The sequence below is a fragment of the Cupriavidus sp. IK-TO18 genome (genome assembly GCF_015549295.1).
Lineage (GTDB): Bacteria > Pseudomonadota > Gammaproteobacteria > Burkholderiales > Burkholderiaceae > Cupriavidus > Cupriavidus oxalaticus_A.
Window position 1 is genome coordinate 1 of sequence record NZ_JADGMP010000014.1, and the last position, 181,469, is coordinate 181,469.

A 181,469-nucleotide genomic window follows, 5' to 3' on the forward strand; every position below is an offset into this window, starting at 1 on the left:
CCGTCCGGTTCCTCAGAAAGGACCTTAACTGAACGGCATTACCGCCTCGGCGGGGTTTTTTGTTTTCTGTCGGCTTGCGCTGCCGGCGGCGCGTGGGTTGCCCGCCGGGAGGTCCGCCGCTCTCCCCGCCTCCCGCCTCCCGCCTCCCGCCTCCCGCCTCCCGCCTCCCGCCTCCCCGCCTCCCGCTTCCCCGCCTCCCGCTTCCCCGCTTCCCCGCTTCCCCGCTTCCCCGCCTCCCCGCTTTCCCGCTTTCCCGCTTTCCCGCTTTCCCGCTTTCCCGCTTTCCCGCTTTCCCGCTTTCCCGCTTTCCCGCTTTCCCGCTTTCCCGCTTTCCCGCTCCCCGTTTTCCTGCCTCCCGGCTTCTATGCGCCGGTCCTGGCGCTTACTTTCCTATCCACATGCCGCCCGCAGAAACGGGTACGCCTTGCTGCAGTGCAAGCTGCGGGCGCCATCCGCCCGCTAACGCAGAAACGGGTACGCCCGTCGCCATAAAGCCTCTTCCCAGCGGCTCGCAACAACGCAGAAACGGGTACGCCTGGTGCCAGAACGCCACCTGGCGTGGGTTCGCACAGCCCGCAGAAATAGGTACGCCCGGTTCCACCGCGTTACCAGGCTTGCTCGGATCATGGGGCGCCGGTAACAGCCGGACGCCTAGATATCCACACGACTACGCCGCGAACGCCACGCAGAAATGGGTACGCCTCGTATTGCAGCGCACAAGATCCGTTCAGCCAAAAGCTTGAAACGAACGCTCGCAGAAACAGGTACGGCCACCACAAGTGCGTGGATGCCGCCTGTCGCGCAGAAACGGGTACGGCGTCCGGGGTTTCCGGACATTTCCGACTTGTTGGGATGAAGCGCAGCCCCCGACTGGCTCGCAGAAACAGGTACGCATGGATGAGGGGCGGCACACTCATGTATACGTTGAGTGTGAGCGCTAGCTTTTCCTATGAGGCAGATATATAATAGAAACTTGGCAGTACATCCATCCGCAACCCCACCCCTTCAACGCAGAAATGGGTACGGATGCAGGTACAGAGCCCGAGATCTCACCGCAGAAACGGGTACGGGGGCCAACGCCCGGCGCACAGGTCTGCGGGCGCAGAATTGGGTACGCCGCAGAAACGGGTACGCAGAGGCAAAGGCGCAGCCGTTTTTCTCCGCCACGCAGAATCAGGTACGGTTTCGGCCCATTCACCGCAGAAATGGGTACGCCGCCGGCGCTGGGAGGCCGAGGGCGATCCAGGGCTCGAACCCTTTTCTGCGTGGATAACCCATGTCGCAGGCCGCGCGACGGCGCAATCCGGCGGTAAACCGGGCGTAAACGGCGTATACCGCCCGGGTCGCCGCAGAAACGGGTACGCTTTGCGCGGTCTGCGTTGTGGAAAAGCCTGTGGAAACACGGGGTTATCCCCGCAGAAACCAGTACGCGCGGTCCGCAGATACAGGTTCGGGGCGCCGCAGATACGGGTTCGGCCCTTCGCAGAATCGAGTACGGTTGTCCGCAGATTCGGGTTCGCAAGGGTAGTTTTTTTCCTTACGAATCAAGGCGCTGAACTTCACGTATACGGTTTACAAGTAGTTAACCCGTATCGGTATCGTTTACTGGTAGTCACAGGGTTGCGCACCGTGGACAACCCTTGCGGGTTGCCCACCGTCCGCCCCCCAGCTACCAGTCGTGAGAGTCCCCGCACGACAAAACCGAGGCAAGCAAGACCAAACCTCAGCGTACCTGTTTCTGCGTGACAACTTTTGCGGCTTCGAGTACAAAGGCGGGTAATCCGAAGCACGCCAATATGCCCATCAAACGCTCCCCGGCCGCCACGGGGGATCGAAGTGTCCTCGACGTGGATGCCGAGCCCTCCCGCATCATTGTTCCCGGCAACGAGAACATCCTGGTTCCGTCCGAGAAATTCCAGCGTCTGTTTGACGAGGCGCAGGCCATGGAACGCGAAGACGCCTGGCAAAGCGGCGAAGTTGGCTTCCTCAGCCGCGCCAGCGTCCAGGTCACGCTGCCATATCGGGCGCCCAAGGGCGCACCGCCGGTATGGATGCGTACCAGCGGCAATATCTCGCTGATGATCCAGCCGGGCTACTTCACGCAGCAGCGCTCTGAACGCGCCGCCAACGGCCGCCAGAAGCTGGTGTCGGAGACCGTCTCGCTGGGCTATCCCTATGGCTCCTATCCGCGCCTGATGCTTGCCTGGATCGGCAAGGAGATCATGGCGAAGAAAAAACGGGGTGAATTCACCGGGACGGTGGAAGACCGGCGTATCTCGCTGGGCAATTCGCTGTCCGAATTCATGTACAACCTCGGTATCCCGATGGCCACTGGCGGCAAGCGGGGCACCATGACGCTGGTTCGCCAGCAGATGATCCGGCTGTTCTCCGCAACCATTGCGATCGTGCAGAACAAGTCGACGCCTAGCCAGAATCAGAACCCGAATCACGAGCCGCTATCGATCGACCGTGTGGGCTACCTGCTGGCCGACCAGTTGTCGACATGGTGGGACCCGATGCAGCCGGGGCAGGGGTCGATGTTCGAGAGCTTTGTGGTGCTGTCCGAGCCGTTTTTCAACGAACTGGTCAACCGACCGGTACCGGTGGACATGCGTGCACTGAAGGCGCTGAAGCAGTCGCCGTTCGCGCTGGACGTTTACTCGTGGCTGACCTACCGGTTCTTCACGATCCAGCGGCGCACCGAGATCCCGTGGGAAGCCCTGCAAATGCAATTCGGTACGGAAACCGAAAGCGAGCGCAAGTTCCGCGCGCTGTTCCGCAAGGCGCTGAAGGACGTGCTGGTGGTCTATCCGGGGGCCAAGGTCGATGCGGATTCGTCCAAGGCGCTGATCCTGCAGCCGTCCCGTACCAGCGTGCGCAAGCTGGGCTGAGTTCCTGGCCGAATGGCCAGATGCAAAAAAGGCAAGCGTTGAACGCTTGCCTTTTTGTTTGTCCGCCGCGGCAGGTTTGCTGCAGCGGGCAAATCAGCTGGATCAGGCCGGCTTGATGGCCGAAGCCTGCAGGCCCTTCGGACCCTGCTTGACTTCAAACGTCACGCGTTGCCCATCCTTCAGGGTCTTGAAGCCAGAACCCTGGATTTCGGAGAAGTGCGCAAACAGATCTGCACCACCATCGTCCGGGGTAATGAAGCCAAAGCCCTTGGTCTCGTTAAACCACTTGACCGTACCGGTTGCCATAAGAGTTCCTTTTCGAAGCAAGTTCTAGTACACCACGCAAACAACCGTTCAAGCACGTTGAGTTCTCGTAGATACCGAACGGAAGCCGACGAGGTTGACACGACTTGACTCGACTGTAGCGCGCATCATAACCACTTTGGATTGCGGTGTCATGTGCGGCGTAATGCGCACTACAAATACTTTAGACATAGGGGCGGGCGCATTTCAAGCAAATTTATTGTCGAACGCGACCTCTCCTGCAAAAAGCCGGGACGACGCTCCGCTGCACCTTAATAAAATATTTGTAAATTTGTAAAACGGTTGAAGCGTCACCTGGTTTTGGCTACAGTTGCGCCTTAAGAGTCAACCGCGCTTTCAGCGCTGAAAGAGAGGTCGCAGTGGCAGCCAAAATCATTACCGTTTTCAACCAGAAAGGCGGTTGCGGAAAGACCACGGTCAGCATGCATCTGGCGGGAACACTCGGCCTGCGCGGTGCCCGATCCATGCTGGTCGACATGGACGAGCAAGGCACCGCCACCCGCTGGGCTGCGCAGGCCAGCGATGAGCGCCCGTTTCCCGCGTCGGTGATCGGCCTGGCGCCCTCGGGCGGCGCCATGCACCGGGAGGTTCGGAAGTTTGTGCAGGACTACGATTACATCGTGGTCGATTGTCCGCCTGCGGTTCACTCGGCGGCGCCATCCAGTGCGCTGCTGATTTCCGACCTTGCCATCATCCCGGTAGTGCCGTCGCCTCCGGACCTATGGGCGGCGGTCGCCGCTAAAACGCTGGCACAACATGCGCAAGTCCAGAATGAAACCTTGCTGATCCGGGTAATGGCCAATATGGTTCAGCGGCGCGTGTCGATCGCACGGCAGGCGATCGAGATCCTGGGTGACGATGGCGAGGTGCCGCTTTTGAATTCGATGATTGGATCGCGCTCGGCCTTCCGCGAATGCCAGGCGATCGGCTGTACCGTCCATGGCGTTGCCGGAGCGCGTGAAGCGGTACAGGAGGTCGACATGATGGTCGACGAAGTGTTGTCTTTGATTGAGCAATAAGGCATGGCTACAAAACTGAAAAGCCTTAAGGCCGGCATGCTCGCCGGCATGGTGGCGGAGAAGAACCGCAACGACACGCTGGACCGCTTTGCGCGGGCCGAGGCAGCAATTTCGCAGCATCCGAATGGCCTGCTGCAGGGCAGGGCCAACGACGCCGCGGCGGTTTTCAGCGCTGAAAGTGCGGGCGAGATGGCGTCCGGCCGGCAGCTGGTGCGGATTCCGCTGGCGCAGCTCCACGACAATCCACTGAATGCCCGCCGGATCTATGATCCCGCGGTCGTGCAGGAGCGTGCGGCGTCGATCGCCACGCATGGACAGAAGACCCCCGGTCTCGCTGCACCCGACCCCTCGCGTCCCGGCCACTACATCCTGATCGACGGCCACTACCGCAAACGAGCGCTGGCTTCGGCCGGCAAGCTCGAGATGGAGTGCTTTGTCGAGGACGACCTGAGCGACCTGGATTTCTACCGGCTGTCGTTCATGCTCAACGAGCAGCGCTCGGACCAGTCGGCGCTGGACAATGCGATTGCCTGGCGCCAGTTGCTCGATGAAGGCAAGGTTCAGAAGGAAGAAGAAATCTGTGAACTGACCGGGATGTCCGCTGGAACGGTCAACAAGACGCTGGCGCTATTGCGCCTGCCCGAGTCCGTGCTGGGCGTGATGCGCGAGCGGCCGAGCGCGATCGGCATCGCCGCGGGCTATGAGCTGACTTTGTATTGCAAGCTGGCGGGGGAGGAGCGAACCCGCGAGCTGGCGGCACGGATCATCAACGATGGCCTGTCGAGCCGCGAAGTCGAGGCAATCCGCAAGCACGCGCAGGAAGGCAAGGCGCGCAAGGTCAAGGAAATCAGCCGGCAATACAAAATCCGGACCGACAGCGGCCAGTTGCTCGGAACCATCAAGGAGTGGGATTCGGGGCGCGTCGTCCTCGATGTCCAGCTGGGCGACCGCAGCGCCCGCGAGGACCTGGTCGAACTCCTCAAGGCTCGCTTCGGGCTGGACAAGACCTTGCTCTGATCGAGTCCGCTGAGCGAGTCAGGTGCCGGGGAAGCGGGCTACGAATCACCGCACTCCCGGCGCATCAGGGAGACCGCGGACGTGGCAGGATCGCTCGGCAAGACCCCTGCAGCGTACCCAGTTCTTCGGTGGCGATGCTGCCACCCATATCTACGCCAAGGCAGATGGTCAGCCAAGGCTGTTCATGCCGAAAAGGGTCCTGTTCCGTACAGCCAGACCCTACGGCGAATCTTTCTCCGTACCAACTTCTTCGGCCGATGCCAACGCTGTCTGGCAACGCCGAGCCTCGCGCACGAGGTCACGCGGCGTGCACGCCGGGAAGCTCGCATCCAGCCTCCGATAGCGCGTAATCACCGCCGACAGCAGTGCGTGCAGCCCTCGCACCGAGTAGGGCGGGTGGGTCATGCTGGCGAGCTTGCGCTGCGCCCGCCGGGTGGGCGGCGCAACGGGCGGGCCGAGCAGGGGCACATCCGCCATCGCGGGCATGTCCAGGTCCAGCGCCCGGTCTTGCCAATGGCGGCGTAGCGCGGCCAGCGCCGTATCGCTGAGCGCAAGCCGGTCGCCATCCAATGCTTCGTCCGCCTTCGTTGCCGGCACCCGGTCGAGGATCCGCAGGTCTTTCCAGCGCAGCGCCACCAGCCCGGCAAAGCGGGGCCGGCATTCGCGCAGCAGCGCGACCGCTGCGGCCGCGGCGCGGTAGCGCCGGCCATCGGGCTGGACGCATTCGTTCTCCAGCCAGGCAGTGAAGCGCACCAGCGCCATGTCGTCGACAATTCCCTCGCCGGCAGCGCTGCCCGGGTCAAGGCCGGAAGCCACATCGCCTGCCGCGCGCGTCATCCCGATATCCGTTCCTGTACCCGTTGCCGGTCCGCCTGCTGGCAGCCACCGCGCGGCCGAGGCGTACCCGTTGCGCGCCATCCAGGCCCACAAGGCGCCCAGGACACGCATGCTATGCCGCAAGCTGGCATCGCCCAGCGGCCCGGTAAATGGCCGCCAGGCCCCGACTTGCCGGGAAGCCCGCGGTCCGCACCAGCGCGCCGCCGGCTGCGGGTCCGCAAGAAAGGCCAGGTATGCCTGGCGGTCCTGCCCGTCCAGCGCGGCGAGACCCTTGCGGCGCTCGATCACCGACCACAGCAGCAACCGCTCGGCCTCCTTGCGGTACGCCGCGTACGTGGCGCCGGCAGGGGGCGCACTGGCGTGCAGCCACTTGCGCACCACGTCGACGCCGCTCGCAAAGGGACAGGCGGGCGATGCCCCGGCGTCACCGGCGAGCAGTTCCAGCGGCAGCAGGCGCGGCATGTCCGGTGTCAGCGCGCCGCGCGCCAGCGGCGCGCGGTCACCTACATGCGCGGCCAGCATGGGTTGGCCCTGGGACGTGCGGACCAGGTCGCGATGTTCCGCCAGCCAGCGGTTGATGGCCTGGCCGGCGAGGGCGCCGATACGTGGCACACGCCGCCACCATCCCGTGCCGCGGGCATTTGTCAATGCGATAAGTGCCTTAATAGTAACAATATTGGCTTTGCGCAGGCGGCGTGCCAGTGACGGCCCGAACCACAGTTCCACGCCATGCTCCGCCCGCGGCGGCGCCGTACCGAGCCGTTCCAGTTCCGCCAACGCATCCACCCGGCGATCCATGCCGCGGTTGGAACGGCCCGGACCGGACACCAGCAGTTCGCCCAGGTCGGCGCGGCCATGGAGATGGGCGAGCTGGACCATGCGGTCGCGCAGACCCAGCAGGGTTCGCAGTGCCGATTCGCCGGCATCGTCGTCATCGCCGTCGTCGGCAAGGTAACGGCCGACGACCAACGCTGCCGGCATGCCCTGGACATAGGCGCGGACGGCGGCGAATTCGCTGCGGGTCAGGCTGACGGCATGCGATCCGGGCAACATGGGCAGGGGTGCGGGAGCGTCGGTGGGGGAGGGCACATGGCTTACGGCAACTCCTTGATTTATAAGGCACTTGAACTCAGGCCAAATCCATCCGGCCAGAAATGCACAGCAAAGAGCAATGCCGATAATTTTATGCGAGGTAAGCGGCATTCCGCCAGTCCCCGGGCCACCCGAACACCCGTTTGTCGATCTAAGCTCGCTGGCAGGGTCGCAGTGGGCCGCCCGTGACAGCGTTCCGGGACGGAGGGACCCCCCTTCGGGAATACCCGCTGCAATGCAACAGAGGCTTGCTTTCGACGCCCCTGTTTCATAAGCTGAAGATCAGAATTAGATTCTGTTAAATTTGATCGGAAAGTTGCTAAAGCGTTAGTCATGAACTGCGCGGGTCCGGCACCAGCCGGCCAGACTCGGTTCGAACGGCGCAAACGGGGCGATTCGGCACTCCAAGGGAAGGGACGGGCACGGCAACCGACGGGACGCCGTACCAGGCCAGGAACAAGCCGGATCGTATGGATCGACGAGCCGCAGCATAGCGGAAGGCGGTCCAACAGCAAGAACGGGTTTGTCGCAGGACCTGGGCTTGCCGCAATAAGAAGGAGAGCGGCCATGGCCAGCATCCTCTTGATCGAACACCATCCACTGCTGCGCCTGGGTCTTCGCCACCTTCTGGCCCAAGCGCATCTCCCGGGCGACCTGATCGATATCGATCCGCTCGCGCCGATCGACCCCGATCTCTGGCTGGTAGACGCCGACTTGCTGGTGTACGGGCTACCGCACGACGCCGCGGCAGGCTGGGCCCAGCTCGACGACCTGTGCGAGCGCCTGCGGCCCCGGCGCGTGCTGCTGCTGACCGAGCGGCCCGCCGCGGCACTGTCACGGCCGGCGCTGCCGGAGTCCATACGTGGCTGCCTGCACAAGGCCGCCAGCGCCGAAGCGCTCGACGCCGCGGTGCGGCTGGTGCTGGCCGGTGGGGAGTGCTTCCCGTCGCTGCTGCTGTCCGAGCCAGCCAGCGGACGCAGCGACGATGCCGGCACGCTGGCCATGTCCGCACAGTCCGCACCGGCCGCGCCATCCATGCCGTCCGGTCACGCCGATGCCCCGGTGGTGGTGCCGCTGCATGCGTTGCGCGGCGAAACACCGGCCACGCCGCCTGTGTATACGAGCGAAACGCCGTCGAGCGGCGCGCATCTGCTCAACATCACCGAACGGCAGTATGAGGTACTGGCCCTGCTCGCGCGCGGCTATCCGATCAAGACCGTCAGCCGGATGCTCAATATCTCCGTCGCCACGGCCAAGACGCATGCCTGCACGCTGTACCAGCGGCTCCATGTACGCAACAAGGGCGAAGCTGTCTACGTGGCGCTGCAGCGTGGCGCCACGCTGGACTGGGCCGGCCCGCCGGCGGTGCGGCCGCTCGGCGCGTGCCGGGCCGCCTGAAGCCCCCCTGCATGACCGTTCTGGGGTGCATCGGTTGCAGCCATGCCGGCGCCGGTCGGATCCGGTGCCGCGGCCATCCCCGCAGGTCATCCATTTGACGTGGCGGCCTCCGCCAAAAGCATGAGGCGGTGCCGGGGAGCGCTTGCTACGTTGACAGGGAGGCGTTCGCCGCCGCCTGCCGCGCGCCATGCGTCAGGCGCCCAACGGCAGGGCGCGCTCGCCGCGAGGCCCGCCATGTTTGCCACGGCGGGCCATCCGGCCACTTGACCTTCTGACCCCGGGCCCATCCCGCCGCACCGGCCGTGGCCTCCATTGCCGATTCGATGCCGACCTACCTGATCGCCAGCAACGAAATGATGTGCCGCACCCTGGTGCGGCGCCTGGAAGCGCTGGGCCTGCCGCGCCCGATCCGGTGGCGCGCGCCGCATTGGCTGCAGGATGGTGCTGCCGGCCGGCAGCGTCATCCCGATGCGGACGAGCTCGGCAGCGACCCGGCCGATGTCGCGCTGATCGATTGCAGCGGGCTGGACGGCGACCCGCGCAAGCTGCTCGAACAGATGCAGGCCCGGCTCGCGCCGCGCCGCTGGCTGGTGTTGTCGGACCGGCTCGACGCGACGCTGATCGTCCACGCCGCGCTGCTGGGCGCGAGCGGTTGCCTGGCGGTGCCGGCGCCTGCCGAGCTCGTCTGTGCCGCGACCGCGCTGGTGTGGGCTGGCGGCCAGTGCTTCCCGCGCATGGCCCTTTCGCTGATGCAGGCCACGCCCTGCGACAGCGTTGGCGCCGCCTGAATCTGCCCGTCCCTCTCTTGCTTCCCTCCTTCGGCCACCACAGGATTACAGCCTGCGGATGAGGGCGTTCTGTGCGCGCAAGCACTATGCTTGAGATGCCCGGCGTCCGAGCAGCCCCATTCCAAGAGGGCTTGCCGCGCCGGGATGCTAGGGGGTCGTATGGAAGGCGGGATGGAATACCTGGTCGTGCATGGCTTCGCCGTGCGCGAGGGCCGGGGCAAGTGGGCTTGCTGCTTCGAGATCCGGCTGGCTGGTGCGGGCGAGCAGCCGCTGTTGTATCGCGGAGAACTGCATGGTCGCCGCTACGATTGCGAGCATGCCGCAGCGCAGGCCGCGCGTGAAGCAGGACAGCGTGAAGCGGTGTTGCGGGTGGAAAGCCTGCGCGCACTGATCCTGGCGCAGCATCGCCTGCGCCTGCCGGCAGCTACGCTGCCCTGAGCCAGGGCGCCGCGGCGCCCTGCTGTGTTCCGCGTGCCTCGCCAGCGCCAGCGCGAGGTGCGACCACTGCTGCCGTTGTCCTGCAGCAGTGCTGCCTGCCACCAGTCCCGCTCGCCAGCCATTGCCGTGCACCCACAGGGCATGCACATGCCTGCTGGCGTCGCCGCGCTGCCGAACCCTGTCGCGCGCGCCGTGCCATGCCACAAAAAAAGAAGCCCGCCGACCGGGGGACCATGCGGGCTTTGAAGGCGTGCAGGCAATACTGCCCGCCCACACGTCCTCTTGACGATATCCAATCGGCACGCACGCCTCTATCAACCAGAAGCAGCATGCGCGTCACGCATGCGGCTGAATGCCACTAAACCGGCTCAACCGGAACTCAACCTCTGCGGCGAACGGTACAGACGCCTTTGCCATCGGCATGCGCGTCCTTGCGCCACGCAATGACGGCCGAACCTGTGGGCCCGTGCAAGGTTTGTGCGCCGTCCAACAGACTGTCCTGAACCGCGCGCGCCAAGATCGCCATCAAGACCGATGGCGCAAGCATTTGGCTCGGGGCAGGGAGAAGGCGGGCATGACAGCAGACAGTCAGTGCACGGCAGCCGGAACGCGAGCGCGAGGGCGCGCATCCGGCGCGGGCCACGCACACCCGCGATTGGATCGGCATGGCAGGCGCGGAGGTCTCTAGTGTACGGCGACACCAAGATGCGTGGACGTGGCGGGCCTGGGTTGCGTGGCGGCAATCCGGTGTGGTCGCACGTCAACTGCCATGTCGACCTGTGGATCGAGTTGCTGCACGGACTTGAACTGCCACCGGTCGCCGCGCTGCCGTGCGCAGTGCGCCAGGATTTCGAGGCCGATCATTTCACGCAGTGCCGCTTTCCGGTGGCGGACCTGGAGCGGCTCTACGGGCTGACCGCCCATGCGCTGACGCTGTACGACTCGCTCGAGTCGCACGTGGCGGCGCAGACCGCGCGCGGCCATCTCGTCGTGATCGAACTCGACAGCGGCCAGCTGCCGCCGCCGCCCGGCGCGGGCTACCAGCGCCACCGCACGCCGACCTGCATCGCCGTCGACGTGCTGATCCCCCAGGCGGGCGCCGTCGGCTATTACCACACCGACGGCTACCACACCGCCAGCGGCGAGGACTACGCCGCGATCTTCCGGCTGGCACCGGGAGCGCGCAGCGCCGAGTCGCTGCCCTTCGTGCATGCCGAGGTAGTGCGCCGCGATGGCCGGCTGCGCGGGCGCGAGTCGTTGCTCGACGCTTCGCTGGCGCTGCTGCGCACGCACCTCGGCAACCGTCCGCAGCAGAATCCCGTGACACAGTTCCGTGCCGTGTTTCCCGCCCACCTGGAGCGGCTGATGGCGCGCGGCGAGCCGGGCTTCCACCACTACGCCTCGGGCGTGCTGCGCCAGCTCGGCGCCAACTTCGAGCTGCTGGCGCGCTACCTGCGCTGGCTGGTGATGCAGGGACAGGAGGTCCCGGAGAAGGCGGCCGAAGCGTGCTACACGATGGCGTCGGAAGCGATGGTGATGCAGTTCCGGCTGATGCGCGCCGTGATCAGCCGCAAGCCGGATCGCTGCGAAGACTGCCTGGACCAGCTCGAGGCCTCTTACCAGGCCAGCGTGCCGGCGCTGGCCCGGCATTTCGGCGAGTATGCGCCATGACCGCCGCTGCCGAGGCCACGGGCCGGCGAGCCGCCGCCCTCATTTCGGCCGCCGTTCCGTCCGTCGACGTCACACCCCTCACCGCCTTCACCGACGTTGCGGGGCGCGCGCCTTGCGGCCCGTGGCGATGGCTGCAGACGCTGCCCGGCGCGGCACCGTCGCCCGCGGTGCTCGACGATGGCGCGTGCTGGCTGCCGGCGCCGGTGCCCGGTTCGGTTGCGATGGCCATGCAGGCGGCGGGCCGCTTGTGCGAAGGCGCGCCGGTGCCGCTGCACTGCCACGACTACTGGTACCGGCTGCGCTTTGCCGGACACGGACCGCGGCTGCTGCGGCTGCGCGGCCTGGTTCGCGGCACCGAAGCGTGGGTCAACGGGCGCCAGGTGATTGCCGTGGATGATGCGATCGGGCATGGCACTGAACTGCACGAGTTGCACGCACCGCATCAGTTGTACGAGGCCGCGATCGAACTGTCGGGCATGAACACGATCCACCTGTGCTTCCGCGCGCCGCGCGTGCTGCATCCCGCCGCGGCGGCAGTGCGTGGCTGGCGCTGCACGGTGGTGGCCGCCGCCGGCCACCTGGCCGGTTTTCTTCCGCGCGCCTTGCCGTTGGATGAGGTCGGGCCATGCCAGCCCGTCGAATTGCTTGCGCCCATCACGCTCTTTACGCCATTTGCGCCCCTTCCGGCACCGCTCGTTTCCGCCGGCCGCCCCGCGCTTCCACCCGTCTCCGACTTTTGCAGGAGGGCCCGGCACCTGCCGGCGCCGCTGCAGCGCGCTGCACGCTGATTGCGCCGTGGCCGGGCATCCGCTCGGCTTTCCGGCCAACCTCCCGATGGATGAGCGCTTCCCAACCATTCGCCTACTGTCGCAGCGCCTCGCCATGACGCTAAATAGAGTCACTGGCTTGCAGTCAGCGCCGCAGCAGGGTCAACGGCGCAGCCAGGCAGTCGGAAACCAGTCATGCCGGTCCATGCCGGCGCTGAACGGGGACCGGCAAGGCTGAAGCCCGTTTTCCCGAGTGGCGTTCGCCGAGCCGGCTGGACGTTGTTCCCGAAAACGGGTTTGGACAGGGGGTACGAAAAATGATTACGCATCGGTCGGAACTGCATGTCAATCACCTGCTCAGCGCGTTGCCGCGTGGCGAGTGGGAAGCGCTGGCCCAGCATTTCGAGCTGGTCCGGCTGCGCGCCGGGGAGTTGCTCACCGATTCCGGCCAGCGCATCGTCCACGTCTACTTTCCAACCACGGCAGTGGTTTCGCTGCTGTCGCTGCTCGAAGACGGCGCGACCGTCGAGATCGCCGCGGTCGGCCATGAAGGGCTGGTCGGGATCCCGGTGGTCACCGGCGGCGACACCATGCCCAGCCGCGTCGAAGTGCGCAGCCCCGGCCTGGCCTACCGCATTCCCGCACGCATGCTGCGCGCCGAGCTGCCGCGCCTGCCCACGCTGCAGCGCGTGACGCTGCTGTACGTGCAGGCGATGCTGACGCAGATCGCACAGACCGCCGCGTGCAACCGCCACCACTCGCTGAACAAGCAGCTGTGCCGCTGGCTGCTGCTGGCGATCGACCGGCTCAGTTCCAACGAGCTGGTGATCACGCAGCAGGTCATCGCCAACATGCTCGGCGTGCGCCGCGAGGGCGTGACCGAGGCCGCGGGCAAGCTGGAGGACCTGGGACTGATCCACCACAGCCGCGGCCATATCACGGTACTGGACCGCTGCGGCCTGGAGAAGCATTCATGCGAATGCTACAAGCTGGTCAAGCGCGAATATGACCGGCTGCTGCCCGCGCTGGCCAGCGCCTGAACGGCGCTGCCAGCTGCCCCTGGCGGCGTGAGGTGGCCACGCGCGGCGCAGGACGCCGCGCTGATCCCATTTGAGGAGCGGTACCCGTGAGCAGACTGTCATATGCCAGTGCACCGGCGGAAGGTGCGGCCCCCCGGCGCGAAGCCCAGCCCGCCAGCACGCGCCAGGCGCGCGCGCTGATGGACCATATGGGCTGGATCGTCGCCGCGGGCGTTGTCGGCGCCGGCGTCGGCGCGCTGGTGGCGCTGTCCGAGCCGCCGCAATACCGTGCGCAGGCGCTGGTGCAGGTGGAGGGCCGCGACGGCGGCGTGCGCAGCGTGGCGCAGACGCAGGGCGCCGCCGGCTTCGACGCGGGGCTGCTCAAGAGCCGCGCCGTGGTCGGGCCCGTGGTGGAGCGGCTGCGCCTGGATATCACCGCGCAGCCGCTGCGCGCGCCGCTGGTGGGCGCGCTGGTCGACCGCTTTTCCACGCCCGGCCACGTGCGCGGCACCTGGCCCGCAAGCCAGGGCTATGCCTGGGGCGGCGAACGCCTGGTGGTCGACACCATGACCGTGCCCGAGGACCTGGTGGACCAGCCACTGGTGTTCGAGACGCGCCGCGACGGCGCCTACCGCCTTTTCGACCATGACGTGCTGCTGCTCGAGGGCCGTGTCGGGGAGACCGCCAGCGGCAACGGCATCACGCTGCGCGTGGACCGCATCGAGGCCGCGCCCGGCACGCGCTTCGCACTGACGCGGCATGACCTCGCGCGCACCGCCGAGGCCGTGCGCAAGGGCCTCCAGGTCGAGAGCGAAGGCGCGCAGATGTCCGCGAGTCAGGGCAGCGCACCGGCGCAGCCGGGCGGCACGGTGCGCGTGGGCTGGCAGTATGCGGACCGCCAGCTTGCTGCCGAGCTGGTCAACGGCGTCACGCGCGCCTATATCGACGGACAGACCACCAAGCGCCGCGAGGACGCCGCCGGCACGCTGGCCTTCCTGTCGAACGAATTGCCGCGCGTGCAGGCCGAGCTGACCCGTGCGGAAGAGGCGCTGACGCGCTACCGCGCGCGTACCGGCTCGATGGCGCCCAGCCGCGATGCGCAATCGTTCCTGAACAACAGCATGGAGTACCAGCGCCAGATCGCCGCGCTGCGGCTGGAGCGCACACGGCTGCTGCAGCGCTTCACCACCGAGGCCAATGAAGTGCGCATGGTCGACAGCCAGATTCAGCAGATGACGCGCGAGCGCGCCGAGATCGATGCGCGCATGCAAAGCCTGTCGGCCTCCGAGCGCGAATCGGTGGCGCTGACGCGCGACGTCAAGGTGGCCGAGGACATGTACATGGCCCTGCGCACCAAGGTCGAGCAGCTGTCGCTGATGCTGTCCGACAGCTCCAGCCAGCTGCGCGTAATCGACGCCGCGATCGCGCCGGTGACGCCGGTGGGGATCGGCACGTGGCCGTTCGCTTCCGTGGGCGCGCTGCTCGGGCTGTGCCTGGGCGTGGCCGGCATCAACCTGCGCCAGCGCCTGCGCCCGTCGGTGGCCAGCGCGGCTGATGCCGAAGAGCGGCTTGGCATGGCGATGCTCGGCGACATCGCCTTCAGCAACGAGCAGGCCGATCTGGAGCGCCAGATCGAAACCAAGCGCAGCCTGGGCATTGCCGCGGGCTTCACGCTGCCGACCGAGGCGCGCCTGGGCTGGCCCGAGCCGGGCACCGAGGTGATCGATGCCGTGACCGCGGCCGCGCCGGAGGACAAGCGCGCGCGCGCCGAACGCCTGCTGCGCCAGGGCCTGCACGACCAGTACCTGCTGGCGCGGCGCGCGCCGCATTCGCTGGCGGTGGAGGGATTGCGTACCTTGCGTGCGGCGCTGCACTTCGCGCTGCGCGATGCGCCCAATTGCCTGGTGGCGATCACCAGCCCGGCCAGCGGCGCGGGCAAGACCTTTACCGCGGTCAACCTCGCGGTGCTGTTTGCCGAGGCCGGCCAGCGCGTGCTGCTGATCGACGCGGACCTGCGCCGCGGGCGCGTGGCGGACTGGTTCGACCAGCCGGTAGAGCCGGGCCTGGCCGAAGTGCTGGCCGGGCGCGCCGCGATCGCCGACGCGGTCAGGCCGAGCGTGGTCAGCGGCCTGTTCCTGCTCAACCGCGGCGCGGCGCCGGCGAATCCGTCCGAGTTGCTGATGCTGCCGGCGCTGGCGGAAACGCTGCGCCTGTGCGCGGGCCGCTTCGACCTGGTGCTGGTCGATACTCCGCCGGTGCTGGCGGTGGCGGATGCCACGCTGGTGTCCAACCTGGCAGGCTCCACGCTGGTGGTGGTGCGCGCTGACGTAACCGCGGCGGGCCAGGTTGACGACGCCCTCAAGCGCCTCGCGCATGCCAACGCGCGGCTGGCGGGCGGGATCCTGAACGGGGTCATGCCACGGCGCAGCAACAGGTCGGACTTCAATACCATCAATCCCTATCTGGGCATGCCCTTGCCCAAGGCGGAAGCGAAGCGCCCGGCATTGACCAGGCAAGTCAATGGAGCGGAGAAAGCCTGAAGCTGGAGCTCAGGGTCGCGGAACGTGCCAGTTTCTGCGCGACATACGCACGAGCGCATGCAGCAACGCCGGCAAAGTGTTACGCAGAAACGGGTACGTCCGCATCGCGTGACGGCCCTCGGTCGGTGCCGCCTACGCGCGGAGCTGCTCCATTGGTAGCGCTATGGCAAGAAGATCCTGACAGGGTCTTCGCCCCGAGGCCTGGATGTCCCTTCGTGCTTTCCCGCGCAAAGACCACGCATTGCCCTCGCAACTGCAGCCGGGCTTCTCCGCCCGGAGCTCGCCGTGCCCGGGCAGCCTTGCAGGCGTGCCGGCACCGCAGCCCATTGGTACGGAAGCGTACCGATTCGAGCCCGAAGTTCAGGCTAAATGGCTCAACACCATGCTTCCCCAAAATCTGGAGTCCCAGCATGAGAGCAGCCATACGTACCATCCTCTCGGAAGTGGCTCGTCTGAACGTGCCAGTTGAATCGTTGGACGACCACGCCGATCTGTATGAAGCAGGACTGTCGTCGCTGGCGACCGTGCACGTCATGATCGCGATCGAGAACGCTTTCGGCATCGAAATCCCCGATCGCATGCTGACCCGCCAGCTGTTTCGCAGCATCGGCGCACTGGCGACGGCAGCCGAGCAACTCAAGAATGAGCAGGAGGCGGCGTGAGCCCCGCGCTTGCCAGCGTTGAGCTGGCACCTCCGCGCGCCGAGATTGCCGATGCCGCGCACTGGCTGGCGGCGGCCAGGCTGGTCGCCGCAGAAGCAGCACGGCATGCAGACCAGGTCGACCGGGACGCAAGCTTTCCCTGTCAGGCCTTCACGGTATTGCGCGAGCACAAACTGCTGGGTGCCATGGTGCCGACTGACCTTGGCGGTGGTGGCGCGCCGCTCGAGACGATCGCGGCGGTTTGCCGCGTGCTCGGCGCCGCCTGCGCTTCGACGGGCATGATATACGCGATGCACCAGATCCAGGTGGCATGCCTGGTCAACCATGCCGGCAACAGTGCATGGCACGCGCAACTGTTGCAACGGCTTGGCGGCGAACAGTTGCTGCTCGCATCGGCCACCTCCGAAGAGGCTATTGGCGGTGCGTTGCGCAACAGCGGATGCGCGGTCAACGTCGACAACGGCAACCTCCATTTGCTGAAGATGGCGCCAACCATCTCCTATGGCGCCCACGCTGACGGAATTCTCGTGACGGCACGTCGACACCCCGATGCCGCGCCCACGGACCAGGTCATGGTGAGCGTTCTGAAGCCGGACTACACGCTGGACAACCTCTCCGCATGGGACACCCTGGGCATGCGGGGCACGTGCAGCAACGGCTTCCGGCTCGAAGCGCGCGGCCATACCGATCAGATCCTGCCGGTGCCGTTCGGCGAGATTGCGGACGTTACGATGACCCCCGTGTCGCATATCCTGTGGTCTGCCGTGTGGACAGGCATCGCGGCGGACGCGGTCCAGCGTGCCAAGGCACTGTTCCAGGGCCAGGCCCGTGCCCGACCCGGCACGCTGCCGCCATCGGCAACGCGCGTGGCTGAGGCCGTAGCCATCATCCAGATGCTCGATGGCCGCCTGGAGCTGGCGCTCAGCCACCAGCGCCAGCGGCAGGCAAGGCAGGGCGTGTCGGCGATGTTCAGCCTGGCGGCGGAAATGAATGGTCTCAAGACCAGCGTGTCGGTGCTGGCGCTCGAGGCAGTCCAGATCGCGATGCTGGTGTGCGGCATGGCGGGCTACAAGCATGGCACGCCGTTCAGCCTGGGACGCCACCTTCGGGATCTGTGGTCGGCGCCCCTGATGATCAACAACGATCGCATCCTGACCAACACCGCCAATCTGCTGCTGGCGGACCGGACTGCCTGAGGATCCGAGCATGGACGACACCAGCAACACTTGCACGCCCGACGAGAACGCATCACCTGTTGCGGGTGATCATTTTTTCCACGCCGTACCGGTGCGGGATCCGGACCTCGGCCGTCGTGCCTACCGGCAGGCGCTCATCGATGCCCGCGTGCTCTTTCCGACCAAGGTCGATGGCATTTATGGTCGCAGCGCGCTGTTCGAAGGCATTGCCGATGGATTGAACCTCGCCATCGGCAAGCTCGGAGCCGACCAGCATGCGGAAGTGATGCGATTTCCTCCCGCGATGCCGCGCGAGGATTTCGAAGCGAGCGAATACCTCAAGAGTTTTCCGCAACTGGCGGGGACGGTGCATTGCTTCTGTGGCGGCGAACGGGAACATCACCGTCTGCTCGCCCGTGTGGAACACGGTGAGGACTGGGCGGAGCAGCAGCGACCGACCGAAGTGGTGCTGGCACCCGCCGCGTGCTATCCGGTCTACCCGGTAGTGGCCGACCGCGGGCCGATGCCCCGTGGCGGCCTCGTGGTCGACGTGCTGACGTATTGCTTCCGCCATGAGCCCTCCATCGACCCCGCACGCATGCAGATGTTCCGCCAGCGCGAGTACGTGCGGCTCGGGACAGCCGAGCAGATTGTCGAATTCCGCCAGACATGGATGGAGCGTGGCCAGAAGCTGGCCAGCATGCTCGGGTTGCCGCACGAGGTGGATATTGCGAACGATCCGTTCTTCGGTCGTGGCGGCAAGATCGTCGCGGACAGTCAGCGTGAACTCAAACTGAAGTTTGAGCTGCTGGTGCCGATCAACGATGGCGCGCCCCCGACCGCTTGCATGAGTTTCAACTATCACATGGATCATTTCGCCCATGCGTGGCCGCTGCGCACCGATGACGGGGCGCTGGCCCATACCGGCTGCGTGGGCTTCGGCATCGAGCGCCTGACGCTGGCTTTACTGCGCCATCACGGCTTCGAACTGGCGCGCTGGCCGCAACGCGTGCGCGATGTGCTCGGAGGCATCTAGTCCAACGCCGCGAGCATTCGACCGGAACCGCGCAGAGTGTTGCCGGCTGATGCCGCTGGAGCCAATTTGCGAGGCAGTCGGCTGTGATCCGCCAGGCTGGCATCCCGGCCCTGCCGGGTTACGCGATGAAGGCAGTCCATGATGTCCCAAGGTTACCCGGACACAAACACCTCGATGCCTGATCCGGAGTCATTCCCTGACATCCGATCGGGCATCCCCATTGGCAACGCCGTGCTCGGTGGCGAGTGGACGTGGATACAGACGGACGCCGGTGCAGCCGACAGTCCGGCGGGCCTGGATGGCACGGCGGGCTGGCTGCCGGCCCCGGTTCCTGGCACGGTGGCCAGCGCGCTGCGCGCCGCCGGCCGCTGGGACGACTCCGCGCCGCCGCCACTGCACCTGCATGACCATTGGTATCGTGTGCGCTTTGCCGGGCGGGGCAGGCACGTGCTGCGCTTTAACGGACTCGCCACAGTGGCCGAAGCCTGGCTCAACGGAAAACTCGTGCTGGGTGTTCAGCATATGTTCGCCGCGCACGAGGTCGAGGTCGACCTGGACGGAGACAACCTGCTGTATCTCTGTTTTCGGGCGCTGCATCCATGGTTGCGCAAGCGGCATGGCGCAGTGCGCTGGAAGCCCAGAATGATCGTGCCCCCGACCTTGCGTACGGTCCGCACGACCCTGCTTGGCCATATGCCGGGCTGGTGCCCGCCGGTGCATGCGGTGGGGCCCTGGCGTTCCGTAGAGTTGCTCGATCCGGCAAGCGACGACATTCTTCACGGCGTGCGCGCTGACATGTCGGCGCAAATGCCGGAAGGACACGGCGTCGTCTCGCTGCGGCTGCATTTCCCGGGGGCAGCGCCGGCTTCGGGGTCGTTCGAGGCAACAGACGGTGAGGGTTGCCGCCATCCCGGCACACTCTCGCGCATTGACAGGCACACCCTTGCGGGCACGCTACGGGTCGAACGACCGAAGCCATGGTGGCCTCATACGCACGGCGAGCCACACCTCTACCGTGTCGATGCAACCGTCGACGGGCGCGCCATCGAATGCGGCCGGGCCGGTTTTCGCACGGTATCGCTCGACGGTGCGAGCGCATCGGCTTCGTCCGGGCCTTCGCGGTTGTCTGAGCCGTTTGCACTGTGCATCAATGGCGAGCGGCTGTTTTGCCGCGGGGCCTGCATTTCCAGCATCGATTTGCCTGGCCTCGCAGACACTGATGAAGCCTCCCGGTACTGGCTGACGCTTGCGCGCAACGGCGGCATGAACATGGTGCGCATCAGCGGTGTCACGTGCTATCCGGGTGAAGCCTTCTATCGGGTTTGCGACGAACTGGGCTTGCTGGTCTGGCAGGATTTCATGTTCGCCAACTTCGACTATGGCAGCATCGGACCCGGCGTTGGCCTTACCGATGACTTCCAGCGCGAAGTCACCGGGTGGCTGACATCGACCCGGGCGCATCCAAGCGTTGCGGTGCTTTGCGGCGGTAGCGAGGCGGAGCAGCAGGCGGCAATGCTGGGTACCTCGCGTGGCGAATGGAAGCAACCGCTGTTCGAGGAGTTGATCCCGGGCCTGGTTGCCGCGCATCGTCCGGACGTGGTCTATGTCAGCAATTCGCCAACCGGAGGGGCCTGGCCGTTCCAGCCGGACAGCGGTGTCTGCCACTATTACGGCGTGGGGGCCTACGAACGTCCGTTGACGGATGCGCGGCTGGCACAGGTCCGCTTCGCCTCCGAATGCCTGGCCTTTGCCAATGTTCCCGGTGATCGAACGCTGACAGAGCACGGACTGTTGCTGCCGCTGCATTCCCCGCGCTGGAAAGCCACGGTGCCGCGCGACGCGGGTGCACCGTGGGATTTCGAAGATGTCCGCGATCACTATTTGCGCGCCTTGTACGATGTGGATCCGCCGCGCTTGCGGTATGAGCAGCCCCAACGCTATCTGATGCTGTCGCGGGCGGTGACGGCGGAGGTGATGACCGAAGTCTTCAGCGAATGGCGACGGGTGGGATCGGGTTGTTCCGGCGGCCTGATCTGGCAGCTGCAAGACCTGACGCCTGGCGCAGGCTGGGGTATTGTCGATGCGTGCGGGCGCCCCAAGTCGGCATGGCATGCGCTACGCCAGGTCTGGCAACCAGTGCAGGTGCTGATTACTGATGAGGGGCTCAATGGACTGCACCTGCACGTGCTGAACGAAATGCCGCAGCCACGCTCTCTGCTGCTGGTCCTGCGCTGCCTGCGTGATGGCGCGATGGTGGTGGCTGAAGCCCGGCACAGCCTGCGGCTGCCGGCGCGCGGGTCGGAGCGTATCGAGGCGTCCGCACTGCTCGATCGCTTCTTTGACTTCACGTATGCCTATCGCTTCGGCCCGCCGACGCATGACGTGGTACTGGCGACGTTGCTTGCCGGCGACAGCGGCGAGCCACTGAGCCAGGCGGTGTACCTGCCCGACCGCCGTGCCACCGCGCTCAAGGCGCCTGGGTTGCGGGCGCAGCTAGAGCAGGTTGGCGACGAGTGGTGGCTGACGGTGTCAGCGGAGCGCTTCGCGCGCTGGGTGCACATCGAGGACGTTGCCTACCAGGCTTCGGAGAACTGGTTCCACCTTGCACCGGGAAGCAGCCGGCGAGTTCGACTCGTGCACGAGCGCAAGGGCGCGGCGCAAGCTGTTACCGTTCCCTCAGGCGAAATCTACGCTGTGAATGCTGACCATCCGCTTGGCTATGATGGTTAGCGACGCCTGCCGGTCGCGTGCTGGCTCAGCCGAAAGCCGATAGCAGTCCTGCCATGGCCTTGTCATGGCAGGACTCCAGGCTATCCAGGCAGTCCGCGCAGAGGTCGGCGCGCCGGCGTGCCACTGCCCGCGCCAGTCGGAACTGCAATACCTTGCTCTCGGTTGCGATGGCGCGTGCGTCGTCTGCGACGGCCAGGGGCGTCTCGTGCCCATGCTCGCTTAGCCAGTACAGCCAGTGATGCAGCATCTCGAAGTTGGCGCCCAGCTGGCGCGGGAAGTTGAAGGTGTACAGGTGAAAATAGGATTCGTCCCTCGCCAGCAGGGCGTCCATATGCTTGCCGAACACCTGTCGCCAGCGACCTACCGGATTGCCTGCGGGGCGCCTGGCGAGGTGGTATCGCATCAGTGCCACCGAAGCATCGACCAACGCGGACGATTCGAGCGGAGGCCGCACGCGTTTTGCATATTCAGCATAGGGGAACAGGATGTTTGCGTTGCCTGCGAGCTCGGGCAAGAGCCGCATCAGGCCGCGATAGTCCTCGCCCTGCGCGTTGTGGTAGCCCAGGCTGTGGTAGTACCAGACACGCTCGGCCTGGTTGTCGATACGGTTGATCGCTATCGTGGTCTTGACGTGCTCGCGCCGGTAGGCGGTGGCATGCGTGTCGGGCAGGTAAAAGCTGTCGACTTCGACCAGTGCGGTGTGACCGCGTTCGACCTGCGCCGTGACGTGTGCCTGCAGCGTGTCATAAACGGCCATTTCCTGCACGCTGATCCCATACAGCGTTTCCAGATCCATCTGCGGGTACTTGAAGAAGGTGAAGTGATCGCCTTCAAAGTCTTGTGCAACGGTGAACGCGAGTCCTGCGCGCGGTTCGAGCCCCCAGCCATGCAGCAATTCCACCCACAGGTCGATATAGCAATTGGTTTCCTGCCAGATGGCTTCGGAACCATGCAGAGCGTGGGGATGCGCGGTCGCCGGCAGGGCGGTTCTCAGCCCGCCTCCACCTTCGCCGCTTGCTGTCGAGACTTTCATGTCGGTCCTCTGCACCTTTCATTGTGCTGGCTTGCGTACGGACTTCCGATTCTGGCGAGACGGCACCTGCCATTCGGTGCGCTCTCAAACAGACTTGAAGAACTGGTGAGGCAAGCCGAGGAAAATGGGTCGCGGGAGTGCTCGCTGGCGCCGTGGCAGAGCCGGCGGCTGAAGTGTGAGATAGCCAACGGTGCAAAGGGGCGCCGCGGGGCATAGTCACTGCAGGCAATCCTCCGCATTGAGTGCCCGTGGATGGATCGTTGCCATGGGCAAAGCAACCGAACCAAGAGCATGAAGCCTGTCAGCGGCGCTCCCCCTGCGCCATGCCCAAATGAGTGCGGTTTCTCGGAGCCATTGTGATGAAGCGCATCTTTGATGTTGTCCTGGCCTTGCTGGGCATGCTGCTGCTTGCCATTCCGCTTCTGCTCCTGGTTTGCGTAGTGCGCGTGCGTCTGGGCAACCCGGTTTTCTTCCGGCAAGTCCGGCCGGGGCTTCATGGCGAACCATTCCACATTCTCAAGTTTCGTACCATGACGGATGCTCGCGGACCGGACGGCGAACTGCTGCCTGATCCGGAGCGGCTGACCAGACTTGGGGCGTTTCTTCGCTCCACCAGCCTCGATGAGCTGCCGGAGCTCTGGAATGTACTCAAGGGTGACATGAGCCTGGTTGGGCCACGGCCGCTATTGATGGAATACCTGCCACGCTACTCTCCAGAGCAGATGCGCCGCCACATGGTCCGTCCCGGCATTACCGGACTCGCACAGATCAGTGGACGCAACGCGATCAGCTGGGAAGAAAAATTCCGGCTGGACGTCTGGTATGTGGATCACGTTTCGGTGTGGCTGGACATCGTGATCTTGTGGAAGACCGTCATCAAGGTAGTAGCGCGCGAGGGGATCAGTGCCGCGGGAGAATTCTCCGCCCCTCGCTTCATGGGAAGCAAACGGAGCGCCTCGGATGCCGATATCGCGCGATGAACTGGAAACGGGTGGCGACATACGCCGGGGCGCACGGGTAAGCGACCATTCGACAACTTGAGGCTCCTGATGCAGCTATCCTGGATGCTCATTGTCCATAGTGGCGGCGCGTCACTGGCGGTCCCCCTGGCGGGCCTTGTTGCGCTCCGTCTGGCCTACCTGGGATTGTGGGAGCGCGCGTGTTACTGGCTCATGTCGCTGGTGGGCGGTGCAGCCGTCATTCTTGCAGGGAAGCTGGCGTTCGAATTCAATGGGTGGTCAATGCCATCGGTGAACGTGTACAGCGTAAGCGGGCACGCCATGCTCACTGCATCGGTCTACCCGATGCTGGGCGCGATACTGGGATCGGCATGGGGCAAGCGAACGGCCAGGATCGGCCTGTCTGCCGGTGTACTCGTGGCCGTACTGGTGGCGATTGCCCTGATCGTCGGACACTATCACACGCTTGCTGAAACCCTGATCGGCATGACTGTCGGATTTGCCGTGGCGTGGATCAACTTGCATCCATTTCGTCAGCCCGCTCGTCAGCGTGCGCGCCCCGGTCGGACGCCGATGCTTGCGAGGCTGGCGCTTTGCGGGTTCCTGTTCGTCTTTGTGCTGGCAGCGACACGTCCCGTCAAGGGTCGATTGTGGTCACATGGAATGGATTGGTTCGGCGTCACCGAGCGCTATTCCAGGTACATCGATACCGATCCGGTCTCCGGCCAGATCGTGGTGACGGTCGTGAAATGCCGGGTGCCGTCGTACCGCGTATGTTCTGAAACCTTTTGAGCCGGGCCCCGAGCTGTTCATCACTGATCGCGAATCAGGCGTGAGGTCATCTGGAAACTGCCGGCAGTGATGAACTGCCGGTCCTTGGCGCTGGTCGAAACGCAGGTGTGAGAATCGACAACGCATTCCGCGCCGATGCTGACGCCCGGAAAGAGCGTCGCGCGTGTCCCCAGGAAGCACCGCGGTCCGATGGCGGCGTTGCCGTTGAGGACCGCATGAGGAGAAAGCACGGAGCACGCACCCACCCGGGCACCGTGCCCAATTCCGCTGGAGACATTGGCCACCACGCCGTCCTCCACCACCGCGCCCCGGCTGATGACCGCAAACGGAAAAATCAACGAGCCGACGCCCAGGTGGGAGGAGGGCGAGACGAGGGCCGTACCGTGGACATAGATCGGAACCTCGATCCCGCTATGCAGGAGCCATGACAGCACCTCTTGCCGTGCCAGGGTGGCACCGATCGCTACCAGCACTGCCTGGCGCGGCGTTGGCCGGTACTGACGAATCGACCCCAGATGTGGCAGGTCTATGCCCTCCGGAACCTTGTCTGGCGTGTCATCGATGAAGCCCGCTACCGTCGGTCCGCCGCACAGCGCTTCTGCCTGCAGATAGTCATAGAGTTCCAGCCCAAGTCCGCCTGCGCCGGCGATGACCACGGACGAGACGGCATCCGCATGAACGAGTGGCATGACTTGTTTGCCCTCAGCGAAGCAGAGTTCGAGTTCAGCGGCCGACGGCTGGACGGAAACTACACCAGCCGCCGCCGTCGCCCTGGCTAAGCCCGCTTGGTCTGTCCATTGCCGTAATCGGCGAGATAGCGATACTTGCCAAAGTAGCTATGGGACCGGTACCAGCGACCCTCGATCAGAAGCCCGTTGAACAGCACGCCCTTGACATCGGCGCCAGCCTGCCGGATCGCGCGTTGCGCCGCAACCAGTTCGCCGGTCGTGGTCTTCTCGGCGCGCGCCACCAGGAACACGGCGCCAGCCTTGCCTGCCAGGATGCCCGCGTCGGCAGCCACAAGCACTGGCGGCGTATCGATCAGCACCAGGTCATAGCGCGCTTTGAGCTGCTCAAGCACGGAGTCCATGGCGGGGCTCAGCAGCAGATCTGTCGCGTGTGGTGGTTGCGAGCCGGTCGGTATGAAGTCCAGGCCGGGCACCACTTGCCGCTGCAATACCTGCTCCAGCGGCGCGCCCATCAGCAGTTCCGTCAAGCCAGGGCCGCGCTTGGCATCAAAGGAACTCTGCAGGCTACCGCGGCGCAGGTCGGCATCAATGAGCACCACGCGGCTTCCGGTCGCGGCAATTGCGGCAAAGTTAGTACAGACAAAGGATTTGCCGACGCCCGGGGCAGGCCCGGTGATCACTACCGTCGGGCTGTTGCTCCCGGCCATGGCGAAACGCAATGCGGTACGGAAGCTGCGCAGACTCTCCACCGTGGGATCGTCCGGTTGCTGGAGTGCCAGAAGGCCGGCGCCCGGTGACAACTGTGACTGTTGTTTGCTGAAGGGGATGGTCGAGTAGACAGTCATCCCTGTCTGCCGCTCGATCTCGTCCGGGTCTGCCACGCCGCCCTCGAGCGTATGGCGCACGAAGACCACCAGCAGACCAGCAACCAAGCCCAGCGCGAGCGATAGCCCGGCAATCAGCGCCCGGTCCGGCCGGACCGGCTTGAGCGGTACCTCCGCCGGGTCGACAATCCGCGCCGTTCCTACCTTGCTCGCCTTGATCAGCTTCAACTGCTGGACCTCGTTCAGCAGGGACTGCAGCAGCTCGGTGCTGACCTTGACGTCGCGCATCAGCCGCAACACGTTCTGCTCCACGTCCGGCAGCTTCTGGATCCGCCCGGACACTCCGTTCAGCTGGGCGGTCAGGCCGGAGATCTGGCTGTCGACGAGTGCGACGGCCGGATGAGTTGAAGTAAAGCGCGCAGCCAGTTCCTGGCGCTTTTGCTGCAACTCCTGCAGCTTGGTCTGAATCTGCACCGACTGACCCAGGATCAGCTTGGACTCCTCGCCGAGGTCGATCGTGCCGCGTTGATTGCGCATCGCGTTATATCGGGTCTCGGCCGTGTCGACCTGCTGCCTGAGCAGCGGCACCTGCTGCTCGAGAAATGCGAGGGACTTTTCGGCTTCGGCGGCTTTGCGGCGGATGTTCTGTTCAACATAGGCATTGCCGACTTCGTTGAGGATAGCCGCCGTCATGTCTGGCGAGGCACCTTCCAGAGCCACGCCGATCACGCCGCTATCCTTGCCGCGTTCGCTGATCGTCAGCTTCTCCTGCAAGCGCGCGATGCCAGCAGCGCGCGCCAGGCGACGCAGCACGAACTGGGTACCGGGACGCCCGTCCAACTGGCTTACCAGCATGGTGACCGCGCCGTTGGCAGTGGTGATCGTCAATGGCGATCCCACTTTGCCGGTAGCCTCGACATCGTCGCTGGCAAACCGCACCCTGTACTCGTTGTCACCCAGCGCGGTCAGCAGGATCTTGCGCTCCTCCATCGACGCAGGAACGTCGAGTTGGGACACGGCAATCGATTCATGGCCCCACGCAAAGCCACCCCATCCAAACAGCCCAGGGTGCGACCGTTCAGGATTGAAGCTGGCGATTACCGGGCCAATCACGGGGAAATAGCGCGGTGCGGCTTCGATATACAGGTGCAGGTTGTCGACAGCCTTTCCGACCACCATCCGCGAGCGCAGGAGTTCAATCTCCGCGGAAGCGGCGGGTTTGGCATCGGGTCCCGGTGAGATGGAGGCTATGAGCTTGCTGACGTGGCTACCACCCGAGTCCTCCACTTGCACCGTCATGTTCGTGCGGTAGACGGGCTTGGCCAGGAGGGCATAGGTAAGGCCGACCACGAGGACCACGCCGACGACGGACAGGAAGGTCTTTCGATAGCGGGCCAGCAAATCGAGATAGGCGGTAAAGTCCACGGCCGATTGATGCTCGTCCCCGCCAGCGGGAGCTTGATCCCCGGTACTGACCGTTCTCATGATACCTCTCCTTGAGCATCAGTTGGTGCAACCTCTGCCAGCCGTGCAGACCATGAAGCAATGCCCTGCTTGATCAGTTCCAGAACGATATAAAACATGCTTGGCGAGCATCCGTACGGATCCGGCACATCCGTGGACGTGGATTCGCAAATCCGGTGGGTCTTCCCGCGTGCCAGCGGGAAAACCCGTTCAAGCTCGTCGCGTTGCTCGCTGTCCATCACGAGGATCAGGTCCGCAGCTGCCACAAGTGCGTCGTTCACAGCGCGGGCGCGGTGACTGGCAATATCGAGGCCCTCGCGCGCAAGCAGCCTGACAGCGCTTGGGTCCGCGGGTGCGCCGACCGGCGGAGCGAGTCCGGCCGAAGCTACCTCGCATGCGGGCAGAAGTTGGCTCAGCAGGCAGGCCGCCATGGGGCTGCGACAGACGTTGCCGATGCAAATCACCAGGATCGAGCGAGTCATGTTTCGCATCCCGCTATTTGATTGCCGTGGCAGTACTGAACACAGGCTGCGTGCTCGGCAACAACTGGTTGATCACACGGCTCCAGCGGACCACCTCACGTGCGTCCACATAGACCACATCTTTCGGTTCCAGCTCGAAGCCCTCGGCGATAGCCAGCGCCGCCGGAGAGTTGCTGTTCAGATGGAAGATGTTGGGTTCGCCATCGGCCGCCTTGCGGATGACGTAGATCTGTTCCGCATTGGCCGAACTCGGATTGACACCGCCGGCATCGCCAAGTGCTTCGTTCAGTGTCATCCGTCCATTGCGCATGAGCAGGGAGGCCGGGCGCACCACTTCGCCGGTGACGAAGATCTTGTTGTCCTCGCGCTGTTCCACGCGGACGATGTCGCCCGAGCGCAGCAGAATGCGGGACGGATCAATACCCCTGGCAAGCAGCGCAGGAATGTTGACATACCAGCTACGCTCGCCGCGGGTAACGCGGATGCGGCTGTTGTCACCGGTCAGATTCAGCACGCCGCCGGCGCGATTGAGCGCTTCCACCAGCGTCATGGGCGCGTCATCGATGGCCTGCATGCCAGGCGTCTTGACTTCTCCGTCAACATAGACACGCTGGCTACGAAAGCCGAGCACCCGCACCGTCATCTGGGGGTTCCTGACCACTCGCGACAGAACCCGCGCCATCTGGTCGCGAACCTCGTTTGCTGTCTTCCCACCCACCTTCATGACGCCGGCGTAGGGGAATTGGATATCGCCCTGTGCGCTGACCACATAACCCGGCACGTTGGCGCCGCCGCTGGACTGCGGGATTTCGAAGGCGGCGCCGATGCTGTAGGTCTGCGTGGGAAACACCAGTTCCGGATGGTCCCACACCACGACCGAGATGATGTCGCCAGGGCCGATCTGATAAGGCCGCGGTGTGGCGAACAGTTCTTCGACCCGCTCATTGTCTGTACGAACCTTGCTGCGTTGGGCTTTCACCAGATCGAGAGTGATCGGTGTCACCTTGGGTACGACATCGGGACCGATTGCGCTCACCACTGCATTGGTGCCGAAGTACATGCCCGGCGAAGCAGAGCAGGCTGCAAGCAGGCCGGTGGCGACAAGTATCGACAGACTGGAAGCGATGTTGTGGCGATGGGTAGCCAGGATGATTCGGGAATGCATGCGCCAATTGACTGGTCTCACGGCGGTCTCCTTACTGATGGCAGCGGACAACGCATCGCATCTGCCATGCCCTGATGCTTTGCATCGTAGGAGGGGCAGCTCCATGCTTCGGTGCGTTGTCGCACGTTGAATGTTCGGACGTGAAAGCTGTACTGCCGCGAGCGCCAGCCTTCGCCCAGTGGGCCCCTCCGTTCGCTGCATCTCGCTTCCTGCAGTAAAGGTGCAAAGGCCAGCACTGGTCTTCCAGCCCGTGTGCAATGCACGGAGCCTCGATATCGACCAGGTCAGGACACCGGGTTGGCCTGAGGTCTGCATGCTTCGTCCAGCACACCAGCCAGGCGCTGCGCCAGCAGCTGGAAGCTGTGGTTGCGCTCGACATATTCGCGGCCGGCGCGCCCCATACGCAGGCGAGCCTCGAGCGGCGCTGCGGCGATGCTGATGATGGCGTCGGCAAGCGCCTCCGGCTGCTCCGCGGCCACTGTCAATCCCGCCGTCGAGTCGGCCACCGGATTATTGGAGGCATTGGAGGCAATGACGATGGGCCGGCCCGCAGCCAGGTAGTCAAACAGCTTGTTCATGCTGATGCCGTACCGGTACAACTGTGGCAGGTCGCGCACGGCGATGACAAAGGCATCGGCCTCCATTGCCACAGCCGGAATGCGGGTCTTCGGTACGGGGGGCTCAAAGATGACATTGCACAAGCCGAGTTGCTGCGCCTGCGCCATCAGCGCAGGCTTGAGGCCGCCATCTCCAACCATGCGCAGGATGATGTGCCGCCCCTCTGGCCGCTGCTGCACAAGCTTCATTGCCTGCAGCACATTGTCCAGGCCGTTGGCTTGCCCGTGGGCGCCGAAATACATCAGCGTAAAACGCTCGGACGGCGCGACGGTGCGTGCAGGCGTGGGCGGCGGGAACAGCGACAGGTCCACGCCGTTGGGTATCCAGGTTATGCGCTCTTTCGGGATGCCCAGCGGCGCGATGTACTCCCACGCGTGCGGCAGCAGCACGACGATGCGAGTGGCACGCCGATACAGCCAAAGCTCGAGCTTGCGCAGCGCCCAGGTAAGGAAATCCCCTTCGCGCAGGCGACCCATGTCCACGAGCGTCTGCGGCCACAGGTCACGCACCTCGAACACGAACGGGACCTTGAAGCGGTGCGCCAGCAAGGCGCCCGCCGCCGCGGCGAAGGGGTGTACGCTGGAGCCGATCACCACGTCGGGACGCGGCAGGCCACGCGTGGTCCGCCGCCGCAAGGCGCGCCAGCTGTAGGCCAGCATGTTGAGGATGCGGCCAGCGCCATTGCCTTCGTATGTGGGCGTACGTACCCAGAGGAAAGACACATCGCGAATACTGTCAAGGCGCGACAACCTGCCCGCCTCCAGATGCCGTTCCCTTGCGCCGACCGCGTTGGCCGCGATAACGGTTGCCTGCCAGCCGGACGACCTCAGGTGCTCTGCCAGGTGGAAGTGTCTCGTACCGCCGGGGCTGCTGCCGGGTTCCAGGGCATAGTGATTGAGAATCCAGACGTGCTTCATGGAGGGACCGGATCGTTGGATGCTGGCGCACATGTCATTGGCGGGCTTCGCCCGGTTGGCCGACCCGGCCCGCAGGGTGGGCCACCAGGGCAGACGCGGGCCTGACAATAGCTGATCCTGCCGCGACCGCATGTGGACGCGCAGGGCCATGGTCAGGGCCATGGTCAGGGCCGGATGAGTACTTTCCCATCCGCCCGAATACATCTAATCAGAGTCCGACGCCCCGTGAAAGCGCATAGCGTGGCCCAGACCACACTGCCCGGCATCGCACCGCGGCAGCCTCGCGGGTGCGGCAGGAAAGCGCGCGCGCCTTGCGTTCGGCGTCACACCCAGCTTCATTGCGGGCACGGTAGCGAGTCCCGATAATCTTCTCTGTCAGCGCAGTCGGCTGTGGCTCGGCCATCCGGTTTGCCATGTGCTGTCCATGCCCTGCTCAAAGCCGTGCACAGACGTCGTTCAATCAGACGCCGGCATTCTCACTCTGGAATTCCCTATGAAGCACATGACTGAGGAAACCCTCTCCTGGCTGCAGCGGATTCTCGCGGAGCGGTTTGGCCATGGTTTTCAGTTGCAAGGTACCGACGCGGGCTTTGTCCGCTTGAGCCTTGCTGGTTGCGGCGAGGGATCGATCGAGATTGCCGCTGACCCCGTCACCTTCAAGCGCGCGGACTCGGCGCTCGCCTTTACAACCTGGGATGCACTTGCCGAGGGGTGGCAGACGGCCCTGCGCGGACCTTTGCCGGCGCCAGGCCTCGCGCGCGCTCCGTCGCCGCTGATCGAGTCGACGCCGGCTGGCTATCGAATCCACTATGATGTTCTCGGTCTTTGCTACTGGATGCTGTCGCGCCAGGAGGAGGTTGGCCGCACCGACCTGGATAAATACAGACGCTTCCCGGCGAGCGGCTCGCATGCCCACAGGCATGGCTACCTGGAGCGACCGGTGGTGGATGAGTGGTTGCATATCCTTGGGCAGGTGATCAGGCGACAGTGGCCAGAACTGCAGCTCAGGCAGCTTCGGCCCGGCATGAAGGTGTCGCATGACGTGGATGTTCCCAGTCGTTATGGTTTTGGCTCCGCGGCGCGAATGCTCCGCCGCATGGCCGGCGACATTCTGATTCGCCGGGACGTACGGAGCGTGCTGCAGGCCCCGGTCATCAGGATGAAGACGCGCACCGCGCTGCATCCCGGCGATCGGGTCAATACCTTTGACTGGATCATGGATGTTTCCGAGCGCCATGGACTGGTCAGCGCCTTCTACTTCATCTGCGGCCGCACCCACCCAGGCATGGATGCCGACTACGAGCCGGAGCATCCTGCGATACGCGGATTGATGCAGCGTATCCATGCCCGTGGTCATGAGATCGGCCTGCATCCGAGCTTCAATACCTATCAGGCCCCCGGCGCGGTGCAGGCGGAGGCAATCCGGCTGCGGCGGGTATGCGAGCAAGAGAAGATCGAGCAGGAGGTCTGGGGCGGACGCATGCACTATTTGCGCTGGGAGCACCCGACCACGATGCTCGGTTGGGAGCAGGCGGGCATGACCTACGACAGCACGCTCAGCTATGCCGACCACGCCGGATTCCGCTGCGGCACCTGCTTCGAATATCCGGCCTTCGATCCGGTGGCAGGCAAGGCCCTGAACCTGCGCATTCGCCCGTTGATTGCCATGGAAGGCACCGTCATGGGTTATATGGGGCTTGGAACCGGCGAGGCGGCATGGAGCAAGTTCCGGGAGCTGAAGGACACCTGCAATGCGGTGAATGGCTGCTTTACCATGCTGTGGCATAACTCGTCGCTCGGCAAAGCCGAGGAGCGCGAGCTGTACCAGGCTGTCGTCGCCCACTGACAAGCTGTCGCGTCAGCGAGCCACGATCGCCCCACCCCTGCCGCCCGGCCGCGCGCGATGGAAACGAGCGCGCGGTTGGCTCGTCCCTTCAGCGCGCGCCGCCGCGGCGCACCAGCGTAGGCCAGAACATCATCTCGGCAAGCATGCGCCCGCTGTCGCCGGGCTGCCTGGCAAAGCCGGGGTAATGGGCTGCAACGAAGTCCCGGTCTTCCTTGCGCGACGACTGGGTAATGTCGTACAAGCGCACACCCAGCGCGTGCATGGCTGGCCAGGTTGCATAGCCACCGGTGGGGAATGACTCAGACAGGCCATACGGTGGATAGCCCTCCGCGCAACTGCCGGTACCGTTGTCGTAATTCACCCGATACCAGCCGTTGGCGCCACTGAAGTAGTTGGCGAACAGGGGGCGAGCCCGATCCTGATTCCAGACGCGAAGACTGAACTGGCGTGCAAAGGCAGCCATGGTGTCTTGCGAGGGCAAACTCGCCGGGCCTATACCGTAGACCTGGACCATGGCCGCACGATTGCGCTCGATGGCATCAAAGAAATGTACCAGCCGTCGTGCGTGGCTGATGTCCCAGCCGATGTTGGCGACCGGCGCGAAGCGCTCGGCTGGAATATGCGTCTGCGCCGTGACCAGCTCGGGTCTGGCCGGATCGCGCTTGCACACCACGGGCTTGTCCCGCCCGGTGTAGGAGGCATACCGGTTTGTGTCATAAAGCCGCCAGAATCCCGCATCAAGATCGGCCACCCTGATGCCCTTGCCGGTCTTGCCCTCCGGGTCAGGAAGCGCCTGTACAGTAGTACGAGCCGCAACCAGGCGCAGCAACAAGTCCAGGTGTGCTTTCATGGTGGCAATACTGCCGTCATTCAGGCCCACCGCCTGGGCAAGCCGAGGCCGCGCGGCCAGCATGCCGGCCAGATCCGCGTAGATGGCAATCTGCCAAAGCTCCTTGTCGGTCAGGAACAATTCCGACGAGGTATTTTTTACATCCTCCGGCCTGGCGGCGATCCGCTTGCGCAACGCGTCCTGCGCCGCAGGCGTGTTCCAGCGTTCCAGGTGCTCGCGCGCGATGCGTGCCGTCTGCTCGACAAAGTCGTTGGGAGCCCCCGTCCGAACCTCGCGGCTCATGCCGTTGGCAAGGCTGCTCGCGAAGGCCAGGAACTGGGTGCTGTTGAGCAACACCTCGGTATTGCGCAGCCGGATGCTGTGGCTGCACTCGGGGCCACCGCGGCATATCCAGGCCCGCCCTGGCTGGTCGCCGGGCGCGGGTGCAAGCTGTGCATAAGTGCTGGCAACCAGGCCGGCCAACTGGGCCTGGCGCGCGCTGCGCTGGCAACGTTGTGCCATGGCCAGCAAGTTATGAAAGAAGACCTCTAGGTGATATAGCGCATAGGTGTCGCCTTGCTTCACCAGCCGTTCCGCGATCAGCTGCTGTTGCACGAAGACGAACCCGCCTTCGTCCCAGCGGCGCCAGACCAGGCCTTCGACAGGGCCACCGCATTCCAGCGCGGCCGGCATCACACCGCCAGACTGCGCCTGCGCCGCTGGCACGCTACAGGCCAGCAGTACAACCAGGCTACCGGCGCGCAGCAGAGCGCGCGCAAGAGGTCGACGGGCGCGTGCGTTGTGCTTGCTCATGCCAGCATCTCCTTGTAAAAGCGCGGGCGCTTTGCTTTCCCGGCGGCACGGCTATCGGGAACGCATGAGCTGATACAGCGAGAGCGCCCTGGATGGTGTCTTGGTAATGAGGAAATACGGTCTCTGAACAGCACCGAAGCCTCGGAAGAAGCGTTCCACCGATTCCAGCATGGAGCCAGAGAAGTCATAGACCTTGGTTACCGTCGAGGCGAACCTGATGGTTTCCCAAATGCAGTAGCTGCCGGCTCCGGTATTGGATGGCATGTCCCGGTTTGCGCCTCCCATCAGGCCATATGCGCTCTGCTCGTCCCACACGAGATAGGCGCTGTAGTGAGGCCGTCCCTGCTCATCCTCGACGATAAAGATCCTGCGTCTGCCCCGCTCCTTGCACGCAGCGTCGATTCGCCTCGCGACGTTATCGGAATAGCCTCGGCGCCATTTTGGGTCAATGCCGACATTGCGGTTCAGTGGCAGGAATTCATCAATGTTGTCGGTGTGGCGCACGCGAAGATTGAAGCGGTCGCTTGCTTTCCGGATGTCCTGTTTCACCGTGGGTTGCATGGCGCTCCAAAGCGATGTCTCGTCACTGAGGTCCGGAAGAATGTAGGTATATCTCGTGGTCTGCCGATAGCCTTTCCAGAAGAAGGGCAGCCAGTTGGTATTGTTGTAGTCCCAGGCCTGCACGAAATGGTCGAACCTCGGCAGTTGTTCGATCAGATTCGTCATCAACTCCTTCTGTTGGCTCAGTAATTTTGTCGGCTTTGCATCCTTGCACGCGAGCCATGGTCCCAATCCGTTTCCGGCGGGAGGCTGGGTAAGGATGACAAAGCCATACCTTGTCTTCTTGACGTAGGGCATGGCTGCGATTACCTTTCCTGCCCGCTCCACCAGGGCCACGCTCCAGCGGTCGGCCCCGACCGTCGCGTCAAGCCACCAGGCCCGGCTGGACAGCGGGATTGAAAGTTCGGTCTCGCAGAGCTCCCTGTATTTGCTCTGATTGATGTCCATACGCCTCAATCATCGATGAATATCAGTTGCCGCTGTACAGGCCTTGCCTGGTGACCAGACTGGCGGATACCTGTCAGGATCGCGCAGCTTGCTGACCTGGGCACCGCGCAAGCGCAGGCCGGCTGCCCGCCCGCTCGCGCTTGCGCAGTGCGCAGGCCATCGCGCCCCATGCCAAGGCGAAAATCGGGTCGTTGACGGATTTGGCGGTGGCCGCCAAGGTCACGGTATAGACGCTGAATGCCAGCGCGAGCGCAACTTCCGGATTCGCGGCGTAGCCCTTCCTGGCCAGCCTGGCTGATTGCACCAATGCATAGCCGAGCAAGAGTACGAAGCCCAGGAAGCCCACCAGCCCGAAGCTGACCCACGCGGAGAGCGCGTTGTGCGCGTAGCTCCCGATCTCGCCGAGATACAACTGGGAAGCGTAGCTGCCGAGCAGCGGATGCTCTGCGATTGTCCTGACCGCGTACTGCTGCAATTCGTTTCTTGCCTGATAGGAAGTCGATTCCCTGATCTCCAGAAGCTGGAGGATGCGCGAGCTGCCTTCGAAGACCTGGAAGCTGACAGCCAGATAGGCGAGTCCGGCTATGCCAAGCGGAACCCAGACCAGCGTGGTCCGCGATGCGCCGTCCCGAAGCCCGAAGAGAACTGCGGCTACGACGAGGAAGGCCATGAACTCGCTGCGCGCCCCGAGCAGGAACAACAGCGGTACGGCAATCACTACCACCAGTGCGGCACGCAATCCGCGATGCAATGCGAGCGCTGCCAGGGCGGCAATGGCGGCAGAACGGGCCAATCCCTGATAGCCGGAAACCCGCACGGCGTCACCGGCAATCTTCTCTGTATCGTAGAACTGGCCATTCGAGTTCCACGCGGCGATGGCCAGGAATACGGGCAGTGAAATAGATATTATCCAACGCAGCCACTTCTCGTTCAGATCGAGGTTCCTTACCGACATGTAGACCACCAGCCACATGAGTATCGTGCTGAGGTTATACATATAGAAGTCGAAGGACTCCTGCACTCCTGTACCAAGCAGGTAGTGCAGGCTTGACCATGCCAGGACAAAGAGCACATACAGAACGAAAGCACGATCGATAAACAGAGTCGGCTCGCGCCCGCGTACCAGTGCACCGAAACCGAAAATCACCAGCGGGATGCCGAGGACTACCGACATGGGGCCGAAGAAGCCACCCAGCACCGGCGGAAAAAAGGCGCCGGCCACCGCGGTGTGGTAGTAGAAATAGCCCGGAAAGAGCGTGAGGAAGACTACGCTGCCAAAGAGCGAGAGGTTGCCGTGCTTCATGACCGCTCTGCCGCCTCCCTGTTAGTCGTCATTGCGGATTCCGGATCGCCGTCCCCTTGCAGTCCATCAGCCAGTGAAAGTCTGCCCCCCAGGCAAGCGGTGGATCTAGCCTTTCCGGATGCAAGGCTCAGCCACGGATATCCGCTCGCGCTCCATCCATCTAATCAAATTTGCCGCTACTTTGATAGCGCAGTGCGTGAGCCAGCCCACACCGGACAATGCGCAAGCCCGAAGCCAAAGCCATTCCTCGGCCGAGTCGCTGAAGCGGCGAACCGGCCACGCACTTAGGCCAGGATCCGCTCGTAGAAATGAAACAGCTTGTCCTGCTCGTTCGCCCAGTTGTATTTCCTGGTCACGGTGCGGCGGCCGTTCTCGCCCATGCGGCGCGCCTCATCGGGATGCGTCACCAGATAGTCGACGGCATTGGCGATTGCCTTCGGATCCAGCGGATCCACGCACAGGCCGCTTTCGCTTTCCTCGACGATTTCGCGCCAGAGCGGAAAATTGGAGGCAATGGGCGGGATCCCGGCCGCCATGTACTCGAACATCTTCACGGGCAGTGCATCGAGAAAATTGATGAGCGGGTGCAGCGTCACCAGGCCGGCCACCGACCGCGCCAGCACGCCCCGCACCCCGTCCCGGTCCAGATAGCCGAGTTCGTTGACGCGGGACCAGCCGCTGGCCGCCCTCACCTCCGATTCCAGTGCCTGGTCGCCGAACCGGCCGGCCAGATTCAGTCGCGCCGCGGATTGCACCTGCTCGAGCGCCATGACAGTCTCGCGGATACCGCGAGTTGAGCTGATGCTGCCGACATAGCAGATTTCCGCTCGCTTGGATTCCCACTGCACCGGGCCGCCAAGTTCGCCGAGAATCGGGTAATTGTTGATGTCGACGGTGCGAGGATTGATCGGCAGGAAATTGTCCCTGATAAAGGGGGTAGCCGCGACGATGCCGTCGAATTCGCGACAGGCACGTCTCTCGTATATGGCAAAGGCACCCGCCAGCGCGCGCAATCGCCTCGGCCCCAGGTAGGGTTTGCTGAGCAACTGGCGGGGCACGTCCTCATGCGAATCATAGATGACGCGTTTACCCATCTTCTTCAGCTTCAAGCCAACGGGAATCAGCTCGGGGTCGTGCAGGTGGTAGACGTCGGCATTCAGCGTGAGCGCCCGGCGCAGCACGCGTGTCGTGGTCCGGAAGACGCGGTTTAAGCGCCCCGCCGAGCCGCCGACATCGGTGATGAAAACCCCGTCCCGGCTTTCATCCCCTTCGCCGTCGGCCACCACCAGCGAGACCCGATAGCCGTTGGCCGCCAGGCTACGGCAATGCTTGAGGAAGATGCGGTCATCGTAGCGCGGATGAACCGAGGTGAGGTGGGCTACGTTAGCAACTTGCACTTGAAACTCCGTCTACAACGCCACGACATGCATCCGGCACAGAGATGTCTGGTCCGCTAGCGGATCGAGGCTACCGTCGTTCATCGTCAGTTCGCGTCGGGCGCAGCGTGCGCCGCATCCAGAACGCAGACAGGGCCAGGAAGTAAGCGGCAGAAACCAGGGTCCGCCAGTCGGGTTCGCCGCTGAACAGCAGTATCGAAGGCAGTGCCCAGGCGCAGAAGACCAGCAAGCGCCCCGCATCGTGCGTCACCATTGTCTTGAGCCTCACCCCCACTCGCGACATGAACAGGGTAAGCATCCCGAGATAGGCAACGGCGCTCACTGCGGAGAAAACGGCAATGCTGGGGTCCGCCGGAACGCTGAATCCGTAACAAACTGCCAGCGTGGCAAGACGAATCGCAAAGGTGCTGAACTGCGCGATCAGTTCCATCTTCTGCAGTTCCATCACATCAGGGAGGCAGGAGAGCGGCGAGAACTGGAACTGGAAATAGATCCAGGGAGCCATCCAGCGCGCATAGTGGCCGGCCATGCGCCACCGTTCGCCGAACACGGCCGCGAACAGGTCCGGCCCGGCGCAAACAAGCAGCACCAGTGCCGGAACGCCGGCATTGGCCAGCTTCCGGCGCAGCGCCTCGGCCGCCTCGGGCAGGCGACCGGCCCGCATGGCGGCCGGCGCCTGGGCGAAAAAAACACTACCGATCGCCGCGCCGATCAGTGAGATCGGCGCCGATACCATGCGCAGCGCGAAGGCAAAGTGGCCGACTACGGCAGCGCCGAACAACGCCGAGAAGATCAGCGGCACCAGGTGCACGCCCGCCACATTGAATGTGGCTGTCCAGGTGGAGTACAGCGGAAAATCCTTGTAGCGGCGCGCAAGGGCCACGATGCGGATCAGCTTCACGTTGCCGCCCCGCCTGCGGCGGATTTCCCTGATCGCATAGAACAGTCCGCCGGCGCCATGTCCGATTACCGTCCCACCCATCAAGGCCAGGACGCCGAAACCATAGCCGCCCAATTGCACCAGGTTTGCGATCACGGACCGCACCAGCCTGGTCTGCGCCAGCTGGCCAAAATACTGCATCCGGACCATCCATCGCTCGATCACAGTGTAGAGGCCGACCGAAGCAACGCCGAAGGGGAGCAGCCAGAGAGCGCTGGCGTCGATTGACCAGTTAAGGGTCAGGATCAGCGATTCGCCGAAGAACAGCACGCCGAGCGCGCAAAGCGCGCTGGTCGTCGCCACGCACAGCAGGCATAAGGCCACCAGGTTCTCGGCATCGCGATCGCTGGCGGGCAGGGCGATCGACAAGTCATAGCGCAGGCAGGCGACAACGCCGAAGAACGCGAGCAGGCCCGCGAAGACCGCCACGGCGCCAAAATCCTGCGGAGAATAGAGGCGCGTCAGAACTGGCGAGACCGCCAGCGTAAGTATCTGCGCGGCGGCCTGCCCGCTGACCAGCACGCCAATGCTTCTGCCGACACGGGGTTTCTCCGCCGTGCCGGGGTCCACGGCGAGCGCCTGCTTGTTCAAGGCACGACTCGCTCTGGCTGGCACATGGCATGTCGGAGAATCACTGAACAGATAGCCTGCTGGCTTGCCATGTCGAGGTACGGATGCATCGGCAGGCTCAACACCTCACGCGCCAGCGCGTCGCCGACCGGCAGGCGGGCCTCGCAGGCGGCTACTGCGGGCTGCCGGTTCAGCGGCAACGGATAGTGCACGACAGTGGGGATTCCGGTGGCTTTCAGCACATCCTGCAAGGAATCGCGATCCGGGACACGGATGGTGTACTGTGCCCATACGCTGAGGTTGTGGGGTTCGACATGCGGCGTGGCCTCGAACCCCCCCTGGCGCAGCAGTTCTCCGTACCGCGCCGCCACTTGCTGGCGTAGCTCGACCTCCTCATCGAAGATCGTCAGCTTTGCCAGCAGGATGGCCGCCTGCAATGTATCCAGGCGACTGTTCACGCCAACGCGGACATGGTGGTAGCGCCGGTCCTGGCCATGACGGGCGATCTGGCGCATCGCCTTGGCCAGGTCTTCGTCGTTGGTGAAGATCGCTCCGCCGTCCCCGTAACAGCCTAGTGGCTTGCTGGGAAAGAAGCTGGTACAGGCAATCGTGGACAGATTGCAGCTACTGCGGCCCTTGTAGGTGGCACCGAAGCTCTGCGCAGCGTCCTCGATGACCGGCAAGCCGTGGCGCGCGGCAATGGCATTGATGATGTCGAAATCGGCACACTGTCCATACAGGCTGACCGGGATGATGGCCCTTGTGTGGTCGGTGATCGCCGCCTCGAGCGCCGCGGGATCCAGGTTGCAGGTGCGCGGATCCACGTCCGCATAGACCGGCTTCGCTCCCAGCAAGGCGACGGTCTCAGCGGTGGCAATATAGGTAAAGCCGGGCATGACGACCTCATCGCCGGGCCCGATGCCCAGCGCCATCAGGGCAATCTGCAGTGCGTCCGTGCCGTTGGCACAACTGATGCAGTACCGGGTGCCGGTATCGTGCGCAAGCCGCTGCTCCAGCTCCTCGACCTCCGGACCGAGAATGTACTGGCCGTGCGCCAGCACGCGCTGGATGCCGGTGTCAATCCTGTGCTTGATGCGGGCTTGCTGCGCTTTGAGGTCGATGAACTCGATCATGGCTGATTTCCTGTGCAGACGGCATGCGGAGGGGACTGGTCACTGCCTCAGTCTGCGGCCTTGCGCAGTGTTGCGCCGTCCAGGACGTAGCGCTGCCCGCTATTCCGGCAGACGGCCTCGCCCTCGCCGCGCACTGGCAGGTCAAGCTGCTCGCCGAATTCGCTCATCCAGCCGACCTGCCGTGCGGGAACGCCGACCATCAGCGCATAGGCAGGTACGTCCTTGTTGACAACGGCGCCTGCGCCGACGAACGCATATTCGCCGATAACGACGCCGCAGACGATGGTGCAATTGGCGCCCAGGGTCGCGCCCCGCTTCACCAGCGTGTCGCGGTACTCGTTCTTGCGCTCGATCAGCGAGCGAGGGTTGTAGACATTGGTGAACACCATGCTGGGGCCGCAGAAAACGCCGTCCTCCAGCGTGACGTTATCGTAGACGGAGACGTTGTTCTGCACCTTGACGTGGTCGCCGATGACGACGCGGTTACCGACGAACACGTTCTGGCCGAGCGAGCAATGCCTGCCGATGCGCGCACCGGCACAGACATGGACAAAATGCCAGACGCGCGATCCTTCGCCGATCTGGGCTCCCGCGTCGACGATGGCCGATGGGTGTACCTGGTCCGTCATCACAGCCTCATGCAAGAAGTTGCTGCAGGAAAGGATGGCCCTCGTTGTCGCTGGGCGCCGTGGCGCGTGCGGAACGGATTGTGCTGACCGTCTCTACGCAGTGACGCGCGTCGTCCAGGCCGTAGCCCCGGCCCGCGAGTATCTCCCGGTAGCTGGTGGTGTGCAGGTCGGTGAAGCCTTCCGAAAACTCGATCTCGGCACCGTCCACGGCGATCGAACGATAGGTCGTCTTCTTGCCCTTCACCGTGGCAGGCAGGTCATTGGCATCGATCGATAGAAACCAGCGTACGCGCGCATTCTCGTATTCGAGGTAGCCTGCAGCCTTGTTGTCCGTGCCATAGTGCACCACATTGCGTTGCAGGCTGCCAAAGATGAAGTGCAACATGTCATAGAAGTGCACGCCAATGTTCGTGGCCACGCCGAAGGATTTGCGCGTGTCGCCTTTCCAGCTTTCCAGATACCACTTTCCGCGCGAGGTGATGTATGTCAGGTCGACCTCGTGCTTGTGCCCGTTGCGCTCGCACGCAACCTTCTCCTTGAGCGCGAGGATTGCCTGGTGATGGCGCAGCTGCAGGATATTGAACACGCGCCTGCCGGTCTCGCGTTCGACGAGCGCGAGCTCATCGAGCAATGCAGGTGTCGGGACCAGCGGCTTCTCGCAGATCACGTCGCATCCGAGGCGCAGGCCGGCAGAGATATGCGACTGGTGCAGGTAGTTCGGCGAGCAGACGGAGATGTAGTCCAGCGCTGCGCCCGGCTGGCGCCGCAGGCGCCAGGCATGGTCATAGAAGCGCTCGAATTCGGTGAAGAATTCGCTCTGTGGCGAAATGCTGTCGAGGATGCCAACTGAATCGTTGATGTCGTACGCCGACACGAGCTCATTGCCCGAATCCTTGATGGCGGTCATGTGGCGTGGCGCAATGTAGCCGGCCGCTCCGATCAGTGCGAATCGTTTCACGCTAGCGCTCCCATGTGCTCAGGCCTTGACAACATTCGCGTATGACGCGCGATACTTTCCGCGGCTGTCGACGAGGAGCTTCGCATGCTGGCGGATGAGAAGATAGTCGAAGGCGTCGTGATCGGTGGCCAGCACCACGGCGTCGAAGCCGCAGAGCGATTCGCCGTCGAGCGGCACGCTCGACAGCTCGAAATAGTGCTCGCGCATTTTCGGAAACACCGGGACGTGCGGGTCGCTGTATGCGACCGTCGCGCCGCGTGCGCGAATCTGTTCCATGATCTCGACCGAGGGCGACTCGCGCATGTCATCGACGTTTTTCTTGTAGGCAATGCCCAGCACCAGCACCCGGCAGCCTTTGAGTGCCTTGCCCTGCTGGTTCAGTCCGTCCACCAGCCGGCTGACCACGTACTCCGGCATGGCCTTGTTGACTTCGCCGGACAATTCGATGAAGCGGGTGTGCAAGCCGTATTCGCGCGCCTTCCAGGTAAGGTAGAAGGGATCGATGGGGATGCAATGCCCGCCCAGGCCCGGCCCGGGATAGTAAGGGGTGAAACCGAATGGCTTGGTTGAAGCGGCGTCGACCACTTCGAAGATATCGATGCCCATCCGCGTGGCCACGATCTTCATTTCGTTGACCAGGCCGATGTTCACCGCACGATGGATGTTCTCGAGCAGCTTGGTCATCTCGGCGGCCTTGGTCGAGCTGACCGGCACCACGCGGTCGATCGCCACTTCGTACAGCGCCATACCGACCTCGCGGCAGACCGGCGTCTGGCCACCGACGATCTTGGGAATGCTGCGCGTTTCGAATTTGCCATTGCCCGGGTCTTCGCGCTCCGGCGAATAGACCAGGAAGATGTCGCCGCCCACCTCAAGCCCGCCTTCCTGCATGCGAGGCAGCAGTTCCTCCTCGGTCGTGCCGGGGTAGGTGGTGCTTTCCAGCGACACCACCTGTCCGGCGCGCAGGTACTTCTTGATGGCGTCCGCGGTGTTGATGACAAAGCTCATGTCGGGTTCACGATGCTTGTTGAGCGGCGTCGGCACGCACAGGATGATGGCATCGCACTCTCCGGCACGCTCGAAATCCGTAGTGGCCTCGAACCCGGTCTCGCGGGCACGGGCGATGCTGCGTGCGGGAATATGCTCGATATAGCTCTGGCCGGCGTTGAGCTTGGCAACCTTGCCCTCGTCGATGTCGATACCCAACACACGGAAACCGATTGCGCAGTAGCGCAGCATCAGGGGCAGCCCGACATAGCCCAGGCCGACGATGCCGATAATGGACTCCCTGTTCTTGATCCGTTCGATGAGATCTTTGGCGATTGGGCTCGACATGATGGAATCAGAAGGTTTGTGGTTGAAGCCGATCGAATCGGACTGACTTGCGAGGTGACAGCGCTGAACTGATGAACCGTGCTCCGATTGTAGAAATTCGCCGACCGCCGGATATGTGGGCATTGTTGTCACCCACACACATTGCTGCACATACACCTGCGATCGGGCGCGTCCCAGCGCCGGTACTCGTCGCGGCGTGCCGGGGAGCCTTCAGACTAGCGATTGGCAATTGAAGGAAACATCGTTCCAACGGGTATCGTCCATTCGACTGAGGCCGTACCACGCCATCGCGCGTGCGGTGCGCGACAGGCCAGCAATGTGCGAAACCGCACGGATGCTGGCAAGGTGGCATTCCCGGAATGCGAGCAATGGGGGATCGGAGCTGCCGCGAATCCACGCGCAGCTGCTACGGATCGGCGCGACCTGAGCGCAACGCGCGTCGACGCAATAGGCACTGCCACAACAAGCAATCCCTCAGGGATTGAGGAGCGAACGCAGGTACAGGTATGTCAGCAGGATGCGCGAGGGGGTCTTCTGGATAAAGAAGTAAGGCTGCTGTCTGGCGCCGAATGCCCTGAAAAAGCGCTCGACCGGCTCCAGCATCGACCCTTCGAAGTCAAACGTGCGCGCCACGCCCGAGGCGTAGCGGATTGCTTCCCACATGCACAAGCTGGTCGCGCCACTGGTCCGGAGCACTGGATCTGAGCCGCCCATCAGGTAATAGGCGACTCGCCCGTCCCAGACCAGATAGACGCCGGCATGACGACGGCCTTCCTTATCCACGGCAATGAAGAACTTGCGTGCGCCTCGCGCCGCACACGCGGCGTCAAGGCGGCGCACGAAGTCGTCCGTGTAGGGTATCGCCATGCGTTGCCGGGAGAAGACCTGCCGGTTCAGCTTGATGAACTCGTCGATGCCAAGGTCGTCGCGCACCTGAAGACCATGGCGGGAGCCCGCCTTGCGGATTTCGGCTCGGATGTTGTGCTGCATGCCATTCCAGAGCGCTTCCGGATCCGACAGGTCATCGAATACGTAGGTGTACTTGGTGGTCTGACGGAACCCCTTCCAGGCAAAGGGCAGCCAATTGGTCTGGCCGGGATCCCAGTGCTGCTGGAAATGGTCAAACCGCGGGAGCTGCCCGATCAGATCGTCCATCAACTCCTTCTGCTGGCCCAGCACTCTCGCCGGCTTGCCATCCATCGGGGCCAGCCACGGTCCGGACATCTTGGCCAGTGCCGGCTGGGCAATGACTGAAAACCCGTACATGCGCCGGGGGGCGTAGGGCAGGCTTGCGACTATCTGACCGCCGCGCTCGACCAGCGCTACGCTCCAGTTCCCGGGGCCGGCGGTGGCGTCCAGCCACCACGCCTGACTAAATAGCGGAATATTCGCAGTATTGCAGAGCTGGCGGTAGCGGGCTTGTGCCGCGTTACCCGCAACCTCCGTGTCAGCGACCTGCCTGACGGGAGCAGTGGCTCCGCTCGCCGCTGGAGCATTTAGTCCGGGGTGGTGGTCAGCATCCCCTTGACGGCTGGGGTCGGAAGTCGGCCGCACCAGGTCCGTCGCGGCACTGGCAATCCCATTCGCGCTGTTCATCGATTCCTTCCATGCCGTTAGCCGGCTGATGCTTCCATGGCAACATGCTGCTCCGCCAGTTCGCCGACCCTGGCCAGGTAGGCGCACTTGAACAGTTCGATGCCGGCCTGATAGTGGACTTCCTGGCCGTGCTGCCCGCGCACGCAATTCAGCAGCACTCTTACCAGGTTGGCTCCCGCCAGATGGGTAAAGGGGTAGCCGCCTCCAAATCTTGGATTCAGCTCCAGGAGATACTGGCGCCCTTCGCGCTCGATCACATCGCAGTCGACATTGCCGATATGTCCCAGTTCATGGCTGATGCGCGTGGCGATGTCGTCGAAAGGCCCGCTTTCGACCGTGATCGCGCGATCGGTCTCTCCCGCGCGCATCGACAGCTTCTTGCGCACGGCAAATCCGACCGGCCTCGCTTCAAGGTCGTTGAAGATATCGAGTCCGTACTCCTGGCCCGAGATCCATTCCTGGATCATCACCGCCGCATCTGGCTGTCCCAGCCTGGCAAAAGCCGATTTCCTGCACATCCGCTGGCAGTAGGCATAGGCGAAGCGAAGCTCGTCGAGGTTCTCGACGAACAATATGCCAAAACCTGCGCTGCCCCAGCGGGGTTTGACCACCAGTGGGAAAATCTCGGTTCCCGCCGAAATTGCATCTTCGGCGCTCTCCAGCGTGGCATAGCTGCGCGGCGTCGATACTCCGATAGATTCGGCAAACTGCACAGTCAGGAACTTGTCCGCGCACAGATTCACCACCTCTGTCGACGAGATCACCGGTATCGTTCCGATCTCGCGAAACCGTTGTGCGTTCGCCGCAAGGAGCGGAAGTTCCAGGTCATTCAGGGACAGGATGGCGGAGACCCGATGCACCCTGCACAGGTTGAGCAGGAAGTCGATGTAGTTATCCGCATCAAGCCCGGGCGCCAAAAAAAACCTGTCGCACGCGCTCGCAGCCGGCGCGCCGCCATTCATGTCCACTCCAAGCACCAGGCCGGCGCCATTCAGCTCCGACTTGAAATACTCCGCCAGGTAGCGCCTTCTACCTATGCACGTCAGCAGAACGTTCATGTTCACCCCAATGCCATTCCAGTCACAATGACCCTGTCGTAGCCCAGCAGGCCCCGTCATGCAGGCCTTCGGCCGTTTTCGTTGGAATAGTGCCTGTATACCGGCATTTTGTTTTCTGCTGCCTTGAGTCGTGGCTTGCCGACCGCGCGGACGCCTGCTGCACCCGATGCCCACGCTCAATGTCTGACATATGTCATCTAATCAGAATGGCCTGCCCGAAAGCAGCGCGATACGTGCGCAAGTTCACGAAGTGGCGACACGCCTCTTGTACCGCGAGCGGGAATGTGACATTCAGCACGAGAAGAGTCATCATGCGATGTGAATCGGAACGTCTTCGTTCGCAGCGGGCCGGGGCACGCTCGCCGCATGCTGAACACCGGGACTGCCTGTGAACGTCGGTACCTCGATGTCCCCTGCTGCGTTAATGCCCTGGCGGCCGACAACGGTGCCTACCGTGCGCAAGAGGATCTTCAGATCCAGCCAGAAAGAGTGGTGGTCCACGTACCAGGTGTCCAGGCGAAATTTCTCTTCCCAGGTCAGGGTGTTCCGCCCGTTCACCTGTGCCCACCCGGATATGCCGGGGCGGACCAGAAGGCGGCGAGCCTGGTCGGGTGAGTAACACGGCAAATACTTCATTGGCAGCGGGCGTGGGCCAATGACACTCATGTCCCCCAGCAGGACGCACCAGAACTGGGGTAGCTCATCGAGGCTGGCGCGGCGCAGGAATCTGCCGAACGGCGTGAGCCTGTCGTTGTCCGGCAGGAGATTGCCATCCGGGCCTCGCTCATCCGTCATGGTTCGGAACTTCACAACCCGAAATGGCCTGCCGTCCAGGCCCGCCCGCGTCGGTCGAAACAGCACCGGACTGCCTAGCTTCCAGCGCACGGCACCCGCCAGGAGCAGCAGCGGTATTGCCAGCACAAGCAATGCCATGGAGGCGAACACAATGTCAAACAAGCGCTTCATGATCGATCCGTCCAGTCTGTCACGCAGAGGAGTTCATTGCCGCCGTCCGACGGATTCCGAATTTCCGCTCTGAGTCTTATCTCACCAAAATCGGCTCGTTGTGTGAAGCAGCAAATGTGGCCGAGGCCACGTTCTGCCGCGCCACTGGTCATGCCAAAGTCGGGGCGCCGCTGTGATCGAAAAGGAGTGTGCGGGTCCGTACCGATGCACCGGAGGGCAGGTTTCAGACTGCCGTAATCTGGCTGGGCGCGTGATCGAAGCAACCGACGACGGCTGCATGGCGCGCAACGCTGCTCCGGAAGGCGCGGCTTCGCAACCGCCAGGAAAACTCAAAAGGGAAGAGCAATAATGTTCTCATCCACGGATACGGTTATTGTCGGGGCCGGCCCCTATGGTCTGTCGGTTTCGGCCTATCTGAGCAAGGCCGGCGTGCCCAATCAGATTCTCGGGGAACCAATGCATGCCTGGAGAAATTTCATGCCGCCGGGGATGCTCTTGCGCTCGGAACCGTTTGCCTCGAATCTCTACGCGCCGTGGAAAGGCTATACGCTGGAAGAATATTGCCGTCGTAATCGCGTCGCGTACCGACAGGTCGGATTGCGCGTGCCGCTGGAACTCTTCGTGGACTATGGGCTGTGGTTTCAGTCGCGACTGGTCAGTCATGTGCGCCCGGTGGAAGTTGTCGACATGCACCGCAAGGAGGGGCTCTACCGGCTGCTTCTGAGCGATGGCAGCGCCATGGCGGCGCGGCGCGTGGTAGTCGCCCTGGGCCTGAAAGGATTCGCGCAGGTGCCCCCGGCACTGCAGGCCATGCCGAAGCCTTACGTGGTCCACTCCGGCGAGTTCGGAAGCCTGGCTTGGGCGAAAGGCAAGAGTATCGTTGTTGTCGGCGGGGGCCAGTCGGCAATCGGGCTGGCTGCGCTTTTTGGCGAACTCGGAGCTCGGGTTCGGCTGCTTGTGCGCGGCGAGATCAATTGGGGCAGGGAGCCGCGTGTCTCCGGCGGTGGTGTCACAAGGCTGCTCCGAGGGCGCGTCGGCCTGGGACGTGGTTGGGATTCCAATAGTCCAAGTGTGCTTTTGATGTCCTTCCTGTTGTCCGAGCACCCCGCCTTCTTCCACATGATGGATCTCCAGCGCCGCCAGAGGTTGCTCGACACGGGTTGGGCACCGTCTGGGGCGTGGTGGCTGCGCGATCGCGTGGAGGGCAAGGTTGATATCCGGACCCAGAGCGAAATCAGGGATGCCGAACTCAGGGACGGTCAGGTAGTCCTGCAGGTCTCGAGCGCGAATAATGTGTCCCGAATCAGTGCCGATCATGTTGTTCTGGCCACAGGGTTCAAGATTGATATGGCCAGGCATTCCTTCCTCTCCCAGGAGCTTCAGGATTCGCTCTCACTCGTTTGCGGCGCGCCAAGCCTGACGCGCAATTTCGAAACCAATCTACGCGACCTGTACGTGGTTGGACCCGCGGCTGCGCTGAGCTTCGGGCCCGCACTGCGTTTCGTCTATGGCGCGAAGTATGCGGCGCCACACCTGGCACGGCACATTCTCGGGCGCTTCAAGGAGGACGGGGATCATCGTGTCCAGCCATCGGCCCGAGAACCGGAACTGGACCAGGAACACAGTGGAAGCCGTTTGCATGGGCAAACCATGCTTCATGTCTCCGACAACAAGGCGAAATAGCGTCGGAATCCCTGGCTTTGTCCATCGGGCGCCGTACTGGATCTTCGACAGTGCGGCGAACAGTGTCGTGGCGTCATGACGGATGATGTCAGGCACGTCGCAAGCCAACGATGCCGCGTGCGTTCTCCACGAAGCACGGATAGCCGCAGGCAGGCTTGACGGCTGGCGCGTGCGCTCTGCACGCACCAGACCCGCGCAGCACCACCCTGCCTGACGCTCGGAACGCTCGGAAATGCATGGCCCTCGGACCAGGCGCGCGCTCAGCTGTGCCGAGCCACACGGGGCCGTGCAGGACCTGGCTCGGCAATTGGGTTACTGCGTCGCCGTCCCGGGCACCTGGCCGGCCGCCTTCAGCCAGCCTCGCTCGGATTGGACAATGTTGGGGGCTGCAGGTCCACGCCGACTTCCGGGGACGGGTTCCGGCGCGATGTAACGCCGCGCAACGGCGGCGGTGCGGGTGCCAGCACCTTGCGGGCGGGCGAATCCAGAGAGCTGTAGGGGGTGTACTCGGAGACCAGGCTCTGTACGGCGATCTGGATCTCCAGCTCGTCGCGGGTGTCGCAGGCTGCGAGCAGGCGCTGGAGCTTCGCCTGCAACTCTGCGGCTTCGAGAAACGGTTCGTTCGAGCACATGATGCGCTCGTGACCGCTGGCCGTCACCTCGCCGCCGATCAAAAGCTCTTCAAAAAGCTTCTCGCCCGGGCGCAGCCCTACGACTTTGATCTCGATGTCGCCGGCAGGGTTCTTGCGCGTCTTTTCCACCAACCCGGACATCTCGATCATTGTGCGGGCAAGGTCGATGATGCGGACCGGCTTGCCCATGTCGAGCACGAACACTTCGCCACCTTTGGCCATCGCGCCGGCCTGTATTACCAGCTGTGCCGCTTCGGGGATCAGCATGAAGAAGCGAATGACATCCGGATGCGTAATCGTGATGGGCCCGCCCGCGCGGATCTGCTTGCGGAACAGCGGCACCACCGACCCGGATGAGCCCAATACATTACCAAAGCGCACCATCGAGAACGTAGTTCTCGTATTGGGGCGGGCGGCGGCAGCCTGGAAAACGAGTTCTGCAATCCGCTTGCTTGCGCCCATGACATTGGTAGGGCGGACCGCCTTGTCGGTGGAAACCAGCACGCAGGTCTGAACGCCGAAATGATCCGCCAGGTCGGCGACGGTCTGGGAACCCAACACATTGTTGCGAATGCCCTCCGGCATGTTCACTTCGACCAGCGGCACATGCTTGTAAGCCGCGGCGTGATAGATGGTGTCGACCTGCTGGCCGCGCAGTGCCGCGGACATTGCGGTGGAATCGCAGACGGAGCCGATCCGGGCATCGATCTGCAGTTCAGGATAGCGCTGCCGCAGCTCCTCTGCGATCGCGTAGAGGGCATATTCGGAGTGGTCGAACAGGATCAGTCGCTGCGGTCCCTGCGTGGCGATCTGACGGCATAGCTCCCTGCCGATGGAACCACCCGCGCCGGTGACCATTACCGTCTTGCGTAGCGTGCACTTGGCGAACAGGTCTTCACGTGGGGGGACGATGTCGCGGCCCAGCAAGTCTTCCACGCTGATGTCACGGATGGACTGCACGGTGATCTGCCGGTCGACCAGTTCGAGCAGGGTGGGCACTGTGCGCACGCTGACCGCATAGTGGTGCAACTTCTCCACAAGCTGGCGGCGGCGTTCTATGGGCAGGGTCGGCGCGGCCAGCACGACTTCATTGATCGCGTACTTCTGGATCTGCGCGCGCATCTGGTTGCTGTGATGGACGGGGAGGTCGGCAAAGATCTTGCCCTCGAGCGCGAAGTCGTCATCAAAGAAGCAGACCGCCTTGTGACGCAGGCTGGATCGCATGGCGATGGCGAGCTGGAAGCCCGCCTCGCCGGCTCCAAATATTGCCATGCGCAGAGGCGCTGGCTCGGCCTGAACCTGCCGGGACTGGAGCGAGCGCATCAGCAATGCACGCGCGACAAAGCGGGAGATTACGACATAGGAGAAAGCGATGAACCAGTAGATCAGCAGGCCGGTGCGAGGCAGCCGGTCGAGGTGCACCAGGAACGACAGCGCATAGGTGATCCCGATGATGCAGGCCAGGCTGGTGCCAGTCGTCCAAAGGACTTTCAGGTCGAAATACCTCACGACGGTCCGATACAGGCCGCTGAGCGAGAACACGGGAATCGTGCAGGCCGCAATGATCAGCGGCGGTGTGATGCCGTACTGGGCCAGCAACTCGAAATTGCCGACGCGCAGGAACAAAGCGAAAGCAAAGCACAGCGGCAGCGCAAGCAGGTCAGCCGATATCATGAGCGCGACCTTGCGGCGTCGGGGCAGCGCAATCAGCCAGCGCGAAAATAGCCTGGTCATTTGCCGGAACCTCCATGCACCGCAGGGTGCAGGGACCTGGTGGCGACCAGGCTGCGACAAGGATGCCCTACTGGCGGAACGAACAAGAATGGCTGCACACGGTTTTGCATTGTCTTGAGGCTTCTTCTGTCAATGGCTTCCGATTTGCCCGTCGGCCCGTCCGTTGGCCCGTCCGTCAGCCCGTCAGCCCGTCAGCATGACTGGGTGCTTCGGCACCACTCCAGACTGAAGCAATTATTGTTGCTGGCGCTTCTCTTGCAACACCGCAACGTGGGCTTGCGTACGCAATGGGCGCCGGCGCGCGCCCTCACCATGGCGCCTCATCTGAGTGTCCTAGTCCACATGGTGGCCTTCACGTGCCAATGCAAGTCTGGTTAGATGATGGCATTCCAGCGGGTGCTTAGTTGACACCTGGCCTGCGCGGCAGTACCCGCTCCGACTTCCATTGCTGAGGTGGACGACCATGCTGGATACCAGCTTTTCTCCCTGGCCAAGTTTCACCGCCGACGAGGCGGCTGCCGTCCAGAAGGTGCTGTTGTCTAATCGTGTGAACTACTGGACAGGCTCCGAATGCCGGGAGTTCGAGGAGGAATTTGCCAGTTGGGTGGGGACGCCGCATGCAATTGCGCTGGGAAACGGGACGCTTGCGCTCGATGTCGCGCTGAAGGCGCTAGGCATTGGCCCAGGCGACGAGGTCGTGGTCACGCCACGCACGTTTATCGCCAGTATTTCATGCGTGGTGAATGCGGGTGCAACGCCAGTCTTTGCCGATGTCGAGCTTGCGAGTGGCAATCTTTCGGCAGCGACGATCGGCAAGGTGCTGACGCCAAGGACACGAGCCATCATCTGCGTGCACCTGGCCGGCATACCCTGCGACATGGACCCGATCATGGCGTTGGCGCGCGAGCATGGCATCAAGGTGATCGAGGATTGCGCGCAGGCACATGGCGCGCGCTACAAAGGGCGCTCGGTTGGCGCAATTGGGGATGTGGGCGCCTGGTCCTTTTGCCAGGACAAGATCATGACCACCGGCGGCGAGGGCGGGATGGTGACGACCAGCGCAAGAGACCTCTGGCTGCGCATGTGGTCGTACAAGGACCATGGCAAGAACTGGGATGCGGTCTATGGGCGCCAGCATCCCCCGGGATTCAGGTGGTTGCATGAGTCCTTCGGTACCAACTGGCGCATGCTGGAAATGCAGGCGGTGATCGGGCGCATACAGCTTGCGCGCATGAAGCAATGGACGGCGCAGCGCGCTGCCAATGCAGAGGTCATTGCCGGCGCGCTTCGGCAATGCGCTGCAGTCTGGCTGCCCGCCTGCCCACCTGATGCCCGGCCTGCGTGGTACAAGTTTTATGCATTCGTCCACCCGGAGTTGCTCAGGGAAGGCTGGAGCCGTGACCGCATCGTGGCCGAGATCCAGGCAGCCGGGGTACCCTGCTATGTGGGCGGCTGCTCGGAGGCTTATCTCGAGAAGGCGTTCGATGACACTGGCTGGCGTCCGCCGTGTCGGTTGCCCAATGCCAGATTGCTGGGTGAATGCAGCCTGATGCTGCTGGTACATCCCACCCTGACCGAGGCCGAGATTGCCCTGGCTGCGCGGGTGGTGCGCGAGGTAGTCCTTCGTGCAACCCTGCCGACGGGAGCAAGGCAGGACGTGGAAGGCGTGGCGATGCACGATGCGGCTCGGGATTGCGCCGGCGCCATGCAGCGATGATGCACCGGCCAACGCTGATCCGGCTGGACACCGTGGGGTCCCTTCGTGCTGGTGCGCCAGGTTTTTTTCGCGTGGGAGGACAAACTGTGCAGACCGGCAGGCAGCCTGAACCGCAACCTGTGACGTCATGAAGATCCAGCTGCTCGCTCCATCAGACACCGCCTGGGGTGAGGTGCTGCGGCGCCGCTGTCACGACTGCTACCACATGCCCGGCTGGGCGCGTGCGGCGGAGTTCGGCGACCGTGGCAGCGCAGGGGCGCTATATGCCCGCGACGGTGAGGCCGAGTTGCTGCTGCCGCTGGTAAGGCGCGCCATTGGCTGTGGGGAGTGGGATGCCGTCTCGCCCTACGGCTACGGCGGGCCGCTCCTGAGCGAGGGCGCCGGGCAGGACTTTGCCGATGCCGCACTGCGCAAGGCTATCGCCATGTTGCGCGCCGATGGCTGCGTGTCCTGGTTCATCCGTTTGCATCCGCTCCTCAATTCAAGCTGGAACAGCGCAGTCGGTGAGGTGGTGGATCAAGGCCCTACGGTCACGATTGACCTGACCAAGAGCGAGGCCGCGCACTGGCGTGACACCGCGCATGGTCACCGCAGCGATATCAACCGGGCCATGCGCGCCGGTATCACTGTGCGCATCGACGAGTCCTTTGGCGCGCTGGGCAGCTTCCTCGCAATGTACAACGCGTCGATGCGGCGGCTGGGGGCACCGGCATTCTATTACTTTGATGAGCGCTACTACCACACACTGCGCCATGAACTCGGTGACCTGCTGAAGCTGTTCGTCGCCGAGGAGGCTGGCATGCCCATCGCCGCAGCGCTGCTTACCGTGGCGCCGTCGTCGGGCATCTTGCAGGGGCACTTGTATGGCGCCGACGATCGCGCCCTGAATCGCCAGCCGCTGAAACTGCTCATTCACGCGCAGCGGCAATGGGGCCGCGAGCACGGATATCGCGTGCTGAACCTGGGCGGGGGGCGTGGGAGCAACGGGGAGCAGGATTCGTTGCTTCGCTTCAAGCGAGGCTTCTCGCCTGACACCCGGATGTTCCGCACCCAGCGCCTGATTGTCGATCCCAAGCGCTACGCCGCGTTGTGCGGCGGTGGCAAGGCTGGCGAGCAGGAGTTGGCGGACCTGCGCGGATACTTTCCGGCGTACCGGCGCTAGTTTGATCCCGGAGTGGGACGCAGAAACGGGTACGCTGGCGCACCCTGCGCGGCGCCACTCAGGCCATGGATCCCGGCAGGCTCGTCCCGGCTGCTGCGCCGCGCGCCTGCGGCAGCCGGTCGGCGCGCAGCAGCGCCCACAATTTCCGTGTCGTGTCCCACGCCGGCACCGCGCCATGCCAGCCTGCCTGGCGCACATTGCGCGCCAGCATATGTGGCAGCGCCACCGCCAGGAACAGCGCCGCCCTGACCGGACGGTGCTGGCTGCGCCCGTGGCGGCGGTAGGTCACGTACAGGCGCGACGCCGCGCTGGCCGGCTCGGTGTCCTCGTCATGGCCGACGGAGACCATGTACTGATTGACCGCGCTTGGTACCAGCGCGATGCGGTGGCCGAACTCGTACACCGCGCGGCTGGCGAACTCGCAGTCCTCGTAGCCTGCCGCGAGCTGCTCGCAGAAGCGGATATGGTCGAACAACTCGCGCGGGAACACGGTGCTGTGGAGCACCACTGAGCACAGCCGCTCGCCATGGCTGTAGTCCAGAGACGGGTAGCCCAGAAAGGCTGCCTTGCGCGGCTTGCCGCGCTGTCCCTGGCACATGTCCGTGCCCGTCACGATCAGCGGTGTGGCGCAGCCCGATGCCGTGCGGTGCATGTAGTCGTCAGCCAGGCAGTCGGCCATCTGCTGCAGGAAGGTTGGCCCCAGCCGCGTGCGGTCGTCCAGGAACAGCACGTGCGAACCGGTGGCAACGGGCAATATACGGTTGCGGTTTGCGGCCCTGGTGCGGCGCGGACCTTCCAGATAGGTGATGTCCGGATAGTCGCGGCGCATCATTTCGCGCGTGTCGTAGCCGTGACTGTCGTCCGTGACGATCAGCTGATGCGGCGGCATGGTGGAATCGGCTACCGATTGCAGCGTGTGCCGCAGGCCTTCAGGTTGGTCGCACGTGGCGACACACACCGAAAAGGTCGGCATGAAAGTGCGTGCCGGCATGTTTGACCCCCTGTGATCCACAGATCCAGGCACTGCGCCGGCCCGTCTTGCGCGGGTACGGCGCAGAGTCTGGTGTTACAGCGCCGTGCTGGTGGCCTGGAATGCGGCGTCGCCACCACGGGATGCGGCTAGCGGGCGCGCGCTGCTGTCGCGCGAAAAACGTTCGTCGCCGCTGACCCACTCCAGCGTCGCGCCGCGCTGCAGGGCGGCGTAGACCGCCTCGCCCTTGTTGCGCACCTTGAGCCGCTGGTACAGCGTGCAGGCGTGGCTTTTCACCGTGGCCACCGAGATATTCAGCATGCGGCTGACCGTCTTGATCGGATAGCCGCGTGCCAGCAGCACCAGCACTTCGTACTGGCGCGGCGTGATCTTGAGCATTTCCGCTTCGCCGTAACTCGGTTCTTCCTCGCCGATCGGCATGGCGCCGGCGGCGTCTGGCGCGGGCAACGGCTGGCCGGGCCTCAGGTCGGTCAGGTCGCGCACCGCCACGGTAGTGCGCGGCGTGCTGCGCTGCGCGCTGGCGCATGAGGCGAGCGAAAGCGATTCGGTGGGCAGGTTCGCCGGCAAGGGCAGCGGCGCGGCCGAGGCGAGCGATTGCACCGCCGGCATGGCCGAGCGCGAGGCGGAAGGCGTGGTCCCGGTTTCAGCCGAGAACAGCAGGCCCTGCACGCCGGAGATGGCCAGGCGGATGGCCGCCTCGATTACCGCCAGCGAAGCGGTCTTCGGCAGGCAGCCGCACACGCCGCGGGCGCTTTCCGGATTGGGCACGTGCAAGGGCAGTACGTCGGCCAGGATCAGCACGCGCTGCGGCTGCAGCACGGCCTGCGCCTGTTCGAGTTGTGCCCAGCCCGGACCGGATTCGGCGGGCATGCCAAACACGAGCAGGTCTGCATGGTGGTGCCGGCTATCCAGCCTGGCGATGTCCGCGGGCGCGATGGCTGCCACCTGGGCGGATTCCTGGATGTTCTCGAGCATCTGCAACAGCCCGAGCCGGAGCAGCGGATGCTCCTCGATCAGCAACGCGTTCATCGACTTCACTCCCCGTTTGCTCGGGAGCGGACTGCGGGGCGCTTTGCGTATGGAGGGCAGTGCAGGACGTCAGCCACCATTGGTGCCTGACCGCGTGTGTGACCCCCATGCTTCCATGCCCCGGCAGTTCCGTTCTTCTGGATGGAACTTGTCGATGGCTGGATGGTTGACCCGAACCCGAACCCGAAAGATTCTCGCTCCTAAATCGGCTTAAATTCATCTTATGGGCTGGTTGAGTGGATTGCAAGCGAGCGGATTTGGGACGAGGCAGGGTGGGAATGACAGACGCGTCATAATCCTTTAAGAATTCACCCAAATGCGCCATGCCAGGTTCCGCAAACGCCGCGCTGGTGCCGGGTCCGGGCAGTTTCACCGATGTGACAACCGAAATTAAATTGGTTGCAGCGTTGAAACAGATCGCATTATCCAAAGCCCTCGTGAGAGGGATTGGTAACCCCATCGTGGGGTGTACGGAATATATCGCCCATGCAGGTGGCGCAATAATGAAACGGCAGCTTGATACGGGGCTTCGTAATATATCTGCACGATTAATGACGCGCTCGGGCGCATGGCCTAGTGCTTCTGGATGAGGAGTGGCTACACCCTCGGCATGAGACCTGGGAAGGCTGCTGCACCGGTCTGCACCCGGCTTGCCACCAACTGCATCAGACAAGGTGGCAAGCCGGTTTCGGGCCTTGTCAGTCAGCGGGTCCAGTAGCCGGGGCGCATCACCCAGCCGTTCGGTCCGCGCACCCAGCGGTCGGGCACGAAGCGGTGGCCCGGGCGTTGCGCCTGCCAGTAGCCGGGGCGCCAGTCGTAGCTGCCGCGAGCGCCGACCCAGTGGCCGGGCACCCAGACCTGGCCGCGGCGCGCGGCGGGATGCGGCTCATAGCGCGGCGGCGGCGGATGGCCATAGCCGTGGGCGACGGCCGTGGGATGGGCTTCGGCGGGCGCGATGAGTCCGAAGGCACCGCCCGTGGCGAGGACGGCTGCTGCAAGCATGAGCTGGCGTTTCATGGAATGGCTCCTTGTGGGCGGTGGTGGTCAGGCAATCAGGCAAGCGATCATCAATCTCAATCCGGGGATCAATCCAGGGGATCAATACCGGTCGTAGTGATGGTGGTAGCGGGGCGGCGGGCCGCCCCGCGGCGGCACGACGATGCAGGCGGAAAGCAGTGCGGCCGTGGTCGACAGCAGCACGACCAGGGAAAGGGCTCGTTTCATTTCTGGGCTCCTGGCGGGATCGCGTTGGACACGGCTTCAATGTAGCGACCGGCCCCCTCGCTGCGTGCTTGCACTTGTAAGGCTGTCTCACATGGGGCTTAATCGGGCGCGATCGGGCGCGCGCTGCCTGGCGATGCCTGCGCAGCCTTGTACGGCAAGGCGCCGCACGCCGGAGCGGCACCGCGGATGGGTGCGGCCAGCCCTCGGGTGGCGTAATGTGACGTTACATCGGAAATAAACCTAGCAAGCAAGCGCGTGCGTCGGGAGGCCGCCAGCGTGTCGGCCGGGCGGCCGGCGCACTGCCACTTCTGACGCAGAAATGGGTACGGCCGGCGCCGATGCCGAAGCCTTGCCTGCAGTCCTTGCCGGGACCGGGACGGTGCAGCATGCTTCAACATGGCTCGCGCTGCGTGCCGGGCTGGCTCGTCACGGTGCGCGCGGGATGCGAGTACGGCCGCTCCGGGGCATTGCGCCAATGGCATGAAGCTTGCGCGTGGCGGAGTGCCAGACGGAGTGCCAGACGGAACCCGGTCGGGCCAGGAAGTGGAATCTGCCACGTGTGCTTGAAGGAGGCGCCATGCCAATCATGCTCATCGTGCTTGCCTTGCAGTTTTTGCAGGGGCTGTCGCCACCCGCCGCTGCGCTGTTTGCGCTGCCGCAGGAGCTGGAGACGCCGGATGCCACGGCCACGGTCGAAACCGCGCTGACTCGCTGAACCTGCCGCCAATGGGCGGTGGCGCTCCGCATGGCTTCCATCCACGCCATAGCCATGGAGGCAGCATGAACCGCAGCGACGTCACCGATCTCATCATCGAAGCCAAGGTCAGGCGCGGCATTACCTGGGCGCAGGTTGCCGAGCGTGTCGGCCGCAGCAAGGAATGGACGACGGCCGCGTGCCTCGGCCAGATGACGTTCGACGAGGCCGGAGCGCGCGCGGTGGCGGAGATCTTCGGGCTGCCGCCCGAGGCCGAGGCCTGGCTGCGCGAGGTGCCGTACAAGGGCTCGCTGCCAACGGCGGTGCCGACCGATCCGTTGATCTATCGCTTCTACGAGCTGGTCAGCGTGTACGGCACCACCTTCAAGGCACTGATCCACGAGGAGTTCGGCGACGGCATCATGAGCGCGATCGATTTCCGCATGGACCTGCAGCGCGAACCCGACCCCAACGGGGATCGGGTGCGCATCGAGATGTCGGGCAAGTTCCTGCCCTACAAGACCTATTGAGGGCTTACGGGCTTGTCGTCGATTGTCGTCGACGGCCTGGCCGCCGGCGCCGGCGCGGCGTAGGCCGCGCCAAAGCTGGCCGGGTTCAGGCGCAGCGTCAGCACGCCCACCAGCGCGGCGCAGCCGAGGTGGTACCACCAGCCCGCGGCAAAGCCGCCGGTATGGGCTTGCAGCATCGCGGTCAGCCACGGCGCCAGTGCCGCCAGCAGGAAGCCGCCGCCCTGCATCAGCGCGCTCAGCGCGCCGGCGCTGTCCGGGTCGGGCAGGTGGTCCAGCGCCACCACCAGGTACAGCGCAAAGCAGCCGCCCAGCCCGGCGCCGCCGATCACGGCCCATGCGTACGGCGCTGCGTCGGGCCAGAGCGCGAGCCCGGCAAAGCCGGTCACCTGCATCGCCAGCGCCAGCAACATCCACGCGCGCCGGTCGACGCGCCGTGCCGCCAGCGCCGGCAGTAGCAGCGCCGCGCCGGCCTGCGCCACCGCCATCAGCGCCACCAGCGTGCCGCTGGCGGGTGCGCTCCAGCCGTGGCCCTGGTAGAACGGCGCCAGCCAGGCCACCAGCGAGGCATAGCCGCCATTCATCACGCCAAAGCATCCCATCAGCAACCACGTGCGCGGCCGGCGCAGCAGGGTTCGCGTAATGGCTGCGGACTGGCCCGCGGACTGGCTGCGCGCCGCCGCGTGGTCCGGCAGCCGGTCGTTGCGATGCGCGCGCGGCAGCGCCACCCAGGCCAGCGCGAGAGCGGCCAGCGCCGGCAGCGCCCACAGCGCCAGCGCCTCGCGCCAGCTGCCGGACAGCGCCGTCACGTAGGGAGAAAGTTGCGCGCCCAGCGCGCCGCCGCCCATCAGCGCGGCCGAGTACAGTCCCATCACCGGGGCCACGCGGCCGGGGAATTCCTGCTTGACCAGTCCCGGGCAGGCTGCCTGCACCACGGCCACGCCCAGCCCGCACAGCGCCGCCGAGGCGATCAGCCAGCCGGCGTCGGTCACGCCGAGGCGCAGCGCGCAGCCCGCGCCCAGCAGCGCCAGCGCGCCCAGCACCGCGTTGCGCGCGCCCAGGCGGGCGCGCAGCGCGGGGCCGAAGAACGCGCCCACGCCCATCAGCAGCATCGGCAGCAAGGTCAGCCAGGCCATGCCCTGGTACGTGAGCCCGGTGCCGGCGCGGATCGACGGCGCGAGCGGCCCCACCGCGGTCAGGAACGGCCGCAGGTTCAGGCCGATGCCTGCCACGGCGGCCAGCACCAGCCAGCGCGCCGGGGCCCTGCCGCCGCGCGCGCACGCCGCGGCGCCGGCTAGGTCGGGCGCCTGTGCCATGTCCGCCATGTCAGCCGCGCGGAGCGTGCGGCGCGCGCGGGCCGTAGAGCTGGGCGGCGGACAGGTCTACCGGCAAGCGCGTCAGCGGCAGCGGGGGCGGATCCAGCGGCAGGCGCAGCGCCTGGTAGGCGGCCTCGCTGGACAAGCCGAAGGGCGCGGCATCGTTGTTGTCGAAGGCGTAGTAGACCGCCTGCACCCCGGCCATGGTCATCGCCGCCAGGCACATCGGGCAGGGATGGCCGCTGGCGTAGACCACGCTGCCGCGCAGGTCCGGACGGCCCAGCTTGCGCGCCGCGGCCCGCACCGCTTCCATTTCGGCGTGGGTGGTCGGGTCGTGGCTGTGCACGATGTCATTCACGCCGGTGGCAACGGCCTGGCCGTCGATGGCCAGCACGGCACCGAACGGACGACCGCCGCGTTTGCGATTGGCCGCGGCAAGGCGCACGGCCTCTCGCATGAATTCCTGGTGAGTGGTCATGGTTTGCGCAGGGATCCCGAAAAGTGAGTCCACGCTCGCAAGTCTTGCGGCATGGCAGGTGGCAGGCTGCACACTGTACGCGGGGGCTTGGTGATTGGGAAATTAAATGATGAAATCGCCGGCAGTGGAAAACCCAATGGAAAGCCGGCCATGCAGGACCCCCGACTCGATCCCGTGCTGTTGCAGAGTTTTGTCGCCGTGGCGGAAAGCGGCAGCTTTACCCGCGCAGCGCAGCGCGTGCACCTGACCCAGTCGACCGTCAGCCAGCAGGTGCGGCGGCTTGAAGACCAGCTCGGCTGCGTGCTGCTGGACCGCGGCGGGCGCTACGTGGTGACGACGCCGGAGGGGGAGCGGCTGCTGGGCTACGCGCGCCGCCTGCAGCAGCTGATGGCCGAGGCGGTCGGGCAGTTGCGCCAGAGCGCCGGCCAGGGCGAGATCCGCATCGGCGTGCCCGAGGATTTTGCCGCGCGGCCGCTGACGCCGGTGCTGGCCGGGTTTGCCGACGACTGGCCCGGGGTGCGCCTGGAAGTGACCAGCGGCATGAGCCACGAGCTGTGGCAGCGCTTCCAGGACCGCGAGCTAGACCTGGTGCTGGTCAAGCAGCGCGTGGCGCAGGCGCCGGGCATGGCGAGCTGGCCCGAGCCGCTGTGCTGGATCGACAGCCGCAGCCGCCCGGCGGTGGCGCGCGATCCGGTGCCGCTGGTGGCCTTTCCCGCCGGCGGGCTGTACCGCGGCGAGATGACGCACGCGCTCGACGCCGGCGGGCGGCGCTGGCGCATCGCCTTTGTCAGCGCGAGCCTGGCCAGCATACTGGCCGCCGTGGCGGACGGGCTCGGCATCACGCTGCTGCCGCGGCGGCTGGCCACGGCGCATCACGAGGTGCTGGATGGGGGCGGCTGGCCGGCGGCGGTGCCGGACGTCGAGCTGAGCCTGCACGCGCAGCCGGACCTGCCGGCCCCGGCGCGCGACATGGCCGCGCGCCTGGCCGCCCTGTGCGAGCGTGTCATGAGTTCCGGCGCGGCGGCGCCGGACGCCGGCTAGCGCAAGCGTCAGCCGAAGTATTCGTTGTAGTAGCGGGTGCAGGTGCCGGACGGCCGGAAGGTGTACGGCAGTTCGGCCAGCGCGGCGGCTTCGAGCGAGCCGAAGGGGATGTCGGGCGCGTTCAGGCTGGCGGCTTCAGTGGTGTCGGATTGATGGGCGGGATGCTGGGCGGGATGCTGGGCGTGGGCTTGCGAAGTCATTTTTGCGGTACGTCGAAGGCCGGACGGGCCGGCGATTGGCAACGCATCCATCCTAATGCGCCCGGGCCTCGCGATCAGCCCCCCTGCGTTGAACACACTGTTGCGCAATCGCGTCCAATCGCGGTGCCTTGTGAGACGTTGGCGGCGGATGAATGCAACTCGCCGGTTGCGCCGACGCCTTCCGCGGCAAGGTCTATATTGGCCGTGGGGCACCATCGTGCGGTGCTCCGGCCGGGAACCTGCCGGCCAGCCAACCGGGAGCGCGCAATGTCAGTCCCACCGTGCTTTGCCGATCGCCGCGAAGCCGGCCATTACCTTGGCCGCCGCCTGGCGGAGCTGGGCTTCGGCGCCGACAAGCTCGACCAGCCCGCACTGGTGCTGGCGCTGCCGCGCGGCGGCGTGCCGGTCGCCTTCGAGGTGGCGCGCGCGCTCGGTGCGCAGCTCGACGTGCTGCTGGTGCGCAAGATCGGCGCCACCGGCTACCCGGAGCTGGCGCTGGGCGCCGTGGTCGAGGGCGATGCCGCCGGCGGCGGGCCGCATACGGTGGTGAACGACGATCCCTGGGCGCGCCGAGCGGTGGAAAGCGGCAGCTTCGATGCCGAACGCGGGCGCCAGCTCGACGAGATCGCCAGGCGCCAGCAGCGCTATCGCGGCGGCGCGCCGGTGCCGGCGCGGGCCGGGCGTACCGTGATCGTGGTCGATGACGGCGTCGCCACCGGCGCGACCATGCGTGCCGCATTGGAAGGCGTGCGCATGGCGGGCGCCGCGCGGGTGATCGCGGCCACACCGGTCGGCGCGCAGGAAGGGCTGGCCAGCCTGGAGGCGGCCGCCGACGAGGTGATCTGCCTGAATACGCCGCCCAACTTCGGTGCGGTTGGCTCTTTCTACCTGGATTTCACGCAGACCAGCGACGACGAGGCGCTCGGGCTGCTGCGCCAGGCCACCCCCACGCGCGCGGGCTGACGCGCCGGCGCCAGCGTCAGTATCAGGCCCGGGCGGCCAGGCGCCGCTTCAGGTGCGGAACCAACCCCCCGGCGCCGAGGATTTCGCGCAGGAAGCCAGGGATCGGCTCGCACGCCACCGTGCTGCCGTCGTCTAGGCGCAGCAGCGCCGTCTCCAGGTCCACTGCCACCCGGGCGCCGTCGGCCAGCCGGGCGGCCTCCGCGCACACCAGCACCGGCAGTCCCAGGTTGATCGCGTTGCGGTAGAACAGCCCGCCGAACGACTGCGCCACCACCGCGCCCACACCCAGCTCGCGCAGCGCCTGCGGCGCTTGCTCGCGCGAGGAGCCGATGCCAAAGTTGGCGCCCGCTACCAGCACATCGCCCGGCCGCACGCTGCCTGGAAACTCGGGGCGCAGCGAGGCCAGGCAGTGCCGCGCCAGCACGGGCAGCGGCGATTTCATCAGCACGGCGGGAGCCATGGCATCGGTGTCGACGTTGTCGCCGAAACGCCAGATGCGGCCGGCCGGCGTTGGGGCCGTGGTTTGGGCCGCGGTTTGGGCCAGTGTGGGGGCCGGTGTGGGGGCCGGTGTGGGGGCGGTAAGGGCAGTCATGCAAGAGGTCAGGCCCGCCTGCGCGGGGCACGTGGTCAGGCCGCGTCGCTATGTCTATGTCTTTATGGCAGCAAGGTGCGCGGGTCGGTAATGCGGCCGGTGACGGCGCTGGCGGCCACGGTCATCGGCGAGCCCAGCCACACCGCGCTGCCGGCATCGCCCATGCGGCCGGAAAAATTGCGCGCGGTCGAGGCAATGGCGCTGCTGCCGGCCGGGAAGCGTGCGGCGCCATAGCCCGCGCAGGCGCCGCAGGCGTTGGCCAGCAGGCTGGCGCCGGCCTCGGCCAGGATGGCGAGCGTGCCTTCGCGTTCGGCTTGCTGCTGGTCGCGGCGCGAGGCGGCGGCCACCTGCAGCTTGACACCCGGCGCGACCCTGCGTCCGCGCAACACGCGCGCGGCCATGCGCAGGTCTTCCAGCTTGGCGCCGGTGCAGGCGCCGAGGTAGGCGATCTGCACCGGCTCGCCGGCGGCCTGGTCGACCGGCGCGCTGTTGGCCGGCGAATGCGGCGCGGCCACCTGCGGCGCCAGCGCCGCGGCGTCGAAGCGGTGGTGCGCCAGCACGGGCGCCTGCGCGTCGGTGCGCCAGTGCGCCAGGTCGATCTGCGCCAGCACCTGCGCCGGCACGCCGGCCTGTGCCAGCCAGTCCAGCGTGACCGCATCGGGGGCGACCAGGCCGGTCTGCGCGCCCAGTTCGGCGCTCATGTTGGCCAGCGTCATGCGCTCCTGCATCGGCAGCGCGGCAACGGCGCTGCCGGTGTACTCGATCGCTTCGTAGCGTCCGCCGCCCAGGCCGAGCGTGGCGCACAGGAACAGGTTGATGTCCTTGGCGCAGACCCCGGCTGCGAGCACGCCGTCCCATTCCAGCCGGATCGTGTGCGGCACGCGCAGCCAGATCTCGCCGGTGGCCAGCACGCCGGCCATCTCGGTGGCGCCCACGCCGAACATATAGGCGCCGAACGCCCCGCCGGTCGGGCTGTGGCTGTCGCCGCCGACGATCAGGCGGCCCGGCAGGACGTGCCCGCGTTCGGGCAGCACCACGTGGCAGATGCCTTCGGCATCGATCAGCTCGGCGCCGGCCTGGCGCGTCCAGTCGCGGGTGAAGCGCAGGATCGATTCGGCCTGGGCATCGCCGCCCGGCACGAAGTGATCGGTCACCACGACATAGCGCGACGGGTCCCACACGCTTACGCCGAGCTCCTGCAGCAGCGGCGCAACCCGGCGCGGGCCGCTGGAGTCGTGCGACATCGCCAGGTCGACCCGGCAGATCGCCACCGTGCCGATCTCCGCATAGTCCAGTCCGGCGGCGCGGGCGACCAGCTTCTGGGCCAGCGTCGCCGGCCTGGCCGCCGCCTCCGCGCAAGGGGAGTCCGCAGGCACGCTCATTCCGGCGATGCTCCCGAATACTTGACCACCGATGCCCAGCGCTTGACGTCCTGCTTGACGAAGGCAGCAAATGCCTCGGGCGCCATGCCCACCGGCTGCGCACCGTCGTTTTCCAGGCGCTTGCGCACCGAGGGCGACTCCAGCCCCTTGCGCGCCGCCTGGTAGAGCGCCTGCGTGAGCTCCGCAGGCATGCCGGCCGGGCCGAACAGGCCGAACCACGCGCTTGACTCGAAACCCTTGACGGTTGCGCCGATCGGCGCCGCGCCCGGGAACTGGGGCATCGGCGCCGGGCTGGTCACGCCCAGCACCTTGAGCTTGCCCGCGCGCACGTGCGGCAGCACGTTGATCGTGCTGGCGAACATCAGGTCGCACTGTCCGGCCAGCACGTCGGTAAGCGCCGGCGCGGTGCCCTTGTACGGGATGTTGACGATATAGGTGCCGGTCATCATCTTGAACATGTCGCCGGCCATGTGCAGCGACGAGCCGACCGAACCGATGGCGAAGTTCAGCTTGCCCGGCTCGGCGCGCGCCAGCCGGATCAGCTCGGGCACGTTGTTGGCCGGCAGCTTCGGCGTGGCCACCAGCACGCTGGGCACGGTGGCGACCAGTGTGACCGGCGTGAAATCCTGCACGGGGTCGAAGGGCAGCTTCTTGTACAGCGTGGCGTTGATGGTGTGGCTGGTGAAGCTCATCAGCAGCGTGCTGCCGTCCGGCGCGCTCTTGGCGACCAGATCGGCGGCGATATTGCCGCCCGCGCCGGGCCGGTTCTCGACCACCACGGACTGCTCCAGCAGCTGCGACATCTCCTGGGCGATGGTGCGCGCCAGCGTGTCGGTGGTGCCGCCGGCGGGGGCGCCCACCAGGATCCGGATCGGCTTGCCGCCAGCGACCTGGCCCTGCCCCTGGGCAGCGGCGCCAGGCGGCAGGATCAGCCCGCAGGCGGCCAGGGCGGCCAGGCCGGAAACGCGGCGCAGCGCGGTGCGGCGCGCGGACACAGGCGGAGACTGACGGGTCGGGCTGGACGAAACCAGGCGGAACACTGGCATGACGACTCCTCGCTAGATGTGATCGGGAGTGCGCAGTATCGCCCGACTCGGGTGCCCGCGCATCCTTTGGCTTGCGGCGCGCGGGCAGGCTCAGTCGCGCAGGCCGGGGCGGGTCTCGCTTTCCACCCAGACGTTGGCGCTGTCCACGCCGGCGGGTGACAGTTCCATGCGGTATTCGTAGCGGTCGGGACGGTACTGCCCCAGCAGCAGCTGCACCGGGCGCCCGCCCTGGTCCTTCACCACCCGGCGCACCGCCAGCAGCGCGCCGCCCACCGGCACGTCCAGCAGCGGCGCCACCACCACGTCTGCCAGGCGTGCCGACAGTACCTGGCTGGCACGGCCCAGCTTGACCCCGCCGGCCTCGAGCAGGCGCAGCACCGGGGTTTCCTCGAGCGCCTTGCGCGAGATCGGGCGGCCCAGGTCCGCGGGCAGGTAGACGGTGATATGCGACAGCGGCCGGTTGCGGTAGTGGCGCACGCGCACGATCTTGATCACCGGGTCGCCCGGCTGGAGCTGCAGCGACTCGGCCACGTCGGGCGTGGCGTGGACTTCGTCGATCGAGATCACCTTCACCGACGTTTTCTGGCCCATGTCGATGATGTTGTCGAGCAGGCTCGCGCCGCGTTCCTCGGTGGCCGACGCGGGACGCACGGGGTGCGGGTTGACGAAGGTGCCGAGCCCACGATGGCGCCGCACCAGGCCTTCCTGCACCAGCCGGTCGAACACTCGGCGCATGGTCACGCGCGAGGCGTGGAACTGCTTGGCCAGGTCGATTTCTCCCGGCAGGGGACCCTGGCCGAAGCGTCCTTCGACGATCTGCTGGCGCAGTACCACGTAAATCTGGTGATACAGGGGAACGACGGCTTCACTCATGGTTTCCCTTGTGGAGAGATGACAAGTCTGTAATGCCTCTAATGTACTTTAAATCAGACATAGAGCCTAGCACGGATAGCGGCTGAGGCGCTTCGGATACAACGTGCGCGTGCGCCGCTTCAGCATGACATCCGCATCGCGCCAAGCCAGTGGCCGATCACACGGCGGCGCTCGTGCGCGTGCCGGTGGCGCCCCGCCGGGGCCAGGCGAAGGGCTTCCTGAGGAACGCACCGATGACCGGAATCTGGCGGCGAAAAACGGACATCGCCGCAATGTGAGGCAGCCCACATGGGAGACGACGGCGGCACCTCGGGAATCGTGTTTCAGGGCCGATACGTGGCATGGCGCATCGGGCAACTCCCGAGGCGATCAGTAAGCCATTGAAATCTAATTAATTTTTTTGGAGGGGTGGCGAAGCCCCTGTGTCGCCTTGGGGGGCGTTGTCACAGCGGTGTGACATGTCGTTTGGCGTGCACAGCAGGCGGGCCCCCATTGATGGCGCAAGCGGCTAGAAAGTTCCCCCGGCTGGCACCGGGCAGGCCTTGTATCACAAGGGTTTGCCGCCTCACGTGGCGAAGCTGGCACCGATTATGCGCTAGGGGTGGTCGGTTTGGCAGTTGCCGGACCTGAACCTCCAGACGTCGTTCCGGACGTGAGCGCCGGCCGGAGGCTGAGCCGCAGTGACACTGTGAATACTCCTGGGAGCTAGGAATGAAAAAGACCTTACTGGCGTCGGCAATTGCCATGGCATTTGCGGGGCAGGCATGGGCCAATCCGATCAACCTCAATGATGGTGTAAGCGGGGGGGGGGACAACAACCAAACGGCAACGGCAAGCTCGACCCAAAGCGGCGCCGGCGCATCGGCAAATGAGTTCTCGAAGGCCATCCAGAAGAACGACAACAGCACCGACAACAGTACTGACACGCGGACCACCACGGTCACGAAGACGAAGAGCAAGACCAATTCCGACAACCGCCTGAAGGCTTCGGCTGACGGCATCGGGACTGCGGCGGCTGTTGGCGGCGCCGCATCGTCCAGCATCGCCAGTTCGTTCAACAAGACCACGGCAATCGCGCTCAGCAAGCTGAATGGCACCGTGAGCGGCAACAACATCTATGGCATTGGCAACGTTGCCACGAACACCGGTAGTGCCAACGGCGGCACCGGCTACGGTGGCAAGGGCGGCACGGGCGGCGCCGGCGGCACTGGCCAAGGTGGTTCGGGCGGCGACGGCGCCGTCGGTGCAGTGGGCGGTAGCGCCACCGCAACCAATGGCAGCGCCACGGCTGGTTGGGCCAAGGCAGGCTCGGCCAAGGCAGGCGACGGCGGCGACGGCGGACGTGCCTCCAACTGGGGTGCCAATGGCGGCGACGGCTATGGCAAGGGCGGCAGCGCGCTTAGCGCGGCAGGCGCTGCGGGCGCCAGCGGTGGCGATGGCTTTGGCAAGGGTGGCGGTGCTCTGAGCGCTTCGCTCGGTGCAGGCGGCCGTGGCGGCAGCGCCGGTGCAATCGGCGGTGATGCCCTGGGGGCCAGCGGAGCCCTTGGCGGTCTGGCCGGTGCAGCCGGCGGCTCTGGCGGCTCGGGCGGCAGTGCTAACGGTGCGGGTACCGACACGGGCGGTGCAGGCGCTGCGGGTGGCACCGCAGCCGCGGCCGGGACCAACACGGCTGGCGCAGGCTCTGGCACGGGCGGCGGAGCGGGTGCTACCGGTGGCGCAGGCGGTTCCGGAAGCTCCGGCGCGACGGCGACCGGTGGTGCGGGCAGCGGCTCCGGCGGCGCCGGCGGCACGAACACCGCGGGCTCGTCGTCAACTGGCGGCGCTGGCTCGGGCACTGGCGGTGCCGGTGGCACGCAGACGGCTTCCGGCGGCGGCGGTGGCGCTGGTGGTGCGGCATCTGCAGGCAGCGCCAGCACCTCGGCCTCGAACGGCAGCGCTACCACGGGTAGCGGTGGCGCCGGCGGCTCAGGTGGCGCTGGCGGTGCAGGCACCGGCGGTACCGGTGGCGTTGGCGGTGTCGGCAACGGCGGCGCTGGTGGCGCTGGCGGCGCTGGCGGATACGTCGTCGTCACCACAGGCGACTTCAACATGTCCAACCTGATGACCAGCGTCGGTCAGTCCGCGGCGGGCATCATGATGGCGAGCCAGAACAGCGGCGCCGCCTCGCTGACGCAGATGAGCGTGAACGTGCAGGCCAACGTCAACGCTGGCCCCTGATAGGCGCAGACTCGGCCCTGCCTGAGCTTCTTGCGAGGGCGGGCCGGCACTTCGCGATGCCATGTCGGCAGGACCGGCGCCCGCATCCTGTGTGCGGGCGCGCGGGTCCTGTCACGTCCACGCAAGCCTATATGCCTTAGTGCCGCCCGGGACAGGGTACGTGCACGAGGCCTGGGGAGGATGACACCATGCAATCGGTCCGCATTGCCGTCAGTGCGTTTGCGACGGTCCTACTTGCCTGTCCTGCACTTAAGGCAAGTGCAGAGCCGCCAGGGCTGGATGAGGCCATGGCAGCCGCACGCAGTGTTGCAAGCATCCCTCAGGAGACTGTTGCTCACACGCAACCTGCAGCTCCAGCCGATACCACATTGTTCGGCGCGGTGGCGAAAGCTGTACCTGTGACTAAACTAGACGATATCCGCGGTGGTTCGGAGGTCACTGTCAACGACATGCGCTTGCACGGCACCGTGGCTGACAACGCGGCAGTCAATGTGTTGTCCGGTGCGAACAATATTGCGGACGGCGCGTTCGCGAACGCCTCTGGAATTCCTACGGCAATCCAGAATTCCGGCTCCAACGTGCTGATCCAGAACGCCACGATCCTCAACGTCCAGTTCAAATAATGAAGCTGCTGCGCAACCTGTTGGCGTCTGTACCGTTCGCGTTGGCCACGGGGGCCATTCCGTGCGCCAATGCCGCGGATGTCTATCTCTACGGGCCGGTCGGCGAACCCTACAGCGTCAGGGTCACCAGCGTTCGCGAAGCGCGCTTCAAATCCACGATCCGCCAGCAATACGATTTCAGTTGCGGCTCTGCCGCGGTGGCCACGCTGCTGACCTACCAGTACGGCCATCCGATGAACGAGGCCACGGTGTTCCAGACCATGTACCTCAACGGTGACCAGGCAAAGATCCGCGCCGAGGGGTTCTCGCTGCTGGACATGAAACGTTTCCTGGCAGCGCTCGGCTACGAGGCGGACGGCTATGAGCTGCCGCTGTCCAAGCTCGAGGAAACGCAGATCCCGGCCATCGTGCTGATCGTGGAAAACGGCTACCACCATTTCGTGGTGGTCAAGGGTGTAAAAGGCAACCGCGTGCTGGTCGGTGATCCGGCCCGCGGAACACGTGCCATGTCACGCGAGCACTTCGAGAAAGTATGGGAAAGCCAGCTGTTGTTCGTGATCCACAACCGCACGGACAACGCGCGCTTCAACCTGGCCGCGGACTGGCGCCTGGCGCCCAGCGGCCCTTACTGGATGGGAGTCAACCGGGATAGCCTGTTCTTCACCGTCATGCCCAAGCATGGCGTTGGCGATTTCTGAGGAATGCATCATGTTGCAGACTTCCCTCCCGACCCCAGCAGCGCCTCGCACCGCCACGTCGGCGGCCGCGATGCTGCTTGGTGCGGGCCTGGCCTGTGCCGGCGTGGCACATGCCAGTTCGCTACCCCAGCCCGACAGCCTCGACCCGTCGGCGCTGCCGTCGCAGGCCGCTTCTGCCAGCGACCGGGACCCTACACCCGTGGCTGCCGCGCGCGGCAGCATGGCCGGCTGGAAACCGGTCGCACATGACAAGCTTGACGAGATGCGGGGCGGCTTCGAGATGTCGGGCCTGCAGGTTTCGTTCGGTATCGAACGCGCTGTGTACATCAACGGGGCCCTGGTCGTCGCAACCAGCATTAACATCCCGGACGTCGGACGCATCACCGCGGACCAGGCGGCGCGCCTGGCGACGACGCTGGGCCCCGCCATCATTGCTTCCACCAACGCCGCGGTCGATAGCGCGCTGGCGGGCGTCACGGCCGGCGCTCAGGGTGGCGCGAACGGGTCCGCCGGTAGTGCGAGTGCCGGCGCCGCAGGGGCTTCCTCGGCCACGTCGGCTGCGGCCAACGGCGGCAGCGCCAGTGCCAGCGGCGCCGCCGGCCTGCCCGCTGCCGTGGTGTCGACCGGCACGGGCCAGGTGGTGACCAACGGCTTGCTGAACGTGATCCAGAACGGCCCTGGCAACTCGGCCGCGGTGGCGGCGCTGGCCGGCACGCCCACCACGGTGATTCAGAACAGCATGGACAACCAGAGCATCCGGAGCCTGATGACAATCGACGCAAGCGTGAATACGCTGCAGGCCTTCCGGTCGCAATTGGCCAACGCGACGCTGCAGGATGCGTTGATGCGGGCCGCCAGCATGAGGTAATCGTAGCGAAGCAGCAGGCACTACAGGTTGCGGGCTCCTGACAACAGCCCGCCCGTCCCGGGGGAGGAAGACGTGATGAAGAAGCGGTCGATGCAGGGCATCCGGAATGCCGGATGCTCGACGTTGCTGTTGCTCGGCGGCCTGGCGCAGGCCCAGACGCCCGATGCGGGGGGACCCGCGGCAGGCCTGGAATCGCTGCAAAGGGAACTCGCCGAACAAGCCACCCAGCTCGACGCCATGAAGCGGGCGCTGGCCGAACAAGAGGCAGTCATTCGCGAGCTGCGCAGCGTCATCAGCAACGAGGTACTGGCCACCAAGCGCGGCGGCCAGGGTGTCGGGGGCGGTGTGTCGCCCTCCAACAACGCCACCAATGCCGCCACCGCTGCGGCGGCGGCCAGCGCGGCGCAGAGCGCGCCCAACGCGGTCAACAACCCGCAGCAGATCACGCTGCAGCCGCCGCAGGATGTCGCGCAGGGCCCGCAGGCGGGCGAGTCCGCCAACCCCCAGACCGTGGCCGTGGAAGAACCCGTGGGCCGTCCGCCCGAGCGCGAGACCCGGCCGCCCGAGATCGCGCCGATCATCGACCAGCCCGGCGTGCTGACCGCACAGGGCAAGCTGGTGCTCGAGCCAGGCTTCCAGTACGGCTACTCCTCCAACAACCGCGTGGCGCTGGTCGGCTATACGGTGATCCCCGCGATCCTGATCGGCCTGCTCGACGTGCGCGAGGTCAAGACCTCGACCTACATCCCGTCGATCGCGCTGCGCTATGGCGTGACCAAGCGGCTGGAAGTCGAGGCCAAGGTGCCTTACGTGCATACGTCGGGCTCGACCGTGAGCCGTGAAGTCTTCACCGGCACCGCCGTCGACAACGTGTTCAATGCCAGTGGTAGCGGCATTGGCGACGTCGAGGCGACCGTGCGCTACCAGCTGAACTACGGCAACGAGAAAATCCCGTACTTCGTTGGCTGGCTGCGCTACAAGTCCGCCACCGGCAGGGACCCGTTCGAAGTGGTGACCGATTGCGTGACGCGTTGCATAGGCAATACCACCGGCACCGGCCTGCCGCTCAGCATGCCGACCGGCACCGGCTTCCAGGCAATCCAGCCGGGTATCACCTGGCTGCTGCCGACCGATCCGGCGGTGTTCTTCGGCACCTTCAGCTACCTGCACAACTTTGCGCGCGACAACGTCAGCCGCACCGTGCTCAACGGCCAGACGGAGAACCTGGGCAAGATCGCCCCGGGCGATATCTTCGAGTTCAGCTTTGGCATGGGCCTGTCGCTCAACGAGAAGGCGTCGTTCAGTATCGGCTATGACCAGGCCATCATCTGGCCGACCAAGCAGAACGGACAGACTGTGCCAGGCTCGGTGCGCATCACGCAAGGCACGTTGCTGGTGGGCTACTCGTACCGCTTCAACGACCGCTACACGCTGAACCTGTCGGTGGGTGCGGGCCTGACGCGTGACACGCCCGACCTGCAGGTCAACCTGCGCCTGCCGATCACTTTCTGAGGCGGCTTTCGCCGCGCTTTTCCAGGCGTTTCTGACTCACGTGACGTGTGCCTTGCAGCAGGCAGGGCACGCGTGCGCGTCACATGCGCGCGCGCACGCGCAGCGCTCCGGCACTTGCCTTGCGCTTGCCCCCCGAACGGCGTACAACGAAATAACCCCGCGCCGTCAGCGGTACTTTCTCACCCGGTCTACCCACACCATCGGCGCGGCCTGAACAAGGAGAGAGACATGCGCAAACGCATCTTCTGGTTGTTGCCCGACGTGGCGAGCGCCCGCCGCACCATGGACGACCTGCTGCTCGCCCGCGTCGAGAACCGCCGCATCCACTTCGTGGCGCGCGACGGCGAAGACATGACGGGCCTGCACGAGGCCAACCTGTTCCAGACCTCCGATATCGTCCATGCCGCGGAAATGGGCCTGGTGGTCGGTGGCGGCGTGGGCGTGGTGGCCGGCGCGGTAGTGGCGATGTTCCCGATCGTCAGCGATACGCCGCAATGGGGCCTGGTCGGGGTGCTGGCGGTGCTCGGCGCGGTGTTCGGCGCATGGGCCGCGAGCATGATCGGCAGTTCCGCGCCCAACAGCCGCCTGCGCGCGTTCGAGAAGGACATCGAGGCGGGCAAGATCCTGCTGATGGTCGACGTGCCGCGCGGCCGCGTCGAGGAAATCGAAACGCTGCTGCAGAACGCGCACCCGGAAGCCCGTTTCGCCGGTCTCGATCCGGCCGTGCCGGCCTTCCCCTGATCCGTCCGCAGCAAGCCTTGCCGTCGCGATGGCAAGGCCATTCGCAGTCTCTCTCGTGCGCCCGCGCGGCGCACTTTGACGCGCATCTCTTAGCGCGTAGCTGGCCACGCCGGAACCGCCCTCCGGTTCCGGTGTGATGCCGCTGCAACACCCCACCACCTCCTGTTTGCCCTGACCTGGCGCATGCGGTAATTTTCGCAACGGCGCATGGCCGTTGCCGTGCGCAGCGCGCGTAAGCTCGCAACAGCGCGCATCAGAATAACGACATACCAGAGGGGGCAATCGATGAAGGCGAAATGGATCGCGTGCGGCATGCTGGCCGCCACGCTTGGATGGGCCGTGCAAACGGCGCAGGCGGAACCGGGCGTGACCCGCAACACCATCCGCATCGGCCAGTCGGCCGGCATCACCGGCCCCGTCGCCGGTTCGGTCAAGGAACAGATCGCCGGCGCGCAGGTGTACCTGCGCACGGTCAACGCCAGCGGCGGCGTGGCGGGCCGGCGCATCGAGCTGGTCACCTACGACGATGGCTTCGATGCCAAGCGCACGCCGGACAACGTGCGCAAGCTGCTCGACGAAGACAAGGTGTTCGCGCTGTTCATGGTGCGCGGCACGCCGCAGAACGAGAGCATCCTGCCGCTGGTCGCCGCGCACAAGGTGCCACTGGTGGCGCCGCTGACCGGCGCGATCACGCTGCACCGGCCGGTGAACCGCTACGTGTTCAACGTGCGCGCCAAGTACCAGGATGAAGTCGCGCGCGCGATCAACCACCTGGCCACCACCGGCATGAGCCGGATCGGCATTTTCCACACCACCGACGGCTTCGGCCAGGACGTGCTCGAAGGCTATACCACCGCGCTGCAGGCGCGCGGCGTGCAGCCGGCGGCGACCGTCAGTTTCGCGCGGCCGATGGGCGACATCAGCCAGGGCGTTGCCACCATGAACAAGGCTAACCCGCAGGCGGTGCTGGTGATCGGCTCGGGCTCGGAAGCCGCGCGCATCATCCGCGAGTTGCGCAGCGCCGGCAGCCAGGCGCAGTTCGTCACGCTGTCTAACAACGCTGCCGATTCCTTTATCCGCGAGCTGGGCGACGATGCGCGCGGCCTGATCATCACGCAGGTGGTGCCGGGCACCAACTCCAGCCAGATGACGCTTGCCAGCGAATACCGCAGCCAGGCCCGCCAGCAGGGCGTGGAGCCGTCCAACGCCGGCATGGAAGGCTTCATGTCGGCCAAGGTGCTGGTGGAAGGCCTGCGCCGCGCCGGGCCCGAGCCGACGCGCGAGCGCCTGGTCAGCGCGCTCGAAGGCCTGCGCGACTACGACCTCGGCGGCATCCTGATCAGCTACAGCCCCACGCGCCATACCGGCTCGTCCTTCGTCGAGATGTCGATCGTCTCGTCCACCGGCAAGCTGATCCGCTGAGCGGGCGGGCGGACAGGCCTGCGGGGCATGCCGGTTCCGCGCCACGCGGGCCGGCCTGCTGCGGTATATTCGCCCGCATGGCTACTCCTACCTCATCTCCCGACGCCGCCGCGCGTACCACATTCTCGTTGCATGGCCGCGTCGCGCTGGTGACCGGCGGCGCGCAGGGCCTGGGCCTGGCGATTGCCGCCGGGCTGGCCGATGCCGGGGCCCACGTGCTGGTGGCCGCGCGCAGCGAGGCACGCGTGCATGACGCGGTTGCCACGCTGGCCGCTCGCGGCGGCAGCGCCGAGGCGCTGGTGCTGGACATCACCGATGAAGCGGCGGTCGAGGCGGCGTTCGCGCGGATCGATGCCGCCCACGGCCGGCTCGATGTCCTGGTCAACAATGCCGGCGCGCGCAACCGCAGCTCGATGGCGCAGCTCGATGCCGGCGACCTGCGCGCCATGCTCGAGACCAACCTGGTCGCGCCCTACACGCTGTGCCGCCACGCCGCGCAACGGATGCAGCGCGGGCAGTACGGCCGCATCGTCAACGTCAGCTCGATCGCGGGCCAGGTGGCGCGCGCGGGCGACGTACTCTATCCCGCCACCAAGGGCGGCCTGGACGCGCTGACGCGCGCGCTGGCCGCGGACCTGGGCCGCTTCGGCGTCACCGTCAACGCGATCGCGCCCGGCTACTTCGCCACCGAACCGAACCAGCCCATGGTCGACGACGAGAGCGTGGCCGAGTGGCTGCGCCAGCGCACCTCGCTGGGCCGCTGGGGCCGCCCGGAAGAGATCGCGGGCGCGGCGGTATTCCTGGCATCGCCGGCGGCGTCGTATATCACCGGGCACGTGCTGGCGGTCGACGGCGGCTACCTGGGCCACTTCTGACCCGCCGCCAACGGCAAAGCGTACCCAATTCTGCGTGCCATTCCGGTGACGGCGATGTCCGCGTTTCAGCGCCGCGCCGGCGCCTTGCCGCCGCGGTAGAACGCCTGCAGGCTTTCGATCATCGCCGCGGCGGCAGCGGAGTCGCCGCGGTCCTTCATCCGCACCAGGCAGATATCGCGCACCAGTGACGGCAGCTGCAGCGGCCGGATCGCCAGGCCCTCGCGCCGGAACTGGAACAGCGCCAGCGACGGCACCGCGCTGATGCCGAGTCCCGCCTGCACCAGCGCCGCCACGGTTGCCAGGTGCTCCACCTCCATCACGCTGTGCAGCCGCAACGGGTGCAGCGCCGCATCGAGATGCTGGCGCACGCTGGTCGTGCGCGACAGCTGGATAAACGGCTCGCCCGCCAGGGCTTGAGGCGCGATGCGGCGCTTGCGCGCGAGCGGATGGCCGGCCGGGCAAACCAGGTGGAACGTGTCGCGCACCAGCGGCTCGACGCGCAGGTCGTCGTCCTGCGCCGGCGCGGGTGCCAGCGCAAAGTCGGCGCGGCCCTGCCGGACCAGCTCGATGCAGCCATCGGCGAGCTGGTCGAACAGTTCCAGCACGATGCCCGGGTAGCGTGCGCGGAACTGCGCCAGCAGCGGCGGCAGGTCGCCCCCCGCCAGCGACGGCAGCGCGGCGATCGACACGCGGCCCTTGCGCCGCTCGGCGTGCGCGCGCAGGTCTTCGAACGCCGCTTCGAAATCCGCCAGCAGCCGCCGCGCAGTCTGCTCGAAGCGCACGCCGTCGGTGCTCAGCTCCACGTGGCGCGTGGTGCGCTCGAACAGGCGGCTGCCCGCCTGCTCCTCCAGCGTCTGCACCAGTGCGCTGAAGGCCGACTGCGACAGGTGGCAGGCGCGCGCCGCGCGGGTGAAGTTGCGGTAGGTCGCCAGCGCCACGAAGGCGCGCAGGTGCTTGACCGACAGGTTCATCGAGGCTTCATATTTATCCAGCAAGTCGATAGATTAATCCAAATAATCCGTTTTTTGGCTGGACGGTACCGGCCTAGAATGGCTTCGACCCCGCCAACAACCTTGCCCCCGACCATGACTGCTCCCTTGCTCATCGGCTCCGGCGCCGGCTTCTCCGGCGACCGTACCGACGCCGCGTTGCCGGTGGTGCGCACGCTGATCGCCGCCGGCCAGCCCGCGGCGCTGATCTTCGAGACACTGGCCGAACGCACGCTGGCGCTGGCGCAGCTGGCGCGGCGCAACGATCCCGCGCACGGCTACGAACCCCTGCTCGACGCGCTGCTGGCGCCGGTGCTCGGCCTGTGCCTGCAACACGGCATTCCCATCGTCGGCAATTTCGGCGCGGCCAATCCGCACGCCGCGGCGCGGCGCGTGCTGCAGCTGGCAGGCGAACTCGGCCTGCCTGCGCCGCGCGTGGCGGTGGTGGAGGGCGACGATCTCTCGCAAGACGCTGGCCGCACGCTGCTGCAGGGCATCCTTGGAGACGCCTTCGACGCCGGCCGCTTTGTCTGCGCCAATGCCTATATCGGCGCGCAAGGCATCGCCGCCGCGCTGGCCGACGGCGCGCAGGTCGTGGTGTGCGGCCGCGTCGCCGACCCGGCGCTGGCGGTGGGGCCGGCGATGGCGCATCACGGCTGGTCGTGGGACGACTGGGACCGGCTCGCCGCGGCCACCATGGCCGGCCACCTGCTCGAATGCGGGGCCCAGGTCACCGGCGGCTACTTTGCCGATCCCGGCATGAAGGACGTACCCGATGTCCACGCGCTGGGTTTCCCGATCGCGCAGCTCGCCGAAGACGGCGCCATCGAGATCTTCAAGGCGGCCAATACCGGCGGCTGCGTCGACCTGCGCACGGTCAAGGAGCAATTGCTGTACGAGGTCCACGATCCGGCCGCATACCTGACCCCTGACGTAGTGGCCGACATCAGCGCCGTCACCGTCACGCAGATCGGCCCCGACCGCGTGGCGGTGCGCAACGTGCGCGGCCACGCACAGCCGGCCCAGCTCAAGGCCAATGTGTTCAGCCACGGCGGCTGGCTGGCCGAAGGCGAGATTTCCTATGCCGGCCCGAACGCCGCCGCCCGCGCGCGCCTGGCGGCCGACATCCTGCGCCGGCGCATGCAGATGCTGGGCCATGACGTGCCGATCCGCTTCGACCTGATCGGCGTGCTCAGCGTATTGGCCGACGACGCCGGCACGATGCTCGCCCGGCGCCAGCCGCACGAAGCCGAAGCGCAGGACGTGCGCCTGCGCGCCGCGCTGGCGCATGACGATGCCGCGGTGGCGCAGGCGCTGCTGCGCGAGGTCAACGCGCTCTACACCTGCGGCCCCGCCGGCGGCGGCGGCGTGCGCACGGGACAGCGCGCGCGCCTGAACGCCGTGTCGTGCCTGGTGCCGCGCGCAGCCGTCAGCGCCACGCATCGCTTCATCGCCTGAGGACGACGCCATGACCACGATCGATATCGCTACCGCCTCGCTCTACCAGTTCGCCCACGGTCGCACCGGCGACAAGGGCGACCGTTCCAACATCAGCGTGATCGCCTACGACGCGCACGACTACGAGCACCTGGTTGCCCACGTCACCGAGGACGCCGTGCGCACGCTGTTCAGCGAGCGCCGGCCCGGCGCCGTCACGCGCTACCTAGTGCCGTCGCTGCACGCCATGAATTTTGTCATCGACGGCGTGCTCGACGGCGGCGTCAATGACGCGCTCAACCTCGACACCCACGGCAAGGCGCTGTCGTTCCGCCTGCTGCAGCTGCAGATCCCGCTGCCGCCGCGGCTGGTGACCGCCGCACCCTGAATCTGCACCAACAACGCGCACCAACAACGATTCCGACAGGAGACAACGATGCACCGATTCCTCAAGCCACTGGCCGCCGTCGCGCTGTGCGCACTGGTCCTGCCCGCCGGGCAGGCATGGGCCGAATTCCCCGACAAGCCGATCCGCTTCGTGGTGCCGTTCGCCGCCGGCAGCGCCACCGACCAGCTCGCGCGGGCCATCGGCCAGGCCATCACGCTGGACAGCAAGGTCACCGTGGTGGTCGACAACAAGCCCGGCGCCAATGGCTTTATTGCGGCGTCTGACGTCGCCAAGGCCGCGCCCGACGGCTACACCGTGCTGATCAGCACCAACACCACCCATGCCGCCAATGAGCACCTGTTCAAGAAGCTGCCCTACGACCCGGTCAAGGACTATGCGCCGGTGACCGCGCTCGGCCGCGGCGGCCAGATCATGGTGGTCAACCCGCAAGTGCCGGCCAAGACGGTGGGCGAGTTCATCGCGCTGGCAAAGAAGCAACCGGGCAAGCTCAGCTTCGGCAGCGGCAGCTCGTCGTCGCGCATCGCCGGCGAGCTGTTCCAGCAGATGGCGCACGTCGAACTGCTGCACGTGCCGTACAAGAGCAACCCGCTGGCGATCACCGACCTGCTCGGCAACCAGATCCAGATGATGATCACCGACACCGCCACGGGCCTGCCGCAGGTCAAGAGCGGCAAGCTGCGCGCGTTGGGCGTATCGGGCAAGGCACGCTCGCCGCTGGCGCCCGACGTGCCGACCATCGACGAGGCCGGCGTCAAGGGCTACGAGATGAGCTATTGGTTCGCGGCCTACGCGCCGGCCGGTACGCCGCAACCCGTGGTGGCCAGGCTGAACGCGTTGATGGTGAAGGCCGCGCGCAGCGACAATGCGGCCAGCTTCTACCAGTCGACGGGCACCGAAGTGTTTACCAGCACGCCCGCCGAACTCGCGAAATTCCAGGCGCAGGAGTCTGGCAAGTGGGGCCGCATCATCAAGGCGGCGAATATCCAGCCTGAGTGACGACGAGCCGCTGCAAGCTCGCATGAATGGAAAACGGGGCCACGCGGCCCCGTTCTTTACGCAGAAGTAGGTACGCTTTGGTCGGGCGTACCTATTTCTGCGTAGCTGTTGTCGTGTCGTCCGCGGTCTCTCCTTGTTGCTCGCTGCCGCGCCGGGCCTGCTTTTCCGGTGAGTCGCCATCCGGCTTAACATACGCCTTCGGCCGGTGTGCGCGCCGGCCGGCGCTGTCTCCCCCGACAACCACCAACAACAAGGAACCAGACATGAAGCTGCAGTCCGCCGCGCGCCTGCCGGCATTGGCCATGGCCGCCGCAACCGCCGCCGCGATAGCCATCACGATGCTACCGGCCACCATCGGTAGCGCCCATGCGGCCGCGGCGCAGCAGAAGACCCAGGTACCGGGCTATTACCGCATGGTGATCGGCCAGCTGGAAGTCACCGCACTGTACGACGGCTACATCGACCTCGACCCGAAGATCCTCAAGTACACCAGCGCACGCGAGGTGCAGAGCCTGCTGGCACGGATGTTCGTCGAGTCGACGCCGGGCATGCAGACGGCGGTCAATGCCTACCTCGTCAATACCGGCAGCAGCCTGGTGCTGGTCGATACCGGCGCAGCGGCATGCTTCGGTCCCACGCTCGGGCGCATTGGCGACAACCTGCGCGCGGCGGGCTATGCGCCGGAGCAGGTCGACGCGGTGCTGCTGACGCACCTGCACGGCGACCATGCCTGCGGCCTCGCCGCGAACGGGCAGCCGGCCTTCCCCAACGCGACGGTCTATGTCGACAAGGCCGATGCCGACTACTGGCTCAACGAAGCCAATGCCGCCGCGGCGCCGAAGGAAGCACAGGGGCTGTTCGCGATGGCACGCGCCGCGGTCGCGCCATACCAGGCGGCGAACCGGTTCCGCACGTTTAACGGGGGCAGCGGCGGCCAAGGCGGCAGCGGCGCCGAACCGATCCCGGGCGTGCGCGCGCTGCCCGCCTACGGGCATACGCCGGGCCACAGTGGCTACCTGTTCACCTCGGGCAAGGACAGCCTGCTGCTGTGGGGCGACATCGTCCACAGCCATGCGGTCCAGTTCCGCCGTCCGCAGGTGGCGATCGAGTTCGATACCGACAGCCATGCCGCGGTGATCACGCGCAAGCGCATCCTGGCCGATGCGGCCAAGGGCAAGCTGTGGGTAGGGGGCGCGCACCTGCCATTTCCGGGGCTGGGCCATGTGCGTCGCGACACGGCCGGCTATACCTGGGTGCCGGCCGAGTACGGGCCGATCCGAGCGGATCGATAGCCCGGGGCGCACGCCGCGCTGTTCGCCATGCCTGGGGAAACGCTCAGGCCGATGGCCGCAGAAATGGGTACGCTTGCCCGCTGCGGCACCTTGGCCGAGGGCATCGCGTTCTTCGACGTGCTGTTCCTGGCCCCGCCCGTAGCGGGCTGCCGCAGCCGGGGCGCGACCACGCCGACGCATGGCGCGCCGGGCGGCCGCTGTTCAGGTTGGTACGCCGGGGAGTTCTCGCGCAGATGGGCGCGGAGTGAGGCGCGAGGATCAGTCGGGACTGGCCGGTACGGCTCAGGGCCGGCGCCGCTCCATTGCCACCATCGATGGCGTAAAGCCGAGCTGGCCGAAGAACGCCGCTTCGGAAGAGCGCGCCGCGCGCAGCACCCAGGTGATATCGGGATCGTTGCCCATGACGTGGCGCACCAGCGAGCGGCCGATGCCGCGCCGGCGGTGGCTCGGGGCCACGGCTACCATCGACAGGAAGCCGTCGGAGACGTCGTCGCACAGGGCCCGGGCGAAGCCGACGATCTCGCCGCCTTCCACCGCCACGGCCACGCGCTGGGAATTGGCCACCAGCCGCGCGAACTTGTCGGGACCGCCTATCCGGTTGGACCAGCCATTGGCGATCAGTAGTTGTCTGGCTGCCTCGATGTCATCGGGCAACAGGTTACGGATTTCCATTGGCGGCTCTCCCAGTAAAGCATGTACGGCCCCTCGCCGCCCCTTGCCACCAGGGGCGCCGCGAGTCGAGAACGGCACGGGAACCCGCGCCGCACAATTGGCGGAGTGTAGCGAGCGGGCGCGGGCGCGTCAATTTGGCTTCCGGGTGGGTGGGGGTGCCGCTCACGCCAGCGCGCCGGCGGGGTATCATGGCCTGCATGAACGCCCCCGTCTTCTCCTCAGCCCATCCGGCCGACCAGCTCGCCGAATTTTCTGACGCAGATGCAGCGCTGGCGCGCATCCGCGAGATCTACGACGCCTCGGTCGGCGCGGTGCGCGCGCGCTTCGATGCATTCGCCAGCGGCAAGCCGCTGCCCTCGGCCGCGCACGCCTGCTATCCGTACCTGGGGATCTCGGTCAACATCGAGACCATGGTCACCGACAGCCGCCCCTCCTGGGGCACGGTGGCCTACCCCGGGGTGTACGGCACCACGGTGACCCGCCCCGACCTGCTGGCGGACTACTACCGCGACCAGATCGAACGGCTGATGCGCTACCACCGCGTCCCGGTGGTCGTCGGCCTGAGCCGGCGCCCGATCCCGCTGCCGTTCGTGATCGAAGCCTCGACCACCGACATCAGCTACACCCAGGCGCGCGAGCTGGAGGCCTCGTTCGTGCTGCCCGAGCTCAGCCGCATCGACGACGGCATCGCCAACGGCACCTACGAGCCGATCCCGGGCGAGGCCTGGCCGCTGTCGCTGTTCCCGGCCGAGCGCGTGGACCTGGCGCTGCAGCGGCTGTACCACTACACCGGCACGGCGCCGCAGCATGTCCAGCGCTTCGTGCTGTTCACCAACTACCAGCGCTATGTCGATGAATTCGTCGCGCTGGGCCGTGCGCTGATGAGCAGCAGCGACGGCGGCGGCTACACCCGCTTTGTCGAGCCCGGCGACGTGGTCCAGGACCTCGGCGGCGCCGAGCCCGAAGACACGACCCGCCCGCGCGCGCTGCCGCAGATGCCGGCCTACCACCTGGTGCGCGAGGACAAGCTGGGCGTGACGCTGGTCAATATCGGCGTGGGCCCGTCCAACGCCAAGACCATGACCGACCATCTTGCCGTGCTGCGCCCGCATTGCTGGCTGATGGTCGGGCACTGCGGCGGCCTGCGCCGCTCGCAGCAGCTGGGCGATTACGTGCTGGCACACGCCTACGTGCGCGACGACCACGTGCTCGACCACGACCTCCCGCCCTGGGTGCCGGTGCCGCCGATCGCCGAGATCCAGGTGGCGCTGCAGGAAGCGGTGGCGCGCGTCACCGGCCTGTCCGGCAGCGAGATGAAGACGCGCATGCGCACCGGCACCGTGGTCTCCACCGACGACCGCAACTGGGAGCTGAAATCCAAGTCGCTGTATGCGCGCTTTAACCAGTCGCGTGCCATCGCCATCGATATGGAAAGCGCCGCGGTGGCCGCCAACGGCTTCCGCCTGCGCGTGCCCTACGGCACGCTGCTGTGCGTCTCGGACAAGCCGCTGCACGGCGAGCTCAAGCTGCGCGGCATGGCCAACGCGTTCTACCGGCAGCGCGTCAGCCAGCATATGACCATCGGGCTGGAGGCAATCCGCATCCTGCGTGAAAACGGTGTCGAGCAACTGCATTCGCGCAAGCTGCGCAGCTTCGACGAGCCGGCATTCCGCTAGGCTGCGACGTTCTTTCTTGCCCAAGCAAAAAAGGCCGGCTCCCGACGGGGCCGGCCTTTAATTTTTTACTCTCGCGTTGCCGCTCAGAAGCGATAGCCCACGCCCATGCTGAACAGCCACGGGTCCAGGCTCACCTTGGACACTTTGACGTCGCCGGCCTTCACATCGCTCGACAGCCAGATCTTCTTGATGTCGGCATTCAGGAACCAGTTCTTGGTCAGCTTGTAGTCCATGCCGATCTGCAGCGCCGGCCCGACGCTCCAGCTGTCGAGCTGCAGCGCGTTGTTGGCGAGGTTCTCGCCCCAGATGCGGGTGAAGTTCAGGCCCGCGCCGATATACGGACGGAACGTGCCATTGGGAATGAAGTGGTATTGCACCAGCAGCGATGGCGGCAGGTGCTTGAAGGTGCCGATCTTGTTGCCGTCGAGATAGACGTTCTGCTTCTGCGGTACGGTCAGCACCAGCTCGGCGGCGATATTGGGGGTGAAGAAGTAGGTGACGTCGAGCTCGGGGATCCACTTGTTGTTGACCGTGATGCGGTCCGATGCCCCTACGCCGCCAACCGGGTCCGAACTGTTGGCCATGTCGAGGTAGGTGCCGCGCAGGCGCACCATCCAGTTGCCTTGTGCATCGTCGGCGGCCATCGCGGGCGCGGCGAACGCGCCGAGCATGGCGCAGGCGGCGATGGCGGAGCAGGTGACCCGGGTACGGAGAGAGAGCTTGTTCATGATGTTTTGTCTTGGTCTGGTAAGGAGTCCGCGGACAGTTTGGCCGAGCGGGTTTGTGCGGACCTTGATGCAGAACAAGTCGAGAAGCCGCCACACAGGTGCGTCGCGATCGCGCGACAGCGGAGTTACGGCGCTAATCCTCCGCTAATAACCACATGCGGAATCATTCGTGGCAAGCCGGCGCGCCAGCCCTTACGCTGTGCAGGAGATCAGCGCCCGCGAGCTTCCACGCAAAGGCGGGCGCCGTGGCACCGGGCATGTCGTGGGCGTCCGCAAGGGCGTCTTTCCGGGTGTGCCCCGTGGGGGCGGGGCACACCGGTTTTCTTCGGATCCCCTTGCGGCGAGCGCCGTGTCAGGCCGCGTCGGCTTCGTCTGCCGGCCGGCGCGGTGCCGGCTCACGCCCGAGACCACCGCGCGCAGCGACGCCGTGACCGGGTTCACGTCGATGCCCGCGCCGAAGCCCGTCGGCGAATCTCCCACCCGCACTTCCCATAGCAAGCCGCGCGCGCATCGGCGCCGGCGGTCATCGCGTGCTCGTGGTAGTCCATCACGCGCACCGGCAGGTCCACATCCGTCACGGCGCTCCGCCTCGACCGAAGGACGGTCGCATGTGCGCTGAAAGGATGAGTTATGCGCGGGTCCGTACGTTATCCCTCAGTCATCTGGCCAGTATTGCGCTGGCACCTTTGCACCTAGGCTGGTAGCGCGTGAAAGAACACGGGGGAACATCATGAAACTGAGAACGTGGGCAACCTGGCTGGCAGGGACTGCCATGACATTCTTGCTGGCCGCCTGCGGCGGTGGGGGCAGCGGCGGCTCGAGTTCGCCCTCCACGCCTGCCGCGACCACGCCGCTGACCTTCACCGTCAAGATGAGCACGACCTCGGGCGAGGTAGGCGTGGGCCGCACGCTCACCATCAGCGCGCTGGCGGTGGACAGCAACGGCGTCGATGTCAGCGGCAATACGGTGTTCACCTGGAGCAGCGCCGACAATGGCATCGCCACGGTCGAACCGGTCGCGGCCACGCCGGCCAATGCGGTGGTGCGCGGCATCGCCACCGGTACCACCAACGTGCAGGTGGTCGCGACCGTCAGGAACGCCGACAACACCACCACCACGCTGCCTGCGCAGACCGCCACCATGACCGTGGTGCCGGCTTCCGCGGTCAGCTACAGCCTGTCGATTCCCCATACCAATCTGTCGATGAGCGACGGCCAGGAGCTGCCGGTCAAGGTGTCGCTGGTCGACAGCAACGGCAATGACGTCTCGGCCAGCGTCAACAGCTGGGCGTGGGCGAGCAGCGCCACCGCGGTCCAGGTCACGGCCAGCCAGAACAGCGCCACGCTGAAGGCGAGCAACAGCTCGACCACCGCGGCCGTGACGGCTGACGTGTCGGTGTCGGTCACGGCGCCGGATGGCCGCGCGATCGGCGGCGTCATCGTGGTGACGGTGGCGAAGAACGGCTCGGCCACCTATCGCGTGGTGACCACGCGCCTTGGCCAGCCGGTGGATGCGCTGCAGGTGCTCAACGACCATCCGGCCAAATTCACCTCGCGCGTGCTGCGCAACGACGGCCAGGATGTCACGGCCGACTTCGACGGCACCTGGACCTACACCGCCACCTCGCCGACGCTGTCGACCGCCGAAGCCGCGGGTACGCACGATGCCACGGTCAGCAGCAGCCTGGCCAAGGGCACCGGCCCGGTCCAGAGCACGCTGACGGTGACCGCCGTGAGCACCAAGCTGGCCGTGCGCCCGGCTGCCGCCCTGTCCGTGACCGAGAATCCGACCTGGACGCTGGTCGACGACAACCAGCAGCCGCTGACGCTGCTGCTGATGCCGGCGATCCCGGTGGAAGTGACCGCGCGCATGAAGCACCTGGGCGATGATGCGCAGTACACCGCGTGCAAAGACTGGGCGTGGGAAAAGACCGGTCCAGTGTCACTGACGCCTAGCATGCTGATGTTGCCGCACCAGGTGCGCGCGACGGGCACCGCCGCCGGCGACTTCACCATCACCGCGACCTGCACGGTGGTGGCGGACAACACGCCGCTGAAGCTGGTCTTCGTCGGTACCGTCAAGTAAGCAGCAACGTTCCCGCGCGCAAGTGAAACGCCCTCCGGTCCGGAGGGCGTTTTGCATTGGTGCCTTCCCAAAGCGTACCCATTTCTGCGCAGCAAGGAAGAGTCGTATTGCGCGGCCAATACAGCCCGCGAAACCACCAGGTGAGCCCACGTCCTGCCAGTGCCGCGGCCCGCACCGACCACGTTCCGCACCCAAAGCGTACCCATTTCTGCGTGCCGCTTCACAGTCCTTCATTGCCGCCGGTATACCCCATCAGCCCGCGCCAGACGAGCGTATCCCGCTGCCTGCGCATGCCGCGCAAGCAGTCGGCGTACCCGTTTCTGCGTGAAGGAGCCCAGAAGGGAGATGGAGGGGAAAATACGCGCCGTTCAGCGCTTGCGCACGAAGCGCACGACCTGCTCGGCGGGCTTTCCTTGCGCGCCAGTGGCGTTGGCGGTGTTGGAGCCGCAGGTGTTGCAGCCGCCGTCGTCGCAGCCGCTGGTGCAGCCCGAGGCCGCCTGCGGCGCCAGCCACCGCACCAGCCGGCCGCGCCAGCCGCTCGCGGCGGCGCCGCCCAGGCGTGTCGCGAGGGCGGCCTTGACGCGCTCGCGCGTGCGCGGCGCATAGCGCGCCAGCACCGAGACCGCGCACGCCAGCACGATCAGCGGGACCAGCAGCGTTTCGAAGGCGTGGTAGAGCGTCATGGCAGCGATGGCGTCAGCTGACCAGCAGCGCGACGCGGTAAGTGACAAACGCGGCCAGGTAGGCCAGCCCGGTCAGGTACACGATCGATCCTGCCATGACCTTCCACGAGTTGGTCTCGCGGCGGATCACCGCCAGTGTCGAGATGCACTGCGGCGCGAACACGAACCACGCCAGCAGCGCCAGCGCGGTGGCCAGCGACCACTGCGCGGCGATCATCGGCGCCAGCTGCGCGGCCATGGCGTCTTCACTGCCAGACAGCGCGTACACCGTCGCCAGCGCGCCCACTGCCACTTCGCGCGCGGCCAGGCCAGGCACCAGCGCGATGCAGATCTGCCAGTTGAAGCCCACCGGCGCGAACACCTTCTGCAGCGCATGGCCGATCATGCCGGCAAAGCTGTAGTCGATGGCCGGCGCGGTCGCGCCTTCCGGCGGCGCCGGGAAGGTCGACAGGAACCACAGCAGCACGGTCAGCGTCAGGATCACCTTGCCCACGCGCGACAGGAAGATCCGGGCACGCTCCCACAGGCCGATGGCCACGTCGCGCACATTGGGGATGCGGTACGACGGCAGCTCCATCAGCAGCGGATGGTCGGTGCGGTCGCGGCGGAAGAACTTGAGCGCATAGGCCACCACCAGTGCGCTGACGATGCCTGCCACGTACAGCGCAAACAGCACCAGCCCCTGCAGGTTGAACAGGCCCATCACCGTGCGTTCGGGGATAAAGGCGCCGATCAGCAGCGCATACACCGGCAGCCGTGCCGAGCAGGTCATCAGCGGCGCCACCAGGATGGTGGTGAGGCGGTCGCGCGGATCCTGGATGGTGCGCGTGGCCATGATGCCGGGAATCGCGCAGGCAAAGCTCGACAGCAGCGGGATGAACGAACGGCCGGACAGCCCCGCACCCATCATCAGCCGGTCCAGCAGGAATGCCGCGCGCGGCAGGTAGCCCGATTCTTCCAGCGTGAGGATGAACAGGAACAGGATCAGGATCTGCGGCAGGAACACCACCACGCTGCCCAGGCCCGCGATCAGGCCGTCGACCAGCAGGCTCTTGAGCAGGCCGTCGGGCAGATGCGCACCAAGCAGTTCTCCGGCCCAGTGCACGCCGCCCTCGATGCCGTCCATCAGCGGCTCGGCCCAGGAGAACACCGCCTGGAACATCAGGAACAGCAGCACCGCCAGCAGCAGCAGGCCGAACACCGGGTGCAGCACGATGCGGTCGAGCCGGTCGTCCAGCGCCGCGGTGCGCGCCGGCATGCTGACCGCTGTGGCCAGCAGGCGGTTGACCTCGGTGTGCACGTCAACGTCGCTGGCGGGCTCGGGCGAGGACGGCGGTGCGGCAGGCAGGGCGCCGTCGAGCAGCGCCAGCAGCGCTGCCGCGCCGTCGCGCTTGACCGCCACGGTGCTGACCACCGGCACGCCCAGCGCGGCAGCCAGCTTGTCGCGGTCGATCCGGATGCCGCGGCGCGCGGCGGCGTCGCTCATGTTGAGCACCACCACCATCGGCAGGCCCAGCCGGCGCAGTTCCAGCACGAAGCGCAGGTGCAGGCGCAGGTTGGTCGCGTCCACCACCGACACCAGCAGGTCGGGACGCTGCTCGCCGGCGCGCACGCCCATGCAAACGTCGCGCGTGATGGCTTCATCCAGGCTCGCCGCGTGCAGGCTGTAGGCACCCGGCAGGTCCAGGATGCGCACCTGGCGTCCCGCCGGCGAGACGAAATGGCCTTCCTTGCGCTCGACGGTCACGCCGGCGTAGTTGGCCACCTTCTGCCGGCTGCCGGTCAGTCGGTTGAACAGTGCGGTCTTGCCGCAATTGGGATTGCCTACCAGCGCGATGCGCAGGGCAGGAGTCGGGGAAGCTGCTACAGACATATTCCGGAAGGGCTCACGCGGTCCGCTTGGTCCGCTCGTTCGGTGTGGGCGTCGTGGCGCCGGGCTGTTTGCCCGCTTCGGCAGGCGCGATGCTGGTCACCGAGGCGCTGGCGAGCTCGATGCCGATGCGCGCCGCTTCCACGCGGCGCAGCGCAAAGCGCGTAAAGCCGATCTGCGCGACCAGCGGATCCATGCCGAAGGGTCCGTAGGCGATGACCTGGACGATTTCGCCGGGAACAAAGCCTAGCTCTCGCAGGCGGCGCGCAACCGGGTCGCCGGGCGTGGCGTCGTCCACCGATTGCACTACGGCGGGCGTGCGCCGTGGAAGTTCAGACAACCGCATCATGCTTCCAGTCCGTTGGCGCGGTCGTCCAACGCGGCCGTGATGCGGCCGGCATGACCTCGCCAGGTACGTAAATGAAAATCGTTTTCATTGTATCGCAAATAGGGCATGATGATGCCCCGCAAGTGGCGGGCACGCCAGCCGCCATGCCGCTGCGCGGCAGGAGGCGAATGATAACCGGTGACGGCGCGCGCGGAGGGGCCAAGCTTACGGCCGTGCGCTGGCACACATGCGCGCTAGCGTTTCGAAGTTCGGCTGTCCAAAACCTAATGCAACAGGTCTCATGCAGCACCATGCAATTACTACATTTGCGTTATTGGATGCCGCAAGCCTGCGGCGTTAAGCTCCAAGCACGCTGAACACCCCGTTCCACGCGTACTTCACAAGCCATCGGCCGCAGGGCCGGTGGCTTTTTCTTTGGACGCCGCTTTCGACGCCGCCTGCGCGGCCACCATCGCCACAAAGTTGTCGCGCGCGGGATGGTCGGGCGCCGTCTTCCACACGCAATAGACTTCAGAGCGCACCGCCGTGCCCGCCAGCGGTCGGAATGCCGCCCCCGCCATGCCGGAACGCGCCAGCGCCGCCGGCACCACGGCCACGCCCATGCCCTGCGAGACCAGCGAGACCACCGAGAGCCAGTGGCGCACTTCGTGCCGGATCTGCGGGTAAAAGCCCTGGGCCGCGCACATATCGAAGATGCGGCTGTAGTAGTCCGGCGACGCTTTGCGCGAAAACAGCACGAAGGCCTCGCCGCGCAGGTCTGCGAGCGCCAGCTCCGGCTGCGCCGCGAGCGGGTGGTCCGCCGGCAGGCAGCAGACGAACGGTTCGGCATGCACCCGCGTGGCCCGCAGCGAGTCGGGCACCCGGCCGGTATGGATAAAGGCCGCGTCGAGCTCGTCGTGCAGCAGCGCATCGATCTGCTCCTGCGAGTTGAGCTCGGTCAGCGCCACCTGGATCCCCGGGTAAGCCGCCTCGAACCCGCGCAGGATCTGCGGCAGGCCGCGGTACAGCATCGAGCCGACAAAGCCGACACGCAGCCGGCCTATGGCGCCCGCTTCGATCTCGCGTGCCAGCAGCCGCGCGGCCTCGGCCTGCGCCAGCAATGCCGTGGCCGATTCGCGAAAGGCGCGCCCGGCCGCAGTCAGCCGTACGCCGCGGCTGTCGCGGTCGAACAGCCGGGCGCCGACCGAGGCTTCGAGCTGCTGGATGTTCAGCGACAGCGGCGGCTGCGAAATCGCAAGCCGGCGCGCGGCCCGGCCGAAGTGCAGTTCCTCTGCCAGCACAAGGAAATAGCGCAGGTGACGGAATTCCATGGCGATACAAAAATCATATTGATCGAGCCAATTTTAGAATTAGACGCAAATCCTTGGGGTTTGAATAATGCAGGTCAAAGGGCCGCAGCGTGTTCGCCAACCATGCCGGTCCACCCGCAAAGGAGACCAGACATGCCGACCAGCGTCGTGCGCAATACCGCACCTCACGCCCAGCCCGACAGCCCCGCCGCCGCCCATCCGGTGCCCGACCGCCAGGGCGGGAGCCTGCTCGGCGCCGACCCCGAGTTGCGTGCGCTGCTGCCGCTCTACCTGCCCGCGGACCTGTTCAATCACCTGCTGCCGCACCTGGAGCGCATGGGCGCGCTGGCAGGCGGCGTGCTCGACGAACTGGCCGCCGTGGCCGACCAGAACCCCCCGACGCTGAGCTACCGCACCCGCAGCGGCATGGACGCGCAGCGCATCGACAAGCATCCCGCCTACGTGGAAATGGAGCGCGTGGCCTTCGCCGAATTCGGGTTGGCCGCCGCCTCGCACCGTGGTGGCGTGCTCGGCTGGGACAAGCCCATGCCGCCGGCGGCGAAGTACGCGCTCACCTATCTGTTCGTGCAGGCCGAGTTCGGCCTGTGCTGCCCGCTGTCGATGACCGATTCGCTGACGCGCACGCTGCGCAAGTTCGGCGATCCGGCGCTGGTCGGGAAATTCCTGCCCAACCTGACCACGCAGGTGTTCGAAGACCTGTACCAGGGCGCCATGTTCATGACCGAGCAGGGCGCCGGCTCCGACGTGGCCGCCACCGCCACGCGCGCGGTGCGCGACACCGGCGCCGAGGGCGGCTGGCGCCTGCACGGCGACAAGTGGTTCTGCTCGAACCCCGACGCCGCGCTGGCGATGGTGCTGGCGCGCGTGGAAGACGAAGCCGGCAACGCCGTGCCCGGCCACAAGGGCGTGTCGCTGTTCCTGCTGCCGCGCAAGCTGGCCGACGGCAGCGACAACCAGTACCGCATCATCCGGCTCAAGGACAAGCTCGGCACGCGCTCGATGGCCAGCGGCGAGATCCGCCTCGAAGGCGCGCAGGCTTACCTCGTGGGCGAACCCGGCCGCGGCTTCGTGCAGATGGCCGACATGATCAACAACTCGCGTCTGTCCAACGGCGTGCGCGCCGCCGGCCTGATGCGCCGCGCGCTGACCGAGGGCCTGTTCATCGCGCATGAGCGCCGTGCCTTTGGCAAGCGCCTGGAGGACATGCCGCTGATGCGCCGCCAGCTGCTCAAGCTGACGTTGCCCACCGAGCAGGCCCGCACCATGGTGTTCCAGACCGCCGAGGCGCTGCGCCGCGCCGATGCCGGCGAGGCCGATGCCTACCCGTTGATGCGCATCCTGACACCGCTGATCAAGTTCCGCGCCTGCCGCGACGCGCGCAAGGTCACCGGCGACGCGATGGAGATCCGCGGCGGCTGCGGCTATATCGAGGAATGGAGCGACCCGCGCCTGGTGCGCGACGCCCACCTCGGCTCGATCTGGGAAGGCACCAGCAATATCGTCGCGCTCGACGTGCTGCGCGCGATCCGCCGCGAAGGCGCGCTGCCGGTGCTGCAGGCACACCTGGCCGGGCTGCTGGCCGATACCCCGATGCACGCAGACGCACACGCCACCTTCGAAGGCGCCATCGCCGCTGCCGCGAAACTGGCCGCGCATGCCGCCGAAGCCGGCGCCGACGGCGACCTGCTGGCGCGCCAGGCGGCTTCCGCGCTGTACCACGTGACCACCGCGGTGGCGATGGCGTGGGAAGCCGGCCGCATCGGCTCGGTGCGCCGCATGCGCCTGGCGCAGCTGGTGCTGCGCCATCGCGTGCTGCCGCAGGATCCGCTGGCGGCAAGCACCGAGCCGGATTGGCTGGCCGAGACGGTGGCGCCCCCTGCTGACGGCGTGGTGCGCGCAGCGGGCGCGGTCGCAGACGTCAACGTGTTCTGACACCGTATCCATCCCGATTGTTTGCTCCGCTCTCCCGCAAGCGGGAGTGGGAGCACCCCGCCTCGACGACGCCCCATACCATCCCGCCTCCGCGGGAGACGCCCTACACCAGGAGACAACGCCATGAAACTCTGGCACCGCCTCGCGGCCATTGCCGCGTGCTCGCTCTGCATCGCCGCCCCCGCCTTCGCGCAGAAGGACTTCCCGACCAAGCCTATCATGATGGTCGTCACCTATCCGCCGGGCGGCCCGACCGACGCGATGGCCCGCACGCTGGCCGCCGCGCTCAAGACCAGCCTGGGCCAGCCGGTGGTGGTGGAAAACCGCGCCGGCGCCGGCGGCAACATCGGCGCGGAAGCGGTGGCGCGAGCGGAGCCCGACGGCTACACGCTGATGTTCGGCACATCGGCGCCGCTGGCGATCAACGTCAGCCTCTATCGCAAGATCAACTACGACCCGGTCAAGAGCTTCGCCCCGGTGATCCAGATCGGCCAGCTGCCCAACGTGCTGGTGGTGAACCCGTCGGTGCCGGCAAAGAACGTCAGCGAGCTGATCGCCCACGGCAAGGCGCATCCGGGCAAGCTCACCTATGCGTCGTCCGGCAACGGCGCCTCGTCGCACCTGGCCGGCGTGCTGTTCAACAACGTCACCGGCACCGACTTCCAGCACATTCCGTACAAGGGCACCGGCCCGGCGCTGAACGACCTGCTCGGCGGCCAGGTCAGCATGACCTTCACCGACGTGCTGACCGCCATGCCCTTCATCAAGAGCGGCAAGGTGCGCGCGCTGGGCGTCACCAGCAGGGCGCGCTCGCAGGCGCTGCCGGATGTGCCGACTGTCGCCGAGCAGGGCGTGCCGGGCTTCGACGTTTCGGTGTTCTTCGGTGTCGTGGCGCCGGCGGGCACGCCGCCCGAAGTGATCGGCAAGCTCAACCGCGCCTTCGCCGATGCGCTCAAGCAGCCCGAGGTTCGCAAGACGCTGCAGGCGCAGGGCCTGGAATTCGCGCCGTCGACCACGCCGGAGCAGCTTGGCGGCTTCGTCAAGGCCGAGGTCGGCAAGTGGCGCGCTGTGGTGCAGAAGTCCGGCGCGCAGCTTGATTAAGCGACCAAGCGAACAGGAGCCAGCCATGACCCAATCCAGTCCCGGCGCGCTTGCCGGCATCCGCGTGGTCGACCTGTCGCGCATCCTGGGCGGCCCGTACTGCGGGCAGATCCTGGGCGACCACGGCGCCGACGTACTCAAGATCGAACCGCCGCAGGGCGACGACACCCGTACCTGGGGCCCGCCGTTCAAGGACGGCGTGGCGTCGTACTACTTCGGCCTGAACCGCAACAAGCGCGTGATGCGGCTGGACCTGACCACGGACGCCGGGCGCGCAGTCCTGCTCGCGCTTCTGGCCGAGGCCGACGTGCTGGTCGAGAACTTCAAGACCGGCACGATGGAGAAATGGGGGCTGGGCTATGACGTGCTGTCGGAGCGCTTCCCGCGGCTGGTGCATTGCCGCGTGTCGGGCTTCGGCGCGGATGGCCCGCTCGGTGGCCTGCCCGGCTATGACGCGGCGATCCAGGCGATGTCCGGCATCATGAGCATCAACGGCGAAGCCGATGGCGATGCGCTGCGGGTGGGTTTGCCGGTGGTCGACATGGTCACCGGGCTGAATGCGGCGATCGGCGTGCTGCTGGCGTTGCAGGAACGTGCGCGCAGCGGGCGCGGGCAGTTTGTCGAGGCCGCGCTGTATGACTCGGGGCTGTCGCTGCTGCATCCGCATGCGGCCAACTGGTTCATGAGCGGCAAGACGCCGCAGCGCACGGGGAATGCGCATCCCAACATCTATCCCTACGACACGGTGGCCACCGCGACGGACCCGATCTTCCTCGCGGTCGGCAATGACCGCCAGTTCCGCATCCTGTGCGAGCATCTCGGGGTGCCGGCACTGGCGGAAGACGAACGCTATGCCTGCGCCGGTGCGCGGTCGGTGAACCGCGTGGCGCTGAAGGCCGAGCTGGAGACGCACCTGCGCAAGCACGACGGCAAGGCACTGGCCGACACGCTGGTCGCCGCGGGCGTGCCGTGCGCACCGGTGCTATCGGTGGCCGATGCCCTGCAGCATCCGCACACATTGCATCGCGAGATGGTGGTGGAAATGGAAGGCGGATACAAGGGACTGGGCGCGCCGGTCAAGCTTAGCCGGACGCCGGCCAGTTATCGGCATGCGCCGTTGAGTGAGGGGGAGGGGTTTCTTGATTGAGATCCGGCTGTGAGGCGGGGGCCGCGGCCTGGCCAGCCGCAGGCACATCCCACGCGCCGCAGCCGGCCCGCCGCTCAGGTCAGCCCGGAATCATCCCAGGCAAGAGATAAGCCTGCACCATCGTGATGACCCCGATGACCACCGCGAACAACAGGCTGTGCTTGACGGTAAACCGGAACAGCTCCGATTCCTTCCCCACCAGTCCCGTCGCCGCGCAGGCCACTGCGATCGATTGCGGCGAAATCATCTTCGCGGTCACGCCGCCGGTGGTGTTGGCCGCCACCATCAGCGTATCGGACACGCCAATCTGGTGCGCGGTGGTGTTCTGCAGCGAGCAGAACAGCGCGTTGGACGACGTATCCGATCCGGTCAGGAACACGCCCAGCCAGCCGAGGAACGGCGAGAAGAACGGGAACGCGGCACCGGTGCCGGCCAGCAGCAGCGCCAGCGTCGACGACATGCCGGAGTAGTTCGCGACGAAGGCAAAGGCCAGCACCAGTCCGATCGACAGCACCGGGCGCGCCAGTTCCACCAGCGTTTCGCCGAAGGTAACAACCAGGTCGCGCGGCTTCATGCGCAGCAGCACGGCCGAGATCAGCGCGGTCAGCAGGATGGCGGTGCCCACGGCGGACAGCAGGTCAAGCTTCAGCACGGCCTCATAGACCTTGGGCGTGGCCACGATCGGCGCGGCCTTGATCACCATCTGGTCCAGCCCCGGCACCTTGAACTTCAGCACCGTGCCCGCCAGCGCGCCGTTGGCGGCGAACAGCGCCTTGAACGGCTGCAGGCTCCATACCGTGACGATCGCCGTCAGGATGCCGAACGGTGCCCAGGCGCGCAGCGTCTGCGCCAGCGTGTAGGGCGATGCCTTGCGGCTCACCGGCGCGGCGCCAAAGCCGCCGCCAAAGCCGCCCAGCGCCACGGTGCCGCCGCTGACCGTACTGCCTGCGCCGCCAGCGCGTTGCGACGCGCCGCGCGGCTGCCACACCTTCAGGAACGCCGCCAGCGACACCAGGCTGACCAGCGCCGAGGTGATGTCCGGCAGTTCCGGCCCGATATGGTTGGAAGTGAAGTACTGCGTCACCGCGAAGCTGCCGCCGCACACCAGCGCCGCCGGCCAGGTCTCGCGCACGCCCTTGGCGCCGTCCATCATGAACACCAGCCAGAACGGCACCAGCAGCGACAGCAGCGGCAGCTGGCGGCCGGCCATGGCGCCGATCAGGAAGGGATCGATGCCCGTGACCTGTCCGGCCACGATGATGGGAATACCCATCGCGCCAAATGCCACCGGCGCGGTATTGGCGATCAGGCACAGTCCGGCGGCATACAGCGGATTGAAGCCCAGGCCGACCAGCAGCGCGGCGGTGATCGCCACCGGCGCGCCGAAGCCTGCCGCGCCTTCCAGGAAGGCGCCGAAGGCAAAGCCGATCAGCAGCATCTGCAGGCGCTGGTCGTCGGTGATCGCCAGCACCGAGGCGCGGATGATGTCGAACTGGCCGGTCTTGACCACGATCTTGTAGAGGAACACCGCGGTCACGATGATCCATGCGATCGGCCACAGCCCGTAGGCAAAGCCGAAGCCGGCCGAGGCCAGCGCCTGCTGCACCGGCATGCCGTAGGCGAAGATCGCCACGCCGAGCGCCAGCAGCAACGTGACCGCGGCGGCGACATGGCCCTTCATGCGCCACACGGCCAGCGCGATGAAGAAGAACAGGATGGGAATGGCCGCCGCCAGCGCCGACAGCCACAGGCTGCCTAGCGGCGTATAGAGTTGGGTCCAGGGTTGCACGGCTTAGTCTCCTACTTCAGTGGTGTTTCGGGAATTCTTTGTAGTTCTGGCAAACAGGCGGGCGTGCCTACTCCGGCTGCCCCTTCTCCTTGAGCAGATCCGCCAGGCTCTTCGCCGCCGGCTTCAGTGGCGTGCGATGCTGCGTCCATCCCATCTGCTTCGACGGCGCCAGCGCACGCAGTCTGGTGGCCGCCCAGCGGAACATCCGGTAAGTGGCCGGGTGCGAATACGCCCCGCTCCAGAAGCGCCACACCAGGTGCTCGCCCTTGCTGTACTTGGCGCCCTGGCCACGCAGCGGGTTGGCCACCCGCTCCTCGGGATCGCGGTTGGATTCGGTGCGCAGGCGCACCAGTAATTGCGGGATCGGGATGCGTACCGGGCAGACCTCGCCGCAGGCGCCGCACAGGCTGGATGCGGTGGGCAGGTCCGCCGTGGCCTCGAGCCCCAGCAGATGCGGCGAAATGATCTTGCCGATCGGACCGGGATAAGTCGTGCCATAGGCATGGCCGCCGATGCGCGTATAGACCGGGCAATGGTTCATGCATGCCCCGCAGCGGATGCACTGCAGCGTGGCGCGCAGCTGCGCGTCGGCGTAGGCCTGCGTACGGCCGTTGTCGAGCAGCACCAGGTGCACCTCGCGCGGGCCGTCGCGCTCGCCGTCGCGGCGCGGGCCGGAGATCAGGTTGAAGTACGTGGTGATCGCCTGCCCGGTGGCCGAGCGCGTCAGCAGGCTCGACAGCGGCACGATGTGCTCGAGCTTCGCCACCACCTTTTCCATGCCCATGATGGCGATATGCACATCGGGGACCGTTGTCGAAAGGCGGCCGTTGCCCTCGTTCTCGACCAGCCACAGCGTGCCGGTGTCCGCCGCGGCGAAGTTGACCCCGGACAGGCCGATGTCGGCGCCAACGAACGCCTGCCGCAGCGCGCGGCGTCCGGTCTGGATCAGCGCGTCGACGTCCTCGGTATAGGGCGTGTCAGGAATATGCTGCTCGAACAGCGCGGCGATATCGCCCTTGGTCTTGTGGATCGCCGGCATCACGATATGCGATGGCTTCTCGCCGGCAAGCTGGACGATGTATTCGCCCATGTCCGACTCGATGCATTCGACGCCGCGCTCGGCCAGGTAATGGTTCAGCTCGATTTCCTCGCTGGCCATCGACTTGCCCTTGATCACGCGACTGGCCTGCCTTGCCGCCGCGATGCCGTGGATGATGCGGTTGGCGTCGTCGGCGGTCTCGGCCCAGTGGACCTGCACACCGGCGGCGGCGAGCTGTTCCTCCAGTTGCACCAGCAGGTCCGGCAGGTTGGCGAGCGCGTGCTGGCGCACCGCTTCGCCCAGGTCGCGCAGCCGCTCCAGCTCATCGGCGTCGGGAAACTGCGCCAGCCGCTTGCCCTGCAGGAAGTCCATCGCGCCGCGAAAGCTCTGGCGCAGCTTGGGATCGTCCAGCGCCTCGCGCGCGCGCGCCTTGAAGTCTTGCGGCGCGACGAAATGCAGCGTGTTCTGGCTCATTGCGCGGCCTCCTTGTTATCGATGTCCTGCTTGTCGATGTCCTGCACGATGACGACCCACAGCCGGCGCGGGCCGTGCGCACCGTAGGCCAGCGTCTGCTGGATATCGGAAGTCTTGGACGGGCCCGAGATCATCACCAGGTTGGTCGGCATGCCGTCCCGCCAGCGTTCGGCGCGCGCGGCCATGTGCAGGTCCTGGTGCAGCGTCGATGCGCGCACCAGCGCCACGTGCAGCGGCGGCACCAGCGATACCGTGCGCGGCGATCCCGCGTCCGGTGCAACGATCAGCGTGCCGGTGGCGGCAATGCCCGAGCGCGCCACGGTGAAGCCGGCGTCGACGGTGTCGAACAGCTCGGCTTTCCAGGCTTCGATGGGGCGGTCATAGCCGATGGCTTCGACCTGGGGCGGCAGCGCGGCAGCCAGCGCCGCGCCGGCGTGGCTCGCGGGATCGAGCAGCAGGCGCCGGACGCCGGCTTCGGCCAGCGCGGCGGCCAGCAATGCCGGCCACGCTTGCGCATCGGTGCACCAGACTTCAGCGTGCGAGGCTTCCAGTGCCATGCGCATCGCATCGACCAGCTCGTCGGCGCTAGGCGCGCGATGCCGGCGCGCCTCGAAATGGCCATCGATGCGGCGATCCAGTTCAGCGGTGGAGGACGCAGGCGTGGGGGCGGCGGCGCGCAGCCGGCCCAGCATGCGTTCGCGGGCGCCGGGCGTGCTCATGCGGCACCTCCGGTGCGCCGCCACAGGAAGCTGGCCAGGTGTTCGACCTGCAGCGGGGCGCCGTCATGCGCGGCGGTATGGCCGATATTGAGCAGGCAGCCGCAGTCGGCCGACACCAGCCGCTCGCAGTCGGTGGCGCAGGCGGACGCAACCTTGTCGCGCACCATCGCACCGGAGATATCGGGATGCTTGAGCGAAAACGTGCCGCCGAAGCCGCAGCATTCCGACTCGCGCTGATGCTCGACGCGGGTCACGCCAGGCAATGCATCGACCAGTGCCACGCCATGCTGGCGCGTACCCATTTCGCGGCGCGCGCCGCAGGAGGTATGCAGCACGATGCGCTCGGGCGCCTGGCCCGGCGGCACGGCGTTGTGGAAATCAACGTGCAGTACGTGCAGCAGGAATTCGCCCAGCTCGTAAATCCGCTCGGCCAGCGCGCGCGCCTTCGGGCCGGCCACGGGATCGTCGGCGAACAATTGCGGCCAGTGGTGGCGCATCATGCCGGCGCATGACCCGGACGGCACGATGACCGGCCAGGGCTGGCTGAACAGGTCCAGCTGCGCACGGGCTACCGCACGCGCGGCGTCGGGATTGCCGCTGCTGTAAGCCGGCTGGCCGCAGCAGCTCTGCGCACGCGGAAAGTGTACGGTGAGGCCTTCGCGCTCGAGCAGCCGCACGGCGTCGAGCCCGGCCTGCGGCACGAACAGGTCGACCAGGCAGGTGGCAAAGAGATAGGCCTGCGTAGGCGCAGGGCCGTTGGGGTACTGACGATCCTTCATGTCTCGCTCCGTATGTGCTGGGTTGCGCTGCTTGGCGTCGCACATTTGGGCGCATAATTCCCGCTTCCGCGCGGTTGTTCAAATTGGTTGGACCAGTCGGCGGGGCGATTGTGGAGCGAGGGTGGACGGCATGACGGCGGCGGCACAAAGGAGCGGACGCACCCGCGGGCGCGTGGAGGCGGTCATGCGCGAGATGGAAACCGCGCTGCTGGACGGTACGTGGCCGCCGGGCACCCGGCTACCGGCCGAGCGCGTGCTGGCCGAGCAGTACGCGGTGGCGCGCAACACCGTGCGCGAAGCCATCCAGCGCCTGGCCGCGCGCGGCCTGCTGCAAAGCCGGCGCGGCGCCGGCGTCTATGCCACCGACCAGTTGCGCGCCGGCATTGCTTCCCCATGGGGCCAGCTGGTGGCCGACCATCCCGCGCTGCGTGACGACATCCTGGAGTTCCGCCGCGTATTGGAAGGCGCGACCGCCTATTTCGCCGCGCTGCGCGCCAACGCCGCCGACGTCAGGCGCATCCGCACCCTGATGGATGAACTCGAACGCGCCCGCGCCGCCGACGACAAGCAAGCCGAGGCCGATGCCGATGCGCGCCTGCATGACGCCATCGCGCTGGCTTCGCACAACACCATGTTCCTGCACCTGCATACCAGCGTGATCGGCATGCTGCGCGAACACATCACCATCAATGGCACCGGACTGCGCGAACAGGACGACAGCGCCTCGGAACTGTTGCTGCTGCAGCACCGGACGCTATGCGAGGCGATCTGCGCGCGCCGGCCGGAAGAAGCGCGCACGGCGATGCAGACGCATATCGACTTCGTGCGCAGCCGGGTCGAGCAGGACGGGAGCTGAATGCGCGTAATTGGTCGGACCAGCGGGCGCTGGGGCGCCGGAATGGAAAACGTCTCCAATGCCAGCAACGGCTGCGGCACATTCGCCCACTTTTGCCCGCGGCCAAAGGCCATGGCGCTGTGTTTATATCAGGCCGGCACCGGCCAGTTCCCGCTTCAGGTATGCATAGAAGATCGGGCCGGCGATCACGCCGGGAATGCCGAACAGCGTCTCCATCAGCAGCATCACGACCAGCAGCTCCCACGCCGCGGCCTGGATACGCGCGCCGATGATGCGGGCGTTCAGGAAATACTCCAGCTTGTGGATCACCACCAGGAACACCAGCGAAGCCACCGCGATCGGCAGCGATACCGACAGGGATGCCACCACGATGGCGGTATTGGAAATCAGGTTGCCCAGCACCGGCAGCAAGCCGGCCACGAAGGTGATGACCACCAGCGTCTTCGACAGCGGCAGGTGCACGCCGAACAGCGGCAGCACCAGCAGCAGGTAAATCGCCGTCAGCAAGGTATTGATCGTCGAAATCTGGATCTGCGCAAAGATGAACTGCGAGAACGCCTGCTGCAGCGTGCGCGCCCGCGCCACCAGCGCAGCCGCCAAGGGACGGCGGTTCGGCCGTGACACGGCGCGGTAAAGCGCCACCATCGCGCCGATCACCAGGCCGATCAGGATATGCACCAGCGTGCGCAACACCTCCGCCCCCAGCTTCTGCGCCATGGCCGCATGCGCGCGCAGCGCTTCGATCAGCGCATTGGCCAGCTCGTCCACGCCGTTGGGCAGCGCGTCACTGAGCCACGGCGGCAACTGCCCGCGCGACTGGTCGATAATGTCCGCGACATGATTGAGCAGGCCATCCAGCGTATTGCCTTCCCCGCTGATAAAGCGCACCAGCAGCCAGCCTGCTAACGACAGCCCCAGCAGGATCAACGCCGACAGGATTGCCACCGCCAGCGCATCGTGCCGCTGGTTCAGCCGCTTCAGCCGCGGCGCCAGCACATCCACCAGGGAATACAGCAGCAGCCCGGACAGCAAGGCTGCCACCAGGTTCGCTTGGAGCACGGTCCAGAGCGCCAGCGCAGTCAGGACATAGGCGACGGCACCGACGCTGTACCACGCGGCCGGCAGCAGGCGCGGGGCGTTGGTCTGGTCGGGGTCTTTCATCGATGGTCTCCGGCGTTGGGGGGCACGCGCCCTCGGCGGGTGCGGGGCGGGCCAGGGCAAGCCCGCCTGTCAGTTCGGGTCAGGCAGCCTAGCGCTCGATTGTCGGGGCGGTGGCGGGGTTAGGCAAGCCTGCCGTGAACGGGTCCCGCTGGTGGCAAAAGGCTGGAAGGCGTGCCGCGCAGCGCTCCTATGCGGACTCCCGCACCCAGCGCTCGACAAGTTCCTCCGGTATGGCGCGGTAGACGTCTTCGAAGCGCTTGCCGATCAGGCGCTCGACCTGCCATAGCAGCAGGGCAACCGGGCTGCTGGGTTCATGCTGCTCGAACCACTGGCGCACAGCCCGGACCTGGCGCAAGGCGGCATCGCGGCCAGCGGGGCTATCGCCGGGGTCCGGGATGACTGGCAGGGCGGCAGGCGCCGATGGCGCCATGGAGTGAGAGGCATCTGACATGGGCATCGGCCCAGGCTTGACGGGGCGATCGGCCATTGCCTCCGCCACGGTCGTGCCCGCGAGTTCCGGATTGCCGACGAGCCGAAGTAACTTTCCAAGCGGCGCGAGGTCCGGCGCATGGCCCGCCAGCGTCTCATCGCCCCAATGCTGCAAGATCGCTGCCAGGCCGTAGGCTTCATCCATGGCGGCAATCTCGCGCATGCCCTGGCGCCGCAACGCGTCCAGTTGCTGGCGCACGGACTCTGGCGCGAGGGCATCGGCAGGATGAGGTACCCCCAACGCCCGTTCGATATCCCTGACCTGCAGGCGCGTTGCCGCATTGCCTGCCAGCACGATCTCGCGTATATCGGCGAGAAGGCCGTCCGGGTCGACCAGCGCCGCGAAGGCGTTGGCGCGCAGTGCCGGATCGTGTTCGCCTTCCACCATCAGCTGGGGATGGATGTCTTCCGGATAGTCAGCCAGCAGGCGTTGCAGCAGCGCCATGCCATCGCGCAGGCCCTCGGCGTGGTCGAGCCGCGTGCGGCAGCGAAGCAGCAGGTTCAGCAAGCGGATGTCCTTGCTGCGCATCAGCAGGCGCCGGCAGTCGCGCTCGAGCTCTGTCCAGTTCGGTGGCTCGGCCTGCGCAACGAAATCGCCGTATTGTGCTTCCGCGCCGGGCGCCGCCTTTGCCATCAGGACGACGAATTCCGGGTCGTATTCGAGATCGGGGCCGCAAGGATGTGCGGCATCGATCGGCTGTGCCAGCTCGGCGAGGCGGATTGCCTGGCGCGCATCGGATCTGGCTGCCCTGGATTTTGCCTTCATGGCAGCCTCAGTGTGTGACGTACTTCTCGGGGTCGAAGACCATGCCGGTGATGGCGCGCTGCTGGTCGGCCTCACCCAGCCAGGTCGACCAGCCCAGGCCCTCTTGCGCACCGAGCACGGCAGGCGGCGCGCAATGCGGCTTTATCTGCAGCTGCAGCTCCCACTCGTATTCGAAGCCGATGAAGGACCGGACCCATTCCACCAGCACCGGCAGATCGCGCCCGTTGGGCGTGAAGTTCAGGTACTGCTGCAGATGCAGCGGACCGATGACGAGACGGAACTTGTGCTGCCGGTCGGGGACCATGTCGCCCAGCAGCGCGCCCTGGCCCATCACGCCTGGCGAACCGGGGCGGGCGAGACGGCTGTGTTCGGCCGGATCTAGCACGATCCAGTGCAGCACGAACTCCTCCAGCCGCACCGGTACGCCAAAGAAGTGCGACACCGTCCCGGCGATGCCATCGGGACAGCGCGACTCGCGCACATGGTGGGCGCTCGCGGACAGGCGCGCGTGCGCCGGCAACGGGCCGCGGCGGATTTCTCCGGGATCCTGCCCCGCCAGCCAGCCCACGTAGCGCGAAAAGACTTCCTCGTCCGGCCGGTCGAGCCCCGCCGTGGCCTGCGAGCCCGCCCAGGCCTGGTAGAACTGCGTCAGCGCGCGATGATGGAACAGGTCGAGGAAGGCCGCAGTCGTCCCGTCGCGGTGTGCCTCGGTGCGCTCCCTGACAATTTCCGTGTGATGGATCGGCAAGGCGCCATTGGGGCCTAGCATGCCGAGCCCGAACAGCTGGATTCGCAACCGGCCCGCCTGCATCTCAAGCCGGGCAATCTCGCGCGGCGCAAACGCCAGCGAGGCGGCCTGGCCAATGCGGAAGCATTCCGCTTGCGGTCGGATGGCGCGGCCGGCCGGCGGCAGGTCGGCATGCTGCGCCGACAGCGCGCGCAAGAGCCCGAGGAAGCTGACCTTCCATGGCGCGCGTTGCGCATCGTCTGCGACGGAGCGCGCGGCGCCGCGCTGGCCGATACTGTTGTCGGTCTGGCTCATGGCTATATCGCGCCGCGTCCTCCCATTCGTACCGGCCAGCGGTGAATCAGGCCGCGTTCGATCGCGTACAACTCCGTTTCCGCGAAGGCGTTGACCGATACGTGCCGCGCCAGGAAGTGCTCGAGGATCACGCCGAACAGGTAGGGGCTGATGCCCGAGAAGCCGCTTTCCTCCACCGTCAGCTGGCACTGGACACCGCGGCCGTAGAGGATGGGTCCGTTTCCGGGCAGCCGCCGCGTGACCGGCCGGATGCTGCTGCCGATCAGGCTCTGGACCTGCCGCTGCTGGGCCGCGTCGTCGGGGGCGACGAACAGCCGCAGCAGGTCGCGCAGTCCCTGGCCGCCTTCGCGATGGTCGAGATCGGTGAGCGACAGGTAGTTGAACCCCAGCTGGCGGATCAGCCGCCAGGCCATTTCTCCCTCGGCGAAGGGCGCGCGCGGGGCCGACGGCGGCCGGATCAGCCCGACCCCGCCGACGGGAATCGAATCCGGTGTGCGCAAGTCATCGTAGCCATTGCGCGGGACAAGATTCGGCAGGTCGCGGTTGGTGACCATGGCCTGCACCGACAGGTAGCGCAAGTCCTTCGGGTAGGGGGCCTCGCGCTGGTCGACCAGCGACAGGAACACCTCGGTGCCGGTGTACGCGGTGCGTGTCCCGTACTTGCGCGCATGATCGGAAACCAGCCGCCGTTCCCGCCGCATGGAGAAGTAGCGTCCATGGTTGCCCTCGTCGCTGTTCAGCGTGGCGAAGAGCGGCCGGAACGCCACCGGCGTGCTGCGCTCGGAAACCTGCCCGGACAGGCCCTGCACCGAGAAGACCTCGTAGTCGAGCGGCCGGCGCCGGTCCGGCACGAGGTGAAACTCGGTGTGCCCGGCATGGATTTCCATCCGGTCGGTGCGCATCGGGAACAGGTTGACCACCGGCGTGCAGAACAGCGCGAACTGGCTCGCATCGACCTGGCTCGCGAGCACCCCGGGCGGCCTGGCCAGCAGGATCACGATCTCGGCCTCGCCGCCGTCGATGCCGGCCAGTCCGGGTGCGAGTCCGTTGAGTGCGGCGAAATAGAACCGCTGCGGACACGCGAAATACTCGTGCACGAGGTTGTGCCCGTGAAACTTGTTCCAGGGCACCGGCAAGGCGCTTTCCTCCGGTGCCATGCCGACGTAGCCGACCGCGTCCTGCGGGACCGCGCAGGGCCGCTCGCCCATCGCGCCTGGCTTGCCGATGAGCACGGTGACGCCGGCACCATGCAGCAACTCGAACAGGTGCGAGGCGATCTGGTCGTTGCCGCACAGATGCAGGGGCAGGGTATCAAGCCCGGCCAGCCTGGCGAACGTGACATTGCGGGTCAGCCTCAGTCGCAGCCGCAGCGCACCCTGTACGTTCACGTGGGCCGGCACGTAGCGTTCGAGATGCCGGATGTCCGGCGGGATGCCGGTAAGCCGGGCGTCGGCGATCTCGATCGGCCACAGTGTCAGCGGCTGGGTCGTGCGAAACTCGCATTGGGTCGATTCGCCCGCCGGCGCACGAGCCAGCAGCGCGGTGCCGCGCGGTATCGGGATGCCGCGGACCAGGTCGCCCTCCTTGTGGCTGGGATGGAACTGCGCGACCGCGATCGCCGGCGTCGGCGCGATGTAGTTGGGATAGATGACTTCCAGCAGGCGCTGGGTAAAGCGCGGGAATTCCGCATCGAGCTTCAGCTGCGTGCGGGCGGACAGGAAGCAGAACGCTTCGATGAGCCGCTCCACATAGGGATCGACCACCTCGATGCCCTGCATGCCCAGGCGCCTGGCCACCTTGGGATGCTGGTTCGCAAACTCCCCTGCCAGCTCGCGCATGTAGACCAGTTCGCGGTTGTAGTACTCAAGCAGCCGAGGGTCCATGGTGGTGGGGAGGCATCAGTTGGCGTGAATCGACTTGACCTGCATGCGGCTGGTCTCCAGGTCGAGCGAGCTTTGTGCGGTGAAGGCCATCGGATAGGGATCCATGTGGATGAGGCCGGAAATCTCGAATAGCAGCACGTTGTGGCGATGCGGCGCATCCTCCTTCAGCATCGGCGCGATCCCGAGCGAGCCCGGGATCAGGCGCGGCTCGAAATCCTCGATGGCGCGCTGGACGATGCGGATGATGTCGTCCCATTTGCGCTCGGGCAGGTAGCTTCCTGCGAGCGCGGGAACGCCGTAGTTGAGCGTCGAGCTGGCAGCCTGGGGATAGCGCGCGCGATCGATCTCGTCCTCGCGGTTGGTCGTGTTGAGCAGGTAGGTGAGATCGCGCTGGATGATCTTGCGCATCTGCGTGCGCGTGACGGTGTATTCCTCCGGCGCTTCCGTCCTGCGGTGCGGCGCATCGTCGCGCAGCCGGTCGAACAGCGTCGGCAGCAGTTGCGAATTCGGACGGCGGGGCGGACCGGCGCGGCGCAGGGCCGCCGGCGTGCCACGGTCCGGCCGCTCAGGTGGTTTGCTCATCGTCCGGGGACCATTCGCGTTCTGGGCAATAGACGCTGTCCATGGAAACCAAATGGTGTTCGCGCCGTGTAAGGCTGGCGGTGGCGGCGCGGACTTGCGCGCAATCGATGCCGCTGGCAAAGAGCCGCAGAACGTCCGGGGCTCGCGGTTGCATAAAGAGCTGGCAGTCATCCGCGGCGTCTCCTGCGCTGATGCAGGCATCGATATGACCGGCCACGTCCAGCATGTCCATCAGCCTGGCCGTACTGGCGGCTTCGTGGGCGAGCGTCTGCAGCGGATTGGGATCGGACGCGGCAAGCGGGGTGGGCGCCCTGGCGCCTGCATCGTGGACGCCGACATAGTCGGGATCGCGCAAGACGGCCTCGGCTTCCAGCATGAGCCGCGCCAGCATGTCCGGGCCCGCCGCGATGCCGGCGTGGCTGGCGCTTGGCGCCGGGATGTGACCCTGGCCGACCAGGTCGAGCAACCCATTCGCGTCGGGTCCTGCGTCGGAAAGCGCCCTTGCTGGATCGCCTGGCCATTCGCTCATGTCGCCTCCGCCCACCTCGGTTTCAGAAAATGGCGCTGATGATAATCACAAAAATTGCGGAAATGAATGCGGAAATCCGGTATTACGTGCTATTAATTTCTAATATTAGATTTAATTTAATTTCATTAAAAATATGAAGAATCCTATTGTTTGACTTGCGGGTGTGTGTAGTCAGTGACGGCTGTCCCGTATTTCGATGAGAGTCCGAAGAAATAAGGCTGTCTGTCATTGCAGCATGATTCATGCGGTGGTAATTGCGCACGAGATGGGTCGAACTACGCCATGAATGTTGTGATTCGATTTTTATGGCGCCGCGCTATGAATATTCAGATTGTCGGCGCATTGCATGCCTGAAGATTTGTCAATAGTCTGAAAAAAAGCAAAGACAACCGTCCAACGGCTCGCATTCATGCAGCCGTGAACGGAAGACGCAAGGCATTCGAATGGATATTTCGCGCCAGGCCCTGTTTGGCCGACTCAATTCCACCCTGTTCAAGGCGCTGGAAAGCGCGACCGCTTTCTGCAAGCTCCGCGGCAACCCGTACGTGGAGCTGGTCCACTGGCTGCACCAGTTGCTGCAGGCGCCCGACGGCGACATGCAGCGCATGCTGCGGCATGCGGGTGCGGACCGGGCGGCCCTGGAGGCCGACCTGACCCGGGCGCTGGCGGCGCTGCCGGCCGGCGCTTCGTCGATCAACGATTTCTCGTTCCAGATCGAGACAGCGGTGGAGCGTGCCTGGGTCTACGCAACGCTGGCATTCGATGACGGCCGCGTGCGCGGCGCCTACCTGCTGACCGCGCTGCTGAAGACGCCCGAGCTGCGCCGCACCGTGCTTGGCGTGTCCAGGCAGTTCGGGAAGGTACAGGCCGATGATCTCGTCGCCAACCTGCCGACACAGGTTGCCCAGTCGCCGGAAGCGGAGGAGGGTGCATATGACGGTAGCGGCCTGGCGCCGGCGGCGCCAGGGGAGGCGAGCGGCGCCATCGCCGGCGCGCCGTCTGGCCGGTCGGCGCTGCACCAGTACTGCCTTGACCTGACCGAAGCCGCGCGTGCCGGCAAGCTCGACCCCGTGATCGGCCGCGAGCAGGAGATCCGCACCATGACGGACATCCTGTTGCGCCGCCGTCAGAACAACCCGCTGCTGGCCGGCGATGCGGGTGTAGGCAAGACCGCCGTTATCGAAGGATTCGCCCGGGCCATCGCGGCAGGGCAGGTGCCGCCCAGCCTGAAGGATGTCCGGCTTCTGAGCCTCGATGTCGGCGCGTTGCTCGACGGCGCGAGCATGAAGGGGGAATTCGAGGCGCGCCTGAAGGCTGTGCTGGAAGAGGCCGACCGGTCGCCCAAGCCGGTGATCCTGTTTATCGACGAAGTACACACGCTGGTCGGTGCCGGCGGGCAGGCGGGCACCGGCGATGCCGCCAACCTGCTCAAGCCGGCGCTGGCCCGCGGCGCGTTGCGCACGATCGGCGCCACCACCTGGACGGAATACAAGCGCCATATCGAAAAGGATCCCGCGCTCACGCGACGGTTCCAGGTGCTGCAGGTCATCGAGCCGGCGGAGGCCATGGCAATGGCCATGCTGCGCGGGATGGTTTCCACTTTCGAGACGCATCACCAGGTGCTCGTGCGCGATGACGCGGTGCGTGCCGCGGTCAGGCTCTCGCATCGCTACATCCCTTCGCGGCAGTTGCCTGACAAGGCGATCAGCCTGCTCGACACTGCCTGCGCGCGCGTTGCGCTGTCACTGCACGCCCCGCCGAAGGAGGTCGAATTCCTGCGGCAGCAATTGCAGGCATGCGATACCGAGCATGCGCTGCTGGCCAAAGAGGCGACGCTCGGTGCCGCTCCGGGCAAGCTGCTGACGCCGCGGATGGCCGACCTCAATACGCGCCGCGAGCGGATCGAGGGCGAGCTGGCGCTGGCCGACGGTCGGTGGAAGCGCGAACTGAGCCTGGCCAACGACCTGCTTGCCTGCCGGCGCGTGCTGAGCCAGGCGCCGGAGCAGGCGCCGTTGGCCACGGACGAGGCCGGCCGCCAGCTCGAGGACATCGAAGCCGAACTGAGCGCGGCCCGCGCCAGCGCGCAGCTGGTCCATACCGAAGTGGACGAGGCAGTCGTGGCCGAAATCGTCTCGGACTGGACCGGCATCCCTGTCGGCCGCATGGTGGCGGACGAGGTAGCGGCGGTGATGCGGCTGCCGCAGACGCTCGCCGCCAGGGTGACCGGGCAAGACCACGCGCTTGCCCTGCTGGCAGAGCGCATCCAGACCGCCAGGGCGCAGCTGGCCGATCCCGGCAAGCCGGTCGGGGTGTTCCTGCTGGTCGGGCCGTCCGGCATCGGCAAGACCGAAACGGCGCTGGCGCTGGCCGATGCGCTGTACGGCGGCGAGCAGAACCTCATCTCGATCAATCTCTCCGAATTCCAGGAGGCGCATACCGTCTCGACGCTCAAGGGCGCGCCGCCGGGTTATGTCGGCTACGGCGACGGCGGCGTGCTCACGGAAGCGGTGCGCCGCCGGCCGCACAGCGTGGTATTGCTCGATGAAGTCGAGAAGGCGCATGCCGATGTGCACGAAGTCTTCTACCAGGTCTTCGACAAGGGCCATATGGAAGACGGCGAAGGCCGCCACATCGACTTCCGCAACACGATCCTGCTGCTCACCAGCAATGTGGGTTCCGAGCTGCTGCTGGACCTGTGTGAGCGCAACGGCTCGCCCCCCGACCTTGCCGCGTTGTGCGAGGCCCTCACGCCCGAACTGCGCAAGCATTTCCCGGCGGCCTTCCTCGGCCGCCTCGTGGTCCTTCCCTACCTGCCGTTGGCGCCGGAAAACCTCGGGCGCATCGCGCGCATGCAACTGGAGCGGGTCGCGGCACGCCTCCAATCCCAGCACGGCATTGCGTTGAAGTACGCGGATGCCGTGGTCGATCTCATCGTGTCGCGGTGCGCGGTGGGCGAGACCGGCGCGCGCCAGCTGATCGGCTTTATCGAGCAGGCCATCCAGCCGCAGCTCGCGCGGCTATGGCTGACGGCACTGTCCGGCAAACAGGATGTGGCGGCCGTCGCCATCGGCCTGTCCGGTACAGGGCCGGGCGAGCTGACCTATGACATCGAATACCGTTCCGGCCAGGGTCATGCCGAGCCGGGCAATGCCGAAGCCGGACCGGCCTGATGCCTCCGGCACATCCTTGAAACCCGTTGAGGAGAGCCATGTCCGTTGTGAACAGTTCGCAGAAATTTATCGCGCGCAATCGCACGCCGCGCGTCCAGATCGAGTACGACGTCGAAGTCTATGGCTCGGAGAAGCGCATCGAGCTGCCGTTCGTGATGGGCGTCCTGGCGGACCTCACGGGCAAGCCCGCCGAGCCGCTGCCGCCGGTGGCCGACCGCAAGTTCCTGGAAGTCGATGTCGACAATTTCGACGAGCGCATGAAGGCGATGCACCCGCGCGTGGCGTTTGCCGTGCATAACACGCTGTCGGGCCAGGGCCAGCTGCTGGTCGACATGACCTTCGAGAGCATCGAAGACTTCTCGCCGGCCGCCGTGGCCGGCAAGGTCGACGCGCTCAGAAAGCTGCTCGAAGCCCGCACGCAGCTTGCCAACCTGCAGACCTATATGGACGGCAAGTCGGGCGCCGAAGCGCTGATCAACCGGCTGCTCCAGGATCCCGCGCTGCTGCAATCGCTTGCCAGCACACCCCGGACACAGGCCAGCGAAGACAAGGGCGAAGCCGAGCCCTCGTGAATCGGCCGGCTGCTTGCCTACCTGAACCATTTTATCGAGCAAGGAATCCATGGCTTCCGCCCACCAAACGCAGACCCAAGCCGCAGCGGCCGCTGAGCATGCCGCCGACCACGCTGACTTTGCCGCGCTGATCAGCCGCGAGTTTTCACCCAAGACGGAGCAGGCGCGCGAGGCCGTCGACCTCGCCGTCAGGACGCTGGCCGAGCAGGCGCTCGCCAGCGCCTGCACCCTGAGCGACGATGCCTACAAGAGCATCGAGGCCATCATTGCCGCCATCGACAAGAAGCTGTCCGAGCAGATCAACCTGATCCTGCACCACGCGGATTTCCAGAAGCTGGAGTCTGCGTGGCGCGGCCTGCATCACCTGGTCGCCAACACCGAAACCGACGACAAGCTGCGCATTCGCGTGATGGACGTTTCCAAGGAAGAGCTGCGCCGCACGCTGCGCCGCTACAAGGGCATCGGCTGGGATCAGAGCCCGTTCTTCAAGCGCATCTACGAGGAGGAATATGGGCAGCTCGGTGGCGAGCCCTATGGCTGCCTGGTGGCCGACTACTACTTCGACCACACGCCGCCGGACGTGGAACTGCTTGGTTCGATCGCCAAGATCTCGGCGGCGGCCCATGCTCCGTTTATCGCCGGCGCCTCGCCGTCGGTGCTGCAGATGGATTCGTGGCAGGAGCTGGCCAATCCACGCGACCTGTCCAAGATCTTCCAGAACCTGGAGTACGCGCCATGGAATGGCCTGCGCAGCTCGGAAGACGCGCGCTACGTGGGCCTGGCCATGCCGCGCTTCCTGGCGCGGCTGCCGTATGGCATCCATACCAATCCCGTTGATGCTTTCGACTTCGAGGAAGACACCGACGGCGCCGATCATCGCAAGTATGTCTGGAGCAACGCGGCCTACGCGATGGCGGTCAATGTCAACCGCTCCTTCAAGCTCTACGGCTGGTGCACGCTGATCCGCGGCGTCGAGAGCGGCGGCGTGGTGGAGAACCTGCCCTGCCATGCCTTCCCGACGGATGACGGCGGCATCGACACGAAATGCCCGACCGAGATTGCGATCTCGGACCGCCGCGAAGCCGAGCTGTCCAGGAATGGATTCATCTCGCTGGTGCATCGCAAGAACACCGACTACGCGGCCTTTATCGGCGCCCAGTCGCTGCAGAAGCCTGCGGAATACTACGACGCCGATGCAACCGCCAACGCCAATCTCTCTGCCCGGCTGCCGTACCTGTTTGCCTGCTCGCGCTTCGCCCATTACCTGAAGTGCATCGTGCGCGACAAGATCGGCGCGTTCAAGGAGCGCGAGGACATGCAGCGCTGGCTCAACGAATGGATCATGAACTACGTCGATGCCGACCCGGCCAACTCCTCGCAGGAGACCAAGGCCAGGCGCCCGCTGGCGGCCGCTGAAGTGCTGGTGGAAGAAATCGATGGCAATCCCGGCTACTACAGCGCCAAGTTCTTCCTTCGCCCGCACTTCCAGCTGGAAGGCCTCACGGTCTCGCTGCGGCTGGTGGCGCGGCTGCCATCGGTCAAGGACGCCGCATAGCCCACGTCGGGGCATTGATCCGGGCCGGAAATGCCCACGGCAAGGCCTGCCGTGGCCCTTGTCCGCAGTTTCTGACTTACGTAAAGGAGTGACGCTATGGCGCAGGACACCTTCCTGATGATCAACGGCATCGATGGCGAATCGCAGGATTCGTCCCACAAGAACGAGATCGAGTTGCTCGCGTGGGACTGGACCATCGAGCAGCAGTCGACCATGCACGCCGGCAGTGGCGGCGGCGCCGGCAAGGCGACGGTGTCGGACCTGAGCTTCGAGCACTACATCGACCGCGCTTCGCCCAACCTGATGAAGTACTGCCTGACGGGCAAGCACATCAATGAAGCGGTGCTGGTGGTGCGCAAGGCCGGCGGCAACCCGCTCGAGTACCTGAAGCTCACCATGACCGATGTGATTGTCACCAAGGTCAGCCCGAGGGGGTCGGTGGACGATGAAGTCCGCATGCGCGAGCAGGTGGCGCTGTCGTTCTCCCGGGTCAAGCAGGAGTACGTGGTGCAGAACGCCCAGGGCGGCAGCGGCGGCGCCGTGACGGCGGGATACGACATCAAGGGCAACAAGGAGGCTTGACCCGCACCCCGGCGTGGGGCCCTGCCGCGAACCCTGATAAAGGGGATCGGCAGGGCCTCCGCCTGGCACGCGAGGCGGTTGCGGCATGACGCCCGAAGGCCAGACGCTTATTCGTGCGGTACAAGGAGATTGCAGTGAGCCTACGCATCATGGCGGCATCGGCTGCCGCATTGCTGTGCGCCTGCTCGGCGCCGCAGCCGGACGCCTCCCGGGAACAGATCAAGCTCGCGCTGGCTGTCGATGCCAGGCCGACCGTCAACCCGGACGAACAGGATCGCGCTGCACCCGTCCTGGTTCGCGTCTACGAACTCAAGACGGAAGCGGCGTTCAGCAGCGCTGACTACTTCTCGCTCGATCAGAACGACAGCACCGTCCTGACCCAGGACCTGCTGGCCCGCGATGCGTTCGTGCTGCGCCCCGGGGAATCCCGATCGATAGAGCGCAAGCTCAATCCCCAAACCACAGCGCTGGGCTTCCTGGTCGGATACCGCGACCTGGGCAAGGCGACCTGGCGCACGGTCTACCCATTGCCGCCTGCACCGGAAGCGGCGTGGTACCGCGCCGTCGTGCCTGCGCGCAAGGTCAGGCTGCAGGTCGTGCTCGACCAGCAAACCATTACCGTTATAAAACCCGACTGATTCATGAGCTGGTACAACAAGGTTGTCTGGAGCGAAGGGTTGTTCCTGCGCCCGCAGCTGTTTCAGCAGCAGGAGCGCTATCTGGAGCATTTCGCGCATAAACGCGCCGCGGCGCTGAGCGCATTCTTCTGGGGCTTTTCACACCTGGCCATCGACACCGAGGCGCTGGCGCTCGGCAAGCTGGTGGTTTCCGGCGCCGCCGGCATCCTGCAGGATGGCACGCCGTTCGACGCGCCCGCCCATGCGCGGTTGCCCGCCCCGCTGGCATTGCGCCATGAGCACCTGAACCAGCGCATCTGCCTGTCGGCACCGATTCGCACGCCCAATACGGAAGAGACCACATTCGACAACGCCGCGGACTCGTTGGCGCGGTACCACAGCTTCGAAGAGGAACTGCTGGATGCCAACTCGATCGGGCAGGGGCCGAAGCTGGTGCAGCTGGCCGACTTGCGGCTGCGCCTGCTGCCGGAGAAGGAGCTGACCGAATCCTGGATCGGACTGCCGCTTGCCAGGGTGGCCGAGATCCGCGCCGATGGCAGCGCCACGCTCGATCCGGCGCTGATCCCGCCGGTCAACGTGTACACGGCCAGCGCCTTGCTGACGGCGTGGCTGGGCGAACTCCACGGCCTGCTGCGCCTGCGTGCCAGTGCGATGGCCGAACGGCTTGCCGCGGCCAGCACCCGCGGCGGAGATGCCGCCGAGGTGTCGGAGTACCTCATCCTCCAGCTGCTGAACCGGCATGAGCCGGTGCTGACGCATATGCTCGAGGCCAAGGCAGCCTCGCCGGAGGATCTCTATGTCATGCTGACCGCGCTGGCCGGCGAGCTGTCTACCTTTGTCCGCACCGCTACCCGGCGTCCGCTGCCGTTTGGCGCCTATCGCCACGACGAGCCGCACACCTGCCTGAAGCCGGTGGTCGATGACCTGCGCTTCCTGCTCAACGTGGTGCTGGAGCGCAGTGCGCAGCGCATCGAGCTGCGCGACCAGTCCCACGGCATCCGGCTTGCGGTGCTGGAGCCGAGCGAGTTCTCGCGCTTCCATACCTTTGTGCTGGCCGTTGGCGCGCAGATGCCGCCCGACGTGCTGCAGCGGCAATTCCCGGCCCAGGCCAAGGCGGGGCCTTCGGAGCGCCTTGCCGAACTGATCCGCTCGCACCTTCCCGGCATCCCGCTGCGGCCGCTGCCCGTGCCGCCGCGTCAGATTCCGTTCAACGCCGGGCAGGTCTACTTCGAGTTGTCCCAGGACCATCCGCTGTGGGAGCAGGTCCAGCGCTACGGCGGCCTCGCGTTGCATGTGGCCGGCCATTTTCCGGAAATTCGTCTCGAGTTGTGGGGAGTGCGCAGCTGATGGAAGACGCAGTCGAACACACCGGCGAGACCATGCCGCCGTCCGCCATCGCGGACGCTGTCAGCGGGGCCGACGCGACATCCGCGGACACCACCGCGCCAGGACGTTCCGCATGGCGCTGGAACACACCCGAAACGCTGGAGCAGCGTGCCGCGCGCATTGCGGCCAGCGCCAATCCCCTGCTTGCCGCGGCGCAACCGCTGCTGCGCACGCTGGCCGACATGCCGGCGGAGCTGCCCGGTGATGGTGCGGCGCAAGCGCTCAAGCAGATGCTGATGCAGGAGATCTTGCGGTTCCAGGCGGTCTGCGAGCGCGCCAACCTGCGCCGCGAGCATGTGCTCGCCGCACGCTACACGCTCTGCACCGCGCTTGACGAGGCCGCCAACGCGACCCGCTGGGGCGAAGCCGGCGACTGGGCGACGCAGAGCCTGCTGATCCAGTGCCACCAGGAGGGAGACGGCGGCGAGAAAGTGTTCCAGCTGCTGGGCCGGCTGGTGGCCTCGCCGCAAGAGCACATGCACGTCATCGAGCTGGTCTACCAGGTGTTGTCACTGGGCTTTCGCGGCCGCTACGGCAAGCGGTCCGAAGGACCGCGCGAACTCGACGCGATCCGCCAGCAACTGTTGAACCTGATCGCCGGCGCGCGCGAAAGCGTGCCGCGCGAGCTGTCTCCGCACTGGCGCGGCGCGGCGCCCGGCAAGCTGCGGCTGCTGCGTTCGGTGCCGGTGTGGGTCACGGCCTGCGTGTTGTCGCTCGGCATTGCGGCATTGTTCGGCTGGTACAAGTACCAGCTGCTCGCCGGCACCGATGCGCTGGCGCGGCAGATCGTCGCCATCGGCCACGCCGCGCCGCCGGATCCGCCGAAGGCAATGCGGCTGGCGGCGCTGCTGCGGGCGGAGATCGCCCGCGGCGTCGTGAGCGTCAGCGAAGACGACAAGCGCAGCACGGTCACGTTCCGCGGCGACGACATGTTCGCCGCCGGCCAGGTGGATGTCGGCAGCAAGGTCCTGCCGGTGCTCGACAAGGTGGCCGCAGAGATCAGCAAGGTCGCCGGACAGGTCAACGTCATCGGCCATACCGACAACGTTCCGATCAGGACCGCACGCTTTCCTTCCAACCAGGTGTTGTCCGAAGAGCGCGCGGCCGTCGTCGCCGAATACCTCGCCGGCAAGGGCGTTGCCAAGGGAAGGCTGGCGGCGGTGGGCAAGGGCGATAGCGAGCCGCTGGCGGGCAATGCGTCGCCCGCCGCGCGCGCCCAGAACCGCCGTGTGGAAATCGTGGTGATGCATTGAGAGAGAGTGCGGTATGGAATTCCTGAAACGTTGCCTGGCCGTGCTGTTCTCGCGTCAGATGCTGGTGTACGTGGCGCTGGCGCTAGCCGCGGCCGCGATCTGGTTTATCGGTCCGCTGCTCGCGTTCAATGGTTTGCGGCCGTTGGCGGGGATCGGCATGCGGATGGCCGCCATCGTGCTGCTGCTGGCGCTGGCATTGTTGCTGGTGCTGCGCTGGTCGGTGGCGGTGATCGGGATCGCCGTGCTTTGCCTGGCAATCTGGCATGCCGGGCCGCTGCTTGCTGTCGGCGCAGCGCATCCGCTCGCTTCGGACGTCGTGCGGGTCGTCGTCATTGCCGTGCTTGTCTTTTTGCTCGCGGCCTATGAAGTGTTCCGTTTCCTGCGCCGCTCGCGGGCGAACGATTCGTTGCTGCAGAAGCTGCTGAACCCTGGCGGCAAGCGTCCGGAAGCCATTGCCACGGACGAGCTCGCCATTGTGGAAGAGGCTGTGCGGAAGGCGCTGAGGCAGCTCAAGGGGATGCGCAGCGGTGGCGGGATCGGTCGCGTCCTGGAAGGCAGGCGCTACCTGTACGAACTGCCGTGGTACATGGTGGTCGGCGTAGAGGGAGCGGGCAAGACCACCGCCCTGCTCAATGCCGGTTTGCAGTTCCCGTTGCCGGAGCAGATGAGCGCCGCCGCGCTGGCCGGCAAGGATCGAGGCACCCGGACTGCAAGCTGGTGGCTTTCGAATGAGGCCGTGCTGATCGACACGGCCGGCCGCTATACCAGCCATGGCCAGAATCCAAAGATCGACCAGGCCGAGTGGACCGGGTTCCTCACGATGCTGCGCAGGCATCGCAGCCGGGCGCCGATCAATGGCGCGGTGCTTGCCATCAGCGCCGAGGACCTGCTGACGCAGTCGCCCGAAGTGCGCGTGCGCCAGGCGACCAGCCTGCGCGCCCGGCTGGCCGACCTGCGCACGGATCTCGGCATCCGCTTCCCGGTCTATGTGATCGTCACCAAGCTCGACCAGCTGGCGGGCTTCGGCGCGTACTTCCGGTACCTGAGCAGCGAAGGCCGCGCGCAGCCGTGGGGCTTTACTTTCCCGCATGACGACCGCAAGGCCAGGCGCTCCGATGCGCCCGACGCCTTCGCGCAACGCTGCCGCACCGAGATGGCGCTGCTGGTCGACCGGCTGCAGGCGGGACTCGATGCGCGGCTGTATGAAGAGTACGACCCGCAGCGCCGCAAGGACCTGTTCGCGCTGCCGCAAGAGTTTGCCGGCCTGGCCGGGCCGGTCGTCGCCATGCTGGCGCAGGTGTTCCTCGATTCCCGCTTTGACGATACCGAGAGCACCCACATGCTGCGCGGCGTGTACTTCACCAGTGCGGCCCAGACGTCGTCAACGGTGGTGGCGGACCATGAAACCGTGCTCAGGCGCCTGGAGCGCAACCATGCCGACACCACGGAAACTGCGGAGCAGGCCTTCCCTGCCACGGCCGAATCCGTTGCCGATTCCGCGGCGGCGCAAGCGACGGGCCATCGCAGCTATTTCCTGCAGGACGTCTTCAAGCGCGTGATCGTGCCCGAAGCGCATCTGGTGAAACCGAACCTGCGCTGGGAATTCCGCTTCCGCCTGCTGCGGCTGCTCGGCCACACGCTGGCCGTGGTGATCTTCCTGTGGCTGGCCGGTGCGCTCTATGCCAGCGATGGCCACAACCGCGCCTACCTGCAGTCGGTGCGGCAGAAGGCCGGTGCGCTGGCCGCTACCGTCGCCGCCTTCTACAAGGCGCCGCAGCCCGGCACAATGCCCGAGGTGCTGTCGGCCGCGCGCGACCTGCCTGCCTATGCCGGCCTGGCGCCGGCCGTTCCGCCGCTGGCATGGCGCTACGGCCTCTACAGCGTGCCACCGGTCCTCGATGCCTCGATCCGGACCCACGTCAGGCTGCAGGACAACTTGCTGGTGCCATACCTGGTGCGCCGGGTCGAATCGGTGCTCGAAAGCGCGGTGGCCGCGCGCGATGCCAGGCAGACCTACGACACGCTGCGCGTCTACCTGATGCTGCACGAGAAGAACAGGTTCAGCGCGCCGGAGGTGCGGGCATGGGTCCAGAGCGATTGGGCCACCGGCAACGGCGCGGCCGCCTTTGGCGGCAGGGTCGCCGTGCTGGAACACCTGAATGGGCTGCTGGATGGCGGCCGGCCGGTGCAATCGCCCTATGCCAGGAACGAAGCTCTGATCCGCTCGGCGCGGGATTTCCTTGATGGCAACACTTCGATCGAGCGGCTCTACGACCGTGCCAAGGCGGCCATGCTGGAAGCCGCGCCGCAGGACTTCACGCTGGTCCGGGCGGTCGGGCCGCAGGCCGGAACGGTCTTTACGCGGGCCAGCGGCGAGCCGCTGGAGCGGGGCATTCCCGGGCTCTTTACCTATGCCGGCTATCACGATCTCTTCAACGCGCGCTTGCCCGAGTTTGTCGGCAAGGCGCAGGCGGTCGACGCCTGGGTGATGGGCCGCACGGGCCACGACGGCGCTCAAAAAAAAACGCTTGAGGCCGCAGCGGGCAAGCCGGGCGATAACGATCCGCTGACGCGCGAGATCCGCCGCCTGTACCTGGAGGAGTATGCTCGCCGCTGGATCGCGTTCCTTGGCGACATACGCACGGTGACCGGCGACAACCTTGCCTTTGACCTGGAGATCCTGCGCAATTTCGCCGCGCCGGACTCGCCGCTGGCCCGGCTCGGCCGCGCCGCGGTGCAGGAGACCACGCTCTCCACGCTCCCCCGGCCGCTCGCGCCGCAGGACCCGTCGCTGGCGCAGAAGGCGCTGTCCGTACTCGACAAGACATCCGGACCAGTACAGGTGTTGAATGCGCGCGCCGAAGCGCGCCAGGAGCGCGAACTGGTCGACAACCGCTTTGCCGCGCTGCGCGAGGTCGTGACCGGACAGGCCGATGCCGCCGCGCCAGACGCGCTGGCAACGGGCGCCAAGCCGCGGCTGGATGCGATTGCCGGCATGGTCAACGCCTACTACACCACCCTGGTGGTAGCCAACAACGCCTTGAATACCCGCAACCTGCCGCCGCCGGCGGACACCGGCGCGCAGCTGCGCATGGAAGCGGCCAAGCTGCCCGCGCCGTTCGCTGCGGTGCTGGCCGACCTGGTGGTGCAGGGTACGCGCGATGTCAACAAGGGCATCGGCGAGATCCTGGTGGCGCAGATGGATGCCATGATCGGCGAAAGCTGCCGCAGCGCCATCGAGGGCAAGTACCCTTTCGCCCCCGCGGCGGCACCGGATGTCGATCCGGAAGACTTCGCGCGGATCTTTGCCGCCGGCGGCGTGCTCGACGACTTTTTCGAGAAAGTGCTGGCGCCGCACGTCGATACCACCATCTCTCCCTGGCGCTACAAGCTGACCGCGCCGGACGTGCCGCCGGTGGCCGGGCCGAGCCTGGTGCCGTTCCAGCGCGCACGGGACATCCGCGAGGTGTTTTTGCGCGATCCGGGCGCGAAGAGGCTGGCGTGGAAGGTCGACCTGAAGGTCGTCGGGCTCGATCCCGAGATCGTCGAGCTGAACCTGGACTTCGACGGACAAGGGCAGCGCTACGTGCATGGCCCGGTGGTGCCGCTGAAGATCACCTGGCCCGGTCCGCGCGGCGGCCAGGGCGCACAGATCAGCGCCAGCCCGCGCATCCGCCCGGAGACTTCGACGCTGGCCGCAAGCGGCCCATGGGCACTGATGCGGATCGTGGCAAGGGGAAAGCTGGCCGGATCGGCCAGCGCCAGCCATTTCATGGCGGAGTACGACTTCGACGGCCGCAAGGCGCGGCTGGATATCAACACCGGCAGCCTGGCCAATCCGTGGACCACGGGCTTGCTGCAAGGCTTCGAATGCCCGGGGCGTTCGGGATGATGACGCACGCTGCGATGGGTAATGGCAACCACCTGCTGCGGCTGGCGCAGCCGGTGATCTGGGTGCTCGATGAACTGACGCCGGAACTCGATTCCGCGGCGCGCCTGGAGACGCTGCAGGAAGCCGCGCACACGCGCCTGGCCAACTTCCGGCAGGCCTGTCGCGCGGCGGCGTTGCCGGCGGAGGATGTGGAGGCGGTCCACTATTGCCTGTGCGCGGCGCTGGACCAGGCGGGCCGCCGCGTGCAGGGACGCTCCGGTGCCTGCCGTGGCGCCTGGCTGCAGCGCGGCCTGCTTGCGGCGCACTACGGCGAGGCGGAGCGCGGCAGCCGCTGCCGCGCACTGGTCGCCAGGCTGCAGCAGCGAGCCGGCGCCCATGCTGATGCGCTTGAAGTCGTTGCATGCCTGGTCGCACGCGGGCTCACGGATGAGTACGGGCGGCCACCGGCAGAACTGGTGCCGCGGATCCGGCCGGCGACACGCGAGATCATGGCGCTGAGACCGGCATCGCCATGTGAAGCGCAGCCCGAAGCGCCGCCGCGGGTGCCGATGGCCGGCGCCCGGCCGCTGCTTGCCGTCGCCGCATTGGCCTTCCTAGTCGCTGCCGTCGTCGTGGCGGTCCAGGCGACGCGCCAGAACGCCGCGACCGAAGCGCTTGCACTACGGGTGGAACGGCTGGCACAAGCCGCTTACCCACCCGCTTACCCGTCCGTTTCCCCGTCGGCAGACACGCTGGAGCGGGACATCGAACAGGCCTTCGCCGGGCAACTCGCCAGCGCAGCCATCCATGCCGATGTGCGCAGCGGCCGCCTGCACATCGTCTTCCAACACGGCCTGTCGTTTCCGCCCGGGCAGGCGCAACTGCCACCGGCGCTGGCCGAGCAACTCGACAAGCTGGCCGACCTGCTCGACGGCCGGGCCGACTGGATCACGGTGGTCGGGCATGCCGACGATTCTCCGGTGGCCCCGGGCGGTTATCGGTCCAACCAGGCGCTGTCGCAAGCGCGCGCGCAAGAGGTGGCCGGCTACCTGCAGGCGCGTGGCCTGGCAGCGGTGCGGGTCGACACCATCGGGCGGGGCGCCGCGCAGCCCGTGGCAGACAACCGGACCGCCGGGGGCCGGATGCTGAACCGCCGGATAGAAGTCTTTGCCAGCGTTCGCTAGGCGCCAGCCGGCATGGGAATTGCTCCGCTTTTCGTATCGCCGCGCCAGCCAGGTGCCGCAACGGTGACTATATTAGGGGCATCGGCCCCCGCATTGGCCCCGGCATCGGAACCGCATTCCCCATGGCATATACCCACACCATCGGCAGTCAGCGCCATGTCTTCGACAGCTTGCGCACGCTGCTGGCCAAGGCCAGCCCGGCGCGCTCCGGCGATGCGCTCGCCGGCATCGCCGCCGCCAGCGAGCAGGAGCGTATGGCCGCGCGCCTGGCGCTGGCCGACGTGCCGCTGACGCAATTCCTCAATGAGGCGCTGGTGCCGTATGAGGCGGACGAAATCACGCGGTTGATCGTCGACCGGCATGACGCTTGCGCTTTTGCCGCGATCGGTGCCACGACCGTCGGCGACCTGCGCGACTGGCTGCTGCGGCACGAGACCGACAGCGCCACGCTGGCGCGCGTCGCGCCGGGCATCACCCCCGAGATCGCGGCCGCGGTCAGCAAGCTGATGCGCAACCAGGACCTGGTAGCGGTGGCGCGCAAATGCCAGGTGGTGACGCGCTTTCGCAATACCGTCGGACTGCCGGGGCGGCTGGCGGTGCGGCTGCAGCCGAACCATCCTACCGACGACCCCAAGGGCATTGCCGCTTCCGTCATCGACGGCCTGCTGTACGGCTGCGGCGACGCCACCATCGGCATCAACCCGGCCTCGGACAACCTGGGCGCCATTGTTTCGCTGCTGCATATGCTCGATGCGCTGCGCAGCCGCTTCGATATCCCGACGCAGTCGTGCGTGCTGACCCACGTCACCAACACGCTGCGCGCGATCGCGCAGGGCGCGCCGGTCGACCTGGTGTTCCAGTCGGTGGCGGGCAGCGAACGCGCCAATACGGCCTTCGGCATCAGCCTGGCGCTGCTGGCCGAGGCCCACGACGCCGCCCAGGGCCTGGCGCGCGGCACCGTCGGCGACAACGTCATGTATTTCGAGACCGGGCAGGGCAGCGCGCTGTCGGCCAATGCTCACCATGGCGTCGACCAGCAGACCATGGAGGCGCGCGCCTACGCCGTGGCGCGCGCGTTCTCGCCGCTGCTGGTCAATACGGTGGTGGGCTTTATCGGGCCGGAATACCTGTACGACGGCAAGCAGATCATCCGCGCCGGGCTCGAGGACCACTTCTGCGGCAAGCTGATGGGCGTGCCGATGGGCTGCGACGTCTGTTACACCAACCATGCCGAGGCCGACCAGGACGACATGGACACGCTGCTGACGCTGTTCGGCGTGGCCGGCATCAACTTCATCATGGGCGTGCCCGGCGCCGACGACATCATGCTGAACTACCAGAGCACGTCGTTCCACGATGCGCTATACCTGCGCGAAGTGCTGGGCCTGCGCCCCGCGCCGGAATTCGAGCAATGGCTGCAGCGCATGGGCATCGCAGATGCCGCCGGCCGGTTGCTGGAGCCGTCCGAGCGCCAGCCGCTGCTGCAGATGGCGCACAGCCTGTAAGGCCGCCCCCGGCCATTCTTCACGACACGCCATGTCCGACCTTCCTTCGCGCCCCGCCAATACCGCCAATAGCGCCAATACCTCCGCTACGCACGACGCCGATCCATGGCAGCGCCTGCGCCAGTTCACGCGCGCGCGCATCGCATTGGGGCGCACCGGCCACAGCCAGACCACCGAGGCCGTGCTCGCGTTCGGCCTGGCCCATGCGCAGGCGCGCGATGCCGTGCATCTGCCGCTGGACGCCGATGCCATCGCCGGCGCACTGCGGCAGGCGGGATGCGACCACGTGGTCGTCCATAGCGCAGCGCCCGACCGCACCCATTACCTGCGGCGCCCGGACCTCGGCCGGGGCCTGGATGACGCGAGCAGGGAGCGCCTGGCGGCGGCGCGACCGCAGCAGGCGCCCGATGTCGTGTTCGTGATCGCCGACGGCCTTTCGGCGCTGGCAGCGCAATCCCATGCCATAGCGGTGCTGGAAGCAACGTGCCGGCTGCTGCCGCAGGAATGGCGTATCGGACCGGTGGTGGTGGCGGAGCAATCGCGCGTCGCGCTCGGTGACGATATCGGTGCCGTGCTTGGCGCGCGTCAGGTGGTGATGCTGATCGGCGAACGGCCCGGGCTGAGTTCGCCCGACAGCCTCGGCATCTACCTGACCTACGCCCCGCGGCCCGGCCGTACCGATGCCGAGCGCAACTGCATCTCCAATGTGCGGCCCGAAGGGTTGTCCTATGTGCAGGCCGCGCAACGGCTGGTGTTCCTGCTGCGCGGTGCCGCGGCACTCGGGCGCTCGGGCGTGGACCTGAAGGACGACAGCGAGCGCGCATTGGCCGGCGCGGCGCCGCCGGCAGCGGCATTGCGGGACCTCGAATGAATGAAAACGAAAACGGCCACCGCGGGCGGATCCGCGGTGGCCGCACCGTAACGTCGCCGCGCTACATCATGCGGCGCGAGAAGTGCCCCGGCGTGGCATCCGACATCAGGTCCATGAACTGGTCCCGTGTCATGTGCACCAGTTCCTGGTGGTCGCCGCCTTCGAAATACACCTCGGGCTGCTGCATCAGGCTGTCGTCCACATAGGTTTGCATGCCATACGCCATGGCGACCGGCGGAATCGCGCCAAGGTCGCAATCCTTGAAGATCTCGCGGATTTCATCCTCATGTGCGAGCACCAGGTCGCGGCCGGTCTGTTCGCAGATCGCAGCCAGCTGCAGGTGATGGCTCGAAGGGATCACGGCGGCGACATAGCCGCGCTCGTCCTCGAGCAACAGGGTCTTGGCCAGACGGTCTCCGGGAATGTGCGCAGCCTCGGCAGTGGCCATGCTGCTGAGGGTGTAGGGGTGGCGGATGATGTCGTACTGGGTATTCTTGCTGCTCAGGCAGTTTGCAAGCGTGCTAGACAGGGCCATGGTTGCTCCTCAGAACAGGGATACGCCTACGGTTATCCTTGTGTTCCTAATATAGTGCCTGGCGCCGTGCCCAACGGCTCCCGATCCGCCTTGCAGCGCTAGCGGTGCAGCCGCGGCCACACCGCCTGCAGCTCGGTTTTCAGGAAGTTCAGCAGGTAGCGCGTCGCCAGCGTCTGGTAGCGGTTTGGCATGGTCAGCATGTACAGCCGGCTGCCGAACACGCTGATGCGGTAATCCGGCAGCAGCTGCACCAGCCCGCCGCTCGCCAGTTCCTCGCCGATCGCGTAGATTGGCGTGATGCCGATGCCCAGGCCGGCCACCACTCCTTCCTTCAGGAAGCCGAAATTATCGGAACTGAGCGTCGGTTCCAGCACCACCTGGTCGCGGGCTTCCTGCGCTTCGCTGCCGGGCCGCGTTCCCGCGACCTTCAGCTTTTGCCCGACTGGCGAGGCGCAAACGATCGCATGCTGCTGCAGGTCTGCGAGTGACTGGGGCGCGGGATGGTTTGCCAGGTAGGCGGGCGAAGCGCAGATGACCCAGTCCACCGTGCCAATCTCGGTGGCGATGACCGAATCGGGCGGCGTGGAGATGATGCGCAGCGCCACGTCCACATCCTCGGACACCAGGTTGTGCACGCGGTTGTCGAACACGACATCGAGGGTGATGTCGGGATAGCGCTGCTTGAATTGCACCATCAGCGGCGACAGCAGCGTATGGCCGAGGCCGGTAGGAACCGAAAGCCGCACATGGCCCTGCAGGCTCTTGCCCATGTTGCTGATCAGCGCATTGGCGGCTGCCACCTCGCCGAGGATATTGCGCCCGTGCTCGTACAGCCCGGCCCCCACAGGCGTGGGCTCGACATGGCGGGTGGTCCGCCGCAGCAGCTGCACGCCCAGCTCTTCTTCCAGCGCCTTCAGCCGGTAGCTGACATTGGCGCGCGTCATCTTGAGCTTGCGCGCGGCCGCGCTCAGGTTGCCGGCGTCGACGATGTCGACGAACAGGCGCAAGGCGTTGAGGTCCATGGCTAGTAGGAAAGAGCTAGTAGGAAAGAAAAAGGGCCGGCCCCGTATATTGCCATGCTGGCGCGCGCACCTCGGCGCCGAGGTGCAGCATACGGCGAACGTATCACCAGGGTTTGGGGGATTGTCCAGCCGGCGAAACAGTGTGTGCCGCGTTTCGGCCGCCCGTGACGGCGTTTCAGGCTGGCCATCGCTTGCACCGAACGCGACTCTGGGCAATGATGCGATCCACACCGTCAACCGGCCCGACGCGCCCCCGTTTGCCATGCACCGCTTGATGCGCCGCTGGCTGTGCGTGCCTTTGTTCATTGCCGGCGCCAGTGCCTCTGCCCAGGACCTGGTCGAATGCAAGCGGATCGAGCATGACCAGCTGATTGCCGCCACCCAGGAAACGCTGCTGTTCCTGCGCTGCCGTGCGCGCCAGGTCGCCTACGAAGCGCCACGCCTCAAAGGCGTCTCGCAGCGCTTCAAGGATGACCTGATCTTCGCTTGCCTGGACCAGGCGGACGCGGTCGAGCACCAGTTGCGCGTACGCCATGGCTATTCGCGCGAAGCGCTGGCGCGCCAGCGCTGCAATCCGCTGGGCGGCACGCCCGGCTGAGCCGCGCGACCGCCATCAACACGCGCTCGCGTCGACGCGGCTCATACTTCGCGCGTCATGCCGGCCAGGTCGATCCACTCGCGGAACTGCTCCTCGGTCACATGTCCGGACGCGATCGCCGCTTCCCGCAGGGACAGGTTGCGCTGCACCGCCAGCTTGGCGATCTCGGCGGCCTTGTCGTAGCCGATATGCGGGTTGAGCGCCGTGACCGGCATCAGCGAGCGTTCCAGCAGCTCGGCAATGCGCTCGCGGTCGGCCTCGACGCCCTCGACCATATGCTCGGCAAAGCTCGACGCCGCCCCCGCCAGCAGGCTGACCGACTGCAGCAGGCTGTAGATGATCACCGGCTTGTACGCATTCAGCTCCAGCGTGCCCAGGCCGTTGGCCAGCGTCACCGTGGTGTGGTTGCCGATCACGCGGCAGCACACCATGGCCAGCGCCTCCGCCTGGGTCGGATTGACCTTGCCCGGCATGATCGACGAGCCCGGCTCGTTGGCCGGCAGGATCAGCTCGGCGAAGCCGGCGCGCGGCCCCGAGCCCAGCAGCATGAAATCGCGCGCGATCTTCAGGAATGACGAGGCGGTGGTGTTGAGCGCGCCCGACAGGTCGGCCAGCGCATCATGCGAGGCCTGCAGCGCGTAGCGGTTGGGCGCGGGCTCGAACGGCAGGCCGGTGTAATCGGCCAGCGCGCGCGCAAAGGCCACGGCAAAGCCGTGCGGCGCGTTCAGCCCGGTGCCGACCGCGGTGCCGCCCTGCGCCACCGGCATGGCGCGCAGCATGGACTGCTGCAGCCGCGATTGCGCATCGGCGACTTGCGTCATGTAGCCCGAGAACTCCTGGCCCAGCGTGAGCGGCACAGCGTCCTGCAGGTGCGTGCGGCCGACCTTGACGATATCGGCGAAGGCTTCCACCTTGCGCGCAAAGGTCTGCTGCAGCTGCTCCAGCGCCGGCAGCAGCTGTTGCTGGATCGCGCGCGTCGCGGCGATGTGCATCGCGGTCGGGAAGCTGTCGTTGCTCGACTGGCTGGCATTGACGTGGTCGTTCGGGTGCACCGGCTTCTTGCTGCCGACTTCTCCGCCGAGCAGCTGGATCGCGCGGTTGGCGATGACCTCGTTGAGGTTCATGTTGGTCTGCGTGCCCGATCCCGTCTGCCAGACCGACAGCGGAAACTCCTGCGGCCAGCGGCCTTCGATCACTTCCGTGGCCGCCTGCTCGATGGCCTGTGCCAGCTCGGGCGGCAGTACGCCCAGCTCACGGTTGGCGCGGGCCGCGCACAGCTTCAGGACGGCAAAGGCCTCGACCAGCGCCGGCGGCATCTTCTCGTCGCCGATGCGGAAGTTCTGGCGCGAGCGTTCTGTCTGCGCGCCCCAGAGGTGGTCGGCGGGCACCGGGACATCGCCCAGGCTGTCTTTCTCGATGCGGGTGTTGCTGGCGGAAGGGCTGGACATGGACAGACTCCTTTGCAAGGCAGGAGGCGGCGCTGCGGGCGCCGGCATTGCCGGATGGAAGGAACGTGGCAAGGAACGTGGGGAAGCGCGGGCGCCGGCAAGTCATGGCTGTCTGGAGCCAGGCCGCGCACCGCCCGTGCGAGCAGTCCGCCAGATTACGCCGCAGGCGCGCTGCGTGCGTTCAAGTCCATGCTGCCCGCCGGGATAACCAGCATGCGGCCGACGCGGCGGGCGGGGGCGCGGCTACGCCGTCATCTTGAGGCACTGCTCCATGCAAACCGCACAGGCCCGCGCGCACTCCTGGCAGTGCTCGGCGTCATGGCGCTCGCATTCCTCCTTGCACCACTTGCAGACTTCGGCGCAGTCCTCGCAGACCAGCGGCGCGAACTCGCTGTTGCGCAGCATGTAGGAGGCGGCCAGCTGCGCGATGCCGGCGACATCCATGTCCAGCGCGATGCAGCGCGCCATCCTGTGCACGTCCTGCTCTTCCAGGCAGGCCCCGGCGCATTTCAGCGCGGCGGCGGCACAGGCGTTGCACGCGGCGATGCAGTCGGCGTAGCGGGCGGCGTTTTCCTGCACGGTGGGTCGGATCATCGAGCGTCCTCCTTCGGGGGTAGGTGGATGGAACCGTGAATGCCGGCGCGTGGCCGGCGGGCGCAGGGCACCGCGCCGCCCTGGCGGCGGCAAGCCGGTCCCATGGCATGCCCGCGGTGATGCGGGCGCCCCAAAGGCGCCGTCACGGGGCATCGTTATTCACAATAGCAGGCGAAAGTCGATCCTGCGGGCCCGGTACTTGCAGCGCCGCGCTGGTTACAATGCCGCCTGCGCCAGGCGTTCCGGAGGATAGGGCGCGGGTATCGTGCCCGGCACCCGGCGTGGTCGTCGGGCACCACCGTCCCCCCAACCGCATCTAACAGGAAGCCGCAGACAACATGACGCATTGCCGGGCTCCGGCCGGGCACGCGACAGGCCGCCAGTCGGCTACCCAACAACACACCGCACCGCGTGGCCACAGTGGCCGCGCCGGGGCAAGCACACCGGCAGCACGGGAAGGAAGGACATCATGGGCGAGGCAAAGAAACGGGGCACCCCCGAAGAGCGTGCGGCACAGGCGCGCGCGAAGATTGAGGCCCTGCGTCCGGCGCAGCTGGTCTGCGGGCACTGCAAGACTGCGTTCAAGCAGTTCGACACCCTCAACGTGCCGGGCCTGCCCGGCATCGACGCCGTGTTCGGCGGGGAATGCCCCGGCTGCGGCAACGATGTGGTGGTGTTCAAGGGCGCGCCGGAAGCCGTGGCGCAGGCCATGATCGCCTGGGAAAAGATGCTGGGCGCCGACGCCCAGCTTGGCTACCAGTCCAGCGACGGGCGCCATGTCCCGTTCGAGCCGGAAGGCAGCGGTGCGGCAACTGCCAACACCGTGCCTGGCAAGCCTGGCGGCACGCTGCATTGACGGGCCGCCGGCCCGGCACGGGCCTGCCACGGCCCGGCTGGTGGCTGAGTTCGCCGGCCAGGTCCGGCGGACCGATTTCATAGCGCCCGCGCCCGGCACCCTTGGCGCGGTACAGCAGCACGTCCGCGAGCCGCGTCAGCCCGCGGTCCTGCACCGGCCCGCCGTGGTAGAGCGCCACATCGGGCCAGCACCTTACACCCCTTCGGGTCACGCGCACGGGACTGTGCCTTGTGCATCCGTCGCGGTATAGTGCCGCGTTATCGCAAGGCACGCAGCCGTTTGCCGGGCGCTGGCCAGCCTGACGGGTTCCGTGGCAGGCGCGCGTCGCTGGCGCCAGACCGTTCACGAAGACCATGAGACTGACTGCGCTTCCCCCTGCCTTGCTGTCGCTGCTGGTCGCGGCAGGCGGGGCGCTGCTGACCGCGGGGGCGTGGCGCCAGGTACAGCAATTCGAGCAGCGGCTGGCCCAGCAGCATTTCGATGCGCGGCTGAGCCAGGCCAGCAGTGCACTGCGCGAGCGCATGCTCGAGAACGAGCGGCTGCTGCGCGGCGTGGCGGGCCTGATGACGGCCAATCCGGCAACTTCGCGCGCGCAATGGCGCAACTATCTCTATACCGCCCAGCTCGATGAGCTGCCGCCCGGCACACAATCGATCGGCTACGCACCGCTGACGGCGCCGCGCCAGGTCCAACCCCTGATCGCGGCCGCGCGCGCCGATGGCCTGACCGATTACCGGATCCATCCCGCCGGCCCGCGCAGGCTCTACGCGCCCATCCTCTACGTGGAGCCGCTGGCCGGGCGCAACGCCCGCGCCGCCGGCTTTGACCTGCTGTCCGAGCCGTCCCGTCGTGCCGCGATGGAAGCGGCGCGCGACAGCGGCGAGCCCCGGCTGACGCGCGGGCTCGACCTGGTGCGCGAGGCCGAGGCGCAGGAGCGCCAGCGCGGCGCGCTGCTGTTCCTGCCGGTCTACGGTGGCGGCGTGGCCGCCAGCACGCTGGCGCAGCGGCGCGAGGCGGTGGTCGGCTATGTCTATGTGTCGCTGCGGCTGGGCGACCTGATGCGCGGGATCGGCGCGCCGGCACTGGCGGACCTGGAACTGTCGCTGCACGAGGGCACGCCTGCCATGCCCGGCCCGCAGCTGTCGGATACGGTTGGTACCGCGGATCGCGATGACGGCAATGCCCCATTGCTGCGCGGCGAGCGCCAGTTCCACTATGGTGGCGCCGCGTGGAGGCTGCGTGCGGCCACGCGTCCCGCGTTCGAGGCGGCATATGGCCCGCGCCAGGGGTATGCCGTGCTGGCCGCGGGCGCGCTCGCCACGCTGGCGCTGGCCGGCATGGCCTATGCGCTGGCACGGCAGCGCCGCACCGCGCGGCAACGCGAGGCGCAGGCTGTCCCCCCCTGGGAAGACGACAATGCCACGCTGCAGGCATGCATGGCGCAATCCGCCGACGGCTTTGTCCTCACCGACGCCAACGGCGTGGTCGTGCGTGCCAGCGAGCGCGCCGGCATGCTGTTCGGCATCGCGCCGCCCGATCTCGTCGGGCGTAGCCTCGATACGCTCGCCCCGGGCGCCACCGGTGTCGTGGAGGGTGCCGATGGCGCTGGCCTGGCCCGCGGCGCCGCGCAGCGAGAGCTGGCCGGCGTGCGTAGCGACGGCAGCCGTTTCCCGCTGCGCGCCAGTGCCGCGCACCTGCCCAGCGCCGAGGGCGGCGACAGCAGCGACAGCGGCGCCCACTGGCTGTGGGCAATCACCGACCTGGAGCCGCAGCAGCGCGCGCACCAGGCCGCCGCGCACCAGGCCGCGCGCTACGCCGGGCTGCTCGACCATGCCAGCTTCGGCGTCATCACCTTCGGCGACGACGGCGTGATCACCAGCGTCAATGCCGCAGGCACGCGCATGCTGTGGTACACCACCGCCGAGCTGGTCGGCCGCATGCCGGTCACCGGGCTGCATCTCGCCGACGAACTGGCGGCGCACGCGCGCGCGCTCAGCCAGGAGCTGGGCGAACCGGTGCCGGCCGGCATGCCCGCGCTGGTCGCCAAGGCGCGGCTCGGGCTGACCGACGAAGGCGAATGGACCTGGGTGCGCAAGGGCGGGTCGCGCCTGCCGGTGCAGGTATCCGTGTCGGCGCTGGCCGCGCAGCCGGACGGGCCGCCGGCAGGCTACCAGGCCATCGCCTACGACCTGACCGAACGCCGCCGTGTCGACGAATACATCCGCCACCTGGCGCTGCACGACCCGCTGACCGGCCTGCCCAACCGCGCCGAACTCAACGAGCGCGCACAGCCCATGCTGCTGCACGCGCGCCGCCACGGCGAACGCGTGGCGCTGCTGCTGCTGGACCTGGACCACTTCAAGCACATCAATGATTCACTCGGCCACCCGGTCGGCGACGACGTGCTGCGCACCATGGCCGACCGCCTCAAGGGCGCGGTGCGCCAGGGCGACCTGGTGGCGCGCATGGGCGGCGACGAATTCGGCGTGGTGCTGGGCGGCCTGCGCGACGACAGCGAGGCCGAGCTGATCGCCGCCAAGATCCAGGCGCGGGTCAATGAGGAACTGCTGGCCGGCGGGCAGCGCCTGCGCGTGACCCTGTCGATCGGCATGGCGATCTTCCCCGAAGACGGCGATTCGCTGACCGAGCTGATGAAGTCCGCCGACGCCGCCGTCTATGCCGCCAAGCAGGGTGGCCGCGCCCAGCTGTGCCGCTTTGCCGCGTCGATGGCGGAGGCCTCGCTGGCGCGCTTCACCATCGAAGGGCTGCTGCGCCGCGCGCTGGCCGGCAATGAATTCCGGCTGCGCTACCAGCCCATCGTCGATACCGCCACGAAAGAGATTACCGGCGTCGAGGCGCTGATCGCCTGGGAAACGCCCGAACGCGGCCCGATGCAGCCGTCCGAGTTCATCCCCATCGCCGAGCAAAGCGGGCTGGTCGCGCCGCTGGGCGAATGGACGCTGGCCACCGCCTGCCGCGAGATCCAGGCGCTGCGCGAGGCGTTGGGCCGCGACATCGAAGTGGCGGTCAATATCTCGCCGCTGCAGCTGCGCCAGGCCGGCTTCCCGGACACCGTGGCGCGCTGCCTGGAGCAGGCCGGCCTGCCGCCGCGGCAACTGGTGATCGAGGTCACCGAAGGCATCCTCGTCGACGGCGGCGAGACCACCATCGAGACCTTCCGTCGGCTGCGCGCGCTTGGCGTGGCGCTGTCGATCGACGATTTCGGCACCGGCTATTCCGGCCTGAACTACCTGACCCGGCTGCCGATCGACCGGCTCAAAATCGACAAGTCCTTCGTCGACGACGTGGCCACGCCCGGCCACGACCAGGCGGTGGCTGCGGCGATCATCGCGCTCGGGCACCAGTTGCACCTGAAGGTGGTTGCCGAAGGGGTGGAAACCGCGGCGCAGTTCGAGTTCCTGCGGTCGCAGGGCTGCGACGGCGTGCAGGGCTTCCTGTTCTGCCAGGCGGTGGCGCCGCACGCCTTGCGCCAGCTGCTGGAGACAGGCCTGGAAACGCCGCTGGCCGACCAGGCCGCCCCGCGGCAATAGGCCGGACACGCCGGACTGCGACCTCGCAGAAACGGGTACGCTCAGTGCGGTTGGGCGGCTTAGTGAATGCGCGGACCGGTCAGGCTTCGCGCGGCGTGTCGGGGGTGGGAAGCTCGGCGTGCAGGCGGCGGTACAGTTCGTCGATGCGCTGGCGGCTGGCCGCCAGTTCCTCGCGGCCGCGCTCGGTCAGCAGGTAGACGCGGCCGATGCCGTCGCGCAGCACGCTTTCGAGATAGCCCTCCATCTGCAGGGCGCGCAGCAGGGGACGCACGGTGCCGATGTCGACTTGGAAGCCGTACTCCAGCAGCATGTCGGCGAGCATGGCTACCGTGGCGGGGACTTCCAGGGCAAATTGCAGGACGTAGACGCGGGCAAGCAGGCCCAGGAACTGTCGTTTCATGAAATCTGGCAACGCGGCAGCCGTACCGGCGGTTGACGCGGGCGGCATGCTGGATGTTTGGGTTTGCGGACGTTGTGCCGCCAACAGCGGAAACGCTGCCGGTAGCCGGGTTTGCCGTGCAGCGTATGCCGGATAATTCACTTTAGACGGCGCAGGCAAAAAAGAAGCCGCCAGGTGCCCTGGCGGCTTGTCGGGAATGCGTCGGAGGGGTCAATTAACTCTGGCGCAGACCAGAGTTTAATTTAATTGAATACGGCTTGTCACCTGTCTGATTCGACACCCCTCCCATGGAGGGGTATGGGTGTAGGCGGTTCGAAGGGAACGCCCTGCAATTGTCTGCCATTGTGCCCAAAAAGGCAGCCTGATGTGAGGTAGATCCCTCAACTGCAGCGAAAAAGCGACTCACATGTGCCGCATTCATCGCATGCAACAAGATGCAGATGTCCGAATCCGGCTTGCGCCCGTGCCACCACCAGCGTCAAATCGCGACACCCTCATCTTGCCGTGGCGACGCAGCTCGCCGCCGCCTCCTCATGAAGCCCGCCGATCTCGCACGCCTGCTCACCTTGGCCGCCATTTGGGGCGCCAGTTTTCTGTTCATCCGCATTGGCGCGCCGGTGCTCGGCCCGATGCCGGCCGCTTTCGTGCGCGTGCTCGTTGCCGCCATCACGCTCGCCGTATGCCTGCCGTTGTTGGGACTGCGCTGGGACATGCGCGCCAAATGGCCGGCGGTGCTCACACTGGGCGTGATCAACTCCGGCATTCCGTTCGCCATGTACGCGGTGGCGGCGCTGTGGCTGCCCGCCGGCTATTCGGCGGTGTTCAATGCCATGACGCCGCTGATGGGCGTCGTGATCGGCGCGCTGGCCTTTTCCGAACGGCTGACGCGCGCCAAGGCGCTGGGCGTGATGCTGGGCGTGGCCGGCGTGGCGGTGCTGACGCGCACCGGCCCGGTCGCGTTCTCGACCGAGCTGCTGCTCGGCGCGCTGGCTTGCCTGGTGGCGACCGCCTGCTACGGCCTGTCCGGCTTCCTGGCGCGGCGCTGGATCACCCAGCGCGGCGGCCTGGACAGCCGCCTGGTCGCCGCCGGCAGCATGGTCGGCGCGACGCTGTTCCTGCTGCCGTTTTGCGCCGCTGCGCTGTGGCGCCACAACACCCTGCCCGAGGCCGGCGCCGGAGTGTGGTGGGCCATGGCGGGCCTTGGCGTGCTCTGCACGGCGCTGGCCTACATCCTCTATTACCGGCTGATTGCCGACCTTGGCCCGGTGCGCTCGCTGACCGTGACCTTCCTGATTCCGCCGTTCGGCATGGTCTGGGGCGCACTGTTCCTGGGCGAGGCGCTATCGTGGGCCCATGCCGCTGGCGGCGCGCTGATCGGCCTGGCGGTGTGGCTGGTGCTGCGGCCGGTGATGGCCGACGTGCCGGCGGCGGCGGCGGTGGGGATGCCGGCGAAACGCTGACCTGTCAGCAAGCCGCCCCTGGGCGCGCTGGCGCTCCCGCCGTCGTTCCCGCGGCGACGTTGTACTGCTCCCGCACCATCATCACGACGCGGCGCGCCTGGCGCCAATGACGGATGGCGTCGGCCTCGGTACGTTCGGGGAAATCGACCTCGGCGCTCCAGTTGCAGCCGGTGTGGTCGGGCCGGTGCACGCACACCGCCCGCAGTTGGCAGTCATGGCAGCCGGGTTCCTGCCTCAGGTACACGCTGAGCAGGCGTTCCAGTTCGGATAGCGGCTTGGTCAGGCGCTTCATGATGGCTCCGTCAGGGCGCGGCATCGCTATGTCTACGCGGACCTCGGGCGCGTTCAGGCTTGCGTGGGCAGCGCCGCGGACAGATGCGTTTCGTCCGCCGCGCCGGCACGGCACTCGGGGCAGACGCCGTACAGCACCAGCATGTGCTCGCGCAAAATAAAGGCGTTGTCGGCGGCCACCTGGCGCTGGCGTTGCTCGATGCTTTCGTCGCGGAATTCCTCCACGCGGCCGCAGGCAACGCAGATCAGGTGGTCATGGTGGCCGCCTTCGTTGAGTTCGAACACGGCGTGGTCGGACTCGAAGGTGTGCCGCAGCAGGATGTCGGCCTGCACCAGCTGGTTGAGCACCCGGTACACGGTAGACAGTCCCGCATCCTCGTCCTGGGTCAGCAGGATGCGGTAGACATCCTCCGCACTGAGATGGCGCCGTGCGCTGGTGCGGAACACTTCAAGGATCCGCATCCGCGGCGACGTAGCCTTCAGGCCCGCGCGCTTGAGGTGGATCGGGCTGGACTGTTCGGATGACATGGCGGATGACATTGGAATGCTGCTGTTGCCCCGCATCGGACAGGGCGGCACCGTGCCCGTCGCCGCGCACGGCGGCGTCGATGGCTTGGCGGGATATTCAGGCTGGAGCGCCAGGGCCGGCCGCGCGCAGCGCTGGCGTCCCTGGCGGCACGCCGTGCCTGCACGACGCGCTGAATAAAAAGGCGGCCTGGCTTGCCTGCGGAAGACGCGATCGGGAAAGCGGGGTCTGGTTGCTTTCCCGATCTTCCGAAGACTGGCTACTGCCAAACGCTCCGCGTGACGGAGCGGTCCCCACAAAAGTCGGTATCGGATGCCGCGTGGCATGGCACGTGGCGGCGTCCGGAAATTCTGTCCTGCCAGGGTTCGGGGCGGTGCCGCTTGCCGCGGCGGCCTCGGTGCTGGCCGGGCTGCCTGGGTGGTGAAGCACCGTGCGTCAGGCAGTGATCGAATAGTAAATGGGAATCGATCTCATTACAAGTGAAATTTTTGCCGATCTGATTTCTGATTGAATCGAGGCCCAGTCACACTGAACTGCGCGGGGCTTCTTCCATGACATGACGCTGGACGGAGCCATCACCTCGCCTGCCTGCCGTGACCCAATTCACCTAAAGTTGACTTTGCTTTGACGAGCGCGCAGCCAGCATCGCTCCCAGATCCACAGCGGGAGCGCACCGCTGCGCTTGGCTTGTGTAGCGGCCCCGGCACAAGGTAAGGAGAAGCGTGATGGCTCAGGTATTCGACGCGATCATCATCGGCACCGGACAAGCTGGCCCCGCGCTGGCCGCGCGGCTGTCCGGCGCAGGCAAGAAAGTGGCAGTCATCGAACGTGCGAACTTTGGCGGCACGTGCGTGAACACCGGTTGCATCCCGACCAAGACCCTGATCGCGAGCGCGTATGCGGCCCATCTTGCGCGGCGCGCGGGCGACTATGGCGTGACGATCGGTGGGCCGGTTGCCATCGACATGAGGCAGGTGAAGGCGCGCAAGGACGAAATCGCCGGGCGCTCCGCCAGTGGCGTGGAACAGTGGATGCGCGGCCTGGCCAACGGCACCGTCTATCAGGGGCACGCCCGCTTCGAAAGCGCGCACACCGTGCGCGTCAATGGCGAACTGCTGGAAGCTGAGCGGATCTTTATCAACGTCGGTGGCCGGGCCCTCGTTCCGCCGATGCCCGGGCTCGACGAAGTGGCGTACCTGACCAATGCGGGCATGATGAACGTTGACTACCTGCCCGAGCATCTGGTCGTCATTGGCGGCAGCTACATAGGCCTGGAGTTTGCCCAGATGTACCGACGCTTTGGCGCCAGGGTCACCGTGGTGGAAAAAGGCCCGCGCCTGATCCAGCGCGAGGACGAAGACGTGTCGGAGGCGGTGCGGGAGATCCTGGAGCGGGAGGGGGTCGAAATCCGCCTCGATGCCAACTGCCTGACTGCCCGCCGGGCGGGAGCAGGCATCTCCGTCGGGCTCGATTGCGCGTCTGGTTCGCGCGACGTCAATGGCTCGCACCTGCTCCTGGCAGTGGGGAGGGTACCCAACACGGCAGACCTGGGACTCGACAAGGCAGGGGTCGAAACCGACGAGCGGGGCTATATCAAGGTGGATGAACAGTTGCGCACCAGCGTCCCCGGCATCTGGGCGCTGGGTGACTGCAACGGCCGCGGGGCCTTCACGCATACGTCGTATCACGACCACGAGATCGTCGCCGCCAACTTGCTCGACAACGATCCTCGCACGGTTGCGGACCGCATCACGGCCTATGCCTTGTTCACCGATCCCCCGCTCGGGCGCGCCGGCATGACTGAAACGCAGGCCCGCCAGTCCGGGCGCAACGTTCTTGTCGGCAGGCGCCCCATGAGCCGCGTCGGGCGCGCCGTGGAAAAGGGCGAAAGCCAGGGTTTCATGAAGGTGGTGGTCGACGCCGACAGCCGCTTGATCCTGGGCGCGGCAATCCTGGGTCTGAACGGCGACGAGGTGATTCACTCCCTGCTCGACGTGATGTATGCCGGGGCGCCCTATACCACCATCAGCCGCGCCATGCACATCCATCCCACGGTATCCGAGCTGGTGCCGACAATGCTGCAGGAGCTGGCATGAGTGGATGGAAATGGCGACAGCCGAAGGTGAGGCGTAGGCCTGCGGCATCAGAGTCCCTTGTTGAACGAGTCCGACTCGCCGGCGCGGGCGCCGTCGGTGTACGGGTCGTAAGCACCGATGCGCGCACCGTCCGTGAACGGATCGGGCTTGCGAGCGGGCGACGCGGACACACCTGTCCGGTCCATGCCGGCCACAACGACTTCTCCTGCGTGGGCGTAGCCGCCCGACAGCGCGGCAGCAACGGTCAGGGTCGTCGACGCAACAACAAGAATACGGGCGAAATGGGAAATCATGATCAGCTCCTGAATCTTGGTAGGAAGAACCTCGTTTGCGGCTTCGCTGGATTGGTGCGTCGCCGTTGGGTTCAATGTAGGAGCCAGCTACTCAACACAGTAGAGCGATGAGTAGCGATTCAATGACAACCGATGGTTGGTAATGGTGGGATTCAGGCCGTGGGCCACGGCCGCTTGCAGCGTTCCGGGCAGGCATGGCAACACTCAAAATGGGGTTGGCTTGCCGCCGGATGCCAATGTGTTCGCTCATCGACACGGGTGCTGCTTTGCAGCAGCTTGGCTTGGTGTAGCGCTCGGCACGATCTCCTGGCAGCCTCAGGTCCTTGCCATGGTGACGCCCATGCGCTTTCGCGGCTATGGCATCCACGTATTGAACGTGAGCGTATCGACGCAGCCAGGCGCCGGGGCCGTGGAAGCCGCCGAGGCCGCGCTGGCCGGGCCACTGATGGAGCTGGCGGCGGCGATCCAGTTGCGGATGCTGCGGCTGGAGAACGAGGGATCCGGCTAATCCGCGCCGGGCGTGGTCCTGGCAAACATGGACATGTGCCGCGTGATATGGCTTAGCAGTTCGAGCGCAGCCGCCGGCAATGGCCGGCCGGCCTTCACCATCAGCCTTGCCTGGGTGCCCATGAACAGCGGGTGATCGATCGGCACGACGGCGAGCGTGCCTGCCGCGATCTCGCGATAGGCGGCAAATTCACCGATCAGCGTCATGAAATTGTTGTAGCCGACGAACTGCTTCAGGGCCGTCAGCGAATTGCTGACCAGCGTCGCCCGGATCGAGATGTTCTCGGCAAACTCCACCATGCTCAGTGCATGACCCACGCCGAAAGATGCCGGCATGATCGCGAGCGGGTAGGCCTGCAGATCCTGGAGGCTGGCCGCGCCGCCGCGCACGGCAAGCGGATGGTCGGGGCGGACCAGCAGGACCACCGGCTGCGCCGCACTCGCGCGGTACTCGACGCGCGGATGGGGCGGCGGATTGTACGCCAGCCCGATATGTGCGCGGCTTTCGGCGACTTCCTGCAGCACGCCGTCCACCGCCAGGATGTCCATGTGGATATCGAGCTTCGGATACCGGGCGCAGAACTGCGCAAGGACTTCGTTGACCAGGAGGTCCACATAGCCTTCGCTCAGCACCAGCCGGACCTCGCCTTGCTGCAAGCCCTTCAGTGAATGCAACTGGTCTTCGAGCTTCTCCTGGTGCGAGCGATAGCCACGCCAGAACTCGAGCAGGTGCGCAGCCGCCGCAGTCGGCTTGAGGCCACGCGGCTCGCGCTCGAACAGCGTCGCGCCGAGTTCTTCCTCGAGCAGCCTGATCTGCCGGGTGATCACGGACGGCGAGGTATTGAGGCTTTCCGCGGCCCCCCGGATGGTGCCGTGAGCCACGACTTCCCGGAAGTATCGCAACCGCTGCTGGTTGATCTCTCGCATGTCGAAACGCTCCGCTTCGCTTTCTGACCGCGCTGACGATACCTGAAGCCGGAGGCCCTTGCGCGGCACTTGCTGCACTCGGCGGAAAATCCGTTGCTCAAAAGGGAACGAACCGTGGACTTAGTTGCTCTTTGCCTGCCCCTCTCCGGCTGCCAGACTTCAGGCCAGAAAAACATGCAGACGACACGCAACCACAGGAGACAGGCAGCATGCTGGCAATTCCCACCTCGAGCGCCGCCGACGGCGCTTCCGACGCTTCCTCGCTGTACAGCAAGATCAACTGGCGCTTGCTGCCTTTCCTGCTGGTCTGTTACCTGTTCGCCTATCTGGACCGGGTCAATGTCGGCTTCGCCAAGCTGCAGATGCAAAGTGACCTGGGCTTCTCCGATGCCGCGTACGGCGTGGGCGCGGGGATTTTCTTTATCGGCTACGTGCTGTTCGAGTTGCCCAGCAACCTGATGCTGCCGCGGGTCGGCGCGCGCAAGACGTTCAGCCGCATCCTGGTGCTGTGGGGCATTACCTCCGCCTGCATGCTGTTCGTGCGCAACGTGCCGACGTTCTACGCCATGCGCTTCCTGCTCGGCGTGTTCGAGGCGGGATTCGCCCCGGGCATGATCTATTACCTATCGTGCTGGTACGGTCCGCAACGCATGGCCCGCGCCATCGCGATCGTCTTCCTGGCGGGCCCGATCGGCGGGATCGTCGGGGGTCCGGTGTCGGCGTGGCTGATGACCGCGCTCGCCGGCCAGGCCGGTCTCGCGGGCTGGCAGTGGATGTTCCTGGTCGAGGGCCTGCCCTGCATCCTGCTCGGTGTGATGGCTTTGCGGCTGGTGCCGGATCGGCCCGCCCAGGCCAGCTGGCTGAGCGAACAGGAACGGCGCCTGCTTGAAGCCGAGCTGAGTCCCGCGGCGGCGCACAAGCATTCCTTCAAGGCCGTGGCGAAGGACGCGCGGGTCTACGTGCTGGCCCTGGCATACTTCTGCATCATCGCAACCATCTACGCCATCAGCTTCTGGCTTCCGAGCCTCATCAAGGCACAGGGCGTGAACGATACGGTGCAGCTTGGCTGGTACTCGGCCATCCCCTACCTGGCTGCCGCCTTTGGCATGGTCTTCATGGGCCGCAGGTCTGACCGGGTCGGGGAGCGGCGCTTTCACTGCGCGGTGCCTGCGTTGGGCGCGGCGGTGCTGCTGGCGGCCTCGTTTGCAACGGATGGAAACCTGTTCGTGACGCTGGCATTGCTGACGCTCGCCACGATGGGGCTGTGGATGGCCTACACGGTGTTCTGGGCCATGCCCGCCGAATACATCAAGGGTCCGGCGGCGGCGGGCGGCATCGCGCTGATCAATACCATTGGCTTGTCGGGCGGTTTCTGGGGTCCTGCCGTCATCGGCTGGACCAAGGGCGCGACCGGCAGCCTAAGTTATGGGGTGCTGCTGATGGCTTCGCTGCCGTTGCTCGCCGCCGTGATCGTCCTTGCCAACAAGCTGCCGGCCAAGCGCTGAACCTGCGCCAGGCGGCATGAATCAAGTATCGTGTCCGGACGCACCGGAGATCAAAAGGAGTAGCAATGCGCTTGCATCTTTCAACCTGGGCTGAAATCGAGCAATACCTGGCGCGCAGCCGTACCATCGTGGTTCCGATCGGCTCGAACGAGCAGCACGGACCGACCGGGCTGCTCGGCACCGACTGGCTGTGCCCGGAAATCATCGCCAATGAAGCGGAGAAGGGGGCCGATGTCCTGGTGGCACCGACGTTCAATATCGGTATGGCGCAGCATCACCTCGCCTTTCCGGGGACCATTTCCCTGCGCCCCTCGACCTTTATCGCCGCGATCGGTGACTGGGTCCGCTCGCTGGCCGGGCATGGCTTCGAGAAGATCCTGTTCCTTAACGGCCACGGGGGCAATGTGGCATCAATTGAAGCCGCGTTCTCCGAGCTCTACGCCGAGGCGAGCTTCGCCAGGCGCCGCGCGGGCTTCGCGCTAAAGCTGTGCAACTGGTGGGACCTGGAAGGCGTCGGCGAGCTGGCGCGCAATCAGTTCCCGGCTGGCCACGGCTCGCACGCCACGCCTTCCGAGATTGCGATCACTCAGTGGGCTTTTCCGGACGCCATCAAGATTGCCGACTATGCGCCGAAGATCGCACCGTCGGGCCCGATCCGCGAAGCGCTGGACTTCCGCGCGCGCTATCCGGATGGCCGTATCGGCTCCGATCCGGGACTGGCGACGCCGGAAAAGGGTGCCGAGCTGGTCAGGCTGGCCGCGCAAAGCCTGGTGCGCGAACTGGAAGCGTTCGGCCGCGAGTCCATGCCCGCCTGATTCACACGCTGCGCGCCGCGGTGGGGAACGTTGCAGAAGGCCCGCTGGGCCTCCGCCTACGGCGGCTATCTTGCGCCAAGAAGCGCCGCGCACCTTCAGGCTGTCGATGACGGTCGGCTTCCGAGCGCTGTGGCGCCCTCCGCGCTCTCCGTGCCCCCAGGGCCTTCGGCGACGGCGCCCTGCAGCAGGTCCAGCAGCGCCTGCGGCGCATACGGCTTGCGCAGCACCGCGGCGTCGCCCAGCACCTGGTGCTGGGCCGGCGTCAGCGCCAGCGGATAGCCCGTGGCAAACACGATACGCAGCCGCGGCTGGCGCTGGCGCGCGGCCAGTGCCAGGTCCACGCCCGAGCCACTGGTGCCGCCGTGCAGCGCGACATCGGTCAGCAGCAGGTCGAAGGTGCCGGCGGCAAGCAGTGCCAGCGCCTCGATGTCGTTCTGCGCCTCGGTCACCTCGGCGCCGCAGGCGCGCAGCAGTTCCGCCGTGCTGGCGCGCACCTGCGCGTCGTCGTCGACGCACAGCACGCGCGTGCCCGAATCACTCGGCGCGCGGCCGGCGGCAGCCACAGCCGCTGCCCCCGCGGCACGCTGTTCCCGGTTGGCCAGCACATGGCGGACCCTGCGCGCCAGCGCTTCATGTGTATAGGGCTTGCTGAGCAGTTCGACGCCGGGATCCAGCCTGCCGCCGTGCACGATGATGCTGTCGGTATAGCCCGAGGTGAACAGCACCCCGATGCCCGGCAGCCGCTCGCGCACCTTGTCGGCCAGTTCGGTGCTGCGCAAGGGCCCCGGCATCACCACATCGCTGAACAGCAGGTCGATGTGAACGCCCCGCTCGACGATGGCCAGCGCACCCTGCGCATCGCGCGCGCGCAGCACGTGGTAGCCCAGGCTGGCAAGCATCTCGACCACGGTGGCGCGTACGTCCTCGTCGTCCTCGACCACCAGCACGGTTTCGCCGCCGCCGCGCGCGCGGTCCGTATCGGGTTCGGCATCGGGATCCTCGGCCATGTGCACGCGCGGCAGGTAGAGCTTCACCGTGGTGCCGCGGCCGGGCTTGCTTACGATCTTCACATGGCCATCCGATTGGCGGATAAAGCCATACACCATGCTCAGGCCGAGGCCCGTGCCCTGGCCTTCGGGCTTGGTGGTGAAGAACGGCTCGAACACATGTTCCTGCACCTCGGGCGTCATGCCGGTGCCGGTGTCGGTGACCGCCAGCAGCACATACTGCGCCGCCGGCCGCGGCGCGCGCCCGTGCGGCGGCTCTTCCAGCGCCTCGTCGAGCCACGTGTTGCGCGCCTCGATGGTCAGGCGGCCCTGGCCGTGCATGGCGTCGCGCGCGTTGATCGCCAGGTTCAGCAGCGCGTTCTCGACCTGAAACGGGTCGACTAGCGTATTCCACAGGCCGTCGGCCACCACGGTTTCGATCTCGATGCCGTCGCCCAGCGCGCGCCGCAGCATGTCGTCCAGCGTGCGCGCCAGCCGGCCCAGGTTGACCACGCGCGGGGCCAGCGGCTGGCGCCGCCCGAATGCCAGCAGCTGCGACGACAGCTTGGCGCCGCGGGCCACGCCGGCCAGCGCATTGCGCAGCCGCGGCGCGGCGTCGGTATTGCCGGACAGGTCGCGCGCCAGCAGCTGCAGGTTGCCGCCGATCACCTGCAGCAGGTTGTTGAAGTCATGGGCGACGCCGCCGGTCAGCTTGCCGATGGCTTCCATCTTCTGCGCCGTGCGCAGGGCCTGGTCGGCATGGCGCAGCGCCGCCTGGACTTCGCGGTCGCCGGTCACGTCGCGGCCGACGCCGTGGAGATGGCCGTTGGCCGGATCCACCGTCAGGGTCCAGGCCAGCCAGCGCAACGCGCCGTCCGCGCGCGGCTGGCGGCATTCGAAACGCACCGGCGTGCCGTCGTGGCGCAGCGCCGCCAGCTGCGCGGTCACCAGCACCAGGTCGTCCGGATAGATGAACGACAGGTAAGGCCGGCCCAGCGCCTCGTGCGGGGCATGGCCAAGCGTGCGTGTCCAGGCCGGGCTGATGCGCTGCAGGGTGCCGTCGAAGCCGGCCACGATCAGCAGGTCTTCGCTCAGTTCCCACAGCCGGTCGTGGTCAGTCACGGCCTGCGCGATGCGCCGCTCGAGCGAGGCATTGAGGTCCTGCAGGCGGCGCTCGGTGGCGCGCCGCAGCTCTGACAGGCGCAGGTTGCTGGCCACGCGGGCCAGCAGTTCGCGGGCCGAGAAGGGCTTGATCAGGTAATCGTCGGCGCCCGATCCCAGGCCGCTCACGCGCGCTTCCTCGCCGGCGCGCGCCGACAGCAGCAGCACCGGCGTGTCGCGCAGCGCCGGATCCGCGCGCACGGCCTGCACCAGGCCGAAGCCGTCGAGCCTGGGCATCATCACGTCCGACACGATCAGCGCGGGCAACTGGCGGCGCGCCAACTCGAGCGCGGCCTCGCCGTCGGGTGCCACCTCGACGCGGTGGCCGGCGGCATTCAGCAGCCGGCGCATGTAGTCGCGCAGGTCGTCGTTGTCGTCAACCACCAGCACGGTGGCGGGGGCAGCCGCTTCGCCGCCGGGCGCAGGCGCATGTTGCGGGCTGTACTGCGCGTCCTCTGCGGCCATGGCCAGCGCCGGTGCCTCGGCATGCGGCCAGCGCAGCGTCGCGTCCACGTAGGCGCGGGCCTGCGCACTGCTGGCCGCGAGCGCTGGCACCGTGTCCGCCGGCACGTCCCCGGCGGCCGCCACCGGCATCGTGACCGTGAAGCAGGTGCCCTGGCCCTGCATGCTGTCGACTTCGACGGTGCCGCCATGCAGGCGCACCAGTTCCCGCACCAGCGCCAGGCCGATGCCGCTGCCTTCGATCGAGCGGCCCTGCGCGCCTTCGACGCGATGGAAGCGCTCGAAGATGCGCGGCAGCTCGCCGGCCGGGATGCCGATGCCGGTGTCGCGCACGCGCAGCACCGCATTGTCCCCATGGGCCACGATGCTGACGGTGATGCTGCCGGCAAACGTGAACTTGAACGCATTGGAGACCAGGTTCAGCACGATGGTCTCCCACATGTCGCGGTCCACCGCCACCGGCTGCGGCAGCGGTTCGCATTCGACGCGCAGCGACATGCCGGCGCTCTCGACACAGGCACGGAACAGCGAGGCGAGGTCGGCGGTGAAGGCGGCGAGGTCGGTGGGGTGGCGCCGCATGCGGATGCGGCCGGCCTCGATGCGCGAGAAGTCGAGCAGCGCGTTGACCAGCTTGAGCAGGCGCATGCCGCTGCGGTGGGTCATCTCCAGCAGCGAGCGTTGTTCGTCGCCGGCGCTGTCGTCGCCAGTGCCGGCGCGCCGCAGCAGCTCTTCGAGCGGTCCCAGCATCAGCGTCAGCGGCGTGCGGAACTCATGGCTGATGTTGGAGAAGAAGGTGGTCTTGGCGCGGTCGATCTCGGCCAGCGCCTCGGCACGCTTGCGCGCTTCCTCGTAGGCCTGCGCCGAATGCATGGCCGCGCCGATCTGGCCCGCCACCAGGTTCAGGAAGCTGCGGTAGCGCTCGCCGAACAACCGGTACGGGTTCAGCCCCACTACCAGCACGCCGCGATGCGAGGCGCTGCCCGACGGCGCCACCGGGATCACCGCGGCCGCATCCGTGGGCACACCCCACGCGCCGGCGGGCAGCGGCGCGGCAAAGCGCGTTGCCAGCTGCTCGATCAGCGCCGGCTGTTGCTGCTGCAGGACCTCGGCCACCGGCCACGGCGCCATGCCTTCGAGCGAGATCGCGGGCGGTGCGGCGGGGTGAGCAGGATCGATGCCGCTGGCGACCACGCGCTGCAGGTCGGTGGCGCCGGGTTCGGCGATGTAGAGCAGCGCGAAGACGATGTCGCGCGGGTCCGATGCCAGCGCGCCCATGGTGCGCTCGCACGCCTGGCGCCACGAGCGCGCGTCGGTGGCCGCCGCGGCCACGTCACGCAACACATTCAGTTGCCGCTCGGCCAGCACGCGCTCGGTATCGTCGCTGTTGGCGCAGATGATGCCGCCGGTGCCGCCGTGGTCGTTCGGCACGGGGCTGTACGAAAAGGTGTAGTAGGTCTCTTCCGGATACCCGTTGCGCTCCATGATCAGGAGCTTCTGCTCGACGAAGGTGCCCTCGGCACCGGTCATCGCGGTGTCGAGCAGCGGGCCGATTTCCGGCCAGATTTCACGCCAGACCACTGCGGTCGGCTGGCCCAGCGCGTCGGGGTGCTTGCCGCCGATGATGGACTTGTAGGCGTCGTTGTAGAAGAAATGCAGCGCCTCGCCCCAACCGATCCAGATCGGCTGGCGCGGTCAGCATGATGCGGATGGCCGTCTTCAGGCTGTGCGGCCACGCCTGCGGCGGCCCCAGCGGCGTGGCGGCCCAGTCGTGCGCGCGGATCAGCGCGCCCATCTCGCCGCCCCCGGCCAGGAAGCCAGGCATGTCTGGGCAGGCGGGCGCTTGCGGCCCGATGCCGTCGGGTCTGCTCATGGTGGTCTCCCGAGCCGCGCCTGCGCTGCGCGCGCGTCCCGCAAGACTTTGCCTAGCCTGGTGGCGCAATGCAAGCTGCGCCGGCGCCTACAGCGGCGGGTTCACCCAGTACGGGTCCCGCCCGTAGTACTCGTGCAGCGACTTGCCCCACTGCGGATCGGCCATGGCCGGCCAGCTGTCCTTGTTGAAGCCGGGGGCGGACTTGATCCGGTCCGCCGTCACGGCGATCCGGAAGCACTTTTCGTCGGTGTCCATCACCAGGGCGTTCCACGGGATGGCGTGCAGCGTATCGCCAATGCCGAGGAAGCCGCCGGCCTTCAGCACCGCGTAGGCGATGCGGCCGTGCGGCACGTCCAGCATGATCTCGGAGATCGTGCCGACGTGTTCGCCGTCGGACGAGTACGCCTTGGTGCCGTCCAGGCTGGATGCCGCCATGACTTCCGGACCGGGGCCTTCGCCCACGCCCGAACCGATGATGGCCGCGCCTTGACTGCTGGGAGATTGGGTTTGCATGTTGGGCTCCTTGTGCCAATGAACTCAGGAACATGGAGCGTGCGCAATGACCATGCCTGCACCGCGGGCGGCGCCGCAGCGGGCCACGCAAGGCTGTTTTGCCGCGTCGGGCGCGCGGCAACGTAATTCTTTCGCGCCGGGTTTGCAAAAATGCGCGCCGGGACGGCCGCGTTCAGAACAGGTGGCGCATCCCCAGCATGACGTCCACGCGCGTGCTGCCGTCCACGCCGGCGGCCGGGGTGCCGGCCCGGTATTCGGTCTGCCGGCCGACGACAGGCGCTGGTTTTCCTGGTCGATGCGGGCACCCAGGAAAGGTGCCGTGTCTGGCGCTGCACTGGCGAATCGCGTCAGCCTTCTGCAGGGGCGGCCGGCATGTCGCGCGACAGGCCCAGGATCCAGCCGCGGAAGGCCGCCAGTGCCTCCGATTCCGGCCGGCCCTCGGGGTAGGCGAAATAGTAGCCCTGGTCCTGGTCGTGGTCCTGGTCCTGGTCCTGGTCCTGGTCCAGCATGCCGGCCAGCGGCATCACCAGCTGCCCGGTCTGCAGCTCGCGCTCGATCAGCAGCCGCGGCGCCAGGCCGATGCCGAGCCCCGCGGCGGCGGCGGCCGTCATCATCGTGAACAGCTCATAGCGCGGCCCGCGCGAGGCGGCCAGGCTGAAGTCCCAGCCCTGCGCCGCGTACCAGTCGCGCCAGGCGTTGGCGCGCGTGCTCAGGTGCAGGTGGCGGCAGCGTGCCAGGCTGGCGGCATCGGTGACGGCATGGTCGGCAAGGAAGGCCGGGCTGCACACCGGCACCATGCCGCCTTCGCGGAAGATCACGCCGCCGCGCGTGCCGGGCCAGAACTGGTCGCCGAAATAGATCGCCGCGTCGTAAGCGCACTCCTGGAACGAAAACGGCTGCGAGCGCGCCGACAGGTTGACGGTGACGTTGGGATGGCGCCGCGCAAAGTCGGGCAGCCGCGGGATCAGCCACTGCGTGGCGAAGGTGGGCACCACCGCCAGCTCCAGCGTGAAGCCCATGGCGCGGCCGGTGCTGATTTCCAGCGTGTCGCGCTGCAGGTGGTCCAGGTGCCGGCGGATGCGCGCGGCGTATTCGCGCCCGGTCTCGGTCAGTTCCAGGCGCCGCCGCACGCGCGTGAACAGCGCCACGCCCAGGCGTTGCTCGAGCTGCGCCACCTGCCGCCCCACCGCGCTGTGCGTCAGCGCCAGCTCGGCTGCGGCGCGGGTAAAGCTGCCCAGCCGTGCCGAGGCTTCGAAGGCCTGCAGCGCGCCCAGGTTGGGGATGTCGTTTCTCATGGGACGGCGAGGAAGGGAGTGCGACAGTATAAACAGCGGCGAGGCACCGGAGGTCGTGCGCCGCGCGCACAACGTTGTGCGCAATGCGCGCTTGTGCCCGGGCGGCGCGGGCCACTATCCTGCCCCGCGGATCGTTGCCATATTGCCCGCCGGGGTGAAAGCCGGTCCAGCCCACTTCCAAGCGCCCATGTCATCCAATATCTCCACGCTCCTCACCGCCAACGTCGGTGCCACCCGCGCCGCGCAACTGATGTCGCTGGTCACGCTGCCGGCCAGCCTGCCCCAGGACCCGCAAGGTGCTACCCGGGCCGAGATCGCCCAGGCGCTGAACATGGTGCTGTTCGGCGGCATCCTGGAACGCGTGCCGACCGGCCGCGCCTACACCGATGACGTCGCCGCCGCAGGCGGCAAGGTCACCTTCGACCACGGCGCGCTGCGCACGGTCAAGTGGCGCGACAACGGCGCGCTGCCCGAAGGCGAGGCCGCCTTTACCCGCATCCTGCGGCCGTTGGGCTACGTGCTCAACGGCACCTATCCGCTTGACCGCATCGGCATGACCGGGCGCTCGTACGCCCACGCCGATGCATCCGAGGACATTGCCCAGTTCTTCGTCAGCGAATTCCATCCGGAGCGCTTCAGCGAAGACTTCCGCGCCGCAGTCAGCCGCGTGACCGGCAGCTCCGCCGATCCGCTGACGCCGCGCGCGCAGACGCTGCTGTGGCAACTGGAGCGCGACGGCGCGCTGGCAGTGGCCGACGGCGCTGAACTGGTCGGCTTGCTGGTGCCTTGCTTCGAGCGCCAGCACGCTGCACCACGGCTGGCCGACTACGAAGCGCTGCTGCGCGAATCGGCCGAAATGGCGTGGATCGCCACCGAAGGCAATGCCTTCAACCACGCCACGGACCGCGTCGACGACGTGTTTGCGCTGGCCGAGCAGCAGAAGCAGCTGGGCCGGCCGATGAAGGACAAGGTGGAAGTGTCGGGCAGCGGGCGCGTCAGGCAGACGGCGTTCCGTGCCGATACCGTGCGCCGCACGTTCGTCGGTGCACAGGGCGAGGCCGTGGAGCGCGAGGTGCCGGGATCGTTCTACGAGTTCATCACGCGCGAGCGCTTTGCCGAGGCCGAAGCTGCGCCGCAGCGTTATGACCTCGGCTTTGATGCGGGCAATGCGCAGGGGATTTTCAGGATGACCGCGGCGGCGTGCTGAGCGCGAGTTGGGGATAGCCGTCGACTCCGCAGGTTGCGTGCTCCCTCTCCCGCTTGCGGGAGAGGGAGCGAACCATCGCTAGCCGAGCTTCTTCGCCGAAATCACCGCTTCGGCAACGTTGGCCGGCGCCTCGGCATAGTGCTTGAACTCCATGGTGAACGTCGCGCGACCCTGCGTCAGCGAGCGCAGCGTGGTCGAGTAGCCGAACATCGTCGCCAGCGGCACTTCGGCGCGCACGATCTTGCCGCCGCCACCGGCGATGTCTTCCATGCCGTGCACCATGCCGCGGCGTGACGAGAGGTCGCCCATCACGTTGCCGGTGAATTCCTCCGGCGTTTCCACCTCGACCGCCATCATCGGCTCCAGCAGCGCCGGGCGGGCCCGCCGCATGCCTTCCTTGAACGCCATCGAGCCCGCCATGCGGAAGGCATTCTCGTTCGAGTCCACATCGTGGTACGAGCCGAACACCAGCGTGGCCTTGATGTCTACTACCGGGTAGCCCGCCAGCACGCCCGACTGCAGGGTCTCGCGGATACCCTTGTCCACCGCCGGGATAAATTCGCGCGGCACCACGCCGCCCTTGATCGCATCGACGAATTCGTACCCGGCGCCGTGCGGCATCGGCTCGAGGTTCAGCACCACGTGGCCGTACTGGCCGCGGCCGCCGGACTGCTTGATGAACTTGCCCTCCACGTCCTTGACCGGCTGGCGGATGGTCTCGCGGTAGGCCACCTGCGGCTTGCCCACCGACGCTTCCACGTTGAATTCGCGGCGCATGCGCTCGACCAGGATTTCCAGGTGCAGCTCGCCCATGCCCGAGATGATGGTCTGGCCGGATTCCTCGTCGGTGTTCACGCGGAACGACGGGTCCTCCTGCGCCAGGCGGTTCAGCGCAATGCCCATCTTTTCCTGGTCGGCCTTGGTCCTGGGCTCCACCGCCTGCGAGATCACGGGTTCGGGGAAGCTCATGCGCTCCAGGATGATGACCTTGTCCGGGTCGCACAGCGTATCGCCGGTGGTCGCCTCCTTCAGCCCGACCGCCGCGGCGATGTCGCCGGCGCGCACTTCCTTGATCTCCTGGCGCACGTTGGCATGCATCTGCAGGATGCGGCCGAGCCGCTCGCGCTTGGACTTGAGCGGGTTGTAGACGGTGTCGCCGGAATTGACCACGCCCGAATACACGCGGAAAAAGATCAACTGGCCGACGAAGGGATCGGTCATGATCTTGAACGCCAGCGCCGAGAACGGCTCGTCATCGCTCGGATGGCGCTCGGCCTGGCGGTCGTCCTCGGTGTGGCCGAGGATGGCGGGCACGTCGGCGGGCGAAGGCAGGTAGTCGATCACCGCGTCGAGCATGCTCTGCACGCCCTTGTTCTTGAAGGCACTGCCGCACAGCATCGGCACGATCTCGTTGGCGATGGTGCGCTTGCGCAGGCCACGCTTGATCTGCTCTTCGGTCAGCGCCTCACCCGACAGGTAGCGCTCGAGCAGGGCCTCGTCGGCCTCGGCGGCGGCTTCTACCATTTTGTCGCGCCAGGCCTGCGCGGTCTGCAGCAGCTCGGCCGGGATCTCCTGGTACTCGAAGCGCACGCCCTGGCTGGCATCGTCCCAGACGATGGCCTTCATCTTGACCAGGTCGATCACGCCCAGGAAATGGTCTTCGGCGCCGAGCGGGATCTGGATCGGCACGGCGCGCCCCTTGAGGCGGTCGGCGATCTGCGCATGCACGCGGAAGAAGTCCGCGCCGACGCGGTCCATCTTGTTGACAAAGGCGATGCGGGGCACAGCGTACTTGTTGGCCTGGCGCCAGACCGTCTCGGATTGCGGCTGTACGCCGCCGACCGCGTCGTAGACCATGCAGGCGCCGTCGAGCACGCGCATCGAGCGCTCGACTTCAATGGTGAAGTCGACGTGTCCCGGCGTATCGATGATGTTGATACGGTGTTCGGGGTAATTGCCGGCCATGCCTTTCCAGAAGGCGGTGGTGGCAGCCGACGTGATGGTGATGCCGCGCTCCTGCTCCTGTTCCATCCAGTCCATGGTGGCAGCGCCATCGTGCACTTCGCCCAGCTTGTGGTTGACGCCCGTGTAGAACAGGATGCGTTCGGTCGTCGTGGTCTTGCCTGCGTCGATATGCGCGCTGATGCCGATGTTGCGGTAGCGCTCGATGGGGGTCTTGCGGGACACAGTGTTCTCCTGGGTAACACCTCCGGAATAGAGTAGCACCACTGGACCTTTGCCGTTGTCCCTGCAGCACGCAGGGGAACGCGCGCGAGCGGCGCATGGCCCTGCATAACCCGGTGCTCGGCGTCTGAGGCGAGCCTAGGGGCGAGCTGCATTACCTTGCGGAATCCTCCCATCCTGCGCGCCGCCTTGCCTCCCTATACTGGCCCTGCATCACGCCGGCCGATGCCCCGACATACCCATTCACGCGAACCGACGCATGACCACCATCCTGATCGTTGACGACCACCCGGCGATGCGGCTGATTCTCAAGACCCATCTGCTGCAGCTGCTCGGCGTCGATGAAGTGCTCGAGGCCGACAACGGGCAAAGCGCGCTCGAGCTGGTGCGCGCGCGCATGCCCGACCTCGTGCTGCTCGATCTCGACATTCCGCGTTCCAGCGGCCTTGACGTGGCGCCGCGCCTGCGGGCGATCCATCCGCAGGTGCGCCTGCTGGTGGTGACGGCGCTCGACCCGGCGGTGTTCGTCAGCCGCGCGTGGCAGGCTGGCGCGCAGGGGTTTGTCAGCAAGACGCAGGACCTGAAGGAAATCCTGCGCGCGGTCGAGTCGGTGCTGGCCGGCTATACCGTGTTCCCCGCGATGGGGCGGGACGGCGGCTCGCGCCACGCGGTTTCCGCCGACGACGAGATGCTGCGCCGGCTTTCCGACAAGGAACTGGTGGTGCTGCAGATGCTGGCGCGCGGCATGTCGTACAAGGCCATCAGCGCCAGCCTGTTCATCAGCAACAAGACCGTCAGCAGCTACAAGGCGCGCATCATGGCCAAGCTGCAGGTGTCGTCGCTGGTGGAACTGGTCGACTTCGCGCGCCGCTGCCACCTCGCCTTGTAGGCGCCAGTCGTCAGCTATTGTTCAGACATCGTATGACTGACGGCGCCTGGAAACGCCCGGCAGGGCGTCCCGGGCGTCCCGGGCGTCAGGCCTGCGCGCCGCCGGAGCCCGAGGCCTTGCGCAGCCGCTCGCGGCTGTTGGTCAGGTGCATGCGCATCGCCGCCTTGGCCGCGTCGGGGTCGCGGCGTTCGATCGCATCGTAAATGTTCTCGTGCTCGAACTGGACCCGCTCCAGGTACTGCTCGCGCTCCGGCGTATTGACCCGCAGCCGGCTGCGCGGGATCAGCATGGTGCCCAGGTGGTCCATGATGTCGGTGAAGTAGCGGTTGCCGGTGGCGCGGGCGATGGCCAGGTGGAAAGCAAAATCGCTGTCCACCGCGTCGTTGCCGGCGCCGGTATTGCGCTTGAGGTCGTCTAGCGCCTGGCGCATGGCGGCCAGCTGCGCGTCGCTGCGGCGCGCGGCGGCCAGTCCGGCCGCCTCGGCCTCCAGGCTGACGCGGAATTCCAGCATCGCCATCACGTCGATCGCGGTTCCCAGCGTATCCGGCCCGATGCGGAAGGGCGACGGTGCCTCCGCCGCGCGCGCCAGCACGAAGGTGCCGATGCCGTGGCGGGTTTCCACCAGGCCGCTGGCCTGCAGCCGCGACAAGGCCTCGCGCACCACGGTGCGGCTTACGCCCTGTGTCGCCATGATTTCCGATTCGGTCGGCAGCTTGTCGCCGGGCTTGAGCTGGCCCTGGCGGATCTCTTCGGAGAGCGCCTGCACCACTTCTTCGGCCAGGGTGCGGCCGCGGCGGCGCAACGGCACGGCCGCGGCGGCGTTGGGCGCACCGGCGGCGGGGGCAGCGGCAAGCGGGTCGGGCAGGGCAGGGTTGCGTGCGGTAGGCATGGCGGATACGGGCGGGGTTTCCCGGACTTGACCGGTTCGAGATGGCCTCATTATACTGGGTTATCAGTCATACGATGACAGATAACATAGCAATGCCGGAGACCAGACCCGAATGACCCATCCCGCCACTTCCGCCGCCCCCGCCATGCACGCCGGTGCCGGCCAGACCCCCGTGGTGACCGAACTCACCGTGGTGCCCGTGGCCGGGCACGACAGTATGCTGATGAACCTGTCGGGTGCCCATGGCCCGTACTTCACGCGCAATATCGTGATCCTGCGCGACAGCGCCGGCCACACCGGCGTGGGCGAGGTGCCGGGCGGCGAAGGCATCCGCCAGACGCTGGAAGACGCGCGTCCGCTGCTGGTCGGGCAGCCCATCGGGCAGTACCAGGCCATCCTGAACCGCGTGCGCGCCACCTTCGCCAGCCGCGACGCCGGCGGCCGCGGCCTGCAGACCTTCGACCTGCGCATCACCATCCACGCCGTCACCGCGCTGGAATCGGCGCTGCTCGACCTGCTCGGCCAGCACCTGGAGGTGCCGGTGGCGGCACTGCTCGGCGAAGGCCAGCAGCGCGACGCCGTCGAGATGCTCGGCTACCTGTTCTATATCGGCGACCGCCAGCGCACCACGCTGGACTACCGCACCGAAGCCGATGCCGATAACGCCTGGTTCCGCCTGCGCAATGACGTGGCGATGACGCCCGAGGCGGTGGTCCGGCTGGCCGAGGCCGCGTACGAACGCTACGGCTTCAACGACTTCAAGCTCAAGGGCGGCGTGCTGCGCGGCGAAGAAGAAATGCAGGCGATCCTGGCGCTGGCCGAACGCTTCCCCAAGGCCCGCATCACGCTCGACCCCAACGGCGCCTGGTCGCTGGCCGAGGCCGTACGCCTGTGCCGTGACAAGCGCGGCGTGCTGGCCTACGCCGAAGACCCGTGCGGCGCCGAGGACGGCTATTCCGGCCGCGAAGTGATGGCCGAGTTCCGTACCGCCACCGGCCTGCCCACGGCGACCAACATGATCGCCACCGACTGGCGCCAGATGGGCCACGCGGTGCGCCTGCAGTCGGTCGACATCCCGCTGGCCGACCCGCACTTCTGGACCATGCAGGGTTCGGTGCGCGTGGCGCAGATGTGCGCCGAATGGGGCCTGACCTGGGGCTCGCACTCGAACAACCACTTCGATATCTCGCTGGCGATGTTCACCCATGTGGCCGCCGCCGCGCCGGGCCGGGTCACCGCCATCGACACGCACTGGATCTGGCAGGACGGCGAGAACCTGACCAAGGCGCCGCTGAAGATCGAGAACGGCCTGGTGCAGGTGCCGAAAACGCCGGGCCTGGGGGTGGAGCTCGACATGGACGCGCTGGGCCGCGCCCACGCGCTGTACCAGAGCAAGGGCCTGGGCGCGCGCGACGACGCCATCGCCATGCAGTTCCTGATCCCCGGCTGGCAGTTCAACAACAAGGCGCCCTGCATGGTGCGCTGAGCCGGCACGGCAGTCCGGTATCGACAAGACAGAGCAGGAGACAACGATGTATCCCTTCCAACGCACGGGTGCCCTGCGCCTGCAAGACTGGCTGCGCATGGTTGCCGTCGGCTCGGTGCTGACGGTCGCGGCGCTGGCCGCGCTGGCGGCCGGCAACGCCCGGGCCGCGCAAGACTGGCCGCAACGCCCTGTTTCGGTGGTGGTGCCGTTCCCCGCGGGCGGTTCCACCGACACCATCGCGCGCATGCTGACGGCGCCGCTCAACGAGAAGCTGGGCCAGCCGTTCGTGGTCGACAACAAGCCCGGGGCGACCGGCGCCATCGGTGCGACCTTCGTCAAGCGCGCGCCGGCGGACGGCTACACCATGCTGGTGGCGTCGATCGGCGTCTTTGCCGTCAACCCGTTCCTGCAGAAGAACCTGGGCTACGACCCGGTCAAGGACTTCGACCTGCTGACGGTGGCGGTGCGCGCGCCTAACGTGCTGGTGGTCAATCCGCAGTTCCCGGCGAATAACGTGCAGGAACTGGTGGCGCACATGAAGAAGAACCCGGGCAAGGTCAGCTTTGCCTCGTCCGGCGCGGGGTCGTCCGACCACCTGACCGCGGCGCTGTTCTGGCAGAAGACCGGCACCGACGGCCTGCATGTGCCGTACAAGGGCGGCGCGCCCGCCATCTCCGACCTGCTCGCCGGCCAGGTGGACGTATCGTTCCAGAACATCAACGCGGTGCTGCAGCACATCCGCACCGGCAAGCTCAAGGCGCTGGCGGTGACGGCGGACAAGCGCCCGGCCGTGCTGCCCAACGTGCCGACCATGGCCGAAGCCGGGGTCAAGGAAGTCGAGGTCTATTCCTGGCAGGGCGTCGCCGCGCCGCGCGGGCTGCCCGCCGACGTGAAGACGCGCCTGCACGGTGCGCTGGTCGGCGCGCTGAACGATCCGAAGATGCGCCAGAAGCTGTCGGAGAGCGGCTTCGAGGTGGTGGCGAATACGCCCGAGCAATTCAGCCAGTTTGAAGCGCAGGAACTGCAGCGCTGGAAGACCGTGATCGAGAAGGGCCGCATCGTGCTCGACTGAGCGCAACAAGCATCGACCGCACCTGACCAACACACCGACAGCGCCGGCCGCCGCACGACCACCGTGCCGCGCCGGCGCACCTGCAACAACAATGGAGACATAGCATGACCCAGGGACGCCGCATTTTCCTCAAGCAGACTTCAGCGCTGGCCGCGGGCATCGCCGCCGGCCCGCTGGCCGGCCTCGCCACAGGCGCGCACGCCGCGCAGCAGGCCTGGCCGACGCGCCCGATCCGCCTGGTGGTGCCGTACACCGCCGGCGGTTCGTCCGACATCATCGCGCGGCTGATCAGCAAGCAACTGGGCGAAGCGCTGGGCCAGTCCGTGGTGGTCGACAACAAGCCGGGCGCCAACGGCAACGTCGGAGCGGCCATGGTTGCGCAGGCCACCGACAACCATACGCTGATGCTGTGCGATATCGGCGCGCTGGCGATCAGCCCGTCGGTTTATACCAAGCTCAGCTTCAACATCGCCAAGGACCTCAAGCCGGTGACGATGCTGGCGTACTCGCCGCACCTGCTGGTGGTGCATCCGTCAGTGCAGGTCAGCAACCTGAAGGAACTGGTCGAACTGTCCAAGCGCAGCCAGCTCAACTTCGCCGTGACGGCGATCGGCAGCGCGCCGCACCTGGCCGGCGTAGCGGTGGAGCAGGCCACCGGCGCCAAGTGGCAATACGTGCCGTACAAGGGCGGCTCGCAGGCGATTGCGGACACCGTGGGCGGCAGCGCGCAGGTGCTGATGAACGGCATGCTGGCCACGCTGCCGCATGTGCAGTCGGGCAAGCTCAAGCTGATCGCCCAGTCCAAGCGCACGCGCATGCCGCTGCTGCAGAACGTGCCGACCATTGCCGAGCAGGGCGTGCCCAACTTCGAGTCGGGCACGTGGCAGGGCGTGATGGCGCCGGCCAGCATGCCGGATGCGCTGGTGACGCGCCTGAACGCCGAGCTGATCAAGATCATCCGCGCGCCGGAACTGCGTTCGCAACTGGTCCAGCAGGGTGCCGAAGTGGTGACGATGACGCCGGCGGAAACCGGCAAGTTCTTCGTGGCCGAGCAGGCGCGCTGGGCGGGGGTGGTGAAGCAGGCGGGGATCAAGCTGGAGGCTTGACCGGCAGGGATCGGCCGCCCCGGCAGGGCGCTTCGACGCGATAAACGACAGGCGGCCCGCGTGACGAACGCGGGTCGCTTTCTTTTCTTTTGCGCTGGCTTATTAAAACAAAAAGCCCCGCACAAGGCGCGGGGCTCATCATTGCAAGTGTTGCGCTTATCCCCGCAGTGCCGCCGGCAGCAATCCCTGCGGCAGGTTCTGGTAGCACACCGGGCGCAGGAAACGGTCGATCGCCGTGGCGCCGACCGAGGTCGAACGCACGTCAGACGTGGCCGGGAAGGGCCCGCCATGCACCATGGCGTGAGCAACTTCCACGCCGGTCGGATAGCCATTGCACAGCACGCGCCCGGCCTTGCGCTCCAGCACCGGCAGCAGCTGGCGCGCGGCGTCGAGGTCGGCGTCGTCGAGCTGCATCGTGGCGGTGAGCTGGCCTTCGAGCTGGTTGGCCAGCGCCAGCACCTCTTCCAGGTCGCGGCACACTACCAGCACGGTCGACGGGCCGAACACTTCGGCCTGCATGCGGTGATCGGCCAGGAACTGCGCGGCGGTGGTCTCGAACATCACCGGACGGGCCTGGTTGACACCCGTGGCGGCGACGCCGTCGCCGATACGCTGCAGCCCATCCAGCGACGACAGCTGCGCCACGCCCTTTTCATAGGCGGCATGGATGCCGGGCGTCAGCATGGTCGCCGCCGGCTTGCCGCCCAGCGCGTCGAGCGCGGCGGCACGGAACTGGTCCAGCGCCGGGCCTTCGATGCCGATCACCAGGCCGGGGTTGGTGCAGAATTGCCCGACGCCCAGCACCAGCGAATCGACCAACTGGCGGCCGATCTCGGCGCCGCGCGCCTGCAGTGCGGCGGGCAGCAGGAACACCGGATTGATGCTGCTCATCTCGGCATACACGGGAATCGGCTGCGGACGCGCGTTGGCCGCCTGCATCAGCGCCATGCCGCCCGAACGCGAACCGGTGAAGCCGACCGCCTGGATCGCGGGGTGCGACACCAGCGCCGTGCCGACGACATTGCCCGCGCCCACCAGCAGCGCGAACACGCCTTCGGGCAGGCCGGCGTCCTGCACGGCTTTCTGGATCACGCGGCCGACCAGTTCGGACGTGCCCAGGTGCGCCGAATGCGCCTTGACCACCACCGGGCAGCCGGCTGCCAGCGCCGAGGCGGTGTCGCCGCCCGCAACGGAGAAGGCCAGCGGGAAGTTGCTCGCGCCGAACATCGCCACCGGGCCGATGGCGATGCGCTGCATGCGCAGGTCGGGGCGCGGCGGGGTGCGCTCGGGCAGCGCGGCGTCGAAGGTGGCCTCCTGCCAGCGGCCTTCGCGCAGCACGGTCGCGAACAGGCGCAACTGGCCTGCGGTGCGGCCGCGCTCGCCCTGCAGGCGCGCGATTGGCAGGCCGCTTTCCTGGTGCGCGCGCTCGATCAGCGTGTCGCCCAGCGCCTCGATGCCGGCGGCGATCGCGTCCAGGAAGCCCGCGCGCTGCTCGGACGAGGTATTGCGATAGGTATCGAAGGCCGCTTCGGCCAGCGCGCAGGCGCGCTCGACGTCGGCCTGGCCGCCGCCGTGGAAGTCAGGGCCCAGGGTCTCGCCCGTGGCCGGGTTGATGGCCTGCAGCGTCGATTCGGTGCCGCGCACGGCTTGCGCGCCGATCAGCATGTCGCCGGTGATTTGCATGGGAGGTTCCTTGTCAACGTTTGAGTGTGGCAGAAGAGGACAAGCCGGCCGGAGGGCAAGGTGCCCCGCGGCCGGCTTGTCGCGATGCATATGGCAAGGACGGATCGGATTACTGCGGGCCGAGCTTGTTGATCAGCGTGCCCAGCATTTCCATCTCTTCGCCGGTCAGGTCGGTCAGCGGCGCGCGCACCGGGCCGCCGTCGCGGCCGACGATGCGGGCGCCGGCCTTGACGATGCTCACGGCGTAGCCAGCCTTGCGGTTGCGGATGGCCAGGTACGGCAGGAAGAAGTTGTCGATCAGGCTGCCTACGGTCTCTTGATCGTCCGCGGCGATGGCGCGGTAGAAGTCCATCGCGGTCTTCGGGATGAAGTTGAACACCGCCGACGAGTACACCGGCACGCCCAGCGCCTTGTAGGCGGCGGCGTAGACCTCGGCCGTGGGCAGGCCGCCCAGGTACGAGAAGCGGTCGCCCAGCTTGCGGCGGATGCTGACCATGGACTCGATGTCGCCCACGCCATCCTTGAAACCGATCAGGTTGGGGCAACGGTCGGCCAGGCGGGACAGCTGCTCGGCGTTCAGTTTGGAGTTGGCGCGGTTGTAGACGATCACGCCGATGCCGACCGACTTGCAGACCTCTTCCACGTGGGCGGCGACACCGTCCTGGCTGGCTTCGGTCAGGTAGTGCGGCAGCAGCAGCACGCCGGCGGCGCCAAGGCGCTGGGCTTCCTGCGCATAGGCGATGGCGGTGCGGGTCGGGCCGCCGGCGCCGGCCAGGATGGGCACCTTGCCGGCGCAGGTCTTGACCGCGGTGTCGACCACGGCGGTGTAGTCGGCCGGTGTCAGCGAGAAGAACTCGCCGGTGCCGCCGGCGGCGAACAGCGCGGTGGCGCCGTACGGGGCCAGCCATTCCAGGCGGGCGGCATAGGACTTCGCGTTGAAGTCGCCCTTGACGTCGAAGTCGGTAATGGGGAAGGAGAGCAGGCCTTCAGAGACGATCTGCTTGAGTTCGTTGGGTGCGAGCATTTGCGAAATCCTGATCGGGCCGGCGGCCCAGGGTGGTGACGGCGGCGACCTGCCAGTTGGCGGGACATCCGAGTTATCAGTCATCGTACGACAACGATCATACAAAGGCAATAGGGCTGGAGGGCATTCGCGGGTTTACCGGGACGGATGTGCCGGCAGCCCGCATAGATCCATGGATGGCACCGGCATTGAGACGTCTGCGGCACCGGCATGAGCCGGCGTGCCCTCTCAATGTTGTAGGACAACGTAAGTGACGGCAAATCAGTAATTTTGATGCTCCCATGCAAAGCCGCCCCGTGCATCGGTTGCCTCCGGCTGGCACACTGGCAACCTGAACCAACGGGGGAAAAGACGGTGGGAGAGTTACAAGCCTTGCTGGAAGACCACGGGCTGATGCTGGTATTCCTGAACGTGCTGGTTGAACAGGCGGGACTGCCGGTGCCGGCGTACCCGATGCTGTTCGTCGCCGGCGCGCTCGGCATGCAGGAAACCGGTCCGTCGATCGGCGCGGTGCTGGCCGCGGTGATTGTCGCCTGCCTGATCGCCGATACCGGCTGGTACTTCGCCGGCCGCCGGCTGGGGCAGCCGATGCTGCGCACCATCTGCAAGGTATCGATCTCGCCCGATTCCTGCATCCGCCAGACCCAGTCGCTGTACCTGCGCGTGGGGCCGCGCTCGCTGGTGGTCGCGAAGCTGCTTCCCGGTGCCGGCGCGCTGTCCACCGCGATGGCCGGCATGACCGGCACGCCGCTGCCCGTGTTCCTGTTCTATGACGCGATCGGTGCCCTGGTGTGGGCCGGCAGCGGCCTGCTGATCGGCGTGGTGTTCAGCGACTTTATCGATACCATCCTGGAGGGCTTCAGCACCTACGGGCATATGGCCGTGGTGGCGGTGGTGGCGGCGTTCCTGGTGTTCCTGGCGTGGCGCTCGTGGCGCCGCTTCCGGCTGCTGCGCATCACCAGGCGCGTGCCGCGCATGAGCGTGGATGAACTGGAATCGCGCCGCCTGGCCGGCACGCTGCCCGTCGTGATCGATGTGCGCGCCCATGGCGACATGCCGATGGAGCGCATCCCCGGCTCGATGGTGCTCGACATGCAGGGTGCGCTCGACAGTCTCGACGCGCTGGGCGTGCCGCCTGCCGAGGCCGACATCGTGGTCTATTGCGCCTGCCCGCACGAGATGTCCGCGGCACTGCTGGCCGAACGCCTGCGCGTTGCCGGCTACCCAAGGACCTGGGCGCTCGCCGGGGGCTTCGACGAATGGAAGCGGCGGCACGGCGAGACCGTGCCGCCCGCCGTCACGCATCCCGATCCGGGCAAGGTGGCGGCACGCTGAAGCGCAAGCCTCAGCGCTTGCCGGCGGTCTGGAATACCGACAGGTCCGGATAGATCGCGCGGATCTTCTCCCACTCGGCGGCATTGAAGAACTGGCACTTGCCGATGCCGAAGCGCTTGGCCACCTCCACGCAGAAGCGCACCGCCTCGGCGATGTCGATCTCGTGGTTGGCCGAGGTGGCGCTGCCTGACACCACCGACTGCGCGGTCACTGCCACGCCCACCACCGGCGCCGCCGTGGCGACGTGCGGCTGCATGATGCTGTTGAAGTGATACAGGCCGTTGTGGTACGGCGTGATGTCCTGCAGCGAGATCGGGAAGGTCACTGCCGGGCAGCCGGTGGTCGATTCCATCGTAGCCACCAGGTCCGGCGCCACGCGCAGGATATAGCCCTGCATCGCCGTCGGCGAGATGGCAAAGCCGCGATGCTTGATGATGCTGTTGCCCTTGGACGCGTCGATCGACAGGATCGCATCCATTTCCGGCAGCACCTGGTAGTCGTTCATGGTGTCGGAGGACACCGGCATGCCCATGAACGGCACCGGGTCGTGCGGCACCATCGAGACATCGGTCGACAGGTGCGTGGTCACGATCACGTCGCCTTGCAGGTGGTCGCCGCGCGCCTTCATCTGCGCGAGCTTCAGCGCCACCGCCAGGCAGCCGATCGGGCCGTCCGCATCGGACACCAGGCCAACCAGTTCCGGACGCGCGCCGATGGCGCCGTTGCGGCCGATCACGCCCAGCGTCGGCGCCTTGCCGCGGCCACGCTTGCCGGCGCTGCCGGGGATCACGATGGTGATGAAGTCGGTGGTGTTGGCCGTGTTCTCGGGGGGCGCGTTGTTGACGGTGGTGACTTGCAAGGTCACGCCGGCGCCGGCGTAGGGCGCGAACAGTTCGCTGACGACCGCACCGTTGGCGTGCGGGCTGTCCAGGGCTTCGTGAATGACCAGCGTCTGCTGCAGGGCCATGGCTTTCTCCAGATGAGGTGCCGGGTCCGCGTGGCGCGGGCCCGGCGTCGGTTGAATCGTTAGAACTGGTGGCGCAGGCCGACCATCACGGTGGTCTGGCTGTCGCGCCCGTCCAGCGGCGTGCCGCTGCCGCCGGTCCAGCTGGTGGTGTTGTTGCCGAACAGGCCCGACCAGTCGCCGTGGACGCGGTCATAGGCCAGCGCCACGTAGGTGTCGGTGCGCTTGCTGAAGGCGTAGTCGGCCACGGCATACGCGGTGGTGCGGTTGCCGCTGAAGCTGTCGGCGCGGGTGCGGTTGTGCATCACGCTGCCGGTCAGCGTTACGTTGCCGGTCACGGCATAGCTCGCGCCCAGCGTGAAGAAGTCGTCGTGGCGGCTGCTGCCGAACACCGAGTTGATCGCCGCGCGGTTGGTCGGCGTGGCCGCGGTCGACATGCTGGTGATGGTGGCCGTGTCGGTGCCGCCCTTGGACGAGTCGAAGCCCGCCTCGCGGTCGCTGTGGAGGTAGTTGGCGAACAGGCTGGCGCGGCCGATCGCGACTTTCAGGCCCGCCAGGTAGATGTTTGCGGTACGGCTCTGGCTGTCGCGGGTCTGCTGGAAGTCGCCGATCGCGGTGATCGGGCCGGCCGCGTACTTCAGGCCGAACGACGTGGACGAGGTGGCGCGGGTGTTGCCCGCGGTCTCGCCCAGCGCGTATTCGGCGATCAGCGACACCGGGCCGAAATTGCCGGTGTAGCTGACGGCGTTGTCGTACCGCTGCCCGGTCAGATACACCATCCATGAGTTCGACGGTGCCGCGCCCACGCCGAGCGGATCGACGTAGTACAGCATGGTGTTGGCCGTGGTGTATTGCCGGCCCAGCGCCAGCTCGCCCCACTGGTTGCCGATCTTCACGTACGCCTGGCGGCCGAATAGCTGGCCCTGCTGGTCGAACTTGCCGGTGTCGGCCAGGAACCCGTTCTCCAGCACGAAGCCGGCCTTTACCCCGCCGCCCAGGTCCTCGACGCCCTTCAGGCCAAAGCGGCTCCCGGACAGGAAGCCTTCGCCGCCTTGCTGCAGGCCGACCTGCGCATCGCCGGCGGGGTTGGAATGGGTCTGGTACGTCAGCGCGGTATCGATGACGCCGTACAGCGTCACGCCGGACTGCGACATCGCGGCGGTGGGCAGGCCCAGCATCAGTGGCAAGGTCAGCCGGGCGGCGTGGCGAAGGGTTTGGCTCATTGTGTTTCTCCTCCAGATGGCAAAAAGGGGGCCGCGCGGGCGGCGCAGCGCGGCCCGCGGGGCAGGGTTTTGTTTGTGTGTTTGTTGTGACCGGGGTTGGCTAGTCGCTAGTCACGCATTCGTCCCGCTGGTTTGCTCCCCTCTCCAGCTTGCGGGAGAGGGGAGGCAACAGTCTGTGCTTCGGCGTTTAACGCATCACTCAGGCCGAAAAGCCCCGCCATTCCTCCATCCCGGCAGGCCCGGTGATCTGCGACAGCGGAAAAGGCTCGCCCTCACGAATGGCCTCGACCCTGCCTTCAGCCGGGAACCACAGCGCATTGCGCTCGCCTAGCACGGTGCCGTGGGTGCCGTCCGAGTACAGCGCCGAACCTTCCGGCAGCGCGAACACCTGTTCGGGCGCATTGATGTGCAGGAACTCGGCCAGGCGCTCTTCCCGGCTTTCGCCGTTGTGGCCCGCGGGCTTGCCGCTGATGAAGTGCGGGTTGACCTGGAACGGCACCAGGCCCAGCGCGCGCAGCGAGGGCGGCTGCACGATCGGCATGTCGTTAGTGGTGCGGATGGTCGGGCAGGCCACGTTGCTGCCGGCGCTCCAGCCGACGTACGGCGTGCCCGCGCGCACCCTGGCGCGGATCGCGTCGACGATGCCGGCGTCGTACATGCGCTTGAGCAGCGCGAAGGTATTGCCGCCGCCCACGGCGATGGCTTTGGCTTCCTGCACCGCGCGCAGCGGATTGGCGCTGTGGTGGATCGACTCGAGCGCATAGCCGAGCTTCTCGAACACCGGCTTGACCATGCCTTCATAGGTATCGAAGCTGAAGGTCACGCCCGCGAACGGCACGAACAGCACCTTGCGCGGCTCGCGCTGCAGCAGCGTGTGGATCTGCTCGCCGGCGTGCTCCAGGTAGCCGAGGTTGTCCTTGCGCGAGCTGCTCATCAGGAGGATGCGTTGGGTCATGTCTTGGTATCCGTTTTTTCGGTGATGCGTTCAGGCGATGGCGGCGCGGATCAGTGCGGCGACGCGGTCGATCTCTTCGTGCGTGTTGAAGTAGTGCAGCGACACGCGCGCCATGGTCGGCACGCCGTAGCGCGCCAGGATCGAATCGGCCATGAAGTTGCCCGCTTCGATGATGCATTGCTGCGCTTCCAGCGCGGCCACGATGCGCGCGGGGTCGACGCCGCGCACGTTGAACGGCACGATGCCGATGCGCTGGGTCACGTCGGTGGGACCGTACAGCTCGAAGCCCGGGATCGCGGCGAACTTCGCCACCGCGTACTCAGTCAGGTCGCGCACGCGCGCCTCGATGGCGTCGATGCCGATCGCGGTGGCATAGTCGATGGCGGTGCCCATGCCGAGGATTGCCGGCACGATCGGGCAGCCGGCCTCGAAACGCTTCGCGCCCGCCACCAGCGACAGCGCGCCGGTGTTGCGGTCGCACGCGCCGTTCCACCAGCCCACCAGCATCGGCTCGACCTGCCCGATCAGCGCGCGGCGCACATACAGGAAGCCCGAGCCCTCAGTCGCGCGCAGCGCCTTGCGCCCGCAGCCGGCGAGGAAGTCGCAGTCCAGCTGCGCCACATCGGAACGCAGCATGCCCACGCTTTGCGCGGCATTGACGAGCGACAGCACGCCATGCTTGCGCGCGACCGCGCAGATCTGCGCGGCGGGCTGCACGGCGCCGGTGGAATTGGGCAGGTGCGAGAAGGTCAGCAGGCGCGTGCGCGGCGTGATCGCGGCCTCGAATGCCTGCGCGCTCAGCAGGCCCTCGGCATTGGCCGGCACCGTCTTCACTACAACGCCGTGCGATTGCTCCAGCCGCCGCCACGGCAGCAGGTTGCTCAGCATTTCGGTGTCGGCCACCAGCACTTCATCGCCCGCTTGCCACGCGATGCCGCGCGCGGCGATGGAAATGCTTTCGGTGGCGTTCTTGGTGAAGGCGATCTCGTCGGCCGAGCAGTTGAGCAATCCGGCCAGCATGCCGCGCACGGCTTCCACGCGGGCATAGGTCTCCTTGCGGAACGCCGGCAGGTAGATGCCAACATGGCCGGTATCGAGCAGGTAGCTGCGCACGGTGTCGAGCACGGCGTCGGGCGGAATCGAGGCCGCGGCCGTGTCGAGATAGATGGTGGAAGCCGTCAGCGGAGTGTCGGCGCGGATTGCTTGGATATCCATGGAACGTCTCGGGTAATGACAGGCGGGGCGCGGCGCGCGCGCCCCGGGATGGCTTGCCGCAGGGCTTACTTCTTCAGCTTGGTGACGGAGCCGAAGAAGCTGAAGAGGGCATCGCCGGCGATCACGCCGCCGGCAAAGGCGCTCATCTCGGCCAGATGCTTGTCGCCGCGCAGGCGCTGCACCACGAAGCGGATCAGCAGGCCCGCCAGCACTGCCCAGCCGGCCAGCGGCGAGGCGATCAGCATGCCGGTGGAAAGGAGGATGCCGAGCTGGCGCTTGGAACCGCCGAGCCACTGCAACAGCGCGCCGGGGATCGCCCAGATCACCAGGTTGCGCGCGATCTCCGCCGAGGAGCCGGCCTTGATCGATGCCGCATAGACACGGTCCACCGGCGGGATCAGGCCCTGCGAGAAGAAGGTGCCGTGGAACACGATCACCACCACGGCGGCCACGCCGAAGCCGACCATCGCCGCCAGGAACTGCTGCTTGCGGCCCGCGATTTCGGCCTCCATGTCGCGGCCCTCGCCGCGCAGCAGGTAGCCGGTCTTGAGGTCGTAGCCCATGTCGGCAAAGGCCGGCCCGGTGGCGGCCGAGAAGCCCACCAGCACCGCCAGCGCCGTTGGCGGGAAGCCGATCAGGATGCCGATGGTCAGCGTGATCAGCGCCACCGCGAAGGCCGGGAACCAGCCCGAGTGCATCGCCGCGATGCCGACGATCAGCTCGTGCACATAGGCGGCAAAGGCGGCGTACAGCACGAACACGACCAGCATGCCGAGCGACATGTCGGATACATTCCCGGCCAGCAGCGAGATCAGCAACGCGATCGCCAGGTAGATGAGGAAGCCGCCCGACAGGATGCGGCTGGCGCGCGAGGCCGGGACTTCGATGGTGCGCGCGTCGGCGGCCGGCGCGTTGCGTGCACGGCGGATTTCCATGGCGACCTGGAACAGCGCGACGATGCCCGCGCCGATCATCAGCCCATGCGGGATATAGGCCTTGGCGATATCGATGCCCGTCACGGCCACCGAATAGCCGCGCACCAGCAGGCCGATGCCGAACATGGTCAGCGCCGCCAGGTTGCCCAGGAACGCCGCGCCGAAGGCCGACATCGGCACGCCCAGCCACGCGCCGCCCACGCCCACGGCAATGCCCAGGCCCAGGAACGCCGCCTTGCGGCCGCCGCGGTCGCCGGCCCAGATCGCCTCGGCAGTGGCGATACCCGCCGGCCAGGTGCCGGTGGCGGGGAAGACCTTGCTGCCGAACAGGAAGTACAGCATGGCCCCGTCGACGAACATGGCGATCACCGCGCCGATCAGCATCGGCGTGGCCAGCTCGGGCATGCCCATCGCATACGGCACGCCGATCGGGATCATCAGCGAGTTGGCGGCGCCGAAGGTGGCCGACGAGATCGCGGTCTGGACCAGGTTCTGCCGCTCCAGCACGCGGAAGCGCCGCGTGATCTCCAGCGGGATGCGCGAAAACACGATCGCGATCAGCGCGCCGATGATCGAGGTATTGGCCGAGATCCCCAGCGACACGATCAGCTGCATGCCGATCATGGCGCCGAATACCGACAGCGCCACCGATACCAGCAGCAGCAAAGGCTCCATAAAGCGCGACCGTGTCGCGGGCTGCGCCGCCATTGGCGCGTTCAGTTGTGTTGGCATGGTCATGTCTTCCACCGCTCCCCGTAGTGTTGTCTGGTTTTGTGTGTCGTGTGCGCGCGTTTGCGTGGGCCGGCAATCCTGACCCGCTATCGCATGAAGCCCGCCACCGGGCCGATCGTCTTTCGCGCCGCGCGCAGCGCTTCCAGCAGCCGCGGCACGGCCTCGCGCGTCAGCCGCTGCAGCGGGCCGGCGATGGCGAGGGATCCCACCACCGCCTGGGTGTCGCGGTGGTGCAGCGGCAATGCCAGCCCCGCCACCGTGGCCGCGGATTCCTCGCAGGTATAGGCAAAGCCGTCGGCGCGGACCTGGGCCAGTTGCGCGGCCAGTTCCGGCGCGTCGCCGATGACCTGCCGCCGGAACGCTTCCGGCTGGAATGCGAGGATCGCTTTGGCATGCGCGCCGGCGTCCAGCGCGAAGCGCTGGCCCACCTCGATCGAAAAGCGCAGCTGGTGCTGGCTCTGGGCGATGTCCGTGCACAGGCCTTCGTGACCGTCCAGCCACGACAGGAAAACCGTTTCGCCACTTTCCTGCGCCAGCGCCTCCAGCGCGGGCTGGACCACTGCCGCCGGCGAAAACGCCTTGCGCATCACTTGACCCAGTTCGAACCAGCGCAAGCCCAGCCCATAGCGGCCGACGCTGTCCTGCGTCAGGAAGCCATTGGCGGCAAACGTGGCGAGTACGCGATGCACGACGGCGTGGTGCACGCCGCTTTCGCGCGCCAGTTCGCGCACGCCCCAGCTGGGCTGGCGAGCGGTGAAATGGGTGAGGAGCGCGAGCGCGCCGTCCAGGGTCTTGAGCATGACTGACTGCTTTTTGTCTCTATTATAGAGACAACGTCTCTGATACAGAGAAATGCTAGGCCGCGCCCAGACGCGCAACAATCAGGGTTAACGCGCAATCTCCGCCGGTGGCTGGGCGAATATCGACCATGCGCCGTTGCCTATACTTGGCGCAGAGCGACTGCTACGGGAGGCGCCCATGGCTGCGGAAGACCACGGTTTCGGCGACGAAGCGGCCCGCATCGCGCATCGGCGCCGCCAGCTCGGCATCGCGCTGCGCACGCAGGAGCGCCAGCGCAACTGGGCGCTGGCGCTGTCCGGCGGCGGCATCCGCAGCGCCACGTTCTGCCTGGGCGTGGTGCAGGCGATGGCCGGCACCGACATGCCGGCGCGCACGCTTGCCACCGCCGCGAACACCGAGGCTCCTCCGACGCCCGCGGCGAACACCGCCGCCGCGGCGCAGGCCGTGCCCGGGATGGCCTCGCTGCTGGCCCAGTTCGACTACTTGTCCACCGTCAGCGGCGGCGGCTACCTCGGGGCCTTCTTCGTCAGCCTGTTCGTGCCGGGCCGCCTGCGCCGCGGCACCGGCCCGGTCCAGGCCGCGGCCGACGCTTACCACACGCTGCAATGCGAGCCGCCCGGGCGCATCCACACCTCGGTCTCCTATGCCGCCGATCCCGGCCGCGGCGCGCTCGCGTGGCTGCGCGAGAACGGTCGCTACCTGTCGCCCACGGGCGCGGGCGACAACCTCTATGCCGCCGCCCTGGTGGTGCGCAACTGGCTGGCCATGCACTACGTGATCGGCAGCGCGCTGCTGGCGTTGCTGGCCCTGCTCGCGCTGCTGCTGCATGGCGCCGCGGGAGCGTGGTACGGGTTCGGGCGCTATGAGATGGACCTGCTGCACGATGCGCGGCAGGCCTTCAACCAGGGCGAGTGCGCGATCTGGTGGAGCCCCTGGCTGTGGCTGCCGCTGGTTACGGTGGTGATCGGCGCGGTGCCGCCCGGCCTGGCATACTGGCTGGTCTACGCGCGCGCCAACGATCCGCAGGCGCCGGCGCGCTTTCTCAGCCCAGCACCGCTGGTGGCGACGCTGCTCGGCCTGCTGTTGCTGGCGGCCGCGCACTGGTCGGAATGGCTCGGTGCCAACCACGTTCCGGCGCAGCTCTTTGCCGCGCTGGGTGTGCTGACGTGGCTGGGCGTGCTGAGCTGCCTGGTGATGCTGCAGGGCGAGCCGCGCACCGTGTCCGGCTATCGCGTACGCGCCACGCGTGCGCTGCGCACTGCGGTCACGCTGACGCTGTGGCTGGCGGCATTGGGCGTGGCCGATACGGTCGCGCGAACCGCCTACCTGTATGCCCATGCCGCTCATCATCCGTGGGGCGCGGCGCTGCCCGCGGGCGTGCTTGGCGTGCTGGTCTGGCTGGTGCGCTACGGCGCGCGCTGGCTCGACGCAGGCCGCAAGGGCAGCGCCGACACCGCCTGGCGCGCACTGTGGGCGCGCTTGCCGGTCTCGTTGCTGGCCGGCGCGGCCGCGGCGGTGCTGGCGCTGCTGCTGTTCGTGCTGTGGTCGTGGCTGGTGCTGTGGGTGCGCTGGGATGGCCGCGAGCCGGTCGACTGGCTGGTGTACGGCACGGCCTACACCGGGCCGGCGCTGGCAATGCTGACTGTCGTGGCGCTGGTGCTGGCGCTGGTCGCCGGCCGCTTTACCGGGTTCCTCAACCTGTCCACGCTGCAGCCCTTCTATGCGGCGCGCCTCACGCGCGCCTACCTTGGCGCGTCCAACGGCGAGCGCTTTGCCGCGCCCGATCCCGATCCGGTGGCGGACCGCCGCCGGCGCGCGCGCTTCAGCGTGGCGGAGCCCGTGCCCGGCGACCAGCTCGGCCTCAACGCCTATTACGATCCGCGCGTGCTGGCGCCGCTGCACCTGATCAACGTGACGCTGAACCTGACCGTCGATCCGGCCGAGCAACTGGTCCAGCGCGACCGCAAAGGCAAGCCGTTGTGCCTGGCGCCCGGCGCCAGCGTGGCCCAGCCGGGCGCCGCGGCCACCATCGCGCCGGATGCCTATGCGCGCTTCACCATCGACGGCCGGCAGTGCTGCCCGGATGCGTCATGGCCCGCATCGGGCAAGCTGTCGCAATCGCTCACGGTGGGCGACTGGATCGCCATCTCGGGGGCGGTGGTGTCAACGGGACTGGGCCGGGCCACCACGCTCGGGACCTCGCTGCTGCTGGGCCTGGCCAACCTGCGGCTGGGCACGTGGTGGCCCTCGTACCCGGCCAGGTATGCGCGCCAGGGCGGAGCCGAGGGCGAGCGGTGGCGCCATCCCGAACGCGCCACGCATCCGTGGCTGGCCGCCGGCATGTTCCGCACGCAGTACTACCTCGGGTGCGAGCTGAGCGCCCGCTTCCATGGCACGCGGCGCGGCTGGCAATACCTGTCGGACGGCGGCCATTTCGACAACACCGGTGTCTACGAGCTGCTGCGTCCGGGTCGGGACGTCGCGCTGATCGTGCTGTGCGATTGTGGCGGCGATCCGGACTATCGCTTCGGCGACCTCGCCAACCTGATCCGGCTCGCGCGCATCGACCATGGCCTGGAGATCGTGGTCGATACCGAGGCCGCCACGCATCCCGTGCTGAGCCGCGTCTTCGGCGTGCCGGACGATTTCATGCCTGGTGTGACGGGCAGCGACCCTGCCGCCGACAAATGCGCGGTGCTGCTCAACGTGTACCGCACCGATCCGGCGTGCGCGGCGCCGCGCGCGCAGGTCTGCCGCATCGTGCTGCTCAAGCCGCGGCTGGTGTCATGGGCGCCGGCCGATGTGCGGCACTATGGCGCCACGCACCCGGCCTTCCCGCAGGAAAGCACCAGCGACCAGTTCTTCGATGAAGCCCAATGGGAAAGCTATCGGGCGCTGGGCCATGCGATCGGCAAGCGGGTGCTGGGCGGCGAAGTGGGAAAGGCGCTGCTTGCGTGATCGAGCCGACTGAACGTTGGCGTCAGCGCACGAAGCCGATCACGTCTTCCAGCCGGCCGCTGGCGTCGCGCAAGGCCTCCAGCAGGCGCGGCACGGCGGCCTCGTCCAGGCGCTGCTGCGGCCCGGCAATCGCCACCGAGCCCACCACCGCGCTGCGGTCGCGCGACCACAGCGGCAGTGCCAGCCCGGCCACGCTGGCCGCGGCTTCCTCGCGCGTATGGGCCCAGCCGCGTTCGCGCACCTCGGCAAGCTGCTGCTCGATGCGCTCGCGGTCCAGCGTGGTGTGAGGGCCCACGCGCGCCATGCCCTGGCGGTAGACTTCGTCGCGGAAGGCATCTTCCTGGAAGGCGAGCATCGCCTTGGCATGCGCCCCCGCGTACAGCGCAAAGCGCTCGCCCAGCTCGATCGAGAAACGCAGTTGGTGCTGGCTCTGCACCAGCCCCACGCACAGGCCTTCATGGCCGTCGAGCCACGACAGGAATACGGTCTCGCCGCTTTGCGCTGCCAGCTTTTCCAGAACCGGGCGCACGATCTCGTCCGGCGAGAAGCTCTTGCGCACCACCTGTCCCAGCTCGAACAGCCGCAGCCCCAGCGAATACTTGCCGGTCGCCGCGTCCTGTACCAGGAAGCCGTTGGCGGCAAAGGTCGCCAGCACGCGGTGCACCACGGCGTAATGCACGCCGCTGTGCTTGGCCAGTTCGCGCACGCCCCAGGTGGGCTGGCGCACGGTGAAGTGCGTCAGCAGGGCCAGCGCGCCGTCCAGTGTCTTGAGAGTCATCGATCGTTCCTTCGCATCGGGCTGAATGGTAAGGGCAAGCGGCGCGAGGCTCAATCCTTGCCGTCGGGCGCTGGTCCGGCGGATACCCACATACCCACGCCGCCCGCAGGGCCGCAAATCCGTCGCCAGCACGTTCCGCGCAGGCTCACTAACATAGCGAACCATCCGCATAGCATCGGGCGGCGCACGTGTGGCGTACGCCGCCCGCCAGACCACAACATGAATCGCGACTCTCTCCCCGCCGGCAACGGCATCGCTTACTCGGTGCTCGACCTGGCTCCCATCCCGCAGGGCAGCGACGCCGGCCAGGCCATGCGCAACTCGCTCGACCTGGCGCGCCATGCCGAGCAACTGGGCTACCACCGCTACTGGCTGGCCGAGCACCACAACATGCCCGGCATCGCCAGCGCCGCCACCGCGGTGCTGATCGGCTATGTCGCCAACGGCACGCAGACCATCCGCGTGGGCTCCGGTGGCGTGATGCTGCCCAACCATTCGCCGCTGGTGATCGCCGAGCAGTTCGGCACGCTGGCCTCGCTGTACCCGGGCCGCATCGACCTGGGACTGGGCCGCGCGCCCGGCACGGACCAGGCCACCGCGCGCGCGTTGCGCCGCCATCTGACCAGCGATAGCGCCGATACCTTCCCGCAGGACGTGGAAGAGCTTCAGGCGTATTTCGATGACGTGCGCCCTGGCCAGCGCCTGCGCGCCGTTCCCGGTGCCGGCCTGAAGGTGCCGATCTGGCTGCTGGGCTCGAGCCTGTTCAGCGCGCAGCTGGCCGCGGCCATGGGCCTGCCGTTCGCGTTTGCCTCGCACTTCGCGCCGGGCTTCATGCGCCAGGCGCTCGACCTCTACCGTCGCACCTTCCGGCCCTCTGAAGCGCTGGATCGCCCGTACGTGATGCTCGGCTTCAACGTCTTTGCCGCGGACAGCGCCGATGAGGCGCGCCGCCTGTTCAGCTCGCTGCAGCAGCAGTTCCTGGCACTGGTGCGCGGCACGCCGGGGCAACTGCGCCCGCCGGTGGACGACATCGAGTCGCTGTGGACCGAGAGCGAGGCCGACCATATCCGCCGCTCGCTGGCGTGCTCGGTGGTGGGCGATCCGGACTCGGTGCGCGCCGGCATGCAGCGCTTTGTCGACGACCTGCAGCCGGACGAGCTAATGCTGACCGGCCAGATCTACGACCACCAGGCGCGCCTGCGCTCCTTCGAGATCGCCGCCGGCGCGGCGCGCAGCCTCAAGGCCAACGCCGCACTTTGAGCCATCCGGTATGGCGCACGCCGCACTTGCGGCGTGCGCTGGCCGACGTCTCCTGATTCCTGCCTGCCATTCTGGTTTGCATCCCGCCGACGCGCTCGGATACATTAGAAGGCCGAGACCAGACAGAGGCGTGGCCACCCAGGCACGCGCCCGCACAGTCCGCCCGATCCACCCCCCTCAGCAGGCTCCCGGGGCCGACGGCAGCGACGACCAGGAGACAGCGATGGACCTGCGGCAACGCGAGCACATCGAGACGGTGGTCCAGGCCACCACATACCTAGCCCCGCCCGCCGTGCTGGCGGACCGGATCGCGCACGACGCCATCATCCAGAACTCATGGCGGCGCTGCGTGCACCAGTACGGGCTCGATCCCTCGCGCATGCAGGAAGCGCGCATCCTGCCGCAGCCGCGGCTGCGCGAACACCAGGAACGCATCGACGATTTCGCGCGCATCGCGCGCCACGGCCTGCAGAGCCTGTACGGCCAGGTGGCGGCGCTGGGCTACGTGGTGCTGCTGACCGATGCGCAGGGCGTGACGGTCGACTATATCGGCGATGCACGCACCGATGCCGCACTGCGGCACGCCGGCCTCTACCTCGGCGCGGAATGGAGCGAGAGCGGCGCCGGCACCTGCGCGGTGGGAACGGCGCTGGTCACCGGCCAGGCACTGACGGTGCACCAGGCCGACCATTTCGATGCAACCCATATCCCGCTGACCTGCACCGCCGCGCCGCTGTTCGACACGCACGGCAACCTGCACGCCATCCTCGACATCTCCGCGCTGACCTCGCCGCACGCCAAGGACAGCCAGGGGCTGGCGTTGCAGCTGGTACGCATCTATGCCGCGCATATCGAGAACGCCAACTTCCTGCGCGCGCACCGGCGCGACTGGATCCTGAAGCTGAACGTGGCGCCGGAGTTCGTCGACGTCAATCCCGAATACCTGCTGGCGCTGGACGAGGTCGGCCGCATCGTCGGCCACAACCACCGCGCCCGGCTGATGCTGGAGGGCGAGCTGGGCGGCGCGGCCGGCGCCACCGTGCTCGGCCAGCGGTTCGAGACGCTGTTCGGCGCCCGGCTGGAAGACCTGGGCAACTATGTCTACTCCCGGCCCAGCGAGCAGCGGCTGGTGGCGCTGAACCGCAGCGGCGGGCTGCTATACCTGAGCGTGATGCCACCCGCGCTGCGCTGGCAGGCTCCCGCGAAGGAAGCGCCGGTGGTTATGCCCGAGGCGCTGGCCGCGCTGACCGGCGGTGACGCTGCGCTGCAGCAGCAATTGCAGCGCGCCGCGCGGCTGGTCGATTCGCCGATCAACCTGCTGATCCACGGCGAGACCGGCAGCGGCAAGGAATTCTTCGCCAAGGCCCTGCACCAGGCCAGCGCGCGCCGCGGCGGCCCGTTCATCGCGGTGAACTGCGCGGCGATCCCGGAAACGCTGATCGAGAGCGAACTGTTCGGCCACCTGCCCAACAGCTTCTCCGGCGCCGGCCCGCGCGGCAAGCGTGGGCTGATCCAGGAAGCCGACGGCGGCACGCTGTTTCTGGACGAGATCGGCGATATGCCGCGCGAGCTCCAGTCGCGGCTGCTGCGCGTGCTGGCCGAGGGCGAGGTGCTGCCGGTCGGCGCCGCGCGGCCCGTGCCGGTGCGGCTGCGCGTCATTTCCGCGACGCACCACGGCCTGGAGCAACTGGTCGCCGAAGGACGCTTCCGCGAAGACCTCTTTTACCGCCTGAACGGCGCCCGTTTTGAACTGCCGCCGCTGCGCGCACGCCACGACCTCGACTGGCTGCTGGCCAAGCTGCTGCAGGAAGGCGCCGCCGCACCCGTGACGCTGTCGCCGGCGGCACGCGAGCGGCTGCATCGCCATCGCTGGCCGGGCAACCTGCGCGAGCTGCGCAACGTGCTGGAATACGCGCGCGCCGTCTGCACCGGCGGCTATATCGATGAGCAGGACTTGCCCGACGGCCTCGGCATCGCGGCCATCGCCGCTGCGCCGGCACAAGCTGTGCAGGTTGCCGGCGACAGCGCCGCCGCGCCATTCGACCCGCACCAGCTGCCGCCGGAAGGCATGCTGCTGATGCAGTACCTGCGCGCTTCCGGCTGGAACCTGAGCGCGGTCGCGCGCCAGATCGGCATCAGCCGCATGACGCTGTACCGTCGCATGGAGCGCTACGGCATCCAGTCGCCGAACCGCCGCGACGGGGGCCGACGATGAAGGCGGCAAGCCCATCCACTGAGCGGTCGCGCGATACGGTTGTCTACCCGCTGTACACCTGTGCTGTGACACCTGTCACACCGCACTGCCCCGCCTTGCCTTTTCGTCGCGGGTAATCCCTCGGTTTTTGCGCATTTTTCGCCCTGCGCGCGCTGGCACAGCCATTGCAATTTGCCTGTCACCACAACGACAACAGGAGACAGGCAATGGGGCACGCAGCCGGCGCCGGCACGCCACTGGTCGGCATCATCGCCAACCCGATTTCCGCGCGCGATATCCGCCGCGTGATCGCCAACGCCAACAGCCTGCAACTGGCCGATCGCGTCAATATCGTGCTGCGCCTGCTGTCCGCGCTGGCGGCATGCGGCGTGGGCCGCGTGCTGATGATGCCGGACCGCGAAGGACTGCGCGTCATGCTGGCGCGGCACCTGGCGCGCCGGCAGGGACCCGACTCCGGCCTGCCTGCCGTCGAATACCTCGACATGCCCGTGACCGCGCGCGTCGACGACACGCTGCACGCCGCGCGCTGCATGGCCGATGCCGGCGTGGCCGCCATCATCGTGCTCGGCGGCGACGGCACCCACCGCGCGGTGGTGCGCGAATGCGGCGGGGTTCCCATCGCCGGCCTGTCGACCGGCACCAACAACGCCTACCCCGAGATGCGCGAGCCGACCATCATCGGCCTCGCCACCGGGCTCTACGCCACCGGGCGCGTTTCCGACAAGCACGCGCTGGCCTCCAACAAGCGGCTCGACATCGTCATCCGCGACGGCGATGGCGGCTTTCGCCGCGACATCGCGCTGGTGGATGCGGTGATCTCGCACGAACACTTCATCGGCGCGCGCGCCTTGTGGAAGACCGACACGCTCGCAGCGGTCTATGTGTCGTTCGCCGATCCGCAGGCCATCGGCCTGTCGGCCATTGCCGGACTGCTCGAACCGCTGGGCCGGCGCGAGCCCGGCGGCCTGGCGATCGAGCTGGCCGCGCCGGGCGAGGGCGAATTCGACCTGCGCGCGCCGATCGCGCCGGGACTGTTGTGCACGGTGCCGGTCGCCGGCTGGCAGCGTCTCGAACACGGCCGCCCGCACCGCGTGCGCCAGCGCAGCGGCATTGTCGCGCTCGACGGCGAACGCGAGCTGGCCTTCGGCCCTGACGACGAAGTCACCGTGACCCTGCATGAACACGCTTTTCGCAGCATCGACGTGGCGGGCTGCATGCGCTATGCCGCGCAGCATCGGCTGATGCGCAGCAGCAACCCGTTGCTTTCCTGCCTTTCCTGAAGTGCAAACCTTGATAGAACGAAGGAGACAGACATGACAGCCAGAGCTTCACAAGCTTCCGCCTTGCTGCCGCTCGACAAGGAGACCCTGCTGACGGTGTACCGGAAGATGCGCACCATCCGCGATTTCGAGGAACGCCTGCACGTGGACTTCGCGCGTGGCGACATCCCGGGCTTCGTCCACCTGTACGCAGGCGAGGAGGCCGCGGGCGTCGGCATCCTGCACCACCTGCACGATGGCGACCGCATTGCCAGCACGCACCGCGGCCACGGCCACTGCATTGCCAAGGGTGTGGATCCGGTGGCGATGATGATGGAGATCTATGGCAAGAAGGGCGGTTCATGCAACGGCAAGGGCGGCTCGATGCATATCGCCGACCTGTCCAAGGGCATGATGGGCGCCAACGGCATCCTGGGCGCGGGTGCGCCGCTGGTCTGCGGCGCCGCGCTGGCGGCCAAGTTCCGCGGCAAGGGCGAGGTCGGCATCACCTTCTGCGGCGACGGCGCTTCCAACCAGGGCACCTTCCTGGAAAGCCTGAACCTGGCCGCGGTGTGGAACCTGCCGGTGATCTTCGTGATCGAGAACAACGGCTATGCCGAGTCGACCTCGCGTGACTATGGCACCGCGGTGGACAGCTACGTCGACCGCGCCGCCGGCTTCGGCATCCCCGGCGTGACTGTCGACGGCACCGACTTCTTCGCCGTGCACGAGGCCGCGGGCGAAGTGATCCGCCGCGCGCGCGAAGGCGGCGGCCCGTCGCTGCTCGAATGCAAGATGGTGCGCTTCTACGGCCATTTCGAGGGCGATGCGCAGACCTATCGCGCCGCCGGCGAACTCGACGATATCCGCGCCAACAAGGACTGCCTGAAGCTGTTCGCCCGCACCGTGACGCAGGCCGGCGTGGTCGCGCGCGAGGAACTCGACACCATCGACCGCGAAGTCGCCGCGCTGATCGAGCACGCCGTGCAGGAAGCCAAGGCCGCGCCGCTGCCCGGCCCGGAAGACCTGCTCACCGACGTCTACGTCAGCTACTGATCGCCTCTCGCCAACCAGACGGCTAACCGAACTATCAGGAGACAAACATGGCTCGCAAACTGAGCATCAAGCTGGCGATCAACGAGGCGATCGACCAGGAAATGACCCGCGACCCCAGCGTCATCATGCTGGGCGAAGACATCGTCGGCGGCGCCGGCGCGGATGGCGAGAAGGACGCCTGGGGCGGCGTGCTGGGCGTGACCAAGGGACTCTATGCCAAGCATGGCGACCGGCTGCTGGATACGCCGTTGTCGGAGTCGGCCTATGTGGGCGCGGCCATCGGCGCCGCGGCCTGTGGCATGCGCCCGATCGCCGAGCTGATGTTCATCGACTTCATGGGCGTGTGCTTCGACCAGATCTTCAACCAGGCGGCCAAGTTCCGCTACATGTTCGGTGGCAAGGCCGAAACCCCGGTGGTGATCCGCGCCATGGTCGGCGCGGGCTTTCGTGCCGCCGCGCAGCACAGCCAGATGCTGACGCCACTGTTCACGCATATCCCCGGGCTCAAGGTGGTATGCCCGTCAACGCCGTATGACACCAAGGGCCTGCTGATCCAGGCGATCCGCGACAACGACCCGGTGATCTTCTGCGAGCACAAGAACCTGTACGGGCTGGAAGGCGAGGTGCCGGAGGGCGCGTACGCGATCCCGTTTGGCGAGGCCAATATCGTGCGCGACGGCAAGGACGTGTCGATCGTCACCTACGGGCTGATGGTGCACCGCGCGCTGGAGGCGGCGGCCACGCTGGCGAAGGAAGGCATCGAAGCGGAAGTGATCGACCTGCGCACGCTGTCGCCGCTGGACATGGACACGGTGCTGGAATCGGCCGAGAACACCGGCCGCCTGGTGGTGGTGGATGAAGCCAGCCCGCGCTGCAATATCGCCACCGATATCTCCGCGCAGGTCGCGCAGCAGGCCTTCGGCGCGCTCAAGGCCGGCATCGAGATGGTGTGCCCGCCGCATACGCCGGTGCCGTTCTCGCCGACGCTGGAAGACCTGTATATCCCCGGCGCCGCGCAGATCGCTGCTGCCGCGCGCAAGACGGTGAAGGGAGGCAAGCAGTGATGGCAAGCGCAGCAATTACCCCGATCGTGATGCCCAAGTGGGGCCTGTCGATGAAGGAAGGCACGGTCAATGCCTGGCTGGTCGACGAGGGCGCCGAGATCAGCGTGGGCATGCCGATCCTCGATGTGGAAACCGACAAGATCGCCAATGCGGTGGAGGCGCCGGACGCCGGCACGCTGCGCCGCAAGGTGGCGCAGGCCGGCGACGTGCTGCCGGTCAAGGCGCTGCTTGGCGTGCTGGCCCCGGCGGAGGTGAGCGATGCGGATATCGACGCGTATGTATCGGCTTATGAAGCGCCCGCGGACGACGGCGACGAGGAAGACGCTGCCGCCGCGTACCAGTTCGCCGACGTGGACGGCGTCCGCGTCCGCTACGCCCGCAAGGGCAGCGGCGCCGAGACCGTGCTCTTCATCCACGGCTTTGGCGGTGACCTGGACAACTGGCTGTTCAACCTCGATCCCCTTGCCGACGCGTACACGGTCGTGGCACTGGACCTTCCCGGCCATGGACAGTCGTCGCCGCGGCTCGCGGGCACGACGCTGGCGCAGATGGCCGGCTTTGTAGCGCGCTTCATGGACGAGACCGGGATCGACGCGGCGCACCTGGTCGGCCATTCGATGGGCGGCGGCGTGGCGGCGCAGCTCGCCGTGGACTCGCCGCAGCGGGTGTTGTCGATGGCACTGGTGTCGCCGGTGGGCTTTGGCGAAGCGGTCAACAGCGGCTATACCGAGGGCTTCGTCAATGCGCAGTCGCGGCGAGAGCTGAAGCCGGTGATCGAACTGCTGTTCGCGGATGCCGGGCTGGTCAGCCGGCAGATGCTCGACGACCTGCTGCGCTACAAGCGGCTGGATGGCGTGACCGAAGCGCTGACGTCCCTGGGCCAGGACCTGTTCGCCGGCGGCAGGCAGAAGGAGCAGCCCGGCCAGCGGCTGGCCGGCAGCGGCAAGCGCGTGCTGGTGGTGTGGGGCGGCCAGGACCGCATCATCCCGGCGGAACATGCCGAGGCGGCGCCGCCCGGCGCTACCGTCAAGGTCTTTGCCGACGCCGGCCATATGAGCCAGATGGAGAAGGCCAACGACTTCAACGCGCTGCTCAGGCAGCACCTCGGCGGCTGATGCCGCGGCGCGGGCGGCGGCGTGCGCTGCCGCCCGCCTTTGTCCTCCATCCACCGAATCAGGACGACAGCTTTTATGAGCACTGAACTGAAGACCCGCCTCGCCCAGATTAACAAGCAGTTCGCCGCGCTCGCGCAGGCCCAGCCCGCGGCCATGAGCGCATTCCAGGGCCTGATGAAGGCCGCCACGCAGGAAGGCAGCCTGCCGGCCGCGGTCAAGGAACTGGTCGCGGTCGCGCTGGCTGTGCAGAAGGGCTGCGACGACTGCGTGCTGTTCCACACGGCACAGGCGTTGCGCCACGGCGCCACGCGCGATCAACTGGCCGAAGTACTGGCGCTCAATATCGAGATGGGCGGCGGCCCGGGCGCGATGTATGCGTCGAAGGCGCTGGCCTATTTCGATGCGCTCAACGGTTAGCCTTGCTAGACTCGGCCTATCGTTACCCGACCGGCCAAGACCGCTGCCGCGCCATGCCTTTTGAGTTCGTCGAGCCCGCGCCTGCCGGCCAGCCGCATGCGGATCCGCTGCAGGACGAACTGGCCTTGCTCGAGTTCGCCGCGCAGGGCCGGCAGGTCGCGCAACTGTGGGAAGCGCCACTGTCGCTGGTGGTGCCGCGTACCTATCAGCGGCATGCCGGCTTCGAGGCGGCGCGCGCCGAGTTCGCCCGGCAAGGCTGTCCGGTGTTCCTGCGCATGTCGGGCGGGGGACTGGTGCCGCAAGGCCCGGGCATCCTCAACCTGAGCCTGGCCTATAGCGTCGGCCAGCCGCCGGGTGCGCTCAGCGATGGGGTCTACCTGCACCTGTGCGATGTCATCGGCAAGGGGCTGCTGGCGCTGTGCGTGCCGACCCATTGGCAGGCGGTGGCCGGCTCGTTCTGCGACGGCCGCTTCAATCTCGCGTGGGGACCGCCGGAGGCGGCCCGCAAGATCGCCGGCACCGCGCAGTACTGGCGGCGCGCGCCGGCGGCCATGCAGTCGCCGGATGGGCAACGGCACCTGGTCCTGGCGCATGCGGTGCTGCTGGTAAGTGCCGACCCGGCGCAGATCAACGCGCGCGCCAATGCCTTCGAGGCAGCGATCGACAGCGGGCGCCACTATGATCCGCGCAAGGTGGTCAGCGTGCGCGAGGCGCTGCAGGCGCAGGGGCGCGCCGCCGCCGACGGGGCCGAACTGATGGCGCAGGTATCGCAGGTACTGAGGCACAGTGCCGCGCAGACGCCCCCGCCGGCCTAGTTGGCAGGCAGGAAGCGGATGTCGCCATACCAGGCGCGGGCGGCACTGTGGGTGTTGTCGGTATCGGTGATGATGCCGTACGCCTTGAGCGGGCCCGGTTGCTCATGGAACACCCGTTCGTAGTCCTGCACGACGTTACGGCGCAGGCTTTGCCATTTACCGGCATCGCCTTGCGCGCCAGAGACGACGATCATCTGCACGCGGCCGGTATGCGGGTTGGGGATGACGCTGCCCGGCTCGGCACTGTCGGACCACACATACATCAACGTGGCATAGGGCAGTTCTTCACCGGCGAGACTCTTGGCGATCTGCATCGCCGCGCGGTCACCTAGCGAGAGCTTGCTCGTGTCGCCCTCGAAGAAGAACACCAGCCGGGCCGGCGCATCCTCATGGGCGCCGTCGCTATTGTCCGCACCGGGAATCGGGCCTTGCGCCTTCCAGCGCCACGCCACCACGGGCGTGCGTGAGAGATTCACATCGCCCGCGTGCAGCAGCGCCGAGGCTGAGTGTTCGGCGTCGGCCTGCAGCACCGTGGCGCGGCCGTCGGCCACCAGCTGATAGCTGGTTTGCGCCTTGCCGTTGGCCACCGGTAAATTCTTCCAGCCATCTGGCAGCGCTGCTCCCGGCTTGAGCGCGGACACCGATAGTCCGGGCTGTTCGTCCGCGGCCTGAACGGCAAGCTGCGGCAGCAGCAGCGCGGCACACAAGGCGAGGCGCAGGGCAGGCGTGGCACTCATGGTCGATCCGGGAGGGAATATGGCCACGGGGCGTGACGCAAGGCTCGTGCCCATCACCATGCGCATCACGCACCGGCCGCACAAAAAAATTGCGGCCCACGTGGGGCCGCCAATCGGGAATGCGAGGAGGTCAGTTTCCTCAAGAAGCGTTATCGACGCCAGACGGCGTCGCAAGACCCCACTTCGGTGGGGCGTATGCATCACAGTTTGCGAGGCGGGCAATCGTTCAGGCGATAAGGCAGGAGCCATGCGGATCCGGTTCTGCCGCTGCCTTGATCCTGCGGACATTGGCTTCCAGTTCGGCATGGGCGGTGTCAAGCCATCCCACGCGATGGCGCACGGGATCCTTCGGCGACAGGTCGCTGACGGACAGCTCGCGCAGGAAATAGCGCACCATGCTGCCGGCTCGTGCGGGTACCGGCATCATGCCCAGCAACTGGTCGCGCGCAATCAGCCGCCGGCTGACGGCATGCCGGAGCCCGGCCCAGGCGGTGCGGCCCAGCGCGATATAGAAAGCGTCGGTGCGTATCTGCCGGACGGTGCCGAGAAACTGGTTTTCGAAGACTTCGCGAAGCATGGGCGCCGCCATCAGATCTTCGAAGGGGCCGTCGAAGGCGAGCCCGCGCCGGGTAGTGGCATGCGGCAGCAAGGCCAGCGGCTGCAGCCGCTCGAAGCCTTCGTTCCACAGCGCCGCGGCATGTGGCAGGCGGACCAGCTCGGGTACGCGGAAGTGGTCGAGCATGCGGATCAGGTTTGGCCGAATCAGCTTGCCGCCCAGTTCCACCCGACGCTTGTTCTCGCGCTGGATCACGCGGCCCGGCGCATGGCTGCGCAGCAGCTCCTCGGTCACGGACGCTGCCAGCCGCACATGGGCATGGCCCGGGGTGGTGCTGACGAGCACCAGCTGCGCCTGCGTGTTCAGGTATTCGCACGGCACGTAGTGCATGGCGTACGTACCGTCTTGCCCAACCAGGACGGGTCTGGCGATGACGCCGGTGGCGCCCCCAAGCCGTACCTGAGAGCAATACGCTTCAATAAAGTTGGTCAAGGACTCCCCCGCTCGCGACGCTTCTGGATGCGCTTTTTTCTTGTTCTGCTTTTCGATCATGGTAAGCCGGCGCTGCATCGCAGACAAAGTGCGCGGTGCCGGATTAGCCTGAATACGACGCAACCTTCGTTGGACAGCCAACATACTGCCGGCGGCGTCCCCCGATCGGGTGGGCGTAGCGGCATTAGCCGCACAGTAGCCCGGGGCCGGCGTCAGGACGATGACATTCCGATGCATGCGAGCGCGTCAACGGCTCTGGATTGAGGGTACGAGCGGGAAGAAAAAACCGGACACGAAGCGTGTCCGGTAACCCATTTGCTGACTCAGGTCGTGTCAGAACCCGAGGTCGCAAATGATAACGATTATCATTTTCTGCGGCAACGGGAGCCGGTTCTCAGCCGATCGATGTCTCGATAGCGATCTGTCCGGACAGCGTCTTGTGTACCGGGCAACGGTTGGCGACCCGCAGGAGGTCATCCAGGATCTGGGGCGTCAGTTCACCACTGACCTTGACCTCGCGCTTCAGCGAATAGGTGCCGTTGGATTCTTCATGGACGATCGACACGTCGATCCTGGCGATGGCGTAGCCCTTGCGCTTGGCATAGAGCTGCAGCGTCAGGGTAGTGCAAGCGGCCAGCGCGGAGTCGAGCAAGTCGTGGGGGCTGGGGTAGCTGGTATCGCCGCCCGCCGAGGCATCCAGGTCGGCCTGCCATTTGGCGGTACCGTTGCTCAGGTGGCAGATGGTGTTGCCCTGGCTCGGCTGCCAGGTCGCTTGGATAGTCATCGATCGTCCCCATCTAATAAGAGAAGGCGGCCCGGCGGGCCGGAGCAGTCATTCTATACAGGGCGTTGCAGGCTGTTCAAAGCGGTGGCAGCTGCACTTTTGCTGCGGTTTCGGAGTTTTCCGAAAAAGTGCTTGCCAACCCTGGCACGCTCACTTAATATTCGCCCCCTCGCAACACAACGCGGCGCTGCAAGGCAGACGCAGCAAGGGTT

The 181,469-nt window shown here is 66.8% G+C and carries 150 protein-coding genes and 2 pseudogenes; 76 read left to right on the top strand and 76 right to left on the bottom strand.

Annotated features, from left to right (window positions below; translation table 11 throughout):
* Positions 1 to 1,796 precede the first annotated feature (1,796 nt).
* The gene (locus IPF36_RS11855; RefSeq protein ID WP_195428021.1) at positions 1,797 to 2,891 is read left to right on the top strand and encodes a replication protein RepA; all 1,095 of its coding nucleotides are present in this window, start codon (positions 1,797 to 1,799) and stop codon (positions 2,889 to 2,891) included.
* A gap of 102 nt (positions 2,892 to 2,993) precedes the next feature.
* Here IPF36_RS11855 and IPF36_RS11860 read toward each other — a convergent pair whose 3' ends face one another.
* Positions 2,994 to 3,197, bottom strand: a complete 204-nt coding sequence (locus tag IPF36_RS11860; RefSeq protein ID WP_006159056.1) for a cold-shock protein — start codon at positions 3,195 to 3,197, stop codon at positions 2,994 to 2,996.
* 377 nt (positions 3,198 to 3,574) lie between these two features.
* Between IPF36_RS11860 and IPF36_RS11865 the strand changes: the two genes are divergently transcribed.
* Both IPF36_RS11865 and IPF36_RS11870 read left to right on the top strand, forming a co-directional pair.
* Positions 3,575 to 4,234 carry an AAA family ATPase gene (locus IPF36_RS11865; protein ID WP_063237647.1) on the top strand — a complete coding sequence of 220 codons (660 nt, stop codon included), beginning with the start codon at positions 3,575 to 3,577 and terminating at the stop codon, positions 4,232 to 4,234.
* A gap of 3 nt (positions 4,235 to 4,237) precedes the next feature.
* Complete coding sequence (locus IPF36_RS11870; RefSeq protein WP_133097176.1) at positions 4,238 to 5,251, top strand: ParB/RepB/Spo0J family partition protein; 1,014 nt, start codon at positions 4,238 to 4,240, stop codon at positions 5,249 to 5,251.
* Between the two features lie 219 nt (positions 5,252 to 5,470).
* On the opposite strand, the gene IPF36_RS11875 is transcribed toward IPF36_RS11870, so the two are convergent.
* On the bottom strand, positions 5,471 to 7,291 hold the full coding sequence (locus IPF36_RS11875) for a phage integrase family protein (RefSeq protein ID WP_255519746.1): 1,821 nt from the start codon (positions 7,289 to 7,291) through the stop codon (positions 5,471 to 5,473).
* Between the two features lie 456 nt (positions 7,292 to 7,747).
* Here IPF36_RS11875 and IPF36_RS11880 point away from each other — a divergent pair, with 456 nt between their 5' ends.
* The 11 genes from IPF36_RS11880 to IPF36_RS11930 all read left to right on the top strand — a co-directional run bounded on the left by IPF36_RS11880 (position 7,748) and on the right by IPF36_RS11930 (position 21,404).
* Positions 7,748 to 8,578, top strand: coding sequence for a response regulator transcription factor (locus tag IPF36_RS11880; protein ID WP_195428022.1), 831 nt, complete (start codon positions 7,748 to 7,750; stop codon positions 8,576 to 8,578).
* Positions 8,579 to 8,880: 302 nt separating this feature from the next.
* Complete coding sequence (locus tag IPF36_RS11885; RefSeq protein ID WP_368671142.1) at positions 8,881 to 9,366, top strand: DNA-binding response regulator; 486 nt, start codon at positions 8,881 to 8,883, stop codon at positions 9,364 to 9,366.
* 159 nt (positions 9,367 to 9,525) lie between these two features.
* Positions 9,526 to 9,804: a hypothetical protein gene (locus IPF36_RS11890; RefSeq protein WP_135703355.1), complete on the top strand. Its 279-nt coding sequence runs from the start codon at positions 9,526 to 9,528 to the stop codon at positions 9,802 to 9,804.
* A gap of 687 nt (positions 9,805 to 10,491) precedes the next feature.
* A complete protein-coding gene (locus IPF36_RS11895) occupies positions 10,492 to 11,475 on the top strand; it encodes a DUF1839 family protein (RefSeq protein ID WP_368671143.1) in 984 nt (327 codons plus the stop codon).
* Positions 11,472 to 12,263 carry a hypothetical protein gene (locus IPF36_RS11900; RefSeq protein ID WP_135703356.1) on the top strand — a complete coding sequence of 264 codons (792 nt, stop codon included), beginning with the start codon at positions 11,472 to 11,474 and terminating at the stop codon, positions 12,261 to 12,263. Before IPF36_RS11895 ends, IPF36_RS11900 begins: the two co-directional genes overlap by 4 nt.
* Before the next feature lie 296 nt (positions 12,264 to 12,559).
* Entirely contained in the window at positions 12,560 to 13,282 is a 723-nt protein-coding gene (locus IPF36_RS11905) for a Crp/Fnr family transcriptional regulator (protein ID WP_133097171.1), read from the top strand.
* 86 nt (positions 13,283 to 13,368) lie between these two features.
* Complete coding sequence (locus tag IPF36_RS11910; RefSeq protein ID WP_135703357.1) at positions 13,369 to 15,801, top strand: polysaccharide biosynthesis tyrosine autokinase; 2,433 nt, start codon at positions 13,369 to 13,371, stop codon at positions 15,799 to 15,801.
* 410 nt (positions 15,802 to 16,211) lie between these two features.
* Positions 16,212 to 16,463 carry an acyl carrier protein gene (locus IPF36_RS11915; RefSeq protein ID WP_029045129.1) on the top strand — a complete coding sequence of 84 codons (252 nt, stop codon included), beginning with the start codon at positions 16,212 to 16,214 and terminating at the stop codon, positions 16,461 to 16,463.
* Complete coding sequence (locus tag IPF36_RS11920; RefSeq protein ID WP_195428023.1) at positions 16,460 to 17,659, top strand: acyl-CoA dehydrogenase family protein; 1,200 nt, start codon at positions 16,460 to 16,462, stop codon at positions 17,657 to 17,659. The genes IPF36_RS11915 and IPF36_RS11920 overlap by 4 nt, the downstream gene beginning before the upstream one ends.
* Before the next feature lie 10 nt (positions 17,660 to 17,669).
* Positions 17,670 to 18,674 (top strand): amino acid--[acyl-carrier-protein] ligase, encoded by a 1,005-nt coding sequence (locus IPF36_RS11925; RefSeq protein WP_195428024.1) that lies wholly within the window; start codon positions 17,670 to 17,672, stop codon positions 18,672 to 18,674.
* A 138-nt stretch (positions 18,675 to 18,812) separates the two neighbouring features.
* Positions 18,813 to 21,404 (top strand): glycoside hydrolase family 2 protein, encoded by a 2,592-nt coding sequence (locus IPF36_RS11930; RefSeq protein WP_195428025.1) that lies wholly within the window; start codon positions 18,813 to 18,815, stop codon positions 21,402 to 21,404.
* Positions 21,405 to 21,429: 25 nt separating this feature from the next.
* Here IPF36_RS11930 and IPF36_RS11935 read toward each other — a convergent pair whose 3' ends face one another.
* Positions 21,430 to 22,437: a DUF1839 family protein gene (locus IPF36_RS11935; protein ID WP_133097189.1), complete on the bottom strand. Its 1,008-nt coding sequence runs from the start codon at positions 22,435 to 22,437 to the stop codon at positions 21,430 to 21,432.
* Positions 22,438 to 22,796: 359 nt separating this feature from the next.
* Between IPF36_RS11935 and IPF36_RS11940 the strand changes: the two genes are divergently transcribed.
* Complete coding sequence (locus tag IPF36_RS11940) at positions 22,797 to 23,417, top strand: sugar transferase (protein ID WP_135703362.1); 621 nt, start codon at positions 22,797 to 22,799, stop codon at positions 23,415 to 23,417.
* 69 nt (positions 23,418 to 23,486) lie between these two features.
* Positions 23,487 to 24,188: a phosphatase PAP2 family protein gene (locus IPF36_RS11945; RefSeq protein WP_135703363.1), complete on the top strand. Its 702-nt coding sequence runs from the start codon at positions 23,487 to 23,489 to the stop codon at positions 24,186 to 24,188.
* Positions 24,189 to 24,208: 20 nt separating this feature from the next.
* Here the strand turns inward: IPF36_RS11945 and IPF36_RS11950 are convergent, their stop codons facing one another.
* The 5 genes from IPF36_RS11950 to IPF36_RS11970 all read right to left on the bottom strand — a co-directional run bounded on the left by IPF36_RS11950 (position 24,209) and on the right by IPF36_RS11970 (position 30,509).
* Positions 24,209 to 24,877 carry an acetyltransferase gene (locus IPF36_RS11950; protein ID WP_135703364.1) on the bottom strand — a complete coding sequence of 223 codons (669 nt, stop codon included), beginning with the start codon at positions 24,875 to 24,877 and terminating at the stop codon, positions 24,209 to 24,211.
* A gap of 86 nt (positions 24,878 to 24,963) precedes the next feature.
* Positions 24,964 to 27,186 carry a polysaccharide biosynthesis tyrosine autokinase gene (locus IPF36_RS11955; RefSeq protein WP_195428026.1) on the bottom strand — a complete coding sequence of 741 codons (2,223 nt, stop codon included), beginning with the start codon at positions 27,184 to 27,186 and terminating at the stop codon, positions 24,964 to 24,966.
* Complete coding sequence (locus IPF36_RS11960) at positions 27,183 to 27,647, bottom strand: low molecular weight protein-tyrosine-phosphatase (RefSeq protein WP_135703366.1); 465 nt, start codon at positions 27,645 to 27,647, stop codon at positions 27,183 to 27,185. The genes IPF36_RS11955 and IPF36_RS11960 overlap by 4 nt, the downstream gene beginning before the upstream one ends.
* A 13-nt stretch (positions 27,648 to 27,660) precedes the next feature.
* Positions 27,661 to 28,812 carry a polysaccharide biosynthesis/export family protein gene (locus IPF36_RS11965; protein ID WP_195428072.1) on the bottom strand — a complete coding sequence of 384 codons (1,152 nt, stop codon included), beginning with the start codon at positions 28,810 to 28,812 and terminating at the stop codon, positions 27,661 to 27,663.
* A gap of 284 nt (positions 28,813 to 29,096) precedes the next feature.
* Positions 29,097 to 30,509 carry a glycosyltransferase family 4 protein gene (locus IPF36_RS11970; protein WP_240745749.1) on the bottom strand — a complete coding sequence of 471 codons (1,413 nt, stop codon included), beginning with the start codon at positions 30,507 to 30,509 and terminating at the stop codon, positions 29,097 to 29,099.
* Between the two features lie 331 nt (positions 30,510 to 30,840).
* Here IPF36_RS11970 and IPF36_RS11975 point away from each other — a divergent pair, with 331 nt between their 5' ends.
* The gene (locus tag IPF36_RS11975) at positions 30,841 to 32,193 is read left to right on the top strand and encodes a polysaccharide deacetylase family protein (protein WP_255519747.1); all 1,353 of its coding nucleotides are present in this window, start codon (positions 30,841 to 30,843) and stop codon (positions 32,191 to 32,193) included.
* A gap of 88 nt (positions 32,194 to 32,281) precedes the next feature.
* Here IPF36_RS11975 and IPF36_RS11980 read toward each other — a convergent pair whose 3' ends face one another.
* The 12 genes from IPF36_RS11980 to IPF36_RS12035 form a co-directional block, all read right to left on the bottom strand.
* Positions 32,282 to 33,835: a hypothetical protein gene (locus IPF36_RS11980; protein WP_195428027.1), complete on the bottom strand. Its 1,554-nt coding sequence runs from the start codon at positions 33,833 to 33,835 to the stop codon at positions 32,282 to 32,284.
* A 51-nt stretch (positions 33,836 to 33,886) separates the two neighbouring features.
* Entirely contained in the window at positions 33,887 to 34,843 is a 957-nt protein-coding gene (locus IPF36_RS11985; RefSeq protein WP_195428028.1) for a GNAT family N-acetyltransferase, read from the bottom strand.
* Positions 34,844 to 34,916: 73 nt separating this feature from the next.
* Positions 34,917 to 36,146, bottom strand: coding sequence for an O-antigen ligase (locus IPF36_RS11990; protein WP_195428029.1), 1,230 nt, complete (start codon positions 36,144 to 36,146; stop codon positions 34,917 to 34,919).
* A gap of 284 nt (positions 36,147 to 36,430) precedes the next feature.
* Positions 36,431 to 37,543: a glycosyltransferase family 4 protein gene (locus tag IPF36_RS11995; protein WP_133097157.1), complete on the bottom strand. Its 1,113-nt coding sequence runs from the start codon at positions 37,541 to 37,543 to the stop codon at positions 36,431 to 36,433.
* A 70-nt stretch (positions 37,544 to 37,613) separates the two neighbouring features.
* Entirely contained in the window at positions 37,614 to 39,074 is a 1,461-nt protein-coding gene (locus IPF36_RS12000; RefSeq protein ID WP_167884558.1) for a lipopolysaccharide biosynthesis protein, read from the bottom strand.
* Entirely contained in the window at positions 39,071 to 40,186 is a 1,116-nt protein-coding gene (locus tag IPF36_RS12005) for a DegT/DnrJ/EryC1/StrS aminotransferase family protein (RefSeq protein ID WP_135703371.1), read from the bottom strand. Before IPF36_RS12005 ends, IPF36_RS12000 begins: the two co-directional genes overlap by 4 nt.
* A gap of 47 nt (positions 40,187 to 40,233) precedes the next feature.
* Positions 40,234 to 40,815: a UDP-2-acetamido-3-amino-2,3-dideoxy-D-glucuronate N-acetyltransferase gene (gene wbpD, locus IPF36_RS12010; RefSeq protein ID WP_133097154.1), complete on the bottom strand. Its 582-nt coding sequence runs from the start codon at positions 40,813 to 40,815 to the stop codon at positions 40,234 to 40,236.
* A 7-nt stretch (positions 40,816 to 40,822) separates the two neighbouring features.
* Positions 40,823 to 41,773 (bottom strand): Gfo/Idh/MocA family protein, encoded by a 951-nt coding sequence (locus IPF36_RS12015; protein WP_195428030.1) that lies wholly within the window; start codon positions 41,771 to 41,773, stop codon positions 40,823 to 40,825.
* 18 nt (positions 41,774 to 41,791) lie between these two features.
* Positions 41,792 to 43,108 (bottom strand): UDP-N-acetyl-D-glucosamine 6-dehydrogenase, encoded by a 1,317-nt coding sequence (wbpA, locus tag IPF36_RS12020; RefSeq protein ID WP_133097186.1) that lies wholly within the window; start codon positions 43,106 to 43,108, stop codon positions 41,792 to 41,794.
* A gap of 474 nt (positions 43,109 to 43,582) precedes the next feature.
* Complete coding sequence (locus tag IPF36_RS12025) at positions 43,583 to 44,704, bottom strand: GNAT family N-acetyltransferase (protein ID WP_195428031.1); 1,122 nt, start codon at positions 44,702 to 44,704, stop codon at positions 43,583 to 43,585.
* A gap of 17 nt (positions 44,705 to 44,721) precedes the next feature.
* The gene (locus IPF36_RS12030) at positions 44,722 to 45,762 is read right to left on the bottom strand and encodes an ATP-grasp domain-containing protein (protein ID WP_135703374.1); all 1,041 of its coding nucleotides are present in this window, start codon (positions 45,760 to 45,762) and stop codon (positions 44,722 to 44,724) included.
* Between the two features lie 309 nt (positions 45,763 to 46,071).
* Positions 46,072 to 46,728: a sugar transferase gene (locus IPF36_RS12035; protein ID WP_133097150.1), complete on the bottom strand. Its 657-nt coding sequence runs from the start codon at positions 46,726 to 46,728 to the stop codon at positions 46,072 to 46,074.
* A 348-nt stretch (positions 46,729 to 47,076) separates the two neighbouring features.
* On the opposite strand from IPF36_RS12035, the gene IPF36_RS12040 reads away from it, so the two are divergent.
* The gene (locus IPF36_RS12040; protein ID WP_133097149.1) at positions 47,077 to 48,411 is read left to right on the top strand and encodes an NAD(P)-binding domain-containing protein; all 1,335 of its coding nucleotides are present in this window, start codon (positions 47,077 to 47,079) and stop codon (positions 48,409 to 48,411) included.
* Positions 48,412 to 48,761: 350 nt separating this feature from the next.
* Here the strand turns inward: IPF36_RS12040 and IPF36_RS12045 are convergent, their stop codons facing one another.
* Positions 48,762 to 50,777, bottom strand: coding sequence for a nucleoside-diphosphate sugar epimerase/dehydratase (locus tag IPF36_RS12045; RefSeq protein ID WP_195428032.1), 2,016 nt, complete (start codon positions 50,775 to 50,777; stop codon positions 48,762 to 48,764).
* 463 nt (positions 50,778 to 51,240) lie between these two features.
* Here IPF36_RS12045 and IPF36_RS12050 point away from each other — a divergent pair, with 463 nt between their 5' ends.
* Both IPF36_RS12050 and IPF36_RS12055 read left to right on the top strand, forming a co-directional pair.
* Positions 51,241 to 52,494 carry a DegT/DnrJ/EryC1/StrS aminotransferase family protein gene (locus tag IPF36_RS12050; RefSeq protein ID WP_135703375.1) on the top strand — a complete coding sequence of 418 codons (1,254 nt, stop codon included), beginning with the start codon at positions 51,241 to 51,243 and terminating at the stop codon, positions 52,492 to 52,494.
* A 127-nt stretch (positions 52,495 to 52,621) separates the two neighbouring features.
* On the top strand, positions 52,622 to 53,656 hold the full coding sequence (locus IPF36_RS12055; RefSeq protein ID WP_135703376.1) for a GNAT family N-acetyltransferase: 1,035 nt from the start codon (positions 52,622 to 52,624) through the stop codon (positions 53,654 to 53,656).
* A gap of 58 nt (positions 53,657 to 53,714) precedes the next feature.
* Here IPF36_RS12055 and IPF36_RS12060 read toward each other — a convergent pair whose 3' ends face one another.
* The 4 genes from IPF36_RS12060 to IPF36_RS34610 all read right to left on the bottom strand — a co-directional run bounded on the left by IPF36_RS12060 (position 53,715) and on the right by IPF36_RS34610 (position 56,900).
* A complete protein-coding gene (locus IPF36_RS12060) occupies positions 53,715 to 54,647 on the bottom strand; it encodes a glycosyltransferase family 2 protein (protein WP_135703377.1) in 933 nt (310 codons plus the stop codon).
* A gap of 75 nt (positions 54,648 to 54,722) precedes the next feature.
* Positions 54,723 to 55,676, bottom strand: a complete 954-nt coding sequence (locus tag IPF36_RS12065; protein ID WP_135703378.1) for a LuxR C-terminal-related transcriptional regulator — start codon at positions 55,674 to 55,676, stop codon at positions 54,723 to 54,725.
* A gap of 702 nt (positions 55,677 to 56,378) precedes the next feature.
* A complete protein-coding gene (locus IPF36_RS12070; protein ID WP_133097143.1) occupies positions 56,379 to 56,693 on the bottom strand; it encodes a YXWGXW repeat-containing protein in 315 nt (104 codons plus the stop codon).
* A gap of 81 nt (positions 56,694 to 56,774) precedes the next feature.
* Positions 56,775 to 56,900 (bottom strand): hypothetical protein, encoded by a 126-nt coding sequence (locus IPF36_RS34610; protein ID WP_255519748.1) that lies wholly within the window; start codon positions 56,898 to 56,900, stop codon positions 56,775 to 56,777.
* Positions 56,901 to 57,477: 577 nt separating this feature from the next.
* On the opposite strand from IPF36_RS34610, the gene IPF36_RS12075 reads away from it, so the two are divergent.
* Positions 57,478 to 57,615 (top strand): hypothetical protein, encoded by a 138-nt coding sequence (locus IPF36_RS12075; protein WP_165971554.1) that lies wholly within the window; start codon positions 57,478 to 57,480, stop codon positions 57,613 to 57,615.
* A gap of 65 nt (positions 57,616 to 57,680) precedes the next feature.
* Positions 57,681 to 58,124, top strand: a complete 444-nt coding sequence (gene cynS / locus IPF36_RS12080) for a cyanase (RefSeq protein ID WP_133097142.1) — start codon at positions 57,681 to 57,683, stop codon at positions 58,122 to 58,124.
* Here cynS and IPF36_RS12085 read toward each other — a convergent pair.
* Both IPF36_RS12085 and IPF36_RS12090 read right to left on the bottom strand, forming a co-directional pair.
* On the bottom strand, positions 58,118 to 59,437 hold the full coding sequence (locus tag IPF36_RS12085) for a cyanate transporter (protein ID WP_255519749.1): 1,320 nt from the start codon (positions 59,435 to 59,437) through the stop codon (positions 58,118 to 58,120). The two genes, cynS and IPF36_RS12085, sit on opposite strands and share 7 nt — an antisense overlap.
* A gap of 10 nt (positions 59,438 to 59,447) precedes the next feature.
* Positions 59,448 to 59,915 carry a nucleoside deaminase gene (locus IPF36_RS12090; protein ID WP_135703380.1) on the bottom strand — a complete coding sequence of 156 codons (468 nt, stop codon included), beginning with the start codon at positions 59,913 to 59,915 and terminating at the stop codon, positions 59,448 to 59,450.
* 150 nt (positions 59,916 to 60,065) lie between these two features.
* On the opposite strand from IPF36_RS12090, the gene IPF36_RS12095 reads away from it, so the two are divergent.
* Entirely contained in the window at positions 60,066 to 60,956 is an 891-nt protein-coding gene (locus tag IPF36_RS12095) for a LysR family transcriptional regulator (protein WP_133097139.1), read from the top strand.
* An 8-nt stretch (positions 60,957 to 60,964) separates the two neighbouring features.
* Here IPF36_RS12095 and IPF36_RS12100 read toward each other — a convergent pair whose 3' ends face one another.
* Positions 60,965 to 61,156 (bottom strand): hypothetical protein, encoded by a 192-nt coding sequence (locus IPF36_RS12100; RefSeq protein WP_135703381.1) that lies wholly within the window; start codon positions 61,154 to 61,156, stop codon positions 60,965 to 60,967.
* 267 nt (positions 61,157 to 61,423) lie between these two features.
* Between IPF36_RS12100 and IPF36_RS12105 the strand changes: the two genes are divergently transcribed.
* Positions 61,424 to 62,119, top strand: coding sequence for a phosphoribosyltransferase (locus tag IPF36_RS12105; protein WP_135703382.1), 696 nt, complete (start codon positions 61,424 to 61,426; stop codon positions 62,117 to 62,119).
* Positions 62,120 to 62,141: 22 nt separating this feature from the next.
* Here IPF36_RS12105 and IPF36_RS12110 read toward each other — a convergent pair whose 3' ends face one another.
* The 4 genes from IPF36_RS12110 to IPF36_RS12125 form a co-directional block, all read right to left on the bottom strand.
* Complete coding sequence (locus IPF36_RS12110) at positions 62,142 to 62,711, bottom strand: 3-isopropylmalate dehydratase (RefSeq protein WP_195428034.1); 570 nt, start codon at positions 62,709 to 62,711, stop codon at positions 62,142 to 62,144.
* 62 nt (positions 62,712 to 62,773) lie between these two features.
* The gene (locus tag IPF36_RS12115) at positions 62,774 to 64,087 is read right to left on the bottom strand and encodes an aconitase/3-isopropylmalate dehydratase large subunit family protein (RefSeq protein WP_368671144.1); all 1,314 of its coding nucleotides are present in this window, start codon (positions 64,085 to 64,087) and stop codon (positions 62,774 to 62,776) included.
* A gap of 2 nt (positions 64,088 to 64,089) precedes the next feature.
* Positions 64,090 to 65,139, bottom strand: a complete 1,050-nt coding sequence (locus IPF36_RS12120) for a tripartite tricarboxylate transporter substrate binding protein (protein WP_133097134.1) — start codon at positions 65,137 to 65,139, stop codon at positions 64,090 to 64,092.
* Positions 65,140 to 65,229: 90 nt separating this feature from the next.
* Positions 65,230 to 66,012 carry a GntR family transcriptional regulator gene (locus IPF36_RS12125; protein WP_133097133.1) on the bottom strand — a complete coding sequence of 261 codons (783 nt, stop codon included), beginning with the start codon at positions 66,010 to 66,012 and terminating at the stop codon, positions 65,230 to 65,232.
* 711 nt (positions 66,013 to 66,723) lie between these two features.
* Here IPF36_RS12125 and IPF36_RS12130 point away from each other — a divergent pair.
* The 8 genes from IPF36_RS12130 (at position 66,724) to IPF36_RS12165 (ending at position 74,968) form a co-directional block, all read left to right on the top strand.
* Positions 66,724 to 68,229, top strand: coding sequence for a hypothetical protein (locus tag IPF36_RS12130; protein ID WP_195428036.1), 1,506 nt, complete (start codon positions 66,724 to 66,726; stop codon positions 68,227 to 68,229).
* Positions 68,230 to 68,417: 188 nt separating this feature from the next.
* Positions 68,418 to 68,852 carry a hypothetical protein gene (locus IPF36_RS12135; protein ID WP_133097131.1) on the top strand — a complete coding sequence of 145 codons (435 nt, stop codon included), beginning with the start codon at positions 68,418 to 68,420 and terminating at the stop codon, positions 68,850 to 68,852.
* Positions 68,852 to 69,550 carry a C39 family peptidase gene (locus tag IPF36_RS12140; protein WP_195428037.1) on the top strand — a complete coding sequence of 233 codons (699 nt, stop codon included), beginning with the start codon at positions 68,852 to 68,854 and terminating at the stop codon, positions 69,548 to 69,550. Before IPF36_RS12135 ends, IPF36_RS12140 begins: the two co-directional genes overlap by 1 nt.
* A gap of 10 nt (positions 69,551 to 69,560) precedes the next feature.
* Positions 69,561 to 70,418 (top strand): flagellin, encoded by an 858-nt coding sequence (locus IPF36_RS12145; RefSeq protein ID WP_195428038.1) that lies wholly within the window; start codon positions 69,561 to 69,563, stop codon positions 70,416 to 70,418.
* A gap of 75 nt (positions 70,419 to 70,493) precedes the next feature.
* Positions 70,494 to 71,930: an acetate kinase gene (locus IPF36_RS12150; RefSeq protein ID WP_133097128.1), complete on the top strand. Its 1,437-nt coding sequence runs from the start codon at positions 70,494 to 70,496 to the stop codon at positions 71,928 to 71,930.
* Between the two features lie 228 nt (positions 71,931 to 72,158).
* Positions 72,159 to 72,671 (top strand): DUF1269 domain-containing protein, encoded by a 513-nt coding sequence (locus IPF36_RS12155; RefSeq protein WP_133097127.1) that lies wholly within the window; start codon positions 72,159 to 72,161, stop codon positions 72,669 to 72,671.
* A gap of 285 nt (positions 72,672 to 72,956) precedes the next feature.
* The gene (locus tag IPF36_RS12160; protein ID WP_133097126.1) at positions 72,957 to 74,093 is read left to right on the top strand and encodes an ABC transporter substrate-binding protein; all 1,137 of its coding nucleotides are present in this window, start codon (positions 72,957 to 72,959) and stop codon (positions 74,091 to 74,093) included.
* A 77-nt stretch (positions 74,094 to 74,170) separates the two neighbouring features.
* Positions 74,171 to 74,968, top strand: coding sequence for an SDR family oxidoreductase (locus IPF36_RS12165; protein WP_195428039.1), 798 nt, complete (start codon positions 74,171 to 74,173; stop codon positions 74,966 to 74,968).
* A 65-nt stretch (positions 74,969 to 75,033) separates the two neighbouring features.
* Here the strand turns inward: IPF36_RS12165 and IPF36_RS12170 are convergent, their stop codons facing one another.
* Positions 75,034 to 75,939, bottom strand: coding sequence for a LysR family transcriptional regulator (locus tag IPF36_RS12170; RefSeq protein ID WP_133097185.1), 906 nt, complete (start codon positions 75,937 to 75,939; stop codon positions 75,034 to 75,036).
* Between the two features lie 114 nt (positions 75,940 to 76,053).
* On the opposite strand from IPF36_RS12170, the gene IPF36_RS12175 reads away from it, so the two are divergent.
* The 4 genes from IPF36_RS12175 to IPF36_RS12190 all read left to right on the top strand — a co-directional run bounded on the left by IPF36_RS12175 (position 76,054) and on the right by IPF36_RS12190 (position 80,091).
* Positions 76,054 to 77,415 (top strand): acyclic terpene utilization AtuA family protein, encoded by a 1,362-nt coding sequence (locus tag IPF36_RS12175; protein ID WP_135703391.1) that lies wholly within the window; start codon positions 76,054 to 76,056, stop codon positions 77,413 to 77,415.
* Between the two features lie 10 nt (positions 77,416 to 77,425).
* The gene (locus IPF36_RS12180; RefSeq protein WP_135703392.1) at positions 77,426 to 77,782 is read left to right on the top strand and encodes a hypothetical protein; all 357 of its coding nucleotides are present in this window, start codon (positions 77,426 to 77,428) and stop codon (positions 77,780 to 77,782) included.
* Positions 77,783 to 77,830: 48 nt separating this feature from the next.
* Positions 77,831 to 78,799: a tripartite tricarboxylate transporter substrate binding protein gene (locus IPF36_RS12185; protein ID WP_195428040.1), complete on the top strand. Its 969-nt coding sequence runs from the start codon at positions 77,831 to 77,833 to the stop codon at positions 78,797 to 78,799.
* 263 nt (positions 78,800 to 79,062) lie between these two features.
* The gene (locus IPF36_RS12190; RefSeq protein ID WP_133097121.1) at positions 79,063 to 80,091 is read left to right on the top strand and encodes an MBL fold metallo-hydrolase; all 1,029 of its coding nucleotides are present in this window, start codon (positions 79,063 to 79,065) and stop codon (positions 80,089 to 80,091) included.
* A gap of 282 nt (positions 80,092 to 80,373) precedes the next feature.
* Here the strand turns inward: IPF36_RS12190 and IPF36_RS12195 are convergent, their stop codons facing one another.
* Positions 80,374 to 80,763, bottom strand: a complete 390-nt coding sequence (locus tag IPF36_RS12195) for a GNAT family N-acetyltransferase (RefSeq protein WP_133097120.1) — start codon at positions 80,761 to 80,763, stop codon at positions 80,374 to 80,376.
* Positions 80,764 to 80,951: 188 nt separating this feature from the next.
* Between IPF36_RS12195 and IPF36_RS12200 the strand changes: the two genes are divergently transcribed.
* The gene (locus IPF36_RS12200) at positions 80,952 to 82,439 is read left to right on the top strand and encodes an AMP nucleosidase (RefSeq protein WP_133097119.1); all 1,488 of its coding nucleotides are present in this window, start codon (positions 80,952 to 80,954) and stop codon (positions 82,437 to 82,439) included.
* A gap of 83 nt (positions 82,440 to 82,522) precedes the next feature.
* Here IPF36_RS12200 and IPF36_RS12205 read toward each other — a convergent pair whose 3' ends face one another.
* Both IPF36_RS12205 and IPF36_RS34615 read right to left on the bottom strand, forming a co-directional pair.
* Positions 82,523 to 83,167, bottom strand: a complete 645-nt coding sequence (locus tag IPF36_RS12205; RefSeq protein ID WP_133097118.1) for an OmpW family protein — start codon at positions 83,165 to 83,167, stop codon at positions 82,523 to 82,525.
* A gap of 387 nt (positions 83,168 to 83,554) precedes the next feature.
* Positions 83,555 to 83,736 (bottom strand): annotated as a pseudogene (locus IPF36_RS34615) (alpha-isopropylmalate synthase regulatory domain-containing protein); the annotation flags it as partial.
* A 203-nt stretch (positions 83,737 to 83,939) separates the two neighbouring features.
* On the opposite strand from IPF36_RS34615, the gene IPF36_RS12210 reads away from it, so the two are divergent.
* Entirely contained in the window at positions 83,940 to 85,253 is a 1,314-nt protein-coding gene (locus tag IPF36_RS12210; RefSeq protein WP_135703394.1) for a hypothetical protein, read from the top strand.
* Between the two features lie 368 nt (positions 85,254 to 85,621).
* On the opposite strand, the gene IPF36_RS12215 is transcribed toward IPF36_RS12210, so the two are convergent.
* From IPF36_RS12215 to IPF36_RS12230, 4 genes are all read right to left on the bottom strand, one after another.
* The gene (locus tag IPF36_RS12215; RefSeq protein ID WP_133097117.1) at positions 85,622 to 85,936 is read right to left on the bottom strand and encodes a DUF6587 family protein; all 315 of its coding nucleotides are present in this window, start codon (positions 85,934 to 85,936) and stop codon (positions 85,622 to 85,624) included.
* Positions 85,937 to 85,949: 13 nt separating this feature from the next.
* Positions 85,950 to 87,809 carry a ferrous iron transport protein B gene (gene feoB, locus IPF36_RS12220; protein WP_195428041.1) on the bottom strand — a complete coding sequence of 620 codons (1,860 nt, stop codon included), beginning with the start codon at positions 87,807 to 87,809 and terminating at the stop codon, positions 85,950 to 85,952.
* Between the two features lie 13 nt (positions 87,810 to 87,822).
* On the bottom strand, positions 87,823 to 88,152 hold the full coding sequence (locus IPF36_RS12225; protein ID WP_240745865.1) for a FeoA family protein: 330 nt from the start codon (positions 88,150 to 88,152) through the stop codon (positions 87,823 to 87,825).
* 380 nt (positions 88,153 to 88,532) lie between these two features.
* Positions 88,533 to 89,465: a LysR substrate-binding domain-containing protein gene (locus tag IPF36_RS12230; RefSeq protein WP_195428042.1), complete on the bottom strand. Its 933-nt coding sequence runs from the start codon at positions 89,463 to 89,465 to the stop codon at positions 88,533 to 88,535.
* A gap of 132 nt (positions 89,466 to 89,597) precedes the next feature.
* Here IPF36_RS12230 and IPF36_RS12235 point away from each other — a divergent pair, with 132 nt between their 5' ends.
* From IPF36_RS12235 to IPF36_RS12245, 3 genes are all read left to right on the top strand, one after another.
* Positions 89,598 to 91,397 carry an acyl-CoA dehydrogenase family protein gene (locus tag IPF36_RS12235; protein ID WP_195428043.1) on the top strand — a complete coding sequence of 600 codons (1,800 nt, stop codon included), beginning with the start codon at positions 89,598 to 89,600 and terminating at the stop codon, positions 91,395 to 91,397.
* Between the two features lie 123 nt (positions 91,398 to 91,520).
* A complete protein-coding gene (locus IPF36_RS12240; RefSeq protein WP_195428044.1) occupies positions 91,521 to 92,498 on the top strand; it encodes a tripartite tricarboxylate transporter substrate binding protein in 978 nt (325 codons plus the stop codon).
* Positions 92,499 to 92,523: 25 nt separating this feature from the next.
* Positions 92,524 to 93,645 carry a CaiB/BaiF CoA-transferase family protein gene (locus tag IPF36_RS12245; RefSeq protein WP_195428045.1) on the top strand — a complete coding sequence of 374 codons (1,122 nt, stop codon included), beginning with the start codon at positions 92,524 to 92,526 and terminating at the stop codon, positions 93,643 to 93,645.
* Positions 93,646 to 93,724: 79 nt separating this feature from the next.
* Here the strand turns inward: IPF36_RS12245 and IPF36_RS12250 are convergent, their stop codons facing one another.
* From IPF36_RS12250 to IPF36_RS12265, 4 genes are all read right to left on the bottom strand, one after another.
* A complete protein-coding gene (locus IPF36_RS12250) occupies positions 93,725 to 95,434 on the bottom strand; it encodes a lactate permease LctP family transporter (RefSeq protein WP_195428046.1) in 1,710 nt (569 codons plus the stop codon).
* A 67-nt stretch (positions 95,435 to 95,501) separates the two neighbouring features.
* On the bottom strand, positions 95,502 to 96,947 hold the full coding sequence (locus IPF36_RS12255) for a LutB/LldF family L-lactate oxidation iron-sulfur protein (RefSeq protein WP_135703401.1): 1,446 nt from the start codon (positions 96,945 to 96,947) through the stop codon (positions 95,502 to 95,504).
* The gene (locus IPF36_RS12260) at positions 96,944 to 97,666 is read right to left on the bottom strand and encodes an LUD domain-containing protein (protein WP_195428047.1); all 723 of its coding nucleotides are present in this window, start codon (positions 97,664 to 97,666) and stop codon (positions 96,944 to 96,946) included. Before IPF36_RS12260 ends, IPF36_RS12255 begins: the two co-directional genes overlap by 4 nt.
* A complete protein-coding gene (locus tag IPF36_RS12265) occupies positions 97,663 to 98,445 on the bottom strand; it encodes a (Fe-S)-binding protein (RefSeq protein WP_195428048.1) in 783 nt (260 codons plus the stop codon). Before IPF36_RS12265 ends, IPF36_RS12260 begins: the two co-directional genes overlap by 4 nt.
* 184 nt (positions 98,446 to 98,629) lie before the next feature.
* Here IPF36_RS12265 and IPF36_RS12270 point away from each other — a divergent pair, with 184 nt between their 5' ends.
* The gene (locus IPF36_RS12270; protein ID WP_135703404.1) at positions 98,630 to 99,301 is read left to right on the top strand and encodes a FadR/GntR family transcriptional regulator; all 672 of its coding nucleotides are present in this window, start codon (positions 98,630 to 98,632) and stop codon (positions 99,299 to 99,301) included.
* Between the two features lie 123 nt (positions 99,302 to 99,424).
* On the opposite strand, the gene IPF36_RS12275 is transcribed toward IPF36_RS12270, so the two are convergent.
* From IPF36_RS12275 to IPF36_RS12300, 6 genes are all read right to left on the bottom strand, one after another.
* Positions 99,425 to 100,462 carry an AI-2E family transporter gene (locus IPF36_RS12275; protein WP_195428049.1) on the bottom strand — a complete coding sequence of 346 codons (1,038 nt, stop codon included), beginning with the start codon at positions 100,460 to 100,462 and terminating at the stop codon, positions 99,425 to 99,427.
* Between the two features lie 187 nt (positions 100,463 to 100,649).
* Positions 100,650 to 101,717 carry a type VI secretion system protein TssA gene (gene tssA / locus IPF36_RS12280; protein WP_133097105.1) on the bottom strand — a complete coding sequence of 356 codons (1,068 nt, stop codon included), beginning with the start codon at positions 101,715 to 101,717 and terminating at the stop codon, positions 100,650 to 100,652.
* A gap of 7 nt (positions 101,718 to 101,724) precedes the next feature.
* Entirely contained in the window at positions 101,725 to 102,759 is a 1,035-nt protein-coding gene (gene tssG, locus IPF36_RS12285) for a type VI secretion system baseplate subunit TssG (protein ID WP_135703406.1), read from the bottom strand.
* A gap of 2 nt (positions 102,760 to 102,761) precedes the next feature.
* On the bottom strand, positions 102,762 to 104,642 hold the full coding sequence (gene tssF / locus IPF36_RS12290) for a type VI secretion system baseplate subunit TssF (protein ID WP_195428050.1): 1,881 nt from the start codon (positions 104,640 to 104,642) through the stop codon (positions 102,762 to 102,764).
* 15 nt (positions 104,643 to 104,657) lie between these two features.
* Positions 104,658 to 105,224 (bottom strand): type VI secretion system baseplate subunit TssE, encoded by a 567-nt coding sequence (gene tssE, locus IPF36_RS12295; protein ID WP_195428051.1) that lies wholly within the window; start codon positions 105,222 to 105,224, stop codon positions 104,658 to 104,660.
* Positions 105,208 to 105,753 carry a TagK domain-containing protein gene (locus IPF36_RS12300; protein WP_195428052.1) on the bottom strand — a complete coding sequence of 182 codons (546 nt, stop codon included), beginning with the start codon at positions 105,751 to 105,753 and terminating at the stop codon, positions 105,208 to 105,210. The genes tssE and IPF36_RS12300 overlap by 17 nt, the downstream gene beginning before the upstream one ends.
* 443 nt (positions 105,754 to 106,196) lie before the next feature.
* Here IPF36_RS12300 and tssH point away from each other — a divergent pair, with 443 nt between their 5' ends.
* The 11 genes from tssH (at position 106,197) to eutC (ending at position 122,340) form a co-directional block, all read left to right on the top strand.
* The gene (tssH, locus tag IPF36_RS12305; protein WP_195428053.1) at positions 106,197 to 108,923 is read left to right on the top strand and encodes a type VI secretion system ATPase TssH; all 2,727 of its coding nucleotides are present in this window, start codon (positions 106,197 to 106,199) and stop codon (positions 108,921 to 108,923) included.
* Positions 108,924 to 108,961: 38 nt separating this feature from the next.
* Positions 108,962 to 109,495, top strand: a complete 534-nt coding sequence (gene tssB, locus IPF36_RS12310; RefSeq protein ID WP_195428054.1) for a type VI secretion system contractile sheath small subunit — start codon at positions 108,962 to 108,964, stop codon at positions 109,493 to 109,495.
* Between the two features lie 49 nt (positions 109,496 to 109,544).
* Positions 109,545 to 111,050 carry a type VI secretion system contractile sheath large subunit gene (tssC, locus tag IPF36_RS12315; RefSeq protein WP_135703412.1) on the top strand — a complete coding sequence of 502 codons (1,506 nt, stop codon included), beginning with the start codon at positions 109,545 to 109,547 and terminating at the stop codon, positions 111,048 to 111,050.
* A 96-nt stretch (positions 111,051 to 111,146) separates the two neighbouring features.
* Positions 111,147 to 111,632: an Hcp family type VI secretion system effector gene (locus IPF36_RS12320; RefSeq protein ID WP_195428055.1), complete on the top strand. Its 486-nt coding sequence runs from the start codon at positions 111,147 to 111,149 to the stop codon at positions 111,630 to 111,632.
* Positions 111,633 to 111,766: 134 nt separating this feature from the next.
* Positions 111,767 to 112,270 carry a type VI secretion system lipoprotein TssJ gene (tssJ, locus tag IPF36_RS12325; protein WP_346769546.1) on the top strand — a complete coding sequence of 168 codons (504 nt, stop codon included), beginning with the start codon at positions 111,767 to 111,769 and terminating at the stop codon, positions 112,268 to 112,270.
* Positions 112,271 to 112,273: 3 nt separating this feature from the next.
* The gene (tssK, locus tag IPF36_RS12330; RefSeq protein ID WP_133097096.1) at positions 112,274 to 113,617 is read left to right on the top strand and encodes a type VI secretion system baseplate subunit TssK; all 1,344 of its coding nucleotides are present in this window, start codon (positions 112,274 to 112,276) and stop codon (positions 113,615 to 113,617) included.
* Positions 113,617 to 114,909: a type VI secretion system protein TssL, long form gene (gene tssL, locus IPF36_RS12335; RefSeq protein WP_240745753.1), complete on the top strand. Its 1,293-nt coding sequence runs from the start codon at positions 113,617 to 113,619 to the stop codon at positions 114,907 to 114,909. Before tssK ends, tssL begins: the two co-directional genes overlap by 1 nt.
* 13 nt (positions 114,910 to 114,922) lie before the next feature.
* On the top strand, positions 114,923 to 118,801 hold the full coding sequence (gene tssM / locus IPF36_RS12340; RefSeq protein ID WP_195428056.1) for a type VI secretion system membrane subunit TssM: 3,879 nt from the start codon (positions 114,923 to 114,925) through the stop codon (positions 118,799 to 118,801).
* Positions 118,798 to 119,964 carry a DotU family type IV/VI secretion system protein gene (locus IPF36_RS12345; protein WP_195428057.1) on the top strand — a complete coding sequence of 389 codons (1,167 nt, stop codon included), beginning with the start codon at positions 118,798 to 118,800 and terminating at the stop codon, positions 119,962 to 119,964. Before tssM ends, IPF36_RS12345 begins: the two co-directional genes overlap by 4 nt.
* 122 nt (positions 119,965 to 120,086) lie before the next feature.
* A complete protein-coding gene (locus IPF36_RS12350; RefSeq protein ID WP_133097093.1) occupies positions 120,087 to 121,469 on the top strand; it encodes an ethanolamine ammonia-lyase subunit EutB in 1,383 nt (460 codons plus the stop codon).
* A 31-nt stretch (positions 121,470 to 121,500) separates the two neighbouring features.
* Positions 121,501 to 122,340, top strand: a complete 840-nt coding sequence (gene eutC / locus IPF36_RS12355; RefSeq protein ID WP_135703416.1) for an ethanolamine ammonia-lyase subunit EutC — start codon at positions 121,501 to 121,503, stop codon at positions 122,338 to 122,340.
* 61 nt (positions 122,341 to 122,401) lie between these two features.
* On the opposite strand, the gene IPF36_RS12360 is transcribed toward eutC, so the two are convergent.
* Positions 122,402 to 122,875 carry an aminoacyl-tRNA deacylase gene (locus IPF36_RS12360; RefSeq protein ID WP_133097091.1) on the bottom strand — a complete coding sequence of 158 codons (474 nt, stop codon included), beginning with the start codon at positions 122,873 to 122,875 and terminating at the stop codon, positions 122,402 to 122,404.
* Positions 122,876 to 122,973: 98 nt separating this feature from the next.
* A complete protein-coding gene (locus tag IPF36_RS12365; protein ID WP_133097090.1) occupies positions 122,974 to 123,897 on the bottom strand; it encodes a LysR family transcriptional regulator in 924 nt (307 codons plus the stop codon).
* Positions 123,898 to 124,159: 262 nt separating this feature from the next.
* Here IPF36_RS12365 and IPF36_RS12370 point away from each other — a divergent pair, with 262 nt between their 5' ends.
* Positions 124,160 to 124,495 carry a hypothetical protein gene (locus IPF36_RS12370; RefSeq protein WP_133097089.1) on the top strand — a complete coding sequence of 112 codons (336 nt, stop codon included), beginning with the start codon at positions 124,160 to 124,162 and terminating at the stop codon, positions 124,493 to 124,495.
* Between the two features lie 41 nt (positions 124,496 to 124,536).
* On the opposite strand, the gene fumC is transcribed toward IPF36_RS12370, so the two are convergent.
* Together fumC and IPF36_RS12380 are read right to left on the bottom strand one after the other, a co-directional pair.
* Positions 124,537 to 125,943, bottom strand: a complete 1,407-nt coding sequence (gene fumC / locus IPF36_RS12375; protein ID WP_195428058.1) for a class II fumarate hydratase — start codon at positions 125,941 to 125,943, stop codon at positions 124,537 to 124,539.
* A 243-nt stretch (positions 125,944 to 126,186) separates the two neighbouring features.
* Positions 126,187 to 126,537 carry a four-helix bundle copper-binding protein gene (locus IPF36_RS12380; protein ID WP_133097087.1) on the bottom strand — a complete coding sequence of 117 codons (351 nt, stop codon included), beginning with the start codon at positions 126,535 to 126,537 and terminating at the stop codon, positions 126,187 to 126,189.
* Between the two features lie 469 nt (positions 126,538 to 127,006).
* On the opposite strand from IPF36_RS12380, the gene IPF36_RS12385 reads away from it, so the two are divergent.
* Together IPF36_RS12385 and IPF36_RS12390 are read left to right on the top strand one after the other, a co-directional pair.
* A complete protein-coding gene (locus IPF36_RS12385) occupies positions 127,007 to 127,393 on the top strand; it encodes a hypothetical protein (protein WP_133097086.1) in 387 nt (128 codons plus the stop codon).
* A gap of 353 nt (positions 127,394 to 127,746) precedes the next feature.
* On the top strand, positions 127,747 to 130,944 hold the full coding sequence (locus IPF36_RS12390; protein WP_195428059.1) for an EAL domain-containing protein: 3,198 nt from the start codon (positions 127,747 to 127,749) through the stop codon (positions 130,942 to 130,944).
* Between the two features lie 79 nt (positions 130,945 to 131,023).
* Here IPF36_RS12390 and IPF36_RS12395 read toward each other — a convergent pair whose 3' ends face one another.
* Complete coding sequence (locus IPF36_RS12395; protein WP_133097084.1) at positions 131,024 to 131,344, bottom strand: PadR family transcriptional regulator; 321 nt, start codon at positions 131,342 to 131,344, stop codon at positions 131,024 to 131,026.
* Positions 131,345 to 131,877: 533 nt separating this feature from the next.
* Between IPF36_RS12395 and IPF36_RS12400 the strand changes: the two genes are divergently transcribed.
* Positions 131,878 to 132,804: a DMT family transporter gene (locus IPF36_RS12400; RefSeq protein ID WP_135703419.1), complete on the top strand. Its 927-nt coding sequence runs from the start codon at positions 131,878 to 131,880 to the stop codon at positions 132,802 to 132,804.
* Between the two features lie 4 nt (positions 132,805 to 132,808).
* On the opposite strand, the gene IPF36_RS12405 is transcribed toward IPF36_RS12400, so the two are convergent.
* Positions 132,809 to 133,096: a hypothetical protein gene (locus IPF36_RS12405; protein ID WP_133097082.1), complete on the bottom strand. Its 288-nt coding sequence runs from the start codon at positions 133,094 to 133,096 to the stop codon at positions 132,809 to 132,811.
* A 53-nt stretch (positions 133,097 to 133,149) separates the two neighbouring features.
* Positions 133,150 to 133,623 (bottom strand): ferric iron uptake transcriptional regulator, encoded by a 474-nt coding sequence (gene fur, locus IPF36_RS12410; RefSeq protein ID WP_240745754.1) that lies wholly within the window; start codon positions 133,621 to 133,623, stop codon positions 133,150 to 133,152.
* A 723-nt stretch (positions 133,624 to 134,346) separates the two neighbouring features.
* Between fur and IPF36_RS12415 the strand changes: the two genes are divergently transcribed.
* Positions 134,347 to 135,717, top strand: a complete 1,371-nt coding sequence (locus IPF36_RS12415) for an FAD-containing oxidoreductase (protein WP_195428061.1) — start codon at positions 134,347 to 134,349, stop codon at positions 135,715 to 135,717.
* A 47-nt stretch (positions 135,718 to 135,764) separates the two neighbouring features.
* On the opposite strand, the gene IPF36_RS12420 is transcribed toward IPF36_RS12415, so the two are convergent.
* A complete protein-coding gene (locus IPF36_RS12420; RefSeq protein WP_195428062.1) occupies positions 135,765 to 136,010 on the bottom strand; it encodes a hypothetical protein in 246 nt (81 codons plus the stop codon).
* A 328-nt stretch (positions 136,011 to 136,338) separates the two neighbouring features.
* Between IPF36_RS12420 and IPF36_RS12425 the strand changes: the two genes are divergently transcribed.
* Complete coding sequence (locus IPF36_RS12425) at positions 136,339 to 136,518, top strand: hypothetical protein (RefSeq protein ID WP_240745755.1); 180 nt, start codon at positions 136,339 to 136,341, stop codon at positions 136,516 to 136,518.
* Here the strand turns inward: IPF36_RS12425 and IPF36_RS12430 are convergent.
* Positions 136,515 to 137,444 (bottom strand): LysR family transcriptional regulator, encoded by a 930-nt coding sequence (locus IPF36_RS12430; RefSeq protein ID WP_133097080.1) that lies wholly within the window; start codon positions 137,442 to 137,444, stop codon positions 136,515 to 136,517. The genes IPF36_RS12425 and IPF36_RS12430 overlap by 4 nt on opposite strands.
* 209 nt (positions 137,445 to 137,653) lie before the next feature.
* Between IPF36_RS12430 and IPF36_RS12435 the strand changes: the two genes are divergently transcribed.
* The gene (locus IPF36_RS12435) at positions 137,654 to 138,949 is read left to right on the top strand and encodes an MFS transporter (protein ID WP_133097079.1); all 1,296 of its coding nucleotides are present in this window, start codon (positions 137,654 to 137,656) and stop codon (positions 138,947 to 138,949) included.
* A gap of 65 nt (positions 138,950 to 139,014) precedes the next feature.
* Positions 139,015 to 139,764 carry a creatininase family protein gene (locus IPF36_RS12440; RefSeq protein ID WP_135703422.1) on the top strand — a complete coding sequence of 250 codons (750 nt, stop codon included), beginning with the start codon at positions 139,015 to 139,017 and terminating at the stop codon, positions 139,762 to 139,764.
* A 95-nt stretch (positions 139,765 to 139,859) separates the two neighbouring features.
* On the opposite strand, the pseudogene IPF36_RS12445 reads toward IPF36_RS12440, so the two are convergent.
* From IPF36_RS12445 to IPF36_RS12455, 3 genes and pseudogenes are all read right to left on the bottom strand, one after another.
* Positions 139,860 to 144,165: pseudogene (locus IPF36_RS12445) on the bottom strand (response regulator).
* 165 nt (positions 144,166 to 144,330) lie between these two features.
* Complete coding sequence (locus IPF36_RS12450; protein WP_133097076.1) at positions 144,331 to 144,756, bottom strand: PRC-barrel domain-containing protein; 426 nt, start codon at positions 144,754 to 144,756, stop codon at positions 144,331 to 144,333.
* Positions 144,757 to 145,103: 347 nt separating this feature from the next.
* Positions 145,104 to 146,051, bottom strand: a complete 948-nt coding sequence (locus tag IPF36_RS12455) for a LysR substrate-binding domain-containing protein (protein ID WP_195428063.1) — start codon at positions 146,049 to 146,051, stop codon at positions 145,104 to 145,106.
* Between the two features lie 187 nt (positions 146,052 to 146,238).
* Between IPF36_RS12455 and IPF36_RS12460 the strand changes: the two genes are divergently transcribed.
* On the top strand, positions 146,239 to 147,258 hold the full coding sequence (locus tag IPF36_RS12460) for a DUF1338 domain-containing protein (RefSeq protein ID WP_135703425.1): 1,020 nt from the start codon (positions 146,239 to 146,241) through the stop codon (positions 147,256 to 147,258).
* Between the two features lie 78 nt (positions 147,259 to 147,336).
* On the opposite strand, the gene fusA is transcribed toward IPF36_RS12460, so the two are convergent.
* Entirely contained in the window at positions 147,337 to 149,445 is a 2,109-nt protein-coding gene (fusA, locus tag IPF36_RS12465) for an elongation factor G (protein WP_135703426.1), read from the bottom strand.
* Positions 149,446 to 149,701: 256 nt separating this feature from the next.
* On the opposite strand from fusA, the gene IPF36_RS12470 reads away from it, so the two are divergent.
* The gene (locus IPF36_RS12470) at positions 149,702 to 150,331 is read left to right on the top strand and encodes a response regulator transcription factor (protein ID WP_133097072.1); all 630 of its coding nucleotides are present in this window, start codon (positions 149,702 to 149,704) and stop codon (positions 150,329 to 150,331) included.
* 85 nt (positions 150,332 to 150,416) lie between these two features.
* Here IPF36_RS12470 and IPF36_RS12475 read toward each other — a convergent pair whose 3' ends face one another.
* A complete protein-coding gene (locus tag IPF36_RS12475) occupies positions 150,417 to 151,220 on the bottom strand; it encodes a FadR/GntR family transcriptional regulator (protein ID WP_240745756.1) in 804 nt (267 codons plus the stop codon).
* A gap of 112 nt (positions 151,221 to 151,332) precedes the next feature.
* Here IPF36_RS12475 and gudD point away from each other — a divergent pair, with 112 nt between their 5' ends.
* The 3 genes from gudD to IPF36_RS12490 all read left to right on the top strand — a co-directional run bounded on the left by gudD (position 151,333) and on the right by IPF36_RS12490 (position 154,884).
* Positions 151,333 to 152,706 carry a glucarate dehydratase gene (gene gudD / locus IPF36_RS12480; RefSeq protein WP_255519751.1) on the top strand — a complete coding sequence of 458 codons (1,374 nt, stop codon included), beginning with the start codon at positions 151,333 to 151,335 and terminating at the stop codon, positions 152,704 to 152,706.
* A gap of 46 nt (positions 152,707 to 152,752) precedes the next feature.
* Positions 152,753 to 153,778: a tripartite tricarboxylate transporter substrate binding protein gene (locus IPF36_RS12485; protein WP_195428064.1), complete on the top strand. Its 1,026-nt coding sequence runs from the start codon at positions 152,753 to 152,755 to the stop codon at positions 153,776 to 153,778.
* A 104-nt stretch (positions 153,779 to 153,882) separates the two neighbouring features.
* Entirely contained in the window at positions 153,883 to 154,884 is a 1,002-nt protein-coding gene (locus tag IPF36_RS12490) for a tripartite tricarboxylate transporter substrate binding protein (RefSeq protein WP_133097070.1), read from the top strand.
* 156 nt (positions 154,885 to 155,040) lie between these two features.
* Here IPF36_RS12490 and IPF36_RS12495 read toward each other — a convergent pair whose 3' ends face one another.
* Entirely contained in the window at positions 155,041 to 156,567 is a 1,527-nt protein-coding gene (locus tag IPF36_RS12495) for an aldehyde dehydrogenase (NADP(+)) (RefSeq protein WP_195428065.1), read from the bottom strand.
* Positions 156,568 to 156,676: 109 nt separating this feature from the next.
* Positions 156,677 to 157,591 carry a 5-dehydro-4-deoxyglucarate dehydratase gene (gene kdgD, locus IPF36_RS12500; RefSeq protein ID WP_195428066.1) on the bottom strand — a complete coding sequence of 305 codons (915 nt, stop codon included), beginning with the start codon at positions 157,589 to 157,591 and terminating at the stop codon, positions 156,677 to 156,679.
* Between the two features lie 354 nt (positions 157,592 to 157,945).
* Here kdgD and IPF36_RS12505 point away from each other — a divergent pair, with 354 nt between their 5' ends.
* Positions 157,946 to 158,926: a DedA family protein/thiosulfate sulfurtransferase GlpE gene (locus IPF36_RS12505; protein ID WP_135703430.1), complete on the top strand. Its 981-nt coding sequence runs from the start codon at positions 157,946 to 157,948 to the stop codon at positions 158,924 to 158,926.
* A 10-nt stretch (positions 158,927 to 158,936) separates the two neighbouring features.
* On the opposite strand, the gene IPF36_RS12510 is transcribed toward IPF36_RS12505, so the two are convergent.
* From IPF36_RS12510 to IPF36_RS12535, 6 genes are all read right to left on the bottom strand, one after another.
* Positions 158,937 to 159,893 (bottom strand): DUF1177 domain-containing protein, encoded by a 957-nt coding sequence (locus tag IPF36_RS12510; RefSeq protein WP_133097066.1) that lies wholly within the window; start codon positions 159,891 to 159,893, stop codon positions 158,937 to 158,939.
* A 59-nt stretch (positions 159,894 to 159,952) separates the two neighbouring features.
* A complete protein-coding gene (locus IPF36_RS12515; protein WP_195428067.1) occupies positions 159,953 to 161,113 on the bottom strand; it encodes a porin in 1,161 nt (386 codons plus the stop codon).
* Between the two features lie 199 nt (positions 161,114 to 161,312).
* Positions 161,313 to 162,068 carry a dipeptidase PepE gene (gene pepE, locus IPF36_RS12520; protein WP_135703432.1) on the bottom strand — a complete coding sequence of 252 codons (756 nt, stop codon included), beginning with the start codon at positions 162,066 to 162,068 and terminating at the stop codon, positions 161,313 to 161,315.
* 30 nt (positions 162,069 to 162,098) lie between these two features.
* On the bottom strand, positions 162,099 to 163,283 hold the full coding sequence (locus IPF36_RS12525; RefSeq protein ID WP_135703433.1) for an aminotransferase class V-fold PLP-dependent enzyme: 1,185 nt from the start codon (positions 163,281 to 163,283) through the stop codon (positions 162,099 to 162,101).
* Between the two features lie 65 nt (positions 163,284 to 163,348).
* Positions 163,349 to 164,956 carry an OPT/YSL family transporter gene (locus tag IPF36_RS12530; RefSeq protein ID WP_135703434.1) on the bottom strand — a complete coding sequence of 536 codons (1,608 nt, stop codon included), beginning with the start codon at positions 164,954 to 164,956 and terminating at the stop codon, positions 163,349 to 163,351.
* Between the two features lie 80 nt (positions 164,957 to 165,036).
* Positions 165,037 to 165,750 (bottom strand): IclR family transcriptional regulator, encoded by a 714-nt coding sequence (locus tag IPF36_RS12535; RefSeq protein WP_135703435.1) that lies wholly within the window; start codon positions 165,748 to 165,750, stop codon positions 165,037 to 165,039.
* Between the two features lie 178 nt (positions 165,751 to 165,928).
* Between IPF36_RS12535 and IPF36_RS12540 the strand changes: the two genes are divergently transcribed.
* A complete protein-coding gene (locus IPF36_RS12540; protein WP_135703436.1) occupies positions 165,929 to 168,709 on the top strand; it encodes a hypothetical protein in 2,781 nt (926 codons plus the stop codon).
* A gap of 22 nt (positions 168,710 to 168,731) precedes the next feature.
* Here IPF36_RS12540 and IPF36_RS12545 read toward each other — a convergent pair whose 3' ends face one another.
* The gene (locus tag IPF36_RS12545) at positions 168,732 to 169,487 is read right to left on the bottom strand and encodes an IclR family transcriptional regulator (protein ID WP_135703437.1); all 756 of its coding nucleotides are present in this window, start codon (positions 169,485 to 169,487) and stop codon (positions 168,732 to 168,734) included.
* Between the two features lie 219 nt (positions 169,488 to 169,706).
* Between IPF36_RS12545 and IPF36_RS12550 the strand changes: the two genes are divergently transcribed.
* From IPF36_RS12550 to IPF36_RS12585, 8 genes are all read left to right on the top strand, one after another.
* Positions 169,707 to 170,747 carry an LLM class flavin-dependent oxidoreductase gene (locus IPF36_RS12550; protein ID WP_135703438.1) on the top strand — a complete coding sequence of 347 codons (1,041 nt, stop codon included), beginning with the start codon at positions 169,707 to 169,709 and terminating at the stop codon, positions 170,745 to 170,747.
* A gap of 223 nt (positions 170,748 to 170,970) precedes the next feature.
* Positions 170,971 to 172,962 (top strand): sigma-54-dependent Fis family transcriptional regulator, encoded by a 1,992-nt coding sequence (locus IPF36_RS12555; protein WP_195428068.1) that lies wholly within the window; start codon positions 170,971 to 170,973, stop codon positions 172,960 to 172,962.
* Between the two features lie 206 nt (positions 172,963 to 173,168).
* Complete coding sequence (locus IPF36_RS12560) at positions 173,169 to 174,242, top strand: ATP-NAD kinase family protein (protein WP_135703439.1); 1,074 nt, start codon at positions 173,169 to 173,171, stop codon at positions 174,240 to 174,242.
* 33 nt (positions 174,243 to 174,275) lie between these two features.
* Complete coding sequence (locus IPF36_RS12565; protein ID WP_133097056.1) at positions 174,276 to 175,277, top strand: thiamine pyrophosphate-dependent dehydrogenase E1 component subunit alpha; 1,002 nt, start codon at positions 174,276 to 174,278, stop codon at positions 175,275 to 175,277.
* Between the two features lie 47 nt (positions 175,278 to 175,324).
* On the top strand, positions 175,325 to 176,341 hold the full coding sequence (locus IPF36_RS12570; RefSeq protein WP_195428069.1) for an alpha-ketoacid dehydrogenase subunit beta: 1,017 nt from the start codon (positions 175,325 to 175,327) through the stop codon (positions 176,339 to 176,341).
* The gene (locus IPF36_RS12575) at positions 176,341 to 177,456 is read left to right on the top strand and encodes an acetoin dehydrogenase dihydrolipoyllysine-residue acetyltransferase subunit (protein WP_135703441.1); all 1,116 of its coding nucleotides are present in this window, start codon (positions 176,341 to 176,343) and stop codon (positions 177,454 to 177,456) included. The genes IPF36_RS12570 and IPF36_RS12575 overlap by 1 nt, the downstream gene beginning before the upstream one ends.
* Before the next feature lie 75 nt (positions 177,457 to 177,531).
* Entirely contained in the window at positions 177,532 to 177,873 is a 342-nt protein-coding gene (locus IPF36_RS12580; protein ID WP_133097053.1) for a carboxymuconolactone decarboxylase family protein, read from the top strand.
* Between the two features lie 53 nt (positions 177,874 to 177,926).
* Entirely contained in the window at positions 177,927 to 178,688 is a 762-nt protein-coding gene (locus IPF36_RS12585; RefSeq protein ID WP_133097052.1) for a lipoate--protein ligase family protein, read from the top strand.
* Here the strand turns inward: IPF36_RS12585 and IPF36_RS12590 are convergent.
* From IPF36_RS12590 to IPF36_RS12600, 3 genes are all read right to left on the bottom strand, one after another.
* The gene (locus IPF36_RS12590; RefSeq protein ID WP_195428076.1) at positions 178,685 to 179,425 is read right to left on the bottom strand and encodes a DUF3047 domain-containing protein; all 741 of its coding nucleotides are present in this window, start codon (positions 179,423 to 179,425) and stop codon (positions 178,685 to 178,687) included. The two genes, IPF36_RS12585 and IPF36_RS12590, sit on opposite strands and share 4 nt — an antisense overlap.
* Positions 179,426 to 179,651: 226 nt before the next feature.
* A complete protein-coding gene (locus IPF36_RS12595; RefSeq protein ID WP_135703442.1) occupies positions 179,652 to 180,473 on the bottom strand; it encodes a hypothetical protein in 822 nt (273 codons plus the stop codon).
* Positions 180,474 to 180,867: 394 nt separating this feature from the next.
* Positions 180,868 to 181,257 carry an OsmC family protein gene (locus IPF36_RS12600; RefSeq protein ID WP_135703443.1) on the bottom strand — a complete coding sequence of 130 codons (390 nt, stop codon included), beginning with the start codon at positions 181,255 to 181,257 and terminating at the stop codon, positions 180,868 to 180,870.
* Between the last annotated feature and the right edge of the window lie 212 nt (positions 181,258 to 181,469).

What these genes read in the sequence shown, in the direction of transcription:
- IPF36_RS11855 (WP_195428021.1), top strand. Translation starts at nt 1,797, where the DNA reads ATGCCCATCAAACGCTCCCCGGCCGCCACGGGGGATCGAAGTGTCCTC.
- IPF36_RS11860 (WP_006159056.1), bottom strand. Translation starts at nt 3,197, where the DNA reads ATGGCAACCGGTACGGTCAAGTGGTTTAACGAGACCAAGGGCTTTGGC.
- IPF36_RS11870 (WP_133097176.1), top strand. Translation starts at nt 4,238, where the DNA reads ATGGCTACAAAACTGAAAAGCCTTAAGGCCGGCATGCTCGCCGGCATG.
- IPF36_RS11875 (WP_255519746.1), bottom strand. Translation starts at nt 7,291, where the DNA reads ATGCCGCTTACCTCGCATAAAATTATCGGCATTGCTCTTTGCTGTGCA.
- IPF36_RS11880 (WP_195428022.1), top strand. Translation starts at nt 7,748, where the DNA reads ATGGCCAGCATCCTCTTGATCGAACACCATCCACTGCTGCGCCTGGGT.
- IPF36_RS11890 (WP_135703355.1), top strand. Translation starts at nt 9,526, where the DNA reads ATGGAAGGCGGGATGGAATACCTGGTCGTGCATGGCTTCGCCGTGCGC.
- IPF36_RS11900 (WP_135703356.1), top strand. Translation starts at nt 11,472, where the DNA reads ATGACCGCCGCTGCCGAGGCCACGGGCCGGCGAGCCGCCGCCCTCATT.
- IPF36_RS11905 (WP_133097171.1), top strand. Translation starts at nt 12,560, where the DNA reads ATGATTACGCATCGGTCGGAACTGCATGTCAATCACCTGCTCAGCGCG.
- IPF36_RS11915 (WP_029045129.1), top strand. Translation starts at nt 16,212, where the DNA reads ATGAGAGCAGCCATACGTACCATCCTCTCGGAAGTGGCTCGTCTGAAC.
- IPF36_RS11925 (WP_195428024.1), top strand. Translation starts at nt 17,670, where the DNA reads ATGGACGACACCAGCAACACTTGCACGCCCGACGAGAACGCATCACCT.
- IPF36_RS11930 (WP_195428025.1), top strand. Translation starts at nt 18,813, where the DNA reads ATGATGTCCCAAGGTTACCCGGACACAAACACCTCGATGCCTGATCCG.
- IPF36_RS11935 (WP_133097189.1), bottom strand. Translation starts at nt 22,437, where the DNA reads ATGAAAGTCTCGACAGCAAGCGGCGAAGGTGGAGGCGGGCTGAGAACC.
- IPF36_RS11940 (WP_135703362.1), top strand. Translation starts at nt 22,797, where the DNA reads ATGAAGCGCATCTTTGATGTTGTCCTGGCCTTGCTGGGCATGCTGCTG.
- IPF36_RS11945 (WP_135703363.1), top strand. Translation starts at nt 23,487, where the DNA reads ATGCAGCTATCCTGGATGCTCATTGTCCATAGTGGCGGCGCGTCACTG.
- IPF36_RS11950 (WP_135703364.1), bottom strand. Translation starts at nt 24,877, where the DNA reads ATGCCACTCGTTCATGCGGATGCCGTCTCGTCCGTGGTCATCGCCGGC.
- IPF36_RS11955 (WP_195428026.1), bottom strand. Translation starts at nt 27,186, where the DNA reads ATGAGAACGGTCAGTACCGGGGATCAAGCTCCCGCTGGCGGGGACGAG.
- IPF36_RS11960 (WP_135703366.1), bottom strand. Translation starts at nt 27,647, where the DNA reads ATGACTCGCTCGATCCTGGTGATTTGCATCGGCAACGTCTGTCGCAGC.
- IPF36_RS11965 (WP_195428072.1), bottom strand. Translation starts at nt 28,812, where the DNA reads ATGCATTCCCGAATCATCCTGGCTACCCATCGCCACAACATCGCTTCC.
- IPF36_RS11970 (WP_240745749.1), bottom strand. Translation starts at nt 30,509, where the DNA reads ATGGCCCTGACCATGGCCCTGCGCGTCCACATGCGGTCGCGGCAGGAT.
- IPF36_RS11975 (WP_255519747.1), top strand. Translation starts at nt 30,841, where the DNA reads ATGAAGCACATGACTGAGGAAACCCTCTCCTGGCTGCAGCGGATTCTC.
- IPF36_RS11980 (WP_195428027.1), bottom strand. Translation starts at nt 33,835, where the DNA reads ATGAGCAAGCACAACGCACGCGCCCGTCGACCTCTTGCGCGCGCTCTG.
- IPF36_RS11985 (WP_195428028.1), bottom strand. Translation starts at nt 34,843, where the DNA reads ATGGACATCAATCAGAGCAAATACAGGGAGCTCTGCGAGACCGAACTT.
- IPF36_RS11990 (WP_195428029.1), bottom strand. Translation starts at nt 36,146, where the DNA reads ATGAAGCACGGCAACCTCTCGCTCTTTGGCAGCGTAGTCTTCCTCACG.
- IPF36_RS12005 (WP_135703371.1), bottom strand. Translation starts at nt 40,186, where the DNA reads ATGATCGAGTTCATCGACCTCAAAGCGCAGCAAGCCCGCATCAAGCAC.
- wbpD (WP_133097154.1), bottom strand. Translation starts at nt 40,815, where the DNA reads ATGACGGACCAGGTACACCCATCGGCCATCGTCGACGCGGGAGCCCAG.
- wbpA (WP_133097186.1), bottom strand. Translation starts at nt 43,108, where the DNA reads ATGTCGAGCCCAATCGCCAAAGATCTCATCGAACGGATCAAGAACAGG.
- IPF36_RS12025 (WP_195428031.1), bottom strand. Translation starts at nt 44,704, where the DNA reads ATGAACAGCGCGAATGGGATTGCCAGTGCCGCGACGGACCTGGTGCGG.
- IPF36_RS12030 (WP_135703374.1), bottom strand. Translation starts at nt 45,762, where the DNA reads ATGAACGTTCTGCTGACGTGCATAGGTAGAAGGCGCTACCTGGCGGAG.
- IPF36_RS12035 (WP_133097150.1), bottom strand. Translation starts at nt 46,728, where the DNA reads ATGAAGCGCTTGTTTGACATTGTGTTCGCCTCCATGGCATTGCTTGTG.
- IPF36_RS12040 (WP_133097149.1), top strand. Translation starts at nt 47,077, where the DNA reads ATGTTCTCATCCACGGATACGGTTATTGTCGGGGCCGGCCCCTATGGT.
- IPF36_RS12045 (WP_195428032.1), bottom strand. Translation starts at nt 50,777, where the DNA reads ATGACCAGGCTATTTTCGCGCTGGCTGATTGCGCTGCCCCGACGCCGC.
- IPF36_RS12050 (WP_135703375.1), top strand. Translation starts at nt 51,241, where the DNA reads ATGCTGGATACCAGCTTTTCTCCCTGGCCAAGTTTCACCGCCGACGAG.
- IPF36_RS12055 (WP_135703376.1), top strand. Translation starts at nt 52,622, where the DNA reads ATGAAGATCCAGCTGCTCGCTCCATCAGACACCGCCTGGGGTGAGGTG.
- IPF36_RS12060 (WP_135703377.1), bottom strand. Translation starts at nt 54,647, where the DNA reads ATGCCGGCACGCACTTTCATGCCGACCTTTTCGGTGTGTGTCGCCACG.
- IPF36_RS12065 (WP_135703378.1), bottom strand. Translation starts at nt 55,676, where the DNA reads ATGAACGCGTTGCTGATCGAGGAGCATCCGCTGCTCCGGCTCGGGCTG.
- IPF36_RS12070 (WP_133097143.1), bottom strand. Translation starts at nt 56,693, where the DNA reads ATGAAACGCCAGCTCATGCTTGCAGCAGCCGTCCTCGCCACGGGCGGT.
- IPF36_RS34610 (WP_255519748.1), bottom strand. Translation starts at nt 56,900, where the DNA reads ATGAAACGAGCCCTTTCCCTGGTCGTGCTGCTGTCGACCACGGCCGCA.
- IPF36_RS12075 (WP_165971554.1), top strand. Translation starts at nt 57,478, where the DNA reads ATGCCAATCATGCTCATCGTGCTTGCCTTGCAGTTTTTGCAGGGGCTG.
- cynS (WP_133097142.1), top strand. Translation starts at nt 57,681, where the DNA reads ATGAACCGCAGCGACGTCACCGATCTCATCATCGAAGCCAAGGTCAGG.
- IPF36_RS12085 (WP_255519749.1), bottom strand. Translation starts at nt 59,437, where the DNA reads ATGGCACAGGCGCCCGACCTAGCCGGCGCCGCGGCGTGCGCGCGCGGC.
- IPF36_RS12090 (WP_135703380.1), bottom strand. Translation starts at nt 59,915, where the DNA reads ATGACCACTCACCAGGAATTCATGCGAGAGGCCGTGCGCCTTGCCGCG.
- IPF36_RS12095 (WP_133097139.1), top strand. Translation starts at nt 60,066, where the DNA reads ATGCAGGACCCCCGACTCGATCCCGTGCTGTTGCAGAGTTTTGTCGCC.
- IPF36_RS12100 (WP_135703381.1), bottom strand. Translation starts at nt 61,156, where the DNA reads ATGACTTCGCAAGCCCACGCCCAGCATCCCGCCCAGCATCCCGCCCAT.
- IPF36_RS12105 (WP_135703382.1), top strand. Translation starts at nt 61,424, where the DNA reads ATGTCAGTCCCACCGTGCTTTGCCGATCGCCGCGAAGCCGGCCATTAC.
- IPF36_RS12110 (WP_195428034.1), bottom strand. Translation starts at nt 62,711, where the DNA reads ATGACTGCCCTTACCGCCCCCACACCGGCCCCCACACCGGCCCCCACA.
- IPF36_RS12120 (WP_133097134.1), bottom strand. Translation starts at nt 65,139, where the DNA reads ATGCCAGTGTTCCGCCTGGTTTCGTCCAGCCCGACCCGTCAGTCTCCG.
- IPF36_RS12125 (WP_133097133.1), bottom strand. Translation starts at nt 66,012, where the DNA reads ATGAGTGAAGCCGTCGTTCCCCTGTATCACCAGATTTACGTGGTACTG.
- IPF36_RS12130 (WP_195428036.1), top strand. Translation starts at nt 66,724, where the DNA reads ATGAAAAAGACCTTACTGGCGTCGGCAATTGCCATGGCATTTGCGGGG.
- IPF36_RS12135 (WP_133097131.1), top strand. Translation starts at nt 68,418, where the DNA reads ATGCAATCGGTCCGCATTGCCGTCAGTGCGTTTGCGACGGTCCTACTT.
- IPF36_RS12140 (WP_195428037.1), top strand. Translation starts at nt 68,852, where the DNA reads ATGAAGCTGCTGCGCAACCTGTTGGCGTCTGTACCGTTCGCGTTGGCC.
- IPF36_RS12145 (WP_195428038.1), top strand. Translation starts at nt 69,561, where the DNA reads ATGTTGCAGACTTCCCTCCCGACCCCAGCAGCGCCTCGCACCGCCACG.
- IPF36_RS12150 (WP_133097128.1), top strand. Translation starts at nt 70,494, where the DNA reads ATGAAGAAGCGGTCGATGCAGGGCATCCGGAATGCCGGATGCTCGACG.
- IPF36_RS12155 (WP_133097127.1), top strand. Translation starts at nt 72,159, where the DNA reads ATGCGCAAACGCATCTTCTGGTTGTTGCCCGACGTGGCGAGCGCCCGC.
- IPF36_RS12160 (WP_133097126.1), top strand. Translation starts at nt 72,957, where the DNA reads ATGAAGGCGAAATGGATCGCGTGCGGCATGCTGGCCGCCACGCTTGGA.
- IPF36_RS12165 (WP_195428039.1), top strand. Translation starts at nt 74,171, where the DNA reads ATGGCTACTCCTACCTCATCTCCCGACGCCGCCGCGCGTACCACATTC.
- IPF36_RS12170 (WP_133097185.1), bottom strand. Translation starts at nt 75,939, where the DNA reads ATGAACCTGTCGGTCAAGCACCTGCGCGCCTTCGTGGCGCTGGCGACC.
- IPF36_RS12175 (WP_135703391.1), top strand. Translation starts at nt 76,054, where the DNA reads ATGACTGCTCCCTTGCTCATCGGCTCCGGCGCCGGCTTCTCCGGCGAC.
- IPF36_RS12180 (WP_135703392.1), top strand. Translation starts at nt 77,426, where the DNA reads ATGACCACGATCGATATCGCTACCGCCTCGCTCTACCAGTTCGCCCAC.
- IPF36_RS12185 (WP_195428040.1), top strand. Translation starts at nt 77,831, where the DNA reads ATGCACCGATTCCTCAAGCCACTGGCCGCCGTCGCGCTGTGCGCACTG.
- IPF36_RS12190 (WP_133097121.1), top strand. Translation starts at nt 79,063, where the DNA reads ATGAAGCTGCAGTCCGCCGCGCGCCTGCCGGCATTGGCCATGGCCGCC.
- IPF36_RS12195 (WP_133097120.1), bottom strand. Translation starts at nt 80,763, where the DNA reads ATGGAAATCCGTAACCTGTTGCCCGATGACATCGAGGCAGCCAGACAA.
- IPF36_RS12200 (WP_133097119.1), top strand. Translation starts at nt 80,952, where the DNA reads ATGGCCTGCATGAACGCCCCCGTCTTCTCCTCAGCCCATCCGGCCGAC.
- IPF36_RS12205 (WP_133097118.1), bottom strand. Translation starts at nt 83,167, where the DNA reads ATGAACAAGCTCTCTCTCCGTACCCGGGTCACCTGCTCCGCCATCGCC.
- IPF36_RS12210 (WP_135703394.1), top strand. Translation starts at nt 83,940, where the DNA reads ATGACATTCTTGCTGGCCGCCTGCGGCGGTGGGGGCAGCGGCGGCTCG.
- IPF36_RS12215 (WP_133097117.1), bottom strand. Translation starts at nt 85,936, where the DNA reads ATGACGCTCTACCACGCCTTCGAAACGCTGCTGGTCCCGCTGATCGTG.
- feoB (WP_195428041.1), bottom strand. Translation starts at nt 87,809, where the DNA reads ATGTCTGTAGCAGCTTCCCCGACTCCTGCCCTGCGCATCGCGCTGGTA.
- IPF36_RS12225 (WP_240745865.1), bottom strand. Translation starts at nt 88,152, where the DNA reads ATGCGGTTGTCTGAACTTCCACGGCGCACGCCCGCCGTAGTGCAATCG.
- IPF36_RS12230 (WP_195428042.1), bottom strand. Translation starts at nt 89,465, where the DNA reads ATGGAATTCCGTCACCTGCGCTATTTCCTTGTGCTGGCAGAGGAACTG.
- IPF36_RS12235 (WP_195428043.1), top strand. Translation starts at nt 89,598, where the DNA reads ATGCCGACCAGCGTCGTGCGCAATACCGCACCTCACGCCCAGCCCGAC.
- IPF36_RS12240 (WP_195428044.1), top strand. Translation starts at nt 91,521, where the DNA reads ATGAAACTCTGGCACCGCCTCGCGGCCATTGCCGCGTGCTCGCTCTGC.
- IPF36_RS12245 (WP_195428045.1), top strand. Translation starts at nt 92,524, where the DNA reads ATGACCCAATCCAGTCCCGGCGCGCTTGCCGGCATCCGCGTGGTCGAC.
- IPF36_RS12255 (WP_135703401.1), bottom strand. Translation starts at nt 96,947, where the DNA reads ATGAGCCAGAACACGCTGCATTTCGTCGCGCCGCAAGACTTCAAGGCG.
- IPF36_RS12260 (WP_195428047.1), bottom strand. Translation starts at nt 97,666, where the DNA reads ATGAGCACGCCCGGCGCCCGCGAACGCATGCTGGGCCGGCTGCGCGCC.
- IPF36_RS12265 (WP_195428048.1), bottom strand. Translation starts at nt 98,445, where the DNA reads ATGAAGGATCGTCAGTACCCCAACGGCCCTGCGCCTACGCAGGCCTAT.
- IPF36_RS12270 (WP_135703404.1), top strand. Translation starts at nt 98,630, where the DNA reads ATGCGCGAGATGGAAACCGCGCTGCTGGACGGTACGTGGCCGCCGGGC.
- IPF36_RS12275 (WP_195428049.1), bottom strand. Translation starts at nt 100,462, where the DNA reads ATGAAAGACCCCGACCAGACCAACGCCCCGCGCCTGCTGCCGGCCGCG.
- tssA (WP_133097105.1), bottom strand. Translation starts at nt 101,717, where the DNA reads ATGAAGGCAAAATCCAGGGCAGCCAGATCCGATGCGCGCCAGGCAATC.
- tssG (WP_135703406.1), bottom strand. Translation starts at nt 102,759, where the DNA reads ATGAGCCAGACCGACAACAGTATCGGCCAGCGCGGCGCCGCGCGCTCC.
- tssF (WP_195428050.1), bottom strand. Translation starts at nt 104,642, where the DNA reads ATGGACCCTCGGCTGCTTGAGTACTACAACCGCGAACTGGTCTACATG.
- tssE (WP_195428051.1), bottom strand. Translation starts at nt 105,224, where the DNA reads ATGAGCAAACCACCTGAGCGGCCGGACCGTGGCACGCCGGCGGCCCTG.
- IPF36_RS12300 (WP_195428052.1), bottom strand. Translation starts at nt 105,753, where the DNA reads ATGAGCGAATGGCCAGGCGATCCAGCAAGGGCGCTTTCCGACGCAGGA.
- tssH (WP_195428053.1), top strand. Translation starts at nt 106,197, where the DNA reads ATGGATATTTCGCGCCAGGCCCTGTTTGGCCGACTCAATTCCACCCTG.
- tssB (WP_195428054.1), top strand. Translation starts at nt 108,962, where the DNA reads ATGTCCGTTGTGAACAGTTCGCAGAAATTTATCGCGCGCAATCGCACG.
- tssC (WP_135703412.1), top strand. Translation starts at nt 109,545, where the DNA reads ATGGCTTCCGCCCACCAAACGCAGACCCAAGCCGCAGCGGCCGCTGAG.
- IPF36_RS12320 (WP_195428055.1), top strand. Translation starts at nt 111,147, where the DNA reads ATGGCGCAGGACACCTTCCTGATGATCAACGGCATCGATGGCGAATCG.
- tssK (WP_133097096.1), top strand. Translation starts at nt 112,274, where the DNA reads ATGAGCTGGTACAACAAGGTTGTCTGGAGCGAAGGGTTGTTCCTGCGC.
- tssL (WP_240745753.1), top strand. Translation starts at nt 113,617, where the DNA reads ATGGAAGACGCAGTCGAACACACCGGCGAGACCATGCCGCCGTCCGCC.
- tssM (WP_195428056.1), top strand. Translation starts at nt 114,923, where the DNA reads ATGGAATTCCTGAAACGTTGCCTGGCCGTGCTGTTCTCGCGTCAGATG.
- IPF36_RS12345 (WP_195428057.1), top strand. Translation starts at nt 118,798, where the DNA reads ATGATGACGCACGCTGCGATGGGTAATGGCAACCACCTGCTGCGGCTG.
- IPF36_RS12350 (WP_133097093.1), top strand. Translation starts at nt 120,087, where the DNA reads ATGGCATATACCCACACCATCGGCAGTCAGCGCCATGTCTTCGACAGC.
- eutC (WP_135703416.1), top strand. Translation starts at nt 121,501, where the DNA reads ATGTCCGACCTTCCTTCGCGCCCCGCCAATACCGCCAATAGCGCCAAT.
- IPF36_RS12360 (WP_133097091.1), bottom strand. Translation starts at nt 122,875, where the DNA reads ATGGCCCTGTCTAGCACGCTTGCAAACTGCCTGAGCAGCAAGAATACC.
- IPF36_RS12365 (WP_133097090.1), bottom strand. Translation starts at nt 123,897, where the DNA reads ATGGACCTCAACGCCTTGCGCCTGTTCGTCGACATCGTCGACGCCGGC.
- IPF36_RS12370 (WP_133097089.1), top strand. Translation starts at nt 124,160, where the DNA reads ATGCACCGCTTGATGCGCCGCTGGCTGTGCGTGCCTTTGTTCATTGCC.
- fumC (WP_195428058.1), bottom strand. Translation starts at nt 125,943, where the DNA reads ATGTCCAGCCCTTCCGCCAGCAACACCCGCATCGAGAAAGACAGCCTG.
- IPF36_RS12380 (WP_133097087.1), bottom strand. Translation starts at nt 126,537, where the DNA reads ATGATCCGACCCACCGTGCAGGAAAACGCCGCCCGCTACGCCGACTGC.
- IPF36_RS12385 (WP_133097086.1), top strand. Translation starts at nt 127,007, where the DNA reads ATGGGCGAGGCAAAGAAACGGGGCACCCCCGAAGAGCGTGCGGCACAG.
- IPF36_RS12390 (WP_195428059.1), top strand. Translation starts at nt 127,747, where the DNA reads ATGAGACTGACTGCGCTTCCCCCTGCCTTGCTGTCGCTGCTGGTCGCG.
- IPF36_RS12395 (WP_133097084.1), bottom strand. Translation starts at nt 131,344, where the DNA reads ATGAAACGACAGTTCCTGGGCCTGCTTGCCCGCGTCTACGTCCTGCAA.
- IPF36_RS12400 (WP_135703419.1), top strand. Translation starts at nt 131,878, where the DNA reads ATGAAGCCCGCCGATCTCGCACGCCTGCTCACCTTGGCCGCCATTTGG.
- IPF36_RS12405 (WP_133097082.1), bottom strand. Translation starts at nt 133,096, where the DNA reads ATGAAGCGCCTGACCAAGCCGCTATCCGAACTGGAACGCCTGCTCAGC.
- fur (WP_240745754.1), bottom strand. Translation starts at nt 133,623, where the DNA reads ATGTCATCCGAACAGTCCAGCCCGATCCACCTCAAGCGCGCGGGCCTG.
- IPF36_RS12415 (WP_195428061.1), top strand. Translation starts at nt 134,347, where the DNA reads ATGGCTCAGGTATTCGACGCGATCATCATCGGCACCGGACAAGCTGGC.
- IPF36_RS12420 (WP_195428062.1), bottom strand. Translation starts at nt 136,010, where the DNA reads ATGATTTCCCATTTCGCCCGTATTCTTGTTGTTGCGTCGACGACCCTG.
- IPF36_RS12425 (WP_240745755.1), top strand. Translation starts at nt 136,339, where the DNA reads ATGGTGACGCCCATGCGCTTTCGCGGCTATGGCATCCACGTATTGAAC.
- IPF36_RS12430 (WP_133097080.1), bottom strand. Translation starts at nt 137,444, where the DNA reads ATGCGAGAGATCAACCAGCAGCGGTTGCGATACTTCCGGGAAGTCGTG.
- IPF36_RS12435 (WP_133097079.1), top strand. Translation starts at nt 137,654, where the DNA reads ATGCTGGCAATTCCCACCTCGAGCGCCGCCGACGGCGCTTCCGACGCT.
- IPF36_RS12440 (WP_135703422.1), top strand. Translation starts at nt 139,015, where the DNA reads ATGCGCTTGCATCTTTCAACCTGGGCTGAAATCGAGCAATACCTGGCG.
- IPF36_RS12450 (WP_133097076.1), bottom strand. Translation starts at nt 144,756, where the DNA reads ATGCAAACCCAATCTCCCAGCAGTCAAGGCGCGGCCATCATCGGTTCG.
- IPF36_RS12455 (WP_195428063.1), bottom strand. Translation starts at nt 146,051, where the DNA reads ATGAGAAACGACATCCCCAACCTGGGCGCGCTGCAGGCCTTCGAAGCC.
- IPF36_RS12460 (WP_135703425.1), top strand. Translation starts at nt 146,239, where the DNA reads ATGTCATCCAATATCTCCACGCTCCTCACCGCCAACGTCGGTGCCACC.
- IPF36_RS12470 (WP_133097072.1), top strand. Translation starts at nt 149,702, where the DNA reads ATGACCACCATCCTGATCGTTGACGACCACCCGGCGATGCGGCTGATT.
- IPF36_RS12475 (WP_240745756.1), bottom strand. Translation starts at nt 151,220, where the DNA reads ATGCCTACCGCACGCAACCCTGCCCTGCCCGACCCGCTTGCCGCTGCC.
- gudD (WP_255519751.1), top strand. Translation starts at nt 151,333, where the DNA reads ATGACCCATCCCGCCACTTCCGCCGCCCCCGCCATGCACGCCGGTGCC.
- IPF36_RS12485 (WP_195428064.1), top strand. Translation starts at nt 152,753, where the DNA reads ATGTATCCCTTCCAACGCACGGGTGCCCTGCGCCTGCAAGACTGGCTG.
- IPF36_RS12490 (WP_133097070.1), top strand. Translation starts at nt 153,883, where the DNA reads ATGACCCAGGGACGCCGCATTTTCCTCAAGCAGACTTCAGCGCTGGCC.
- IPF36_RS12495 (WP_195428065.1), bottom strand. Translation starts at nt 156,567, where the DNA reads ATGCAAATCACCGGCGACATGCTGATCGGCGCGCAAGCCGTGCGCGGC.
- kdgD (WP_195428066.1), bottom strand. Translation starts at nt 157,591, where the DNA reads ATGCTCGCACCCAACGAACTCAAGCAGATCGTCTCTGAAGGCCTGCTC.
- IPF36_RS12510 (WP_133097066.1), bottom strand. Translation starts at nt 159,893, where the DNA reads ATGGCCCTGCAGCAGACGCTGGTCATTCACGAAGCCCTGGACAGCCCG.
- IPF36_RS12515 (WP_195428067.1), bottom strand. Translation starts at nt 161,113, where the DNA reads ATGAGCCAAACCCTTCGCCACGCCGCCCGGCTGACCTTGCCACTGATG.
- pepE (WP_135703432.1), bottom strand. Translation starts at nt 162,068, where the DNA reads ATGACCCAACGCATCCTCCTGATGAGCAGCTCGCGCAAGGACAACCTC.
- IPF36_RS12525 (WP_135703433.1), bottom strand. Translation starts at nt 163,283, where the DNA reads ATGGATATCCAAGCAATCCGCGCCGACACTCCGCTGACGGCTTCCACC.
- IPF36_RS12530 (WP_135703434.1), bottom strand. Translation starts at nt 164,956, where the DNA reads ATGACCATGCCAACACAACTGAACGCGCCAATGGCGGCGCAGCCCGCG.
- IPF36_RS12535 (WP_135703435.1), bottom strand. Translation starts at nt 165,750, where the DNA reads ATGCTCAAGACCCTGGACGGCGCGCTCGCGCTCCTCACCCATTTCACC.
- IPF36_RS12540 (WP_135703436.1), top strand. Translation starts at nt 165,929, where the DNA reads ATGGCTGCGGAAGACCACGGTTTCGGCGACGAAGCGGCCCGCATCGCG.
- IPF36_RS12545 (WP_135703437.1), bottom strand. Translation starts at nt 169,487, where the DNA reads ATGACTCTCAAGACACTGGACGGCGCGCTGGCCCTGCTGACGCACTTC.
- IPF36_RS12550 (WP_135703438.1), top strand. Translation starts at nt 169,707, where the DNA reads ATGAATCGCGACTCTCTCCCCGCCGGCAACGGCATCGCTTACTCGGTG.
- IPF36_RS12555 (WP_195428068.1), top strand. Translation starts at nt 170,971, where the DNA reads ATGGACCTGCGGCAACGCGAGCACATCGAGACGGTGGTCCAGGCCACC.
- IPF36_RS12560 (WP_135703439.1), top strand. Translation starts at nt 173,169, where the DNA reads ATGGGGCACGCAGCCGGCGCCGGCACGCCACTGGTCGGCATCATCGCC.
- IPF36_RS12565 (WP_133097056.1), top strand. Translation starts at nt 174,276, where the DNA reads ATGACAGCCAGAGCTTCACAAGCTTCCGCCTTGCTGCCGCTCGACAAG.
- IPF36_RS12570 (WP_195428069.1), top strand. Translation starts at nt 175,325, where the DNA reads ATGGCTCGCAAACTGAGCATCAAGCTGGCGATCAACGAGGCGATCGAC.
- IPF36_RS12575 (WP_135703441.1), top strand. Translation starts at nt 176,341, where the DNA reads ATGGCAAGCGCAGCAATTACCCCGATCGTGATGCCCAAGTGGGGCCTG.
- IPF36_RS12580 (WP_133097053.1), top strand. Translation starts at nt 177,532, where the DNA reads ATGAGCACTGAACTGAAGACCCGCCTCGCCCAGATTAACAAGCAGTTC.
- IPF36_RS12585 (WP_133097052.1), top strand. Translation starts at nt 177,927, where the DNA reads ATGCCTTTTGAGTTCGTCGAGCCCGCGCCTGCCGGCCAGCCGCATGCG.
- IPF36_RS12590 (WP_195428076.1), bottom strand. Translation starts at nt 179,425, where the DNA reads ATGAGTGCCACGCCTGCCCTGCGCCTCGCCTTGTGTGCCGCGCTGCTG.
- IPF36_RS12600 (WP_135703443.1), bottom strand. Translation starts at nt 181,257, where the DNA reads ATGACTATCCAAGCGACCTGGCAGCCGAGCCAGGGCAACACCATCTGC.